General features: G+C 68.6%; 204 protein-coding genes, 13 tRNA genes and 1 other RNA gene. 90 read left to right on the top strand and 128 right to left on the bottom strand.

What is annotated here, in order from left to right; all coding sequences use genetic code 11:
* From H4F99_RS14385 to H4F99_RS10380, 3 genes are all read left to right on the top strand, one after another.
* Positions 1-375 (top strand): serine hydrolase domain-containing protein (locus H4F99_RS14385; protein ID WP_220481133.1); only part of this gene is annotated, 375 nt, incomplete at its 5' end.
* 390 nt (positions 376-765) lie between these two features.
* The gene (locus tag H4F99_RS10375) at positions 766-1,671 is read left to right on the top strand and encodes a retron St85 family effector protein (protein ID WP_182669686.1); all 906 of its coding nucleotides are present in this window, start codon (positions 766-768) and stop codon (positions 1,669-1,671) included.
* A complete protein-coding gene (locus tag H4F99_RS10380) occupies positions 1,668-2,636 on the top strand; it encodes a retron St85 family RNA-directed DNA polymerase (protein WP_220481134.1) in 969 nt (322 codons plus the stop codon). Before H4F99_RS10375 ends, H4F99_RS10380 begins: the two co-directional genes overlap by 4 nt.
* 293 nt (positions 2,637-2,929) lie before the next feature.
* Here H4F99_RS10380 and H4F99_RS10385 read toward each other — a convergent pair whose 3' ends face one another.
* From H4F99_RS10385 to H4F99_RS10410, 6 genes are all read right to left on the bottom strand, one after another.
* A complete protein-coding gene (locus H4F99_RS10385) occupies positions 2,930-3,223 on the bottom strand; it encodes a carboxymuconolactone decarboxylase family protein (RefSeq protein ID WP_220481135.1) in 294 nt (97 codons plus the stop codon).
* A 112-nt stretch (positions 3,224-3,335) separates the two neighbouring features.
* A complete protein-coding gene (gene pyrC / locus H4F99_RS10390) occupies positions 3,336-4,418 on the bottom strand; it encodes a dihydroorotase (RefSeq protein ID WP_343064192.1) in 1,083 nt (360 codons plus the stop codon).
* A gap of 115 nt (positions 4,419-4,533) precedes the next feature.
* Positions 4,534-5,523 carry a hypothetical protein gene (locus H4F99_RS10395; protein WP_182669688.1) on the bottom strand — a complete coding sequence of 330 codons (990 nt, stop codon included), beginning with the start codon at positions 5,521-5,523 and terminating at the stop codon, positions 4,534-4,536.
* A gap of 3 nt (positions 5,524-5,526) precedes the next feature.
* Positions 5,527-6,627 carry a DUF3696 domain-containing protein gene (locus H4F99_RS10400; protein ID WP_182669689.1) on the bottom strand — a complete coding sequence of 367 codons (1,101 nt, stop codon included), beginning with the start codon at positions 6,625-6,627 and terminating at the stop codon, positions 5,527-5,529.
* Positions 6,620-7,789, bottom strand: coding sequence for a DUF262 domain-containing protein (locus tag H4F99_RS10405; protein ID WP_182669690.1), 1,170 nt, complete (start codon positions 7,787-7,789; stop codon positions 6,620-6,622). Before H4F99_RS10405 ends, H4F99_RS10400 begins: the two co-directional genes overlap by 8 nt.
* 36 nt (positions 7,790-7,825) lie before the next feature.
* The gene (locus H4F99_RS10410) at positions 7,826-11,296 is read right to left on the bottom strand and encodes a methylmalonyl-CoA mutase family protein (protein ID WP_182669691.1); all 3,471 of its coding nucleotides are present in this window, start codon (positions 11,294-11,296) and stop codon (positions 7,826-7,828) included.
* A gap of 124 nt (positions 11,297-11,420) precedes the next feature.
* On the opposite strand from H4F99_RS10410, the gene H4F99_RS10415 reads away from it, so the two are divergent.
* The 11 genes from H4F99_RS10415 to H4F99_RS10465 all read left to right on the top strand — a co-directional run bounded on the left by H4F99_RS10415 (position 11,421) and on the right by H4F99_RS10465 (position 23,778).
* The gene (locus H4F99_RS10415) at positions 11,421-12,674 is read left to right on the top strand and encodes a 2OG-Fe(II) oxygenase (protein WP_182669692.1); all 1,254 of its coding nucleotides are present in this window, start codon (positions 11,421-11,423) and stop codon (positions 12,672-12,674) included.
* Positions 12,675-12,884: 210 nt separating this feature from the next.
* Positions 12,885-13,988 (top strand): Glu/Leu/Phe/Val dehydrogenase, encoded by a 1,104-nt coding sequence (locus H4F99_RS10420; RefSeq protein WP_182669693.1) that lies wholly within the window; start codon positions 12,885-12,887, stop codon positions 13,986-13,988.
* A gap of 85 nt (positions 13,989-14,073) precedes the next feature.
* Positions 14,074-15,246 carry an isovaleryl-CoA dehydrogenase gene (locus H4F99_RS10425; RefSeq protein ID WP_182669694.1) on the top strand — a complete coding sequence of 391 codons (1,173 nt, stop codon included), beginning with the start codon at positions 14,074-14,076 and terminating at the stop codon, positions 15,244-15,246.
* A 162-nt stretch (positions 15,247-15,408) separates the two neighbouring features.
* On the top strand, positions 15,409-16,590 hold the full coding sequence (locus tag H4F99_RS10430) for a thiolase family protein (protein WP_182669695.1): 1,182 nt from the start codon (positions 15,409-15,411) through the stop codon (positions 16,588-16,590).
* 148 nt (positions 16,591-16,738) lie between these two features.
* Positions 16,739-17,116 (top strand): hypothetical protein, encoded by a 378-nt coding sequence (locus H4F99_RS10435; RefSeq protein ID WP_182669696.1) that lies wholly within the window; start codon positions 16,739-16,741, stop codon positions 17,114-17,116.
* Between the two features lie 146 nt (positions 17,117-17,262).
* On the top strand, positions 17,263-17,643 hold the full coding sequence (locus H4F99_RS10440; protein WP_182669697.1) for a hypothetical protein: 381 nt from the start codon (positions 17,263-17,265) through the stop codon (positions 17,641-17,643).
* 159 nt (positions 17,644-17,802) lie between these two features.
* Complete coding sequence (locus H4F99_RS10445) at positions 17,803-19,413, top strand: carboxyl transferase domain-containing protein (protein ID WP_182669698.1); 1,611 nt, start codon at positions 17,803-17,805, stop codon at positions 19,411-19,413.
* Positions 19,414-19,468: 55 nt separating this feature from the next.
* The gene (locus H4F99_RS10450) at positions 19,469-21,157 is read left to right on the top strand and encodes a molecular chaperone HscC (RefSeq protein WP_182669699.1); all 1,689 of its coding nucleotides are present in this window, start codon (positions 19,469-19,471) and stop codon (positions 21,155-21,157) included.
* Positions 21,157-22,653 carry a hypothetical protein gene (locus H4F99_RS10455; protein ID WP_182669700.1) on the top strand — a complete coding sequence of 499 codons (1,497 nt, stop codon included), beginning with the start codon at positions 21,157-21,159 and terminating at the stop codon, positions 22,651-22,653. The genes H4F99_RS10450 and H4F99_RS10455 overlap by 1 nt, the downstream gene beginning before the upstream one ends.
* Positions 22,654-22,870: 217 nt before the next feature.
* On the top strand, positions 22,871-23,413 hold the full coding sequence (locus H4F99_RS10460; protein WP_182669701.1) for a bactofilin family protein: 543 nt from the start codon (positions 22,871-22,873) through the stop codon (positions 23,411-23,413).
* A complete protein-coding gene (locus H4F99_RS10465) occupies positions 23,410-23,778 on the top strand; it encodes a hypothetical protein (RefSeq protein ID WP_182669702.1) in 369 nt (122 codons plus the stop codon). The genes H4F99_RS10460 and H4F99_RS10465 overlap by 4 nt, the downstream gene beginning before the upstream one ends.
* Before the next feature lie 33 nt (positions 23,779-23,811).
* On the opposite strand, the gene H4F99_RS10470 is transcribed toward H4F99_RS10465, so the two are convergent.
* The 3 genes from H4F99_RS10470 to H4F99_RS10480 are packed head-to-tail and all read right to left on the bottom strand — an operon-like array spanning position 23,812 to position 26,195.
* On the bottom strand, positions 23,812-24,078 hold the full coding sequence (locus H4F99_RS10470; protein WP_182669703.1) for a DUF6587 family protein: 267 nt from the start codon (positions 24,076-24,078) through the stop codon (positions 23,812-23,814).
* 3 nt (positions 24,079-24,081) lie between these two features.
* The gene (feoB, locus tag H4F99_RS10475; RefSeq protein ID WP_182669704.1) at positions 24,082-25,950 is read right to left on the bottom strand and encodes a ferrous iron transport protein B; all 1,869 of its coding nucleotides are present in this window, start codon (positions 25,948-25,950) and stop codon (positions 24,082-24,084) included.
* Positions 25,947-26,195 carry a FeoA family protein gene (locus H4F99_RS10480; protein ID WP_182669705.1) on the bottom strand — a complete coding sequence of 83 codons (249 nt, stop codon included), beginning with the start codon at positions 26,193-26,195 and terminating at the stop codon, positions 25,947-25,949. Before H4F99_RS10480 ends, feoB begins: the two co-directional genes overlap by 4 nt.
* A 124-nt stretch (positions 26,196-26,319) precedes the next feature.
* Between H4F99_RS10480 and H4F99_RS10485 the strand changes: the two genes are divergently transcribed.
* From H4F99_RS10485 to H4F99_RS10505, 5 genes are read left to right on the top strand one after another with little or no spacing between them, the layout of a single operon-like run.
* Positions 26,320-27,102 carry an enoyl-CoA hydratase-related protein gene (locus tag H4F99_RS10485; RefSeq protein WP_182669706.1) on the top strand — a complete coding sequence of 261 codons (783 nt, stop codon included), beginning with the start codon at positions 26,320-26,322 and terminating at the stop codon, positions 27,100-27,102.
* Positions 27,103-27,136: 34 nt separating this feature from the next.
* Positions 27,137-29,140: an acetyl/propionyl/methylcrotonyl-CoA carboxylase subunit alpha gene (locus H4F99_RS10490; RefSeq protein ID WP_182669707.1), complete on the top strand. Its 2,004-nt coding sequence runs from the start codon at positions 27,137-27,139 to the stop codon at positions 29,138-29,140.
* Positions 29,137-29,802 (top strand): hypothetical protein, encoded by a 666-nt coding sequence (locus H4F99_RS10495; RefSeq protein WP_182669708.1) that lies wholly within the window; start codon positions 29,137-29,139, stop codon positions 29,800-29,802. The genes H4F99_RS10490 and H4F99_RS10495 overlap by 4 nt, the downstream gene beginning before the upstream one ends.
* Positions 29,799-30,701: a hydroxymethylglutaryl-CoA lyase gene (locus tag H4F99_RS10500; protein ID WP_182669709.1), complete on the top strand. Its 903-nt coding sequence runs from the start codon at positions 29,799-29,801 to the stop codon at positions 30,699-30,701. The genes H4F99_RS10495 and H4F99_RS10500 overlap by 4 nt, the downstream gene beginning before the upstream one ends.
* Positions 30,698-33,265: a sensor domain-containing protein gene (locus tag H4F99_RS10505; RefSeq protein WP_182669710.1), complete on the top strand. Its 2,568-nt coding sequence runs from the start codon at positions 30,698-30,700 to the stop codon at positions 33,263-33,265. Before H4F99_RS10500 ends, H4F99_RS10505 begins: the two co-directional genes overlap by 4 nt.
* Positions 33,266-33,298: 33 nt before the next feature.
* Here the strand turns inward: H4F99_RS10505 and H4F99_RS10510 are convergent, their stop codons facing one another.
* On the bottom strand, positions 33,299-34,408 hold the full coding sequence (locus H4F99_RS10510; protein ID WP_182669711.1) for an acyltransferase family protein: 1,110 nt from the start codon (positions 34,406-34,408) through the stop codon (positions 33,299-33,301).
* Positions 34,409-34,544: 136 nt separating this feature from the next.
* Between H4F99_RS10510 and H4F99_RS10515 the strand changes: the two genes are divergently transcribed.
* Positions 34,545-35,315, top strand: a complete 771-nt coding sequence (locus H4F99_RS10515) for an SDR family NAD(P)-dependent oxidoreductase (RefSeq protein ID WP_182669712.1) — start codon at positions 34,545-34,547, stop codon at positions 35,313-35,315.
* A gap of 68 nt (positions 35,316-35,383) precedes the next feature.
* Positions 35,384-35,950, top strand: coding sequence for an elongation factor P-like protein YeiP (gene yeiP / locus H4F99_RS10520; RefSeq protein WP_182669713.1), 567 nt, complete (start codon positions 35,384-35,386; stop codon positions 35,948-35,950).
* 51 nt (positions 35,951-36,001) lie between these two features.
* On the opposite strand, the gene H4F99_RS10525 is transcribed toward yeiP, so the two are convergent.
* Positions 36,002-36,589: an NUDIX hydrolase gene (locus H4F99_RS10525; RefSeq protein ID WP_182669714.1), complete on the bottom strand. Its 588-nt coding sequence runs from the start codon at positions 36,587-36,589 to the stop codon at positions 36,002-36,004.
* A gap of 222 nt (positions 36,590-36,811) precedes the next feature.
* Here H4F99_RS10525 and nhaC point away from each other — a divergent pair, with 222 nt between their 5' ends.
* From nhaC to mtnC, 5 genes are all read left to right on the top strand, one after another.
* Entirely contained in the window at positions 36,812-38,272 is a 1,461-nt protein-coding gene (gene nhaC, locus H4F99_RS10530; protein ID WP_246371813.1) for a Na+/H+ antiporter NhaC, read from the top strand.
* A 39-nt stretch (positions 38,273-38,311) separates the two neighbouring features.
* Positions 38,312-39,691 (top strand): sodium-dependent transporter, encoded by a 1,380-nt coding sequence (locus tag H4F99_RS10535; RefSeq protein ID WP_182669716.1) that lies wholly within the window; start codon positions 38,312-38,314, stop codon positions 39,689-39,691.
* Between the two features lie 62 nt (positions 39,692-39,753).
* The gene (locus tag H4F99_RS10540) at positions 39,754-40,386 is read left to right on the top strand and encodes a methylthioribulose 1-phosphate dehydratase (RefSeq protein WP_182669717.1); all 633 of its coding nucleotides are present in this window, start codon (positions 39,754-39,756) and stop codon (positions 40,384-40,386) included.
* Positions 40,383-40,943, top strand: coding sequence for a 1,2-dihydroxy-3-keto-5-methylthiopentene dioxygenase (locus H4F99_RS10545; RefSeq protein ID WP_182669718.1), 561 nt, complete (start codon positions 40,383-40,385; stop codon positions 40,941-40,943). The genes H4F99_RS10540 and H4F99_RS10545 overlap by 4 nt, the downstream gene beginning before the upstream one ends.
* Positions 40,940-41,653, top strand: coding sequence for an acireductone synthase (mtnC, locus tag H4F99_RS10550; RefSeq protein ID WP_182669719.1), 714 nt, complete (start codon positions 40,940-40,942; stop codon positions 41,651-41,653). Before H4F99_RS10545 ends, mtnC begins: the two co-directional genes overlap by 4 nt.
* A gap of 19 nt (positions 41,654-41,672) precedes the next feature.
* Here mtnC and H4F99_RS10555 read toward each other — a convergent pair whose 3' ends face one another.
* Genes H4F99_RS10555 through H4F99_RS10600 form a run of 10 tightly spaced genes read right to left on the bottom strand, consistent with a single transcriptional unit; the run spans position 41,673 to position 50,702 of the window.
* Positions 41,673-43,244 (bottom strand): calcineurin-like phosphoesterase C-terminal domain-containing protein, encoded by a 1,572-nt coding sequence (locus H4F99_RS10555; protein WP_182669720.1) that lies wholly within the window; start codon positions 43,242-43,244, stop codon positions 41,673-41,675.
* Positions 43,245-43,292: 48 nt separating this feature from the next.
* Positions 43,293-43,898 (bottom strand): bifunctional phosphoribosyl-AMP cyclohydrolase/phosphoribosyl-ATP diphosphatase HisIE, encoded by a 606-nt coding sequence (gene hisIE, locus H4F99_RS10560; RefSeq protein WP_182669721.1) that lies wholly within the window; start codon positions 43,896-43,898, stop codon positions 43,293-43,295.
* A complete protein-coding gene (gene hisF, locus H4F99_RS10565; RefSeq protein ID WP_182669722.1) occupies positions 43,888-44,664 on the bottom strand; it encodes an imidazole glycerol phosphate synthase subunit HisF in 777 nt (258 codons plus the stop codon). Before hisF ends, hisIE begins: the two co-directional genes overlap by 11 nt.
* A complete protein-coding gene (gene hisA / locus H4F99_RS10570; RefSeq protein WP_182669723.1) occupies positions 44,658-45,407 on the bottom strand; it encodes a 1-(5-phosphoribosyl)-5-[(5-phosphoribosylamino)methylideneamino]imidazole-4-carboxamide isomerase in 750 nt (249 codons plus the stop codon). The genes hisF and hisA overlap by 7 nt, the downstream gene beginning before the upstream one ends.
* Complete coding sequence (gene hisH / locus H4F99_RS10575) at positions 45,404-46,003, bottom strand: imidazole glycerol phosphate synthase subunit HisH (RefSeq protein ID WP_425488017.1); 600 nt, start codon at positions 46,001-46,003, stop codon at positions 45,404-45,406. Before hisH ends, hisA begins: the two co-directional genes overlap by 4 nt.
* Positions 46,003-47,076, bottom strand: coding sequence for a bifunctional histidinol-phosphatase/imidazoleglycerol-phosphate dehydratase HisB (hisB, locus tag H4F99_RS10580; RefSeq protein ID WP_182669875.1), 1,074 nt, complete (start codon positions 47,074-47,076; stop codon positions 46,003-46,005). Before hisB ends, hisH begins: the two co-directional genes overlap by 1 nt.
* 5 nt (positions 47,077-47,081) lie before the next feature.
* A complete protein-coding gene (gene hisC / locus H4F99_RS10585) occupies positions 47,082-48,176 on the bottom strand; it encodes a histidinol-phosphate transaminase (protein WP_182669725.1) in 1,095 nt (364 codons plus the stop codon).
* The gene (gene hisD / locus H4F99_RS10590) at positions 48,173-49,471 is read right to left on the bottom strand and encodes a histidinol dehydrogenase (protein ID WP_182669726.1); all 1,299 of its coding nucleotides are present in this window, start codon (positions 49,469-49,471) and stop codon (positions 48,173-48,175) included. Before hisD ends, hisC begins: the two co-directional genes overlap by 4 nt.
* Positions 49,468-50,382, bottom strand: a complete 915-nt coding sequence (hisG, locus tag H4F99_RS10595) for an ATP phosphoribosyltransferase (protein ID WP_182669727.1) — start codon at positions 50,380-50,382, stop codon at positions 49,468-49,470. The genes hisD and hisG overlap by 4 nt, the downstream gene beginning before the upstream one ends.
* Positions 50,379-50,702, bottom strand: a complete 324-nt coding sequence (locus tag H4F99_RS10600) for a YerC/YecD family TrpR-related protein (protein ID WP_182669728.1) — start codon at positions 50,700-50,702, stop codon at positions 50,379-50,381. Before H4F99_RS10600 ends, hisG begins: the two co-directional genes overlap by 4 nt.
* A gap of 186 nt (positions 50,703-50,888) precedes the next feature.
* Between H4F99_RS10600 and H4F99_RS10605 the strand changes: the two genes are divergently transcribed.
* Complete coding sequence (locus tag H4F99_RS10605) at positions 50,889-52,739, top strand: sensor domain-containing diguanylate cyclase (protein WP_182669729.1); 1,851 nt, start codon at positions 50,889-50,891, stop codon at positions 52,737-52,739.
* A gap of 6 nt (positions 52,740-52,745) precedes the next feature.
* On the opposite strand, the gene H4F99_RS10610 is transcribed toward H4F99_RS10605, so the two are convergent.
* Together H4F99_RS10610 and hisS are read right to left on the bottom strand one after the other, a co-directional pair.
* Positions 52,746-54,641, bottom strand: coding sequence for an HAL/PAL/TAL family ammonia-lyase (locus H4F99_RS10610; RefSeq protein WP_182669730.1), 1,896 nt, complete (start codon positions 54,639-54,641; stop codon positions 52,746-52,748).
* A 56-nt stretch (positions 54,642-54,697) separates the two neighbouring features.
* The gene (gene hisS, locus H4F99_RS10615; protein WP_281369248.1) at positions 54,698-56,089 is read right to left on the bottom strand and encodes a histidine--tRNA ligase; all 1,392 of its coding nucleotides are present in this window, start codon (positions 56,087-56,089) and stop codon (positions 54,698-54,700) included.
* A 154-nt stretch (positions 56,090-56,243) separates the two neighbouring features.
* Between hisS and H4F99_RS10620 the strand changes: the two genes are divergently transcribed.
* Positions 56,244-56,320, top strand: a tRNA-Pro gene (locus H4F99_RS10620).
* A 127-nt stretch (positions 56,321-56,447) separates the two neighbouring features.
* Here the strand turns inward: H4F99_RS10620 and H4F99_RS10625 are convergent.
* The 9 genes from H4F99_RS10625 to H4F99_RS10665 all read right to left on the bottom strand — a co-directional run bounded on the left by H4F99_RS10625 (position 56,448) and on the right by H4F99_RS10665 (position 66,762).
* Positions 56,448-57,716 (bottom strand): glutamate-5-semialdehyde dehydrogenase, encoded by a 1,269-nt coding sequence (locus H4F99_RS10625; protein ID WP_182669732.1) that lies wholly within the window; start codon positions 57,714-57,716, stop codon positions 56,448-56,450.
* Entirely contained in the window at positions 57,713-58,876 is a 1,164-nt protein-coding gene (gene proB / locus H4F99_RS10630) for a glutamate 5-kinase (RefSeq protein WP_182669733.1), read from the bottom strand. The genes H4F99_RS10625 and proB overlap by 4 nt, the downstream gene beginning before the upstream one ends.
* Positions 58,873-60,162 (bottom strand): argininosuccinate lyase, encoded by a 1,290-nt coding sequence (gene argH / locus H4F99_RS10635; RefSeq protein WP_182669734.1) that lies wholly within the window; start codon positions 60,160-60,162, stop codon positions 58,873-58,875. The genes proB and argH overlap by 4 nt, the downstream gene beginning before the upstream one ends.
* Positions 60,163-61,134 carry an N-acetyl-gamma-glutamyl-phosphate reductase gene (argC, locus tag H4F99_RS10640; protein ID WP_182669735.1) on the bottom strand — a complete coding sequence of 324 codons (972 nt, stop codon included), beginning with the start codon at positions 61,132-61,134 and terminating at the stop codon, positions 60,163-60,165.
* Positions 61,135-61,260: 126 nt separating this feature from the next.
* Entirely contained in the window at positions 61,261-62,607 is a 1,347-nt protein-coding gene (locus H4F99_RS10645; RefSeq protein ID WP_343064203.1) for an acetylglutamate kinase, read from the bottom strand.
* A gap of 17 nt (positions 62,608-62,624) precedes the next feature.
* A complete protein-coding gene (locus tag H4F99_RS10650; protein WP_182669736.1) occupies positions 62,625-63,746 on the bottom strand; it encodes an acetylornithine deacetylase in 1,122 nt (373 codons plus the stop codon).
* Between the two features lie 3 nt (positions 63,747-63,749).
* Positions 63,750-64,949, bottom strand: coding sequence for an argininosuccinate synthase (locus H4F99_RS10655; RefSeq protein ID WP_182669737.1), 1,200 nt, complete (start codon positions 64,947-64,949; stop codon positions 63,750-63,752).
* A 58-nt stretch (positions 64,950-65,007) separates the two neighbouring features.
* Positions 65,008-66,012, bottom strand: coding sequence for an N-acetylornithine carbamoyltransferase (locus H4F99_RS10660; protein ID WP_182669738.1), 1,005 nt, complete (start codon positions 66,010-66,012; stop codon positions 65,008-65,010).
* A 282-nt stretch (positions 66,013-66,294) separates the two neighbouring features.
* Complete coding sequence (locus H4F99_RS10665) at positions 66,295-66,762, bottom strand: hypothetical protein (protein WP_182669739.1); 468 nt, start codon at positions 66,760-66,762, stop codon at positions 66,295-66,297.
* 166 nt (positions 66,763-66,928) lie between these two features.
* Here H4F99_RS10665 and cysS point away from each other — a divergent pair, with 166 nt between their 5' ends.
* Both cysS and H4F99_RS10675 read left to right on the top strand, forming a co-directional pair.
* Positions 66,929-68,296 carry a cysteine--tRNA ligase gene (gene cysS / locus H4F99_RS10670; RefSeq protein ID WP_182669740.1) on the top strand — a complete coding sequence of 456 codons (1,368 nt, stop codon included), beginning with the start codon at positions 66,929-66,931 and terminating at the stop codon, positions 68,294-68,296.
* 11 nt (positions 68,297-68,307) lie between these two features.
* Complete coding sequence (locus tag H4F99_RS10675; RefSeq protein WP_182669877.1) at positions 68,308-68,751, top strand: SufE family protein; 444 nt, start codon at positions 68,308-68,310, stop codon at positions 68,749-68,751.
* Positions 68,752-68,848: 97 nt separating this feature from the next.
* On the opposite strand, the gene dksA is transcribed toward H4F99_RS10675, so the two are convergent.
* Positions 68,849-69,868, bottom strand: coding sequence for an RNA polymerase-binding protein DksA (gene dksA / locus H4F99_RS10680; RefSeq protein ID WP_182669741.1), 1,020 nt, complete (start codon positions 69,866-69,868; stop codon positions 68,849-68,851).
* Between the two features lie 98 nt (positions 69,869-69,966).
* On the opposite strand from dksA, the gene yidD reads away from it, so the two are divergent.
* A complete protein-coding gene (yidD, locus tag H4F99_RS10685) occupies positions 69,967-70,242 on the top strand; it encodes a membrane protein insertion efficiency factor YidD (protein ID WP_343064195.1) in 276 nt (91 codons plus the stop codon).
* A gap of 104 nt (positions 70,243-70,346) precedes the next feature.
* The gene (locus tag H4F99_RS10690; RefSeq protein ID WP_182669742.1) at positions 70,347-71,180 is read left to right on the top strand and encodes a M23 family metallopeptidase; all 834 of its coding nucleotides are present in this window, start codon (positions 70,347-70,349) and stop codon (positions 71,178-71,180) included.
* Between the two features lie 12 nt (positions 71,181-71,192).
* Here H4F99_RS10690 and H4F99_RS10695 read toward each other — a convergent pair whose 3' ends face one another.
* The 7 genes from H4F99_RS10695 to efp all read right to left on the bottom strand — a co-directional run bounded on the left by H4F99_RS10695 (position 71,193) and on the right by efp (position 78,097).
* Positions 71,193-72,908 carry a GGDEF domain-containing protein gene (locus H4F99_RS10695; RefSeq protein ID WP_182669743.1) on the bottom strand — a complete coding sequence of 572 codons (1,716 nt, stop codon included), beginning with the start codon at positions 72,906-72,908 and terminating at the stop codon, positions 71,193-71,195.
* 82 nt (positions 72,909-72,990) lie between these two features.
* Positions 72,991-73,920: a GTP cyclohydrolase FolE2 gene (gene folE2 / locus H4F99_RS10700; protein ID WP_220481137.1), complete on the bottom strand. Its 930-nt coding sequence runs from the start codon at positions 73,918-73,920 to the stop codon at positions 72,991-72,993.
* A 105-nt stretch (positions 73,921-74,025) separates the two neighbouring features.
* Complete coding sequence (locus tag H4F99_RS10705) at positions 74,026-74,766, bottom strand: phytoene/squalene synthase family protein (RefSeq protein ID WP_182669745.1); 741 nt, start codon at positions 74,764-74,766, stop codon at positions 74,026-74,028.
* The gene (gene gph / locus H4F99_RS10710; RefSeq protein WP_182669746.1) at positions 74,763-75,458 is read right to left on the bottom strand and encodes a phosphoglycolate phosphatase; all 696 of its coding nucleotides are present in this window, start codon (positions 75,456-75,458) and stop codon (positions 74,763-74,765) included. Before gph ends, H4F99_RS10705 begins: the two co-directional genes overlap by 4 nt.
* On the bottom strand, positions 75,455-76,171 hold the full coding sequence (gene ubiG / locus H4F99_RS10715) for a bifunctional 2-polyprenyl-6-hydroxyphenol methylase/3-demethylubiquinol 3-O-methyltransferase UbiG (protein ID WP_182669747.1): 717 nt from the start codon (positions 76,169-76,171) through the stop codon (positions 75,455-75,457). Before ubiG ends, gph begins: the two co-directional genes overlap by 4 nt.
* Positions 76,171-77,514: a TRZ/ATZ family hydrolase gene (locus H4F99_RS10720; RefSeq protein ID WP_182669748.1), complete on the bottom strand. Its 1,344-nt coding sequence runs from the start codon at positions 77,512-77,514 to the stop codon at positions 76,171-76,173. Before H4F99_RS10720 ends, ubiG begins: the two co-directional genes overlap by 1 nt.
* A gap of 16 nt (positions 77,515-77,530) precedes the next feature.
* Positions 77,531-78,097, bottom strand: a complete 567-nt coding sequence (gene efp, locus H4F99_RS10725; protein WP_182669749.1) for an elongation factor P — start codon at positions 78,095-78,097, stop codon at positions 77,531-77,533.
* Positions 78,098-78,206: 109 nt separating this feature from the next.
* Between efp and epmB the strand changes: the two genes are divergently transcribed.
* Positions 78,207-79,229 carry an EF-P beta-lysylation protein EpmB gene (gene epmB, locus H4F99_RS10730; RefSeq protein ID WP_182669750.1) on the top strand — a complete coding sequence of 341 codons (1,023 nt, stop codon included), beginning with the start codon at positions 78,207-78,209 and terminating at the stop codon, positions 79,227-79,229.
* Positions 79,230-79,334: 105 nt separating this feature from the next.
* A complete protein-coding gene (locus H4F99_RS10735; RefSeq protein WP_182669751.1) occupies positions 79,335-81,413 on the top strand; it encodes an EAL domain-containing response regulator in 2,079 nt (692 codons plus the stop codon).
* Between the two features lie 56 nt (positions 81,414-81,469).
* On the opposite strand, the gene htpX is transcribed toward H4F99_RS10735, so the two are convergent.
* Complete coding sequence (htpX, locus tag H4F99_RS10740; protein ID WP_182669752.1) at positions 81,470-82,387, bottom strand: protease HtpX; 918 nt, start codon at positions 82,385-82,387, stop codon at positions 81,470-81,472.
* A 65-nt stretch (positions 82,388-82,452) separates the two neighbouring features.
* Here htpX and gluQRS point away from each other — a divergent pair, with 65 nt between their 5' ends.
* The 3 genes from gluQRS (at position 82,453) to phaR (ending at position 84,777) form a co-directional block, all read left to right on the top strand.
* Entirely contained in the window at positions 82,453-83,379 is a 927-nt protein-coding gene (gluQRS, locus tag H4F99_RS10745; RefSeq protein WP_425488018.1) for a tRNA glutamyl-Q(34) synthetase GluQRS, read from the top strand.
* 63 nt (positions 83,380-83,442) lie between these two features.
* Positions 83,443-84,183 carry an acetoacetyl-CoA reductase gene (gene phbB, locus H4F99_RS10750; RefSeq protein ID WP_182669753.1) on the top strand — a complete coding sequence of 247 codons (741 nt, stop codon included), beginning with the start codon at positions 83,443-83,445 and terminating at the stop codon, positions 84,181-84,183.
* A 96-nt stretch (positions 84,184-84,279) separates the two neighbouring features.
* Entirely contained in the window at positions 84,280-84,777 is a 498-nt protein-coding gene (phaR, locus tag H4F99_RS10755) for a polyhydroxyalkanoate synthesis repressor PhaR (protein WP_182669754.1), read from the top strand.
* Between the two features lie 77 nt (positions 84,778-84,854).
* Here phaR and H4F99_RS10760 read toward each other — a convergent pair whose 3' ends face one another.
* A complete protein-coding gene (locus H4F99_RS10760) occupies positions 84,855-85,790 on the bottom strand; it encodes a M48 family metallopeptidase (protein WP_182669755.1) in 936 nt (311 codons plus the stop codon).
* A gap of 61 nt (positions 85,791-85,851) precedes the next feature.
* On the bottom strand, positions 85,852-87,726 hold the full coding sequence (locus H4F99_RS10765; RefSeq protein WP_182669756.1) for a formylglycine-generating enzyme family protein: 1,875 nt from the start codon (positions 87,724-87,726) through the stop codon (positions 85,852-85,854).
* A gap of 122 nt (positions 87,727-87,848) precedes the next feature.
* Between H4F99_RS10765 and rnd the strand changes: the two genes are divergently transcribed.
* From rnd to H4F99_RS10805, 8 genes are all read left to right on the top strand, one after another.
* The gene (gene rnd / locus H4F99_RS10770; RefSeq protein ID WP_182669757.1) at positions 87,849-88,946 is read left to right on the top strand and encodes a ribonuclease D; all 1,098 of its coding nucleotides are present in this window, start codon (positions 87,849-87,851) and stop codon (positions 88,944-88,946) included.
* A gap of 89 nt (positions 88,947-89,035) precedes the next feature.
* Positions 89,036-89,455, top strand: coding sequence for a hypothetical protein (locus tag H4F99_RS10775; RefSeq protein WP_182669758.1), 420 nt, complete (start codon positions 89,036-89,038; stop codon positions 89,453-89,455).
* 64 nt (positions 89,456-89,519) lie between these two features.
* Positions 89,520-89,595, top strand: a tRNA-Ala gene (locus H4F99_RS10780).
* Positions 89,596-89,698: 103 nt separating this feature from the next.
* A tRNA-Arg gene (locus H4F99_RS10785) sits at positions 89,699-89,775 on the top strand.
* 95 nt (positions 89,776-89,870) lie between these two features.
* Positions 89,871-91,403, top strand: a complete 1,533-nt coding sequence (amaB, locus tag H4F99_RS10790; protein ID WP_182669759.1) for an L-piperidine-6-carboxylate dehydrogenase — start codon at positions 89,871-89,873, stop codon at positions 91,401-91,403.
* A gap of 165 nt (positions 91,404-91,568) precedes the next feature.
* Positions 91,569-92,630, top strand: coding sequence for a quinone-dependent dihydroorotate dehydrogenase (locus tag H4F99_RS10795; RefSeq protein ID WP_182669760.1), 1,062 nt, complete (start codon positions 91,569-91,571; stop codon positions 92,628-92,630).
* Positions 92,631-92,687: 57 nt separating this feature from the next.
* Positions 92,688-93,752, top strand: coding sequence for a UDP-N-acetylmuramate dehydrogenase (gene murB / locus H4F99_RS10800; RefSeq protein ID WP_182669761.1), 1,065 nt, complete (start codon positions 92,688-92,690; stop codon positions 93,750-93,752).
* 26 nt (positions 93,753-93,778) lie between these two features.
* Positions 93,779-94,648, top strand: a complete 870-nt coding sequence (locus tag H4F99_RS10805; protein ID WP_182669880.1) for a DMT family transporter — start codon at positions 93,779-93,781, stop codon at positions 94,646-94,648.
* A gap of 33 nt (positions 94,649-94,681) precedes the next feature.
* Here H4F99_RS10805 and H4F99_RS10810 read toward each other — a convergent pair whose 3' ends face one another.
* The gene (locus tag H4F99_RS10810) at positions 94,682-95,023 is read right to left on the bottom strand and encodes a HepT-like ribonuclease domain-containing protein (protein ID WP_182669762.1); all 342 of its coding nucleotides are present in this window, start codon (positions 95,021-95,023) and stop codon (positions 94,682-94,684) included.
* Positions 95,020-95,310: a nucleotidyltransferase family protein gene (locus tag H4F99_RS10815; RefSeq protein WP_182669763.1), complete on the bottom strand. Its 291-nt coding sequence runs from the start codon at positions 95,308-95,310 to the stop codon at positions 95,020-95,022. The genes H4F99_RS10810 and H4F99_RS10815 overlap by 4 nt, the downstream gene beginning before the upstream one ends.
* Positions 95,311-95,473: 163 nt before the next feature.
* Between H4F99_RS10815 and H4F99_RS10820 the strand changes: the two genes are divergently transcribed.
* Both H4F99_RS10820 and H4F99_RS10825 read left to right on the top strand, forming a co-directional pair.
* Positions 95,474-95,824, top strand: a complete 351-nt coding sequence (locus H4F99_RS10820; protein ID WP_182669764.1) for a nucleotide pyrophosphohydrolase — start codon at positions 95,474-95,476, stop codon at positions 95,822-95,824.
* 21 nt (positions 95,825-95,845) lie between these two features.
* Positions 95,846-97,750, top strand: coding sequence for a DUF2075 domain-containing protein (locus H4F99_RS10825; RefSeq protein WP_182669765.1), 1,905 nt, complete (start codon positions 95,846-95,848; stop codon positions 97,748-97,750).
* A 50-nt stretch (positions 97,751-97,800) separates the two neighbouring features.
* On the opposite strand, the gene H4F99_RS10830 is transcribed toward H4F99_RS10825, so the two are convergent.
* Complete coding sequence (locus tag H4F99_RS10830) at positions 97,801-98,292, bottom strand: hypothetical protein (RefSeq protein ID WP_182669766.1); 492 nt, start codon at positions 98,290-98,292, stop codon at positions 97,801-97,803.
* A 162-nt stretch (positions 98,293-98,454) separates the two neighbouring features.
* Between H4F99_RS10830 and H4F99_RS10835 the strand changes: the two genes are divergently transcribed.
* From H4F99_RS10835 to H4F99_RS10845, 3 genes are all read left to right on the top strand, one after another.
* Positions 98,455-98,667 (top strand): DUF4287 domain-containing protein, encoded by a 213-nt coding sequence (locus H4F99_RS10835; protein WP_182669767.1) that lies wholly within the window; start codon positions 98,455-98,457, stop codon positions 98,665-98,667.
* 431 nt (positions 98,668-99,098) lie between these two features.
* Positions 99,099-99,320 (top strand): AbrB/MazE/SpoVT family DNA-binding domain-containing protein, encoded by a 222-nt coding sequence (locus H4F99_RS10840; RefSeq protein WP_182669768.1) that lies wholly within the window; start codon positions 99,099-99,101, stop codon positions 99,318-99,320.
* Between the two features lie 15 nt (positions 99,321-99,335).
* A complete protein-coding gene (locus H4F99_RS10845; RefSeq protein ID WP_182669769.1) occupies positions 99,336-99,764 on the top strand; it encodes a type II toxin-antitoxin system death-on-curing family toxin in 429 nt (142 codons plus the stop codon).
* Positions 99,765-100,216: 452 nt separating this feature from the next.
* Here H4F99_RS10845 and H4F99_RS10850 read toward each other — a convergent pair whose 3' ends face one another.
* Complete coding sequence (locus tag H4F99_RS10850; protein ID WP_182669770.1) at positions 100,217-102,982, bottom strand: serine/threonine-protein kinase; 2,766 nt, start codon at positions 102,980-102,982, stop codon at positions 100,217-100,219.
* A 121-nt stretch (positions 102,983-103,103) separates the two neighbouring features.
* On the opposite strand from H4F99_RS10850, the gene H4F99_RS10855 reads away from it, so the two are divergent.
* Positions 103,104-104,000, top strand: coding sequence for a GGDEF domain-containing protein (locus H4F99_RS10855; RefSeq protein WP_182669771.1), 897 nt, complete (start codon positions 103,104-103,106; stop codon positions 103,998-104,000).
* Between the two features lie 581 nt (positions 104,001-104,581).
* Here H4F99_RS10855 and H4F99_RS10860 read toward each other — a convergent pair.
* The 3 genes from H4F99_RS10860 to H4F99_RS10870 form a co-directional block, all read right to left on the bottom strand.
* Positions 104,582-105,298 carry a phosphatase PAP2 family protein gene (locus H4F99_RS10860; protein ID WP_182669772.1) on the bottom strand — a complete coding sequence of 239 codons (717 nt, stop codon included), beginning with the start codon at positions 105,296-105,298 and terminating at the stop codon, positions 104,582-104,584.
* Positions 105,291-106,565 carry a flavodoxin-dependent (E)-4-hydroxy-3-methylbut-2-enyl-diphosphate synthase gene (gene ispG, locus H4F99_RS10865; RefSeq protein ID WP_182669881.1) on the bottom strand — a complete coding sequence of 425 codons (1,275 nt, stop codon included), beginning with the start codon at positions 106,563-106,565 and terminating at the stop codon, positions 105,291-105,293. The genes H4F99_RS10860 and ispG overlap by 8 nt, the downstream gene beginning before the upstream one ends.
* A gap of 140 nt (positions 106,566-106,705) precedes the next feature.
* Positions 106,706-107,935, bottom strand: coding sequence for a DUF1254 domain-containing protein (locus tag H4F99_RS10870; protein WP_182669773.1), 1,230 nt, complete (start codon positions 107,933-107,935; stop codon positions 106,706-106,708).
* A 203-nt stretch (positions 107,936-108,138) separates the two neighbouring features.
* On the opposite strand from H4F99_RS10870, the gene H4F99_RS10875 reads away from it, so the two are divergent.
* Together H4F99_RS10875 and H4F99_RS10880 are read left to right on the top strand one after the other, a co-directional pair.
* Entirely contained in the window at positions 108,139-109,362 is a 1,224-nt protein-coding gene (locus H4F99_RS10875) for an ATP-binding protein (protein ID WP_182669774.1), read from the top strand.
* Positions 109,359-109,931 carry a response regulator transcription factor gene (locus tag H4F99_RS10880; RefSeq protein ID WP_182669775.1) on the top strand — a complete coding sequence of 191 codons (573 nt, stop codon included), beginning with the start codon at positions 109,359-109,361 and terminating at the stop codon, positions 109,929-109,931. Before H4F99_RS10875 ends, H4F99_RS10880 begins: the two co-directional genes overlap by 4 nt.
* A 7-nt stretch (positions 109,932-109,938) precedes the next feature.
* Here the strand turns inward: H4F99_RS10880 and H4F99_RS10885 are convergent, their stop codons facing one another.
* Together H4F99_RS10885 and H4F99_RS10890 are read right to left on the bottom strand one after the other, a co-directional pair.
* Positions 109,939-112,107 carry a TonB-dependent receptor gene (locus H4F99_RS10885; protein WP_182669776.1) on the bottom strand — a complete coding sequence of 723 codons (2,169 nt, stop codon included), beginning with the start codon at positions 112,105-112,107 and terminating at the stop codon, positions 109,939-109,941.
* An 823-nt stretch (positions 112,108-112,930) separates the two neighbouring features.
* On the bottom strand, positions 112,931-114,247 hold the full coding sequence (locus H4F99_RS10890; protein WP_182669777.1) for a sialidase family protein: 1,317 nt from the start codon (positions 114,245-114,247) through the stop codon (positions 112,931-112,933).
* Between the two features lie 132 nt (positions 114,248-114,379).
* Here H4F99_RS10890 and xseA point away from each other — a divergent pair, with 132 nt between their 5' ends.
* From xseA to H4F99_RS10905, 3 genes are all read left to right on the top strand, one after another.
* Positions 114,380-115,717: an exodeoxyribonuclease VII large subunit gene (xseA, locus tag H4F99_RS10895; RefSeq protein WP_182669778.1), complete on the top strand. Its 1,338-nt coding sequence runs from the start codon at positions 114,380-114,382 to the stop codon at positions 115,715-115,717.
* Positions 115,718-115,896: 179 nt separating this feature from the next.
* Positions 115,897-117,321: an aldehyde dehydrogenase family protein gene (locus H4F99_RS10900; RefSeq protein WP_246371828.1), complete on the top strand. Its 1,425-nt coding sequence runs from the start codon at positions 115,897-115,899 to the stop codon at positions 117,319-117,321.
* 144 nt (positions 117,322-117,465) lie between these two features.
* A complete protein-coding gene (locus tag H4F99_RS10905) occupies positions 117,466-119,214 on the top strand; it encodes a vWA domain-containing protein (protein WP_182669780.1) in 1,749 nt (582 codons plus the stop codon).
* Between the two features lie 8 nt (positions 119,215-119,222).
* Here H4F99_RS10905 and H4F99_RS10910 read toward each other — a convergent pair whose 3' ends face one another.
* On the bottom strand, positions 119,223-121,958 hold the full coding sequence (locus tag H4F99_RS10910; protein WP_182669882.1) for a bifunctional diguanylate cyclase/phosphodiesterase: 2,736 nt from the start codon (positions 121,956-121,958) through the stop codon (positions 119,223-119,225).
* A 362-nt stretch (positions 121,959-122,320) separates the two neighbouring features.
* On the opposite strand from H4F99_RS10910, the gene H4F99_RS10915 reads away from it, so the two are divergent.
* The 4 genes from H4F99_RS10915 to H4F99_RS10930 are packed head-to-tail and all read left to right on the top strand — an operon-like array spanning position 122,321 to position 126,258.
* Positions 122,321-122,890 (top strand): RNA polymerase sigma factor, encoded by a 570-nt coding sequence (locus tag H4F99_RS10915; RefSeq protein WP_182669781.1) that lies wholly within the window; start codon positions 122,321-122,323, stop codon positions 122,888-122,890.
* On the top strand, positions 122,887-123,897 hold the full coding sequence (locus H4F99_RS10920; protein WP_182669782.1) for a hypothetical protein: 1,011 nt from the start codon (positions 122,887-122,889) through the stop codon (positions 123,895-123,897). Before H4F99_RS10915 ends, H4F99_RS10920 begins: the two co-directional genes overlap by 4 nt.
* Positions 123,894-124,493, top strand: a complete 600-nt coding sequence (locus H4F99_RS10925; protein ID WP_182669783.1) for an IMPACT family protein — start codon at positions 123,894-123,896, stop codon at positions 124,491-124,493. The genes H4F99_RS10920 and H4F99_RS10925 overlap by 4 nt, the downstream gene beginning before the upstream one ends.
* Positions 124,486-126,258, top strand: coding sequence for an ABC transporter transmembrane domain-containing protein (locus H4F99_RS10930; RefSeq protein ID WP_182669784.1), 1,773 nt, complete (start codon positions 124,486-124,488; stop codon positions 126,256-126,258). Before H4F99_RS10925 ends, H4F99_RS10930 begins: the two co-directional genes overlap by 8 nt.
* A gap of 46 nt (positions 126,259-126,304) precedes the next feature.
* Here H4F99_RS10930 and H4F99_RS10935 read toward each other — a convergent pair whose 3' ends face one another.
* Positions 126,305-127,408 carry a fatty acid desaturase family protein gene (locus H4F99_RS10935; RefSeq protein WP_425488019.1) on the bottom strand — a complete coding sequence of 368 codons (1,104 nt, stop codon included), beginning with the start codon at positions 127,406-127,408 and terminating at the stop codon, positions 126,305-126,307.
* A gap of 28 nt (positions 127,409-127,436) precedes the next feature.
* On the bottom strand, positions 127,437-128,540 hold the full coding sequence (locus tag H4F99_RS10940) for a ferredoxin reductase (protein ID WP_182669786.1): 1,104 nt from the start codon (positions 128,538-128,540) through the stop codon (positions 127,437-127,439).
* A gap of 109 nt (positions 128,541-128,649) precedes the next feature.
* Between H4F99_RS10940 and fabR the strand changes: the two genes are divergently transcribed.
* Complete coding sequence (gene fabR / locus H4F99_RS10945) at positions 128,650-129,315, top strand: HTH-type transcriptional repressor FabR (RefSeq protein WP_343064198.1); 666 nt, start codon at positions 128,650-128,652, stop codon at positions 129,313-129,315.
* A gap of 6 nt (positions 129,316-129,321) precedes the next feature.
* Here the strand turns inward: fabR and H4F99_RS10950 are convergent, their stop codons facing one another.
* The 10 genes from H4F99_RS10950 to H4F99_RS10995 form a co-directional block, all read right to left on the bottom strand.
* Entirely contained in the window at positions 129,322-130,926 is a 1,605-nt protein-coding gene (locus H4F99_RS10950) for an acyl-CoA dehydrogenase family protein (RefSeq protein WP_343064199.1), read from the bottom strand.
* Between the two features lie 8 nt (positions 130,927-130,934).
* On the bottom strand, positions 130,935-132,164 hold the full coding sequence (locus H4F99_RS10955; RefSeq protein ID WP_182669788.1) for a DUF11 domain-containing protein: 1,230 nt from the start codon (positions 132,162-132,164) through the stop codon (positions 130,935-130,937).
* 241 nt (positions 132,165-132,405) lie between these two features.
* Entirely contained in the window at positions 132,406-132,618 is a 213-nt protein-coding gene (locus tag H4F99_RS10960; RefSeq protein ID WP_182669883.1) for a cold-shock protein, read from the bottom strand.
* A 108-nt stretch (positions 132,619-132,726) separates the two neighbouring features.
* Positions 132,727-133,494, bottom strand: a complete 768-nt coding sequence (locus H4F99_RS10965; RefSeq protein ID WP_182669789.1) for an S-methyl-5'-thioinosine phosphorylase — start codon at positions 133,492-133,494, stop codon at positions 132,727-132,729.
* A 2-nt stretch (positions 133,495-133,496) separates the two neighbouring features.
* The gene (locus tag H4F99_RS10970; protein WP_182669790.1) at positions 133,497-134,048 is read right to left on the bottom strand and encodes a hypoxanthine-guanine phosphoribosyltransferase; all 552 of its coding nucleotides are present in this window, start codon (positions 134,046-134,048) and stop codon (positions 133,497-133,499) included.
* Complete coding sequence (nagZ, locus tag H4F99_RS10975) at positions 134,048-135,043, bottom strand: beta-N-acetylhexosaminidase (RefSeq protein ID WP_182669791.1); 996 nt, start codon at positions 135,041-135,043, stop codon at positions 134,048-134,050. The genes H4F99_RS10970 and nagZ overlap by 1 nt, the downstream gene beginning before the upstream one ends.
* A gap of 12 nt (positions 135,044-135,055) precedes the next feature.
* Entirely contained in the window at positions 135,056-135,586 is a 531-nt protein-coding gene (locus tag H4F99_RS10980) for a CYTH domain-containing protein (RefSeq protein ID WP_182669792.1), read from the bottom strand.
* 7 nt (positions 135,587-135,593) lie between these two features.
* Positions 135,594-136,910: a 23S rRNA (uracil(1939)-C(5))-methyltransferase RlmD gene (gene rlmD, locus H4F99_RS10985; protein ID WP_182669793.1), complete on the bottom strand. Its 1,317-nt coding sequence runs from the start codon at positions 136,908-136,910 to the stop codon at positions 135,594-135,596.
* A 73-nt stretch (positions 136,911-136,983) separates the two neighbouring features.
* Positions 136,984-137,604, bottom strand: coding sequence for a DUF1318 domain-containing protein (locus H4F99_RS10990; protein ID WP_182669794.1), 621 nt, complete (start codon positions 137,602-137,604; stop codon positions 136,984-136,986).
* Positions 137,605-137,629: 25 nt separating this feature from the next.
* On the bottom strand, positions 137,630-139,537 hold the full coding sequence (locus H4F99_RS10995) for a hypothetical protein (RefSeq protein WP_182669795.1): 1,908 nt from the start codon (positions 139,535-139,537) through the stop codon (positions 137,630-137,632).
* A gap of 186 nt (positions 139,538-139,723) precedes the next feature.
* Between H4F99_RS10995 and H4F99_RS11000 the strand changes: the two genes are divergently transcribed.
* Positions 139,724-140,473, top strand: coding sequence for a response regulator (locus tag H4F99_RS11000; RefSeq protein WP_246371844.1), 750 nt, complete (start codon positions 139,724-139,726; stop codon positions 140,471-140,473).
* Here the strand turns inward: H4F99_RS11000 and recO are convergent.
* The 9 genes from recO to rpoE all read right to left on the bottom strand — a co-directional run bounded on the left by recO (position 140,443) and on the right by rpoE (position 149,290).
* On the bottom strand, positions 140,443-141,213 hold the full coding sequence (gene recO / locus H4F99_RS11005; RefSeq protein WP_182669797.1) for a DNA repair protein RecO: 771 nt from the start codon (positions 141,211-141,213) through the stop codon (positions 140,443-140,445). The genes H4F99_RS11000 and recO overlap by 31 nt on opposite strands.
* 18 nt (positions 141,214-141,231) lie before the next feature.
* Entirely contained in the window at positions 141,232-142,140 is a 909-nt protein-coding gene (gene era, locus H4F99_RS11010) for a GTPase Era (RefSeq protein ID WP_182669798.1), read from the bottom strand.
* A gap of 52 nt (positions 142,141-142,192) precedes the next feature.
* A complete protein-coding gene (gene rnc / locus H4F99_RS11015; protein ID WP_425488020.1) occupies positions 142,193-142,855 on the bottom strand; it encodes a ribonuclease III in 663 nt (220 codons plus the stop codon).
* Complete coding sequence (locus H4F99_RS11020) at positions 142,842-143,219, bottom strand: DUF4845 domain-containing protein (protein ID WP_182669799.1); 378 nt, start codon at positions 143,217-143,219, stop codon at positions 142,842-142,844. Before H4F99_RS11020 ends, rnc begins: the two co-directional genes overlap by 14 nt.
* Positions 143,220-143,264: 45 nt before the next feature.
* Complete coding sequence (gene lepB / locus H4F99_RS11025; RefSeq protein ID WP_182669800.1) at positions 143,265-144,056, bottom strand: signal peptidase I; 792 nt, start codon at positions 144,054-144,056, stop codon at positions 143,265-143,267.
* A 169-nt stretch (positions 144,057-144,225) separates the two neighbouring features.
* On the bottom strand, positions 144,226-146,022 hold the full coding sequence (gene lepA / locus H4F99_RS11030; protein WP_182669801.1) for a translation elongation factor 4: 1,797 nt from the start codon (positions 146,020-146,022) through the stop codon (positions 144,226-144,228).
* A gap of 138 nt (positions 146,023-146,160) precedes the next feature.
* The gene (locus tag H4F99_RS11035) at positions 146,161-147,696 is read right to left on the bottom strand and encodes a Do family serine endopeptidase (RefSeq protein WP_182669802.1); all 1,536 of its coding nucleotides are present in this window, start codon (positions 147,694-147,696) and stop codon (positions 146,161-146,163) included.
* A gap of 74 nt (positions 147,697-147,770) precedes the next feature.
* Entirely contained in the window at positions 147,771-148,652 is an 882-nt protein-coding gene (locus H4F99_RS11040) for a sigma-E factor negative regulatory protein (protein WP_182669803.1), read from the bottom strand.
* Positions 148,649-149,290 (bottom strand): RNA polymerase sigma factor RpoE, encoded by a 642-nt coding sequence (gene rpoE / locus H4F99_RS11045; protein WP_182669804.1) that lies wholly within the window; start codon positions 149,288-149,290, stop codon positions 148,649-148,651. The genes H4F99_RS11040 and rpoE overlap by 4 nt, the downstream gene beginning before the upstream one ends.
* Positions 149,291-149,573: 283 nt before the next feature.
* On the opposite strand from rpoE, the gene H4F99_RS11050 reads away from it, so the two are divergent.
* The gene (locus H4F99_RS11050) at positions 149,574-151,625 is read left to right on the top strand and encodes a 3-hydroxyacyl-CoA dehydrogenase NAD-binding domain-containing protein (protein WP_182669805.1); all 2,052 of its coding nucleotides are present in this window, start codon (positions 149,574-149,576) and stop codon (positions 151,623-151,625) included.
* A 57-nt stretch (positions 151,626-151,682) separates the two neighbouring features.
* On the opposite strand, the gene H4F99_RS11055 is transcribed toward H4F99_RS11050, so the two are convergent.
* The 13 genes from H4F99_RS11055 to H4F99_RS11115 form a co-directional block, all read right to left on the bottom strand.
* Positions 151,683-152,033: a PilZ domain-containing protein gene (locus tag H4F99_RS11055; protein WP_182669806.1), complete on the bottom strand. Its 351-nt coding sequence runs from the start codon at positions 152,031-152,033 to the stop codon at positions 151,683-151,685.
* Positions 152,034-152,097: 64 nt separating this feature from the next.
* Entirely contained in the window at positions 152,098-153,132 is a 1,035-nt protein-coding gene (locus H4F99_RS11060; RefSeq protein ID WP_182669807.1) for a DNA polymerase III subunit delta', read from the bottom strand.
* Positions 153,129-153,770 (bottom strand): dTMP kinase, encoded by a 642-nt coding sequence (gene tmk / locus H4F99_RS11065; RefSeq protein WP_182669808.1) that lies wholly within the window; start codon positions 153,768-153,770, stop codon positions 153,129-153,131. Before tmk ends, H4F99_RS11060 begins: the two co-directional genes overlap by 4 nt.
* Positions 153,767-154,852 (bottom strand): endolytic transglycosylase MltG, encoded by a 1,086-nt coding sequence (gene mltG / locus H4F99_RS11070; protein WP_343064200.1) that lies wholly within the window; start codon positions 154,850-154,852, stop codon positions 153,767-153,769. Before mltG ends, tmk begins: the two co-directional genes overlap by 4 nt.
* The gene (gene pabC, locus H4F99_RS11075; RefSeq protein ID WP_182669809.1) at positions 154,849-155,730 is read right to left on the bottom strand and encodes an aminodeoxychorismate lyase; all 882 of its coding nucleotides are present in this window, start codon (positions 155,728-155,730) and stop codon (positions 154,849-154,851) included. Before pabC ends, mltG begins: the two co-directional genes overlap by 4 nt.
* Positions 155,731-155,733: 3 nt before the next feature.
* Positions 155,734-157,098: an aminodeoxychorismate synthase component I gene (locus H4F99_RS11080; RefSeq protein ID WP_182669810.1), complete on the bottom strand. Its 1,365-nt coding sequence runs from the start codon at positions 157,096-157,098 to the stop codon at positions 155,734-155,736.
* Positions 157,099-157,216: 118 nt separating this feature from the next.
* Positions 157,217-158,470 carry a beta-ketoacyl-ACP synthase II gene (gene fabF, locus H4F99_RS11085; RefSeq protein ID WP_182669811.1) on the bottom strand — a complete coding sequence of 418 codons (1,254 nt, stop codon included), beginning with the start codon at positions 158,468-158,470 and terminating at the stop codon, positions 157,217-157,219.
* A gap of 251 nt (positions 158,471-158,721) precedes the next feature.
* On the bottom strand, positions 158,722-158,961 hold the full coding sequence (gene acpP / locus H4F99_RS11090) for an acyl carrier protein (protein ID WP_036135371.1): 240 nt from the start codon (positions 158,959-158,961) through the stop codon (positions 158,722-158,724).
* Positions 158,962-159,077: 116 nt separating this feature from the next.
* The gene (gene fabG, locus H4F99_RS11095; RefSeq protein ID WP_182669812.1) at positions 159,078-159,821 is read right to left on the bottom strand and encodes a 3-oxoacyl-ACP reductase FabG; all 744 of its coding nucleotides are present in this window, start codon (positions 159,819-159,821) and stop codon (positions 159,078-159,080) included.
* Positions 159,822-159,932: 111 nt separating this feature from the next.
* Positions 159,933-160,880, bottom strand: a complete 948-nt coding sequence (gene fabD / locus H4F99_RS11100; RefSeq protein WP_281369250.1) for an ACP S-malonyltransferase — start codon at positions 160,878-160,880, stop codon at positions 159,933-159,935.
* A 183-nt stretch (positions 160,881-161,063) separates the two neighbouring features.
* Positions 161,064-162,068 carry a beta-ketoacyl-ACP synthase III gene (locus tag H4F99_RS11105; RefSeq protein WP_182669813.1) on the bottom strand — a complete coding sequence of 335 codons (1,005 nt, stop codon included), beginning with the start codon at positions 162,066-162,068 and terminating at the stop codon, positions 161,064-161,066.
* 208 nt (positions 162,069-162,276) lie between these two features.
* Positions 162,277-162,471, bottom strand: a complete 195-nt coding sequence (rpmF, locus tag H4F99_RS11110) for a 50S ribosomal protein L32 (protein ID WP_182669814.1) — start codon at positions 162,469-162,471, stop codon at positions 162,277-162,279.
* Between the two features lie 72 nt (positions 162,472-162,543).
* Positions 162,544-163,071, bottom strand: coding sequence for a YceD family protein (locus tag H4F99_RS11115; RefSeq protein ID WP_182669815.1), 528 nt, complete (start codon positions 163,069-163,071; stop codon positions 162,544-162,546).
* Positions 163,072-163,210: 139 nt separating this feature from the next.
* Here H4F99_RS11115 and H4F99_RS11120 point away from each other — a divergent pair, with 139 nt between their 5' ends.
* Both H4F99_RS11120 and H4F99_RS11125 read left to right on the top strand, forming a co-directional pair.
* A complete protein-coding gene (locus H4F99_RS11120; RefSeq protein WP_182669816.1) occupies positions 163,211-163,570 on the top strand; it encodes a hypothetical protein in 360 nt (119 codons plus the stop codon).
* A 3-nt stretch (positions 163,571-163,573) separates the two neighbouring features.
* Positions 163,574-164,161 carry a Maf family nucleotide pyrophosphatase gene (locus H4F99_RS11125; protein ID WP_182669817.1) on the top strand — a complete coding sequence of 196 codons (588 nt, stop codon included), beginning with the start codon at positions 163,574-163,576 and terminating at the stop codon, positions 164,159-164,161.
* Positions 164,162-164,173: 12 nt separating this feature from the next.
* Here the strand turns inward: H4F99_RS11125 and H4F99_RS11130 are convergent, their stop codons facing one another.
* Positions 164,174-166,051, bottom strand: a complete 1,878-nt coding sequence (locus tag H4F99_RS11130; protein WP_182669818.1) for an ArnT family glycosyltransferase — start codon at positions 166,049-166,051, stop codon at positions 164,174-164,176.
* Between the two features lie 79 nt (positions 166,052-166,130).
* Between H4F99_RS11130 and H4F99_RS11135 the strand changes: the two genes are divergently transcribed.
* The 5 genes from H4F99_RS11135 (at position 166,131) to H4F99_RS11155 (ending at position 170,876) form a co-directional block, all read left to right on the top strand.
* Positions 166,131-167,084: an AAA family ATPase gene (locus H4F99_RS11135; protein ID WP_182669819.1), complete on the top strand. Its 954-nt coding sequence runs from the start codon at positions 166,131-166,133 to the stop codon at positions 167,082-167,084.
* A gap of 5 nt (positions 167,085-167,089) precedes the next feature.
* The gene (locus H4F99_RS11140; RefSeq protein WP_425488021.1) at positions 167,090-168,073 is read left to right on the top strand and encodes a DUF58 domain-containing protein; all 984 of its coding nucleotides are present in this window, start codon (positions 167,090-167,092) and stop codon (positions 168,071-168,073) included.
* Positions 168,066-170,030, top strand: a complete 1,965-nt coding sequence (locus tag H4F99_RS11145) for a transglutaminase TgpA family protein (protein WP_182669820.1) — start codon at positions 168,066-168,068, stop codon at positions 170,028-170,030. The genes H4F99_RS11140 and H4F99_RS11145 overlap by 8 nt, the downstream gene beginning before the upstream one ends.
* Positions 170,027-170,542, top strand: a complete 516-nt coding sequence (locus H4F99_RS11150; protein ID WP_246371847.1) for a Slp family lipoprotein — start codon at positions 170,027-170,029, stop codon at positions 170,540-170,542. The genes H4F99_RS11145 and H4F99_RS11150 overlap by 4 nt, the downstream gene beginning before the upstream one ends.
* A gap of 115 nt (positions 170,543-170,657) precedes the next feature.
* Entirely contained in the window at positions 170,658-170,876 is a 219-nt protein-coding gene (locus H4F99_RS11155) for a hypothetical protein (protein ID WP_182669821.1), read from the top strand.
* Between the two features lie 25 nt (positions 170,877-170,901).
* Here the strand turns inward: H4F99_RS11155 and H4F99_RS11160 are convergent, their stop codons facing one another.
* From H4F99_RS11160 to dnaX, 4 genes are read right to left on the bottom strand one after another with little or no spacing between them, the layout of a single operon-like run.
* Positions 170,902-171,249: a histidine triad nucleotide-binding protein gene (locus tag H4F99_RS11160; protein ID WP_182669822.1), complete on the bottom strand. Its 348-nt coding sequence runs from the start codon at positions 171,247-171,249 to the stop codon at positions 170,902-170,904.
* A gap of 28 nt (positions 171,250-171,277) precedes the next feature.
* A complete protein-coding gene (gene recR, locus H4F99_RS11165; RefSeq protein WP_182669823.1) occupies positions 171,278-171,874 on the bottom strand; it encodes a recombination mediator RecR in 597 nt (198 codons plus the stop codon).
* A 7-nt stretch (positions 171,875-171,881) separates the two neighbouring features.
* Positions 171,882-172,202, bottom strand: a complete 321-nt coding sequence (locus H4F99_RS11170) for a YbaB/EbfC family nucleoid-associated protein (RefSeq protein ID WP_182669824.1) — start codon at positions 172,200-172,202, stop codon at positions 171,882-171,884.
* A 37-nt stretch (positions 172,203-172,239) separates the two neighbouring features.
* Positions 172,240-174,042 carry a DNA polymerase III subunit gamma/tau gene (gene dnaX, locus H4F99_RS11175; RefSeq protein ID WP_182669825.1) on the bottom strand — a complete coding sequence of 601 codons (1,803 nt, stop codon included), beginning with the start codon at positions 174,040-174,042 and terminating at the stop codon, positions 172,240-172,242.
* Positions 174,043-174,218: 176 nt separating this feature from the next.
* On the opposite strand from dnaX, the gene H4F99_RS11180 reads away from it, so the two are divergent.
* A tRNA-Ser gene (locus H4F99_RS11180) sits at positions 174,219-174,311 on the top strand.
* Between the two features lie 73 nt (positions 174,312-174,384).
* An RNA gene (ffs, locus tag H4F99_RS11185) (signal recognition particle sRNA small type) lies at positions 174,385-174,481 on the top strand.
* An 81-nt stretch (positions 174,482-174,562) separates the two neighbouring features.
* Here the strand turns inward: ffs and H4F99_RS11190 are convergent.
* Genes H4F99_RS11190 through H4F99_RS11220 form a run of 7 tightly spaced genes read right to left on the bottom strand, consistent with a single transcriptional unit; the run spans position 174,563 to position 179,381 of the window.
* Positions 174,563-175,576, bottom strand: coding sequence for a beta-propeller fold lactonase family protein (locus H4F99_RS11190; RefSeq protein ID WP_182669826.1), 1,014 nt, complete (start codon positions 175,574-175,576; stop codon positions 174,563-174,565).
* A 54-nt stretch (positions 175,577-175,630) separates the two neighbouring features.
* Positions 175,631-176,050, bottom strand: coding sequence for a molybdenum cofactor biosynthesis protein MoaE (locus H4F99_RS11195; protein WP_220481138.1), 420 nt, complete (start codon positions 176,048-176,050; stop codon positions 175,631-175,633).
* 16 nt (positions 176,051-176,066) lie between these two features.
* The gene (locus tag H4F99_RS11200; protein WP_343064201.1) at positions 176,067-176,315 is read right to left on the bottom strand and encodes a MoaD/ThiS family protein; all 249 of its coding nucleotides are present in this window, start codon (positions 176,313-176,315) and stop codon (positions 176,067-176,069) included.
* Positions 176,312-176,800: a cyclic pyranopterin monophosphate synthase MoaC gene (moaC, locus tag H4F99_RS11205; RefSeq protein ID WP_182669828.1), complete on the bottom strand. Its 489-nt coding sequence runs from the start codon at positions 176,798-176,800 to the stop codon at positions 176,312-176,314. Before moaC ends, H4F99_RS11200 begins: the two co-directional genes overlap by 4 nt.
* A gap of 19 nt (positions 176,801-176,819) precedes the next feature.
* Complete coding sequence (gene moaA / locus H4F99_RS11210; RefSeq protein ID WP_182669890.1) at positions 176,820-177,839, bottom strand: GTP 3',8-cyclase MoaA; 1,020 nt, start codon at positions 177,837-177,839, stop codon at positions 176,820-176,822.
* A gap of 20 nt (positions 177,840-177,859) precedes the next feature.
* Positions 177,860-178,630 (bottom strand): MBL fold metallo-hydrolase, encoded by a 771-nt coding sequence (locus H4F99_RS11215; RefSeq protein WP_343064202.1) that lies wholly within the window; start codon positions 178,628-178,630, stop codon positions 177,860-177,862.
* Position 178,631: 1 nt separating this feature from the next.
* Complete coding sequence (locus H4F99_RS11220) at positions 178,632-179,381, bottom strand: 3-deoxy-D-manno-octulosonic acid kinase (protein ID WP_182669829.1); 750 nt, start codon at positions 179,379-179,381, stop codon at positions 178,632-178,634.
* A gap of 39 nt (positions 179,382-179,420) precedes the next feature.
* Between H4F99_RS11220 and H4F99_RS11225 the strand changes: the two genes are divergently transcribed.
* On the top strand, positions 179,421-180,497 hold the full coding sequence (locus tag H4F99_RS11225; protein ID WP_182669830.1) for a glycosyltransferase family 9 protein: 1,077 nt from the start codon (positions 179,421-179,423) through the stop codon (positions 180,495-180,497).
* Positions 180,497-180,847: a hypothetical protein gene (locus H4F99_RS11230; protein WP_182669831.1), complete on the top strand. Its 351-nt coding sequence runs from the start codon at positions 180,497-180,499 to the stop codon at positions 180,845-180,847. The genes H4F99_RS11225 and H4F99_RS11230 overlap by 1 nt, the downstream gene beginning before the upstream one ends.
* A gap of 9 nt (positions 180,848-180,856) precedes the next feature.
* Here H4F99_RS11230 and H4F99_RS11235 read toward each other — a convergent pair whose 3' ends face one another.
* On the bottom strand, positions 180,857-181,267 hold the full coding sequence (locus H4F99_RS11235; RefSeq protein ID WP_182669832.1) for a DUF6165 family protein: 411 nt from the start codon (positions 181,265-181,267) through the stop codon (positions 180,857-180,859).
* Between the two features lie 155 nt (positions 181,268-181,422).
* Between H4F99_RS11235 and H4F99_RS11240 the strand changes: the two genes are divergently transcribed.
* A tRNA-Ser gene (locus H4F99_RS11240) sits at positions 181,423-181,513 on the top strand.
* 156 nt (positions 181,514-181,669) lie between these two features.
* Complete coding sequence (locus tag H4F99_RS11245) at positions 181,670-182,374, top strand: PP2C family protein-serine/threonine phosphatase (protein WP_182669833.1); 705 nt, start codon at positions 181,670-181,672, stop codon at positions 182,372-182,374.
* Positions 182,375-182,409: 35 nt separating this feature from the next.
* Here H4F99_RS11245 and dnaQ read toward each other — a convergent pair whose 3' ends face one another.
* From dnaQ to H4F99_RS11260, 3 genes are all read right to left on the bottom strand, one after another.
* Positions 182,410-183,141 (bottom strand): DNA polymerase III subunit epsilon, encoded by a 732-nt coding sequence (gene dnaQ, locus H4F99_RS11250; RefSeq protein WP_182669834.1) that lies wholly within the window; start codon positions 183,139-183,141, stop codon positions 182,410-182,412.
* Between the two features lie 72 nt (positions 183,142-183,213).
* Positions 183,214-183,672: a ribonuclease HI gene (gene rnhA, locus H4F99_RS11255; protein ID WP_182669835.1), complete on the bottom strand. Its 459-nt coding sequence runs from the start codon at positions 183,670-183,672 to the stop codon at positions 183,214-183,216.
* Between the two features lie 7 nt (positions 183,673-183,679).
* Positions 183,680-184,318 (bottom strand): class I SAM-dependent methyltransferase, encoded by a 639-nt coding sequence (locus tag H4F99_RS11260; protein ID WP_182669836.1) that lies wholly within the window; start codon positions 184,316-184,318, stop codon positions 183,680-183,682.
* A 188-nt stretch (positions 184,319-184,506) separates the two neighbouring features.
* Here H4F99_RS11260 and gloB point away from each other — a divergent pair, with 188 nt between their 5' ends.
* From gloB to H4F99_RS11275, 3 genes are all read left to right on the top strand, one after another.
* Positions 184,507-185,298, top strand: coding sequence for a hydroxyacylglutathione hydrolase (gene gloB, locus H4F99_RS11265; protein ID WP_182669837.1), 792 nt, complete (start codon positions 184,507-184,509; stop codon positions 185,296-185,298).
* Entirely contained in the window at positions 185,295-186,521 is a 1,227-nt protein-coding gene (locus H4F99_RS11270) for a lytic transglycosylase domain-containing protein (protein ID WP_182669838.1), read from the top strand. The genes gloB and H4F99_RS11270 overlap by 4 nt, the downstream gene beginning before the upstream one ends.
* A 70-nt stretch (positions 186,522-186,591) precedes the next feature.
* Positions 186,592-187,386, top strand: coding sequence for an enoyl-ACP reductase FabI (locus tag H4F99_RS11275; RefSeq protein WP_182669839.1), 795 nt, complete (start codon positions 186,592-186,594; stop codon positions 187,384-187,386).
* Positions 187,387-187,494: 108 nt separating this feature from the next.
* On the opposite strand, the gene H4F99_RS11280 is transcribed toward H4F99_RS11275, so the two are convergent.
* The 14 genes from H4F99_RS11280 to H4F99_RS11345 form a co-directional block, all read right to left on the bottom strand.
* On the bottom strand, positions 187,495-189,465 hold the full coding sequence (locus H4F99_RS11280; RefSeq protein ID WP_182669840.1) for a SurA N-terminal domain-containing protein: 1,971 nt from the start codon (positions 189,463-189,465) through the stop codon (positions 187,495-187,497).
* Between the two features lie 170 nt (positions 189,466-189,635).
* Positions 189,636-189,712 (bottom strand) — tRNA-Asp (locus H4F99_RS11285).
* A gap of 135 nt (positions 189,713-189,847) precedes the next feature.
* Positions 189,848-189,924: transfer RNA gene (locus H4F99_RS11290), tRNA-Asp, on the bottom strand.
* Between the two features lie 46 nt (positions 189,925-189,970).
* Positions 189,971-190,045: transfer RNA gene (locus tag H4F99_RS11295), tRNA-Val, on the bottom strand.
* Between the two features lie 66 nt (positions 190,046-190,111).
* A complete protein-coding gene (locus H4F99_RS11300; protein ID WP_182669841.1) occupies positions 190,112-190,384 on the bottom strand; it encodes an HU family DNA-binding protein in 273 nt (90 codons plus the stop codon).
* 239 nt (positions 190,385-190,623) lie between these two features.
* The gene (gene lon, locus H4F99_RS11305; RefSeq protein ID WP_182669842.1) at positions 190,624-193,062 is read right to left on the bottom strand and encodes an endopeptidase La; all 2,439 of its coding nucleotides are present in this window, start codon (positions 193,060-193,062) and stop codon (positions 190,624-190,626) included.
* A gap of 231 nt (positions 193,063-193,293) precedes the next feature.
* Positions 193,294-194,583, bottom strand: coding sequence for an ATP-dependent Clp protease ATP-binding subunit ClpX (gene clpX / locus H4F99_RS11310; protein WP_182669843.1), 1,290 nt, complete (start codon positions 194,581-194,583; stop codon positions 193,294-193,296).
* A gap of 162 nt (positions 194,584-194,745) precedes the next feature.
* Complete coding sequence (clpP, locus tag H4F99_RS11315) at positions 194,746-195,372, bottom strand: ATP-dependent Clp endopeptidase proteolytic subunit ClpP (RefSeq protein WP_182669844.1); 627 nt, start codon at positions 195,370-195,372, stop codon at positions 194,746-194,748.
* A gap of 173 nt (positions 195,373-195,545) precedes the next feature.
* Positions 195,546-196,841, bottom strand: a complete 1,296-nt coding sequence (gene tig, locus H4F99_RS11320) for a trigger factor (protein WP_182669845.1) — start codon at positions 196,839-196,841, stop codon at positions 195,546-195,548.
* Positions 196,842-197,014: 173 nt separating this feature from the next.
* Positions 197,015-197,099: transfer RNA gene (locus tag H4F99_RS11325), tRNA-Leu, on the bottom strand.
* 82 nt (positions 197,100-197,181) lie between these two features.
* A tRNA-Lys gene (locus tag H4F99_RS11330) sits at positions 197,182-197,257 on the bottom strand.
* A 77-nt stretch (positions 197,258-197,334) separates the two neighbouring features.
* Positions 197,335-197,411: transfer RNA gene (locus H4F99_RS11335), tRNA-His, on the bottom strand.
* Positions 197,412-197,435: 24 nt separating this feature from the next.
* Positions 197,436-197,512, bottom strand: a tRNA-Arg gene (locus tag H4F99_RS11340).
* Between the two features lie 33 nt (positions 197,513-197,545).
* Positions 197,546-197,622, bottom strand: a tRNA-Pro gene (locus H4F99_RS11345).
* A 165-nt stretch (positions 197,623-197,787) separates the two neighbouring features.
* On the opposite strand from H4F99_RS11345, the gene H4F99_RS11350 reads away from it, so the two are divergent.
* Complete coding sequence (locus tag H4F99_RS11350) at positions 197,788-198,543, top strand: Bax inhibitor-1/YccA family protein (protein WP_182669846.1); 756 nt, start codon at positions 197,788-197,790, stop codon at positions 198,541-198,543.
* Positions 198,544-199,146: 603 nt separating this feature from the next.
* Here H4F99_RS11350 and H4F99_RS11355 read toward each other — a convergent pair.
* The 4 genes from H4F99_RS11355 to grxC form a co-directional block, all read right to left on the bottom strand.
* Positions 199,147-200,487 (bottom strand): Na+/H+ antiporter NhaC family protein, encoded by a 1,341-nt coding sequence (locus H4F99_RS11355; RefSeq protein WP_182669847.1) that lies wholly within the window; start codon positions 200,485-200,487, stop codon positions 199,147-199,149.
* Between the two features lie 134 nt (positions 200,488-200,621).
* On the bottom strand, positions 200,622-201,629 hold the full coding sequence (locus H4F99_RS11360) for an isocitrate dehydrogenase (RefSeq protein ID WP_182669848.1): 1,008 nt from the start codon (positions 201,627-201,629) through the stop codon (positions 200,622-200,624).
* A 133-nt stretch (positions 201,630-201,762) separates the two neighbouring features.
* Positions 201,763-202,161 carry a carboxymuconolactone decarboxylase family protein gene (locus H4F99_RS11365; RefSeq protein WP_182669849.1) on the bottom strand — a complete coding sequence of 133 codons (399 nt, stop codon included), beginning with the start codon at positions 202,159-202,161 and terminating at the stop codon, positions 201,763-201,765.
* A complete protein-coding gene (grxC, locus tag H4F99_RS11370; RefSeq protein WP_182669850.1) occupies positions 202,158-202,451 on the bottom strand; it encodes a glutaredoxin 3 in 294 nt (97 codons plus the stop codon). Before grxC ends, H4F99_RS11365 begins: the two co-directional genes overlap by 4 nt.
* Positions 202,452-202,590: 139 nt before the next feature.
* Here grxC and H4F99_RS11375 point away from each other — a divergent pair, with 139 nt between their 5' ends.
* The 7 genes from H4F99_RS11375 (at position 202,591) to H4F99_RS11405 (ending at position 212,057) form a co-directional block, all read left to right on the top strand.
* Positions 202,591-204,273: a M48 family metalloprotease gene (locus tag H4F99_RS11375; protein WP_182669851.1), complete on the top strand. Its 1,683-nt coding sequence runs from the start codon at positions 202,591-202,593 to the stop codon at positions 204,271-204,273.
* A 224-nt stretch (positions 204,274-204,497) separates the two neighbouring features.
* A complete protein-coding gene (phoB, locus tag H4F99_RS11380; RefSeq protein ID WP_182669852.1) occupies positions 204,498-205,193 on the top strand; it encodes a phosphate regulon transcriptional regulator PhoB in 696 nt (231 codons plus the stop codon).
* 78 nt (positions 205,194-205,271) lie between these two features.
* A complete protein-coding gene (gene phoR, locus H4F99_RS11385) occupies positions 205,272-206,615 on the top strand; it encodes a phosphate regulon sensor histidine kinase PhoR (protein ID WP_182669853.1) in 1,344 nt (447 codons plus the stop codon).
* On the top strand, positions 206,612-208,696 hold the full coding sequence (gene ppk1 / locus H4F99_RS11390) for a polyphosphate kinase 1 (protein ID WP_182669854.1): 2,085 nt from the start codon (positions 206,612-206,614) through the stop codon (positions 208,694-208,696). The genes phoR and ppk1 overlap by 4 nt, the downstream gene beginning before the upstream one ends.
* Before the next feature lie 14 nt (positions 208,697-208,710).
* Positions 208,711-210,240: an exopolyphosphatase gene (gene ppx, locus H4F99_RS11395; RefSeq protein ID WP_182669855.1), complete on the top strand. Its 1,530-nt coding sequence runs from the start codon at positions 208,711-208,713 to the stop codon at positions 210,238-210,240.
* Positions 210,241-210,330: 90 nt separating this feature from the next.
* Positions 210,331-211,482 (top strand): glycosyltransferase family 4 protein, encoded by a 1,152-nt coding sequence (locus tag H4F99_RS11400; RefSeq protein ID WP_182669856.1) that lies wholly within the window; start codon positions 210,331-210,333, stop codon positions 211,480-211,482.
* 11 nt (positions 211,483-211,493) lie between these two features.
* Positions 211,494-212,057: a phosphatase PAP2 family protein gene (locus tag H4F99_RS11405; protein ID WP_182669857.1), complete on the top strand. Its 564-nt coding sequence runs from the start codon at positions 211,494-211,496 to the stop codon at positions 212,055-212,057.
* Here the strand turns inward: H4F99_RS11405 and H4F99_RS11410 are convergent.
* The 5 genes from H4F99_RS11410 to creB form a co-directional block, all read right to left on the bottom strand.
* A complete protein-coding gene (locus H4F99_RS11410; RefSeq protein ID WP_182669858.1) occupies positions 212,044-212,973 on the bottom strand; it encodes a carbon-nitrogen hydrolase family protein in 930 nt (309 codons plus the stop codon). The two genes, H4F99_RS11405 and H4F99_RS11410, sit on opposite strands and share 14 nt — an antisense overlap.
* Positions 212,973-213,584: a GNAT family N-acetyltransferase gene (locus tag H4F99_RS11415; protein ID WP_182669859.1), complete on the bottom strand. Its 612-nt coding sequence runs from the start codon at positions 213,582-213,584 to the stop codon at positions 212,973-212,975. Before H4F99_RS11415 ends, H4F99_RS11410 begins: the two co-directional genes overlap by 1 nt.
* Positions 213,585-213,697: 113 nt before the next feature.
* The gene (creD, locus tag H4F99_RS11420; RefSeq protein WP_182669860.1) at positions 213,698-215,056 is read right to left on the bottom strand and encodes a cell envelope integrity protein CreD; all 1,359 of its coding nucleotides are present in this window, start codon (positions 215,054-215,056) and stop codon (positions 213,698-213,700) included.
* A 96-nt stretch (positions 215,057-215,152) separates the two neighbouring features.
* The gene (gene creC, locus H4F99_RS11425; protein ID WP_182669861.1) at positions 215,153-216,604 is read right to left on the bottom strand and encodes a two-component system sensor histidine kinase CreC; all 1,452 of its coding nucleotides are present in this window, start codon (positions 216,602-216,604) and stop codon (positions 215,153-215,155) included.
* A 9-nt stretch (positions 216,605-216,613) separates the two neighbouring features.
* Positions 216,614-217,294, bottom strand: a complete 681-nt coding sequence (creB, locus tag H4F99_RS11430) for a two-component system response regulator CreB (protein ID WP_182669862.1) — start codon at positions 217,292-217,294, stop codon at positions 216,614-216,616.
* A 105-nt stretch (positions 217,295-217,399) separates the two neighbouring features.
* On the opposite strand from creB, the gene H4F99_RS11435 reads away from it, so the two are divergent.
* Entirely contained in the window at positions 217,400-218,257 is an 858-nt protein-coding gene (locus tag H4F99_RS11435) for a 23S rRNA (adenine(2030)-N(6))-methyltransferase RlmJ (protein ID WP_182669863.1), read from the top strand.
* A 3-nt stretch (positions 218,258-218,260) separates the two neighbouring features.
* Here H4F99_RS11435 and H4F99_RS11440 read toward each other — a convergent pair whose 3' ends face one another.
* Complete coding sequence (locus tag H4F99_RS11440) at positions 218,261-219,175, bottom strand: cation diffusion facilitator family transporter (protein WP_182669864.1); 915 nt, start codon at positions 219,173-219,175, stop codon at positions 218,261-218,263.
* 208 nt (positions 219,176-219,383) lie between these two features.
* Between H4F99_RS11440 and H4F99_RS11445 the strand changes: the two genes are divergently transcribed.
* Together H4F99_RS11445 and mfd are read left to right on the top strand one after the other, a co-directional pair.
* The gene (locus tag H4F99_RS11445) at positions 219,384-219,947 is read left to right on the top strand and encodes a GNAT family N-acetyltransferase (protein WP_182669865.1); all 564 of its coding nucleotides are present in this window, start codon (positions 219,384-219,386) and stop codon (positions 219,945-219,947) included.
* Positions 219,948-220,184: 237 nt separating this feature from the next.
* Entirely contained in the window at positions 220,185-223,694 is a 3,510-nt protein-coding gene (gene mfd, locus H4F99_RS11450; RefSeq protein ID WP_182669866.1) for a transcription-repair coupling factor, read from the top strand.
* 15 nt (positions 223,695-223,709) lie between these two features.
* Here the strand turns inward: mfd and H4F99_RS11455 are convergent, their stop codons facing one another.
* Positions 223,710-224,753 carry an integron integrase gene (locus H4F99_RS11455; RefSeq protein ID WP_281369252.1) on the bottom strand — a complete coding sequence of 348 codons (1,044 nt, stop codon included), beginning with the start codon at positions 224,751-224,753 and terminating at the stop codon, positions 223,710-223,712.
* Positions 224,754-225,559: the final 806 nt, after the last annotated feature.

Raw genomic sequence — 225,559 nt, forward strand, 5'->3', positions numbered from 1 at the left:
CCGGCTTCGGCTTCACGCAGGAAGCCGATGATCTGCTCTTCGGAAAAGCGCTTCTTCACGTCCAATCTCCTTCTGCTTGGGGATTGGACTCCAAATCGCCGTGCTACTCAAAGGCGGGGGGGCGTCGCGCCCTGCCCGATCCGCCAGGGCTACGGTCTGGGCTTTGAAGTCGCCCACTTCGCCGAGGGCTCAGCCTTGGGCCATGGCGGCAGCGACTGGGCGGAAGACACGCTGGCCTATCTCGACCAGCCCTCGGGCGATGGATTGATCATCCTGCTCAACGCACCCAACCCGCGTGGCACGCGGGCCATGGCGGACCTGATCGCCCTGCTGGACCCGGATTCGCCCTACCTGCCCCGGTATCGCGCGAGGTAGGTAGGACAATGGGAAGGGTCGACCTACCCTCGGTCGAGAGTGGAGTCAGGTCCATTCGCTACCTGTGCGCACGCAACTTCTCACTGCGTGGACATCACCTCTTCCTATGACCGCATTTGTCAGGCAACGGAAGAGCACTTGGGCAGACCACATACCCTTTCGTATTTGACAATCGCGGTACAGCTGAACAATGCCAAAGAAGGTCGACTCTGCCGTCACTTCGGGCTAACATCGTAGTCGCCTAGCGACTTGGGTGAAAAGCCCAAAGTGATACGAGGCGTATCACTCAGAGTATTGCTCCACTTCTGACGGAGACCGGCTGCGCGCCGACCCGTCAGTCGACCGGGTCGGCGCGCAGCCGGTCTCCGTCAGCATCAAGTAGGCGAATACATGCTGGAAAAGCACCTTCGTTCCGAAAAGTCAGCTCTACACCGGCATCTTAGCCGGCTCAAATCAGCGGTCGAAAACGATCGCATTCAGCCGAACGGAAAACACGCTACGTCATTCGTCTTCATCTGCGGCGCAAATAGGCGTGCGGGTGGTGCGTCCGCGCGCAGGCTAGCCGTTGAAAGATTCATAAAGAAGACTTCGCCAGATTCCAAAGCAATCATTGCCGAAAGATTTTTTGAGTTTCTGGAAAATAGCAAAAAGAAACAGAATCTTTACGACATTGAACATGCGCTGAGCGGATTCGCGGACCTAATTGTAATTATTCTCGAAAGCAACAGCGCGTTCACGGAACTAGGCGCCTTTGCCACAAGGGAGCTGAGAGAAAAGCTATTCATTATAAATGATAGACAATTTGAACTGCAGCAATCCTTCATAAACCTGGGGCCGCTAAGCGCAGTCAAGGAAGTGGATAACCGCGCCGTTAGTTGGTACGACATGGCTGCTGACGGAATTGAGAACGGCGACGCAATCGGCGGGACATTTCCCGACCTAATTCAGGCCATTCGCAAGAGATCTCCGAAGACGGAAGTTCTCGACAAGAGCAAACTGACTCCCATCGGAGGTCTTAACAGATGGGCTTTCGCCTTCTGTCACGACATCATATTTTACTCGCGAAGCATAAACGCGAAGGACCTAGTTGCCGTTTACACCTTTCTGTTCGGGAAGGCAGACTTTGACAGCTTGGCCACGTACAAAGCTCTGCTAGTTGCGCTAGGACTTGCCACAAAATCGGGTGACAAGGTCGCTTCTACACAGGCGAGTCCAATCCTTAAATCGCCGGTCGATCACGTGCCCCTTCAGGCAGCGTTCTATGCTGCAAACTATCGATCGGAGCGTCGCTCATGAGGGACTTGGTAGAGGTATGTTCGGCAGATCTTGGGATAAGTCGCCAAGAAACGCTTCACCTTGCGAAGAGCGCGCCCTACCGCATGAAACGTTTCGAACTGAGTAAAAGAGGCGGCGGCAGGCGGACGATTTGGCGAGCAGCGATAGAAACGAAGGGTCTTCAGTACTCCTTGATAAAGAACTATCTAGAGCATCTTCCCGTTCATGCAGCCAGTCAGGCATTTTCTCCAGGCTCATCCATTAAGAAGAATGCCAGCATTCATGTTGGCAACCATTACTTTCTGAGGGTCGACCTGAAGGATTTCTTCCCTTCGTTAACCTTCGAGAATCTTCGCAAGGCCACCTTGTCAAGCAACGCCAAGTTCGACTTCTCATTAGAAGGCTCCGACTCATTTGCGCTTATTCAAGGCGCGTGCTTCGACCGCGACGGCAAACTGCCTATTGGCTATTCTACGTCTCCATTTATCGCGAACGTCGTCATGTTCGAGTTTGACGAGAGTTTAGAAGTCACTCTTCAGTCTGAGTTTGGCGCTGGTAATTTTAACTACACGAGATACGCAGACGACATGGTGTTCTCAACCTCTACCAGAGGTGTCTGCAGGAAGGCGTACCGAAAGATCAAGAACTTCGTGGCCGATTTTGATGGAGCAAGCCTGTCAGTGAACGACCGTAAGACGCACTTTGGCAGCACAGGCAAAGGGACTGCCTTTGTGACAGGAGTTCATATGCTTCCAAATGGAAAGCTTGCTGCAACAAGGCAGCTTCGAGAACGGGTAAAATTCTTGCTCTACTTGCTGACAAAGAAGAGAATTCCAGAGAAAGAGTACTCTCAACTCATCGGGTTGCTAGCACACTTAAGGAGCGTTGATCCCGCCTATCATACGAAGCTCTCGACAGATTTTTATTCTGTTTTTCCTCGCTTAGGGAAAGATCGGACCGCTACAACCAGCTCAGAACGCACATAGAGCGGGAGATTAGTCACGATTGAGGTCCCGAACCCTTGCGGAACCGCGCTGTGCACGGCTGACCTGACAGGGGCTGTAATTCTTTTCGGCCTCGATCAGAGGTTCAAGGGAAATCGGACCAGGCACATTTCCTACCCGTTCGTGTTTCACCTTTCTGGAAGTGAATCCAACCTCTATCCAGAGGCGATAGCTTGGTCGACTGTCCCGAGACTCTTTCTCGCACGTTCCGCAAGGGCTCAGCCCGCTGAGTTTGGCGACCTCGTCGTAGGCCGCCAGGGTATTGGTCGCGTACATCAGCAAGGCGCCACCGCCCATCTAGGCCGCCACCCCCCAGCATCTCGCCCCCCCCGGCGCGGTGCCCATCCGGAGTAGCGCGTTGGCATGAAAGCCCAGGCAACCGTCGCAACGTCGGCAACGCCAATGGCCATGGCAATCAGCTGCTTGGCCTTCTCGTCCAACGCGCCCGGCGCCATCACCGCCTTGCTCTGGGCATTGAAGCCCTGGCTGACGCCAGCATTGTGGATGCGCAGCGCGTTCATGTCGCGAGAGACCTCGCGGGTCAATTCCCGGTAGGACGGCGTGCTCATGGTGGGATCGAACGGCGGCCGGGCCGGTGGTCCGGCCCTTAATCAAACTAAGAGCTTTGCCGATCCTTCCCCAAGCACAGCAGGTTTCACTCCGCGGCTTGGACGCGCGGGCTCAGCCCACGAACCGCCAGCCCAGCGTTTCCCCATAAGCCAACGGCGCGATCTCGCGGTCGCCGTAGGGCAGCGCAGGGGGAATCGTCCAGTCTTCCTTGCGCAGGGTCACGGTGCCGGTGTTGCGCGGCAGGCGGTAGAAGTCCGCGCCGAAGTGACTGGCGAAGCCTTCCAGGCGGTCCAGCTTGCCGGCGGCCTCGAACGCGGTCGCGTACAACTCCAGCGCGTGCAGGCCGGTGTAGCAGCCGGCGCAGCCGCAGTCGGCTTCCTTGTCGCCGCGCGCGTGCGGGGCCGAGTCGGTGCCCAGGAAGAAGCGCGGGTCGCCGCTGGTGGCGGCTTCGAGCAGCGCCTGGCGGTGGGTCTCGCGCTTGAGCACCGGCAGGCAGTAGTAGTGGGGCCGCAGTCCGCCGGTGAACAGGGCATTGCGGTTGTACAGCAGGTGGTGCGCGGTGATCGTCGCGCCGATGTCGCCGCCCGAGTCGCGCACGTAGTCGGCGGCATCGCGGGTGGTGATGTGCTCCAGCACCACGCGCAGGCCGGGGAAGTCGCGGCGCAGCGGGGCCAGCACGGTCTCGATGAACACCCGCTCGCGGTCGAACACGTCGATGTCGCGGTCGGTGACCTCGCCATGAACCGCCAGCACCAGGCCGAGCTCCTGCATGGCCTCCAGCGCCGGGTAGGCGCGCTTGGGGTCGGTGAGGCCGGAATCCGAATTGGTGGTCGCGCCGGCCGGATACAGCTTGACCGCGTGCACGAAACCGCTGGCCTTCGCGCGGTGGATCTCCTCGGCCGGCGTGTTGTCGGTGAGGTATAGCGTCATCAGCGGATCGAAGTCCGAACCCGCCGGCCGCGCGGCGAGGATCCGCTCCCGGTAGGCTGCGGCCAGCGCCGTCGTGGTTACCGGCGGTCGCAGGTTCGGCATGACGATGGCCCGGTGGAACTGCGCCGCCGTGTGCGGCAGCACTGCCGCAAGCTGCGCCCCATCGCGCAGGTGCAGGTGCCAGTCGTCAGGGCGGGCCAGCGTCAGGGTGGTGCCGGCCGGCGCCTGGGCGGGATCGGGGATGTGGTGGGCGAGCGGGGTCACGGGGCGTGGGGGGTTGGGTGGGTGGGGGCGACTACCCTACCGCAGAGGCTGCGCTCACTGCAGCCCTAAGGCACAACTCCCAACTTGACTGGACCGATGAACCTGAAACTTTTCCTTAATCACCGGGGAGCGGCAGATGATTCGTAAAGAACCCGATAACAACCTTATTGTCCGATTGTTCGACCGGCGGGTGGAAATAAATTCTATTCTGATGTGGCTCAAACTTCTCATGCCACTCGCAAAAAAGCGTTCGGCCCTTCACCAGCAACTCGCGCGCGCGCCTGCTCGTGCCATCTAGGCGCACTTCAATTGCCTCGGGAGATACTGTCAGGCCGAGGCCAGTGAATCTCTGTTGCATTAGCAGATTCGTGGGTGAACCACCCTCATCTCTCTCAGGTTCGTTGGGAGAGAGGTTCGGCGGCGGCGTTGTGAAGACCCATCGCCCGTGATCGTTAAGAACGCTCAAAGCTCGCCGCAGCTTCATGCTCACTGCACGATAGCCCCCCTTGAAGTCACCTATTCCCCGCCAAACATTATCTCCAAAAAAAAGGCTAGGGAAGGCATTGGCTGCGTAGCGTTGAAGCTGCACTTCACTATCGTTCGTTGCGATTACGTCACGCCAAAAACCAACATGACCAACCTCGTCTCGCACCCAGTGGACAAGCGCAGCACCCGCAGCTGACTCAGTCTGAAGAACTCCCGTCCTCATAAGACCCAGGCAGGCGATAGGCCGCTGCACGAGCACACAATGATGAACCCAAGACACGTCAGCGCTCTCGATGAGCTCACCTGCTACCACTACCTCAAACGAGTCGAATCCTGCAGGCCAATTCTCATCATCAATGTAAAATTGCGCACGCCCTAACCAGCCCGCCAGTTCCTGCATCAGCTCTACAGGTAGATTAATTCCCGCCTCACTGAGACTCCAAAGATCATAATTTTCAAATATCGGCTTGCTTTGCAGATCGTCGCCGATCCAGACCATCTCATCACGTTCAATCGCAGCGTTCACGCGAGCCACCAAGGAATCCAAGGCACTCACAAATGCTTCTGGCGAATCGAACTTATCGACTTGCCACTCCGATCCGTCCACGACAAAAGCCATTTATCACCTCTGTCGCCGGATTCGACCAAGAGTTGCCACATCAAGCTGATACTGATCGAAGAACCCTTTCGGCCAGTGAGAAATTCCGCCAACTGACGTAAACGTAAGCTCATCCACAGCCACTTCATCGCCATCGCCATCGGCGAAGTAGTGCGCGACCGCATCGCAATATGGCAGCAGCTTCTCGGCACCGATCGCCAATCGGATGCCATTCAACAAATGATCAGAGTGAGTTTCAAGCACAACCTGAACCCCGCAACTGGCAATCCATGCTAGAAACCTACCCATCTGAGATTGGCCAGCAGGATGCAGGTGGGCCTCGGGGTTCTCGACAATAAGCAAGCCACCGCGCTCAGCTATGAGCCCAGCCAACACAACCGGCAAGGCATAGGAAACGCCAAACCCCATATTCGTAGCGCGAACCCAGTCCCCACCAGGAGAACGAAACTTAAGCGCAGTGACACCACTATCGGGAAACCAACCTGCGTCGATCTCAACTGGACGAGCTATCGCGGATAACCACCCCTCTATCTCATACTTTAGTAATCCAACCGACGACTCACCGGAAGTTGGCCGCACTCGATCTGAATGCTGTAATGGTTGACTACCAATCGTCGCGATGATCTGAGCGCAGTATTCGCCCCGGACCCCAACCTGCAATTCTGAGAATGGCACCGGATCTGCTGGCAGATGCGCCCTCGGGCCAAGTCGCTCTGCGCACAAATAGGTCAAAGCGCGACTGACGCGCTGGAACGGAAAAGGTACAGCCGTTGGCTTCGATATGACATTCAAATATAGACTGTCTTCGGCCGGTGACTGAATCACCCATGTCGACAAACCCTCGGTCGAATCAAGCTCGATGCGAATGGTATCTTCCGACTTCCAGTTCTGTACATCCTTAGCTGCACCCAACTCGAACGATCGGTCGTTGAGCCGAATAGTTCCCGCGACTGCAGACGATTCGGCTTCTGCTGCAAGTAGCAATGATTGAACGAACGAAGATTTTCCAGCTCCATTCAAGCCCGCTAATATCGTCAAAGGGGCAAGGCGAAATGTTCTATCTGTGAATCTTTTGAATGCTAAAACGCGGACAGAACTAAGCATCTAATATTCTCCGCAAAATCAGTCTAGGCTGATCTAATCGGTAAGCGACGGCATTAGGATCGCCGGTGCCAACGGTCACTGCTTTTGAATATTTCGCGTCGTCGAATGCTTGGCGGAACTTTCGTTCGATCTCTTGCGCGAAAGGCCGCAACTCCGTTATAGGATACTCGGAGAGCGCGATCGCTTGAGACTCAAAAACTGCCCGATTAATCGGGCCTCGTCGACTCTGACCAGGTGGCATCCTCCGGAAGGCCGCCCTCCCGAGAAGAACAGCAGCAGCCTCCATTGCGCGATCAAACCGGTTTCGAAGCGCTCCTAGCTCAGGCGCAGAAATGCTTCTCTCGCTCTCTGAAGTTCCGTCAAGCCGTCTTGTGACTTCAACGAGAAAAGCATCCAAGCTCGAATGACTTCGGTATTCATCATAATTGAAATCAACAAATGCGCAGAATCGAAGCGCCAGCTCGCGATTGGTCATGCGTCCGCTATCTCGAATACGCGCACCAGTTGAGGGATCCTTTCTCCAAAAATGCCAATCTGTCGCAATATCGAAGGAGGCCAACTCCGAAAGCTCTCGAAGGAAGGCGCGAGACCTGGGCTTGCTCATTGCATGACGAATTTCTTGAGCAGAGAGAGGGCTGCCCAATGTATTCACACGTCCGAAGATATCGTACTTGACCTCATCTGGAGTTTGAGGCTCGATGACGTGGACGACGATTTGCGTGCTTCTGAAACGACGAAGAGCGGCTGGCTTAAGTTTTGAATAATTGGAGCCATGCAAGTCATCAAGGTACTCAAGATCCCTTCGATCAAGTAGATGACCATCTCGCATAAACAATGAAATGGTCGACAGCCGCTGGACCCCATCGACCACTTGATAGGATCCGTCGCGATCCTGATTGAAATAGAAGGCCGGCAGTGGAATGCCCAACAAAACCGACTCGATAAGCCTAGTTCTCTGCCTCTCTTTCCAGACGTAGTCGCGCTGAAAATCCGGCGCCAGATCAACCTCGCCATCGTTGATCTGCTGCACGACTTCTCTTAAAGAGAAATTCTTCGTGGTAATCCGAATTTTAGCCGGATCCCAAGGTTTAACACTAAGGGCTCCTGCGGAAAGATCGGAATCGTCGACCTCATCCGCGGCGAATTCCTCTTCTTGACTCATAGTTAATCGCGCTCAATTGAGGGGATGCAAAAAGCATTACATATTCCGCCGATACTCCCCACCCACGTCATACAGCGCATGGCTGATCTGCCCCAGACTGTGGGTCTTGACGGCTTCGATCAGGGATTCAAACACATTCCGGCGCTCGCGGGCGGTGGCCTGCAGGCCCTTTAGACCTTGGTCGGCGTGGCCGTTGCGGTTGCCCTGGTAGCCGGCGACGTTGTCGATCTGCTGGCCCTTCTCCCCTTCCGTCGAGCGGATCAGTTCAATCTCGGTGACGATGTCGCCGCCGTGGTCCTTGGGCAGGAAGGTGTTGACGCCGATCAGCGGCAGGCTGCCGTCGTGCTTCTTGTGTTCGTAGTAGAGGCTTTCTTCCTGGATCTTGCCGCGCTGGTACATGGTGTCCATGGCGCCGAGCACGCCGCCGCGCTCGCTGATGGCCTCGAACTCCTTGTAGACGGCCTCTTCGACGATGTCGGTGAGCTTGTCGACGATGAAGCTGCCCTGCCAGGGGTTCTCGCAGAAGTTCAGCCCCAGCTCCTTGTTGATGATCATCTGGATGGCGACGGCACGGCGCACGGATTCCTCGGTGGGCGTGGTGATGGCCTCGTCGTAGGCGTTGGTGTGCAGGCTGTTGCAGTTGTCGAACAGGGCGTACAGGGCCTGCAGGGTGGTGCGGATGTCGTTGAACTGGATCTCCTGCGCGTGCAGGGAGCGGCCGCTGGTCTGGATGTGGTACTTCATCATCTGGCTGCGGGCGCTGGCGCCGTAGCGCTCGCGCATGGCGCGGGCCCAGATGCGGCGGGCGACGCGGCCGATGACGGTGTATTCGGGGTCCATGCCGTTGGAAAAGAAGAACGACAGGTTGGGCGCGAAGTCGTCGATCTTCATGCCGCGCGCGAGGTAGTACTCGACGATGGTGAAGCCGTTCGACAGGGTGAAGGCGAGCTGGCTGATCGGGTTCGCCCCGGCCTCGGCGATGTGGTAGCCGGAGATCGACACGGAATAGAAATTCCGCACGCCGTGGTCGACGAAGTACTGCTGGATGTCGCCCATCATGCGCAGGGCGAACTCGGTGCTGAAGATGCAGGTGTTCTGGGCCTGGTCTTCCTTGAGGATGTCGGCCTGCACGGTGCCGCGCACGGTCTTGAGGGTCTCGGCCTTGATGCGGGCGTAGGTGTCGGCATCGACCACCTGGTCGCCGGTGACGCCGAGCAGGCCCAGGCCGAGGCCGTCGTTGCCGTCGGGCAGTGAACCGCTGTATTCGGGCCTTTTCTTGCCTTCAAACAGCTTCTCGATGCGGTCGTGTGCGGCGTCCCAGCGCGCCTGGTCCTCGCGCAGGTACTTCTCGACCTGCTGGTCGATGGCGGTGTTCATGAACATCGCCAGGATGATCGGCGCGGGGCCGTTGATGGTCATCGACACGCTGGTGGTCGGCGCGCACAGGTCGAAGCCGGAGTACAGCTTCTTCATGTCGTCGAGCGTGGCGATGTTGACGCCGGAGTTGCCGATCTTGCCGTAAATGTCCGGGCGTGGCGCCGGGTCCTCGCCGTAGAGGGTGACCGAGTCGAACGCGGTGGACAGGCGCGCGGCGGGCTGGCCGACGCTGAGGTAGTGGAAGCGGCGGTTGGTGCGCTCCGGGGTGCCTTCGCCCGCGAACATGCGGATGGGGTCCTCGCCGGTGCGGCGATACGGGTAGACGCCGCCGGTGTACGGGTACGCGCCCGGCAGGTTCTCCTTCTGCAGGAAGGTCAGCAGCTCGCCCCAGCCCTTGTAGGTGGGCGCGGCGATCTTGGGCACCAGCTGGTGGCTGAGCGACTCGCGGTAGTTCTCGACGCGGATGGTCTTGTCGCGGACCTTGTACTCGTTGACCTCGTCGGTGATCGACTTGAGGCGGGCCGGCCACTCGCGCAGCAGCTTGAGCGCCTCGGACGACAGCGACTGCACGGCGTCGTTGTAGCGCTGGCGCAGGGTCAGCAGGGTGGCGTCGCCGCCGTCGGTGAGGTCGGCGGCATCGAACAGGTCCAGCGCCTTGGGCAGCTTGGCGTCCTCCAGTGCTTCCAATGCCTGCCAGCAGGACTGGGCGCGGTCGGCGACCTCGGCCTCGGTCTCGATCTGGCGGTTGATGGCGCGGCCCTGCTCGGCGATCTCGGCCAGGTAGCGCACGCGGCTGCCGGGGATCAGCACGGTGGCGCGCGGCTCCTTCAGCGAGGTGTCGATGTCGGGCGTCCAGTTGTCCTCCGGCAGCTCGAGCTTCGTGCGCAGCAGGCGGCACAGGTTGGCGAACATCCAGCTGATGCCGGGGTCGTTGAACTGGCTGGCGATGGTCGGGTAGACCGGGACGTCCTCGTCCTTCAGGTCGAAGGCGACGCGGTTGCGCTTCCACTGCTTGCGGACATCGCGCAGGGCGTCCTCGGCGCCGCGCTTGTCGAACTTGTTGAGCACGACCAGTTCGGCGAAGTCGAGCATGTCGATCTTCTCCAGCTGGCTCGGCGCGCCGAAGTCGCTGGTCATGACGTACATGGGGAAGTCGACCAGGTCGACGATTTCCGAGTCGCTCTGGCCGATGCCGGCGGTCTCGACGATCACCAGGTCGTAGCCTATGCCCTTCAGGAAGGCGATGGAGTCGACGAGCACGGCGTTGGTGGCCGAATGCTGGCGACGGGTGGCCATCGAACGCATGTAGACGCGCTTGGAGCGCAGCGAGTTCATGCGGATGCGGTCGCCGAGCAGCGCGCCACCGGTGCGGCGGCGGGTTGGGTCAACCGAGATCACCGCGATGCGCATCTCGGGGAAGCTGGCGAGGAAGCGGTTGAGCAGCTCGTCGGTGACCGAGGACTTGCCGGCACCGCCGGTACCGGTGATGCCGATGACCGGGGTGGCGCGGCCCTCGCCCGCCTGCGGCTTGGCCCAGGCCTTGCGCAGCATGGCCATCTCGGCGTCGGAGAAGCTGCCGTCCTCGATCGCACTGAGCATGCGGCCGAGGGCGATTTCGTCGTCGATGGCGGGCAGCGGCTTGCTTTCCAGGCCTGTCGGCGCGTCGCCGGTCTGGCGGGCGTGCTCGGCGCGGCGCACCACGTCCTCGATCATCGCCACCAGGCCCATGTGCATGCCGTCGTTGGGGTGGTAGATGCGCTCGACGCCGTAGGCCTGCAGCTCGCGGATCTCCTCGGGCGTGATGGTGCCGCCACCGCCGCCGAACACGCGGATGTGGCCGGCGCCGCGCTCCTTGAGCATGTCGACCATGTACTTGAAGTACTCGACGTGGCCGCCCTGGTAGGACGACAGCGCGATGCCGTCAGCATCCTCCTGCAGCGCGGCGCGCACGACGTCCTCGACCGAGCGGTTGTGCCCGAGGTGGATGACCTCCGCGCCCTGCCCCTGGATCAACCGCCGCATGATGTTGATCGCGGCGTCGTGGCCGTCGAACAGGCTCGCCGCGGTGACGAAGCGCAGCGGCGTGGTGTCGGGTTCGGCGGCAGGAAGCTGGTTGGCGGGCGTGCTCATGGCGGACTCGCGATACGTCAGGGTCAATTCGACGATTGTAGCGCGCGGCCTTTGATGGTTTCCCGTGCAACTGCGTATGGCGACGGGGATGGCGGCGCATGGGCACCCATGTACGCTTGGGCCGATGGAAGCCACGCCACGCCCCGACGCACACGCCGTGCAACGCGCCGAAACCCTGCACGCACAGGCCACCGCCGCGCTGGCCGCGGGCAATCCCGCGGAGGCGGCGACGGCCTTCGGCGAGGCCGCATCGATCGGCCACCCCGGCGCGCAGCTGGAGCTGGCGCGGCTGCATCTGTACGGCATCGGGATGCCCTCCGATCCCGCCCAGGCGGTGCACTGGCTGGAGCGCGCCGAGGCGGCGGGCCATCCGGGTGCGGCGTACCTGCTGGCGCTGGTGGCGGTCGGCGGCACCACCCTGCCCCGCGACGGCCGCATCGACGCGCGCGTCCTGCGCGCCGTGCAGCAGGGGGTCACCCCGGCACTGCGTGCGGCCGCGCTGCACTTCGGCCGCAAGCCCGACCCTGCCGACCAGACCCGCTGCGTGCAGCTGCTCGAACACGCGGCCGGCCAGGGCGACATCGTTGCCGCGCAGCTGCTGGCCGAGCGCCTGGTGCGCGGCGAAGGCTGTCCGGCCCAGTCGGACGCTGCGCGCGACCTGTGGACGCAGCTGGAACGCGCCGGGGTGCCGCGTCTGCCGGCCATCGAGACGCCCCTGCCGGTGCAGGCCGCCGGACCGGCGGGTCAGCTGGCGCTGCTCGAGGCGCTGGTGGCGCCCGACTGGGCCGTGCTTTCGGAGACACCCGCGGTACGCAGCATCGACGGCCTGCTGTCCGCCGACGAGTGCCGCCTGCTGGTGGCCTGCGCCCAACCGCAGCTGCGCGCCTCGATGACGGTCGACCCGGTGACCGGCGAGGCGTTGGCGAACCCGCTGCGGACCAGCCATGACGCCAGCTTCGACCCCTTGCGCGAGGACCTCGCACTGCGGCTGGTGCAGCTGCGCATCGCCCAGGCCGCGCGGATGGAGCTGGTCCACGCCGAGCAGCTGATCGTGCTGCGCTACACGCCCGGCCAGGAGTACAAGCCGCACCGCGACTACCTGCCCCCGTCCAGCCTGGCGACCCATGCGCCCGGCGCCGGCAACCGGACCCGGACGATCTGCGTCTATCTGAATGCGGTGGACGGTGGCGGCGCGACGGCCTTCCCCGAGGCCGGGGTGTCGGTGGCGCCCGCGCCAGGCCGCGCGGTGGTGTTCGACAGCCTGAAGGCGGACGGATCGCCGGAGCCGGCCTCACTGCATGCCGGCGAGCCCGTCAAGGCCGGCGAGAAGTGGCTGGCCACCCTGTGGCTGCGTGAACGCCCCTACCGGGGCTTCTGAACGGGCGGGAAACCGCTTGCGGATCAAGGCGCTTATGCCGCAGCGCAGCATTCTTCCGTACCTATCCGTATCCGACTAATGGATTAGACTACGCCGCGCCGGCCGGACCCCCGGGCCCCTTCGCCGGCGGCGACACCCCCACGGAACCACCCCAACAAACCACGGTCGACACGGCGCCGTCCGCGTGCCGATGCCGACACGGAGCACCCGATGATTTTCGAAACCCTCGAGAGCTACGGCCACGAGCAGGTCGTGTTTTGCCACAACAAGGACGCGGGCCTGAAGGCCATCATCGCGATCCACAACACTGTGCTCGGCCCCGCGCTGGGCGGCACCCGCATGTGGCCGTACAAGACCGAGCAGGAGGCGCTCAACGACGTGCTCCGCCTGTCGCGCGGCATGACCTACAAGAACGCGGTCGCCGGCCTGGACATCGGCGGCGGCAAGGCCGTGATCATCGGCGACCCGGCCACCGACAAGTCCGAGGCGCTGTTCCGCGCGTTCGGCCAGTTCGTGCAGTCGCTGGGCGGTCGTTACATCACCGCCGAGGACGTCGGCATCGACGTCAACGACATGGAATACGTGTACCGCGAGACCGAGTTCGTGACCGGCGTGCACCAGGTCCACGGCGGTTCGGGCGACCCGTCGCCGTTCACCGCCTACGGCACCCTGCAGGGCCTGATGGCCGCGCTGAACAAGCGCTTCGGCGACGAGGAAGTCGGCAAGTACAGCTACGCCGTGCAGGGCCTGGGCCATGTCGGCATGGAGTACGTGAAGCTGCTGAAGGAGCGCGGCGCGAAGATCTTCGTGACCGACATCAACCAGGGCCTGGTCGACAAGGCCGTGTCCGAGTACGGCGCCGAGGCCGTCGGCCTGGACGAGATCTACGACGTCAACGCCGACGTGTACTCGCCGTGCGCGCTGGGCGGCACCGTCAACGAGCAGACCCTGCCCCGCCTGAAGGCCAAGGTCATCTGCGGCGCGGCCAACAACCAGCTGGCCAACAACGCCATCGGCGACGAAGTGGCCAAGCGCGGCATCGTGTACGCCCCGGACTACGCGGTGAACGCGGGCGGCGTGATGAACGTCGCGCTTGAGATCACCGGCTACAACCGCGAGCGCGCGATGCGTTCGATGCGGACGATCTACCACAACCTGATCCGCATCTTCGAGATCGCCGAGCGCGACGGCATCCCGACCTACCGCGCCGCCGACCGCATGGCCGAGGAGCGCGTCGAGGTGATGGGCAAGCTGAAGCTGCCGATGGGTCGCACGACCCCGCGCTTCCAGGGTCGCATTCGCGGCGGGCACTGAGTAGCAGACACGACGGGGCCCAGCGCCCCGTCGTTTTTTCCGGGTTCCGTGATCCACCGGGCCCGACCGACAACGAGGATCCACCATGCGTCCGTTTCCCCTGGGTGACGAACTCGATGCGCTGCGCGAGGCGGTCCGCCGGTTCGCCGAGGCCGAGATCGCGCCGCGCGCCGAAGCCATCGACCACGACAACGCCTTCCCGCAGGACCTGTGGCCCAAGCTGGGCGAGATGGGCCTGCTCGGCCTGACCGTGCCGGCTGCGTTCGGCGGCAGCGAGATGGGCTACCTCGCCCACCTGGTCGCGATGGAGGAGATCTCGCGTGCATCGGGGTCGGTCGGCCTGAGCTACGGCGCGCATTCCAACCTGTGCGTGAACAACCTGTTCGCCAACGGCACGGACGCGCAGCGCGAGAAATACCTGCCGAAGCTGTGCAGTGGCGAGTGGAAGGGCGCGCTGGCGATGAGCGAGCCGGGCGCCGGTTCCGACGTGGTCGGCTCGATGGGCTGCCGCGCCGAGCTTCGCCCCGGGAAAGGCGGCGGCGACACCTGGATCGCCAACGGCAACAAGATGTGGATCACCAACGGCCCCGAGGCCGACGTCCTCATCGTCTACATGCGCACCGCGAGCCGCGAACTGGGCTCGAAGTGCATGACCGCCTTCATCGTCGAAAAGGGCATGAAGGGCTTCTCCACCGCGCAGAAGCTCGACAAGCTGGGCATGCGCGGCTCCAACACCTGCGAACTGGTGTTCGAGGATTGCGAGATCCCCGCGGAGAACGTGCTGGGCGACGTCAACAACGGCGTCAAGGTGCTGATGAGCGGCCTCAACACCGAGCGCCTGGTGCTCAGCGGCGGCCCGCTCGGCCTGATGCAGGCGGCGCTCGACATCGCCCTGCCCTACGTGCGCGACCGCCGCCAGTTCGGCCAGGCGATCGGCACCTTCGGAATCATGCAGGCCAAGATCGCCGACATGTACACCGCGCTGCAGTCCAGCCGCGCATTCGCCTACCAGGTCGCGCGCGATTACGACGCCGGTCACAAGAGCCGGATCGACGCCGCCAGCTGCCTGCTGCATGCGTCCGAGGCGGCGGTGCAGGTCGCGCTGGAAGGTATCCAGGCGCTGGGCGGCAACGGTTACATCAACGAATTCGCCACCGGCCGGATCCTGCGCGATGCCAAGCTCTACGCGATCGGCGCCGGCACCAACGAGATCCGCCGCATGCTGATTGGCCGCGAGCTGTTCAACGGCAACAGCTGACCCGCGGCGCCGGGGCGCGAACCCTTCGCGCCCCCTGTACCTTCGGCCAAGAGGGCCGTCGCACGTCCAATTTCCGGGCCTCCGGCGTTTGTCGCGCTGCAACACGGAGGCGCATAATCGGGACTTCGGCCACGGCCGTCCCGCCCACGTCAGGAGACCCCCATGAGTGACGTCGTCATCGTCGGTGCCAAGCGCACCGCCATCGGTTCCTTCCTCGGCCAGTTCACCGGCACCCCCACCCCGGTGCTCGGCGCCGCGGCCATCACCGGCGCGCTGGAACAGGCCGGCGTCGCCGCCGACCAGGTCGACGAGGTCATCATGGGTTGCGTGCTGCCGGCCGGCCTCGGCCAGGCGCCCGCCCGCCAGGCCGCGATCGGCGCCGGCCTGCCGACTTCGGCCGGCTGCACCACCATCAACAAGGTCTGCGGCTCCGGCATGAAGGCCGTGATGCTCGGCCACGACCTGATCAAGGCCGGTTCGGCGACCGTGGTGGTCGCCGGTGGCATGGAGTCGATGACCAACGCGCCGCACCTGCTCAACGGTTCGCGCACCGGCGTGCGATACGGCAGCGCCGAGTTCCTCGACCACATGGCGTACGACGGCCTGACCAACCCCTACGACGGCAAGGCCATGGGCGTGTTCGGCGACGCCACCTGCGCCGAGTACAAGCTGGATCGCGAGAAGGTCGACGCCTACTCCACCGAGAGCGCGGACCGCGCGCGCAAGGCGCAGGAAGACGGCGTGTTCAAGGACGAGATCGTCCCGGTGACGGTCAAGACCCGCAAGGGCGAGGTCGTGATCGACAGCGACGAGGAACCCGGCAAGATCGACACCGCGCGCATCCCGACCCTGCGCGCCGCGTTCGGCAAGGAGGGCGTGCTGACCGCCGCGTCTTCGTCGAAGATCTCCGACGGCGCCGCCGCGACCGTGCTGATGAGCGCGGAAGAGGCCGGCAAGCGCGGCCTCACGCCGATCGCGCGCATCGTGGCGCACGCCGGCCATGCGCAGGCGCCGGAGTGGTTCACCACCGCGCCGGTCAAGGCCATTGCGAGCGTGCTCGACAAGGCAGGCTGGAAAGTCGAGGACGTCGACGTGTTCGAGGTCAACGAAGCCTTCGCCTGCGTGGCCATGGCGCCTATGCATGACCTTGGCATTCCCCACGACCGGCTGAACGTGCATGGCGGCGCGTTGGCGCTGGGCCATCCGATCGGCGCCAGCGGTGCCCGCCTCATCGTCACGCTCCTGAACGCTTTGCAGAAGCGCGGAGGCAAGCGCGGCGTGGCTTCGCTGTGCATCGGCGGCGGCGAAGCGACGGCGATCGCCGTCGAACTTCACGACGCTTAACCAATTGTTAACTGAATAGGGGGTGGCGCGAGGCCATTTCCTGCGATAGAACGTTTGCCAAGCCGCTTGACACGCGTCATTGGCTTGTCATCATGTTATCGGCGCGCACTTGCGCGTTGCCAAAATTAACGACGAGGAATCTGCAATCATGACCATGAACAAGGCACTGCTTGCCCTGGCCCTGGGCTTTGCCCTGGCCGCCTGCACCAACCAGCAGCAGGCTGAGGACGCTGCTGCCGACGCGTCCGAGGCTGCTACCGAAGCCGCCGAGGCTGCGACCGCTGCCGCCGAGACCGGCGACAACATCGCTGCCGACGCTGCCCAGGCCGCTGCCGACGAGGCCGCTGCCGCCGCCGAGGCCGCTGCGACCTCCGCTGACGCTGCTGCCGGCGCTGCCACCGGCGACGCCGCCGACATGGCGGCCGACATGGCCGAAGAAGCCGCGAACGTCGCCGAGGACGCGAAGGACGCGGCGCAGGACGCCGAGGATGCCGCCGAGGACATCCAGGACGCCGTCGAGCACTAATCGGCTGTCTGTTGTACCCGGAAGGGCCGCCGGCTGGCCGGCGGCCCTTTCTTGATTCCGGGCTGAACGCGCGGCCGGTTCGCTGACGCGGCGTTCGCATCGACATCCCTACGCTGATTCCAGTTTCAACCGACCTTGGAGACACCATGAACAAGAACCTCCTGATCCTGGCCGCCGCTGCCACCTTCGCGCTGGCTGCCTGCCAGAACGAGACCCCGACCGCCCAGAACGCTGCCTCCGAGGCCGAAGCCGCTGCCGAGCGCGCCGGCGACGAAGCCGCCAACGCCGTTGATGCCGCGGGCGACGCCGCTGCTGCCAGCGTTGACGCCGCTGCCGCCGCGACCGGCGAAGCCGCCGCCGAAGTCGGCAACGCGGTCGAAGACGCCGCCGCCGAGGCCGAAGCCGCTGCCGACGAAGCCGCTGCCGCTGCTGCCGACTCCACCGCCGACGCCGCGAACGCCGTCGCCGACGAGGCGCAGGAAGTCGCCGACAAGGCCGAGGCTGCTGCCAACGAAGCCGACCAGTAATCGGTTCGCACGCAGTACCCGCCGTACCCGGGGCCGCGCACTGCGCGGCCCTTTTTCGTGTGCGGCATCGATCGTGGCGGGACGCGGCGCCCGCGCGTCCACGGTCCCCTACCCGCAGCCGGTATCATCGACGGCTGGCTACACGGAACGTCATTGCTCATGCCCGCCATCCAATCGCAGCTCGATCCCCGCTCGCAGGACTTCCTGGACAACGTCGCGTTCCATCGCGCCCTCGTGGACGAGCTTGATGCGCGCCTTGCGCGTGCCGCCGAGGGCGGTGGCCTGACGGCACGGGACAAGCACACGGAGCGCGGCAAGCTGCTCGCGCGCGACCGCATCGCCGCCCTCCTCGACACCGGCTCGCCTTTCCTCGAGATCGCCCCCCTCGCCGCCGAGGACATGTACGAAGGCGCCGCCCCGGCGGCTGGCATGGTCTGCGGCATCGGCCGGGTGATGGGCCAGGAAGTGGTGATCGTCGCCAACGACGCCACGGTCAAGGGCGGCACCTATTTCCCGATGACGGTGAAGAAGCACCTCCGCGCGCAGGAAGTCGCGCGCGAGAACCGCCTGCCCTGCGTCTACCTGGTCGACTCCGGCGGCGCGTTCCTGCCGCTGCAGGACCAGGTGTTCCCGGACAAGGAGCACTTCGGCCGCATTTTCTACAACCAGGCACGGATGAGCGCGGAGAACATCCCCCAGGTCGCCGTGGTGATGGGCAGTTGCACCGCGGGCGGCGCCTACGTGCCGGCGATGTGCGACGAGTCGGTCATCGTCAAGGAACAGGGCACGATCTTCCTGGGCGGCCCGCCGCTGGTGAAGGCCGCGACCGGCGAGGTGGTCGATGCCGAGACCCTGGGCGGCGCCGACGTGCACACCAGCGTCTCCGGGGTGGCCGACCACTTCGCCGAGGACGACCGCCACGCGCTGGAGATCGCGCGCGACATCGTCGGCACGCTCAACCGCAGCAAGACCCTGCCGGTCACGGTGCGCCCGGTCGTCGAACCGCGCTACGCGGCCGAGGAGCTGTACGGCATCGTGCCGCGCGACACGCGCCGGCCCTTCGACATCCGCGAGGTCATCGCACGCGTGGTCGACGGCAGCGAGTTCCAGGAGTTCAAGGCCCGCTACGGCAAGACCCTGGTGACCGGCTTCGCCCACCTCCATGGCTACCCGGTCGGCATCGTCGCCAACAACGGCATCCTGTTCGCCGAGAGCGCGCTGAAGGGCGCGCACTTCATCGAACTGTGCAACCAGCGCGGCATCCCGCTGGTGTTCCTGCAGAACATCACCGGCTTCATGGTCGGCAAGAAGTACGAACAGGCCGGCATCGCGAAGGACGGAGCGAAGATGGTCACCGCCGTGGCCTGCTCGCATGTGCCCAAGTTCACCGTGGTCATCGGCGGCAGCTTCGGGGCCGGCAACTACGCCATGTGCGGCCGCGCGTATGGCGCGCGCTTCCTGTGGATGTGGCCGAACGCGCGCATCAGCGTGATGGGCGGCGAGCAGGCGGCCAGCGTGCTCTCGACGGTGAAGCGCGACGGCATCGAGGCCAAGGGCGGCCAGTGGAGCGTCGAGGAGGAAGAGGCCTTCAAGCGTCCGATCCGCGACCAGTACGAGTCCCAGGGCAGTCCCTGGTACGCGACCGCCCGCCTCTGGGACGATGGCATCATCGACCCGGCCGACACCCGTCGCGTGCTTGGACTGGGGATTTCCGCCAGCCTGAATGCGCCGATCGATGACCGCACCCGCTTCGGGGTGTTCCGGATGTAGCGTCAGCCGTCACGACGACGGATGGATCGGGGGAAAACAGGGGGAGTTGCAGGGGATGATCGTAGGTATCGACTTGGGGACCACGCATTCGCTGGTCGGCGTGTATGGGGATTCGGGCAGCACTCTGTTCCCCAACGCATTGGGGGATGTCCTGACCCCCTCGGTGGTAAGCCTGGACGAGGATGGCGTGCTGGTGGGACAACCCGCGCGCGAGCGCCTGATCAGCCATCCGCGGCGATCGGTGGCCAACTTCAAGCGCTGGATGGGCTCGTCCCGCGAGACCCGACTCGGCGACCGCGTGTTCCGGCCCGAGGAGCTCTCGGCGATCGTGCTGCGCGCCCTGGTCGCCGATGCGGAGGCAGCGCTGGGCGGGAAGGTCCGCGAAGCCGTCATCAGCGTCCCGGCGTACTTCTCCGACGCCCAGCGCAAGGCCACGCGGGCCGCGGGCGAGCTGGCCGGGCTGAAGGTCGAGCGGCTCGTCAACGAGCCCACGGCGGCGGCCCTGGCCTATGGCCTGCAGGATCGCGAAGGCGAAGGCCGCTTCCTGGTCTTCGACCTGGGCGGTGGCACCTTCGATGTGTCGATCCTCGAACTGTTCGACGGAGTGGTCGAAGTGCATGCAAGCACCGGCGACAATTACCTCGGCGGCGAGGATTTCCTCGAGGTCATGGTGGATGCCTTCGCCCGCGACCACGCGCTCGCACCCGGCGACCTGGCGCCGCACGAACATGCGCAGCTGCGCAGGCGACTCGAACAGGCCAAGCGCACGCTCGGCCAGGAGGGCACCGCTTCCGTGGAGATGGCCCTGCAGGGGCGTGAACTGGAATGGAGCATCGACGAGGCGCGATTCTCCTCCCTCGCCGAGCCGTTGATCCAGCGCATGCGCGCGCCGGTGGAGCGGGCGATGCGCGACGCGCGGATACAGCCGGGGCAACTGGACGAGATCGTACTGGTGGGCGGTGCGAGCCGCATGCCGCAGGTGGCGCGGCTGGTGTCGCGGATGTTCGGACGCCTGCCGCTCCGGCACGTCAATCCGGATCAGGCGGTCGCCTTGGGCGCCACCGTCGCCGCGGGCCTGAAGGCACGCGACCAGCGCCTGGAAGAGGTCATCCTCACCGATGTCTGCCCGTACACCCTGGGCACCCAGGTATCGCGCCGGGAAGAGAACGGGCAGGTCCGCAACGGGTACTTCCATCCGATCATCCCGCGCAACAGCACGGTGCCGGTCAGTCGCGAAGACGACTTCTACCCCATGACCCCCGGTCAGTCGCAGGTGCTGATCGACGTCTACCAGGGGGAAAGCCCGATGGTGGCGAACAACATCAAGCTCGGCGAGATCAACATCCCGATCGCTGCCCACGCCGCACCCGGCGAGCGTGGCGTCACCGTCCGGTTCACCTATGACGTGAACGGCCTGCTGCAGGTGGAAGTCCGCGAGCATGCCACGGGCAAGGTGCACGAGCTGGTGCTCGAACAGAACCCCGGCATGCTGGGTGCCGACGAGATCCGCGAACGGCTCGCCGCGCTCGAGACACTGAAGATCCACCCGCGCGACCAGCAGGAGAACCTGCAGGTCCTGGCGCGCGCCGAACGCCTGTACGAGGAATACCTGGAGCAACGGAACCTGCTGCAGGAGTGGATTGGCCGCTTCCGCAACGTGCTGGAAGGCCAGGACAGCGACCTCGTCGAAACGCACCGTCGCCAGTTCCACCAGGCGCTGGACGAATTGGAGGCCCGGGCCTGATGTGGGCATTCGCCGAACTGGGACTCGAGTCCGGGGCGGACGCGCGCGCTGTCAAGCGCGCATATGCCCAGCGCCTGAAAACTACCCGGCCGGATAGCGATCCAGCGGGGTTCCAGCGCCTGCATGCCGCCTACCAGGCAGCGCTGGCAGCACTGGTGTCGGTCCAGCATAACGACACCCGGCGCCCCGCAGCCGGGGCACCGGGGAGCGAGGAGCCGCCGCCCTCGCCCGCGGCAGCCAGCAGGGATGGACCGAGGGACACGCCCTCCCCCGGGATCGCGGACACCCGACCCGGGCCCGCGACGGACGTCTTCGATGCCGACGCGTTCCTGGCGGGCCTTATGGAGCCTCTGGTCCGGGGCGAACCGGCGGACGTCCGTCGCTGGCTGGAGGCACAGCCGGCGCTGTGGTCACTGCAACTCAAGGGCCGGCTCGGCTATTGGCTCCTCGACCGCCTGCATGAGCGCAGTCCGCCGGTAGCCGAAGACAACCTGGACGTGCTCCTGGACTTCTTCGACCTCGACCACGTACTGAGCGGGGTGGATCCGGACGCGCTAATGCGGCTGCGCAACCGCCTCGGGTTCCGTCACGACCTGCAACCAGGCCGCGAACGGGCGCTCGGCGACCGGATCTTCCACGGCCGACCCCGCCACGACCGCCACGCGTGGGCGCTCAAGGCGATGCGGCAGTTGCGCAGGCGGCTGGGCTGGCTACGCGCCCTTGCTTTCGCGTTGCCCTCCCGTCGACCTATCGAGATGCGCCACCTGGTGCTCGCACTCGACGATGGCGACCTCGACAGCCTGGGCGGCCTGGTCGACCTGCGCCAGACGCGCTTCTGGCTGGCCGCCGGCGACGGCAGCCGGCAATCCGTCGCCCGTCGCCTCGTCGCGCTCACGCGCTGCATGGCCGTCGCCGCCGGCATCGGTCTGGTGTTCGGGCTGGTGCACTGGCTGACCGGAGACCTGCCAGGCTGGAATACGGTGGCTCCCGCGGTCGGTTTCGGCGCCAGCACGTTCGCCTGGCTCGTGATGGGCCTTTACGTGGTCTGGGAAGCCTGGGTGGCGATAGCCGGATACTTCAACTGGCAGTCCGCGCCGGAGGAGATCCCAACCCCCCGGCCCCGGTTGCGCCTGTTCTGGGTCCCCGTGCTTTCGGGCCTGGCCCTTCTGCTGGCGCTGCCACCCCCTCCCTTCGACGTGCTCGCGATGCCGGTCGGCAGCCTGGCCGCACTGACCGGTCTGGTGCGCTGGGTGCGCCGCTCCGGCCTGCGCCTGAACTTCAGCGGTTGGCGCCTGATCCTGCTTCTCCCCTTCCTGAAGGGATCCGCAGCCCTCGTGGCGGTGATGATCACCGCCGGCGGTCCTCGGCTGGGGGTCGGCATGGCCGTGGGTGGGCTGCTGTTCTGGTCGATCGACGCATGGCTGCGCCGGAAGTCATGGTGGCCGATGCTGCGCCCCCACCTCCCCGCGAAGACCATCGCCGAACCTGGCCGATGACGGGGTGCGATGCCTTTCAAGTCCCCGCCCGCCAGGAAGGGGCAAGGATGTGATCCCGGGCGCGCCGGCAGGCGGCGCCGGTCACGACTACGACCGCTCGTCGACGAGCCCCCGGGAATACCGAGAACTCCTGCACGAAACTGCCATCGGGGCGGTGCTAGCCTCGATGGGACCGGCCTCCCCTGGGCCGGACCAGTCCCGTGAGAGGAACCGCAGCATGGCCATTTTCGGCAATCCCCCCGCTTCCCAGAAATCCGACGCGTCCAGCGCGGTCCCGCCGGCCAAGGCGCCGCCCCGCGAAGACGAGCCGCGCGCGAACGTCGCCTCGTTCACCGCGCCGGAGCCCGCCCGTCAGGCCAGCACGCCCCAGCGCAGCGCCACCCCGGACGCCAAGGAATCGGTAATCGCCTCGGACCTGACCATCGAAGGACGGATCGAGGGCTCGGGGCACGTGCGCCTCGCCGGCCGGTTCAAGGGCGACGTCAACGTGCAGGGCGACCTGACCATCGAAGTGGGCGCGAAGCTCGATGGCGGGGTGAAGGCCCGCAAGGTCATCATCGCCGGCGAGCTCGAGGGCAACATCGAATCGGCCGAGCGCGTCGAGCTGCTCGACAGTGGCGCGATGACCGGCGACATCAAGGCCGGGACGGTCACCGTTGCGGCGGGATCGCGCATGAAGGGCCAGGTCGAGTTTGGCTGGAGCAAGGACGGCAAGGGCACTGGCAAGGGCCGCGCCGGGGAGAACGGCGCCGACGCATGAGCGGCCCGCGTCCGGGCACCCCGGGCGCGACCCGGACGTGCCCGCACTGCAAGACCACGATCCTGGAAAGCGCCAGCGTCTGCCCGGCGTGCAAACACCACCTGCGCTTCGACCCGGAAACCGCCGGTGGCCAGCGCGAGCGGACCGTGCCACTCAAGGTCGAGGGGGCCATCCGCCCGCAGGCCAGTGACGCTGCGCTCGAATATTCGGTGGTGGTGACGGTACGCAACGAACGCGGCGAGGAGATCGACCGCCAGGTGATCGGCGTGGGTGCGCTCTACCCGGGCGAGGAGCGGACCGTCACCCTCGCGGTGGAAGGGTTGGAGATCAAGGGCTATCGCGCCGGACGCGGGCGCCGCCACTAGCGTCCGCCCGCCCTGCTGCAGCCGCGCGCGGTGTCAATGCCGCCGCGCGCTACCCTCGTCGGCGTCGCAACTGTTACATCCACCGCACGCCCCGCCGGCGCCGCCCTGCAGTGCCGGGGGCGCGAGCCAGCGCCCGATCTTGCGCGCCCACGCGGGGCGGCCGTCCCGCAGCAAGGGCGCGGCACAGGCGATCCGCCAGCGCCGTACCTGCGACGGCATCTGCCGCTTCAGTACGTACAGCGCACTGGCCACCACGGCCAGCGCGATCACCACGTACTGCAGGAGCAGGCCACCCTCCATTGCTCAGCCCGCGCCCAGGGCCACGGCAAGCTGGTAGGTCAGCATTGCCATCAGGTAGGCGAGCGCGAACAGGTAACCGGTGTTGATCGCCATCAGCTTCCACGATCCGGTCTCGCGCTTGACCGTCGCCAGGGTGGAAATGCACTGCGGCGCATAGATGAACCACACCAGCAGCGCCAGCGCCGTCGCCAGCGACCACTCGCTGCCGATGATGGGGGTCAGGGCTTCCGCCGCCGCTTCGTCGTCGGCCGCGGACAGCGCATAGACCGTCGCCAGCGACGACACCGCCACTTCGCGCGCAGCCATCCCCGGGATCAGCGCGATGCAGATCTGCCAGTTGAAGCCCAGCGGTGCGAACACGGCGGCAAGCGCGTGTCCGATGCGACCGGCGAAGCTGTAGTCGATGGCCGGTCCGGTCGCCCCCTCGGGCGGTGCGGGATAGCTGGCCAGGAACCACAGCAGCACGGTCAGCGCGAGGATGATCCCGCCGACCCGGCGCAGGAAGATCCAGCCGCGCTCCCAGAGGCCGATCAGCACGTCGCGCGGATGCGGGATGCGGTACGAAGGCAGTTCGAGCATCAGCGCGTGCTCGCTCTTGTCGCGCCGCCACTTCTTCATCACCCAGGAGACCACGAGGGCGCTGAGGATGCCGGCCATGTACAGCCCGAACAGCACCAGGCCCTGCAGGTTGAAGACGCCGACGTCCCGTGCCGGGATGAAGGCGCCGATCAGCAGCGCATAGACCGGCAAGCGGGCCGAACAGGTCATCAGCGGCGCCACCATGATCGTGGCCAGGCGGTCGCGCGGATCCTGGATGGAGCGCGTCGCCATGATGCCGGGGATCGCACAGGCGAAGCTCGACAGCAGCGGGATGAAGCTGCGGCCCGACAGGCCCGCCGCCGCCATCATCCGGTCGAGCAGGAACGCCGCACGCGGCAGGTAGCCGGACTCCTCCAGCACCAGGATGAAGAGGAACAGGATCAGGATCTGCGGCAGGAACACGATCACCCCGCCCAGGCCAGCGATGATGCCGTCGACCAGCAGACTGGCCAGCGGGCCCTCGGGCAGGACGCCCGACACCGTGCCGGCCAGCCAGCCGGTGCCCGCGTCGATCAGGTCCGCGAGCGGCGTCGCCCAGGCATAGACGGCCTGGAAGATGAGGAACATCACCAGCGCCAGCGAGAGCAGGCCGATCACCGGATGCAGCAGCCAGCGGTCCAGCGCATCGTCGATCGCGGCCGTGCGTCGCGGCATGGTGACCGCGACGTCGATCAGCCGGCGGGTCTCCGCATGCAGCACGTCGGCATCGCCGGCGGCCCCTTCGGGCAGCTGCCGCGTGGGCGGCTGGCGCAGGGCGGGCTCGCCCTCGATCGCTTCCACCAGCGCTTGCGCGCCATTGCGGCGCACCGCCACGGTGGGCACCACGGGCACGCCGAGTTCGCGCTGGAGCGCCTCCAGGTCGACCTTGATGCCGCGGCGTTCGGCGGCATCCATCATGTTGACGGCGAGCACCATGGGCTTGCCGAGCGCCCGCACCTCGAGCGCGAACCGCAGGTGCAGGCGCAGGTTGGTGGCATCCACCACGCACACGATGGCATCCGGCGCCGGCTCGCCCGGATAGAACCCGCGGCAGACGTCGCGTGTCACCGCCTCGTCCAGGCTCGCGGCATGGAAGCTGTAGGCGCCCGGGAGGTCCAACACGGCGTACTGGCTTCCGGAGGGCGCGAAGAATCGCCCCTCCTTCCGCTCGACCGTGACGCCGGTGTAGTTGGCCACCTTCTGGCGGCTGCCGGTCAGCTGGTTGAACAAGGCCGTTTTGCCGCAGTTCGGGTTGCCGACCAGGGCCAGGCGCATCGGTGCGACGTCGCTCATGCCGCCTCGCCTCCATTGGACACCCGAACGCGTGCCGCCTCGCTGCGACGCAGTGCGAAGCGGGTGTAGCCGACCTGCACCAGCAAGGGGTCCGCGGAAAACGGACCCGCGGCCATCATCTCCACCCGTTCGCCGGCCACGAAACCCAGTTCGCGCAGGCGACGCGCGATCGGGTCATTGGGAGCGGCTTCTTCCACGCACTCCACCCGGGCCACGGTGCGCCGCGGCAGTTCGGAAAGCTTCAAACGGACACCCGTGCACAAATGGGAACTGTTCTCAATTCTAGCATTGCCGCGCCCTGCCCGGCGGGCCGTCGCCGCAAGCCGCTATCATGGCAAGGTTTCGTGACCGGAGTGGCATGCTCAGCCCATGGACGCCCCCCTGCAGACCCGAATGGACGGCCCCGTCGCGCGCGTTCGCCTGACCCGCCCGGAGGTTCACAACGCCTTCGACGATGCGTTGATCGCACGCTTGACGACGGTCCTGGAGGGCCTGGGGGCCGACCCGACCGTTCGCATCGTGGTGCTGGAAGCGGAAGGCGCTTCATTCTCGGCCGGCGCGGACCTGAACTGGATGCGTGGCATGGCAGCGGCCAGCGAGGCAGAGAACCGCGAGGACTCGCTCGCCCTCGCCCGCCTGATGCGGACCCTGGACGAATTGCCCCGGCCGACCGTGGCGCGCGTGCAGGGCGCGGCATTCGGCGGCGGCGTTGGCCTGGTGGCCTGCTGCGACATCGCGATCGGCGCGAGGGGCGCGAAGTTCGGACTGACCGAAAGCCGGTTGGGGCTGCTGCCGGCGGTGATCTCGCCTTATGTCGTCGAGGCGATCGGCGCCCGGCAGTCGCGACGCCTGTTCGCCACCGCCGAAGTGTTCGATGCGGACGAGGCCGCGAGCATCGGCCTGCTGCACCAGGTCGTCGAGCCGGATGCGCTGGACGCCGCCGTGGACGCGCAGGTCGCGCTGCTGCTCAAGGCCGGTCCCGTGGCCAGTGCCGGCGCGAAATCGCTGGTGCGGCGGGTGGCCGCCCATGCCGACCGCGACCGGCATGACCGCGACAACGCCGCACTGATCGCCGCCCTGCGCGTCTCCGCGGAGGGCCAGGAGGGTCTGTCGGCCTTCCTGGAGAAGCGCAGGCCCGACTGGGCCGGGTGAGCCCGGCACCCCGAAACGGAGAGAAAGGAACACGATGTTCGAGAAGATCCTGATCGCGAACCGAGGCGAGATCGCCTGCCGGGTCATCCGGACCTGCCGCGCCCTCGGCATCCGGACGGTGGCCGTCTACTCCGAAGCCGACGCGGATGCGCAGCATGTGCGCCAGGCGGACGAGGCGTACTGTATCGGCGGTCCGCGACCGGCCGACAGCTACCTGCGCGGCGACGCGATCCTCGAGGTGGCGCGCCGCGCCGGTGCCCAGGCCATCCATCCCGGCTACGGCTTCCTCAGCGAGAACGCCGACTTCGCCGAGGCGGTGGAGGCCGCCGGCGTCGTCTTCATCGGGCCGAAAGCCGCTTCGATGCGCCGGATGGGCAGCAAGGCCGGCGCCAAGGAACTCATGCAGGCCGCGGGCGTCCCGGTGGTGCCGGGCTACACCGGCGAAGACCAGACGCCGTCCGTGCTGCAGGCCGAGGCGGACCGCATCGGTTACCCGCTGATGATCAAGGCGGCGCACGGTGGTGGCGGCAAGGGCATGCGGATCGTCCGCGAGGCCGGCGAGTTCATCGCCCACCTGGAAAGCTGCCAACGTGAGGCGGCCAGCGCGTTCGGCCGGGACCGGGTGCTGCTCGAACGCTATGTCGAGAAGCCGCGTCACATCGAGATCCAGGTGTTCGGGGACGCGCACGGCGGTGCCATGCACCTCAACGAACGCGAATGCTCGGCCCAGCGCCGTTACCAGAAGGTCCTGGAGGAGTCGCCCTCGCCGTTCATGACCCCGGCGCTGCGTCGGGAGATGGGCGAGGCGGCCGTGCTCGCCGCGCGTGCGATCGACTACGTCAACGCCGGCACCGTCGAGTTCATCGTCGGGCAGGACGGCCGGTTCTATTTCATGGAGATCAATACACGCCTGCAGGTGGAGCATCCGGTCACCGAGCAGGTCACCGGGCTGGACCTCGTCGAGTGGCAGTTGCGGATTGCCGCGGGCGAGGCGCTGCCGCTGGCCCAGGACGCGGTCCGCCAGCATGGCCATGCCATCGAGGTGCGCCTCTACGCCGAGGATCCGGAAGCGGGCTTCCTGCCCGGTTCGGGCCCGCTGCGCCGGCTGCGCCTTCCGCCACCGGGCCCGCACGTCCGCATCGATGCCGGCGTGGTGGAGGGCGACACGGTCACCATCCACTACGACCCGATGATCGCCAAGCTGATCGTCTGGGACGAGGATCGCCCGCGAGCCCTGGCGCGCCTGCGCACGGCGCTGGCCGGCTGCGCGATCGAGGGACCGAAGTCGAACATCGCCTTCCTGGAGCGGCTGGTGCGGCACCCGGCGGTCGTCGAGGGCACCATCGATACCGGCTATCTCGACCGGCACCCCGAAGCATTCATGCCGGCCGAAGACGCGCCTGACCCCGACCTGCTGGTCGCCGCAGTGGTCGCCCGCCTGCTGGCCGGGGAGCGGGACAGCCTGCGGTTGGCCGGCACGTCGGGGGATCCGTGCTCGCCCTGGGCCATCGCCGATGGCTGGCGCCTTGGACATGGCGGTCGCCGGAGCCTGGCGATGCGGCTCGGCGACCGGCGACTGGTATTCCACGCGCGTGGCAGCGAGGGGCGATACCACGTGGAACACGACGGTACGGCTTGGGACGTGGCTGGCGCACGGTGGTTGGCCGATGGCCCGCTTGCTTTGCGTATCAACGATCGGGGCCTACGCGTGTCGGTGCATGTCGATGACGGCATGTGGGTCGTACATGACGGCCGCACGCGCCTGCGCCTGCAACCCGTCGCCTTGTACGAGCGCGAAGGCACCGGGGAAGGTGCCGCGGCCGACAGCGTGCTGGCGCCGATGCCCGGACGCGTGGTGGTGGTCAAGGCGGACGCAGGCGATACCGTGGAGGCGGGCCAGGAAGTGATGGTGATCGAAGCGATGAAGATGGAGTTGAGCCTGAAGGCGCCACGGGCCGGCACGATTGCCCGTATCGGTGCCGCGGCCGGCGACTTCGTCGAGGCGGATGCCGTGCTGATCGCCCTGGAGCCGGCATGAGCTTCCGCGTCGCTGCCCAGATGCCGTGGCGGGGCATCGCCCTGCTCGCCGCCCTGTTCGCCACCGCCTGCGCCCTCCCGACACCGCAGGATACGGCCGAGGTTGACGACGAATGCGACGACAACCCGATCGCCGCCGCGTTCCCTGACACCCCGGCCATCGCCACCGAACCCCTGCTCTGGATGCAGTGCAGCGCCGTCGAGGTGTCGGCCCGCTACGGCCAGGAGGACCCGGATACCGGTGAGGGCGAGCATTGCACGATCAGCATCCATGACACGGGCGCATCCCTGCCCGACGATATCCTCGGCATGGGCACGGATGAAATGGTCCTGCATGCGCGGGAGGGCATGCTGGCCTTTGCCCATTTCAACGTCGATGCCCTGGTGGAGTACCGTGCCTACACCCTCCAGGATCCCGTGTTGCTCCACGAATATGGTGGGCCCGATCACCTGCCGGTGGTGGGAAAAACCCGCACGGGCGACGACTATGGAATCACGGTCCCGCTCCGCGATGAAGAGCCCGCGCCGCAAGCCCTCATCTCGGTGATACGGGACCGTCATGTACTCGAGATCGAATGCACGCATCCGGTCGCCAACCACGACGAGGCGCGGGATCTGTACGCGCCCTACCTCGGCGTGCTCAGTCTGGGGGCACTGCCATGACCCCGGATGTCCGCATCGTCGAGGTCGGCCCGCGCGACGGGCTGCAGAACGAAAGGGCGATGGTCGCGACGGCAGACAAGATCGAGCTGGTCGACCGGCTCTCCGCGACCGGGCTGCGCAGCATCGAGGCAACCAGTTTCGTCAGTCCAAAGTGGGTGCCCCAGCTGGCCGACGCGGCCGAGGTCTTCGCCGGCATCCGCCGCCGGGCGGAGGTGCGTTACCCCGTCCTCGTTCCCAACGAGAAGGGCTACGAGCGGGCGCGCGCGGTCGGCGTGGAGGAGATCGCGGTGTTCACCGCCGCGTCCGAGGCCTTCAACCAGCGGAACATCAACGCGTCGATCGATGCATCGCTGGAGCGCTTCGCGCCGGTGCTCGCCCGGGCACGAGAAGACGGCGTGAGCGTGCGGGGCTACGTGTCCACGGTGCTCGGCTGCCCCTACCAGGGCGAGGTCCCGCTCGCGGACGTGGTCCGCGTCGCCCGCGCCCTGCACGCCATGGGGTGTTACGAAGTGTCGCTGGGCGACACCATCGGCGTGGGTACGCCGGGCAAGGCACGCGCGATGCTGGAAGCCGTCGCGGCCGAGGTGCCGATGTCCGCGCTCGCCGTCCATTTCCACGACACCTGGGGCCAGGCCCTCGCCAATATCCTGGCCTGCCTGGAGGCCGGCGTCGCGGTGGTCGATGCGTCGGTCTCGGGAGCGGGCGGCTGCCCTTACGCGAAAGGCGCCAGCGGCAATGTCGCCAGCGAGGACGTGGTCTACATGCTGCATGGGCTGGGCGTTTCGACCGGCGTGGACCTGGACGCCCTGGCGGAGACCGGGCGCTGGCTGGCCGCCCGCCTGGGCCACGAGAACGGCAGCAAGGTGGGCCGAGCACTGGACGCCGGGACCTCGACATGAACCGCCGCCCGCCCGCATCGCTGCCGAGCGCGTTGCCGGGCGACGGCCCCACCACGGTCGATGCGCTTGACCTGTACCTGTCGCGCGATGACCTGCCTTCCGAAACGCGTGCCCTGCTCACCCGCGCCCGCGACGCGCTCCAGATCGCACTGGAAGAGGCAGCCGGCGCCCGGCAACGCTACGACGCCCTGTTCAACGCGGTACCGGACCCGGTCAGCATCATCGACCACGACGGGATCGTGCTGGACCTCAACAAGGCGGGTATCGCGGCGTATCGCCGCAGTCGCGGCGAGATCGTCGGCCGCCCGATCCATGTCCTCAACCCCGACCTGCCACGCGACCACATGGCGCCGGTGGTCGAAGCACTCGAACGCGGCGAGACCTACGTCATCGAGGTCTCGAACATGCGGGCCGACGGCACCCGTTTCCCGGTGGAAGTGCATTCGGCGGGCATGGAGTACGAAGGTCGCCCCGCCCTGGTGGCGGTGGCGCGCGACCTCAGCGGCCGCCGCGATGCCGAACTGCGCTATCGCGAACTGGTCGAGGCCCTGGACCAGGGCATCCTGGTCCAGGACGCCGGGGGCCACTACCTGTTCGCCAATGCCGCGGCGCTGCGGATCTTCGGCATCGGGAAGGGCCGTCCGCTCGAGGAAGAACTGCAGCCGCAACACTGGCGGATCATCGACGAGCACGGTCGCGAGATCTCCGCCAGCCAGTTGCCGGCGCAACGCGCCCTGCAATGGGGCCGAACCATCGAAAGCACCCTGCTGGGTTTCTACCACCGGGAGCGCCGCCATCTGTCGTGGCTGTCCGTGACCTCGGTGCCGCACTATCCGGCGGGTGGCGACCGTCCGCGACAGGTGCTGTCGCTGTTCACCGATGTCACCGCGCTCAAGCGCGACAGCGCCCTGTTCGACCGCGCGCAGTCCCTGGCGCAGATCGGCGGCTGGGAATGGGACACCGGCCTTGACCACCTCTACCTCACCGATGAAGCGCAGCGCATCCTGGGGTGCCAGCCTGCCCCGGCCACCATGGACGGGCTGCTGGACTGCCTGCGGGACGCCGACCGCCGCCAGCTCCAGGACGCGATCGCGCGAGCGCTCTCGACCGGCTACGGCATCGACCTCGAACTCGAAGGCGTACGCGGCAGCGGCAAGTCGTTCTGGGTCCGCGTGATCGGCGAAGCCATCATCGGATCCGCCCACAGCGCGCGCCTGACCGGCACCCTGCAGGACGTCACCGATCGCAAGCATTCGGAGGAGTCGCTGCGACAGCAGGCCCGGACCGACCCGCTCACCGGCCTGCTCAACCGCGATGCCATCCTGCAGGAACTCGACACCTGGCTGCAGGAGGATGCCGAGCATGCACGCATCGCCGTGCTTTACATTGACCTGGACCGCTTCAAGGTGGTCAACGACGTGCTGGGCCACGCCGCGGGCGACCGCCTGCTGGCCGCCGCCGCGCGTCGCATCGAGAACGTGGTGGACATCGAGGGCCTGCTCGCGCGTTTCGGCGGCGACGAGTTCCTGGTGGTCTGCATGGTGCACGACGACGACACCCGCCCCGAGCGTCTCGCCGATGCCATCCTGGCGGCCTTCGGCACCACGTTCCGCGTCGACGGAGAGGACTTCAGCATCACCGCCAGCATCGGCATCGCCCGAGCGCCCCAGGACGGCATGGGCTCGCCCCAGCTCATCCAGAGCGCCGACGTGGCGATGTACGACAGCAAGCGTCGCGGGCGAAACGGACGGCAGGCGTACACGCCGGAGCTGGCGGAGCAGCAGTTGCAGCGCCTGCAGCTGGAAACCCACCTGCGCCGCGCGGTTCGCAACGACGAGTTCCACCTCGTCTACCAGCCGCAGGTGATCCTCGCGGACGGCAGCCTCGCGGGGGCGGAGGCCCTGATCCGCTGGCGCAACCGTTCACTCGGCGAGATGCGTCCGGACCGCTTCATCGATCATGCCGAGACCACCGGGGACATCGTGGGCATCGGTCGCTGGGTCCTGAAGGAGGCGTGCCGGCAACTGCGCAACTGGCGCCAGCAAGGGATGGCGATCGAACGCATCGCCGTCAACGTGTCCTACCGCCAGTTCCTGAGCGAAGACCTGATCCTCAGCGTGCGCGAAGCACTGGGGGAGACCGGGCTGGAAGGCCGCATGCTGGAGCTGGAGTTCACCGAACGCGTGCTGATCGAGGACGACACCGACACCCAGCGGGCGTTCCGGGAGCTGCGCGACATGGGTGTCGCCCTGTCCATCGACGATTTTGGCGAGGGTTACAGCGCCCTGAACTACCTGCGCCGGCTGCCGATCACCGGGCTCAAGCTGAGCCAGTTGTTCGTGCAGGGCATCCCCGGGAACGAATCCGATGTCGCCGTGTGCCAGGCCGTCACCGGAATCGCCAACAGCCTGGGCCTGGGGGTCGTCGCCGAAGGCATCGAGCACGAGACCCAGCGCGACTATCTGGTGTCCATGGGGATCACGACCGGCCAGGGCTTCCTGTACGCACCCGGCCTGCTGCCGACCGAACTCCTCCAGCGGTATCCCGGCAGCCTGCGCCGCTGAGTACGCTTCCAGGGCCGCCTTGGGAGGCCCGGCTCAGCGCCAGCGCCCGGTTCCCACCCGCCGGAGCAGCCCGGCGCCTGCATCCACGGCGCCGTCGCAGGCGCGCATGAACTGGCCCGTGTACCGACGCTCGACCCCGGCGTGCACCAGCCACGAGGCGAACAGCACGAGCGCAAGGGTCCCCCAGAACACGAGGTGCGGGTCCAGCGCAGGATGCGCCAGGTTGAAGATCATGTACCCGATGTTCTGGTGCAGCAGGTAGAGCGGATAGGTGAGTGCGCCGGCGAGCAGCCAGCGCCGCCGCAGCAGTGGACCGGTCCAGCGCAAAGCGACCATGCCCATCGCGACGAAGTAGGACACGATGATCGCGACGACGGTACCGCGGCTCATGCGGGTGTCGTATCGCTGCTCGAACAGCGGCAAGCCCCCGAGCGCGTCCCGCAGGGCCAGGCCCAGGCACGCCGCAAGCATGCCGCAGCGAACCCCATTGGCGCCCGACGACCAGACCAGGTAGAACACCGCGCCGGCGATGAAATACGGTGCATAGTCGGTGATCAGCAGGAACCGCAGGACCGGGTTCGGGACGATGGCGAGCGCCACCGTGGCGGCCAGCCAGGCGAGCAACAGGGCCTGCGCGCGGCTGATCAGGCCGAGCATGAGCACGGCGGACACCATGGCGTAGAACTGGATCTCGACGAAAAGCGACCAGTACACGCCATCGATGGAAGCGACCCGCACGAACCCGTTCAACATCGTCATGTTGACCAGGTACTGCATGAACGTGGCGGAGAAACGCGGCCCGCCGATCAACAGGATCGCCAGGAAGGTCAGCGAACAGCAGACCCAGAAGGCCGGGTACAGACGGGCGATCCGCGATACCACGAACTTGCGGAGGCTGCCATTGGCCGCCGTCATCAGGATGACGAAGCCGCTGATCATGAAGAACAGCTCGACCCCCATGAAGCCGTACTTGGCGACCGACTCCAGCAGCGGATACGCCATCGTGGTCCGGTCGCCCCCGGCAAAGCCCCGGAAGGCGTAGTGGTAGAACACCACCGCCATCGCCGCCACGAAACGCAGCAGGTCGATCTCGTTGACCCGCTGCCCGCCACTGCACCGCCCACTCAGGCCCTCCTTTCCCACGCATGCTCCTGGTCGCTGATCCGGGACGTTCCCCGATGGATGAACGCGACAAGCGGCTCGACCGGGCCACGCCGGGGTTCCCGCGGGGCGCCGGCGCCGTAAAATGGGCGGCCCAAACGCGCGGAGCGCCACCGACATGCAGCTTGCCTCTTCCCTCGCCCTCATCACCGGCGGTGTATCCGGTCTCGGCCTGGCGGTGGCCAAGCACCTGGTCGCCCAGGGCGCCAAGGTGGCCCTGTTCGACGTCAACGACGAAAAAGGCGCTGCCGCCGTGGCCACCCTGGGCGAGGCCAACGCGCGCTATTTCCGGACCGATGTCACCTCCGAGGCGGACGTCAGCGACCAGGTGCAGGCGGCACGCGAGTTCCTCGGCGGGCTGAACACGGTGGTGAACTGCGCCGGCATCCTCGGCGCCGGCCGGGTGCTCGGCCGCGAGGCGCCGATGCCGCTGGCGAACTTCCAGTCCACCGTCATGGTCAATCTGGTCGGCAGTTTCAACGTCGCCAAGGCCGCCGCGAACCTGATGCAGCACAACGACGCCCGAGACGATGGCGAGCGCGGCGTGATCGTGAACACCGCATCGGTCGCGGCCTACGAGGGCCAGATCGGCCAGGCCGCCTACTCGGCGTCCAAGGGCGGCGTGGTCGGCATGACCCTGCCGATGGCACGTGAACTCGCCCGCTTCGGCATCCGCGTGATGACCGTGGCACCCGGCGTGTTCTGGACCCCCATGGTCGACGGCATGCCCGAGAGCGTGCAGGAATCGCTGGCGGCGTCGATTCCGTTCCCGTCCCGCCTCGGCCAGCCGGAGGAGTTCGCCGACCTCGTCGCCTACATCCTCGGCAACACCTATCTCAACGGCGAAACCATCCGCCTGGATGGCGCGACCCGCCTCGCGCCGAAGTAAGCCCCCATCCCGACCCACCCGCCCCTGCCCTCCCCCGAACAGGGCGAGGGCGCCAGCAAGAGCGTCCCATGAAGGCATCCGACATCAAGAAGGGCAACGTCGTCGAGCACAACAACGGCGTCTACCAGATCCGTGACATCGAGCGCAGCTCGCCCCAGGGCCGGGGCGGCAACGTGCGCTTCCGCTTCACCATGTACAGCGTCCCGGGCGGCATCAAGACCGATGCGAGCTTCGACGCCGACGACGACCTGCGCGACGTGGAGCTGAGCCGTCGCCAGTCGACCTTTTCGTACATGGACGGCGACGACTTCGTGTTCCTCGACGATGAGGACTACACGCCCTATACGCTGCCGCCCGCGGCGCTGGGCGATGCGGCCGGCTACATCGTGCCGGACCTCTCGGGCTGCTACGTGCAGTTGATCGAGGACCAGCCGGTCGCGCTGCAGCTGCCGCAGACGGTCGCGCTGGAAGTCACCGAGACGCCCCCGGAACTCAAGGGCGGCACCGCCACCAAGCGCCCCAAGCCGGCAACGCTCTCGACGGGCATCGAGATCATGGTCCCCGAGTACATCACCACCGGCGAACGCGTGCTGGTGAACACCACCACGGGCGAGTTCTCGGGTCGCGCCGACTGACGCCGCGACGGCGGCCCGGAGCGATGCAGCGCATTGCCCGGGCCCTTGCGGTCATCCGGCAGGCCCGGCCGGGCCCGCCTGGCGTGCGAGCCACTTCCGCGCCATCCGTGCCATCGAGGCGTCCGTGGCCGCATCCGCGGCCAGCGCCGCGATATCGCACCATGCGAGGTCCAGCGACTCCTCGCTGACCACGAAGCGTTCGTCCTCGCCGGCCCGCACGACGTAGCGGACGTCATAGTGCCAGTGACCCGGGACGTCGCCACGCGCGGGGATCCAGTGGCGGTCGACGTCGAACGGGTCGGGCTCGACTTCGAGGTCCTGCAGTCCCGACTCTTCTTCGGCTTCGCGCAGCGCCACGCGCGCGAGCTCGACGTCGCCGTCGGCGTGGCCGCCCAGTTGCAGCCACCGTTCCAGCTTGCGGTGGTGGGTCAGCAGCACGCGCCGCCCGGTGCGATCGACCAGCCATGCCGATCCGGTGAAATGCCCGTCCAGTCGTGCCCGGACGAACGGATCCGCCGGATCGTCGAGCAGCGACATGAACAGGCCCGGATCGGTTTCCTCCGGCCAACGGGCCGCATAACGGCTGAGCGCCCTCGCCAACGATTGGCGGCCGGAAGCGTCTTCGGGGCGGAACGTCATTCGGGTCCACGAAAGGGGTCGAAGGTCGACGAGTATGCGCGATTCGCGCGTGCTGCACCCTCCCTTGCTCACGCTTTCTTCACTGGGGTATGGTGGCCCGCGCACGCCGCTGCACGCCCCCACGGGCCCTGCACCGGCATTTTTCGTTCTGGGGAACAGGATGCCGTACACACTGCTTGATCAGGGCCGCAATGCCCGCATCCCGACCCCGGGGGCATGTCGATGACCCGTTCCCCGTCCCTGCTCCAGGCCTTCCTCCCGCTGGCCGTCCTCGCCACCCTTCTGGGCTGGGCGGTGTACGTCTACGGCGCCGACGCCTCGTACGGCGCCAACCAGGTCTCGCTGATGATCGCCGGCGGTGTCGCCGCCCTGGTCGGACTGCGCAACGGCCAGCGCTGGGCGGAGATCCAGGACAGCCTGGTGCACGGCATCTCGCTGGCGATCGTGCCGATCTTCATCCTGCTGGCGGTCGGCGCGCTGATCGGCACGTGGGTGCTGTCGGGCACGGTGCCGACCCTGATCGTGTACGGCCTCAAGCTGTTGCATCCGTCGTTCTTCTACCCGGCGGCATGCCTGATCTGCGCGATCGTCGCGCTGGCGATCGGCAGTTCCTGGACCGTCGCGGGCACGCTGGGCATCGCCCTGATCGGCGTGGCCCAGGGCCTCGACCTGTCGCTGCCGATCACCGCCGGCGCGGTGATCTCCGGCGCCTACTTCGGCGACAAGATGTCGCCGCTGTCCGACACCACCAACATCGCACCCGCGGCGGCCGGCAGCGAGCTGTTCGCGCACATCCGCCACATGGTCTGGACCACCGGTCCCAGCATCCTCATCGCCCTGGTGCTGTTCACGCTGATTGGCCTGGGTTCGCAGGGGAGCGACCCGGGGGCGCCGTCGCTCGACACCCTGCCGTCGGTGCTTGGCGAGCAGTTCAACATCGGCCTGCACCTCCTGATCCCGCTCGTGGTCGTGTTCGCGCTGGCGATGCTCAAGTTCCCCGCCTACCCGACGATCTTCATCGGCGCACTGCTGGGCGGCCTGTTCGCGGTGGTGTTCCAGCCCGAGCTGGTGGTCAAACTGGCGGACAAGGCCGAGCTGTCGCGCCCGATGGCGATGATGACCGGCGTGTGGAGCGCGCTGGCGGACGGCTACAAGGCGGATACCGGCAACGCCGCAGTCGACGAGCTGCTCAGTCGCGGCGGCATGAGCAGCATGCTCAACACCATCTGGCTGATCTTCTGCGCGATGGGCTTCGGTGCGGTCATGGAGAAGACCGGCCTGCTCGAACGCATGATCCGCAGCGTGCTCAATGCGGCGAAGTCGACCGGCGCGCTGGTGACCGCGACGCTGGCCACCGCCATCGGTTCGAACGCGGTGGCGGCCGACCAGTACATGTCGATCGTGCTGACCGGACGACTGTACCGTCCCGAGTACGAACGCCGCGGGCTGGCGCCGGTGAACCTCTCGCGTGCGCTCGAGGACGCCGGCACGATCACCTCGCCGCTGATCCCCTGGAACACCTGTGGCGCCTACATGGCCGCCACCCTGGGCGTGGCCACGCTGGACTACCTGCCCTTTGCCTTCTTCAACCTCGTCAACCCGATCGTGTCCGCGGTGCTGGCCTATGCAGGCTTCAAGATCCTGCACACCACGCCCAGGGCCAACGTGGTGACCCACCCCTGACCCGCCGCCCCGCGGCCCCAACCGAAACGGCAGTCCTTCATGGAAAAGACCTCGATCCACGGCATGTGGTCCTCCCGCATGGCCTTCATCCTCGCGGCCACCGGGTCGGCCGTCGGACTGGGCAACATCTGGCGTTTCCCGTACATGACCTCGGACAACGGCGGCGGCGCCTTCGTCCTGGTCTACCTGGGCTGCATCGCGCTGGTCGGCCTGCCGATCCTGATGTCGGAAATCCTGCTCGGCCGCCACGGCCGCCGCAGTCCGGTCAACGCCCTGACCGACCTGGTCCGGGAACTGGGCGCCTCCAAGGGCTGGATCAGCATCGGGTGGATCGGCATGGTCGCCGGCGTGCTCATCCTCAGCTTCTACAGCGTAGTCGGCGGCTGGACCCTTCATTACAGCTGGCTGTACATCTCCCAGTTGCTGGGCGGCAACGGCATTACCGACCCCGGCGCCACCTTCACCGGGCTGCTGTCCAGCCCGGGCGAGCTGACCCTGTGGCATGCGGTCTTCATGGTCCTCACCCTGGGCGTGGTCGCGCTGGGCGTGGAAAAAGGACTTGAGCGTGCCGTGCGCTTCCTGATGCCGGCGCTGTTCGTGCTGCTGCTGACCCTGGTGATCTACGGCGCCACCACCGGCCACCTGGGCGAGGCCGCTGCGTTCCTGTTCAAGCCCGACTGGTCCAAGATCTCCGGCCGCACGTTCCTGGATGCGATGGGGCAGGCGTTCTTCACCCTGAGCCTGGGCATGTGCACGATGATGACCTATGGCGCCTACCTGCCGAAGGGCGTCTCGATCCCGCAGGTCGGCGTGACCGTGGCACTGGCCGATACCGGCGTGGCGCTGATGGCCGGCCTGGCCATCTTCCCGATCGTGATCTCCTTCGGCCTCGATCCCCAGGGCGGCGGCCCGGGCCTGATCTTCACCTCGCTGCCGCATGCCTTCAATGCGATGCCCTTCGGCATCGTCTACGGGCTGCTGTTCTTCGCCCTGCTCTCGGTGGCCGCCTGGACCTCCTCCATCTCGCTGATGGAGCCGGCCACGGCCTACCTCGTCGAGCGGGCGGGGCTGGGCCGGCGTGCGGCCGCTGCCGTCGTCGGGGCCGTCTGCTGGGTGGCCGGCCTGGCCACGGTGCTGTCCTTCAACGTCTGGGCCAGCGTGCGCGTTCCCGAACACCTGCGCGTGATCGGCGGCAAGAACATCATGGACATGATCGAGTTCGTGTCGAACAACCTGATGCTGCCCCTCGGCGGCCTGCTGATCGCGCTGTTCACCGGTTGGGTGGTCAAGCAGACGCTGTTGAAGGACGAGCTGGGCAGCCTGTCGCCCGCGGCGCTGTCGCTCTGGCGCTGGCTGGTGCGGCTGGTGGCGCCGCTGCTCGTCCTCGCAGTGCTCATCACCCCGTTCCTGCTGGACTGAATACCCGCCGTCCGGCATGCGCCTGGCCTGCCGCTGGCGGGCCAAGCGCGTAAAATGGGGGTATGGATACCCTTCCCTTCGATGGCGGACGCCTGTCCCGATGCGCCGACGACCTGATCGCCGGCATCCGCGTGCTCTCCGAGCGGGGCTGGACGCCCGCGACCAGCAGCAACTTCTCGATGCGCCTCGACCCCGGCCACGTGGCCATCACGGTGTCGGGCCGCGACAAGGGACGGCTGGAGCGGGACGACATCATGGTAGTGGACCTCGAGGGACGCCCCGTTGCCACCTCGCTGCGGTCCTCGGCCGAGACCCTGCTGCACACCCAGCTGTACGCGCGCTACCCGGAGATCGGCTGCGTGCTGCACACGCATTCGCTGGTGCAGACGGTCGCCTCGCGCCTGTTCGCGGGGGCCGGCCACGTGCATCTGGAGGGCTATGAGCTGCTGAAGGCCTTCCACGGCAACCACACCCATGAAATGGCCGTGGAACTGCCGGTCCTGCCGAACAGCCAGGACATGCCGGTGCTCGCGGCCCAGGTCGACGCGCTTCTGGACCGCCAGTCGATGTGGGGCTACCTGATCGACGGCCACGGCCTGTATGCCTGGGGACGCGACCTCGCCGAGGCGACACGCCACCTGGAGGCCTTCGAGTTCCTGCTGGCCTGTGAACTGGAATTGAGGAAACTGAGATGAGCCGCCTTCGCATCTTCGACGACGGGACCCCGGATGCCCCGCGCCTTTCGACCGACGACCATGCCGCGATGGCGCGCGAACTGGCCACGATCGGCGTTGCGTTCGAACAATGGGAAGCCAGCGCGCCGGTTCGGCCGGGCGACACGCCGGAAGCCATCATGGAGGCCTACCGCGCCGACATCGACCGCCTGGTCGCCGAGCGCGGATTCCGTTCCGTCGATGTCGTCAGCATCGCGCCGGACAACCCGCAGCGCGAGGCGATGCGCGGCAAGTTCCTCGACGAGCATTTCCACAAGGAAGACGAGGTGCGTTTCTTCGTCGCCGGTTCCGGGCTGTTCTCGCTGCACGTCGACGGCAAGGTCTACGAGGTCCTGTGCGAGGCCGGCGACCTGATCGCCGTGCCCGACAGCACCACGCACTGGTTCGACATGGGGCCGGAGCCCAGCTTCATCGCCATTCGCTTCTTCACCGAGCCGGACGGCTGGGTGGGCCATTTCACCGGCACCGACATCGCCCAGCGCTTCCCGCGCTACGAGAAAGGCCAGGCACTTCAATGACGCGGCCGGACCTGCCCAAGGCGATCCTGACCGACATCGAAGGGACGACCAGCAGCATTTCCTTCGTCAAGGACGTGCTCTTCCCCTATGCCCGGCGCGCGTTGCCCGGTTTCGTGCATGCCCGCGGCCAGGAGCCGGGTGTACGGCGCTGGCTCGATGCGGTCGCCACCGAGATGGGCGGCATGTGCAGCGACCGGATGATCGTGGAGGTCCTGCAGGGCTGGATCGACCAGGACCGCAAGCACACGGCGCTGAAGGCGCTGCAAGGCATGATCTGGGCCGACGGTTACCACAGTGCCGACTTCACGGCGCACATCTACGGCGACGCCGGGGACGCGCTGAAGGCCTGGCATGCGGCCGGCATCCCGCTGTACGTCTACTCCTCCGGCAGCGTCCCCGCGCAGCGCCTGTTTTTTGGCCACAGCGATGCGGGCGACCTGACGCCCCTTTTCTCGGGCTGGTTCGACACCGAGGTGGGCGGCAAGCGCGAGGCCGGCAGTTACCGGCGGATCATCGAGGCGATCGGCCAGCCCGCGGACGAGGTGCTGTTCCTCTCCGACGTGGTCGAGGAACTGGATGCCGCGCGCGATGCCGGTCTGCGCACCGTGCTGGTCGACCGGCTGCAGGACTACCCGGCGCCACGCACGGGCGAGGCCTGCCATGGTCATGCACGGGTCGAAGGTTTCGACGCGCTCGGGCTGCCGGCCTGACGGCCCGGTCCGCCGCAGCTCAGGGCGAGGCCTCGTCCAGCCGATAGGTGGTGGACGCGTGCTGTGCGCCATGCCACCGGTCGAATGCGCGGACCTCAACGCGGTGCACGCCCACCGCCAGGTCCGTCGGCAGGTTGATGCGCCACAGGTGGGTGGACGGCTTCGCCTCCGGCGCGCGGTCGTAGCCCCGCAGCCGGTCGCTCGCATCGTCCCCTGCGTTCTGCGCCACCAGCCACGGGTCCGCCACCTCCACCCGTCGCATGGCCTCCCATTCGCCTCCGTCGATGCGGTATTCGACGCGCGTCGCGGCATCGCCCATGTAGACATTGGCGAAGAGCCCGGTGCCCGGCCATGAGCCCCTTCGCAGCACCCTCGGGCCATGCAGGCGCATGGCCGCGGTGGACGCCGACGTGTCCTGCTGGCGCGAGGGTTGCCACGACAATGCGTAACGACCGTCGCCGAAGACCTGGAGCCGGGCATGGCCATTGGGGGTGCCGTCGGCCATGGTCGCATCGGGAATGCCGTCGGCATCCTTGACACCGGACCAGAAGGCCCCGCAGGCGGCCCCCACGTTGTACTCGTGCAGGGGCTCCGCGCCTTGCCAGCCACTTTCACCGTCGTGCCAGACGTGACGCTGGATGTGCCCATGCGCGGTCAGCAGCAGGACCTTCGGGAACGGGCGGAGCATCCCGAACAGCCGTGCGCGATCCCCGTGCCGGAACGTCTCCTGCCCGGGCGCCACATCGAAGAACGGGATGTGCGCGGCGAGGACCAGCAGCCGGTCCCGGCGGGCCGTCGCCAGGTAGGCCTCGAGGAACGCGAACTGGTCTTCCCGGATACCGCCGACATAGGCCGGTCGTTGGTCCGGCTGGTACACCACGTTGTCGAGGACGACGAATGAAGCCTCCGGCTCCTCCCAGGCAAGGGTGTCCGGCCCGTACTGGCCTTGGAACGTCGCAAGCGAGCCGATGTCGTGGGACGAATCGAAATCGAGGTCGTGGTTGCCGGGCGCGTGCAGCCACGGCAGGCCCAGACTCGCCGTGACGGCATTCATGGCCGGGTACAGCGAAAGGTCGTCGTGCACCACGTCGCCCAGGGTCAGCCCCAGCCCGGCACCCGCGGCTTCGCCCGACGCTCGCAGCGGGTCGACGATGTCGCGCCGATAGTAGTCGACGTCGACGGCGGACTTCGGCTGGGGATCCCCGAACACCAGGACCTCGAGCGCGGGCCGGGCAACGCCTGCAGCAGGCTGCAACCCGAACGCGGGACAGGCGCTGCCGCGGACGTCCTGCCAGTGCGCCGGCAGTCCGTCTTCACGGCGCGGCAGGTCGAACGCGGGCGGCTTGACGACGAAAACCATGCCCCCCTCGCCCACCGGAAGCCGGTACCGGCCGGAGGCGTCGGTCCGGACCAGCGTGCGCCCATCGGACACGGCGACGCCGTCCACGCCGGGCTCGTTGGGACTGCGCCGTCCGTCGCCATCGAGGTCCGAGAACACAGCGCCGGGTTCGCAGGGCGGCGTCGCGGCGCCAGCGGTGCCCGCGGCCAGGCATGTGAGGAGTCCAGCCAGACAAGGCAACAGGCGGGGCATGGCAATTCCGGTGGGTCGCGGCCCCTGATTATGCCGCGGGCGTCCGCCTCATGAGAGCCGATGGCGCTGCTTCAGCACGTCCAGCACATCCGCGATTGAGCGCTCCCTTGACCGCAACAGCACGAGCAGGTGGTAAAGAAGGTCCGCCGATTCATTGCACAGCGCGCTGTCGCTCTGCACGACCGCGGCCAGAGCGGTCTCGACGCCTTCCTCGCCGACCTTCTGCGCGATCGCACGCGTACCCGCGTCGAACAGCCTAGTGGTGTAGCTGTCTTCGGGACGCTCCTGCCGCCGCGTGTCCACCAGCGCGTCGAGCTCCGCCAGGAAGTCCGACGGGGCCGCGGGGAAGCAACTCGCGGTACCCCGGTGGCAGGTCGGTCCCTGCGGCCTCACCATCGCCAACAACGTGTCGCTGTCGCAGTCGGCCTCCAGCGACACCAGGTCGAGGACGTGCCCGGACTGCTCGCCTTTCATCCACAAGCGCTGCCGGCTTCGGCTGAAGAACGTCACGCGCCGCGAGGCCAGCGTCGCCTGCAGCGCGTCCCGGTTCATGTAGCCCAGCATCAATACCCGCAGGGTGGCGACGTCCTGGACGATGACCGGCAACAGCCCCCCCTGTTTATCCCAGTCCATCGCCTGGAATTCATCCTGCATCTCTCACCTCGATATCTTCTTGCCGCAGTTGCTTCTTCAACGCAGGAATCGGCACGGCCCCGGAATGGAACACGCTCGCCGCGAGCGCGCCGTCGACGTCCGCCTGCCTGAACACCTGCGCGAAATGCATCGCCTCCCCGGCGCCTCCGGATGCCACCAAGGGTACGTCGCAAAGATCGCGCACCTGGCGCAGCTGTTCGATGTCGTAGCCACCGCGCACACCGTCGCTGCCCATGCAGTTGAGCACGATCTCGCCCGCGCCGAGCCGCTGCGCTTCGCACACCCAGTCCAGCGTACGCCGGGACAGCGCACGGGTGCGCGAAGGATCGCCCGTGTACTGGCGCACCCGCCATTCGCCGTCCTCGTCGCGCAGGCTGTCGATGCCCACCACCACGCACTGCACGCCGAATGCGTCCGCCAGTTCACCGACGAGGGCCGGCCGCTCCAGCGCGGGCGTATTGACCGAGACCTTGTCGGCCCCGGCATGCAACACGTCGCGCGCGTCCGCAACGCTTCGGATGCCGCCCGCCACGCAGAACGGAATGTCGATGATCCGGGCGACCCGCTCCACCCAGTCGCGTTCGACGCGACGCCCCTGGGGGCTGGCGGTGATGTCGTAGAAGACGAGTTCGTCGGCCCCCTCGTCGCGGTACCGCATTGCCAGGGTAGCGATGTCCCCCATGTCGACATGGTCGCGGAAACGCACGCCCTTGACCACGCGGCCCTCGCGCACGTCGAGGCAGGGAATGATCCGCCGGGTCAGCATGGCGCGTACGCCCCGAGGGCTTCGACAAGGTCGAAGCGGCCTTCGAGCAGGGCCTTGCCCAGCACCGCGCCCGCGCAGCCGACGTCGTGCGCGGCATGGATGTCCTCGATCCCGCGGATTCCCCCGGACGCCTGCAGGCGCAGTGACGGCGCCACGGCGAGCACGTGCCGGTACAGGGCGAGATTGGGGCCGCGCAGGGTGCCGTCGCGTGCGATATCGGTGCACAGCAGGTGCCGGGCGCCCGCCTCCATGTAGTGCTGCAGCAAGGCGTCCAGGTCGTATCCGGCGTCCTCGGTCCATCCCGCGACCGGCAGGCGCCAGCATCCTTCCGCATCCTGCCGGGTATCCAGGGCCACGGTGAGGGACGACGCGCCGCGACGGGCGAGCCAGGCCGCCACCGCATCGGGCGACTTCACCGCCAGCGAGCCGACGACCACCCGGTCGGCACCGCAGGCGAGGATGCGGTCGACGTCGTCCATCGCACGAACGCCCCCGCCGGTCTGCACCTTCAGGTGCGTGCAGCCCTTGATCGATTCGAGCAGCGCACCCAACGTATAGCCGCCGTTGCGCGCGGCATCCAGGTCGACGAGGTGCAACCACTCGGCTCCGGCATCGGCGTAGCGCCGCGCGGCTTCCAGTGGATCGATCGGATAGCGGGTTTCGCGTTCGTAGTCGCCCTGGTGCAGGCGCACCACGCGCCCTCCGCGCACATCGATCGCGGGATACAGCCGGTAAGCCGTCATGCGAGTTCCATTCCGATGAAGTTGCGCAGGATCCGCGCCCCAACCGACGCCGAACGCTCCGGATGGAACTGCGCTCCGAAGCAACGGCCGCGTCCCACCACCGCGGCGAAACGCTCGCCATGTTCGCTGGTCGCCAGTGCGTCCACAGTGACCGGCGCGGCGAAGCTGTGCACGAAGTAGGCATACGCCCCCTCCGCCACACCCGCCAGCAAGGGCGACTCCTGCTGTTTGCGAAGCGCGTTCCACCCCATGTGGGGCACCCGGATTCCCGGGCCGCCCTGCAGTTTCCGGACCCTGCCGGGCAGCAGCCCGAGACAGGCCACGTCGCCCTCGTCGGAGTGATCGAACAACAGCTGCATGCCCAGGCAGATGCCCAGCATCGGCTGCTGCAGCGAGCGGATCACCTCCACCAGCCCATGCTCCTGCAACCGCGCCATGGCGGTCGCGGCCGCCCCCACGCCAGGCAGGATGACGCGCTCGGCCTGCCGGATCTCGCTGGCGTCCGCCGTCAAAGCCGCGTCGATACCCAGCCGCTCCAGGGCATAGATCACCGAGCCGATGTTGGCGCCTCCCGAGTCGATCACCGCTACCCGCATCAAAGCGTCCCCTTGGTGCTGGGCAGTTCGTTGCCTTCCCGGCGGACGGCTTGCCGGAGCGCACGCGCGAGGACCTTGAAGCACGCCTCCACCTTGTGGTGGTCGTTGTCCCCCCGCACCGACAGGTTGAGGTTCATGCCCGCCGTCTCGCACAGCGAGCGGAAGAAGTGCGGCACCATCTGGGTCGCGAGCCCTCCCACGCGTTCGCTGTCGAAACGTCCCTCGAACACGAGGTACGGCCGTCCGGAGAAGTCCAGCGCGGCACTCGCGAGCGCCTCGTCCATCGGGACGGTGAACCCGTAGCGGCCGATACCCCGCTTGTCGCCGAGTGCCTCCCGCAGCGCCTGGCCAAGCGCCAGCGCGCAATCTTCCACGGTGTGGTGCTCATCGACGTGCAGATCGCCGTCGCACGTGACCTCCAATGCGAATCCACCGTGTTTTCCGATCTGCTCGAGCATGTGGTCGAAGAAACCCAGGCCCGTCGCGGCGCGGGGCTCGGCCACCTGGTCGAGATCGATGCTGACGCGGATGCGGGTCTCCCGCGTATTGCGCTCGACCACGGCGGTCCGCGGCCGGTCCACCAGCGCATGCGCGATGCCCGGCCAGTCCCACTCGCCCCCGAATTCCGCGGTCCTCAGCTGGAAGGCCCGGATGCCCAGGTTATGGGCGAAGCCGTTGTCGGTCTCGCGATCCCCCACCATGGCCGAACGGCTCCAGTCGATGCCCCGGTCCTTGAGGTATCCCATGGCGAGTCCTATCCCCGGTTTGCGCGTATCCGCCCTGTCGTCCGGGAAGCTCGTGTCGATCAGTACGTCATGGAAGTGGATGCCCTGGCTTTCCAGTACCTGCATCATCAGGGCATGGGGGCCATCGAAATCGGCCTGCGGAAACGACGGGGTGCCCAGTCCGTCCTGGTTGGTGACCATGACGAAACGGTAGCCGGCGTCGCGCAGGCGCAACATGGCCGGGATGACGCCTTCCACGAAACGCAGCTTCTCGAACCGGTCGATCTGGTGGTCCGCGGGCTCTTCTATCAGCGTACCGTCGCGATCCACGAACAGGACGGGCTGCAGGGCGCTCATGCGCGCACCGCCCGCATGCCATTGCAGGGCGCGACCAGTGCGTCCATCACCCGCCGGTTCTCCCGGGCCGTCCCCACGGTGATGCGCAGGGCGTCCTCCAGCCCCGCGACGCTACGCATGTCGCGCACCACCACCCCCGCCTCGATCAGCACGCGCCAGGCTGCCTCGGCATCGGCGAAGCGCACGAGCAGGAAGTTGGCGTCCGACGGATGCACCTGGCGCACGCCCGGCAGCCGCGACAACGCGTTGGCCATGGCGTCGCGCGCACCGCGCACCTCGAGCACCCGCGCGTTCGTCTTCTCCAGCACCCCAGGCGCCAGGGCCGCCAGCGCGGCGTCCGTGGCTGGCGCCGCCAGCGGATACGGCGCCTGGCAACGTTGCAGCACCTCCACCAGCGCCGGATCGGCCATCACCGTCCCGATGCGCGCAGCCGCCAATGCATGCGCCTTGGAGAGCGTGCGCAGCACGGCCACGTTCCGGGACTCCGCGAGCAAGGCCACGGCCGACGGGCCGCTGGCAAACTCCTGGTAGGCCTCGTCGACCACGACCACGGCCCGCGACGCCACGGCCGCGGCAAGTCGCCGCACGTCCTCGATCGGCAATGCCTGCCCGGTCGGATTGCCGGGCGAGCACAGGAACACCAGCCGGGCGTCGGAGCGTCTGACGGCCTCTTCGACCTGCTCGACATCGCAGTGGAAGCGCTCGTCCCGCGCCTGCAGGGGCGCCTCGACCAGCTGCACGCCATGCAGGCGGGCACACACGGCGTACATGCCGAACGTGGGCGGCGTCACGACGATCGCCCCCTGTCCCGGCGGGCACAAGGCCCGGACCAGCAGGTCGATGGCCTCGTCGCTGCCGCGGGTCACCAGCAGCTGTTCCGGCCGGGCGCCGTACAGTCTGGCCAACCCTGCGCGCAGCGTGTCGGGCTGGGGTTGCGGGTAGCGGTTCAGCCGCGCTGCGCCATCCCCGTCGCTCTCCCATGCCGACTCGTTCGCATTGAGCCAGACGTCGCCGGTGACGCGCGCCTTGCGAGCGGACTGGTAGCCGGCGAAGTCGCGCAGGTCGGGGCGTACGAGGTCGCGCACGCTCATGCGGCCGCCTCCAGCCTCAAGGTGACCGCACGCCGGTGCGCATCGAGCCCCTCCGCCGCGGCGATCTCCGCCGCGCAGGGCCCGATGCCGGCCAGGCCGCTACGGCTGACTTCCTGCACGGTGATGGTCTTCTGGAAGCTGGCGACATTGACGCCACTGTAGGCGCGCGCCGCCCCCGCGGTCGGCAACACGTGGTTGGTCCCGCTGCAATAGTCGCCCAGTGCCTCCGGCGCCCAGTCGCCCAGGAATACGGAGCCGGCCGCGCTCACGTCCTGCAGCCGGCCACGGGCATCCCGCAATGCCAGGATCAGGTGCTCGGGCGCATAACGATTGCTGATGGCGAATGCGTCATCGAGTGTCTCCACCCTGACCAGGGACGAAGACGCGAGTGCCTGGCGGGCCACGTCGGCACGCGGCAGGCATTCCAGCTGCCGTTCGACTTCTGCTGCGACCGCGTCGAGCAGCGGCGCGTGGTCACTGAGCAACAGTACCTGGGAGTCGGGGCCATGCTCGGCCTGTGACAACAGGTCGGCGGCCACGAAGGCGGGACGGGCACCGGCATCGGCGATCACCAGCACCTCCGAGGGACCGGCGGGCAGGTCGATCCCGACGGCTCGCGGGCCGGCCGCCACCTGCCGTTTCGCCTCCGTCACCCACCCGTTGCCCGGCCCGAACAGCTTGTCGCACGCCGGAACCGACCCGGTCCCCCGCGCCATCGCCCCGATCGCCTGCACGCCCCCGAGGGTGAACACCCGGGATATCCCGCAACGGCGCGCGGCATACAGCACGGCGGGGTCCGCCGCGCCATCGGGACGGGGGGGCGTGCACAACACCACGGTCGGGCAGCCGGCCAGCCGTGCGGGGACCCCCAGCATCAGGGCCGTGGACGGCAGCGGCGCGGTCCCGGCGGGCACGTACAGGCCGACGACATCGATCGGCCGGATCACGCGCTCGCAGAGTACGCCGGCCGCCGTTTCCACGGCGTAGGGCGTGGCCATGCCCGCCTGATGGAAGCGCTCGATTCGATCGGCCGCATCGTCGATCGCCTGTTTGAGCACGGGCGACAGCGCCGCTTCGGCGGCATCGAACGCCGCGGAATCCACTTCGAAGCTCGCCAGGTCCACCCCGTCGAAGCGGCGGGTGTAGTCGCGCAGGGCGGCGTCGCCGCGCAGCGCCACGTCGGCCAGGATCCTGGCCACGTCGTCGGCACGCCCCGGCGCTTCAAGGGCATCCGGCCGTGCGAGCACCTGTTCGCGTGCGGCCGCGTCAAGCACCGACCAGTCGACACGCCTCATGCCAGCATCCCCTCCACGGGTACCACCATCAGCCCCCGCGCGCCGGCGCGCTTGAGTTCCTCGAGCCGTTGCCAGGTGACCGCTCCGTGGCACAGCGCCTGCAAGGCGAGTCCGTCGTCGCCGTCCAGGCGCATCACCGTGGGCGACTCCGCATCGGGCAGCAGGGGAAGCAACGCCGGCACGTCGTCGCGTGCCGCCTGGAACATCAGCAACTTGCTGTTGCGCATCCGCAGCACGCCATCGAGGCGCCGTAGAAGCAGTTCCGCGAGCGCGCCACGGGCATCATCGAAGGCATGCGCGGGCCCGGCCAGCACCGCTTCGCTCTGGAGCAGCGTGGTGGCAGGCCTGAGCTGGTTCGCCGCAAGGGTCGCGCCACTCGAGACGAGGTCGCAGATCACCTCCGCCTGTCCCAGCTTCGGCGCGATCTCCACCGAACCGGACAGCTCCACCACGCCCGCTTCGATGCCCTGATCGTCGAGCCAGCGCTGCAGGATCGCGGGATAGCTGGTCGCGATGCGCAGTCCCGCCAGCTGCGGGGGACCTTGCCAGTCCCAGGTGTCCGGCACCGCGATATCCAGCCGGCAGGCCCCGAAGCCAAGGGCACGCAGCTCGGCGAACGCCGGCCCGGCGCCCGTCCGGGTGAGCGCGATGTCCTGCTCGACCAGTACGTTGCGCCCCACTACGCCAAGGTCGCAGACGCCATCGCGGATCAGGCCGGGGATGTCGTCGTCGCGTACCAGCAGCAGGTCGATGGGGAGGCTTTCGCCGTAGCAGAACAGCCGATCCCGGCTCTCCCGCCAGCTCAGGCCGCACGCGGTCAGCAGGGCACGCGCCGGCTCGGCCAAACGCCCCGACTTCTGGATCGCGATGCGCAGACGGTCCCGGCCGCCTCCGATGTTCTGCTTGCTCATGTCACGCTGTCCTCTGGAACACGGTCGCGGCTGCATTCCAGCGCCGCGTGATAACCGCCCGCCCCCCGCTCCAGGGTCCGCGCGACCCGGCCGATGGTGGTCACGCTGACGGCGGTGCGATCGTGGATCTCCCGGTACGGCACGCCCGCGGCGATCAGGGGCACCACGCGCCAGCGGTCGACCATGGCTTCCAGCTCCGCCGGCGTACACAGGTCTTCCAGGAACGCCTGTATGTCCGCCGGGCCCTGCAGCCGCCCGATAACCGTCGCCAGCCCGCCAAGCGCTGGACCGTCTTCGTCGTCGCCATGCCGTTTTTTCATGTCGGACCATTAATGTATTAATGCGCTAATACATTAGATCGCGAAGCCGGCCGGGCGTCAACCGTTACCGGCCCACCGACATCTCGCACCGCGCCAGGGCGCATCGGATCGCCGCGACGCTGGAGTAAACTGGACGCGGCGCCGTACATGCGCCCGGGGGAACTCCGTACTTCCAGGGATCAGGGCATGGGCACACGCGGCCGTCGCGCCATTCCGCTGCTGGCGTTCATCGCTTGGCTGCTCGCCAGCCTGCCCGGCCCTGCGGTCGCCATTGACACGGCCCCGCCCAGGGCGGTGCTGGACGGCAGCCGCACCACCTATCCGCTCGCTGGCCATCTTGATTACCTCCACGACGAGACGGGCACCCTCGCTTTCGACCAGGCGCGCCGCCTGCAACGCGAGGGCGCCTTCACCCCTCTCCCACCGGCCACCAGCTCGTTCGGTTTCCAGCCGGGGGCCTTCTGGTTCCATGCGCACATCACCAATGCCGCCGCGGGCGAACCACGCTGGCTCCTGGTCCAGCAGTACGCCCTGAGCGACGAGATCGAGCTCTACGTCCGCTATCCGGACGGGCGGACCGTCCATGCCGAAGGAGGCGACCACCGCAGCTTCGGATCGCGCAGCATCCGCTACCGGCATCCGAATTTCTGGCTCGATCTCCCGCGCGACACGCCGGTCGATCTGTTCTTCCGGGTCAAGAGCGAAAGCTCGATGCAGGTCCCGCTGGTCCTGTACACGCCGACGGCGTTCAGCGAGCGCTCGCGCGATGCACAGTTCGCGATTGGGCTCTACTACGGGATCCTGGTCTCGTTGTTCTTCTACAACCTCGTCCTGTGGCTGACCACGCGCGACTCCAGTTATTTCTGGTACGTGGTGCATCTCACCGCGTTCGGACTGGTGCTGTTCACCCTCAATGGGCTGGGTTTCGAATACCTGTGGCCGGAGTCCGCCTGGCTTGCCGACAAGTCGGTGCCCATTTCCATCTGCCTGTCGCAGATGGGCGTCCAGCAGTTCGCCCGCAAGTTCCTGGACCTCTCCAGCCGCTGGCGCATCGGCGACCTGATCGGCATTGCGATGATCGCCGCGTTCGCACTGCTGGGCGTGGCTTCGGCCTTCCTCCCCTATCGGATCTCGGTACCCACCGCCTCGGCGGCCGTGTTCATCAGCATCGGATGGGTGGTCACCCAGGCGATCGTGATCCTGCGGCGTGGCTACCTGCCTGCGAAGATTTTCCTGCTGGCCTGGGCCGCGTTCCTGCTGGGCACCGCGATGTTCGCCGCGGTGGCGTTCGCGCTGCTGCCCAAGACCTTCGTGACCGAATACGGTGTGCAGATCGGCTCCGCACTGGAAATGCTCCTGCTGTCGGTCGCGCTGGGTTACCGCTACGCCTCGCTGCGCAACGAGAACGAACGGATCATCCGCGACGGCAAGCAACAGCTGATGCACGAGGTGACGCAACGCACCAGCGAGCTGCAGGAGGCGCTGACGCAACTGGGCGACGCACATGCACGCCTGCGCGAATCAAGCCAGCGGGATGCGTTGACGGGGCTGCATACCCGTCGCTACTTCCATGAACGGCTGCCCGCGCTGCTGGAAAAGGCCCGGGACACCCGGGGCGCCCTTTCGTTGCTGATGATCGACATCGACTACTTCAAGGCGATCAACGACAGGCACGGCCACCTGGTGGGGGACGCCTGCCTGAGGTGGGCGGCGCGGGTGATCGGGGGGACGCTGCGGCCGCATGGCGCGCTGGTCGCGCGTTTCGGTGGGGAAGAGTTCGTGGTCGCGCTGCCGGGCCAGGACCTGGATGCCGCGGTCCGCACGGCCGAACACGTCCGTACCGCACTTTCGGCGACCCGCTGCGATGCCACCGAAGGCGGCGTGCGGATGACCACCAGCATCGGCGTGCACGAGGTCGCCTGCGAAGACGACGAAGGCCTCAACCAGGCGCTGGAACGCGCCGACCAGGCCCTGTACCGGGCCAAGTCCGACGGCCGCGACTGCGTGCGGACGCCCGGGGCACCCGCAACGTCCTGAGGGCCCTCAGGCCAACGCAGCGCGTGCGGCCGACAGCACCGTGCCCTCTTCGACCAGATGGACCGCCAGCGCCACCTCACCGTCCATCGCACGGTCCCGTTCGAGGAATGGAATCGCCTCGCGGATCGCCGCATGGGCCGCGGCCACCGCGACCCCCGGCCGGAACTCATCGGCACCGGCCAGTTCCGCGCGCAACCCCTCGGTTTCGGCCATGAACGCCGCATGCGCAGCCGCCCGTTCTCCAGGCGCACCCAGGACCTTGGCTGCCAGTGCCTCCGGCCCATTCCGGCGCGCGAGATCGCGCGCGGCGTTGATCATGTCCCTGCGCAGGTCCAGCGCCTGCGCCGCGGTATACAGCTCAAGCCCCAACACCTTCCCCAGGTCCGCCACCATGCCGAGCACATGCCGCGCTTCGTTGGCGCCCATCGATACGTGGTCCTCGGCGTTCGCGCTGGTGGGGATCGAGTAGACGGAGGCCGGCATCGCGCGGCTCGAGAGGTCGTTGACGATCGCCGCGGCGGTGTACTGCACGATCATGTGGCCGGACTCGGTCGAGTCCTCGTTGCCGATCAGGAACGCCGGCAGGCCGTCATTGGTCGCGGGATCGACCAGCTTGTTCAGCCGGCGCTCGGAGATGCTGGCCAGCACGGGGATGGAAGCCTTGACGTAGCTCATCGCCAGCGCGAGGGGCATGCCATGGAAATGCCCGGCCGAAATGACCTGTTCCTCGACATGCGGCTTGTCCGCGTCGGGGAACACAATCGGGTTGTCGGTGAGCGCGTTCAGCTCGACCTCCAGCACGCGCGCCGCCTGCGCCGCGGCATCGCGCACGGCCCCATGCACCTGCGGGATGCACCGCAGCGAGTAGCTGTCCTGCGGCTGGTGTTTCTTGCCCCCCCGGAAGGGGCGGAAGCGCTGGTAGAACTTCTCGCGACCGTGGCGCTGCTCCAGCGGCACCCAGTCCCAGCCGATGTCGAAGCGAAGGGCCTGCGATTCCGGCGTGTCCCAACTGCCGGGCTGCCAGGGCCGGAAGCGCGGCACCAGGTGATAGGGAATGTCCGAGAGCGTCGAACCCTCGAGCAGGCGGCGCAGGTGGGCCGCCACGTGCACCTGTCCCGGATGCGGGCGCAGGGCATGCACCTCCTCGGCGAAGGCCCCCAGCCGGCCCGCGAACGCGTCGAGGGTCATCGCGGCGGCGAGGTCGGCGGTATCGAGCATTTCCTCCAGCCGGTGCAGCGCCAGCACGCCGCATGCAAGCATCTGCGCCGTGCCGTTGTTCAGCGCGAGGCCTTCCTTGTAGGACAGCCGAACCGGCTCTAGCCCTGCATTCTCCAGCGCCTGTGCGCCGGGCAAGCGCTGCCCTTCGTACCAGGCCTCTCCGCCCCCGAGCAGGACGATCGCGAGGTGCGACAGCGGCGCGAGATCGCCGGACGCACCCACCGATCCCAGCTGGGGCACCACCGGCACCACTCCTGCGTTGAGCATCGCGGTGAGCGCCTGCAACACCGCCACGCGAATGCCGGAATGGCCCCGCAGCAGCGTGTTGATGCGGATGCACAACATGGCGCGCACGACCTCGGGCGCGAACGGTTCGCCCACGCAGACCGCATGGGTGATGATCAGGTTGCGCTGCAGTTCCTCGTGCAGGGTTTCGCCGGACTTCGGCTCGCCGGGCAACTGTTCGCGAAGGCGATGCGCGCCCAGCAACCGGTCGGCGTTGCTGCCGAAACCCGTCGACACGCCATAGATCGGCTCCTCGCGACGTACCTGTTCGGCCAGGAAGTCGGCGGCACGCGCCACCGCCGGCAAGCGGGTTTCATCAAGTTCGACATGGGCCCCATAGGCCACGTCCACGAGTTGCGCGCGGGTCAGCGAACGGCCATCGAGTCGGATCGGTTTCATGGTCATTTCCAGCGGTTGCGGGCGCGATCGCATGGCGACGCCGCCCAAGGTCCGGGTCAGCGTCCTGCCAGGGCGCGCGCCTGTTCGAGTTCGACCTGCAACGTGCTCGCCAACTCGTCCCGCGCGACCTCGAACTGCAGCTCCCGTTTCAGGTCCTTGACCGCGACCACGCCGCGTGCACGCTCGTCCTCACCGGCCAGCACGACGAACCGGATTCCCGCACGCGACGCATACTGGAACTGCTTGGCGAGCTTGCGCGGCTCCATCTGCACTTCCGCATTGATGCCAGCGGCACGCAGGCGGCGCGCGATGTCCAGGCCGTCGGCCAGTTCATCGGCGTCCATCAGGGCCACCAGTGCCTGCACCGTGCTCTCGGCGATGTCGATGACGCCCGCCTCGCGCAACTGCCAGAACAGGCGGGTCAGGCCGATGGAGATGCCGACCCCCGGGAGCTTCGACTTCGTGTAGTGGCTGGCCAGGTCTTCGTAGCGACCGCCCGAGCAGATTGAACCGATCCCGGGGTGCGCATCCAGCGTGGTCTCGTAGACCGTGCCGGTGTAGTAATCGAGGCCGCGCGCGATCGAGAAGTTGAGCGCGTAGTGGTCTTCCGGGACGCCCAGCGCACGCACCAGTCCCAGCACCTCGCGCAGCTCGGCGACGCCCGCCTCGAGCGCGGCATTGCCGCCACCCAGGGCCTCGAGCCGGGCCATCGCATCCGCATGCGACGACGAACGCACCTTCACGAACTCGAGGATCTGCCCGACGACGCCTGCGTCGATGCCGAAGCCCTCGCCCACCAGGGTCTCGCGGACGTGCGCCTCGCCCCGCTTGTCGAGCTTGTCCACCTCGCGCAGCACCAGCGCCTGGCGTTCGCCGTCCGCGATGCCGAGCGACTCGAAGAAACCGCGCATCAGCTTGCGGTTGTTCATCTGGATGGTGAACTTGCCGATCGCCATCTCCGAGAACACCGCGTGGATCACCGCCGGCATCTCGGCATCGAAGCGCACGCTCAGCGCGTCCTTGCCGATCACGTCGATGTCGCACTGGTAGAACTCGCGGAAGCGGCCACGCTGGGCACGCTCGCCGCGGTATACGCGCTGCATCTGGTAGCGGCGGAAAGGGAACGCGAGCGCGTGCTCGTGCTCCGCCACGTAGCGGGCCAGCGGCACCGTGAGGTCGAAACGCAGGGCCTGCTCGGGGCGGCCTGCATTGTCTTTCTCCAGGGCCCCGGTGGACTGGACGAAATAGACCTGCCGTTCCGTCTCGCCGCCCGACTTGGTCAACAGCACCTCCGACAGCTCCATCACCGGCGTCTCGACCGGCAGGAAACCGAAGCGCTCGAAGTTGCGTCGGATCAGGTCCAGCAGGCGCTGGAAGGCGATCTGCTCGGGCGGCAGCAGCTCCATCACACCGGGCGGGGTGCGAGGCTTGATCGGGGCGTGGGCCAAGGCCGGACTCCTGTCGGATGCGGGCCCGGGACGGGCCGAATGACGTGGCCGCACAGTTTAACGGTTGGCGGGCACGCGCCCTACCCCGCCAGAAAAAGTTCAGCCGGGCCGCTTGCCTGCCACCCGGCTCATCGATACAATGTCGCGCTCCCGTCGGGGTGTAGCTCAGCCTGGTAGAGCGCTACGTTCGGGACGTAGAAGTCGCAGGTTCAAATCCTGTCTCCCCGACCAAATGGATCCACGAAGAAGCCGGCCTCGAGCCGGCTTTTTCGTTCGCCCCTGTTCGATGTGGAACCGCGCATTCCGCCCGGGAAGCACCGCATCGCCCGACCCCTGTGGCCGGGCGATGCAGCCGGTATCAGGTGGCGCGTGATTCGGGGTGCCGGACCTGGCCATCGCCGCGGACCACGAAGCGCTCGATGGTCAACGACTCCACCCCCATGGGCCCATAGGCATGCAGGCGGGTGGTGGAGATGCCAATCTCGGCGCCCAGGCCCAACTGGCCGCCATCATTGAAGCGCGACGACGCGTTCACCATCACCGCGGAGCTGCGGGTGCCCCGCACGAAGGCCTCGGCGGCCGCGGGGTCCTCCGTCACGATCACCTCGGTGTGGTCCGAGCCATGCCGGCCGATGTGGACCAGGGCTTCTTCGATGTCGTCGACGACGCGCATCGAGACCACCAGGTCGAGGAACTCCGCCGCATGGTCGTCCTCGGAGGCCGGCTTGACGCCCTCGGAGGACGCCTGCACGCGCGCGCAGCCACGGACTTCGACGCCCCGGTCCTGCAACGCGCGGACGATCCGCGGCAGCACCGTACCGACCAGGGCCGCATGGACCAGGATGCCCTCGAGCGCATTGCAAACGCCAGGACGGCTGGTCTTTCCGTCCACCGCCAATTGGACCGCCTTGTCCGGATCCGCGGCCTTGTCGACGTACAGGTGGCAGACGCCCTTGTAATGCTTGATGACCGGCACGCGCGCGTTCTCGGCCACGAACCGGATCAGGCCCTCGCCACCGCGCGGGATGGCCAGGTCGACCAGCTCGGCAAGCTGGATCAGCTCCAGGACATGCTCGCGGGCCGTATCGGTGATCAGCGACACCGCGGCCTCGGGCAGGCCCTCTTCGCGCAGCGCAGCGTGCAGGCACGCGGCGATCGCCGCATTGCTGCTGCGGGCCTCGGAGCCCCCGCGCAGCAAGACCGCGTTCCCGGCCTTGAGGCACAGCGCAGCCGCGTCGGCGGTCACGTTGGGACGTGCTTCGTAGATCATCGCCACCAGCCCCAGCGGCAATCGTTGGCGTTCGATGACGAGCCCGTTCGGATGTGTCTGGCTGCGCGTGACTTCACCGACTGGATCGGCCTGGGCGGCGACTTCGCGCAGGGCATCCGCGATCGCGGACACGCGCGCCGGGTCAAGCCTGAGGCGATCGAGCATCGCGCCGGTCGTGCCATTCGCCGCGGCCCGGGCCATGTCCTCTTCGTTCGCGGTCAGTATCTCGTCCGTGCGGGCGTCGATCAGGGCCGCCATGCGGTCGATCAGCCGGCGACGCTGGTCGCCCTCCAGGGCGGCGATGGATGCCTGGGCCTCGCGGGCCGCTTCGGCGAGTTGTCGGACGTATCCGGTCATGCGTTCTCCTCGGGATTGAGCAGCACCAGGTCGTCGCGGTGAATCACCGATTCACCGAAGCTGAAGCCCAGCACCGATTCGATTTCATTGCTGTGCCGGCGCACGATGCGCCGCATGTCGGCCGAGCCGTACTGCGCAAGCCCACGTGCGAGCGCGGGCCCGTGCCGGGACTCCCCCACCACCTCGACCACGTCGCCACGCCTGAACTCGCCGTCCACCCTCACCACGCCGCCGGGTAGCAACGAGGCCCCCCGTCGCTGGACCGCATTCGAGGCACCGCTGTCCACCACCAGGCTCCCGCAGGAGGGCGCATGGCGGAGCCATTGTTTGCGTGCGGTGAGCGGGTCCGACTCGGGCGTGACCAGGGTGCCGTGCAGGCGCCCGTCGGTCAGGGCCCGGATCACGTCGGCGTCGCGGCCGCAGAACAGCACCGTCGGGATGCCGGCCCTCGACGCCTTCGATGCGGCCTCCAGCTTGGTCAGCATGCCGCCGGTACCCAGTTCACCGGGATCGCCCGACGCCGCCGCCAGCACTTCGTCGGTGATCCGATCGAGCTTCAGGATCGGCTGCGCTGCCGGTTCGTACTTGGGGTGCGCGGTGTACAACCCGCCGATGTCGGTGGCGATCATCAGCATGTCCGCGTCGACCAGCGACGCCACCGCCGCCCCGATGTTGTCGTTGTCGCCGAGCCGCAGCTTGTCGATCGCGACGGTGTCGTTCTCGTTGACGATGGGCAGCGCACCAACCCGCAGCAACTCGCGCAGCGTGTTCCGGGCATTCAGGTAGCGTCGACGGTTCAGCATGTCGTCGTGGCTGAGCAGGACCTGCGCAGCGGGTATGCCGGTCAGGCGCTGCCAGAACGTCACCAGGGTCGCTTGCCCGAGCGCGGCCAGCGCCTGCCGCTGGATCGGACCGCTGTTGGTGGATTCGATGCGGCGCCGGCCAGCGGCGACGGCGCCCGACGAGACCAGCACGATTTCGCGGCCCTGGGCGCGGGATTCGATGATGAAGCGGGCCAGCACGGCCGCATACCGCGGGTCGAGGCCGTCCTCGCTCGGCAGTTTGTCCGAACCGGCGAGCAGGCTGCTGCCGACCTTCAACACCGCACGCTTCCAGCTGGGCAGCGCCTGTGCCTTGAAGACCTCGCGGACATCGCTCATTGCAGGCCCTCCAGACGCGCGGCCAGGACATCCAGGCGAAGGTCACCGGCGGCACCGGGCGATACGCGCGCCGCCAGGCTGCCGGCAGGATCCCCTTCGGCCCAGCGTGCCGGATCCGCGGCCAGCCGGTAGGCCTCGCGGAACGGCAGGCCCTCGCGCGCCATGTCGACCGCAAGGTCGGTGGCGTACATGGAAGGCTCCAGCGCGGCGCGCATGGCGTCCTCGCGCCACTCCAGGTGGCGCAACAGGTCGGGAAGCAGTTCGAGCGCGCCCATTCCGCGCTTGAAGGCATGCACGAGGCCGCCCTTGGAGAACTGAAGGTCGCGGTGATAGCCGGACGGCAACGACAGCACCTGTTCGATCTCGACGCGCGCGGCGGCAGCCGACGCGTAGGTGGCGCGCATCAGTTCGATGACATCGGGATTTCGCTTGTTAGGCATGATCGAGCTGCCGGTCGTGTACTGGGCTGGCAGCCTGACGAAGCCGTACTCGCCGCTGGTGAAGAGGCTCAGGTCCCAGGCGATCCGGCGAAGATCCAGCAGCGCCGAGCACAGGGCCTCGATGGCCGCCATCTCGAACTTGCCGCGCGACAGTTGCGCATACGTGGCGGACACCTGCATCCGCCCGAAACCGAGTGCCGTGGTGGTGTGATCCCGGTCCAGCGGCAGGTTGACACCATAACCCGCGGCACTTCCCAGCGGATTGGCATCGATCCAGCCAGCGGTCTGCAGGGCGCGCTGCGCATCGTCGATGAAGGCTTCCGCCCAGGCCGACCACCACATGCCCAACGACGAGACCACGGCCCGCTGCAGGTGGGTATACCCCGGCAACGGGACGGCCTGCTCTGCTTCCGCGCGCGCCAGCGCGACCGCGGCGCACTCGCGCGACACCGCGGCGAGGTCCATCAGCTGCCGTTTCAGCCACAAACGGGTCGCGACCAGCACCTGGTCGTTCCGGCTACGGCCGGTATGGATCTTCTTGCCGGTATCGCCCAGGCGCTCCACCAGGTGCGCCTCGATGGCGGAGTGGCCGTCTTCGTGGCGGGCGTCCAGCACGAAGGTCCCGGACTGGAAGGCCCCGGCGAGCCCGTCCAGCTCCGCCACGATGTCGGCGAGCTCACGATCGCCCAGGATGCCGATGCGCTGCAGGCCTTCGGCATGCGCGCGACTGGCTTCGATGTCGTGCAGGAAGAACTCGCGGTCGAGGACGACATCCTCGCCGGCGAGGAAATCCTGTATGCGGGTGTCGATCTCGACACCCGGCTTCTGCCACAGCAGTGGACTCATTCAGCCGTTCTCCATGACGGGAATCCCCGTCCATTCGTCCAGCCCGAAGGCCAGGTTGAGGTTCTGCAGTGCCTGGGTCGCCGCGCCCTTGAGGAGATTGTCCTCGGTCGCCACGGTGACGAGGCGACGGCCGTCGCCGGACATCGTGAAGCCGCCGATCTCCACGTGGTGACGACCGGCGATCCTCGACACCCACGGGGCCTCGTCCAGGACGCGGACCAGCGGCTCGTCGACGTAACGCGCGCGATAACGTTCCACCACGTCGCCACGCGCCACCGACCGCGACAGCGGCATGTTGGCGGTGATGGTCAACCCCCGGAAATGCGGGGCGACATGCGGCATGAAGTGGATCGGATGACCCAACTGGGTGGAAACCTCGCGTTCGTGGATGTGCCCGGCCAGCGCATAGGGCATCAGGTTGTCGCGCAATGCGTCGGGATCGTTCTTGTCCGACGGCGTGGTGCCTGCACCCGAGTAACCGGAGACACCGAAGCACTGCACCGGCCCGGCCAGCAGGTCGAGCATCGGCGCCACGGACAGTTGCATCGCCGTGGCATAGCAGCCCGGATTGCTGATCCTGCGCTGGCCCGCAAAGCGGTCGCGCGTCAGTTCCGGAAGCCCATAATACCATCCCGCGTCGAAACGATAGTCCGCGGACAGATCGACGATGACCGGATCGACGCCTTTCCCCACCGAGACGGCCGCGTCGAACGCATCCACGCATACCCGCGCCTTGCCGTTGGGCAGGGCCAGCACGACCGCGTCCGCGCCCAGTGCCGGCAGGTCTTCGTGAGCGGGGGCGCTGTAGCGAAGTTCGCCGCGATAGACGTCGATATGCTCCGCCACGCGCTGGCCGTCCAGCTCGCGCGACGACACGTAGTCAAGCTCGAAGACGGGGTGACCCGCGACCAGGCGAATCAGCTCGGCGCCCACGTAGCCACGTGCACCGACGATTCCTACGGAGATGCTCATTACGGAAGATTCCTCTGGCCCGTATCGTGGGCCGGCCCTTGCAGGGGCGCCGGGGCACCCCGTCCTGTCCAGGTTGATGATGCCGCGGGTCCGGTTGCGTACGGGTGACGGCCCGCGCCGTGCGGACTACGCGACGCCGCGTTGCACCGGGTTGGAGAGCGTCACCGGCCGGGTGGCGCAGTGGCCGACGCATTTCGCGATCGCATCGAACCCCTGCATGCCATACCAGAACACCCGCCACGCGTCCTGGCGCAGGCAACCATCGGATTCAGAGAAATAGAACGGATTGACCGCGTTGCCGTTGCGCGAGCGCCAGAACAGGCTCGGATTCTGCTCGCGCATCACCTGCCAGACCGCGCGTCCGAGGCCCTCGCCCTGCGCATCGTCCAGCACGGCGAACTTGTCGAGATAGGTCCCCGCGTCCTCCGCCGTCAGTATGACGGCCGCACGGTAGTTCTCACTGACGTACGCACGGTGCAGGCGGGTACGCTCGAAGTAATCCGGTACCAGCTCGCGGCCGAAGGCCGACTCGATCAGCGAACGCAGGCGTTCGAGATCCAGCTCGTTCCAGTCCGACACTTCAAGCACGCGCTCGCCACGGCGGACCAGGGTGCCCGAGCCCTTGTGGGTGAACAGCTCCTTGGCGAGCTCGGACGGCTGGGTGATCGACACCGAGGACGTCGGCGGCAGCGTGTCGAGCAGGGCCTTGATCTGCTCGATCTTGACCTTCATGCCGCCATTGACCCAGGGCTGCGCGACCAGGTGCTCGTACTCGGTGGTCAGGTTGATTGAATCGATCACCTTCCCGTTGGCGCCTAGCAACCCGCCGGTGCCGGTGAGGAACACGATCTTGTAGGGCTGCAGCACCTGCACGAGTTCGTTGGCGGCGAAATCCGCATTGACGTTGAGGATCTGCCCCCCCACGGTCTCGCCCAGGCTGGCAATCACCGGGATCGAGCCGGCCTTCAGGCTGGCTTCGATCGGTGCCAGGTCGACGCGCTTGACCTCGCCCACCAGCCCGTACGTGTCGCGGTCGATGTAGTCGGCCTCGAACACCCCGGACACGATCGACGTCGCGCGCGCATCGAAGGCCTGCAGCGCCTCGACCAGCTTCAGGTTCTGCGAATGGAACACGCGTCGCACGATGGCCAGCGCCTCGGGCGAGGTGACGCGCAGACCGTTGACCGTGGTCTTTTCGATACCGGCAGCGGACAGTTCCGCGTCGAGCTGCGGGCCGGCACCGTGCAGCACGATCGGCGTCAGGCCGACATCCTGCAGGAACGCCAGCGACGAGGTGAGCGCGTCGAGGTCGTCGCGCAGCACGGCGCCGCCCACCTTGACCACGGCGAAGCGCTTGGCGTCGAGCTGCGAGAAACGCTTGAGGTACTGGCTGATTTCTTTCGCGCTGGCCATGCTGGACAGCAGGCGCACGATGGTCTGCCGGGTCTGGATGTCGCGGCTGTCTTCGCGGATGTCGTCAATGGCGATGTTCACGCCGGCGTGCCCTGTCCAAGGATGCGGATGATGGAGTCGGTGTAGCGTTCAAGCTGGTCCAGTTCGACCCACTCGTCCGCGGTATGGGCCTGGGCAATGTCGCCGGGACCATAGACGAACGCGGTCAGTCCGGCGGCCGAGAACAGCGACGCCTCGGTCCAGAAGTCCACCGCGTTGCCGATCGGCAGGCCGAGTTCGTCGGCGAGGTCGCGCGCATCCAGGCGCTTGCGCTCGGCATCGGCGACGTCACCGCCCGGCAGCGACGGCCCGCGGAAGGTCTCCTCGTAGCTGTCGAGCGCGTCCGCGTCGGCAAAGCCACGGAAGTCAGCATGCAGGCCATCGATCGACATCGAGGGCAACGGACGGAAGCCGAAACGCACCTCGGCGCTCGGGGCGATCATGTTGGCCTTGATGCCCCCTTCGACACGGCCGATGTTGTAGCGCAGGCCCGTGAGGCCACCGAAACGCTGGTGTGCCTGGGCCTCGACATGGTCGAGGGCGCGACCGCCCCAGCGGATCGCCTGATGCAGCGCGCTCGCCTGCATCGCGTTCGCACCCGAGGCATGCCCTGCGATACCGCGGAACTTCATCAGCACCGAGCTGATGCCGCGATGCGCGAGCACCGCCTCGCAACGCGTCGGCTCGGCGATGATCGCTTCCTTGAACCCATGGTCGCTTGCGAGGAAGGCCGCAATGCAGCGGGCATCGTTGGCCTCCTCGTCCGTGCTGAACAGGAACGCCGCATCGCCGTCCGTCATCGACGCGGCGGTCAACAGGCCGGCCGCCGCGCCCTTGATGTCGCAGGCGCCCAGGCCGATCGCACGGCCGTCCTCGACCCGCAGCTTGAGCGGATCGGCCGACCACGCCTCGGACGACGGTACCGTGTCGAGGTGCACGTTGAAGACGCGTCGCGGCGTGCCGCGCATGGCGAGCATCGACACCGCACCGGCACCGTGGTCGGTGACGCGCACATCGAAACCTGACAGCTGCGCGCGCAGGTAATCGAAGATCCCGCCGGTGGTGATCTCACGCGGCGGGTTGCGGGTGTCGAACGACACCAGCGCCTCGAGGTGACGAAGCGTGGTGGCGAGCGCCGCGGGGGATTGCAGGTCGCCCATGCCTCAGTCGCCGCTCCGGTTGATCTCGGCCCACAGGGTGCTGCTCATGCCGAACAGCTTGATGAAGCCCTCGGCCTCGGCGACGCCCCAGTCGGCCGCCTGCGCGTAGGTCGCGCCCTTGGCGTTGAGGATGTGCGGCGACGCCACCGCGACCGCGTTGACGACGCCACCGCTGGTCTCCAGCGTGACCTCGCCGTTGACGGTGGACTGGCTCGACGCCAGGAAGGCTTCGAGGTCGGTCTTCAGCGGGTCATGGAAGAAGCCTTCGTAGACCAGCTCGACCCACTTGCGGGCCACGTCCGGCTTGAACCGGTTCTGCTGCTTGCTCAGCACCGCTTCCTCGAGCGCGCGATGCGCCGTAAGCAGTGCAAAAAGGCCCGGCGCTTCGTACACGATGCGCCCCTTCAGGCCGATCGTGGTGTCGCCGGTGTACATGCCGCGGCCCACGCCGTACTGCGCGAACAGCCCGTTGAGCTTCGCCAGCATGAGGTGGCCCGCCATCGGCTCACCGTCGAGCGCGACCGCTTCGCCATTTTCGAAGCGGAGCGTGACCTGCAGCGATTCGGCCGGCCACTCGGCGCGCGGCTTGCACCAGCCGCGCGCACCCTCGCCCGGCGCCAGCCAGCGGTCGATCTCGCCACCGGACAGGGTCACGCCCAGCAGGTTCTCGTTGATCGTGTAGGCCTTCTGCTTGGCGCGCACGCCGAAGCCACGCTCCTCGAGGTAGGCCTGCTCATAGGCGCGCACCTCGGTGTGCTCTTTCTGGATCTCGCGGATCGGCGCCACGATCTCGTAGTCGCCCAGCGCCTTGACCGCCAGGTCGAAGCGGACCTGGTCGTTGCCCATGCCGGTGCAACCGTGCGCGATGGCGCGGGTACCCAGCTCGGCGGCGCGCGCGAGCGCAGCCTCGACGATCAGGTAGCGGTCGGACACCAGCAGCGGGTACTGGCCCTGGTAGCCCTCGCCCGCCCAGACGAACGGCTTGACGAAACCCGACCAGATCGCCGGGCCGCCGTCGACGGTGACATGGGACGCGACGCCCAGCTCGGCGGCGCGCTGCTCGATGAACTCGCGCTCCTCGGCGTCGACGCCGCCGGTATCGGCGAACACGGTGTGGACGTTCCAGCCGCGCTCCTGCAGGTAGGGCACGCAGAAACTGGTGTCGAGGCCGCCGGAAAAGGCGAGAACGATGTCCTTGCTCATGGGATGGGGAGTTCCGGTAAGTCGTGGGGAAGTGGGGAGTGCCGGCTTGCGCCCGGCGTCAGGGATGGGCCAGCGCGGCCATGATCGCCTTCTGCACGTGCAGGCGGTTCTCGGCCTCGTTGATGGCGATGCAGTTCGGCGAGTCCATCACCGCGTCGGTCGCCTTGACGTTGCGGCGCAACGGCAGGCAATGCGAGAAGACGCCATTGTTCGTGAGGGCCATCTTGGCCTCGTCGACGATGAAGTGCTTGTACTGGTCGCGGATCGGCTTCTCGGGCGCCCAGTTGCCGAAGTACGGCAGCGCGCCCCAACTCTTGGCATAGACGACGTCGGCACCGGCATAGGCGCTCTCGATGTCATGGCTGACCTCGAGCGAACCGCCCGACTCGGCGACGTTGTCGCGCGCCCAGCCCATGTAGCGCTCGTCGAGCACGTACTCCGGGGTGGGGCACAGCAGGGTCACGCCCATGCCCATGCGGGTCGCGATGGTGAGCGCCGAATTGGCCACCGCGGTGTTGAGCGGCTTGGGATGGTAGGTCCATGTGAGGACGTACTTCTTTCCGCGCAGATCGGTCGTGCCGAAATGCTCCTGCAACGCCAGCACGTGCGCCAGCTCCTGGCACGGGTGGGTGATCGTTTCCATGTTGATCACCGGCACCGGCGAGTACTTCGCGAAGCTCTTGAGGACGATGTCCTCGCGGTCGTAGGCCCAGTCGACGAACTTCGGGAAGGCGCGCACGCCGATCAGGTCGACGTAGCGGCCCAGCACCTTCGCCACCTCGGCGATGTGCTCCTCGGTATCGCCGTCCATCACCGTGCCGAGGTTGAACTCGATCGGCCACGCGTCCTTGCCCGGCTGCAGGACGATGGCATGGCCGCCGAGCTGGAAGGCGCCCAGCTCGAAACTGGTCCGCGTCCGCATCGAGGGATTGAAGAACACCAGGGCAATCGACCGCCCCTTCAACTGGTCGCCCAGCTTCTCGCGCTTGAACGCCGCGGCCTGCGCCAGCAGCGCGTCGAGATCGGGACGGGACCAGTCCTGGGTGTTCAGGAAATGCTTCATCAGGGGTTCCAAGGCAGCGCACCCAGGGGTGCTCAGGTGGGTTTACCGGGCCTCGGAAACGAAAAAGCCCGGCGTCGAGGCCGGGCTTTCATGTGCCACCGTGGAGCCGGCGGCGCAGGAACAGGCGAAACCGCCTACCCGACCAGTCGTGGCGGGTACGGTCGGCGGGCACGAGACGTCATCCCAGCCGCCATCCAGGCGGAGGTCAGGATCTCGGCGTCGGCATAGCGCGTGTTCATCAGGGGGCGAATGCTCGCATGGCCCCGGGCTGGACGCAAGCGCTCACTGGCCGGGCACCACTGGCGTGATCGAGATCCGGATACGCAACCGGTTGCCAGGATCCTCGGGCAGTCGCGAGCGGAACTTGGCGCCCTTGTAGAGGTAGTCGACGTCGAACGCGATCGGGCGCTGGAACTGGCGCTCGACGGAGACCGAGCGACACGCGCCGGGGCCCGGCGTTTCCGTCGCGGCGCCCCCGTCGTCCCGATCTTCCCGGGTAAACACGTCCTTGACCGCACCCACCATGCGCGACAGGCGCGAATCCGCTTCCTCGTCCGGACGGGGCGTCTGGTCGCACTCCTGCTCCGTGCGGGTCGCCGTCAGGGTCTGGTACACGGGCGTGACGCGCAGCACCTGGGCGTAGTCATAGCGGACGTTCTCGGCCTGGATGACGACCCGGTCCTGGGCGGGAGCGGCGGCCGCGAAGGCGGCAATCGGCAGGAGGCAGGTCAGCAGGCGGGTCGGGGTCATCGCGCTCGCGGCTTCGGACTTGTTCAAAAATTGTAAGCGGAAGTCGCCGTACGGGCGTGAATCCCCGCTGTCACGAACGCTGCGCCACCGCCCCACCCCAACGCGAATCGCGCGGCATCCCGGACGCACCCTCGCTAGAATGGCCGCTCGCCCCGACGGACAGCCCATGAGCCTGCACCTCTACAACAGCCTGACACGCCGCGTGGAGCCGTTCGCGCCCGCCGATCCGGCCCGCGCCACGATGTACGTGTGCGGCCCCACGGTCTACAACTACGTGCACATCGGCAACGCGCGCGGCCCGGTGGTCTTCGGGGTATTGGCCGACGTCCTTCGCCGCCGTTTCGGCGCCCTCGCCTACGCACGCAACATCACCGACGTCGACGACAAGATCAATGCGTCGGCACGCGAACAGGGCGTACCGATCGGTACGATCACCGACCGCTTCACGGCGGCCTACCGGGACGACATGGCGGCGCTCGGCGTGGCACCTCCCGACCTGGAACCCGCCGCGACCGCGCACATTCCCCAGATCGTCAGGATGATCGGGCAGTTGATCGAGGCCGGCCATGCCTATGCTGCCGAAGGGCACGTGCTGTTCTCGGTGGAAAGCTTCAAGGGCTACGGGAAGCTCTCCCGCCGCGATCCCGACGACATGATCGCGGGCGCGCGCATCGAAGTCGCGCCGTACAAGAAGGGGCCGGGCGACTTCGTCCTGTGGAAACCCTCCTCCGACGACCTGCCGGGCTGGGACTCACCCTGGGGACGCGGACGACCCGGCTGGCACATCGAATGCTCCGCCATGGCGGCCGCGCACCTGGGCGAGACCATCGACATCCATGCAGGCGGTGTCGACCTGCAGTTCCCCCACCACGAAAACGAAGTGGCGCAGAGCGAATGCGCACACGGTGGCAAGCCCTTCGCGCGCTTCTGGCTGCACAACGGCATGCTCAACTTCGACGGCGCCAAGATGTCCAAGTCCATCGGCAACATCGCCCGGGTCCACGACCTCGTGCGGGACCACCCGCCGGAAGCGCTCCGCTATGCGCTGCTGTCGGCGCACTACCGGGGCCCGCTGGACTGGTCGGACGGGCTTATCGAACAGAGTGTGCGCACCCTCGACCGGCTTTACGGCACGCTGCGCGACCTGGACGACGTGACCGCGACGGCGGTCATCCCGGCAACGATCGAGGCAGCCCTGGACGACGACCTCAATACACCGCAGGCCCTGGCCACCCTGGCCGGAATCGCGGCAGAGGCACGCAAGGCCGCGGCTGCGTCGGAAAAGACCCGCCTGAAGGCGGAACTGCTCGGTGCCGGCCTGGCCCTCGGATTGCTGCAACAGGCGCCCGCCGACTGGTTCGCGCGCGGCACATCGGGCGAGGACGACGCCCGCATCCAGGCACGGGTCGATGCGCGGGTGGCCGCCAAGCAGGCGCGGGACTTCGCCCTCGCCGATGCGATCCGTGACGAACTCGCCGCCGAGGGCATCGTGCTCGAGGACACGCCACAGGGGGTGCGATGGGTCCGCAAGTGAGCGACGGCAACGTGCCCGCGACACCCTTCCCGCTGGAGCCGACACCGGCCGGTGCGCAGGCCGCGATCCGCGAGGAGTTCGCCTTCTTCGGCGACTGGTCCGAGCGCTACCAGTACCTGATCGACCTCGGCCGCAAGCTGCCTGGGCTCCCGGATGCATGGAAGACCGAGGAGCACCGCCTGCACGGCTGCCAGTCGATGGTGTGGATCGTGCCGGTGGGCGATGCGTCGCGCCTGGACTTCCACGCGATCAGCGACTCCGCGATCGTCTCGGGATTGATCTACCTGGCGCTGCGGGTCTATTCGGGCCGCAGCGCGGAGGAGATCGCCGCGACCGACGCCGACTACATCGCCGACATCGGCCTGGCCAAGCACCTTTCGCCGACCCGAAGCAACGGCTTGGCATCGCTCCTGGCGTTCATACGCGCCGAGGCCGGGAAGCACCTGCCGGGCTGAGCCAACCACCGTGCCCTGTCGAGGTGGAGACGAAGAAGCCCCGCGTTGGCGGGGCTTCCGGGGCATGCACGGACCGGACGGTCCCTACCGCTGAACGTCAGTCGCCCATCTGCTTCTGCAGGTGCTCCCAACGCTCCTGGGCGTCGATGGTGCGCTCCGCCTGTGGACGGGCTTCGAGGCGATCCAGGCCGATCTCCTCGCCCGTATCGACGCAGAAGCCGTAGTCGCCACTGTCGACGCGCTTCAGCGTGCTGTCGATCTTGCTGATCAGCTTGCGGTAACGGTCACGCGTACGCAGTTCGAGCGCGTTCTCGGTCTCCCGACTGGCGCGTTCCGCCTCGTCTCCGACGTCGCGCACTTCTTCCTTGAGGTTCTCGATCGTCTGCTTGGATTCCTCGACCAGCTCCTGCCGGCGATCCAGCAGCTTCTGGCGGAAGTACTCCAACTGGAGGAGGCTCATGTACTCCTCGTCCGCGCTGGGCTTGTAGCCGGCCGGCAGGACCGGACGGCCGCTTTCATCTGTTTTGTATTTCACGACTTTGTACTGTGTTCTGGGGGCGGGAGCCGGCGTGCGTGCCTTCACGGCGACCGCCACCTTGCCCACGGCACGCTTGGGAGCGGGCGCTGGGGCGGTGCGGGTCGCGGGGCGCGCGGCGGGCTTCTTGACCACGCCGGTACGGGACGGCGCGGTGGCCGTCTTCTTGGGTGCTGGTTTCTTGGCGGCGGCCGTCGAAGCGGGCTTTTTCGTCCCCGTCGCCGAACGGGCCGGTGCCTTGGCCGCGGGCGTCTTGCGGCTCGCAGCCTTGGCAGGCGCGGCCTTCTTCGCGACCGGAGCCTTCCTGACCGGGGCTTTCTTCGCGATCGCCTTCTTCGCCGGCGCCTTGGCCGCCGTGGCCTTCTTCGCCGAACCGCTCGCCGAGGCGGACTTGGCAGCGGTCTTCTTCGCCGGGGCCTTCTTCGCGACCGCCTTGGAAGCGGGCGCCTTCTTCGCCGGTGCCTTGGTGGCCTTCTTCGCCGGCGCCTTGCCGGCGCCGGCCTTCACCGCCTTGGCGGCTTTGGGTTTCACGGTCTTCTTGGCGGCCTTCGCGGCCTTCGCGGTTTTCTTCTTCACTGCCACGGGCGACGTATCCTGTTCGGGTTCCCTTGTGACGGGAAAGCGGGCTGTTATACCCTGCGACGGCCTACCGCGGCAACCGCACGCCCTGCGGCCAGAACGTGATCGACCGCCTCCTCATCGCCCTGCTGCGCTTCTACAAGCGGTGGATCAGCCCACTGCTCGGACCCCGCTGCCGGTTCCATCCGAGCTGTTCCGAGTATGCAATGGAGGCGATCGGACGCTTCGGCACGCTGAAGGGCGGCTGGCTCGCGGCGCGCCGGCTCGGTCGCTGCCACCCCCTCAACCCGGGCGGATACGACCCTGTTCCGCTCGCGGCCACCCCTTCCCAGGACGACGACCCGTGCCGATGCCCGCCTCCTCCCCCAGAACCCTGACCGTCCATGCCCGGCGGATGAAGGAAAGGCGCGGATACAAAGGCGGGCTCCGGATCGGCAAGCGGCGCATGGAACGGACAGCGGTGGGGCCTCGTCCGCCGAGCATGCGTGGGTGGCGGGGTCTGGTGGTTATCGCCGTTTCCTGGCTGGCGGCGATGCCGGCCGGCGCGGCGCTGCCGACCTTCCTGCCCACCTCCGTGCAGCAGGGTTCGCTCGTCGTCGGCCTGGCCGATCCCGACGCAAGCGTCCGCCACGACGGCCGAACCCTGCGCGTATCCCCCGAGGGCCGCTTCGCATTCGGTATTGGACGCGATGCCGCCGGCCCCGCTCGGGTCGAAGTGACGACACCCGGCCAGGCGACCGAGGTCATCGAGATCGCGGTGACGCCACGCGACTGGCCGATCGAACGCGTCGACGGCGTCCCGGCCGCGACGGTGGATCCCCCGAAAGCGATCGCCGAGCGCATCGCCCGCGAGCAGGCCGAGGTGACGCGCGCACGTACACGCGACGACGAACGAAGCGGTTTCAGCCAGCCGTTCATCTGGCCCGTGCAGGGTCGCATCAGCGGCCGGTTCGGCAACCAGCGGATCTACAACGGAACCCCGAAGTCGCCCCATTCGGGGATGGACATCACCGCCGCAAACGGGACCCCGGTCAAGGCCCCCGCGGACGGCGTGGTCAGCTACGCCAACCCCGACATGTACCTCACCGGCGGCACGCTGCTCCTCGACCACGGGCACGGCGTCAGCTCCAACTTCCTGCACCTGTCGCGACTGGACGTGAAGGTGGGCGACCGGGTCCGGCAGGGCGAGGTCATCGGTGCGGTGGGCGCCACGGGACGGGCCACGGGGCCGCACCTCCATTGGGGGATGAACTGGTTCGATACCCGGGTCGATCCGCTGCTGGTGCTGGAAAGCAGCGGCGCAGCGACCCCCTGACCCCGCCTGCGCTCAGGCCCGCTGCAGGATGCGCCTGACCTGCGCGGTCACCCGGTCGCGGCCCTGCGACTTGCTCGCGTACAGCGCCGCATCGGCCCGCTCCACCAGGTCCTCGGCACTTTCCCCCGGCACCAGTTGCGCCACCCCCAGGCTGAGGGTGATGTCCAGCGAGAGGCCGTCGATCGTGACGGGACGGCTGTTGACCGCCGAGCGCAGGTTTTCGGCGACCCCCACCGCCTCGTCCAGCGGCGTCTGCGGCAGGATCACCACCATCTCGTCCCCGCCGTAGCGGCCCAGCACGTCATAGGGCCGCAGGCGGTTGCCGGTCCGCATCGCGACCAGCTTCAGGCACTCGTCTCCCACCCGATGGCCGTGGGCGTCGTTGATGTGCTTGAAGTGGTCGACGTCGAAGAACACCAGCGACAGCGGCACGCCGCTCTTGTGCGCGTCGGCGACCCATTCGGCGAGCTGGCGCTCGATCACGGGACGGGAACTGGCACCCGTCAGGGCGTCCTGCGAGGCCATTCGACTGGCGTGGTCGCGGTCGCGGCGAAGTTGTTTCATCGTGCCCACCAGGCTGATCGTGACGATCAGGCCCGTGGCCAGGAACCCGGCCGGATAGGCATACGACAGCCACTCCGGCGCGCTCCAGGCCCCCAGCCGGTCCAGCAGACGCATCATCACCACCACTGCGGCGGGCGACAGGGCCAGCACCCGCAGGCCGGTACCCGGCGTGCGCGCCTGGGCCGAACGGAACAGGGCAAACGCGACCACCAGCAACGAGGCCATGACCACCCCGTTGCCGACGGTGGCGATGAGCGCGCTGCCCGACGCGATCCCCATGCCGATCAGGCCCAAGGCGGACAGGCTGCACGCGAGCAGGGCCCGATGGATGCCGGGGTAGCGATGGCGGAGGTCGAGGTAGTACGCCATGAAGCTGTTGCTGGCGATCAATGCCACCAGCCCGAACAGACGGCTCCAGCGGATGTCACGGCCCAGGAACTCCGCGAGATCCGGGAACAGGCGGAGATCGCCGCCTATCGTCGCCACGTAGAGCATCTGCGTGCACAGCGCGAGCATGAGGTACAGATAGCTTGGCTCCCGGACCGCGACCCAGAAGCCCACCACCAGCACCGCAAGCAGCAGGGTCATCGCCATCACCCCCACCCGCCAGCCCACGTAGGCCAGGTCCTTCCGGTGGGCCGTGGCCAGGGACTCGACCCCCACCGGGATGCGCATGGGGGCCAACGTGGACAGGCGAAGGTAGACGGATTCGCCGGCGTCCAGCCCCTCCGGCAGGATCACGAACAGGGCGCGGGCGGAGTGGCTGGGATCGGCATGCAGACCGGCAACCGCCAGCCGGTGCCCCTGCCGCACGCCGGGCCGGTAGGCGTCGACGCGGTTCAGGCCCGGAAACGCCAGTACCAGGTGCGGCACCGCATCGGCGGCAATGTCGCGTCGCGCCGTGACCCGCCACCAGGCCACGCCGGCCCGGGTTTCGGTGAGCGCGACGCCCTTGGGGTCACGATAAGGAACGAAGGCCGCGTCCAGCCCACCGGACACCACGCGTGCCGGCACCGCATCCTCCGCCAGGCGGCCCACTTCCAGAAGCTCCGTGCGGTCCGCATCCCCCACCACCGGACCCGCCTCCGCCAGCACCCGTGCGGAAAACAGCACGGCGACCAGGCAGCCGACGAGAAGCGGCAGGAGCGCGAGGCGCCTTGGCAATGCTGTCCCCTGTTCGTCGCAGACGCGACGCCCAAAGGATAGCGCTCAAAGTGTGACCCAGGTCAAGTCCCGGGCTGGCGCATCACACCGGTTCCGGACCGTGGCCGCTCACCCGCGCCACCGCGTCATGCGGGTGGAGGCTCTCGTAGTGCTCGACTTCAGCGTCGAAACGCTCCACGTGCGGATCCGCCGCCAGCACCGAAGCCACGCGGCGGGCCGCGTCCTCGCAGAACATGAGGTTGGCGGCGTTGAGCGCGGCGAACGCCTGTTCGTCCTCACGCTTGACCGCCGTCTGTACCGGCGTGCCCAGGACCGCTTCGAGTGCCTCGATCAGGCTGCCCAGCGGCAGCTCTTCGAACTGGGTCCGCAGCTGAACCCGCACGGACGCGCGGCTGCGCTGGGCATGCGGCGTGGCCGCCAGTCCGCGGTCCGATGCGAGCCAGTCTCCCACCACCCCGACCGAGATCGGCCGCGCATCGGCGAAGTCGGCGCTGAAGCGCTCCGCGTTGAGTTGGCGGGAAAGCGCGGCGGATGCCGGACAGGTGCTGGAATACTCGACCGAAAAGGCCAGTGCGAGCCGGAGGTGGCCGTGTTCCAGGCGCGCGTCGATCTCCACCGGATAACGCTTCCACCCCGCATTTCCGCTGGCCAGCGCCGGACGCAACAACATCTGGTCGTAACGCACCACCAGCCGCGCCGCGCCGGCGAGGCCCTTCTGCGAGTCGACCAGCGACTGCAGCACCCGGCGAAGACCGGCCGGTGTCACCGTTTCGCTCGCGAAGGCATCCTGCAGGTGCAGGTACAGGCGCGACATGTGGATGCCCCGCGCCTCGGCGTCCAGCAGGTCCACGCCCACGTCCACCGACGCCGCCACCTGCACCGGCTCGCCCCCCGGGGTGGCTACCCGGAGCGGAAGCGCGATGTTGGACATCCCCACCCAGTCGAGCGCACGCGCGGCGGCGGCGGCCTCGTGGGCGACGTCGGGCAGGGTACGTACGTTCTTGCGGGACATGGTCATCGTCTGGAAATGGGGATGCGATCCGCCCAGGTCAAACCCCGGCGGCCGGCGCCCATTCTACCGACCCCGTCCCCGGGCCGTGGAACGGGGACGGAACAGTCAGTTGCGCCGCGCGCCGCGCGCCGCGCGCCAGCCCACCCAGAGTGCGACCCACGGCGAGAGTGGGCGGGCCGGGTCGCCTCGCCGCAACCGGGCCCGGGCCAGGCGCGACCAAAGGCGGCGGGGAATGCCGGTGGGACGGCCGGTCGGCCAGCGCAGGCGCAACTGGTGGGCCCAGATGCGCAACGGCTCGCCTTCCCCCGCGCGAACGAGTACCGCACGCGGGACATGGGCGTCGTCCGCGTGGAAGAAGCGCGCATGGAGCAAGGTCGCACCGATCGCGTCCGGTGCCGCCGGGTCCGGGGCGCCCGCGCTGAACAACGCCGCTTCGATCGCCGCCGCCGCGGCGGTAAACGGCGCCAGCCGGGCATAGGCATCCGCGGTGTCGGCCGGTCGCTCGCGCGCCGCCCGCAACACCGGAAGCTGAAGCGCCAGGGCGTTCCAGGGAGCCGCCTCCCGCTGGAGCGCGCGCCCAAGCGGATGTCGACGGCGCCCGGCGGACCAGCCCTGCAGTTCCTCGGCCCACCAGGCCAGCTTGGCCTCTCCCGGACGCGCGTCCTGGCCGCCCCAGGCCGCCTCGGTCAGTTCCTGCAGCAGGGCCGCCCAGGCCAGTGCCACGGCGCGTTGTCCTGCGGGTACGAAAATCTCCACCACCGCCCATTCCGGCCAGCGAGCGCGCCATTTGGCGAGGAAGCTGTCCAGCTCGGCCTGGGCGGTATCGAAGGGCTGCGGTTCGCTCATGGAACGCGCGCCATGGGCCACGCACGGGGATCGAGCAGGTCGGCGGGACACTCGACCATCACGTCCCCACCCCAATCGGCCGGTTCGTCGCCCGGAAGGCGATAGCCCCACAAGGCGACGATGGAGCGCATGCCGGCGGCGCGCGCGGCGTCGATGTCGCGGCGATCATCCCCCACGTAGACACAGTCGGCCGGGGCGATCCCCAGCCTGTCCGCGGCCGTGGTGAGGGGCAAGGGGTCGGGTTTGCGCGTCGGCAGCGTATCGCCGCCGATCAGGACGGCGCAGCGCGTTTCCCAACCCAGATGGGGCAGCAGCGCACGCGCCAGGTACTCGGGCTTGTTGGTGACGATGCCCCAGCGGGTGCCCGCGTCTTCCAGTGCGCGAAGCACGGGCTCGATGCCGTCGAACACGCCCTCATGCCGTCCGAGGTGGCGCTGGTAACTGTCCAGCAGCTCAGGCACCCAAGACTCGCGCTCGGTGTCCCCCACGTCGGGAAAGGCGGCCAGCAGCATCGCCCGGGCGCCCCTCGACACGCTCGGCCGGAACGCCTCCAGCGGCATGGCCAGCCGTCCCCGCGCGGCACGCACTTCGTTGACCGCGGCCAGCAGATCGTGCGCGCTGTCCGCCAGCGTGCCGTCCAGGTCGAACAGCACCGCCGCGGGAAACGCCGCCACCGTGTCGATCCTGCTCATCCCGGCTTGCGCGCGCAGGCCAGGTAGTTCACGTCGGTCCGGCCCACGAGTCGCGCCGCGTTCCGCCAAGGCTCGTAGGCCAGCCCGCTGACATCCTCGAGCTGCAGGCCCGCCTGCCGCAACCATGCGGCCAGCTCGGAGGGCCTGATGAAGTCTCGGTACTGGTGCGTCCCCTTCGGCAGCAGGCGCGCGACGTACTCGGCCCCGATGATCGCCAGCGCGAACGCCGCCGGGGTCCGGTTGAGGGTCGACAGGAACAGTCGCCCACCGGGCTTCAGCGCCATCGCGCAGGCGCGGATGATGGCGCCCGGATCGGGAACGTGTTCCAGCATTTCCATGCAGGTCACGACATCGAAACTCGCCGGACGCTCGGCCGCGAGCGATTCGACCGGCTGCAGGCGATAGTCCACCTTGACCCCGCTCTCCAGGCCATGCAGCCGGGCCACCTTGACCAGTTCGGGCGCCAGGTCGAGCGCGGTGACGTCCGCCCCTGCGCGCGCCAGCGCCTCGCTCAGCAGCCCACCGCCGCAGCCGACGTCGAGTGCCGTCGCACCGGAGAGCTCGACGCGTGCGGACACATAACCGAGCCGCGCCGGGTTCAGTGCATGCAAGGCCTTCTGCGGCCCCTGCGGATCCCACCAGCGATTGGCCAGCGCTCCGAACTTGTCGAGCTCGGCCTGGCTGAAGTTGCGGTCCTCGGCGACGGTGTCCATCAGTCGATCCTTATCCGGGCGATGCGGGCGCGCCACTCGCGCGCGTTGGCGACCAGGGCGGCGGGCTCGAGATCGGCCAGCTCGCCGGAGCGCAGCTTGTGGGCGCCGTCGATCCACACGTCGGTGACCTGGTGGCGCCCGCAGGCATAGACCAGTTGCGAGATGACGTGGTGGAGCGGCTGCGTTTCGAGCCGGTCGAGGTCCACGCAGGCCAGGTCGGCGCGCTTGCCCGGCTCGATGGAGCCGATACGGTCCTCGAAGCCGACTGCCCTCGCACCACCCAGGGTTGCCGCGCGCAGGGCGCTGGCGGCGCTGAATGCCGCCGCGTCGCCCGCGACCGCCTTCGCCAGCTGCGCCGCGGTGCGCGTCTCCCCGAACATGTCGAGGTCATTGTTGCTGGCGCAGCCGTCGGTCCCGATCGCAAGGGTGACGCCCGCCTTCTCCAGCTTGCCGACCGGGCAGAAGCCCGAGGCCAGCTTGAGGTTGGACTCGGGGCAATGCACGACGGTGACGCCGCGCTCGGCGCACTGGGCGATCTCGGCATCGTCGAGCGCCGTCATGTGCACCGCCACCAGGCGATCGTTGACCAGCCCCAACCGGTCCAGGCGCGCGAGCGGGCGCTGGCCGTGGATCTTCCGCGACTCGTCGACCTCATGCTGCGTCTCGTGCGTGTGCAGGTGGACCGGCATGTCCAACTGGTCGGACAGCATGCGGATGCGCTCGAAGCTCGCGTCCGACACCGTGTACGGTGCATGCGGCACGAAGGCGGTGGCGATGAACGGGTCGTCGCGCCACTGGTCGTGCACTTCGATTGCGCGGTCGAAGTACTCGTCGTCGGACTGGGCCCAGGCCGTCGGGAAGTCGATGACGGGCAGGCCGACCCGGGCGCGGAAGCCCAGCTTCTTGTAGACCGCCGCCTGGACGTCCGGGAAGAAGTAATTCTCGTTGGCACAGGTGGTGCCGCCCCGGAGCATTTCCGCCACCGACAGGGCGATGCCGTCGGCGACGAACTCCGGACCGATCACCGCGCCCTCGACCGGCCAGATATGGCCCTGCAGCCACTCCATCAGCGGCAGGTCGTCGGCAACCCCGCGCATCAGGGTCATCGGGTTGTGCGTGTGGGCGTTCACCAGGCCGGGGATCAGCGCGGAACGCGGCCGCGACACCACCTCACCGGCGGTGAAACGCTCGCGCGCCTCGCGGACCGGCAGCACCGCGACGATGGCGCCGTCGCGAACCGCCACGGCATGGTCTTCCAGCACCACGCCGTGCGGGACGACCGGCACCACCCAGCCGGCCTCGATCAGCAGGTCGCAGGGCGTGGGGCCGGCTCCGGTCGTCATGCCGTCTCCGAACGGGTTACTTGACGCGGCCGACATACTCGCCGGAGCGCGTATCGACCTTGACGATCTCGTCCTGGTTCACGAACAGCGGCACGCGCACCACGGCGCCGGTCTCCAGCGTCGCCGGCTTGCCGCCGCCGCCGGAGGTGTCGCCGCGCACGCCCGGATCGGTCTCGGTGATCTTCAGCTCGACGAAGTTCGGCGGCTGGACCGCGATCGGGGTGCCGTTCCACAGCGTGACCACGCACTCCTCCTCGCCCTTGAGGAACTTGCGCGCATCGCCGATGCCGGCCTCGTCGGCCTGCACCTGCTCGAAGTTCTCCGGGTTCATGAAATGCCAGTACTCGCCATCCGAATAGAGGAACTGCATGTCGGTGTCGACGACGTCGGCGGCCTCCAGCGAATCGGTGGCCTTCATGGTCAGCTCGACCACCCGCCCGGACTTGATGAAGCGGTACTTCACGCGGGTGAAGGCCTGGCCCTTGCCCGGCTTGACGTACTCGGTGTCGGTGATGATGCACGGCTCGTTGTTGACGAGGATCTTCATCCCGTTCTTGACGTCGTTCATGCCATAGCTGGCCATTGCGGAACTCCTGCGATGCAATTGGATGACAGTCGCCGCCCGGTCACGGGCTGGCGGTAGAATGTCGGGCCGCGCGACCCACCGGCCGCCCCGCTCGAAACAGTCGTACATGATACCCGCAGCCCCGCTTCCCTTGCAGCCGCCCGCCCCTGCTCCAGCCCCGCGCTGGCAGGCGCTCTGGCGCGACGCGGTGCGCGACCCGGCCGAGCTGCTCGCCCTGCTCGGACTGGACCCGGCACTGGCAGGGACCTCGGCGGAGGCGGCACGGCAGTTTTCATTGCGGGTACCGCGGGGCTTCGTCGCCCGCATGCGACCCGGCGACCCCGACGATCCGCTATTGCGGCAAGTCCTGCCGCTGGATGCCGAAATGCGGCCCATGCCGGGCTTCAGCCTGGACGCGGTGGGCGACGCGGCCGCCAAGGCGGGCGACGGGGTCATCCGCAAGTACCGCGGCCGCGCCCTGCTGGTCGCGACGGGCAGCTGCGCCATCAACTGCCGCTATTGCTTCCGGCGTCATTTCCCGTACGCCGAAGAGGCCGCCGCGGCCGCCGGGTGGCAACGCACCGTCGCGCTGGTCCGGGACGACACCTCGATCGACGAGGTCATCCTGTCGGGCGGCGACCCCTGGTCGCTCGCCACCCACAAGCTCGCCGAGCTGACCGGGGCCCTGGCCGCCATCCCCCACCTGCGGAGGCTGCGCGTCCACACGCGCTTGCCGGTGGTGTTGCCGGAGCGCGTCGACGACGCCCTGGTCGAATGGCTGGCCGCACTTCCGTGGCCGGTGACCGTGGTCCTGCACGCCAACCACGCCCGTGAGTTCGACGCCAGCGTGGACGCGGCCCTGCACCGCCTGCGCCAGGCCGGAGCCACCCTGCTGAACCAGGCGGTCCTGCTGAAGGGGGTGAACGACTCCGTCGACGCGCTCTGCGCCCTGTCGGAACGGGGCTTCGAGGCAGGCGTGCTGCCCTACTACCTGCACCAGTTGGACCGCGTGCAGGGGGCGGCCCATTTCGAGGTGGACGACAGTCGGGCCCGGCGACTGCACGCGGCAGTGGCGGCGCGGCTGTCCGGTTACCTGGTGCCACGACTGGTGCGCGAAGTCGCGGGCGATCCCGGCAAGCGTCCGCTGTGAACGCGGTCGCGGCCGCAACCCCGACACACTGCCCAGTCCGCCCGTGGTTGCATGGACGCGCCGCCCGCTTCATGCCATAACGGAGATGGGGAGGAGTACCTGACTATGCAATTTGGCAAAGACGTGCCGCTGCGCCTGCTCGTGGTGGATGACAGCGTGGAAGACGCCGAGGCCATCGTGAATGGCCTGCGCAACCGTGGCATCGCGGTGCGCCCGGGCCGCCCCGAGGACGTGGATGCCCTGCAGGACCTGCTCGGCAACCAGTCCTGGGACGTGATCCTCGCCGCGCACGACGCACGCACCGTGCCCCTGGACACCCTCATGCAGCATGTCGACGCCAGCGGCAAGGACCTGCCGGTGGTCGTCCTCCATGACGACGTGGACAGCGCCCGGCTGGTCGCCAACGCCGCCTCCGGCGCACGCGGGTTCGGCCTGCGAGGTCAGCCCGAGCACCTGCACGATTGCCTGGTCCGCGAATGGACCGACCTGAGGGCCCGGCGCGCACTGCGCAAGCTGGAGGCCCACGTCCGGGAAACCGACCGCCGCTGCGATGCCCTGATCGAGTCCTCGCGCGACCCCATCGCCTACATCCACGAAGGCATGCACATCCGGGCCAACTCGGCCTACCTCGAGATGTTCGGGTTCGAGGACTTCGACGAGATCGAGGGCATGTCCCTGCTGGACATGGTCGCCTCGCAGGACGTGGACGCGTTCCGCGCGCTGCTGAAGGCGCTGTCCAAGGGAGAAGCGCCCCCGGAGCGCTACAAGCTCACGGCGCAGAACCTCGACGGCGACACGTTCCCGGCGGTCATGGAGTTCACCGCCGCGACCTACGAGGGCGAAGCCTGCCAGCAGGTCGTGCTGCGCAAGCAGGACCTCAACGCCGGCATGAGCGACGAGGAACGGCGCCACCTGCTGGAGACCGACCAGGCCACCGGCCTGCTCAACCGCCAGACGTTCCTCAAGCGGCTGGAGGACAGCGTCGCCGACGTGGCCGAACACGCCGGCCAGCAGGTGCTGCTGCTGATCGAGCCGGACCACTACAACCGCATGCTGCAGGACATCGGCCTGGACGCATCGGACGAACTGCTTGCCGCCTGCGCCGAGCGCCTCCGCGCGTCCCTGGCCGAAGGCGACATCGTGGCCCGCTTCAGCGACCACCAGTTCGCCGTCCTGCGCCGGGGCAGCGACCATGCCGCCTCCATGGCGCTGGCCGAGTCCCTGCTGAAGGCATTCGCGGACGCCGTGCTGACGGCCGGGCATCGCTCGCTCAACGCCACGGTCACCATCGGCGGCGTGCAGATCGGGCAGAAGATCGCCAATGTCTCCTCGATCCTCGGCAAGGCCAACCAGGGCCTCCAGTCCGCGATGGGCGTGGGGGGCAACCGGGTGGAGCTGTTCGATCCCGGTGCCGCCGACCGCGCCGAGCTGGAACGCGTGCAGGCGTGGGTGGACCGCATCCGCGACGCGATCGACAACGACCGTTTCCTGATGCACTACCAGCCGCTCGTAAGCCTGCACGGGGAGCCGTTGGAGATGTACGAAGCCTACCTGCGCCTGCTCAACGAGAACGGCGAACTGGTCCAGCCGATGACCTTCCTGCAGATCGCGGAGGAACACGGCCTGCTCTGGGAGATCGACCGCTGGGTGGTCGGGCGCGCGATCGCCGTGATCGCAGAGCGTGCCAAGGCCGGCCACGATACGACGGTGCTGGTCAAGATCACCGAGATGTCGCTCCAGGACGACACGCTGGTCAAGCACATCACCGAGCAGCTGGCCCGCCACGGCATCGACGGCAAGCGGCTGGTGGTCCAGCTGCCGGAATCCAAGGTGTCCACCCACCTGCGTGCCGCCCAGGGCTTCCAGGCGGACGTTGCGAAACTGGGCGTGCGGGTCGGACTGGAGCAGTTCGGCAGCGGCCTGAACCCGTTCCAGCTCCTCAACCACTTCGACGCCGCGATGATCAAGCTCGACCGGGCCTTCATGGAGGACCTCGGGTCGAATCCGGACAACCAGGCGAAGATCCGCGAGATCGCGGAGAATGCCCGCACCTCCGGCAAGCAGACCATCGCGGAGTTCGTGCAGGACGCCGCCAGCATGAGCATCCTGTTCGGCGCCGGCATCGATTACGCGCAGGGCCACTTCCTCGCCCCCGCCAGTCCGGAGATGGACTACGAGTTCTGACGAGAAAGCCCGCCATGGTGGCGGGCTTTTCCGTCATGCCGGGGCGGTCGCCCGGATCAGGCGTGGATCCCCGCGCTGGCCGGATCCAGCGGCGCATTGCGCAGGGCCTCGATGCGCTCTTCCAGCGGCGGGTGGCTCATCATCAGCCGCCGCAGACCATGCGCCACGCCGCCGCTGATGCCAAAGGCCGCGACCTGCTTCGGCAGGGTGCTGGCACCATAGGTCTGCGACAGCCGCTGCAGCGCAGCGACCATCTTGTCGCGCCCGGCCAGGGCCGCCCCGCCTTCGTCGGCGCGGAACTCGCGGCGCCGCGAGAACCACATCGCGATCATGCTGGCGAACAGGCCGAACACCATGTCCAGCACGAACACGATCAGGTAGTAACCGATGCCCGGTCCGCTGTCGCGGCCACCGCTGATGAAGCCGTCGATGACCCGGCCAACCACGCGCGACAAGACGATCACGAAGGTGTTCAGCACGCCCTGGATCAGCGCCATGGTCACCATGTCGCCATTGGCCACGTGGCTGACTTCGTGCCCCAGCACGGCTTCGGCTTCGTCGCGGCTCATCGCGCGCAGCAGGCCGGTCGAGACCGCCACCAGCGAATTGTTGCGGCTGGGACCGGTCGCGAAGGCGTTGATTTCCGGCGCATCGTAGATCGCCACCTCGGGCATCTTGATGCCGGCCCGTTCCGCCTGGCGGCGCACGGTGGCCACCAGCCATTGCTCCGCCTCGTTGCGCGGCTGTTCGATGACATGCGCGCCGGTCCCGCGCTTCGCGACCCATTTCGACATCAGCAGGGAGACGAAGGAACCGCCGAACCCGAAGAGGGCCGCGAACACCAGCAGGCCGACGTTGCCGCCCGCACCGCCGAGGTTGATGCCGAAGACACTCTGCAACACCGCCATCACGATGCTGATCAGCGCCAGCACGGCGAGGTTGGTGGCGAGGAAGAGGACGACGCGCTTGAACATGGAAAGCTCCTCCACGCGGGACTGCGTGACTTCGACGAAGTGTGGCAGGCTGCGGGGAATATCAAGTGAACGAAACATTGAACGGGCCCGTGCCGCACAGTCCCTCCCCCGAGCCCCCGCCCTCCCCCGGCTACCGCGGTCGCTTCGCGCCCTCCCCGACCGGTGACCTGCATTTCGGCTCCCTGCTCGCCGCCTTCGGAAGCTGGCTGCTGGCGCGCCATCAAGGAGGTGAATGGTGGGTACGGATCGAGGACCTCGACCCGCCCCGCGAGGTCGCCGGCGCCGCCGACCGGCAATTGCAGGCCCTGTCCGCGTTCGGGCTGCACGCCGACGGGCCGGTGGTCCGCCAGAGCGCCCGGACCGCGTGCTACCAGGCGGCCCTGCAGCGCCTGCTCGAGTCCGGCCATGCCTTCGAGTGCCACTGCACCCGCGCCGAGCTGGCGGCCCATGCCGGCATCCATCGCGAATGCGTGGGCCGCGCCCACCGCGACCTTCCCGCGATCCGCTTCCGCGTGCCCGACGGGGCCAGCCTCGCGTTCGAGGACGGGATCCAGGGGTCGCAGGCGCAGCGCGTCGACATCGAAGCCGGGGATTTCGTCCTGCGCCGCGCCGATGGCCTCTGGGCCTACCAGTTGGCCGTGGTCGTCGACGACGCCGCGCAAGGCATTACCGATGTCGTCCGGGGCGCCGACCTGCTCGACTCGACCCCCCGCCAGATCCTGCTGCAGCGCGCCCTCGGCCTGCCGCTACCACGTTACGCGCACCTGCCACTGGTGCGGGACGAAGCCGGGCGCAAGCTCTCGAAGTCCAGCAGCGCGTGGCCCGTCGACCCGACGACGCCCGCCGCAGGCCTGCGCGCGGCATGGCATGCGCTCGGCCAGCACGCGGACGCACTGCCCGCCGCAGGCGGCGTGGACACCGTGCTGTCCGCCGCACGGGCCGCATTCGACCCCACGCGCATCCCGCGCCGCCTGCGTCATCCCATCGTCTAGCGCGCGTCACATACTCCGGGGCTAAGATGGGGCGGTCGGCCCTGTTTCCAGAGGAGAGGATCCATGCAGTCTCGCGTTGCGCTCGTCACCGGTGGCACCGGTGGAATCGGCACCTCGATCGTCCGGCGCCTGGCCGGCATGGGCCACAAGGTCGCCACCAATTACCGCGACGAGGCGCGCGGCCGCGCCTGGCAGGAAAAGATGCGGGCAGAAGGCATCGACGTCGCGGTCGCCAAGGGCGACGTGACCTCGCCGGAACAGGCCGAAGCCATGGTGCGCGACATCGAATCGCAGCTCGGACCGATCGAGATCCTGGTCAACAACGCCGGCATCACCCGCGACACCACGTTCCACAAGATGCAGTTCGACCAGTGGAACGACGTGATCTGCACCAATCTCAATTCGGTCTACAACGTCACCCGCCCGGTGATCGAGGGCATGCGCACGCGCAAGTGGGGCCGCATCATCCAGATCAGTTCGATCAACGGCCTCAAGGGGCAGTACGGCCAGGCCAACTACGCGGCGGCCAAGGCCGGCATGCACGGCTTCACCATTTCGCTGGCGCGCGAGAATGCCAAGCTGGGCATCACCGTGAACACGGTATCGCCGGGGTATGTCGCGACCGACATGGTCATGGCGGTCCCCGAGGAAGTGCGCGCGAAGATCGCCGCGGACATTCCCACCGGTCGACTGGGCGAACCGGACGAGATCGCCTACGCAGTCGCGTTCCTGGTCGATGAGCAGGCGGGCTGGATCACCGGCTCCAACCTGGACATCAACGGCGGCCACCACATGGGCTGGTAAGGACGGGCCAGGCGACTCGCGCGCGACGTCCCGCAGTTGCAAGCCATGCCCTGCTGCGCCATGCTGCAGGGCACCACGAACCTGAGCTGACGTTTCATGGCCGCGACCCGTGTCATCAAGAAGTACCCGAACCGCCGACTCTACGACACGGAGATTTCCAGCTACATCACGATCGAGGACGTCCGCCAGCTGATCGTCGACGGCGAGTCCTTCGAGGTGCGCGACGCACGCAGCGGCGACGACCTCACCCGCCAGGTACTGCTGCAGATCATCGCGGAGCAGGAGCAGGACGGCGAGCCGGTGCTGTCGACCCAGTTGCTGAGCCAGATCATCCGGTTCTATGGCGACTCGCTGCAGGGCTTCATGGGCAGCTACCTCGAGAAGTCCATGCAGTTGTTCCTCGACCAGCAGCAGCAGTTCCGCAAGCAGATGGGCGGCGTCATGGACCAGACCCCGTGGGCGATGATGAACCAGCTGACCGAGCGCAACCTGGCGATCTGGAAAGAGTTCCAGCAGAACCTGTCCGGCAGCGTGGGACAGACCCCCTCTTCGTCCGCGCGCGGCAACCGCGACCCGAAACGCGGCAGCCGCTGAGGCCAGCAGGACTCCGAACGAAACGGGCGCCCCCAGGGCGCCTGTTTCATTTCAGGAAAACGCCGTGCGGGACGGGCTCAGGGAGCCGGCGAACCTGCCCCGGCCCCTGCCCCGCAGTACTTCGCCTTGAACGCCTCGGCCTGCGGCATCATCGCCTGCAGTGCGGCGATACGGTTGGCCGGATCCGGGTGCGTCGACGCGAACTCAGGCGGGCGCTGCCCCCCGCCGAGTTCGCCCATCCGCTGCCATAAGGGCACGGCTTCGTTCGGATCGAAGCAGGCCGCCGCCGCCAGCATCAGGCCCACGGCATCCGCCTGGCTTTCGTGGCTGCGGCCGTACGGGAGGATGAGCCCATACTGCGCACCGGCGCCCAGCGCGGCCATCACCGCCTGCTGCTGTTGCGGACTCATGTCGCCCACGGCGATGCCCGCCGCCATCTGCCCCATCTGCACCAGCTTCTGCTGGGCCATGCGCTGGGAGCCGTGGCGAAGCAGCGCGTGGGCGATCTCATGCCCCATCACGACCGCCATCGCGTCGGCGTTCTGGGCCACCGGGATCAGGCCGGTATAGACGGCCATCTTGCCGCCGGGCAGGCAGAAGGCATTGGCCTCGTCGGACTGGATGACCGCGACGTCCCACTGGAAGTTGCGATAGCTCTCCGGCGCCGCCTGGTTGTTCGCGGCGGCGAGGTCCGCCGCCACCTGCGGCACCTTCTCCACGAGTCGCTGGGCGATACCGCGGATCTGCTGGCTGACCTGCGCGTCCGGCGGAAGCAACGCGCCCTGTGCCTGCGCGTCTCCCAGCACCTGCTGGAACGCCTGCACGCCGAGCTGCACTTCTTCGTCCGCGCTCGCCCCGTAATGCGCGGTCTCGCCGGTGTAAGGATCGGTCTGGGCACTTCCGAACCACTGGCAGGCGGCGTAGCCGGCGAACACCAGCAGGATGAGCCAGCGCAGGTTGCCGAACCCCCGCCGACGCGGGCGACCCGTCTGGTATTGCGGCTCGACTCTCATGTTTCGCGTCCCCGGTTGGTCGGCGCAGCCCGCCGTCTTGGGGCGCCATCGCTGGCGCCGGTCATATCTCGCGCACGACCCGGAAGCCGACGCGTGCATTCGTGGTGTCCTTGCGCACCGACAACCGCCAGGCCGCACGGGTCTGCTCCGGCGAGCTCGCCCACGCCCCACCCCGCACCACGCGGTCGCGGCAGCCCGGGTTCACCCAGGCCTTGGCGTCGCGCGGGGCGCGCCGGTAATTGTCGTGCCAGCAATCGGCCACCCATTCGCTGACATTGCCAGTCATGTCGTGAAGCCCGAATGCATTGGCCGCGTAGCTCCCCGTCGCGGCCGGCCCCCATGCCCCATCGCCATAGTCCTCGAACGCGTTGCGCCAGCGCCGCCCGCTGGGCGACACGTCCGCACTCCCGGTGAAATTGCCGGTGCCATCCGGGGGGCGGCCCTCGCCCCAGGGATAGGGCGCCGTGCCCCCGGCACGCAAGGCGTACTCGAACTCGGCCTCGCTGGCCAGCCGGTAGGTCTGACCGGTCTGCTCGGACAGCCAGCGTGCGTATGCGTCGGCGTCGGAGGCGCTGACATGGATCACGGGCAGGTCATCGGCGGCGGGTTGCCCCGTGTAGTCCGACCGGGGCCCGACCCCACCGCGCCGGACCAGGTTGCCGCTGCGCTCGTCGTACGCGGTGGAGTAACCACGACGGTCCGCGCGCGACTCGAACCCGGGGGAGGCCTCCATGAACCGCCGGAACTCGGCGACGGTGACCTCGGTCCGGCTGAACGCCAGGCCACGGTCGAAGCGGATGTTGCGCACCGGACGCTCGGCATCGCTCGAACCGGCCTCACCAACGGGTGCGCCCATGGTGAACGCGCCATGCGGAACCACCACCATCGCCGGACCGCGCCCGCCGTTCTTCAGCGCGTCGGTGAACACCTGGCCCGGCCTGAACAGGCCGTAATGGGTTGCCAGCTCGATGCGCTCGCGCAGCTCGACTGCGGCGGGGTCGGCCCCGGGGGCGATCAAAAGCAACGCCGCCAGGCGCTCGCGGGCCGCATCCAGCCCATCCGCACGGGACAGCGCCGCGATGCCCTCGTCGCGCAGCGTTCCCACGCGCGCGGCGCGCTGCGCGGCAATCCGTTGCCTGACGTGGTCGACGGTCCCCAACGCGGCCTCGGGCCGGACTTTCGCGGCGTGGTCGAGCCATTGTTCGGCGGTGGCGTACGCGTCTTCGTCGGCGGCCTCTTCCGCGCGCCGCAGCAGGGTGCTCTCGGCCGCTGCCATGCCCTGCCGGGCCCGCACGTCATCCGGGTGCAGGGCCAGCGCCTCGCGGAAACGTGCCAGCGCGCCCTCTTTCCCAGACTCACCCACGTCGCCCTCCGCCAGCGCCTCCTCGCCCAGGCGGTTGGCCTGCTGCGCACGGTCCATGACGTCAAGGCGGTCGAGATACGCCGCGGTCGCTTCGGCATCCGGTGCGACGGTGCGCGCCACCATGCCGATTTCGTGCGCGTCCCGCAGGCGCATCGGATCCGCGTCCACCGCCGCCAGTGCCGCGTCGCCTCGCGCCAGCAATGCCGCGCGCGCGCGCTCCAGCGCCGCCTCGACCCCGGCGTCGTCGGGCTGCGCGGCGGCGAGAGCGAGCAGGATCGGCAGCGCCGCATCGGCGTCCTCGTACAGGCGACCCGCCTCCAGGGCCGCGTCCGCCTGCTCGCGCAGCGCCTGGATATCGGCGGGCTCCCCGCCCACGGTCACCTCGGGCACCTTCCAGGGGGGCACCGGAGACACCGCCTGGTCGGCACTCACGGTGACCTGCGGCGACACCACCGGCACCGGCTCGCGGCGGGGTCCGGCCGGCGCGTCGGGCGCAGCCGGCTCGCCCCCGGAGCAGGCAGACAGCAGGATCGCCAGTCCGCCGGCCAGCGCGAGGCAGGCAAGCAAGCGCATGGGATGCTGAGGGGCGTACAAACGTCCTCCGTGGTGCGAAAGGCAGGGCGCGGCCGTTCTCGTGCCCGCTGAAAGTAGGCTATTGTCGCCCGCATCAGCAACTTCCGCCGCCTCCACCCTACGTGCCCGACCTGATTACCGACCCCGCCGCGCTGCTGGCGCACTTCGAACCGAAGCCCCCCCGTATCGGCCTGGACACCGAGTTCATCCGCGAACGCACCTACTGGCCCCGCCTGGCGCTGGTCCAGATCTCGCTCGAACGCGACGGCGAGGTCCGGGTGCTGCTGGTCGACCCGCTGGCCCCCGGCATCTGCCAGGCGCTCGCGGGGCTGCTGGCCGACACGGCGATCCTCAAGGTCATGCACAGCCCGAGCGAGGACCTGATCGCGTTCCGCCACGCCTGCGACGCGATTCCGGCGCCCCTGTTCGACACCCAGCTGGGCGCGGCACTGGTGGGCATCGGCCAGGGCATGGGCTACCAGAAGCTGGTCGAACAGGTGACCGGGATCGTCCTGCCCAAGGGCGAGACCCGCTCGGACTGGCTCAAGCGTCCGCTCTCCGCCGCGCAGCTCGAGTACGCCGCCGACGACGTCCGCCACCTGTTCGAGCTGCATGACGTGCTCGATGCCCGCCTGGGCGAGCTGGACCGGCGCGACTGGCTGGCCGAGGACGCCCGCCGCACCGTCTCCAACGCCATCGATGACGCCCAGGACCCCTGGCCGCACCTGGCCATGCGCAGCGCGCAGTTCCTCGACGTGGACGCCCAGCGCCGGCTGCTGCGCATCCTGCGCTGGCGTGATCGTCAGGCCCGTGCGAGCGACCGGCCAAAGAGCTGGATCATCGACAACGAACTGGCCACGGCGTTGGCACGGAACCCGCCGATCGACCTGGCGGGACTCCAGCGCGAACTGGATGCCCACCCCAAGGCCCCGCGCAAGCTGGCCGGGCCCCTGTGGGAGGCGCTGCAGACGCCGATGGAAGACGAGGACGCCATGCCCGACGCCGGCGTCGCCGAGCGCCGCGACCGCAACCGGCTGCGCCAGCTGCAGAGCGCGGTGGCGGAACGCAGCGCCGAGCTCGGCCTGCCGGACGGCGTGCTCGCGTCCCGGCGCTGGCTGGAAGTGCTGCTGGACCACGGCATCTGGCCGGATGCGCTCTCGGGCTGGCGGCGCGACCAGCTCGAACCCTGCCTCACGCCGCTGCTGGTCGAACCCGGCTGAACGTGCGTCAGACCGGGCCAGCGGGGCCGGCGCCCGCCATCGCCAGGACCGCCGGCGGGCACGACGTGATGCACGTCGAAGGCGCAACGGTGTCGCGACTCGCCCCCCTGCTCGATCCCGCCGCCGGCGGCCACGTCTGGATCTTCGGGCACTGGCCCGAGCCCGCCCTGCGCTGGTGGGAGGCGACCGTTCCGCTCGACCGCCATTCCGGCACCACCTTCACCGGGCAGGTCCGCTGCCTGCGCTATGAACTGCAGATGCCCACCGCGGCCTTCCTCGAGCAGGCCCCCGCGTTCGACCGCCACGGCCTCTACCTCGTGCAGGCCGACCGGCCCATGCCGGACACCCTGTGGCTCGATCGCATCGACCCGTCCCGTCATGACGCGGTCCTGGTGGGCAATGGTGCGGTCATGAGCCTCAGCCTGCCACACGCGGTCGAGACGGCCCAAGTGATCGGTTTCACACCCGGCCTGCTCGCCGCCCGCGCACGCCACCTGCCCCCGGATTGAGTCCACGCGCCGCTGCCGGGGACTTGGCGCGCACCCGTCCGGCCGTTACACTTGCCGCCTTCGTGGGGCGGTAGCTCAGCTGGGAGAGCGTCGCGTTCGCAATGCGAAGGTCGGGAGTTCGATCCTCCTCCGCTCCACCACTTATTCCAGATGCGCAGGCCCCGGTCACCCCGGGGCCTTCGTGTTTCCGGAGGCCGCGCATTTCCGTCGGCCCGCCCATCCGTGCGAAAATGCCCGGCTTACGGCCCCGTAGCTCAGCTGGATAGAGCGTCCCCCTCCTAAGGGGAAGGTCGCACGTTCGAATCGTGCCGGGGTCGCCACTCGCGACGCGCCTTCCGTGTCCCTTCCGCGCCGGCGACCGTGGCAGCGCATCCCCGCGTCCGCCCGGCCGGCCATCCGCACTACAGGAGTTCCCATGACGCATCCCGTCCTCGCAGCACTCGGCCTTTCCGGCAGCGAATCCGGCACCTACCTCGGCAATGGCGAATGGTCCAGCACCACCGGCGCCGGCCTGCTGGAGGTGGTGAATCCGGCCTCGGGCGAGACGCTGGCGCAGGTGCAGGCCTCGTCCAAGACCGACTACGACACCATCGTCGAGCGCGCCCAGGCTGCGTTCAAGGTGTGGCGGACCACGCCGGCCCCGCGCCGCGGCGAGGCCATCCGCCTCTGCGCCGAAGCCCTGCGCGAGAACAAGGACGCGCTGGGCTCGCTGGTCGCGCTGGAGATGGGCAAGTCCAAGCCCGAGGGCGACGGCGAAGTGCAGGAGATGATCGACATCGGCGAGTTCGCCGTCGGCCTGTCGCGCCAGCTCTACGGCCTGACCATGCACTCCGAGCGCCCCGGCCACCGCATGTACGAGCAGTGGCACCCGCTGGGCGTGGTCGGCATCATCTCGGCGTTCAACTTCCCGGTCGCGGTGTGGGCGTGGAACGCCTTCGTCGCCGGCGTCTGCGGCGACATCTGCATCTGGAAGCCCTCGCCGAAGACCCCGCTCTCGGCGATCGCCTCGATGAAGGTCTGCAACGCGGCGCTGAAGAAGGCCGGCTTCCCGGACATCTTCTTCCTGTTCAACGACGGCGGCACCGAACTGGCGCAGCACTTCGTCGACGACAAGCGCATCGCCCTGGTCAGCTTCACCGGCAGCACCCGCGTCGGCCGCACCGTCGGCGAGCGCGTTGCCCGCCGCATGGGCCGCAGCCTGCTCGAACTGGGCGGCAACAACGCGATGATCGTCGACCAGACCGCGGACCTGAAGCTGGCAATCCCGGCGATCGCCTTCGGCGCCGTCGGCACCGCGGGCCAGCGCTGCACCACCACCCGCCGCGCCTTCATCCACGAATCGATCTACGACGACGTGCTGGCCAAGCTGGTCGCCGCGTACAAGCAGGTCGAGAAGAAGATCGGCGACCCGACCGACCCGGCCAACCTGATGGGCCCGCTCAACAGCCAGGACGGCGTCGATGCGTACCTGCACGCCATCGAGCAGGCCAAGGCCGCCGGCGGCACCGTCGAGACCGGCGGCGCGGCGATCGACCGCAAGGGCTTCTTCGTCCAGCCGACCATCATCAGCGGCCTCGACAACGACGCCGAGGTCGTGCAGCACGAGACGTTCGCACCGATCCTCTACGTGATGAAGTTCAAGGACCTGGACGACGCCCTCGCGATGCAGAACGACGTGCCGCAGGGCCTGTCCTCGGCGATCTTCACCGAGAGCCTGAAGGCCGCGGAGAAGTTCCTGTCGGCGGCCGGCTCGGACTGCGGCATCGCCAACGTCAACATCGGCACGTCCGGTGCCGAGATCGGCGGCGCGTTCGGCGGCGAGAAGGAAACCGGAGGCGGCCGCGAATCCGGTTCCGACGCCTGGAAGGCCTACATGCGCCGCCAGACCAACACGATCAACTACTCCGACGCGCTGCCGCTGGCCCAGGGCATCAAGTTCGACCTCTGATCGTCGACGTTCGACGCCCACTGACCACACGGGGTCGCACCCTGCGACCCCGTACTGGGGCACAATGGACGCCTGAACCGGCCCCGCCCTGGCGGGGCCTTCCATGACCCGGCACCCCCACCGTCGCGTGCACGTCGCGCCGCCGCCGAGGAGATCCCGCTGCCGATGTACGCGCTCGCCCGTCCGCTGCTGTTCCGCCTCGACCCCGAACGCGCCCACGGCCTGACCCTGCGCTCCCTCGACAGCCTGTACCGCGCCGGCATGACCGGCCTGGTCGCCCGCCCCAGCGCGCCGCTGCCGACGAAAGCCTTCGGCCTGACCTTCCCGAACCCCGTTGGCCTCGCCGCCGGCCTGGACAAGAACGGCGAACACATCGACGCCCTGTTCGAACTCGGCTTCGGCTTCGTCGAGATCGGCACGGTCACCCCACGCGCGCAGGAAGGCAATCCGAAGCCGCGCATGTTCCGCCTGCCGCGCCAGCGCGCGGTCATCAATCGCCTGGGCTTCAACAACCTCGGCGTCGACGCGCTGGTGCGCAACGTCGAGCAGGCCCGCAACCGCGACAAGGGCATCCTCGGCATCAACATCGGCAAGAACAAGAGCACCCCGAACGAAATCGCCGATGGCGATTACATGTACGGCCTGTCGCGCGTCTATCCGCTGGCCGACTACGTCACCGTCAACATTTCCTCGCCCAACACCGCCGGCCTGCGCGAACTGCAGGAAGAGCAGCAACTGCGACGGCTGGTCTCGATCCTGCGCGAAGAACAGGAGCGGCTCGGCGCCAAGCACGGCAAGCGCGTGCCGATGCTGGTCAAGATCGCCCCGGACCTGAGCGACGCCGACATCGACGCCTGCGCGCGGGTGCTGGCCGACCTCGAGGTCGACGGCGTGATCGCCACCAACACCACCATCTCGCGTACCGCCATCGAAGGCGCGCGCCATGCCACCGAGACCGGCGGCCTGTCCGGCAAGCCGTTGATGGGCCAGGCCACCACCGTGCTGCGGATGATGCGCACCCGCCTGCCCGAGTCCATCCCGCTGGTCGGTGTCGGCGGCATCCTCAGCGGCGCGGACGCGGTGACCAAGACCGCCGCCGGCGCCAGCCTGGTGCAGCTCTACAGCGGCCTGGTCTACAAGGGCCCCGCCCTGGTCCACGACTGCATCGAGGCCATGCGCCGGCGCAAGGAAGCCCCCAGCAGCGGTCCGCTGAAGCCTGCACGCTGAAACCCGCACGTTGAGCCCCGCGAGCCGCCCGACGCCCCCACCCCCGCCGTTTCGACGATGAGCACCCCCGTCACCTTCCACCGCGATGCGCCGCTGCGCGCGCGCAACACCTTCGGCCTCGACGTGCGTGCGCCGCTGCTGGTGGAGGTGTCCGATGCCGATGCCCTGCCGGCGTTGCTCGCATCCCCCGAGTTCAAGAATGCCCCGCCGCTGGTGCTGGGCGGCGGCAGCAACCTGCTGTTCGTCGAGCCGCCGGACCGGCCGCTGCTGGCGCTGACCGGCCGCCGGGTACGCCGCGTGGGCGAACCGGGCGACCGCCTCCGCCTGCGCGCCGAGGCCGGCGTCGACTGGCACGGCTTCGTCCTGGACACGCTGGCTCGCGGGCTGGGCGGGCTGGAGAACCTCGCGCTGATCCCCGGCACGGTCGGCGCCGCGCCCATCCAGAACATTGGCGCCTATGGCGTGGAAGTCCGCGAGGCGGTGCGGGCCGTCGAAGCCTACGAGCCCGCGGCCGATCGCTTCCATCGGCTTTCCAGCGAGGACTGCGCCTTTGCCTACCGCGACAGCGTGTTCAAGCAGCAGCCGGGACGTTTCATCGTCACCGCGGTCGAGTTCGAGCTCTCACGCAACGCGTCACCCCGGCTCGAGTACGCCGGCATCGCCGACGAACTCGCCGCGCGCGGCGTGGGCCTTCCCACCGCGCGCGACGTCGCCGACGCCGTCATCGCCCTGCGCCAGCGCAAGCTGCCCAACCCCGCCGTCATCGGCAACGCCGGCAGCTTCTTCAAGAACCCCATCGTGCCGGCTGGCCGGGCCGAGGCGCTGAAAGCCGACCACCCGGCCCTGCCCCTGTTCGCCAGTGGCGATGCCGACACCCGCAAGCTCTCGGCCGCCTGGCTGATCGACGCCTGCGGCTGGAAGGGCCATCGCATCGACCACGGCTCCGGCGACGCCGGCGTGTCCGCCGCGCACGCGCTGGTGCTGGTCAACCATGGCGGCGCCACCGGTCGCGAGCTGTTCGACCTCGCCCGCCGCATCGCCGACAGCGTGCATGCACGTTTCGGCGTCGCGCTCGAACCCGAGCCGCGCATCATCGGCGCGACCTGGACGCCCCCGGCGTGACCACCCACGCCCGCGCCGCCTGGCTGATGGTCGGCAGCACCGTGCTGTTCGCGTGCATGGTGATCATGATCCGGCTGGCCTCGGAGACCCTGCACACCTTCGAGGTCGCGTTCTTCCGCAACTTCTTCGGCATGCTCGCCACCGCGCCGCTGCTGATGCGCCACGGCGTCGGCATCCTCAAGACCGACCAGCTGCCGCGCTACGTGTTCCGCTGCGTCATCGGCGTCATCTCGATGTTCTGCGGCTTCTGGGCCATCGGCCACCTGCCGCTCGCGCAGGCCGTCACCCTGTCGTATTCGTCGCCGCTGTTCGTCACCATCTTCGCGGTGTTCATGCTCGGCGAACACGTCCGCGCACGCCGCTGGCTCGCCGTCGCCGTCGGCTTCCTCGGCGTGCTGGTCATCGTCCGTCCCGGCACCGACAGCTTCACCGCCGGCACCCTGATCGCCGTCGCCGCCGCCGTGCTCAGCGGCATCGTCGCCATCCAGATCAAGCAACTATCGAAGACCGAGCCCGCCGACCGCATCGTCATCTACACCACCCTGCTGTGGGTGCCGATGTCGCTCGTCCCCGCCCTGTTCGTCTGGGAGTGGCCCAGCGGCACCACGTGGATCTGGGCCATCTGCGCCGGCATCTTCGGCACCGGCGGCCACATGCTCTGGACCCGCGCCCTGAAGATCGGCGAGGTCTCCGCCCTCACCCCGATCAGCTTCCTCCAGCTCCCCATCGTCGCCCTGCTCGCCTGGGTGCTGTTCGACCAGGGCATCGACCGCTGGACCCTCGCCGGCGCCCTGATCATCCTCGCCGCGAACGCCTACATCGCCCATCGCGAGGCGGTGCTCGCGCGGCGTGCGGCCACGCAGGCGCCGGTGGAAGGGGCGAAGCCGGGGTTTTGAGGGGCTTGGAAGCGATCCACCCGGCGCCGATGTTCAGTCTTCGGCTTGGGGCAGGCCCTTCAGAAGGGTAGGCAATGCAGACTGCACCGTGTCCCAGACGACATCCAGGTTGATCTCGAAATAGCCGTGGGCAATACGGTTGCGCATGCCGCGCATGCTCCGCCACGGCACCTCCGGATGCGCGTCGGCAAACTCAGGGAACGCATCCATGATCTTGGTGGCTGCCTCGCCCACGATGACGAGATTCATGATGACCGCTTGCTGCGTGCGACGGTCCACGAGGAACTCGGCGTGGTCCATCCCCTCGACAAAGTCGCAGGCTTCAAGTGACGCACGGCGGATATGTTCCAGGTAGTCCGCCAGGCGCTGACTCATACCGGTCGAGCCTCGGCGAGCACCTGAGCCCGGAACTTCGTCGGCAGGTCGGTCGGTGTCAGCACGTCGACCCGCACGCCCAGCAAGCGTTCCAGTTCATCCTGGAGGCCTCCCAGATCGAACAGCGTGGCCCCGGGCAATGCATCAACCAGAAGGTCAAGATCACTGCCATCCCGGTCCGTCCCCTTCAGCACCGAACCGAACACCCTCGGGTTGGCGGCACGATGGCGTCCCGCGGCCTCGCGGACCGCGCTGCGATGGGGATCCAGTGCGATGGATGGACGCATGGGACAGCTCCTGGGGGCCTCGGCGCATGGTACACACAGGGCGGTTGCGCGGACAGGCTGGGCGCTGCGCCGACGCCAAGGCACAGCGCCCCATCCCCTGCAGACCTCCGGGCGGTCATGCTTCAAGTACGATCGTACGCATCCAACGCAGCGGGAGAGATGCATGACTGAAGCTATCCAGACCCTGCAAGACGCACTGAGCAAATTCGCGAAAGAACGGGACTGGGAGCAGTTCCACACACCGAAGAACCTGGCCATGGCGCTGTCGGTCGAGGCCGCCGAGCTGCTTGAGCATTTCCAGTGGCTTACCGCCGAGCAGAGCAAGGTGCTCCCGGTCGACACGCGTGACGAAGTATCGGCAGAGGTCGCCGACGTGTTCCTCTATCTCCTCCAGCTTTGCGCAAAGCTGGAGATCGACCCGGTCGACGCGGCTTGGAAGAAGATTGAAACCAATGCTGGAAAATATCCGGTCGAGCGGGCACGGGGCACGAGCAAGAAGTACTCTGACCTTTGACCAGCCAACCGGGGCTCTGGCTTGATCGTCTATCAAGGCACGAAGGCGTCGTTCATCGATGACCACGACAACTCGAGTATCGAGGACGTCATCGCGTCGCGCTATCTGCAACGGACGGGACGCTATGCGCCCACGCCCGAGATGCGCTCATGGAAGGCTTCACTTGCCGAGATGGCCAAGGTCCTGAGGGACACGGGGATTCCTGATGATATTGGTGTCGGCGTTGAGTTCGGGATCCCGCAGACCAGCAAGCGGATCGACTTCATCCTTTCTGGCCGATCCGAGGATGGCAGGCCCAAGCTGATCATCGTCGAACTGAAGCAATGGTCCGAGGCGCGGTTGACCAATAAGGACGGCATCATCATCGCCCGGCGAGGCGGCCCTGGCCGTGAGACGGAAGGCCCCCATCCCAGCTATCAGGCATGGTCCTACGCAGCTCTGCTGGAGGGCTTCAATGAAGCCGTCTACGAGGCAGGGGTCGAACTGAGTCCTTGTGCCTTCCTGCACAACTACGTCAGCGACAGCGTCATCGACAACGCCTTCTACGCGCCCTACATCGAAAAGGCGCCCCTCTTCCTGCGAGGCTCCGACGAGCTTCGGAAACTGCGTGACTTCATCAAGCAGCACGTCCGGAAGGGGGACAATGGCAACCTCATCTTCAGCATCGAGAACGGCCGGATCAGACCCTCGAAGATGCTGGCCGACAGTCTCGCTGGGATGCTCAAGGGCAACCAGGAATTCGTCCTGGTGGATGACCAGAAGACGGTGTTCGAGACCGCCGTTGCAGCCGCTGCCAAGGCCTCCGACCAGAAGAAGCAATGCGTGATCGTTCGCGGCGGCCCCGGCACCGGCAAGTCCGTGGTCGCCGTGAACCTGCTGGTGAAGCTCTCCCGCAACGGCCTGGTCAGCAAGTACGTCTCGAAGAATGCGGCGCCCAGGACGGTCTATGCCGCGAAACTGGCGGGCACCATGAGGAGGACGGTGATCTCGAACCTCTTCTCAAGCTCCGGCGGATTCCACTCCACCGACCCCAACGCCTTCGATGCCCTCGTCGTCGACGAAGCTCATCGGCTGAATGCAAAGTCAGGCTTCTACGGAAACTTCGGCGATAACCAGATCAGGGAGATCATCGAGAGCAGCAAGTGCGCGATCTTCTTCGTCGATGACGACCAGGTCGTGACCCTCTCCGACATTGGACGCGAGGAGGAGATCACGAGGCTGGCACGCGAGCGCGGCGCCGAAGTTGCCTCCCTGGAGCTTGCCTCCCAGTTCCGCTGCAATGGATCCGACGGCTACCTGGCGTGGCTGGACCATGTACTGGGCGTCCGGGAGACCGCCAATACATGCCTGGATGTCGATGAATTCGACTTCCGTGTCTTCGACTCGCCGGTCGAGCTGCACGATCTCGTCAGGCAACGCAACGCGCTCAACAATAAGTCGCGCGTCGTAGCCGGCTACTGCTGGGACTGGATCAGCAAGCGGAACCCGGATGCATTCGACATCACCTTCCCGGCGTTCGGTTACGCCAAGCAATGGAACCTGAGCCAGGATGGCAGCCTCTGGATCATGGCGACCACGTCCATCGAGGAGATCGGCTGCATCCATACCTGCCAGGGTCTCGAACTCGACCATGTGGGCGTGATCATCGGGCCCGACCTGGTCGCCCGTGACGGACGGCTGATCACCAATCCGTCGGCGCGATCCCGGATGGACCGTTCCATCCGGGGATGGAAGAAGATGATGAAGTCCGACCCCAAGGGCACGCAGTCCCGCGTGGACCGCATCATCCGCAACACATATCGCACCCTCATGACCCGCGGCATGAAGGGCTGTTACATCTACTCGCCTGATGCTGAGACCCGGGACTATTTCCGAGATCGGTTGGCCAGGCCTGCGCCCGTCGCTTCAGCGCCAAGCCAGAATTGAAAAAGGGGCCCCTCAAGAGGCCCCTCCCTTTCAACCGCTTGCCATCCGCCTCAGCCCGGCTGGGGCCCCGGCAGTGGCGTCGGGTCGTCGCTGCGCCGGCCGCCACCATCGAACCGACGACCCAAGCTGCGCTTCAGGCCGTGCAGGCCTTCGGCCTTGCCGTTGATCTTGAGGAAGGCATAGGCCTCGAGCGAGGCGGCCATGACGTCGCTGCCCAGCGCGATCTCGGTGTCGCGCACCTGCTCGGTCAGCCGGTTCAGGCGCACCAGGCGGACGTTGTAGGCGTCGTGCGCGACCAGGTCCCGGCGCATTTCCTCGACGTCGAAGTCGCGCGGCATCAGCCCGGCGTTCTGCGCGGCGGCTTCGACCGCGGTGCGGCAGAAGGCCTCCGAGGCCTCGCCCATCTTGGGCAGGCGGCGGCGCTGGTCGTTGCTCAGCGGCACCAGCAGCGGACCGAGCGCATCCTCCAGCGCCTGCAGGGCGGTGTCGACCTGGGCCCAGGTGGCATCGTCGGGGTGGGCATTGGCAATGTTCTGACTCATCGTTCCGTGTCTCCTTGGTCATGGATTCCTGAAGCCGGCCGCGCTTGGCCGGCCCGGGCATCCTAGCGGCCCGTTGCCGCCCGCCGCGCCTGTAGGGTCGCCCTCCTGTCGAAACTCACAGGGCTGGTCCGTCGTCGAGGACATCCCCATGGGAGTCACGCCATGAGCACGGCAGAGAAGGTGAAAGGCCCGGCCTCGTACTTTCCGTCCATCGAAAAGACCTACGGCCAGCCGGTGGCGCACTGGTTCGCGCTGCTGGACACGCAGCCCGGGCTGAAGCACGGCGAACAGGTCGCGTTCCTGAAGACCGGGCACGGGCTGGGCCACGGTCACGCCAACGCCCTGGTCGCGTATTACCGCCAGAACGCCGGCTGAGGGCGGGCGGCGCGGACTGGCGGCGCCCAGGGCGACGGCGACGCCCTGTCCTGGGGCGCTGTCGGCGTCCGGATTGGCATTCACGGAGCCCCAGGGCTCCGGCAGTGGTGATGTTTTGTCCACGCACGAGGGTCTGGACGCCGTCGACGATGAACATTTGTCCATTGACGACGCCCGGGACCGCGTCGTCGGAGACCTGGGGCTCCGTGCGTGGTGATGTTTTGTCCATTAATGGTGAAACTTTGTCCAACGACGCCGTCCAGGGCATCGACGACGCACCCCAGAGGTGCACGAATGGACAAACAGACGCCATCGCCGCCCTGCGGGGGCGCGACGGCGATGCCACGGGGTGGCCCAACCCTGTCGGGACCGGCAGTTGAGGGGCACCGGGCGGAGTGATATAACGTACGTTATAACACGGAGGGCCTGCAATGAAGCTCAAGATCACCACCATCGGCAATTCCGCCGGCGTCATCCTGCCCAAGGAGCTGTTGGCCCGGCTGCGGCTGGAAAAAGGCGACGCGCTCTACGCGCTGGAGACCCCGGACGGGATCCGGTTGACCACGTATGACCCGGAGCTGGCGGCACAGATGGAGGTGGCCGAAGAGGTCATGCGCCATCGCCGCACCCTGCTCCACAAGCTCGCGCAGTAACGGGAGGGATCAGGGATGATCATCTGGATCCGCAAACCCCTCATCCTCGCCATCCACGAGCGCCAGCTGGCCGAACACGGCGGCGGCAGCGGCGTGCGCGACGAGGGCCTGCTCGAATCTGCACTCGCGCGGCCGCTGCAGGCGCAGGCCTATGGCGATCCGCCCCCGGACGTGGCGGACCTGGCCGCCGCCCTCGCCCATGGGGTGGCCCGCAACCATCCGTTCGTGGACGGCAACAAGCGCACGGCGGCGGTGGCCTGCGAAACCTTCCTGCTGCTCAACGGCGCGCGTCTCGACGCGAGCGACCTTGAGCTGTACCCGATGTACATCGCCCTCGCCGACGGCAGCCTCGACGAGGCCGGCTTCGCCGCTTGGCTGCGCGACCGGATCAAGGTCAGTGCCGCGCGGGTGCAGGAGGCGGCGGCGGAATACGGCGAGCGCTGACTCACGGCGCGTCGTCGACTAGACGTTGGGACGTCGTCGGAAGAAGGAGGTGGCCTTGGTCCGCCTGGACACGCCGTGGATACGTCCTTGTAGGCTCGGGCGCGGCTTGCTCGCCTGCGCAATCCTGCGCAGGCGGCAAGGCCGGGGCGGGCCATCCATGGCCCACCCGTCCGGCGCGATGCGTCGGACCCCTGCCGCGCACGGTCCAGTCGCACCAAGGCCACCCCCTTCCCCAAAAATGCCTGGCGCTTGCGACCAAGGTCAAAAGCAACTCGCGAGCCCGCCGAAGCGACAAAACCGCATGCCGCGACGCCGGCGGTGGACGGGGCGGGGGTTGCGGAGAGTGGGCCACGATGGCCCACGGCCCGATTTAGAGGCAGGACGCCGCCCATGAGGGCGGAGCAACCCCCGCCCCGTCCGGCGACGACTCCGCCCGAAGCAACCCGCGGAACCTACCGCCGCAATGCCGCCAACAGCGACCGTTCCTCGTCGATGCGGGCCAGATCAGCAGTGTCGTCGGCGTCGCGCTGGTCGGCGGGGAGGTCCAGCAGCCACTGCACGTCACTGGCACGAATGGCGTCAGCCTCCGCGTCGCGGCCGAGGCGGTCGAGTGCCTCGGCCAGCGCCCAGCCCATCACCGGGTCCGGCGGCTCGTCGGGCTCTGCCTCGGCCTGCTGCAGCGTTCGGATGTCGGCCAGCGCCGCCGCCGCACGTGCGTCATGCCCCGCCTGCAGCCACGTCAGCGCCTGGATCCGCTCCGCCGCCCGCGTCTGCGGGTGGCCCTCGCCCAGCACCTCGCGCGCCAGCGGCAGCGCCCGTGCGAGCTGCGCCTGCACCTCGGCCGGCGGCCGGCCGGCGCGGTGCATCGTGGTGGCGTGGTTGACCTCGACGAAGGCCGTGTCCGGATGCCGCGGGCCGGGGTCGACGCGGCGCGCGGCCAGCACCTCTTCCTCCAGCACCAGCGCCTCCGCGGTGCGCCCGTCGCGCGCGAGCAGCGCGGCCAGGTTGAGGCGCGTGCGCAGCGTGGCCGGCGCGTCCTCGCCGAACTGACGGGCGCGGGCGTCCAGCACCTCGCGCATCAGCGGTTCCGCCTCGTCGATCCGGTGCGCGTTGAGCAGCATGTTGGCGAGGTTGCCGCGCTCGTTGAGGGTGAAGGGGTGCTCGGCCCCCAGCTTGCGCTCGCCCAGGGCCACGCGTTCGGTCTGCAGCGCGACGGCCTCATCGGCATCGCCGTCCATGTCGCGCATAACCGCCAGCCGGCCCATGACGACCAGGGTGCGGTTGTCCTCGGCGCCGCGCACGTCGCGCAGGCGCGCATACAGGTCCTCGTGGATGCGCCGCGCCTCGGCGATGTCGCCCATGCGCGCCATGCTCAGGGCCAGGTCGGCCTGCACGTTGAGCAGCGCCGGGTCGCCCGGCGCGCGGACGGCGGACGCGTCGTCGTACAGGGCCTGCTGCGCGGCGCGGGCGGCCTCGCGCTCGCCGAGGTTGAACATCGCGATGGCGCGGGTGCGCGCGGCCTCCAGGCGCAGGTCGTTCCACTCGGCGGCGTCGGCGGCGTCGGGGGGCATGGACCCGGCGCGCGCCAGCACGTCCTCGGCGAGCGCGCGACCGTCGGCAAAGGCATTCGCTTCGACGTCGGCCTGTGCCCACGCCTGGCGTGCCTGCAGGGTGTCGAGATGGTCGGCGCCCAGGCGCGCCTCGCGCTCGGTGGCGACGCGCTCGAACACGGTGGCAGCGGCCGCGGACAGGCCCAGCGCCAGTTGCACGTCGCCGACCGACAGCCGCAGGCGTTCGGCCAGCGCGGGCTGGTCGGCAAAGTCGCGGTCGATCGCGGCGAGCGCGTTGGCGAGTAGGTGGCGGTCGATCGCCGCGCGCGCGAGGTCGGCGGTGCTGGCCTTGGCGAGCACCGCGTCGAGCTGCGGCATCCGCTCGGGGGCGTGGTGCCCGATCTGTTCGCGCAGGCCGTCGGACAGGCCCAGGCCCATGCCTTCGATGTCGACGGCTTCAAGCATGGACTGCTGGAAGGCGGCGACCTTCTCCAGTTCCGCGCTGCGCTGTTCGGCGATGCGGCGCTGCTCGGTGGCCTGCTGCAAACCATAGAGCGACAGGCCGAGGCCAGCGAGCACGGCGAGCGCTACGGCGGCGGTGGCGGCCACCGCCAGCCGGTGGCGCCCGAGGAACTTGCGCCAGACATAGCGACGCGTGGCGGGCACGGCCTCGAGCGGGCGACCATCGAGGAAACGCTGCAGGTCGGCGGCCAGCGCGGAGGCCGACGGGTAGCGTTCGGCACGGTCGCGTCGCATGGCCCGGGCGACGACCCAGTCGAGTTCGCCGCGCATGATCCGGCGCAGGTCCCCACGCGGCGTGCCAAGCTGGCGCGCACGCAGGTCGGCGGCCTCCGGCGGCAGGGTGTCGAGGCCCTGCGACAGCGGCGTCGCGTCGCAGGTATGGATGGCGCGGTCGGTGGACAGGTCGGCCGCCGGACGGTGGCCGGCGATCAGCTCGTACAGCATGACGCCGAGCGAATAGACGTCGCTGCGGGTGTCGATTTCGACGCCGCCACCATCGAGCCCGGCCTGCTCGGGGCTCATGTAATCCGGCGTGCCGGCGCGGTCGTGGCCGTCGCTGCGCTGGCCGGCGGTGGCAATGCCGAAGTCGATGATCTTCGGCAGCGGCCGGCCGTCGACCTCGCTGACGAGGATGTTGCCGGGCTTGAGGTCGCGGTGGACGACGCCCTTCTGGTGGGCGTGCTGCACGCCTTCGCATACGCGGACGAACAGCGCCAGGCGCTCGCGCAGCGGCAGCGCGCGCGTTTCGCAATAGCGGGTCAGGGGCTCGCCTTCGATGTACTCCATGACGAAGTACGGGTGGCCGTCGCCGGTGGTGCCGGCGTCGTGGACCTGGGCGATCGCCGGGTGGCGCATCTGTGCGAGCAGCTGGCGTTCGATCTCGAAATGCGCGAGGTGGCGCGCGTCGAGGCGGCGCTGCCGGAGTCGCTTCAAGGCGACGGTGCGGTGCACCGGCTGCAACTGTTGGGCGCGGTAGACCTCGCCCATGCCACCACGCCCGAGCAGGGCTTCGATGCGGTAGTGGCCGATCATGGCGCCCGGCGGCAGCACGCCGTCGGCGCTGGCGGCGGACGGGCCGGCGCGGCCCGGCAGCCCTTCGGTCGGCGCGAGGTCGTCGCGCGGGTCTTCGTCGTGGTCGTGGCCCATCGTGTTCCCCCTGCCCTGTCCCCGTCGGTTCGCGCTCCGTGCAGGCCGATCCTACCGGATGCGCCGGGGCGGGGCCTTGCGGCCTTGGGCTACACTCGGGCGCGTTGCGACGCTGATCCCCATGAGCGACCAGAACACCGACCCCACCACCCTGCAACCGACCCAGCCGAGCCCCGGTCCCCGCCGGGGCGCGCCGCGTTCGGCCTGCGTGGTGGTGATCCACGGCGAGGGCCTGGGCAAGCGCGCGGACATCGACGGCACGCCGCTGCTGATCGGCCGCGCGCAGGAGGCCGACCTGTGCCTGCCGGGCAAGTCGGTGTCGCGCCGGCACTGTGAGATCCGTCAGTCGGGCGAGGACTACCTGCTGCGCGACCTGGGCGCGACCAACACGACGCGCCTCAACGAGCAGCCGGTCGACGAGGCGGTGCTGGCGGACGGCGACCACGTGACGGTAGGCGAAACGATCCTGAAGTTCATCAGCGACTCCAGCGTGGAGGCCCATTACCACGAGGAGGTCTACCAGCTGGCGACGCACGATGCGCTGACGGAGCTGTGCAACCGGCGGCACTTCATCGAGCTGGCGGACAAGGAGATCGCGCGGGCACAACGGCACGCGCGGCCGCTGGCGCTGTGCATCGTCGACGTGGATCTGTTCAAGCCGGTCAACGACCAGTACGGGCATATCGCGGGCGACGGGGTGCTGCGGCGGATCGCGATGGTGATGCGCGAGCTGGTGCGCGGCGAGGACCTGGCGGCGCGGATCGGCGGCGAGGAGTTCGCGGTGCTGTTGCCGGAGGCGGACCTGGACGCGGCGGCGCATTTCGCGGAGCGGCTGCGGGCGGCGGTGGCGGCGGAGCCGTTCGTGCTGGGCGGTGAAGCGCGGCGGCTGACGGTCAGCATCGGGATCGCGGGGCTGTCGACGGCGCACGGGAGTCGCAGTCGCTTGATGCAGGCGGCGGACGCGGCGCTGTACCGGGCGAAGGAATCGGGTCGCGACCGGGTGTGCGTGCAGGGGTGAATTCGGTACGGGCGAAGAGCCCTGGGCCTGCAGATACGCAGGTGTGAAGGGGGTGGGTAGGCCCTCCTTGGACACGCCGTAAATACATCCTTGTAGGCTCGAGCGCGGCATCCTTGCCGCGCACGGTCCAAGGACGCCCTACCCACCCCCTTCTCCGAAGCAGTGCGGCCGTTCGCGACATAAGGCTAAGGGCGGACATCGGATGTCCGCGACACGTCCAGAAGCCGGCAGCAACAAGAAACCGCGAAACCTGACGCCGCGACGCCGGCGGTGGACGGGGCGGGGGTTGCGGAGAGTGGGCCACGATGGCCCACGGCCCGATTTAGAGGCAGGACGCCGACCATGAGGGCGGAGCAACCCCCGCCCCGGCCGGCGACGGCCCCGCCCGAAGCGGCACGATCTTTCCCCGGCTGCGGTCGTTGGCCTGACACGGGCCACCCACTGTCGAGACGCCGGCGGGCTTGCCGTGGCGGGACCGTGCGCGGCATGGATGCCGCGCCCGAGCCTACATGGACGTATTTACGGCGTGTCCCGGCATGGCAGGCCCGCCGGCTTCCCACGCGAACCGTGCCGACCAAGGACTACGACGCCAATCGGGTACGTCCCCACGGCAATCGCCCCCGGAACACCACCAGATAGACCGATACCGTCCACAGGCTCGCGGCGGCCCAGCCGGCCAGGATGTCGGACGGGTAATGCACCCCAAGGTACAGCCGCGACATCCCGACCAGGAAGACGAACGGCCCGGCAACGCCCACCACCCACCATCGGGCGCGCGTCGGCCACGCCAGCAGCACCAGCACCCAGGCCAGCGTCATCGAACCCATCGCATGGCCGCTGGGGAAACTGTAGTTGTGCTCGGGTGCGATCGACTCCCACAGTGCAGGCCGCGCACGTGCGAACAACAGCTTCGTGCCCATGTTGAGCAGCCCCGAGCCCGCCAGCGCCACGCCCGCGAAGATCGCCTCCCGGTACCGGCGCGCGGTGGCCAGCCCCACCGTCAGCAGGATGTCGAACGGGACCACGAACCAGGTGTAGCCCAGCTGCGTCACCGTCACGAAGAAGCGGTCCAGGGTCGGGTGGGAGCGATCGTACAGCCAATGCAGGATCGCATCGTCGAAGGGAATCGCTTCGTTCTCGTGGATCTCGTCGGCCAGTTCCGCAAAGCCCCACATCGGCAACAGCAGCCCGACGAACAGCAGCACCACCATCCAGGCGCGTCGGCGGACGAACGCCGCGATCGCGGCGATCGCGTCGTCGAACCTGCCGCGATCCTCGTCCGGGGTGCCCTCAGGCATCAAGCGACGCACCACCGAACTTGCGCTCGACGTAGCGGTCGATCAGCTCGACGAACTCGCGGGCGATGCCTTCGCCGCGCAGGGTGACGGTCTTCTCGCCGTCCTCGAACACCGGGGCGGACGGCGCTTCGCCGGTGCCCGGCAGCGAGATGCCGATGTTGGCGTGGCGCGATTCGCCCGGGCCGTTGACCACGCAGCCCATCACCGCGAGGGTCAGGTTCTCGGCGCCCGGGTGCGTCACCTTCCACTCCGGCATCTTCGCGCGCACGTGGTTCTGCACCTGCTGCGCGAGTTCCTGGAAAAAGGTGCTGGTGGTGCGGCCGCAGCCCGGGCAGGCGGTGACCATCGGCGTGAACGCGCGCAGGCCCATGGTCTGCAACAGTTCCTGCGCGACGATCACCTCGTTGCTGCGCGCCTGGCCCGGCTCGGGCGTGAGCGAGATGCGGATGGTGTCGCCGATGCCCTCCTGCATCAGCACCGCGAGCGCGGCACTGGAGGCGACGATGCCCTTGCTGCCGATGCCGGCTTCCGTCAGGCCCAGGTGCAGCGCATGGCGGCCGCGGCGCGCGAGTTCGCGATACACGGCGATCAGCTCCTGCACGCCGCTGACCTTGGCGCTGAGGATGATGCGGTCGGTGGGCAGGCCGATCTCCTCGGCACGTGCGGCCGAATCCAGCGCTGAGCGGATCAAAGCCTCGCGCAGGACTTCCGCGGCTTCGCGCGGCTGCGCCAGCAGGTGGTTCTCGTCCATGAGCTTCGCCGCCAGCGCCTGGTCGAGCGAGCCCCAGTTGGCGCCGATCCGGACCGGCTTGCCGTGCTGGATCGCGAGTTCGATCAGGGTCGCGAACTGGCTGTCCTTCTTCTTGCCGAAGCCGACGTTGCCGGGGTTGATGCGGTACTTGGCCAGCGCTTCGGCGCAGGCCGGCTCGGCGGTGAGCAGCTGGTGCCCGTTGTAGTGGAAGTCGCCGATGATCGGCACTTCGATCCCCATCATCGCCAGCTTGTCGACGATGCGCGGCACGGCGGCGGCGGCCTCGACGGTGTTGACGGTGACGCGGACCATCTCGGAGCCGGCGCGCCACAGCTCGGCGACCTGCTTGACCGTCGAGGCGACGTCGGCGGTGTCGGTGTTGGTCATCGACTGCACCACCACCGGCGCACCGCCGCCCACCCGGACCTTGCCGATCTGGACACCCGTGGTGTCGCGGCGCGGCGCGGGGCCGAAAGCAGGCGTGGCGCAGGGCAGCGGAACGGGGTCGGCGGGCATGGCGGGAACGGCAGCAGGCATGGGCCCTATTCTAGGTTCTTCGCCCGCATGCGGCGAGGTGGGCATGAAAAAGCCCCCGCCGGCCGAAGTCGACGGGGGCACGATGACCGGCGCGCCGGGGCGCGGCATCGGACCGGTCGTTACTCCTTGACGACCTCGATCGCGGTGCCGTCCGCCTCGAACGCTTCGATGTACGCCAGCATCGACGGGAAGTCCGTGGGCCGGTAGAAACGGATGGTCACGTTCCAGGCCCCCTTTTTCGTGTCGATGTTGTTGGCCATGCCCGGGCAGTTGAAACGGAAGGTCACGCTGCCGTCCGGGTTGGCCTCGGCATTGCGGCTGCTGAGCGCGTAGTTCTCGGTGGCGATGAAGGCATCAGGCCCGTACGCGGTCGCCGAGAAGAAGCCGCCCTTGTCGAAGTCCAGCGGCGGTTCCTTCAGGGTCAACTGGGAACAGGCACCCTCCAGCGCTTCCGGACCCGGCACGAACTTGGGCCAGTAGACCGCATGCTCCCTGGGCAGGCCGGCCCAGCCACCGGCGGCCGCGATGATGAACTGCTCGGGATCGACCACGTCCTTGGTGCCGAAGGCCTCCCAGGAGTTGACCTTGGCGGCCTGGGTCAGCAACTCGGAGCGGACCGCGTCGAGGCTGGCACGGTCGAAGCCCTTGGTCGGATACGGAACCGCCGACTTGGCGTCGATGATGTAGGCATCCTGGTGGCGATGGGCATCCGCCCAGCCTTCCTCGCTGTTCGGCCGGACTTCGGTGCGGATGTTGAGCCAGACGTAGTTGCCGAAGCTGAGGTCGTCCGGGGTCAGGGTGATGGACTCACCCGGGTAGAGGTGGGCGAAGGAATACTGGTTCTCATCCATGATCTGGATGATCGAGTAGTTGGCCCATTCCGGGTTGGTGATGGTGGCGCCTTCGGACACGTCGACCACGGCATGGCTGTAGAGCGCGTCCTGGTTCTCGCGGATCACCACCTGGTTGTCGACGGTGGAGTACTCGCGGGAATGGCGGATCCTGTTGATCGGGATCTTCTCGCTGTGCTCGGCGAAGTACTTGTCGGTCTCGGCGACGACGAAGTTCTCCTCGGTCACGATGATCTTGCCGTCGGGCGTGCGACCGGCCGACGTGACCCACTGTTCGGTGTCCGCCTGGCCCATCTCCACCAGTGGCGCGGGCTTCGGGAAGTTGCCGGACTTCTCTTCCGGGGTCTGGGCCGGGCCCGATGCGGCTTGTTCGGCCGGTGCGGCGTCGGTCGTTTCAGCGGGGGCCACCGCGGGGCCCGCGTCGGTGTCGGTATCCGTCTTTGAACAGGCGGCGAGGACGAGACTCGCGCACAGTGCCGCCAACAAGGTCTTTTTCATGCAGGTTCTCCAATCCGGGGAGGGCAAGCGCCCGCGGCCGGCGACCCGATGCATCGGGACCTGGCTTCGTGAACGGGGCCGGGCCATGAAACGCGACGGAAGGTAAAACGGATGTGAACCCCGGCGCGCGCCCGCACATCGCGATCCCTACGTGCGACCGATTGACGCATGGGCGGCGTATGCCGGTGGCTTAGCATGTGCGCATGCCCGCGCCCGTCCCGTCCTTGCTGCGCTCCCTATGCACCCTGCGCTGGTGCGCCGTCGCCGGCCAGGCCGCCACCGTCGCCCTGGCCACCGGCCCGCTGCAGATGCCCCTGCCGGCCGCGCCCCTGTGGGGCGGGATCGCTGCGCTGGCGCTGTTCAACCTCGCGGCAAGCGTGCATGCCCGACGGCACCCGGATGGGGTCGCGCCGGCGGCGGTCTTCCTGCACCTGCTGGTCGACATCGTGGTGCTGGCCTGGCTGATCGCCTGGAGTGGCGGCATCGCCAATCCGTTCAGTTCCATGTTCCTGATCCCGATCGCGCTGGCCGCCCCCGCGCTGCCGCCGCGGTGGGTCTGGGCCACCGCCGCGGCCAGCCTGGGCGGCTTCGTCCTGGCCACCCTGCTCGCGCGGCCGCTGGCGCATGCCCATGGCGACGCCTTCAACCTGCACCTGTGGGGCATGGCGGTGAACTTCGTGGTGTCGGCCGCGGTGGTGCTGTTCTTCTCGCTGCGACTGGTCGGTGCGCTGCGGCGGCGCGAGCGCGAGCTTGCGGAGCTGCGCGAGAAGTTCGCGCGCAATGAAGGCATCGTCGCGCTCGCCACGCACGCGGCGGCGGTCGCGCACGAGCTCAACACGCCACTGGCCACGATGACCCTGCTCGCCGACGAGATCGCCGAGGCGGCGCGCCCAACCCTGCCGGCCGTGGTGGAGGACGCCACGACCCTGCGGCAGCTGCTCGACCAGTGCCGTGACCGCGTACGCGCACTCGCCTCGCAGGCCGACCCGCAGCGGGTGTCTCCCGAATCGCTGGCCCAGGTGATCGAGCGCTGGCAGCTGGTGCGCCCGGAAGTGGCCTTGTCCATCAATGACCGCCTGCCGGTGGGTTTCGCGGTCGAGCCTGCAGTCGGTCACCTGCTGCAGGCCCTGCTCAACAACGCGGCCGACGCCAGCGAGGCGGTCGACGACCCGCGGGTGGAACTGGACCTGTCCGAGCGCGACGGCTGGCTGGTCGGCGAAGTGCGCGACCATGGCCGTGGCTTCGAGGCCGGCCTGCCCTTCGCCCCGGATGCGCTGTTCCGCAGCAGCAAGCCCGACGGACTGGGGGTGGGCCTGGCGCTCTCGCATGCGACGGTGGAGCGGCTTGGCGGACGGCTGACCTCGCGGCAGGCCGCGCCCGGCCTGCGGGTCCGCTTCGAGCTGCCGCTGGCCAGGGAGGTGCGATGAGCGACACGATCCGTGCGCACGGCCTGATCGTCGATGACGACGTCCTCTACGCGCGCACCCTGCAGCGCGCCCTCGCGCGGCACGGCGTGGAGACACGGCTCGCGCATGATGCGGCGACGGCGCTGGTGCTGGCGCGCGAGGCGACGCCGGACTTCGCGCTCGTCGACCTGAAGCTGGGCGAGGACTCTGGGCTGGTCCTGATCGCGCCGCTGCGCGAGGTCGACGCCCACATGCGGATCCTGCTGGTGACCGGCTATGCCAGCGTCGCCACCGCGGTGGAGTCCATCAAGCGCGGGGCCGACGATTACCTGCCCAAGCCCGCGACGGTGCCGGCGATCCTGCGTGCGCTGGGACTGGAGACGGATACCGCCGACGCCGGGAATGAACCGGCGACGCCGGAGCGGATGATCCCGCTGCAGCGCCTGGAATGGGAGCACATACAGCAGGCGCTGCAGGAGACCGACGGCAACGTCTCCGCCGCCGCGCGCCTGCTCGGCATGCACCGGCGTTCGCTGCAGCGCAAGCTGGGCAAGCGCCCGGGTCCGGAGCGCAAACCGGACCCGGACTGAGGCCGGATCAGAAACGTGTGTGCACCGCCACTTCCAGCGCGCGCGGCTCGCCCAGGTACACCATGCTCGCGTTGTTGGCGTAGGCGATCCAGGTCTTGTCGGTGAGGTTGCGGGCGCGCAGGGTCAGCGTGGTGTTCTCGCCCCAGGCCCACTTGAGGTTCGCGCCATAGAGCGTGTAGCCGGCGCCGCGGATCGTGTTGGCGTTGTCGGCATAGCGCGAAGATACCGAACGCAAGTCAACGCCCGCCGACCAGCCCGGTGCGAACACATAGTCCAGCCACAGGTTGGCGACCTGCTCCGGGGTGTTGCGCGGGGTGTTGCCAGCGCGCGACACCGGCACGCCGCCGACCGTCTCGTAAAAGTCATCGAGGCTGGCGTCGACCCAGCCGAGGTTGCCCTCGACAGTCAGGCCTTCGAACGGGCGCATGCCGAAGGTCGCTTCGGCACCGGTGCTGGACTGCTGGCCCACCGGCAAGGTCTGGCCGGCGTTGTTGGGATCAGGCGTGGACAGGTTCTCGCGGACCAGGTCGTACACCGCGAGGCTGCCCCAGTAGCGCCCATCGGCACTCTGCAGCTTGGTGCCCAGCTCGAACTGGCGGCCGGTGGTCAGGTCGAAGTCGCGCACGGCGCCGAAGCTGGCGGTGCTGAGCACGCCGGACGGCGGGTCGGCCGCGGTAGCCACCTGCAGGTAGGCGTTGAAACCCGGGGCGAAGCGGTAGTCCAGCGCCAGGCGGCCGGTCAAGGCGCTGTAGTCGTGTGCAAAGCGGGCCGGGTTGCTGGCGCTCGGTGCCTGGTGGTTCTCCAGGTCGAGCTGGATCCACTCCTGCCGCAGGGCCGACATCAGCGACCAGCGCTCGTTGAAACGGGTCAGGTTCTCGACGAACAGGGCCTGGCCGTGGACGCGGTTGGTCCGCTGCGGGACGAAGGTCTGCGATGCACCGGGATAGTCGAACCAGCTGCCGGGCGTGACCGAATCGACCGGAACGACATCGAGGTCGCCGGACAGGGATTGCGGGAAACGGGTCTGCCGGTTGTAGTTGACGTCGAGGCCGGCGACCCACTGGGTCGGGTAGCTGCCGAGGGTGCCGTCCCAGGCCAGGTCGAGGCGATCGCCAAAGACCTGCTGGTCGTGCCGCTGCAGCAGCCCGCAGGAGCGGATCACGCCCGTCAGGTCGGCGGTGAAGCGGTAGCACTCGACGTTGCGGTAATCGCGCAGGGCGTCGTAGGTGTACGCGGTGTTACGCAGGCTGAGCGCGTCGGACAGCCGCCAGTCGAGCAGCGAGCGCGCCCACAGCACGTCCTGCTTGTAGTAACCGTCGCCGATGTTGTAGTTGCGGTCCCCGGTGCCGGGCAGCACCTTCAGTCGCAGGTCGTCGGTCAGCAGCGCGGGCGTGCCCCAGTAGATGCGGGCGCTGTCTTCCTGCTGGTACTCGACGGCCAGTGTGTGGACGGCGCGGTCGCCGATGCGCGCGGCCCATGACAGGGCCGAGGTCAGCGACTCGCGGTCGTTGCCTTCGATCCAGCCGTTGGTGTTCGACCAGCTGACGTCCCCTCGCAGCGCGTGGCGTCCGCTGGCGAAGGTCTGGTTGACGCCGGCGGCAAGCAGCACGCTGTCGTTCGACCCGTAGGACAGCTTGCCTTCGACCCGGTCGGTGTCGAGGTCGGCGACGCGGGTGACGTAGTTGATCGAGCCGCCCACTGCGCCGGCACCGTAGAGGAAGCTGGACGGGCCGCCGATGGCTTCGACGCGCTCGTAGATCCAGGCATCGACCGGGCGCGCGGCAATGGTGGCGTACTTCACGTCGATCCCGTTGAACAGCTGCGAGATCTGCGAGCCGGAGAAGCCGCGGTAGCTGACATTGTTGCCATTGCCGGGCGGGGCGACGGCATCCAGCCCGGGCACCGCGCGCAGGGCTTCTGCGGTGGTGCGTACGTCGCGTGCGTCGAGCAGGTCGCGGGTCACGACGGTGACCGACGCCGGGATGTCCTGCAGGCTGAGGTCGAGGGCGGTGCCGCCACTGGCGCGAACGTCGTTGCGGCCGGACGTGCCGGTCACTTCAATCGTGTCGAGAGTGGTGGCCTGCATACCGCCTGCATCGTCGGCCTGGGCCGGCATGGACAGGATCAGCAGGAGCGCGGCGGCCAGCGGGGCGCGGTGGAGGTTGACGTGGGGCATGGGGCTTCCGGGTGGGAAAAGCCCGCGCAGCCTAAGGATTCAGGCGCCGTTTGCCGATGCGACGCAGTGTCGCACCCTGACTGTGCGCTCGTTCCGGAAGAGCTCCAAATGCAACTTTCTTGCGGAGGGCCCATCGGAAGAAGCCGGTAGCCCAAGGCTTTGCGTGACACGCCGTAAACCCGTCCTTGGGGGCTCGGGCGCGGCATCCATGCCGCGCACGGTCACGCAAAGCCTTGGGCCACCGACTTCCCGACAGCGAGCGGGCGCTTTGTTAAGCATCCGAAGCCCCAACCTGCGCGGTCGCAGAAAGCGCCGTTCGACGGGGTGGGGGTTGCGGAGAGCAGCCCATGGGTGAACCAAGGCCGTTTGCGCGGCACTGCCGCGCGGCCTAAGGATTCAGGCGCCGTTTGCCGATGCGACGCAGTGTCGCACCCTGGCTGTGCGCTCTTTTCCGGAAGGAACCTCAACCAATGGAGAGCGGCTTCGGATGGAGTCGCCGCCCGCCGGGATGGGGGTTGCTCCGCCCTCCTGACGACGTCCTGTCGTGAAGTCGGGTCGCAGACCATCCTTGGTCTGCTCTCCGCAACCCCCATCCCGTCGACCGGCGCCATCGGCGAGAGTGGAGGTCTGGGTTTCGGTCACTCCTGATGGCTACTGCAGAACTTCGAGAAGCCGGTGGCCTAGGGGATCGCGTGACCGTGCGCGGCATGGATGCCGCGCCCGAGCCCCATGGATGGGTTCACGGCGTGTCACGCGGGCCCCTAGGCCACCGGCTTCCACCGATCGCTCCACGCCATTGAAACAGATGGCCTTGCAATCAACGTCAGTGGATACGCAGGCCGCCCAGGACGCTGCGGCCGTCGACCACGTCGGTCCACACCAGTCGCGCCTCGTCGCCTTGCACCGCGAGGCGCGGCATTCCGCTGGCGCGCCCGCGCACGGACAGCGTGGCGACCTGCGAGCGCAGGGGCTCGGCGGCCAGATCGTCGGCGTCGTACACCGCCAGCTGTAACGACTGTGTGTCCCCCTCCTCCAGCCAGGCCACCAGCAGGCGGTCGCCGGCCAGGGCCATCGCGGCGCGGCCCAGCACGGCGGGGCCACGGGCCACGGTCAGGGGCGCGGCGAAGCCATCGCCGGCATCGTCCGAGCGCGCGAGACGCACCTCGGGCTCGCCGTCGGCCATGGTGAACCAGGCCACCCAGACGGCATTGCCGCGCGCTTCGATCACGGGGCCGTTGACCGGGCAGCCGGGCATCACCCAGCCGTCGGTATGCACGTCGTGGGGTGCGGTCCAGGCGCCGTTCTCGAAACGGACGATGCGGGTGTCGCGCACCTCTTCGGCCGTACGTCCGCGATAGACCACGACCGGACCGCGGTCGGTCACGGCGGCGTCGGTGGTGCAGCAGTCGCAGGTGGACACGTCGAGCGGCCATTCGGCGGTCTGCGTCGCACCGGCGTCGTAGGTCGCGGCCCACAGCATCATCGCCGCGCCACCGCCGTGGTGGCCGTCGTCATGCCCGGTCACGCCGGCGGCGGCCTTCTGCCGGCTGTCCAGCCAGGCGATGCCGAGGGTGTCGTCGGCCTGCGGCCACAAGCTGACGAAGCCGTGGTCGCCCAACGAGTCGGCCAGGTGCACGAGTTGCGGCGCGGACCAGGTCGCGCCGCCATCGTCCGAGCGCACCAGGTCGATGCCGTAGTCCATGCGCGAAGGCCCTGTGCTACGCAGCCAGTGCGCCCACAGCGAGCCGTCCGGCAACGCATACAGATGGGGGGTGTCGGCCCAGTTGACGAACCAGTTGTCGCCCTCGGCGACGGTACGCGGCGCGCTCCAGTCGGCACCGGCGTCGGCCCGGCTGAAACGCAGGCGATGCGCAGGGGTTTCGTCGTCGCCGACGGCCTCGATCCAGCTGAGCAGCCAGACGCCATCGGGCGCCGCGACCAGGTCGGGCTGGGCGGCCGGGGTGCCGGACGGCAGGACCAGGGGCTCGATGCGATCAAAGCGCGACGCGTCCTCGACAGCGCCGGGCGTGCCATCCCCATCGACCACCGCCTCGGACGGCGCCGTCGGCCCGCTGCAGGCCATTGCGAGCGCAGCCGCACCCACCAGGCTGATCCAGGCGAGGGGTTTCAGGACGGGCATCCGGGTCTTCTCCACGAGCGGTCCGTATTGGAGCACGCACGGCCGCGCTGCCCCTGCGACATCTTGACGCACCCGTGCCACGGATGGGCATGGGTCGACGGTGCCGCGGCCCGGGTGTAGGGTGCCCCTCCCATGCCGACGCCCGACACCCTTACCCCCAGCCAGCTGAACGCGCTGGCCCGCGACCTGCTCGAAGGCAGCTTCCCGGCCATCTGGGTCGAGGGCGAACTGGGCCAGGTGGCGCGGCCGTCCTCCGGCCACCTCTACCTGACGCTGAAGGACGCGCGGGCGCAGGTGCGCTGCGCGATGTTCCGCCCCAAGGCGGGCTGGCTGAACTTCCAGCCCCGCGAGGGGATGCACGTGCGCGTGCGTGGACGCCTGACCCTGTATGAAGCGCGTGGCGAGTACCAGATGGTGCTCGACCACATGGAGGAAGCCGGCGAAGGCGCGCTGCGTCGGGCCTTCGAAGAGATGAAGGCGCGGTTGCAGGCCGAGGGCCTCTTCGACGACGCGCGCAAGCGCCCCCTGCCCCGCTTCCCTCGGCGGATCGGCGTGATCACCTCGCCCACCGGCGCGGCGGTGCGCGACGTGCTCAGCGTGCTTGGGCGGCGCTTCCCGCTGGTCGAAGTCGACGTGCTGCCGGTGCCGGTGCAAGGCGACGGCGCCGCGGCGCGGATCACCGCCATCCTGCGCGCTGCTGCCAGCGCCGGCCGTCACGACGTGCTGCTGCTGACGCGCGGCGGCGGTTCGCTCGAAGACCTCTGGGCCTTCAATGACGAAGCGCTCGCGCGCGCGGTCTCCGACTGCCCGGTGCCGGTGGTGTCGGCGGTCGGCCACGAGGTCGACTTCAGCCTGACCGACTTCGCCGCCGACCTGCGCGCGCCGACGCCCTCGGCGGCCGCGGAACTGCTGGTCCCCTCACGCGATGACCAGGCCCAGCGACTGGCCGCACTCTCGCGCAGCCTCGACCGTCAAATGGCCCTGCGCCTGCGGGATGCGGCGCAGCGCTCGGACCGCGCTGCCCTCCGCCTGAACGCCCAGCGCCCCCAGGCGCGGCTGGACGGCCTGCGCAGCCGCCAGGCCGAAGCCCTGCGCCGCTTGCAGGCGGCGTGGCGGCAACGCATGGAGCGCGAGCGCGCCACCCTGCGCCACGCGGATGCCGTCTTGCGGGCCAGTCACCCTGCACGCCGGATCGAGCGCCTGCGCGAACGCGTGGCCGCACTCGGCCCTCGTCCGCAGGCCGCCCTCGCCCGACGCCTCTCGCACGAGGCCCTCCGCCTGCGCGGCCTCGCCCGTTCGCTCGAAGCGGTCAGTCCACTGGCGACCGTCGCCCGCGGCTACAGCATCCTCCGCCACCCGGATGGTCGCGTGGTGCGGGGAGTGGGTGATGCGCAGGTCGGTGATCGGCTGGTGGCGCGGGTGTCCGATGGCGCGCTGAGCCTTAACGTCACCGGCTCCAAGCCTGACTGACCCGAACCGCGCGAGTTCCACGCGACGGGAACACGCATTGCGATAGTGTCGGGTCGATTGCGGTAGGCATTAGGTGGTGGGCCCTGGGTGCCCTGCCAATGCGTACCCACCCAGCGGCCGCTCCGACGCAAAGACGCAACGACGCACCCCGCACTGACGACAGAGAACGGAGAGGAACGTTGAAGAAGCGCTATCCCTACTACCTCGCCAACCGCCCCGTCGAAGGCAAAACCGAACTGGACGTCCTCGACAAGTACACCGGCAAGCGCGCCACCCGCGTCGGATTCGCCAACGGCGCAGCCGTGCGCAAGGCCATTGTCGCCGCGCACCAGGCCCGCGACGCCATGGCGACGTTCCCCCCGGACAAGCGACGCGACGTCCTGGAACACTGCGTCAAACGCTTCACCGAGCGCAGCGAAGAACTGGCGAAAGCCCTCTGCATCGAAGCCGGCAAGCCCATCCGCGACGCGCGCGGCGAAGTCACCCGCCTGATCGACACCTTCCGCATCGCGGCGGGCGAAGCGACGCGTATCGGCGGCGAAGTGCTCGAACTCGGCATCTCCGAACGCACGCGCGGCTACCGCGGCATGACCAAACGCGTGCCGATCGGCGTGTGCAGCTTCATCACCCCCTTCAATTTTCCGCTCAACCTCGTCGCGCACAAGGTCGCCCCGGCCATCGCCGCCGGCTGCCCCTTCATCCTCAAGCCCGCCGCGAACACGCCCGTCGGCGCGCTGATCATCGCCGAGGTGCTGGCCGAGACCGACCTGCCCAAGGGGGCGTTCTCGGTCCTGCCCTGTTCCAACGACGACGCCGCCGCGCTGGTGGAGGACGAACGCATCGCGCTGCTGAGCTTCACCGGCGGCCTGGTCGGCTGGGACCTCAAGGCCCGTGCCGGCAAGAAGAAGGTCACCCTGGAACTGGGGGGCAATGCCGCCTGTATCGTCGACGCCGACCCGGGGGCCGCGCTCGACCACGTGGTGCAGCGGCTGGCCTTCGGCGCCTATTACCAGAGCGGGCAGAGCTGCATCAGCGTGCAACGCATCTACGCGCACGTCGATGTCTACGATGCGCTGCGACGCAAGCTGAAAGCCGCCGTGCGCAAGCTCGCCATGGGAGATCCGCGCAAGGAGGATACGTTCGTCGGCCCGGTCATCGACGAGAAAGCCGCGACGCGCATCGAGGACTGGATCGCCGAGGCCCGCAAAGGTGGGGCGAAACGACTGGCCGGCGGCGATCGCGAGGGCAACATGGTGCCCGCCACGCTGCTGGAGCAGGTCCCCCGGGATTGCGAGCTGTATCGGAAGGAAGTGTTCGGGCCGGTGGCCTTCATCTCACCGTTCGACGACTTCGAAGCCGCACTCGACGCCGTCAACGACAGCGACTTCGGCCTGCAGGCAGGCATCTTCACCGGCCGCCTGGACCACGCATTGAGGGCCTGGGACCGGCTGGACGTCGGCGGCGTGGTGGTTGGCGACGTGCCCAGCTTCCGCGTCGACAACATGCCCTACGGCGGCGTGAAGGATTCGGGCCTGGGCCGGGAGGGCATCCGCTACGCGATCGAGGACATGACCGAGCCGCGCCTGCTGGTCATTCGCGGCTGAAGCCTGCCCCGGCGGACTGCGCCGGGGCGTGGCAGGATGGGGCCGACCGTCGGCGACGGTTGGCACCCACGAGCGCCAACCCCACTCCCCCTCGCCGTGCGTTCTGATGTCCACCACAACGGAACCACCGCAAGGGAGACTCGCATGCACCGCACCGTCCGCACGGCGCCACGCGCCGCCGCCCCCCGCGCCGCCCTGGGCGCGGCCATCGCCATCGCCTGCCTCGCAGCGGCCTGCAGTTCGCACAAGGAGGCGCCCCCGGCCGGGATCGCCGAGGAGGCCGCCCGCACCCGGGCCCAGGCGCGTGCCGAGGCGGATGCATCGGCGCAAACACGCGAGCTCCACAGTCTGCAGGTCACCGCGTCCCGGGCGCCCACGTCGATGCCGGCCCCACCCCCGCCGGTCGTCTTCGATGAGCCCAGCCCCGTCCATGGGTTGGGCATGCCCCCGGTGGCCAACACCGAGAACTACGACGAGATCGAGGACAATCCGGTCCATCGCACCGTGGAAGCACCGGTCTCCACGTTCTCGATCGACGTCGACACTGGCAGCTACACGAACGTCCGCGCGATGCTCGACGACGGCATCCGCCCGCCCGCCGACGCCGTCCGCGCCGAGGAATTCCTCAACTACTTCGACTACGGCCATCCGGCACCCAGCGACCGTGCCCAACCCTTCCGCGTCACCACCGAGCTGGCCCCGGCGCCGTGGAACGGTAAGCGCCAGCTGCTGATGATCGGTATCAAGGGCTACGAGGTGCCGAAGGCCGAACTGCCGCCGGCGAACCTGGTGTTCCTGATCGACAGTTCCGGCTCGATGGGCATGCCGGACAAGCTCCCGCTGCTCAAGCGCGCGTTCTCCCTGCTGGTACGCGAACTGCGCCCGCAGGATCGGGTGTCGATCGTGGTCTATGCGGGTTCGGCCGGCCTGGTGCTCCCGCCCACGCCGGGCGACCGCCAGGGCGAGATCCTCGCGGCGCTGGAGCGGCTGGAGGCCGGCGGCAGCACCAATGGCGGCGAAGGCATCCAGCTCGCCTATGCGATGGCGCGGCAGGGCTACGTGGAAGGGGGCGTGAACCGGGTGATCCTGGCGACCGACGGTGACTTCAATGTCGGCACGGTGGATCAGGGCGCGCTGGAAACCCTGGTCGCCGACCAGCGCGCGTCGGGCATCGCGCTGAGCACGCTCGGATTCGGGCGCGGCAACTACAACGACGCGATGGCGGAGCAGCTGGCGAACGTCGGCAACGGCAACCATGCCTACATCGACAACGTCCATGAAGCCCGCAAGGTGCTGGTCGAGGAGATGGGTTCGACACTCATGACCATCGCCAGCGACGTCAAGATCCAGGTCGAGTTCAATCCGGCGCGGGTCGCCGAGTACAGGCTGATCGGTTACGAGAACCGCATCCTGGCCCGCGAGGACTTCGACAACGACCGGGTGGACGCCGGGGAGATCGGCGCGGGGCACGAGGTCACGGCCCTCTACGAGATCACGCCGCCGGGCTCGGGCGTGGAGCGCCTGCCGCCCCTGCGCTACGGCGAACCCGCGCGACCCGGCACCCTGCAGGGCGAAGTCGCCCACCTGCGCCTGCGCTACAAGGTACCGGGACGCAGCGACAGCACCTTGCTGGAAACCCCGGTCAACGCCGCCAGCGCACGTGCCGAAGCGAGCGACTCCCTGCGCTTCGCCGCGTCGGTCGCGGGCTTCGCCGACCTGCTCCGCGGTGGAAGCCGCTTCGACGGCTGGGACTGGCAGGCGGTGCTGGCCACCGCGCGCGGCGCGCGCGGCGAGGACCCGCGGGGCGAGCGTGCCGCGTTCGTCGGATTGGTGGAGACCGCGGGCACGCTCGTGCCCCCTGCCTCCGGCGGTCACGCCGCCATCAGCGAATAGGATCGCCGTCAGGCCCGCGCCCGGTAAGCCGGCGCGGGCGCGGGGCGACCGTACAGGTAGCCCTGCCCCCGTTCGCAGCCCAGGTCGCGCAGGATCGCGGCCTGGCGTTCTGTTTCGATACCCTCGCCCACCGTGTAGATGCCCAGCGTGCCCGCAAGCGCCTGGATGGCCCGGACCACGGCCACGCTCTCGTGGCCTTCGTCCTCGGAGTCGAGCCCGGCCACGAAGCTCCGGTCGATCTTCAGGCACTCCAGCGGGAACCGGTGGAGGTAGGACAGCGCGGAGTAGCCGGTCCCGAAATCGTCCAGCTGGGCCAGCACGCCGTGGGTGCGAAGCTGCTTCAGCATGCGGATCGCACGCGGCGCGTCGTCCAGCAGCGCGACCTCGGTGATCTCCACGCGGAGGCGGTTCGGATCGGCGCCGCACTTCTCGATCAGCCGAAGCAGCCGATCGGCGAAGTCGTCGGAACGGAAGTGCCGGGGCGACACGTTGATCGACACGTAACTGTCGCCGGGTTCGTCGGCAAGCTGCCACAGCACGCGGCGGTACATCACCCAGTCGACCTCTTCGATCAGGCCGCTGTCCTCGCCCAGGCCGATGAATTCGCCCGGCAACAGCAGGCCGCGACGCTCGTGCTTCCAGCGCAACAGGGCTTCGTGGCCGACCACCTTGCTGTCCTCCAGCCGGATGATCGGCTGGTAGAACGCCACGAAGTCGTCGCTGTTGATCGCGCGGCGCAGGTCGGCTTCCAGGTCCAGGATGCGCACCGCTTCGTCACGCATCGCCTCGTCGAACACCGCCCAGCGGTCGCGCCCGCCCGCCTTCGCGCGGTACATCGCGGCGTCCGCGTCGCGCAGCAGGCCGGCGCCGTTGCGGTAGTTGCGCGTCCAGAATGCGATCCCGATGCTCGCCGACGGGAACACCTCGCGACCGGCCACCCAGCATGGTGCGCTCAACGCGGCGAGGACGCGCTCGGCGAGGCGTTCGGCGACGCTGCGGTCCTCCAGGCTCTCGATCAGGATCGCGAATTCGTCGCCGCCGAGCCGGGCGACCACGTCTTCCTCGCGCATGGCCGACACGATCCGCCGCCCGGCCTCGACCAGCAGGTCGTCGCCGGCCGAGTGACCGGCACTGTCGTTCACCAGCTTGAAGCGATCGAGGTCCAGGAACAGGACCGCGAACACGGCGTCCGGGGCCTGCCGGGCACGGCTGATCGCCATGCCCAGGCGTTCCAGCAGCTGGCTGCGGTTGGGCAATCCCGTCAGTGCATCGTGGCGTGCCTGGTAGGTGAGTCGCTGTTCGGCACGCAGGCGCTCGCCGATCTGTTCCAGGAGTTCCGCGTTGGCCTGGGCGAGTTCGTGCGTGCGGGCTTCGACCCGCTGCTCGAGTTCGGCATGGGCGGCCACCAGGCGGTCCTGGGCCCGCTTCCGGGCCAGGCCGATGCTGATGTGGTGCGCGACGAAGGTCAGCAACGCCTGGTCGCGCTGGGTAAACGTCACCGCGGAGGAGTAGCTCTGCACCACGATGACCCCCACCACGTTGCCATCGTGAAGCAGGGGCACCCCGAGCCAGCAATGCGGCAGGGCGCCGAACAGCACCGCTTCACCGGTCTGGTTCAGGTACGCGATCTGGTTGCTGTCCGCGAGCAGCGCCTCGCCGTGGTTGATCACGTACTCGGTCAGGCCGGGGCCGAGCGGACGGCTGTCACGCCGCATGTCCCGTTCATCGACGGTGTAGGGGAAATGCAGGGTTTCGCCGTCGTCATCGACGATGGCGATGTAGAAATTGCGCGCGTAGAGCAGTTCGCCGACCACGTCGTGGGTGCTGGCATAGAACTTCTCCAGCGTCTCGGAGGTGATCGACAGCTCGGCGATGCGGAACAGCGCCCGCTGCAGGCGCTCGCCCCGCTGGCGCTCGACGATCTCCGCCTGCAGGTCGCGGTTGCTCTGCCGCAGGGCACGGGTCCGCTCCTCGACCCGCTGTTCGAGCTGCTCGCGCGCCTTGCGACGGTCCACCGCGGTCAGCACGTGCTGGGCGACGAACTGGAGCAAGGCACGCTCTTCGTCGCCATAGAGCCCGGCATCGGTATAGGACTGCACGACGAGGGCACCGCACACCTGGCCGTCGCGACGCATGGTCACGCCCAGCCAGTCCTTGCTGTCGGGTCCGTGGCGATCGTCGCGCAGCACGCCCAGGCGACGGCGGACCTGCTCGGACGGGCCGTACTCGGCCTCGCCGTGCTTCAACAACGCGATGGTCACGCTGTTGGGCAGGTCGTCCTCGTGGATCTCGCGCTCGGGATCCGGCTCGTAGGAGTCGCTGGAATCCGCGAAATAGAGGAACCGGACACTGCGGCGGTCCGCGTCGTACAGGACGATGTACAGGTTCTCCGCGTGCATCAGCCCGCGGACGACGCCGTGGATCCGGCCCAGCATCTCGGCCATGTCCCGGTCCGATCCGGAAAGGTCGGCGATCTCGTAGAGCGCTTGTTGCAGGCGCTCGGATTTTTCCAGCGACACCACCCGCGCACGCGCACGCTCCGTCGCGAGGTGGGCGTCCACCAGCCGCCGCGCCATGGCCTGCCAGACCTCGCGCGCGGACTGCAGCATGGGCTCCCCGAGCTGGGCCGAGACCGCGGCGCGGATCCCATCCTCCGTCGTCCAGCTCACGCCGACATGCCGGGAGTCCTGCGTGTCGACCGTGCCTGACAGCAGGCGTTCGATCTCTTCGGGCTCCAGGGGCATGCCCGCCAGGCAAGGTCCGGGCGCACCGGGCACGTCCCAGCAGATCGTCAGGTGGGCATCGCAGAACAATGACTGCCGCAGGGCCCGGGCCAGGTCGGACGGCGTGACATGCGGGTCTTCCAGAGGCTGTACGACCTCGTTCTCGACGCTATGCACGGAAGCTCAGCCCTCTATTGCGACGCCCTGCGCCCCACCCCGCGGGCATGGGAAGGCGACACGCACAACCCCGAACCGGACCCGTGTGCGTTCGGTCTTCCATGAACCTCGTTGTCCCCATGCCCAGGCAGCCGCTGCTGCCTCCCTCCGTCACACAATGCACGAGCTTCTTCCCGACGGCAACGCCTCCACGTACCCTTCACGGGATGGATGCCGGGGCCCCGCCAGAAGCTGAACAGGACAACGACGCCACCCTCATGGCGGCCTGGGTGCGCGGTGACGATGCAGCGTTCGACCGCCTCTACGCGCGGCATCGCGGGCCCCTGTTCCGGTTCATGGTTCAACAGTTGCGCAACCGGGCGCTGGCCGAGGAATGTTTCCAGGACGTCTGGCAACGGGTGATTGGAGCGCGCGCGCGTTGGACGCCGGATGCCGCATTCAGCACCTGGCTGTACCGCATCGCCCACAATAGGTTGAACGATCACTGGCGTGCCCAGAAGCACCGCCCCCCCGCCCCGGACGATGCCGACCTCCGTGCCGCGCGCATTCCCGACCCCGTCACGCCGGAGCGCCAGCTGTCCGAGTTCGAACAGCGACGCGAACTGCAACGGGCGATCGATGCGCTGCCGGAAGAGCAGCGCGAAGTCGTCCTGCTACGCCTCGGCCGTGAGCTGAGTCTCGAGGAAATCGGCGAGATCACGGGGGCCGGCCGGGAAACCGTCAAATCGCGGCTGCGCTACGCCATGGCGAAGCTGCGCGAGAGCCTGAACCCATGAACCGCTTCCCGAACGATCCACTGACCCCCGAAGAGCGCGCGCTGGCCGCACGCCTCGGGGCGATGGGTCCACATGAGGGCCCGCCCCCGGAACTCGACGCGCGCATCCGCTCGGCGGCGCGCGCGGCGACCCGCGCCCGCCCGCACGCGCGGCGCCGTCGCTGGCTCGGGCTCAGTGGCGGCGCCGGCGGACTGGTGACCGGCCTGGGCATGGCCGCCTCGTTGACGCTCGTGCTGGGCGTGGTCTGGCAACTGCGACCGATGGAGAGCACCGTCCCGGTCCCCCGGGAATCGACCGACGGAGCTGCCGTGATGGTGGAGCACCTGCCGCGTGCGCCGTCGCGCTTGCGGCAACCGCCCCCGCCGCCTGCCGAGCCCACGGCTTTGCCCCCCGCCGCCCTGCCCTCCGGTGCGCCGGCAACCGACGAGACCGTGACCGCCATTGCGGACGACGTAGCGGCGGCGACGGCCGAGGCCGAGGGCGCCGCCAAGGCGGCACGGGAGGCCGAGCGGCAGGCGGCCGACGCGCGCAGCGCGATGCGCGATGCGGACATCGCTCGCCAGCAGGCGGTCGAGCGGGCGCACGCAGGACAACGCGCTCAACGCGAGGCAGGCGCCGCCGAGGACATGGCGGGGGTGGCCGAGGCCGCGGCGGCCGAGGACAGTCCTGCACCTGAATCTGCACCTGCCCCGGCGCGCCGAGCGACCTACACCCGCTCCGCGCGTGCGACGGCTGACGCCGCCGTGCGCCCCTTGAAGAACGTCGGGAGCGCCCCGCAGGCCGCTGCCGCATCCGCCCCCCTGGCTGCGACGGATGCCGCCTCCCTGCCCGACGTGGGCCTGGACCGCGACCTGGACGTGGACGATTGGCTGCAACGCATCCGTGACCGCCGCGACGCAGGCCAGACCGAGGCGGCGCGGGAGAGCCTCGATGCGTTCGTGCATGCCCATCCGGGGGTCACCCTCCCCGATGACCTCCAGGCCCTCGTCGACCCCGGCGCCCGATGACCCGGGACACGCTGGTGGCACGCGTCGAGCACGCGATCGAGGTCAAGCACAGTCGCTTCCTCGCGCAGGCGGCACCGGTGGCGTCACCCGAGGCGGCCACGGCGTTCTTCGAGGACGCCGGCGACCCGGCGGCCACGCATAACTGCTGGGCGTGGCGCATCGATGGCGAATACCGGTTCAACGACGACGGCGAACCCGCGTCGACGGCGGGACGCCCCATCCTCGCCGCCATCGAGGGCCAGGGGCTCGACCGCGTGGCCGTGGTGGTGACGCGCTGGTACGGCGGCATCAAGCTCGGCGCCGGTGGACTCGTCCGTGCCTATGGCGGTTGCGCGTCCGAATGCCTGCGCACCGCCGCGCGCGTGCCACTGGTCAGGATGGCGAAAGTGGACGTGCGCTTCGGCTTCGAGCACACCGGCGCGGTCCATGGCGTGCTCGCGCAGATGCCGGTCGACAAGGAGGCGGAATCGTTCGATGCAGGCGGGGCGCGCCTTCGGCTCCAGCTCCCGGCCGACGCCATGGAGACCTTGAAAGCACGCCTGCGCGACGCCACCCGGGACCGGGTACGCCTGGAGAACCTGGAACACGATGACTGAGTCCAAGACGCGCGATGCCGTGCGTGAGAAAGCACCGGTGGGCCAGCTGCGCACCCTGTGGCCATTCGTCGTCCGCCACAGGGGCCTGTTCGGCGCGTGGCTGCTCGCGCTCGCCGCCTCGTCGGCAGCCACGCTCAGCCTGCCTCCGGCCTTCCGCACCGTCATCGACCACGGCTTCGCCTCCGGCGGCGACGGCATCGATCGTGCGTTCGGCCTGCTGTTCCTGGTGGCCATCGCCCTGGCCTTCGCCACCGCCGCGCGCTTCTTCTTCGTCTCGCTGCTCGGCGAACGCGTCGTCGCCGATCTCCGCCAGCGGCTCTACGGCCACTTGATGGGTCTGGATGCGGCTTTCCACGACGCGAACCGCAGCGGCGAGCTGGTCTCGCGGCTGACCGCCGACGCCGAGCTGCTGCGCAGCGTCGTGGCCACCAGCATGTCGGTCGCCCTGCGCAGTACCGTCACCTTCCTCGGCAGCATCGCGATGCTGTTCGTGACCAGTCCGCGACTGGCGGCGTACGCGGTCATCGGCATTCCATTGGCGGTCCTGCCGATCGTCATGGGCGCACGTCGCCTGCAGAAGATCTCGCGCACCGCGCAGGACCGGATCGCCGATGCCAATGCGCTGGCGACGGAGACCCTGGGCGCGGTGCGCACGGTGCAGGCCCATGCACGCGAACCCTGGGAGCGCGGACGCTTCGGCGAGGCCGTGGCCCAGGCCGTGGCGACCGCACGGCGTCGCATACGGGTGCAGGCGATGGTGACGGCGATCGCGATCAGCCTGGTGTTCGGCGCGATCACCCTGGTGCTGTGGTCGGGCGCGCATGACGTCGCCGCGGGCCGCATGAGCGCGGGGACCCTGGGGCAGTTCGTGCTGTATGCGTTGATCGGTGGCGGCTCCGTGGGCGCCTTGGCCGAAGTCTGGAACGAACTGCAGCGGGCCGCGGGTGGCATGGGCCGGATCGGCGAACTCCTCGACGCCCGGCCCCGTATCCTCGCGCCCGATCCACCCGAGCCGCTGCCGACACCGGTTCGCGGCGAGATCCGCTTCGAAGGCGTCACCTTCCATTACCCCAACCGCCCTGACCTCCCCGCACTCGAACATTTCGACCTGCACGTCGCCCCCGGCGAAACCGTCGCGCTGGTCGGTCCGTCCGGGGCGGGCAAGAGCACGGTACTCTCGCTGCTGCTGCGCTTCCACGATCCCGACGCCGGGGCGATCCGCATCGACGACGTCGACATCCGCCGGCTCGACCCGGCTGGACTGCGCGATGCAATCGCACTGGTACCGCAACAGCCGACCCTGTTCGCGACCAGCGCACGCGAGAACATCCGCTACGGGCGCCTGGAGGCCAGCGACCAGGACATCGACGCCGCGGCGACCGCGGCGCATGCGGCCGAGTTCCTGGACGCGCTTCCCGAAGGACTGGACACCGAACTCGGTGAACGCGGCGCACGCCTGTCCGGCGGCCAGCAGCAGCGCGTGGTCATCGCGCGTGCCCTGCTGAAGGACGCCCCCCTCCTGCTGCTTGACGAGGCCACCAGCGCACTGGATGCGCAGAGCGAGCGCGCCGTGCAGGAGGCGCTGGACACACTGATGCGGGGACGCACCACCCTGGTGATCGCCCACCGGCTTTCAACCGTCCTGAAGGCGGACCGGATCGTGGTGATGGACCGGGGCCGCATCGTGGCCCAGGGCACGCACGCAGCCCTGCTGGCCGAAGGCGGGCTCTACGCCGAACTGGCGAAGCTGCAGTTCCTGGATTGAGGCGGCGGGGTCGCCCCGGAAACACGCGGCTCTTCAGTCCCGCCGATCAGCCATTGGCCACCAGCGGCGCCATGCGCGGCGGACGGCTCGGGAAGGCATGCCGCAGGATGCGCCAGGTCACCTGGCCGAACTGCCGCGGCAGGGAACCGGTGTTGTAGTGCTGGCCATACCGGCGACAGATGTCGCGCACCTCGACCGCCAGTTCCGAGTAGCGATTGGCGGGGATGTCGGGATAGAAATGGTGTTCGATCTGGTGGCTCAGGTTGCCCGACAGCAGGTCGATGACGAAGCCCCCCGAGATGTTCGACGAGCCGCGAAGCTGGCGCAGGTACCAGTGCCCGCGCGACTCGTTGCGCACCACTTCGCGCGGGAAGGTCTCGGCATGCGCCGTGAAGTGCCCGCAGAAGATGATCACGTAGGTCCATACGTTGCGGATCAGGTTCGCGACGACGTTGCCCAGCAGGACCGGCAGGAAGAACGGACCGGCCAGCGCCGGGAAGACGACGTAATCCTTCACTACCTGGCGGGCCATCTTGCGGCCGACCGGACGGAACTGGCGCCACAGCGCCGAACCGCTCATCTTGCCCTGCATCCAGCGCCCGAGCTTGAGGTCCTGGATCGCGACGCCCCACTCGAACAGCAGCGCGAACACCGGCGCGATCACCGGCTGCAGCAGGAAGAACGGCTGCCACTTCTGCTCGGGGAAGATGCGCAGCAGCCCGTAGCCGATGTCGTCGTCGAGGCCGCGCACGTTGGTATAGGTGTGGTGGCGATGGTTGTGCGTCTTCCGCCAGTTCTCCGACGTCGCGACGATGTCCCACTCGTAGGTCTTGCCGTTGAGCTGCGGGTCGCCCATCCAGTCGTACTGACCGTGGATGACGTTGTGGCCGAGTTCCATGTTCTCGAGGATCTTCGACAACGCGAGCAGCAACACGCCGGCGATCCACGCCGGGACCAGCACGTGGTGTACGAACGCGCCGAGGAACAACAGGCCGCGACCGGCCACTTCGGTGTACCGGACGGCCTTGATGACGTTGCGGATGTAGCGCGCGTCGCGCTCGCCCAGGGACGCGACGGTGCGCGCGCGCAACGCGTCGAGTTCGGCGCCGAAGGCGTCGAGTTCGGACAGGCTCAGGGGACGGTTCTTCATGGCGTTTGGCATGCGTCAGGCGTCGGTTTCAAAGGTCGATCGAAAGGTCGGTGGCGGCGCTGTGGATGCAAAGTTTCAGCGCCTGCGTGTTCTCGTGGACCAGCGCCCCGCTGGGCAGGTGGCGCACGCTGCCTGCGGACTTGCCGCAGGCGCAGGTGTTGCAGATGCCCATGCGACAACCGGACTTCGGGCGCAAGCCTTCGGCTTCCAGTACCTCAAGCAGCGACTTGCCACGGGGCGCGCGGAGGGTCCGGCCGCTGCGTGCAAGGGTCAGTTCCACCTCGCCCTCGTCGCCCACGGGCACCTCGGGCAGGCTGAAGGCTTCCGCCCGGAACCCGGCAACCCGGCCGTCGAGCAGCGCGCGCGCGGACTCGACGAAGCCCCCGGGCCCGCACGCCATCACCTGGCGTGCCGCGATATCGGGGACGGTCTCCATCAGCAGTTCCGAACGGATCCGGCCGACGCGCTCGTCGTCGGCACGCGCCGCTTCGCGGGTCAGGATGAAGTGCACGTCCAGGTTCGAGCATGACGCCGCCAAGGCGCGCAACTCGTCGACGAAACACAGTTCATCGCGCTGCCGGGCCCAGTACAGAAGGGTCACGGGCACGGGCATGCCGCGCGCGGCGAGGTCACGCAGCATCGCCCTCAGCGGCGTGATGCCGGAGCCGCCCGCCAGGAACAGCAGGGGCCCGGAGGGCGATGCGGGCAACGTCATTTCGCCGAATGCAGGGCCCAGTTCCACCACGCTTCCCAGCGCCGCCTGTTCGCAGAGGATCGGGCTGACACGCCCTCCGGGCATGCGTTTGATGGTGACCGCCAGCAGGCCGTCCGCACGGGGCGGTTCGGACAGGCTGTAGCTGCGGGTCAGTCGCGCGCCGTCGACTTCGACACCGATATTGAGGTGCTGCCCCGGCGTGAAGCCGCTCCAGTGCCGGTTGGGCTTCAACAACAGCGTGACGGCGTCGCGGGACACCGCCTCGCGTCCGACCACGCGCGCCAGCGGACGCTCCCAGGTCCACAGCGTATTGACCCTTCCCGCCCAGAAATCAAAGACCTGGGGGGAGACGAAAGGACGCAGCCAATGCCGCATGGGGGCTCGACGGCGGTGGCGGGGACGGACTCGGGCATTCATGCGAGTTACTATACCAGTGTGCAGACGCGCGTATATACAACCGTATATTAATTACGTGACTGCCGTCGACTCCGCCCCGCCAGCGTTCAGAATTGGTCATACTCGCCCCGTGAGCACCGCCGCCCTCTCCCCGTCGCACGACGACCACGGCCCTGGCCGGAAGCCGTCGATTTCCCGCGAGGACATCCTCACGGCCGCGCTCAAGCTGCTTGGGCCGCATCGCAGCGTGTCCAGCCTCAGCCTGCGCGAGGTGGCCCGCGAGGCCGGCATCGCCCCGAACAGCTTCTATCGCCACTTCCGCGACATGGACGAGCTGGCGGTGGCGTTGATCGACCTGGCCGGCCGTTCGCTGCGCCGGATCATCGGCGAGGCCCGGCAACGCGCCGCCGGCGGCAAGCGCAGCGTCGTCCGCAGCTCGGTCGAAGCGTTCATGGAGCAGCTTCGGGCCGACGACACGCTGCTCCACGTCCTGCTGCGCGAAGGCACGGTGGGCTCGGATGCATTCAAGCAGGCGGTCGACCGCGAGCTGGGATTCTTCGAGGAAGAACTGCGACTCGACCTGATCCGGCTCGCGCGCCTGGACCACGCCACCCTGCACGAGCCCGCGCTCGCGGCCAAGGCGATCACCCGGTTGGTGTTCGCGGTGGGTGGCACTGCGATGGACCTGCCGCGGGAGAAGGACCCCGAACTCATCGACCAGCTCTCCAGCATGGTCCGGATGATCGTCACCGGTGCCCGCACCCTGCGTGCCGACGAGGGCCGCGGCGACCGGTGAAACCGTTCAGCCGGCAGGCAGCACGCGGTCGATCGCGCGGCCCTCATCCAGACCGTCGGCCAGGGTGCCGAAACCCAACGCGTGGGGCGCCTCGATCCGGCTGCGGATGAAGTCACCGGCCAGCGGACTGGCCGCGCGCTCCAGCGCCACCGCCTGCAGGCCCAGGGCCAAGCGCTCGACCACGCACCTCGCATTCCGTTCGCTCGTGGCCGCCAGTGTCGCTTCGAGGCTTCGGCGGAATTCGTCCGGCATGCCGGTGCCGGCGCCGAGCTCATCATGCAGGGCGGCCCGGCACGCGGGTTCGCGCTCCAGCGCCCGCAGTACGTCAAGGCACTGGATGTTGCCGCTGCCCTCCCAGATCGCGTTCAGCGGTGCCTGCCGGTACAACCGCGCCAACAGCGACTCCTCGATGTAGCCGCCCCCACCCAGGCACTCCTGCGCTTCGCTCACGAAAGCGGGTGCCCGCTTGCAGATCCAGTACTTGCCGATCGCCGTGGCCACGCGCGCCAATGCCGCTTCGGCGGGATCCTGCGGGCCGGCATCCACTGCCCGCGCCACCCGCATCGCCAGAGCCAGCGCCGCTTCCGCCTCGATCGCGAGGTCGGCCAGCACGTTGCGCATCAGTGGCTGCGCCACCAGCGCCCGTCCGAACGCATGGCGGTAACGGGCGTGATGGATGGCCTGCGCCACCGCCATGCGCATCAGGGCCGCGGAACCCAGCATGCAGTCCAACCGCGTCAGCATGACCATCGGGATGATGGTCGCGACGCCCCGCCCTTCCTCTCCGATGCGCCACGCCCATGCGCCGTCGAATTCGACCTCGGACGACGCATTGGAGCGGTCACCGAGCTTGTCCTTCAAGCGGACCAGCCGGAACGCGTTGCGGGTGCCGTCAGGGCGCCAGCGCGGCATCAGGAAGCAGGACAGGCCGGCAGCCGCCTGCGCCAGCACCAGGAAACCATCGCTCATCGGCGCCGAGAAAAACCACTTGTGACCGACCAGTCGATAGCTGCCGTCCGGCATGGGCGAGGCGGTCGTGCGGTTGCTGCGGACGTCGCTCCCGCCCTGTTTTTCGGTCATCCCCATGCCCAGGGTGATGCCTGCCTTGGCCTCGATGGGGGCGTTGCGCGGATCGTAGTGGGGTGCACAGGCCTTCTCGGCCCAGGTCCCCAGTGCTGGGGCCATGCGAAGCACCGGCACGGCGGCATGGGTCATCGTCAACGGACAGCTGCTGCCCGGCTCGACCTGATAGTGCAGGTAGCTCAGCGCCGCGCGCGCGACATGGGACCCGGTCCGCGGCTCGTACCAGGAGAGTCCCGAGACCCCCTGCGAGACCGCCGCGTCCATCACCGCGTGGTAGTTGGGGTGGAACTCGACCACATCGATGCGCTGCCCGAAGCGATCGTGGCTGCGCAGTCGGGGGATGTCCCGATGCGCATCGAAGCCGAGCGCATGGAGCGTGCTCCCGGACAGTCGTCCATATGCGGCGATGCGCGCGCGCCAATGGCCTGCACCCTCGCGCATGACCGCCTCGCGCAAGGCGGCGTCATCCGCCCACAGGTCGCGCGGCGCGAATTCGGGTGGCTGGTTCCCGACGGGCGCGTCGTCCACGCGCCCGCCTACTGCACCGTGCAACCCAGCGAGAACGTCAGGCTGCTGCTGGGTGGCAAGGTCGCGAGGGTCACCCCTGCCGCGGATTGCAGTGCAGCCACCGACAAGCCGCCCGGACAGGCCGCGCCACCGGTGGCGCCATCACACGTGACGGACAAGCAGTCCACGCCGGTAGGCGCCGGATTCCGCAGGACGGCGCCGTCGCCGACATCGGGGCCGCCGTTGCGAACCACGAGGGTGTAGGTCACCGGCTCGCCGGCCACCACGGTATCGGCGGCCTGGTCCACGTCGTTGTTGACGCCCGGGGTGTTGGTGTTGGTGATCGACAGATCGGCGACGAGCGGCACCGAAACGCCGAGACCGAAGGAGTCCCCCGCCCCGGTATTGGTGCCGAGATAGGTGGCACCCGGCGTCCCGTCACCGCGCACGAACATGCGCAGGACCAGCGTACTGAAGGTGCCGTTGACCCTGACCGAGCCGCACGCCGCACCGGAGTCGCAACTTTCGTCGATATCGCTGCGACTGTTGTTGATCTGGCTGGCCGTCACCGCCAGGTTGGTGCCGGACAACAGGGTGAAGGTCGCGCTGGTGGGCGAGACCCGATTGAACTCGACGCTGTAACCGAGCCCGTTGACGGTACCGTTGGTCTCGCCCAACCCGACGAGATGGAGGACCGGATTGGTCACGGGCCGGCTGAAGGCGATCGTCAGGTCCGCCTGGCGGATCCGGTTCGTCGTGTTTGCGCCCGCGCCACGCGTCGCCGTGGCGAACGTGCGCAGGCCGGCGTTCGCCGTCAGGTCGTGACCGCTGCCGGCAGCCGACCCGGAGCTATACAGGGTCGAAGCCCCCACGGGGCTGCCAGAGGACAACGACCATTCGCGGAAGATCGGCACGCCCTGCACCGTGGTGCCGTTCGGGAAGTCGTTGGCGCCGAAGCGCGGCACGTCGTTGCCCTGGACCAGTGACCAGCTGAACGTGACCGAGACCGGGTTCGCCGCATTGGTAAAGGTATTGCCGCCGGGGTTGTCGGTGTTCAGACGCATCGCGACGGTCTGCGGGGTGGTCAGTGGACCCGAATTCGTCGGTCCACCCTGCCCCGTGGCGAACTCCCACATGCCTTGAGCGCGCGACTCTTGGGCCCACGCCATGCACAGCAGCAGGAGGGCGAGCGCTCGCCCTATCCATCCCGCAGCCGCGATCTCCCGCCCAACTCCGGTGACCCGTACGTCCATGCCCATGCCCAGCGCCCCGAATATCCGTCGAGCCAAGCACAGCCGCGGGCAAGACCACGTGAATTCACATCACTCAGGGGGGTGCACATTCCGCATCCAGGCGACGCCTCGGCGCTCGCACCCATCAACAGGGCCGTGTTGACGCTCCGTTCTGCAGCGGACCCCCGCCGCTGCGTTCCCGCTTTCCCATGAAAAAGCCCCGCCTGGCAAGGCGGGGCCCGGAATGCTCGGAAAAACAGGCAGGCCGTCAGGCCTCGGCGGCAACCATGACCTCGGAGGCCTGCGCGCCCTTGGGACCCTGGGTCAGCTGGTAACTCACCCGCTGGCCTTCCTGCAGGCTGCGGAAGCCCTTGGCATTGATGGCGGAGAAGTGGACGAATACGTCCGCGCTGCCGTCTTCGGGCGAGATGAAGCCGAATCCCTTGGCGTCGTTGAACCATTTGACAGTACCGTACTGCATGTCCTTGATGACCTCATGCTGGATGCGATGGGCGCGGCGGCGCGTCAGGTGCGCCAGCCGCACGGCCGAGTATGCAAACTGAACGGTCGCTTGACAACAGGCGACGCCTCAGTTCCGCAACAGCGCACGCAACAATGCAGGCAAACCCGCAGAGGCCGCAGCGACGTTGTCCAGTACGTCCTGCAGGGTGATCACCTCGTCCGGATCCGGTCCCGCGCCCGCCGCCCAGTTGGCGACGATGGCGAGGCAGGCATAGTCGAGGCCCAGTTCGCGTGCCAGTCCCGCCTCCGGCATGCCGGTCATGCCGACCAGGTCGCAACCGTCACGACGCAGGCGCGCGATCTCCGCGCGCGTTTCCAGGCGTGGGCCCTGGGTCGCGCCGTAGCAGCCGCCGTCAAGCAGCTCGACACCAGCATGGGCCGCGGCATCGACGACCGCCGCGCGCAGGCTGCGGGTATACGGTTCGCCGAAGTCGACATGCAGCACCTCGCCCCCCGCACTGGCCCAGGGCTCGCCCTCGCATAGCGTGGATACGCGCCCCCAGGTGTAGTCGATCAACTGGTCGGGACAGGCGAGCACGCGCGGTCCGCAGGCGACGGTGATGCCGCCCACGGTATTCAGCGCAAGCACGCGCCGCACGCCAAGGTCCTGCAGCGCCGCCAGGTTCGCGCGGTAGTTGATGAGGTGCGGCGGCACCGAATGACCTTCACCATGGCGTGCCAGGAACGCGACGCGCCGGCCCTCGAGGCGACCGACCCGGACAGGTCCGGACGGCAGGCCGAAGCGCGTCTCGACGACGTGCGACTCGATGTCCTCGAGTTCGGCCAGGCGGTAAACGCCGGTGCCGCCAATGACCGCCAGGTCGATCGCCTGCATGTTCAATCCTTCAGCGCATGAATGGCTGGCAGGTTGCGGCCCTGCTCGTGGTAGTCCATGCCGTAGCCGAACACGTACCGATCCGGCACTTCGACGCCCACGTAGTCCGCATGGATGCCCTCCACGCAGCGGTCGTGCACTTTCACCGCCAGCACGGCGACGCGGACGTCAGCAGCGCCTTCGGCACGACACCATTCGATGATGCCGGCCAGGGTGTGGCCCTCGTCGAGGATGTCGTCGGCGAGCAGCACGCGACGCCCGGCGAGTGGCGTCGCGGGCCGATGCTTCCAGACCAGATCGGCGCCCTGCGTCGCGCCGCGGTAGCGCGTTGCGTGGAGGTAGTCGAATTCCAGGTCGAGACCCCGGGCACCCAGGGCCATCGCCAGCCGTGCGGCGAACGGCAGCCCGCCGTGCATGACGGTCAGGTACAGGGGTGGTGCGTCGTAGTCAGCGCGGATCCCGTCGGCCATGCGCTCGATCGACGCCTCGACGACAGCGGCACCGACAACGACATCGGAATTTTCCAGCGCCCAAGCCAGGTCGTGTCCACTCATCAGCTCAAGTCCTCCAGCCGTTGCCGGCTGTCCATGTAGCGCGCGTCGGCCAGGAGCGCATCCCAACCGACCGCCCCGCGACCGACCAGGCCGGCCAGGGGCATCGTGTCCAGCACGCGACCGTGCACCGCGGCCAGCGCGTCCTCGACCAGTTCCGGATGACAGACCAGCACGGCGTCGCAGCCGGCATCGAGGTGAGCCTCGACGCGCGCTTTCACACCACCGGCGCTGTCCGCCGCCTTCATCCCGATGTCGTCGCTGAAGACGACACCGCGGAAGCCCATCTCGCCCCGCAGGATGTCGCGGATCCAGCGTGGCGCGAATCCCGCGGGCTCCGGTGCGACCTGCGGATAGCGCACATGCGCCATCATTACCGCGTCCGCACCAGCCTCGATCCCGGCGGCGAAAGGCACGAGGTCCAGCGCCCGGATTTCATCCAGCGTACGCGGGTCTTCCGCGTCCTCGAAGTGGGTGTCTTCCGGCACCGAGCCGTGCCCGGGGAAGTGCTTGAGCGTGGCGGCCATGCCGGCATCGTGCATGCCGAGCACGTAGGCACGGGTGAAATCGGCGACGACGTCGGGGGCATCGAAGAACGCCCGGTTGCCGATCGCGCGGTTGCCACGCCCCAGGTCCACCACCGGCGCGAAGCTCAGGTCGACGCCGCTCGCGCGCACTTCGCTGGCCATCAGCCAGGCATGCTCGCGGGCCAGTGCGATCGCCGCCTCCGGGTCGCGGGCATGCTGTGCCTTGAAGGACGCCAGGGGTGGCAAGGCACTGTAGCCGTCGCGGAAGCGCTGCACGCGTCCGCCTTCCTGGTCCACGCAAAGCAGCTGCGGACGCGGCGCGGCCTCGCGGATCGCCTGCGACAGCTCGGCGACCTGGGTCCGCGACGCGAAGTTGCGCGCGAACAGTACGACGCCGGCGCAGGCGTCCGCCTGCAGCCAGTCATGCTCGCGCGCGGTGAGTTCGGTACCGGCAACGCCGATCAGCAGCATCGGACACCTCGATCAGGGTTCATCGCCCGCCTGCTCCGCCGCGCTCCATTGCGCGAAGGGCCGCGAGGCCAAGGCCAGATTGTAGTAGCGTGCCTGCTCGGTGACCTCCTGGCCGAGCCAGGCCGGGCGCTCGAAGGCCTCGTCGGCATCGCCCAGTTCGATCTCCGCGACGACCAGGCCGGCGTTCTCGCCGAGAAACTCGTCGACTTCCCACAGGTGCGCGCCGTGGCGGACAAGGTGCCGGCGCTTCTCAATCCGCCCGCCCACGCAAAGCGCCAGCAGTGCGCGCGCATCGTCCACCGGCAGCGGGTAGTCGAACTCCTGCCGGGTATGTCCCAGCTCGCGCGACTTGATGTTGAGGAAGGCTCCCGTCGCCTCGATGCGTACGCGGATCGAGGCCTTCATCGGCACGCGAACGTCGACGCCCGCCTCCATCGCCGCGAGGTCATTGAGGTAGCCCTGCGCCATCGGGACCACCTCGTGCGCAGCCACGCGCCAAGCGTCGCCGTCGACCAGGAACTTGCGTTCGATCTCGATGCCCATGGCGGCCTCAGCGGGGTTCGAACAAGGCAATGGACTCGACGTGCGCAGTGTGCGGGAACATGTCCATCACGCCGGCGGCCTTGAGTTTCCAGCCCTTCTCGTTGACCAGATAGCCCGCGTCGCGCGCCAGCGAAGCCGGATGGCAGCTGACATAGACGATCCGGTTGAACTGCTTCAGCGGCAGCACGGAGAGCACGAAGTCCGCGCCCGAGCGCGGCGGATCAAGCAGCAGCTTGTCGAAGCCTTCGCGCATCCACGGCTCGGACGACAGGTCCTTGGCCAGGTCGGCGGCGAAGAAGCGTGCATTCGACAGACCATTGTGCGCCGCGTTCTCGCGGGCGCGCTGCACCAGGCCTGGTTCGCCCTCGACACCGACCACCTCGCGCACCTGGCGTGCCAGCGGCAGGGTGAAGTTGCCGAGACCGGCGAACAGGTCGAGCACGCGCTCGCCCGGCTGCGGATCGAGCAGGTCGAAGGCATGCCGGATCATCTTGCCGTTGAGCCCCGCGTTGACCTGGATGAAGTCCAGTGGCCGGAACTTCAGCTCGACGTCCCAGTCCTCGAGCCGGAACGACAGCGGCACGTCTTCGGGATACAGCGGATGCACGCTGTCCAGGCCGCCGGGCTGCAGGAAGATCGCGAAGCCCTGCGCCTTTGCGAACGCGACGAGCGCCTCGCGATCGCGTTCGGACAAAGGCTGGAGATGGCGGAAGGTCAGCGCCACCGCATCGTCGCCGGCGATGAATTCGATCTGCGGGATGTCCCGGCGGGCTTCGAGCCCGTCGACCAGCGCGGACAGCGCGCCCAGCTTCATCCCGATCGCCGGAATGACGGTGTGGCACTCCTGAAGGTCGGCCACGAAGCGCGGATCGGTCTCGCGGAAGCCAACCAGGGTCTTGTCCTTCTTCTCGACGCGCCGCACCGAGAGGCGTCCCTTGCGGCGATAGCCCCAGCTCGCGTCGGTCAGCGGCGCCAACCAGCGTTCGGCGCTGACGTGCCCGATGCGCTCGAGATTCTCGCGCAGCACCCGCTCCTTGGCATGGATCTGCTCGTCCTCGGCATAGTGCTGCAGCGCGCAGCCACTGCAGGTCCCGAAGTGCGGGCACTTCGGGACCACACGCTCCGGCGCGGCCTCGAGGACTTCAAGGGTGCTGGCCTCGTCGAAATTGCGGTGGCGACCGGTCCGCGTAGCCACCACGCGCTCCCCTGGCAAAGCACCGCGGATGAAGACGGTCTTGCCATCGGCGGTGCGGGCAACGCCGCGACCGTCGTGGGTCAGGTCGGTGACATGGGCTTCAAACGGCGTGCGGTCGAGTCGGGCCACGGGCTGGCATCAGGCTGGCGGGGGCAGAACCGCCTATTGTCGCAGATGGCGCCCGGACCGACGACCGATGGGGCTACTTCTGCTTCCAGCTGCCGCCGCTCTGGTACCACCAGCCCGGCCGGGCGCTGGCGATCCACTGGCGCGCGAACACGTCACGGATCTGTCCTTCCCATTCCGGATGGCCGTTGGCGACCGCCACCTCGCGGTAGACCGCCTTGCGGTCGCGGTTGTCGTCGGCCACCGCCTGGTTCACCGCGACACGGTCCTTCAGCGGCAGCTTCGCCGCATCACGCACGACGATGGTGCCGTCCTCTGCGAAACCCAAGGCGCCGGCGTCGAAGCCGGCGCGCAACTGGCTGTTGAAGCGTTGCGCCATGCGCGCCTGGATGGCCTGGATGGCCGGGGTCTGGATGGAGATGTCCGGCTGGTTCTGGGCCTGGGCGCTGCCCACGCCCACCAGTGACCACCAGTCAACCCGCGCGGCCAACGCAGCGACGGGATGTGCCTGCCGGGGCTCGATACGCGACTGCGGATCGCCTTCGGGCACGACGACCGGCACGGCCTCGTCGCCGATCACCTTCTCGACGAACTCCTGCGCGGCCTCCCGCGCCTCTGCGGCCGGGAAATACACATTGATCGTCACGCAGGCCGTCAACACCACGGCCGCCAACGGGGCACCCAACCATCGACGCATGCTCGCTCCTCCAGCGTTCCTCGGATCAATCCACCACGGGCGCGACCTCTCCGCTGCCCACCGCGGCCAGCCGTTCGACCAGCGTGGGCCAGTGTACACGGCGGTTGTAACCGACCACCGTGAGGCGCGGCACGCCCGAACCTTCGACGATAGTGAAACCGCGTCCGTCTGAACGCAGGCCCTGCATCTCGCAGACCTCGTCCGCCAGGGTGCAGCCGATACCGATCCGGGCGTAGCCGAAGTCGTCGAACAACCCGATCAGCTGCCCCTGCAGGCTGCCCATGAACGACGCGTCGCCCACGCTCGACAGGTCCTGGACGGCGCGCTGGCTGATCCGCTGGCGGACGCCGCGGGTCTTCTCGGTATGGAGTTCGGCATCGAACGCGACCGGCGACCAGTCGAGCAGGCGCAGATGGTCGATGCGTCCATGCAGGCGCCCGCTGATGCTGCCAAAGCCGAACACGCCGGTCAGGGACTCGAGGTCGAGGCCGTCCAGCGCGATGTCCGCCGACAATGTGGGCAGCACCCCGAAGGGCCGTTCCATGGAAAGCGAGGACACCGCCACCTCCCCTTCGAAGAGTTGCATGCGCAGCCCACCGTCGAGCGCGAGCCGGTCGTCTGCGTAATGCGCCTGCGGGATCCGTCCGCTGAGCTGGCCGTTGAACGCCGGCCAGCCCAGGGCGCCGCTCAGCGTCGCGATGTCGAGCGCCTCCAGCGCCAGCCCGAAGCGCACGTCGAGCCCGCCCTGCGCTCCCGGCGGCCGGATCCGGATGTCCTCGACGCGCATGCGCCCGTCCAGCACATCGAGCACCACGTCACCGCGGCCGGCCAGCACGCCGCCTGCACTGGACAGCGGCAGTTCGCCCGGGCCGAAGTGGATCCCGTATACATCGAGCCCCGCCCAGCGAACCCCGCTCGCGACGGAGGGGCCGCTCGAGAACCGCGCCTCTCCCTCCAGGCCCTCGAACGCGAAGCGGCCGCGCGGGTCCGCGATACCGGCTCGCTGAAGCTCCAACACTGCCGATTCCAGCCCCGCCGCGTCGAGCCGTACGCTTCCCTGCGCCCCACCGGACAGACGGATGTCGGCCAGGCCGAGCACGCCCAGCCAACCGCCGAGGTAACTCTCGCCGAGGCCCTGCAGCGATTCGCTCTCGAAAGCGGCCTCCAGCCCGGCCAGGCCGCCGTCCGCGGCCAGCTCGGCACGGCCGCGGGCGTCCAGACGATCGCCGTCGTGCCACTGCAGGCCCTCAAGGGCCCATCCGCCGCCGTCGACGCGGCGCGCCCCGATCTCGATGGGAACGTCACGATCGGCCAGGCTCACGTAGGCATTGCCGAACAGCATCTCGCCGCCATGCAGGACGCCGTCCACCTGCACTCGGGGATCGGCACCGAACCGGCCTTCGACGTTCAGGTGCGCCCCCAGCCCGCCCGCGGCGACCCGGCCATCGGGCGTGTCGAGCGCGAACGCCTCGAGCGCCAGGTTCGCGGCGACGCCCAGGCCGTCATCCTGCCCCGAGTCGACCCGCACCTCGCCCTCCAGGCGGCCCTCCCCCAACTGCACGTCGTGCCAGGCCGTCTCGGCCAGCGCCTGGGCCCACCGCGCCGGGACGTCTCGCAGATCGATACGCGTGAGCTCCGGAGAGGCGGCGGTGCGGTCCAGCGACAGCCGCGCACGTCCGCGCTGGAGCACCACCGACGTGGTCGCCTCATCGAGCCTGATCGCGAGCCGCGCGCTTCCGCTGCCTTCCGCGCGCACGGGCCCCTCGCATTGCCAGCCCGTACCTGACCGCTGCAGTGGACACCGCCACTCCAGCCGACGGAACCGATACCCCAGCGCAGGCGCGTGGGCGACACCTGCGGTCAGCCACAACTGCCCGGCATCCGCGCCCGTTGGCCACTCCAGCCGGACATCCACGTTCTCAAGGACAGCCACCGGCGAATCCACGCGTGCGACATGCAGCCGTGCCGTGCGCGCGTCGGCCGATCGTGGCATGCAGGCGAGCAGCAGCGTACCTGCAAGAAAGACTCGGGTTGCCAGGCAGCGGGACATGGCGCCAGCATACCGCCCTGCCGCGAACGCCCGGCCCATGGACGCCATCACGCGCAAGGAGACGCATCGTTGGAGACACTCCGCATCCTGCTGGTCGAGGACGACCCCACCAATCGCGGGTTCCTCGCCCATGTCCTCGAAGGGCTTCCCGCCTCCGTCCATGTCGCGGACTCTGTCCGCGCCGCGCTGTCCCAGGCACGCGCCCGCGCGCACGACCTCTGGCTGTTCGATGCGCGGCTCCCCGACGGCTCGGCCGCGTCGCTGCTGCAGCGTCTGCGCGAGATGGGGCTCGACACGCCTGCCCTGGCCCACACGGCGGCGTCCGATACGTCTGAGCTCGAGGCACTGCGCGGGGCCGGATTCGAGACGGTGCTGCGCAAGCCGATTTCTGCCACCGCGCTCCGCGATGCGGTTCGTTCAACCCTGTCCAGAGGCGTCCACGCCGACGCGACCGCGCATGGATCCGGCAGCATCCCCGCCATACCACGCCGCGAACGCCTGCTGTGGGATGACGTCGCTGCGCTCGAGGCGCTGAACCACCGTCGTGACCACGTGGTCCACCTGCGCGGTCTGTTCCTCGATGACCTGCCGGGCACCGCGGCATCCTTGTCCCGCGCATGGCGGGAAGATGCCTTCGATCGCGTCGTGGACGGATTGCATCGCCTGCGTGCCGCGTGCGCCTTCGTGGGCGCCGCGCGTCTCCTCGATGCGGTGGAGACCTGGCAGCGCGATCCTGCGCAGCCCGTCGCCCGCGAGGCCTTTGAACAGGCGCTGCGCGACACGCTCGATCACGCGCCGGTGGATCGCGAGCCGGCCTGAGACTCCCCGTTGGATCTCCGAAGAACGCGCCCAAGCTCTTCGAACAGCGTCCACGAGCGGAGCCGGCGGGGGCCCAGGTGATGGGCGAGCACCTCGCGCAGGGGGCGTCGCAACGAGGCCAGCCCTTCGCGTTGCGGCGGGCGATCCGCTGCCAGTGCCAGCAGCGCTTCTCCGGTCGCCGTGCCCTGCCGGTCCGAATGCCCACGGTCGACCACCTGCCGCCGCGGACCGTGCTCGGGATCCAGCCGGTAGCGCGCAGCCGGATCGATCGGCTGGCCGTCTCCGTCGCAATGCCATTCGAAACCGACCCCCAGCGCGTCCAGCAGGTCCCGCTCGTAGCGTCGAAGCGACCAGGCCAGCGGGTCGCTGGAACCCAGCCGGTGCCTCACGCGTGCATAGGCATCGAACAACTCGGGTTGGGGCACCTGCCTCGGAGCGAGCTGCAGCGTGAGTTCATTGACGTAGAACGCGGCCAGCGCGGCGTCGCCCGTCAGGCGAAGACCGGCATCGCTCGCTTCGGCAGCGACCAGCCGAGCCAGCTCTCCGCGCGAGACGGCATCGAAGCGGATGGCCTGCAGCGGTTGCAATGCAGCGCGAAGCGGGTGCCGCTTGCCGCCCTGCACGCCGCGGGCAAGGAGCCCGATGCGGCCGTGGCCTTCCGTCAACACCTCGACCAGCAGGCTCGTTTCGCGCCAGGCGCGCGCGTGCAGGACAAATCCGGGCTCGCCGATCAGGCGCATCGCAGATGTCCGACCGCCTCAGTCCCTGTAGCCGAAGGCGCGCAGCGCTGCTTCGTCGTCGGACCAGCCCTGCCTCACCCGCACCCAGGTTTCCAGGAACACCTTGCAGCCGAACAGCCGTTCCATGTGCTGGCGGGCTTTCGCGCCGATATCACGCAGGCGCTCACCGCCCTTGCCGATGACGATCGCTTTCTGGCCGTCGCGCTCGACCCAGATCACCGCACCGATGCGGTACAGCGCCCCATCCGCTTCGAACCGCTCGATCTCGACCGTCGTCGCGTAGGGCAGCTCCTTGCCCAGTTGGCGCATCAGCTGTTCGCGCAGCATCTCGCCTGCGAGGAAGCGCTGGCTCCTGTCGGTGATCTCGTCCTCGCCGTAGAGCGCGGGCTGCTCGGGACACAACGCCAGCACGTCCTTCACCAGCGCTTCGAGGCCCTTGCGCTTGAGCGCGGAGACCGGGTGTACGGCGGCAAATTCCCGGCCTTCGGTCACCTTGGCCAGGTACGGCAGCAGTGCGGTCTTGTCCTTCTGCCGGTCGACCTGGTTGACCACCAGGACCACCGGCAGGCGTGCGCCATGCAGGGCCTGGTAGGCGAACTCGTCCGCCTCGTCCCACTGGCCGGCCACGACGACCAGCAGGGCTGCGTCCACCCCCTCCAGAGCCCCGCGCGCGGCGCGGTTCATGGAGCGGTGCATGGCGGAGGCGGTGGCCTTGCCCTGGTCGCGATGCAGGCCCGGCGTGTCGACCAGGACCAGCTGGCCCGCGTCGAAGCTGGCGATGCCCAGCAGTCGGTGGCGCGTGGTCTGCGGGCGGTTCGAGACGATGCTGACCTTGGCCCCCACGAGGGCATTGGTGAGGGTCGACTTGCCCACGTTGGGGCGGCCGATGACCGCGACATGGCCGGCGCGATAGACAGGGGTGCTCATGACGGGATTGTACGGCGCGGAGAGCGGGAGCGCCGGAACCGGACGTCCGGGTTCAGCCTTCCAGCAGTGCGAGCGCGGCTTCGGCCGCACGCTGCTCGGCCGCACGTCGCGATCCGCCATCGCCTTCGGTCTCCACCTCGGGCTCGGCCAGGCGGCAGCTGACCCTGAAGGTCTTGGCATGTTCCTCGCCCGATTCGGACAGCAGCGCGTACACCGGCAAGGGCTTCCTGCGTCCCTGCAGCCATTCCTGGAGCCGGGTCTTGGCATCCTTGCCGACCTTGTGCGGGGGCGGCATGCGCGCCATCGCGCCCTCGAACCAGGGCAGCACGCGGGCGCGACAGGCGTCGAAGCCCGCGTCGAGATAGATCGCTGCGACGATGGCCTCGACCACGTCGGCCAGGATGGAGTCCCGCCGGTGCCCCCCCGACTTCATCTCCCCGGGGCCCAGGACCAGGCGATCGCCCAGCTCCAGGTCCCGGGCGATCGAGGCCAGCGACGACTCGCGGACCAGTTCGGCGCGGGCACGGGTCAACGCCCCCTCGTCCACCTTGGGCCAACGGTCGAACAGTGCCTCGGCGACCAGCAGGTTGACCAGCGCGTCGCCCAGGAACTCCAGTCGCTCGTAATGCGGCGCCCCGGCGCTGCGATGCGTCAGCGCCTGCCTGAGCAGCCCCGGGGATCGGAACGGATGCCCGATGGGGTCAGTCGATCCCACCGCGATTGATCTTCTGCTTCGCGGTGAAGTGACCCACCACGTCGAGATTGCCGATCAAGGGCTTGCGCACCTCGTAATCCACGGTGATCTCCCAACCGGCATCCTTGCGGGCGATCTTGAAGTCGTCTTTCTCCACGTTCTCGGCATAGCTCACGTAGAGCCGCCGGAAGAACAGGTCGCGGATCTTTGCCGGGTCGGCCACCTGGACCTCGGCGTCGGTGCTCATCTCGGACAGCGCGCGCTTGACGGAGTAGTACTCCGAATACATGGGGATCAGCTTCATGCCCATGTAAATGAACACACCGGCGACCGCCAGCACGATGATGAAGCCGATCAGCGTCATGCCACCTTGCATACGTTTCATTGCAGAACTCCCCTTTTATGGACCTTGCCCCACCCGACGCGAGCGTTACCGGATACTGTCTCCGATCCTGGACCACTGGACCCCACCGTCCCAGCTCATCCAGATCAGGAACGCCTTCCCACGGAGGTTTTCCTCCGGCAGGAAGTGCGACTGCCAGTAGCGGCTGTCCTCGCTATTATCACGATTGTCGCCCATGACGAAATAGTGCCCCGTTGGCACTTCCCACTCGCCGTCGCCCGGGTCGCGGAACGGGAGCGCCGTGCGCTCCAGCACCCGGTGCTCACGGCCCTCCAGGTTTTCGGACAGTTCCGCGGCCCCCGTCATCTCGCTGCCGCGACCGTGGCCCTGGTAGGTGCCGATCGGCGTGTAGTGCATCGCCTCGCCATTCACGAACACGGTGTTGTCGCGATAGGCGATTCGGTCGCCCGGCAGGCCGACGATGCGTTTGATCCAGTCCTGGTCCGGATGGTGGGGGGGCCGGAACACCACCACGTCACCCCGGGCCGGCGCGCCGATGGGGACCACCTTGGTATTGGTGATGGGCAGACGAAGCCCGTAGCTGAACTTGTTGACCAGGATGAAGTCGCCGGTCAGCAGGGTCGGCATCATGGAGTTCGAGGGAATCCGGAACGGCTCGGCAAGGAAGCTCCGCAGGACCAGCACCACCAGCAGCACCGGGAAGAAGGCCTTGGAGTAGTCGACGTACCACGGCTCATCCTCGTCCGTGAGCAGGCTGGCCCCGGCGGCACGACGACGGGCCAGGACCAGCGTATCCAACAGCCAGACCAGGCCCGAGACCAGGGTCAATGCCACCAGGGCGATTTCAAACCAGCGCATGCGTGCTCCTTGGCGGCATGGATCGGGGATCTTCAGGGCATCGCGGCGCGCGATGGGTACGTGCCCGCGAGTGTGCCCCACGGAGGATAGCCGGGGGCGTCCCGTTCGTCATGGCATGGCACTCCCCCGTCCGGGACGGGCGCGCGAAGGCAGGCACGAAGGTCCGCCCCTACTTGTTGCCGTCGGTCTGCAGCACCGCCAGGAAGGCCTCCTGCGGAATCTCGACGCGTCCCACCTGCTTCATCCGCTTCTTGCCTTCCTTCTGCTTCTCGAGGAGCTTCTTCTTGCGGCTGATGTCGCCGCCGTAGCACTTCGCGAGCACGTTCTTGCGCATCGCCTTGACCGTGGTGCGCGCGATGATCTGCGAGCCGATCGCGGCCTGGATGGCCACGTCGAACATCTGCCGGGGGATCAGCTCCTTCATCCGCTCGCACAGCTCGCGACCCCGGCGGTCCGCATGGCTGCGGTGGCAGATGATGCTCAGGGCGTCGACCTTGTCGCCGTTGATCAGGATGTCGACGCGAACGAACGGGCCCGGGTCGAAGCGCAGGAAGTGGTAGTCGAGCGACGCGTACCCACGGCTCACGGATTTCAGGCGGTCGAAGAAGTCGAGCACCACCTCGGCCATCGGCAGCTCGTAGCTGATCTGGACCTGGCTGGCCATGTAGGTGATGCCGATCTGGCTGCCGCGCTTCTCTTCGCACAGCGTGATGATCCCGCCGATGTAGTCCGGCGGGGTCAGGATGTTGGCGCGGATGACCGGCTCGCGCACTTCGTCGACCTGGTTCACCGGCGGAAGTTTGGCCGGGTTGTCCATCGGCACCACGGTGCCGTCGGTCTTGAGGACCTCGTAGACCACGGTTGGCGCGGTGGTGATCAGGTCGAGGTTGTATTCCCGCTCAAGCCGCTCCTGCACGATCTCCATGTGCAGCATGCCCAGGAAGCCGCAACGGAAACCGAAGCCCATCGCCTCGGAGCTTTCCGGTTCGAAGCGCAGCGCGGCGTCGTTCAGGCGCAGCTTCTCGAGGGCCTCGCGCAGGTCCGGGTAGTCCTCGGCGTCGACCGGGAACAGGCCGGCGAACACGCGCGGCTGCATCTCCTGGAAGCCCGGCAGCGGCTTCGGCGCCGGGTCCGCGGTCAGGGTCAGGGTGTCGCCGACGGGTGCGCCGTGGACGTCCTTGATGCTGGCATTGACCCAGCCCACCTCGCCCGCGCCCAGCTTCGACAGCTCCTTGCGCTTGGGGGTGAACACGCCGACGTTGTCGACCTGGTGGCTGCGCCCGGTCGACATGACCGTGAGCTTGTCGCCCGGCTTGATCTCGCCCTGCATGACGCGCACCAGCATGACCACGCCCAGGTAGTTGTCGAACCAGGAATCGATGATCAGCGCCTGCAGCTTGTCGGTGTCGCGCGGCTGCGGCGGCGGGATGCGGTTGACGATCGCCTCAAGCACGTCCTGCACGTTCAGGCCGGTCTTGGCGCTCACCGCGACCGCATCGGCGGCGTCGATGCCGATGACCGCCTCGATCTCGGCCTTCGCCTTCTCGATGTCCGCAGTCGGCAGGTCGATCTTGTTGAGGATCGGCACGACCTCGAGGCCCTGCTCCACCGCGGTGTAGCAGTTCGCGACGGACTGCGCCTCGACGCCCTGCGCGGCGTCGACCACCAGCAGCGCGCCCTCGCAGGCCGCCAGCGAACGGCTGACTTCGTAGCTGAAATCGACGTGGCCCGGGGTGTCGATGAAGTTCAGGAAGTAGGTCTGGCCGTCGCGCGCGGTGTATGGGAGCGACACCGACTGCGACTTGATGGTGATGCCGCGCTCGCGCTCGATCGGATTGTTGTCGAGTACCTGCGCTTCCATCTCGCGCTCGCTCAGGCCTCCGCACAGCTGGATGATGCGGTCGGCGAGCGTCGACTTGCCGTGGTCGACGTGGGCGATGATGGAGAAATTTCTGATCTGCTGCATGCGGACGGGGGACCGGTCAAGCCGGGGCCGGCGCCAGAAGATGGGCCGGACCGGGGATGGGCGCAAAGGTTAACGCGCGATTATCGCATGGCGACCGGGGAACCGGGCCCGTCCGCCCGGTTCCCGCGGTGCGTGGGTTCAGCCCTTCCCGTCGAGCGTCACCGCGCGGTACTGGGTCAGGCCGTTGCGGCTGCGGACCAGCAGCATCGCGGTGTCGCCGCCCTCCAGGCCCCGCAATGCGCGGTCCAGGCTGGCAGGCGAATCCACGGCCTCGCTGCCCACCGACAGGATCACGTCGCCCGGGCTGATGCCGGCCGCACGGGCCGCCGCACTCTCGACACCCGTGACCAGGACGCCCTCGTCGTCGTTCAGGCCCAGCTGCGCCCGCTGCGCTCCACTGAGCCCCTGCGTGCCCAGACCGAGCGGGTTGCCGCTGGCCGGGCGCGCCTGCGAGGGGGCGCCCGCTGCTTCGCCATCGTCGTTCGCCGCGACCAGCTCGCCTTCGAGGGCGTCGAGCGTCACGCTGACCTCGCGGCTGCGCCCGTCGCGCATCACGGTCAGGTCGACCTTCGAGCCCGGCGGACGGGCACCGATCAGCGGCGGCAGGTCGGCCGCCGACCCGACGCGCTTGCCGTCGACCTCCCGGATCACGTCCATGCGGCGGATGCCGGCCTTGTCGGCCGCGCTGCCCGGCTGCACGTTGTTGACCAGCGCGCCGGCGGTGTCGCTGAGCCCCAGTGCTTCGATCTGCTCGGCCAGGACGGGCTGGATGTTCACGCCCAGCATGCCGCGGCGCACGCTGCCGGTGGTCTTGAGCTGCTCGGCGGCGTTCATGGCGAGGTCGATCGGGATCGCGAAACTGACCCCCATGTAGCCGCCCGAATTGGAGAAGATCTGGCTGTTGATGCCGATCACCTCGCCGCTGGTATTGAGCAGCGGGCCACCCGAGTTGCCGCGGTTGATCGCCACGTCGCTCTGGATGAAGGGCACGTACTGCTGGCCGGAATAGGGGTTGCTGCGGCCGACCGCACTCACGATGCCGGCGGTCACCGAGTGGTCCAGCCCGAACGGCGAGCCGATGGCGACCACCCACTGGCCGGGCCTGGTCAGGTCGGCATTGGCGATGCGCAGGAACGGCAGCGCGCTGGCATCGACCTTGAGCAGGGCGACATCGTACTGCTCGTCGGTGCCGATCACCTTCGCGGGGTATTCGCGGCTGTCCGACATCGACACCGTGACGGTATCGGCACCGTCCACGACGTGGTGGTTGGTCAGCAGGTAGCCGTCCGCCGAGATCAGGAAGCCCGTGCCCTGCGAGACGCCACCGCCTTGCGGCCCCCGGGGCGCCTGCGGCAGCTGGTCGCCGAAGAACCGGCGGAAGAATTCCGGAATCTGGTCATCGGGCACGCCTCCGCGGGCCGCTCTCCGGGGTGCGATCTCAGCCCGGATGCTGACGACGGCAGGACCCACCTGTTGGACCAGGCGGGTGAAATCGGGCAGCCCGGACACCAGCGGCGCAGCCGGCGTCTGCGCCGGCGCGGGCGCGATGGAGCTGCCTTGGGCTCCTGTATCGGTTCCTGCATCCGCCGTGGCGGGAGGCTGCGCGGTGCAGGCCACCGGCAAGGCGGCAGCGATGAGTCCGGACAAAGCGATTGCGCGAAGCGGTCGGTTCATGGAATCGGCCTCGTGTGGAGGGAAACGGAAGAGGGGGAAGACCGCCCGGCCCGTTGGCGCCGGACGGTGGCCTTTCAATGGGTCCGCGGGGGTGGCTCGACGGGCGTCGAGGACGGAGGCGGATCCGCCTCGTCATGCACCCGGGGGTCGAACGGATAGAACGACGCAGGCGCCGCTTGGCCGTATTCCACGGTGAAGCCGCGATCGCCGTAGCCCGGCAACACCGCCTTGGGCCAAGGCCTCGCCTGCTCGCCCGCATCCATCCGGGGCGCCTGGAAGGGATCCTCCGGGATCGGCGTGCCGGCCTCCGCGATGACACGCTCCGCCGTGGCAGGCGCCACGGTTCCAGCGGAGGGAGCCACGGCCGGCGGGGCGGGATCTTCGATGCGTGATCCGGCGATGCGTGATCCGGGCGCCTCGACGCGTTCCCGTCCAGCCACCCTCCCTCCGGTCGAGGCGACGACAGCCGCATCCGCACGCTCTGACTCCACGCCCGGAAGCACGCCTGGAACCTCCGCAGCAGCCACCGCCGGGCGATCCGATGGTCCCTGGGAAGCGAGTCCGGAGGCCGGGGAGACCGGTTCATCGCCCGGACGCACCACGAAAAGCGCCGCCACCGCCACGGATGCCGCGAGTGCCGCCCCAGGGATCCACCGCCGCGCCCCGCGCGCACCGGAACCACCGCCCGTTCCGGTCCCCGCCAGCAAAGCGGGGGCCGCGCGTTCGTCTTCCAGCGCCAGCGCGACACGCGCGCCAAAACCGGCAGGTGCCACGCCCTGCGCCTGCTGCCGAAGCACGTCGCCGCTCAGCTGCCAGCGACCGACCGTCTCGCGCCAGGCGGCATCATGCTCGAGTCGCCGGTACGCGAAGCGTGCGGCGTCGCCATGCAACTCGTCGTCGAACAGGGCGCACAGCGCCTCCCGGTCGTCGGAATGGGGCGTCGTCGTGGATGTCATGAGGCTCGGGGCTCCCGCTCGGAGGTATTGTCCAGCAATGGCCTGAGCTGCTCGTCGATCGCCTCGCGCGCGCGGAAGATCCGCGAACGAACGGTGCCGATCGGGCAATCCATCTGCCGGGCGATCTCCTCGTAACTCAGGCCTTCGACTTCCCGGAGCGTGATGGCATCCCTCAACTCCGGGGGCAGCGACTGCACCGTGTCCATCACGGTCCGTTCCACCTGCTGGCGCATGAGTTCGTGCTCGGGCGTGTCGGTGTCGCGGAGCCGGATGCCTCCATCGAACTGCTCGGCGTCGACCGCGTCGACGTCATCGGTCGGCGGGCGGCGGTTCTGGGCGACGAGATGGTTCTTGGCGGTATTCACGGCGATCCGGTGCAGCCAGGTGGAGAACTGGGCGTCGCCCCGGAAATTGCCAAGCGCGCGATAGGCACGCATGAAGGTCTCCTGGGCCACGTCCTGGCACTCGCTCCAGTCGGACACGTAACGTCCGATGAGCCCGACGATCCGATGCTGGTACTTGCGCACCAGGGCATCGAAGGCCGCGCCATCGCCCTGCTGGACCCGGCGGACCAGTGCCTGGTCCAGCCCGCTGTCCCGCCCCTGGGCGTCGTCTTGAGCAAGTTTCTGTTCGGCCATGCCGCGCCGGCACTCCTGTCAGCTCGGCCTTGGCCGAACAATGGGACACGCCCGTGGGAGAAAAGTTCAATCCCTGTCATTAATGGGGGCGGCAGGGCGCGCCGCAAGCGTGGATCGTCATGGTGGCCCCGGCGCCCGCCGCATCCCGGAGCCGGACCGCTGCACGGGACTTTTACGGTGGCCACGGGACAATGACGCGGTATCGTCCCGCCGTCGCGCATTTGACGGCGATGGAACGCCCCCGGGATGATATCGCCCTTCCATACGTTAACGGATGGTGTACATGATCGCTGGCCTCGACGGTCTCCGCTTCCAGCACTGGCGCACGCGGCTTCGCGACGATGGCGTGCTGGTCCTCGCTTTCGACCGTGCCGACGCATCGGTGAACACGTTCGCCCAGGACGTGCTGATCGAACTGGACGGCCTGCTGGAGCGGCTGGCGATGGATCCGCCCAAGGGCCTGGTGCTCGTGTCCGCGAAGGACAAGGGGTTCATCGCCGGCGCCGACATCAAGGAGTTCGCGAGCTTCGGCGAGAAGGGCACGGTGGGCGATGCCATCCACCGCGGCCAGCAGGTGTTCCAGCGCCTGTCGGAACTGCCCTGCCCGACCGTCGCGGCGATCCACGGGTTCTGCATGGGCGGCGGCACGGAGATCGCCCTGGCATGCGACCAACGGGTCGCAAGCAACGACCCGTCCACGCGCATCGGCCTGCCCGAAGTGAAGCTCGGCATCTATCCGGGCTGGGGCGGCAGCGTGCGGCTCCCGCGCCTGGTCGGCGCCCCGGCGGCCTTCGACATGATGCTGACGGGCCGGACCCTGTCCGCCTCCGCGGCGCGCGCGATCGGGTTGGTCGACAAGGTGGTCGACGCCCCCCTCATCGAGGACGAAGCGGCGAAGCGCGCGTTGCGGGGGGGCGTGCGTCCGCTCAGGCAGCGCGCGCTCGGCTGGATCACCAATACCTGGCCGGTCCGCCAGGCGCTGGCGCCGATCCTGGCCCGACAGGTCGCGCGAAAAGCGCGCAAGGACCACTATCCGGCCCCCTACGCGCTCATCAACACCTGGAAGCGCGCCGGTGGCGGGATCCAGACCCTGCTGGCCGCGGAGCGGAAGTCGGTGGTCAAGCTCGCGGGCACCGCGACGGCCCGCAACCTGATCCGCGTGTTCTTCCTGCAGGAGCGCCTGAAGGCGCAGGGCAGCCAGGCCCACCGCATAGCCAGGGTCCATGTCGTCGGGGCCGGCGTGATGGGCGGCGACATCGCCGCGTGGTCGGCCTACAAGGGATTCGAAGTCACCCTCCAGGACCGCGAGCAGCGGTTCATCGACGGGGCGCTGGCACGCGGTCGGGCGATGTTCGACAAGAAGGTCAAGGACGACGCCAGGCGCGAGCAGACGCATGCACGCCTGCGTGGCGACCTGGCGGGCGACGGCGTTGCGGAAGCCGACCTCGTCATCGAAGCGATCATCGAAAATCCGGAGGCCAAGCGGGACCTCTACGCGACCGTCGAGCCGCGCCTGAAGCCGGACGCCCTGCTGACGACCAATACATCGTCGATCCCGCTCTCCGAGCTTTGCGAGCAGCTCCAGCACCCGGCCCGCTTCGGCGGCCTGCATTACTTCAACCCGGTGGCACTGATGCCGCTGGTCGAGATCATCCACCACGACCGGTTGGCGGACGAGACGCAGCAGCGGCTGGCGGCGTTCTGCAAGGCGATCGGCAAGCTGCCGGTGCCCGTCGCCGGAACGCCGGGCTTCCTGGTCAACCGCGTGCTGTTCCCCTACATGCTCGAAGCCGCGACCGCGTATGCCGAGGGCATCCCGGGGCCTGCGATCGACAAGGCCGCGGTGAAGTTCGGCATGCCGATGGGCCCCATCGAACTGATCGACACGGTCGGCCTGGACGTGGCGGCGGGCGTCGGTGCCGAGCTCGCGCCCTTCCTCGGCCTCGAGGTACCCGCTTCGCTGGGAAGCGTGGAGCCGGGCAAGCGGGGCAAGAAGGACGGCCAGGGCCTCTACCGGTGGTCGGAGGGCAAGCCCGTCAAGCCGGAGCTGCCGAAGGACTACAAAGCCCCCGCGGACCTGGAGCACCGGCTGGTCCTGCCGCTGCTCAACGAAGCGGTGGCATGCCTGCATGATGGCGTGGTCGCCGACGCGGACATGCTGGACGCCGGCGTGATCTTCGGCACGGGCTTCGCGCCCTTCCGGGGCGGCCCGATCCAGTACGTCCGCGACGCCGGTCCGGAGGCCCTGCTGGAGAAGCTGAAGGCGCTGCAGGCCGCGCATGGCGCGCGCTTCGCGCCGCGACCGGGCTGGGACAACCCCGCGCTCAGGGCCTGAACGACGCAGGCGGGCCAAGGCCCGCCTGCCTGATTGGCCACACGGTGACCACCGGGGCTACATCGTGAAGGTGGCCCGATCCGACTGCAGCTGGCCGGCCAGCAGCGCCTCGATCTTGCCGCGAACGACTTCGGCATCGTGGCCCTCGTTGAACTGCACCCCGACCCCGGCCGGCCGGTTCCCCTGCGCCCCCAGCGGCGTCACCCAGACGACCTTGCCCGCGACCGGCATGCGGTCGTTCGACTCCGGCAGCGTCAGCATCAAAAAGACCTCGTTGCCGATGAAGTAGCGGTTCGGCGTCTGCACGAAGATGCCGCCGCCGCGCAGGAACGGCATGTAGGCGTTGTACAGCTGCGCCTTGTCCTTGATCGCCAGGGTCAGGATGCCCTGTCGCCCTTTGCCACTCATCCGAATGTCCCCTGTTCGAGCCTGTCGATTGCGTCGTCCGCGTCCTGCATGGCGGTCTCCTTGTTCAAACCCCCTGGCGTCGCGCACGTTTGCGCCACGCCAGGAGCAGTTCCACGACCGCGAGGTCCGCGCGCACCGTGGTGCGCAGCAGGTCGCGTGTCCGGTTCGCCTTGTCGAACCACTCCGCCAGACTGCTCGCCGCGGCCGGGTCGGTCAAGCCCGAGGCATCCGCCAGCGCCAGGTCGGCGGCATGCCGCAGCCGCAAGGCGAGGCCATCGTCGGCGCTCCACCGCTGGGCGACTTCAGCCGGTGACGCGCGCCCCTTGCCCAGCGCGGCAAGGTCGCCGGCGACCTCCCGGCGCAAGGCCAGTCCATCGCCGGTCAGCCAGGCGTCGGCGAGGCCCGGGTGTCCGCGTGCGGCGTCCAGCGCCTCGCATGCGTCGCCCGCATCGTGCCCGCGCCCGACAAGCCAGGCCTCGGCTTCGTCCCGCGGCGGCAGGTGGAACTCGATTCGCTGGCAACGGCTGCGGATGGTGGCCGGGAGGCGCCCGGGCTGCGCGCTCAACAGCCAGAGGTAGCGGCCGGATACCGGCTCCTCCAGGGTCTTGAGCAGGGCGTTGCCGGCGGCGGTGTTGATGGCGTCCGCCGGGTCGAGCAGCGCGACCAGCGCCGTCCCGTATTGGGGCGTCAGCGACAGCCGCTCGGACAGCTGGCGGATCTGTTCGATGACGATTTCAGTACGCATCTTCGGCGGTCGCGCCTTCTCGTTGAGCACGTGGCCCACGAAGACCGCATCCGGATGGCCCGGGCGACCGAAGGGATGTGCCGGCAGGCCGTCCGGCCGCGTCTCCACGGGGTCGAGCTGGTGACGCTGCGCGAACAGCTCGCAGGCCCGGCAATGCCCGCAGGCATCCTGCCCGGGGGCACGATGCTGGCACAACACGCGCTGCGCGAGCCGCTCAGCGACGACCCGCTTGCCCAGCAGGGCCGGCCCGCAGAACAGCAGCGCATGTCCCAGGCGACCTGCATCGAGCGCGGCCGCCACGCGGTCGTATACGCGCTGCTGCCACGGGGCCAGGGCGGTGCGCGGCGGACTCATGCGCGGTTCGCCTGGATGTGCGCGGACAGCAGCCCTTCGGCGAGGTCGCCGACGATCTCCCGCGGCTGGCTGGCGTCGATCACACGGATGCGCCCGGGTGCCGCGCGCGCACGTTCAAGGTAGCCGGCCCGGACGCGCTCGAAGAAGGCGGTGTGTTCGGACTCGATGCGGTCCATCCCACCACGCCCCTGGATGCGGGCCAACCCCACCTCGACCGGCACGTCAAGGAGGAGCGTCAGGGCGGGCTCGATGCCGACGACCCGGCGTTCGAGTTCCGCGATGAAGCCTGCATCCAGGCCCCGGGCGGCGCCCTGGTACGCATAGCTGGCATCGCTGAAGCGATCGCTCAGCACCCAGGCACCGCGCTCGAGTGCAGGCAGCACCGTTTCCCGCACATGCTGGGCACGCGCGGCGAACACGAGCAACAGCTCGGTATTGGCCGCGGGTGCCTCATGGTCCGGATCGAGGAGCAGGCGGCGGACCTGTTCGGCCAGGGGCGTGCCCCCGGGTTCGCGCGTCACGACCACTTCATCGCCGGTGGCGTGCAGCCGTTCCGCAAGGCGCTCCAGCACGGTGGACTTCCCGGCCCCCTCGCCTCCCTCGAGACTGATGAAACGGGGCTGGCGGTGCAGGCTCACGGGGACTCCGGGCCGGTACCCGCGGCGGTCCCGGCGTCGGCCTCGCGGGCCGCGCGATAGCGACGCAGGTAACGCACGACCGCGGCGTTGTGCTCGGCGAGAGTCCGCGAAAAGGCGTGCCGGCCACTGCCGTCGCCCAGTGCCACGAAGTACAGCGCCCCGTCATCGATGGGGTTCGCGGTGGCCTCGAGTGCGCCGGCGCTGGGCATCGCGATCGGCGTCGGGGGCAGGCCGCCACGCGTGTAGGTGTTGTAGGGCGTGTCGGTGTCCAGGTCACGCCGCCGGATGTTGCCATCGTAAGCGGAGCCGAGTCCGTATATGACCGTCGGGTCGGTCTGGAGCTTCATGCCGATGCGCAACCGCCGCTCGAACACCCCGGCGACACGGGGCCGCTCGCTGGCGATCCCGCTTTCCTTCTCCACGATGGAGGCCAAAGTCAGCAGCTCATCCGGCGAACCCAGGACGCTGTCGTCGCTTCGCGTGGCCCAGGCGGCATCCAGCGCCTCCTGCATCGCCGCATGGGCCCGACGCAACAGATCCAGGTCGCTGTCGCCGCGGGTGTAATGGTAGGTCTCGGGCAGGAAACGCCCTTCGGGATGCTGGCCTGGCTGGCCCAGGGCCGCCATGACCGCACCGTCGTCCAGGTCCTCGATCTCCTGCTCCAGCAGCGACTCGCGGGCCAGCGCGGCACGCAGTTCGCGGAAGGTGCGCCCGGGGATGATCGCGAAGGCATGGCGGACGACACGCCCATCGCGCAGGGCCGCCAGGATGTCACGCGGCGTCATGCCGGGGTCGATCGCGTACTCGCCCACCTGCAGGCGCCCCGCGGCACCCATCTCGCGCGCGAGCAAGCGCCACTCGGCTTCATGCCCGCCGCGGACGCCGAGCGCGCGGAGCTTGGCCAGCACCACCGGCAACGAGTCGCCACGCTCGACCAGCAACGCGGCCGGCGCTTCGATTCCATGGACCGGGATGCCCGCGAAGGCCTGGTAGCGCTGCCATGCCCAGAACCCGGCCAGGGCCGCGAGCAGGACCAGCAACAGGATCAGCACGCCGATGCGGCGCAACAGGTTTCGACTCACGGGGTCTCCAGGGCGAACGCGGGAACATCGGCGGCGAACTGCGCGCGCAGGGCTTCCAGCCGTGGATGGCGCGCCCAGCACCGCGTCGCCAGCCGTGCCACGGGGAGGATACCGCGCACCGCGTTGCACAGGAAAACCGCGTCGGCAGCTTCGACGTCCCGGGGCGCCATGACCGCCTCGCCGGCAGGCGCGTGGGCGAGCACCCAGGCGCGGCAGATGCCGGCGACCCCGCAACCGGTCACCGGTGGCGTCCACCATTGCCCGTCGCGCAACACGAACAGGTTGGCACTGGTGGCACTGATGACATCACCCGCCGTACTGAGCATGAGTCCTTCGTCGCTGGGGCGCTCATCGCTGGAGGGCGCGTCGGTGCCGGGCATCCCGGCCTCCGCGCGCGCCAGCACCTGTTCAAGCCGGTTGCAGTGCTTCAGTCCGGCGAGGCCCGGCTGGATGGCCAGCCGGGTGTGGCACCAGCGCACCCGCAGCCCGGCTTCGGGCGGTGCTGGGGGCAAGGGGTGCCGCGAGACGACCCACGTAGGCACGGCGGCATGCGGCGGTGCGTAGCCCCGGCCGCCGACGCCACGGGTCAGCAGTACTTTGAGTACCGCGTCTTCGCCCCGCAGCAGCGCGCACGCGACATCCCGCACCTGGGCCTCCTCCGGCACCGGCAGGCCCAGGGCCCGGGCACCGCGACGCAGGCGTGCCCAATGCGCGTCCCACCAGGGGGCATCGCCGCGGTGTGCGCGCAGGGTTTCGAACACACCATCGCCGTAGGCGAGGCCGCGATCGGCAGCGTCGATGGCCTCGACCTCGCGTTCGCCGCGAAACACCCTGGCGACGGGGGTGGCGGTCGAGTCCCGTTGCTGTCCCGTGGCCATGGGCTACGTCGTCGCGCCGTCCGCACCCAGGGCGCGCATCATGCCGCGTGCCTTGGCCCGGGTTTCATCCAGTTCCCGCTGCGGCTGCGAATCGGCCACGATCCCTGCACCGGTACGGAAGCGCAGTTCGTCGCCGTGGACCTCGGCACTGCGGATCAGGATGTTGAGGTCGAGGTCGCCATCACGGTTCAACCATCCCATCGCCCCGGTATAGGCGCCACGCCCCACCCCTTCCAGCTCCGCGACGATCTGCATGCAACGCACCTTCGGGCAGCCGGTGATGGTGCCGCCGGGGAAGACGGCGCGGACCACGCGGCCGGGCGTGGCGTCCGCGCGCAGGCGGCCGCGCACGTTGCTGACGATATGGTGGACGTGCGCGTAGCTCTCGACCGTCATCAGTTCGTCCACTTCCACGCTGCCCGGCACGCAGACGCGTCCCAGGTCATTGCGCTCGAGGTCGATCAGCATGACGTGCTCCGCGCGCTCCTTCGGGTGACTGACCAGTTCGCGGATCCGCTGGATGTCGTCATCGCCGGCGTCGCGTGGCCGCGTGCCGGCGATCGGGCGGGTCTCGACCACCTCGCCACGCACTGAAACGAGGCGCTCCGGCGAAGCACTGACCACCGCACCCGACCCGGTATCGAAAATGCCCGCGAACGGCGCGGGGTTGTGGTCGCGCAGGCGCTGGAACAATGCCGACGGCGACACTTTCGATTCGAACGCCACGCGCCATGCACGCGACAGATTGACCTGGAAGACATCGCCTGCGTGCAGGTACGCGAGCACGCGCTCGACGCCCTCCAGGTAACGCTCGGGTGCCTCTTCCTCCACCCGAACCGGCGCCCGCCACGGCGGGAGGGGGGGCATCCGTGCGGCCTGGATACAGTCCGCATGCATCGCCGCGAGAAGATCCTCATGGCCCGGTTCGGCCACCACGACGCACTCGCCCGACACGTGGTCTCGCAGGACTGCGGCAGGGCATCTGAGGGCCGTTGCGACCGGCAGCGGGCCTGCCGCAGGGGGGAGTCGCAGGACCGGCTCGACCTGCGCGGCGAGCTCATAGCCCAGCAACAGTGCCCAACCGCCGCGGAACGGCCAACGCGGCTCGTCGCGTGGCACCCGGAGCGCCTCCCAGGCCCGGTCCAGGGCCTGCAGGAAGTCGTCGCCCAGGTCACGCCCGGCGTGGTCACGGACGCGGCCGTCCGCTTCCTGCCGGAACGCTTCTCCCCGCGTCGCCAGCACCATGTCCCAGCGGCCCTGCGCAGTGCCATGCGCGGTGGACTCGAGCAACATGGGATAACGCGCCGGATCGATGCGATGCAGCGCGAGCAGGTCGATGGGGTGGGACAGGGACCGGGTCAGCAGCATGCGGGCATTGTCGACGATCCGGCCGCTCGCGTCCCCTGCCCCGCCCGATCCGGGATCATCGGCATGGAACGGAAAACCCCCGCCTTGGCGGGGGTCCTCGAAACGTGCGGGGCCGTCCTCAGGTCCGCTTGAAAACCAGCGTTCCGTTGGTGCCGCCGAAACCGAAGCCGTTCGACACGGCCACGTCGATCTTCTTCTCGCGCGCGACGTTGGGCACGTAGTCGAGATCGCAGCCTTCGCCCGCCTCGTCCAGGTTGATGGTGGGCGGGATGATGCCGTGGTGCAGGGCCAGCACCGAGAAAATGGCCTCCGCGCCGCCGGCCGCACCCAGCAGGTGGCCGGTCATCGACTTGGTCGAGCTGACCATCGTCCGGTAGGCATGCTCGCCCAACGCGCGCTTGATCGCCAGCGTCTCGGCCAGGTCGCCCAGGGGTGTCGAGGTGCCATGTGCGTTGAGGTAGTCCACCTGGTCGGCATTGATGCCGGCATCGGCGAACGCCGCGGCCATGCAGCGCGACGGTCCCTCGCCGTCCTCGCTGGGCGCGGTCATGTGGAACGCGTCGGAACTGGCGCCGAACCCGGCCAGTTCGCAGTAGATGCGCGCACCGCGCGCCTTCGCGCGCTCGTATTCCTCGAGGATCAGCACGCCGGCGCCGTCACCCAGCACGAAGCCATCGCGGTCCTTGTCCCAGGGGCGCGAGGCCCGGGTCGGCTCGTCGTTGCGGGTGGACATCGCCTTCATCGAACAGAAGCCGCCCACCGAAGTCGGCGAGGAGCCTCGCTCCGCGCCGCCCGCGATCATGACGTCGGCATCGCCGTACTGGATCATGCGCATCGCCATGCCGATCGAATGGTTGGACGTGGCGCAGGCCGACACCGCGGAGAAATTCGGCCCCTTGGCGCCGGTGATCAGCGACACCTGCCCGGGCAACATGTTGATGATGGTGCTGGGAACATAGAACGGCGAGATCTTGCGCGGACCGCCCTCATGGTACTTGATGGTCTGCTCCTCGATGCCGAGCAGGCCGCCGATGCCGGAGCCGATCATCGCGCCGACACGCTCGGCGTTGGAGTCGTCCACGGTGATCGCGGCATCCTGCAGCGCCATGAGGGACGCGGCGACGCCGTACTGGATGAAGGGCTCCATCTTTCGCGCGTCCTTCGGGTTCACCCAGCGGGTGACGTCGAAGTCGCGGACCTCGCCGGCGATGCGCGTGGTGAAGGCCGAAGCATCGAAGTGGGTGATCGGACCGATGCCCGAGCGACCGTTGACGATCCCGTCCCAGCTGCTGGCGACATCATTGCCCAGGGGAGAAACGAGGCCGAGGCCGGTGACCACGACACGGCGACTGGAAGCGGAACGGTGCGACATTGGGAACTCCGGCAGCGGCGCGTCCCGCCCGTCGGGCCCAGGGCGCCACCGCGTGATCTTGGGGTTGTATATCGACGCAGGTGCGTCGACCCGCGTGCGCGACGGGATCCAGACGCGCGCCTGCGCGGCTTTCCCGGCCCCTTACCGGGGTCCGGGAAGGACGCGGGGCCGCGTCGCGACCCCGGTCATCCCGCGGCGGGGCAGGCCCACCGTCGCGAGTGGGCACCGGACCGTCCGGTGCCCGGGTCCGATCAGGCCTTGACGTGCGCCTTGACGTAATCGATCGCCTGCTGCACCGAGGTGATCTTCTCGGCCTCTTCGTCCGGGATCTCGCACTCGAACTCTTCCTCGAGGGCCATCACCAGCTCGACGGTGTCGAGCGAGTCCGCGCCGAGGTCGTCGACGAACGAAGCGTTGTTGGTGACTTCCTCTTCCTTCACGCCGAGTTGTTCGACGACGATCTTCTTGACGCGCTCTTCGATGCTGCTCATGGGTTCTCACTCCTCCCGGACGGGATATTCGACGGAATAGTCTAATGGAATCGGGGCAGCGGTGCGCCCCGGGTAAAGTGCTTGAAAATCAGCCGCTTGTCCCTGCGGCGCACGCCTCATGGCATGTACATGCCACCGTTGACGTGCAGCGTCTCTCCGGTGATGTAGGCAGCGGACGGACCGGCCAGGAAGGCCACCGCCCGCGCGATGTCGGCGGGCTCGCCGAAACGGCCCAGCGCGATCTGCCCGAGCATGCCGGCCTTGGCATCCTCCGGCAGCGCCTTGGTCATGTCGGTATCGATGAACCCCGGCGCGACCACATTGACCGTGACGCCGCGCGAACCGATCTCCTTCGCCAGCGACTTGCTGAAGGCGATGATGCCGGCCTTCGCCGCCGCGTAGTTGGCCTGGCCGGCATTGCCGGTCACGCCGATCACCGACGCGATGTTGATGATGCGGCCCTTGCGCGCCTTCATCATCCCGCGCATCACCGCCTTGCTGGTGCGGAAGACGCTGGACAGGTTGGTGTCGAGGATCGCCTGCCAGTCCTCGTCCTTCATCCGCATCAGCAGGTTGTCCCGGGTGATGCCGGCGTTGTTCACCAGGATCGAGACCGGACCGACTTCCTTGGCGATGCCGTCGATCAGCGCCTCGACCGCGGCCGCGTCGGCGACGTCGACCACGCGACCATGGCCACCGTGGGCGGACAGGCGCTCGCCGATGGCCTGCGCGCCGCCCTCGGACGTGGCGGTGCCGACGACGGTCGCGCCGCGCGCCGCGAGTTCGTCCGCGATCGCCGCGCCGATGCCACGGCTCGCGCCGGTCACGAGGGCGACTTCACCCTTCAAATCCTGGGTCATTGCTGGGTCTCCAATGGAACGATGCACCGGGCGGGCCCGCGGCTCCCCGCCGGCAATGCCACGCCTGGCACGTCTAGGGTCGGGGCCGGTCCGTCGGCTGCGAGGCCGATCTTACTGCCAATCGGCCAGCGCCTTGTCGAAGTCGGCAGGGTTGCCGAGGGCGCGACCATCGAGGGCCTTGTCGATGCGCTTGGCGAGCCCGGCCAGCACCTTGCCGGGGCCGCATTCGGCGATGCGCGTGGCGCCCGCGCCCGCGAGGGCCTGCACGCAGCCGGTCCACTGCACGGGCAGGTACAGCTGGCGCACGAGCGCATCACGGATCGCGGCGACGTCCCCCTGGACGCCCGCGTCGACGTTCTGCACCACCGGCAACGCCGGCGCCTGCCACGCGATGTCGTCCATGGCGACAGCAAGGCGGTCGGCGGCATCGCGCATCAGCGGCGTGTGGGACGGCACGCTGACCGCCAGCTTGACCGCCTTCTTCACGCCCTGCTCGGCCAACTGCACCAACGCCGCATCGACCGCGGCAACGTGGCCACCGATCACGATCTGGCCGGGCGAATTGTAGTTCGCCGGCACCACCACGGCGGTGTCCGTGGACACGGCCTTGCAGGCGGCCTCGACCAGCGCGTCCTCGGCACCCAGCACCGCGGCCATGCCGCCCACGCCCGCGGGTGCGGCATCCTGCATCAGCTGGCCACGCAGGCGCACGAGCCGGGCTGCGTCAGCCAACGAAAGCACGCCGGCCGCCACCAGGGCGGTGTACTCGCCCAGGCTGTGCCCGGCGAGGCGCGCCGGCATCACGCCGCCACGCGCCTGCCACAGTCGCCACACCGCAACGCCCGCCGCCAGCAGGGCCGGCTGGGTGAACTCGGTGCGGTTGAGCTGCTCTTCCGGGCCCTGCTGGGACAGCGCCCAGAGGTCGACACCCGCCCCTTCGCTGGCCTCGGCGAACGTGGAGGCAATCAGGCTGTCGGAGGCGGCCAGGTCGGCCAGCATGCCCACGGACTGGGAGCCTTGCCCGGGGAAGACGAACGCCAGCGAGGCGTCGGTATGCAATGCGGTGGAAACAGCAGTCACGCGTGAACCCGTTGAAGCGAAGCGCGCATGATACGGGCGATTCCGCGCCCTCGTCTGTACTCATGCGTACGGTGAATGGGGCGGACGTATGGTCTTGTGACGCCTGCAACGAAAACGCCCCGCATGGGCGGGGCGTTCGTTTCGCTGGCTTGTCGGGGCAACTCAGTACCTGAGCAGCGCCGACCCCCAAGTGAAGCCGCCGCCGAACGCCTCCAGCAGCAGCAACTGTCCGCGCTGGACCTTGCCGGTGCGCACGGCTTCGTCCAGGGCAAGCGGGACCGAACCGGACGAGGTATTGCCATGCCGGTCGACGGTGACGATGACGCGGTCCATCGGCATGTCCAGGCGCTTGGCCGTGGCCTCGATGATGCGCAGGTTGGCCTGGTGCGGGATCAGCCAGTCCAGTTCATGGCGGTCCAGGCCATTGGCCTCCAGCGCCTCTTCCACCACCGAGTCGAGCGCCTTGACGGCGTGCTTGAAGACTTCGTTGCCCGTCATCAGCACCCGGACGCCGGCGTTCTCCTCGTCGGGCTTGAAGCCCGCGGAAACGCCGACCGGGTTCCACAGCAGTTCCTTCTTCGCACCGTCGGCATGCATGTGCGTGCTGAGGATGCCGGTCTCCTCGTCGGCCTTGAGCACGACCGCACCCGCGCCGTCACCGAACAGCACGCAGGTCGAGCGGTCGTTCCAGTCCAGCATCCGGGTCAGCGTCTCGGCACCGACGACGAGCACCGTCTTCGCCGCGCCCGAACGGATGAACTTGTCGGCCACCGTCAAGGCATAGACGAAGCCCGAGCACGCCGCGTTGACGTCGAATGCCGGACAGCCGTTGGCGCCGAGCCGGTGCTGCAGCAGGCAGGCGGTCGACGGAAAGATGAGGTCGGGCGTGGTGGTGCCGACGACGATGAGGTCGAGCTCGGACGCGTCGACGTCCGCGGCCTCCAGCGCGCGCGCGGCGGCATGGAAGGCCAGGTCGCAGGTGGTCTCGCCCTCGGCCGCGATATGCCGCTCGCGGATACCGGTACGGGACGCGATCCATTCGTCGCTGGTATCGACGATCTTCGCCAGGTCGGCGTTCGTCAGCACCTTCTCGGGAAGGTAGCTACCGGTTCCGGCGATGCGTGCGTACACGCGCTCCGCCCCCGCCCCTGCTTGCCGCTGTGTCATTGCCACTCCGTACCGGCGACCGTTGCCGCCGACTGCATGCGATGAGCCCGCCAGTCTGGCGGGCCCGGGTCAGTCCCGCAACCGGAATGCACGACGCCGGGGACGCGGCGCCTCGAGCCCGGCGGCGGGACACTCCCGCTGAAGCCGCGGCCGCCCGCCAGGGCGACATCGCATCGCGCGGACGCGGGGCCCGCGCGATGCAGGAGGATCAGTCCTCGACGACGACGCGACCCTTCGGCTCCACGACCTTCTTGCCACGGTAGTAACCGTCTGCGGTGACGTGGTGGCGCACGTGGGTCTCGCCACTGGTCGGGTCGGTCGACAGCTGCTTGGCGGTCAGGGAATCATGACCACGGCGCATGCCACGCTTGGACGGGGAAACTCGGGACTTCTGGACTGCCATGGTCGTGCTCCGGAAAACAGTAGATGGAACTTGAAGGTGGTGCGTCGGGATGTTCGGCCAACCGCCAGGCGGTCAGTCCGATGGTTTCTTGAGTGCCGAAAGCGCCGCGAAGGGGTGGGCGCGCTCCCGGTCGGCCTCCGGGGCCGGCCAGTCACGCTCCATCGCCTCCGTGCCGGGCATCGTCGGCACCGCCGGCACGGCAAGGATCAGCTCGTCCTCCACCAGGTCGGCGCCCTGCAGCATGCCGTCCTCCGGCACCAGCAGGGGTTCGTAGTCCGCCGGCAGCGCGGCCTCGTCCGCCTCGTCGCGGATCAGGCCGAGCCTCTGCACGATCGATACCGGGAACAGGAAACGCTGCAGGGTCCGTTGGCACAGCAACGGCAGCTGTGCATCGACGCGAAGTTCGACATGGGGCACCTGCAACGCATCCCGGTCGAAATCCAGCGAGTAACTGACCTCGCCGTCGGTATCGACCAGACTGTCGGCCAGGCGGGTCAACGAGGACAACGGCAGCCGCCCCGCGACGCCGCGCCGCGCGGACACCATCCGCCAGGCATCGAGGAACTCGTGGACCTGGGGAGCTGGCACGTCAGCGGACATAAGCCGCTGAATATTATGGATACGCCCGCCCGCTGTCAAACCCGCGCGGCCCCGGCATTCAGGCCGGCGGGACCGGCCGCGGTTTGCCCGGACCGGCCGGCCGCGGCAGACTGTCGCTACATCCGTACCCGAGCGCCATGTGAACCCGATCCTGCTGTCCTGCCTGCTCGCGACGCTGGCCGTTGCCGTATTCATGTGGGTGAACAGGATCGCGCGGCGCCAGCGTGCGGTACGCGACATCCTCGACGCCGCCGATGCGCTCGAGGATCGCCTCCGGACCGCGCGCGCCGAGATCGAAGCGGTCGCCGGCAGCCAGGACGAAGACCCGGTGCAGGAGGCGATGAAGGAAATGCTCCGGCATCGCCTGTGGCTGCGCGACCATGGCAACGCCGCGAGCCTGTCCGAGCTGCGGGGCGTGCGCGAAGGCATCGAGGTGGCGCGCGCCCGGATCGAGCGCCAGCTTGATCGCATCGACGAAGCCCGCGCGCCGACGGCCTGACCGGTGCCGCCGCTCCTGCTCGCGTCCACGTCGCCCTACCGCCGCGAACTGCTGGCGCGGCTTCGGCTGCCTTTCGAGACGGCACGGCCGGAGGTGGACGAGACGCCCCGCGCGGACGAAGACCCGACAGCGCTGGTGGCTCGCCTGGCACATGCGAAAGCCATCGCGATCGCGCGGCAACGGCGCGGCGCCTGGGTCATCGGCTCGGACCAGGTGGCCCAGTTCGAGGGGCGTGCGCTGGGCAAGCCCGGTGACCGTGCCCACGCGATCGCGCAACTGTCGTCGATGTCGGGGCGCGCCGTGCAGTTCCGCACCGGGGTATGCGTACTCCGCATGGACGCCGACGGCGCATTCCATGCCCACGAGGCCCTGGACACGACGGTGGTGCGTTTCCGCGCCCTGGCTGACGAGGCGATCGCCCGTTACCTGGACGCCGAACAGCCCTTCGATTGCGCAGGCAGCTTCAAATCCGAAGGGCTGGGCATCGCCCTGTTCGACGCCATCCAGACCGACGACCCGACCGCGCTGGTCGGGCTTCCGCTGATCGCCACCGCTCGCCTGCTAAGGGCGGCCGGCTTCCAGCTGCCCTGAGCGCAACGACCGTCAAGGCGCCACCACCTCGAAGGGCTGCTCGGGCCAGGCCTCCACGCTGCCGTCCCGCCCATGCAGGCGCAAGCCCAGCCAGTGACGACCCGGGGCCACCCCCTCGAGCGGCACCTCGCCCTCGAAACCCACCGCGGGATGGTTCGGATCGGTGGACGTTTGCCAGTACGCGGCCACGCCGGTGTTGCGCAGACCGTAGCGGAGATCGCCTCGTGACGTCCCGTCCACCAGCAGTTCCACGCGTTCCAGTCCGACGCCCTCCTTGAAGGCCCATCCGGCGACCTGCAGCCGGCCGGAGGCCGACGCGCCCGAGGCGGGCTGCTCCACCCAGGCCATCGCAGGCGTCACGCAGGCGCCTTCCGCTGCAGCCTCCAGGCGGAACAGCAGGAAGCGCTGGCGCCCATGGTCGACGTTCAGCACGCGGGGCGGCGGCAGCGGCCCCACGCGCTCGCACAGCGACTGGTAGTGCGCCAACAGCTCGCGGTAGCGCACTTCGCTCGTGGCCACCACCAGCAACACGGGGTCTTCGGCCCAGTCCGCCCGGCCGGCCGTCTCGAGCCCCCAGAGCCGCAGCTGCGGGGCCCGGCCGTGCCGGTGGTTGAGCGGATGGTCGAGCACCGGGATCTCCGGATCCCCGAGCGCGAAACCGAGCTCCGCGCCCACCTTGAAGTTGTCCGCCACGACCCGCGTTCCCGCGGGCATCGTGGCGCGCTCGGCTTCGACCGCGCCGGCCAGCGCATCCCAGCCCGCGAAATTGGAGGGGTACCATTTCTCCGCCGCTGCCTGCATGCGCAGGCCCGGTACCGACACAGCGACGTAATACCCCAATACCGATACCAGCCCCAGCCCCGCCGTGGCCCAGAGCAGGCGCCGCCACACCTTCGGCCAGCGCCGGATGACCGCCGGCACCAGCGGCAACAGCGCCAGGTATCCGGGAAGCGGCCAATGGAAGCTCACCCGCTCGGTATCCGCGAAGAAACCCAGCCCGAAGAAGCCCAGCACCACCAGGCTGCCCAGCAGCGCGAAGTACCGCACCTGCGGCGTCCCGTCACGCATGCCCCGTGCACCGGCGACGGCCATCGCCGCGAACAGCAGCGGGGTCACCAGCAGCGCCTGCACGGCGAGGAACCACAAGCCTTCCAGATGAAACCGCCACGGGTGGCGATCGACCAGCTGGAACCGCAGGCCGGCATCGGCGTTGTCGAAGTTCCAGGCCACCAGGGGCGCCCAGGCCGCCGCACCGATGGCGATCGCCATCCATACCCGCGCGTCGCGCAGTACGCGCCGACCGTCGGCGAGCAACAGCAACGCAATGAACCCCACCCCGATCACCGCGATGAAGCGGTAATGGCTGAGCGCACCGATGACCAGTCCAAACGCCAGCACCAGCGCGCTGCCCGCGTCCACCTTGCGCAGCAGCCGGGCCCCGGCACTCATGCACAGCAGCGTGGCGAACGCCATCGCGACGTCGGGCAGGGCCAGCAGCCCCAGGGTGCCGGCCAACGGCAACAGCATCGCGAGGCTGCCGGCGATCCAGCCATCGCGTCCACCGAACTCGCGGGCGGTGATCCGTGCCAACAACCACGGAACCGCCATCGACAGCAGCAGGAACGGCATGCGCAGGGCCAGCCGATGGTCGCCGCCCAGTTCGACCCCGAGCCGCGTCAGCCACGCCGTCAGCCCCGGGAGGTCCGAGTACGCAGCAGCGAGATGCTGTCCTTCCTGCCAGTAGAACGCCTCGTCGACGAACAGGGGCAGGCGCCAGGCCACCCAGAGTTTCGCGAGGCCGACCAGGCCAAAAAGCACCCAGAACACCCTGCGTGCGCTGCGCGCCTGCGCGGCATCCGAACCGGTTCCAGCCACTGCTGCATCACGCATGCACGAACGACCTCGCTACACTCAAGTGACATCGGGCGCCGCGGCGCTCGCTCCAACGTTCGAGACACAGGAGACACGAATGGTCGCTTCCCCTGCACGGGCCAGCATGCTAACCGATGACCTGCGCAGCGCTGTTGACCGCGCCGTGAACCAGGTGAACACCCTCGTGCTCGGCAAGCCACGGGAAGTACGCCTGGCCTTCGTGGCGCTGCTCTCGGACGGGCACCTGCTGATCGAAGACCTGCCCGGACTGGGCAAGACGACCCTCGCGCACGCACTCGCGGCGACGCTGGGCCTCGGGTTCCAGCGGGTGCAGTTCACCTCCGACCTGCTGCCTGCCGATGTCGTCGGGGTATCGGTGTTCGACCCCCAGGCAAGGAAGTTCGAATTCCACCCCGGCCCCGTGTTCACCCAGGTGCTGTTGGCCGACGAGATCAACCGCGCCCCGCCACGCACGCAGAGCGCCCTGCTGGAGGCCATGGCCGAGCACCAGGTCACCGTGGACGGCACGACCCATCGGCTGCCGTCGCCGTTCTTCGTCATTGCCACCCAGAATCCCGTCGACCTGTCGGGGACCTACCCGCTGCCGGATTCCCAGCTCGACCGCTTCCTGCTGCGCCTGAGCCTGGGGTATCCCGGCGATGCCGCCGAACGCGACCTCCTGGCCGGGGTCGATCGCCGTGAACTGATCGCGCGGACCCGCGCGGAGCTGGACGACGCCCAGGTCATCGCCCTGCGCGAGGCCGCATCGTCGGTACATGCCAGCGAAGCGCTGGTCCAGTATGTCCAGGCACTGCTTGCCCGAAGCCGGCAGCACCCCGGCATCCGCGTGGGGCTGTCGCCGCGCGCCGGCCTGGCGCTGCTGCGGGCGGCCCGCGCGCATGCCCTGCTGCTCGGTCGCGGCCACGTGGTGCCGGAGGACGTGCAGAGCCTGTTCCTGCCGGTGGCGGCGCATCGCCTGGTCCCTGAAACCGATGCGGGAAGCGGCGAAGCCCTGGCCAAGTCGCTGCTGCATGCCGTGCCGGTGGATTGAACGGCATGGCGGCATCGAATCCCGCGTCCACCCTGCCGGCACGCGGCCATGCCCTGTGGCGCCGCGCGCTGGCGATGACCCGCCCACGGACGCCCGAGACCTTGCCGGTGCGCTTCGACCGCCGCCGCATCTATGTCCTGCCCACGCGCTTCGGCCTGTTCTACAGCGTGCTGCTGGCGACGATGGCGCTGGGGGCCCTCAACTACAACAACAACCCGGCGCTGATGCTGGCCCTGATGCTCGCGGGCACGGGTTTCGCGAGCCTGGTCGCCGCACAGATGCAGCTCAGCGGCATGGAGGTCGTCGCCATCGATGCCGAGCCGGTGCCCATGGGTCAGGTGATGAACGTGCGCGTGCACGTGCAGGCGCCCGCGGGGCGTACCCGGGTCGGGCTGGGCGTCGACCACGAGGGCGCCCCGCTTCGCCAACTGGACCTGACCGACCAGCGCGGCGAAGTCGACCTGCCGCTTGCCACGGCACGCAGGGGCTGGCTCGACCTGCCCCGCCTGCGCATCGCGACCACGCGGCCATTGGGGCTGGCCCGTGCCTGGGCCCATGTCTGGCCCGATGCGCCGGCCCTGGTATACGCGGTGCCGGAACGCGACGGCCCACCCCTGCCGGAAGGTCGCGGAGAAGGCGCCCGCGCCCGGCCCGTACCGGCGGGCGAGGACATCCACCAGTTGCGGGCCTATCGTCGCGGCGATGCGCGACGTGCGATCGCGTGGAAGGCATCCGCGCGGCGGGACGCGCTGGTCGTCCGTGACTACGAGAAGCCGCTGGGCGCGGAAGTGGTCCTCGACTGGCACGGCACCGCCCTGCCGTCCCGCGAAGCACGCATCTCGCGACTTGCGCACTGGGTGGATCTGGCCGAACGCGAGGGGCGCCGCTACCGGCTGGTCCTGCCCGGACAGCCCGCGCTGGGCCCGGACCGGGGCGCCCATCATCGCCACGCCTGCCAGCGCGCGCTCGCGCTGATGCCCCATGGCTGAGGCACCCGCGCTCGACGCGGTCTCGCGCCGCTGGGCCTACGCGAGCGGCGCCTCGTCGCTGCTGCCCCTGCTGCTGCAGTTGCCCTTTCGGATCGGCGCGCTGGTCGCCGGCACCGCGCTCGTGATGGCACTGCTCGGTTCGCGTGGGCGCCTGCCGGGCCTGCTGCGAATGCCGCTGGTGCTGGCGCTGGTGGCCGCCACCCTGGTGCTGGCGGGCTTCAACTTCGGCCGCGACACCGGCTGCGCGCTGTTGGCGGTGATGATCGCGGCCAAGCCCGCCGAGACTTCCACCCTCCGGGATGCCCGAAGCCTGGTCGGGTTCGCACTGTTCGCCCCGTTCGCGACCTTCCTGCTGGACCAGGGACCGTTGAGCCTCGCGCTGGGACTGGGGGCGGGCTTCGTCGCCCTGCTGGTGCTGCAGCGCCTGTCGGATCTCGAATCGGGACTGGCACGGCAACCGGTGCCCCTGCGCCGCCGCGCCCTCGCGATCGCGCGACTGGGCATGCTGGGGCTGCCGTTGGCGCTGGCGGCGTTCTGGCTGTTCCCGCGGCTGGGTTCCCCCCTGTGGGGCATCCCGGAGCGCGCCCTGGCCCGACCCGGCATTTCGGACAGCATGAAGCCGGGCGAGTGGATCGACTTGATGGGCGACGACAATCCGGCCCTCCGGGTGGTCTTCCACGGCGAGACGCCACCGCCGTCCAGCATGTACTGGCGCGGTCCCGTGCTGTGGGACTTCGACGGGCGCGAATGGACCCAGCCGCGCGGCGTTCGCGAGCTGCCACCCGCGGCCTTCGTCCCCGGTCCCGTGCAATGGGACTACACGATGTCCATCGAACCCACCGACAACCGCCTGCTGGTCTCGCTCGACCTGCCACTGGCAGCCCCGGACGACGCCTCGCTGTCGCTGGACCACGGCCTGTTCGCCGACCGCCCGCAGTACGGTGTCAGCCGTTGGCGGATGCGTTCATCGCCCCCTGCTCGCTACCAGGCCACGCTCGACCCCGTGCAGCGCGCTCGCGCGCTCGCGCTGCCCTCCGGCTTCAACCCGCGCACCCTCGCCCTCGCCTCGCAATGGCGAAGGGAGGCCGGTCCCGACGATGCCGCCATCGCCAACCGGGCCCTGCAATGGATCCGCGACGAGTTCGCCTACACGCTGACCACGCCCCTGCCGGGGCGGCATTCGGTCGACGAGTTCCTGTTCGACCACAAGGCCGGCTTCTGCGAACACTTCAGCAGCGCCTTCGTGGTGCTGATGCGAAGCGCCGGCATCCCCGCGCGCGTGGTGACCGGTTACACCGGCGGCTACTACAACCGCATCGGCGCATACTGGCTGGTACGCCGTTCCGACGCCCATGCCTGGACCGAGGTCTGGCTGCGCGGGCGCGGCTGGGTGCGCATCGACCCCACCGCCGCGGTCGCACCGGAGCGCATCTACGACACCCTGGCCGACCGCACCCCGGGCGCCGGCGGCCTGCTCGGCGGGCTGGGTGCCACCCCCGCCCTGGAGTTCTCCGACTGGGTGCGTCGTGGCTGGAACGACCTCGTACTGGGTTTCGATGTCGAACGCCAACGCCACCTGTTCCGGCCCCTCGGCGTCGACGACATCGCGCCCGGCCACCTGATCCTGATGTTCGGGCTGTTCGGTGCCCTCGCCCTGCTCTGGATGCTGTGGCTCAGCCAACGCGGCGAGCGCGATCCGGACCCGCTGCTACGGGCCTGGCACCTCGTCGGTCGCCGCTACGCCCGGCTCGGCCTGGAGCGAGGGACGCACGAACCGGCACAGGCCTGGGCGGCGCGGGTGGCCGCGGAGCGGCCTGACCTGGGGCCGGACCTGCTTGAACTCAGCCAACGTTTCAGCGATTGGCGGTACGCTGTCGCCACGGGCACCCAGCGCCGGCTCATCCGTGAGCTGCGCGCGCATCGCCCCCGCCGCCGTGACCAGGGAGAACGTCGATGAAATCCAAGCCCAGACGCATGACCCGCGTAGGACGCGCCGTGCTCGCCGCCGCCGCGGTGACGGTGATGGCCGGCTGCGTGACCCAGCCCGCGCCGCTGCAGGGCGAATACGCGGCGATCACGCCGCGGATGGCGGCTGAAAGCGACGTCGCAGGCAGCACCGTGCGCTGGGGTGGGCGGGTGATCCAGGTGGAGCCTCGCGAGAACCGCACCTGCTTCGAAATGCTCTCCACCGACCTGAGCGACAATGCGCGCCCGTACTGGGCCAGCGACAATACCGGCGGTCGCTTCATTGCCTGCCGCAACGGCTTTTATGACCCCGCCCTCTTCGAACAGGGTCGCGAAGTCACGTTCACCGGCCGCGTCAGCGGCTACGAGAACCGCCGGATCGGGGGCTACGACTACCGTTTCCCGACCGTCGAGGCGGACGTGGTGTACCTGTGGCCGGTGCGCGAGCAGGTGGATGTCATCAACAATTACGCCGCGCCCTGGCCCTGGTGGGGCTGGTGGTGAGGCTGCGTCCCGCGCGAAGGCGCGGGTCGCCACCGCGGTGATGTCCTGCATGTGACACCGTCCCGGTTTGCCGCTACGCTCACCGCCCCGCCACGCTCCCAGGGAAGGAAGCCTCTTGATCCAGCGCCTGCGCACCACCACGAGCCGACTGATCGCCGGGGCCGTCGCCCTCGCCGGCGCCACCGTACTGCTGACGGACGGCTATCGCCTGCTGCTGGGCTCGCGCGAGCCCGATCTGCCCGCCATCGGCCTGCTTGGGCTGATGGTCTACGGCACGTACCACTTCGGTCACTACTGCCTCCGGGGGCACCGCGCAGGTGGATACCGGCGCTGAAGCGGCCGGCGCGAGGCCAAAAATGTCAGGGCGTGCCGAAGTGGCCGAGCGGGGCCCCGGCGAGAAGATGCAGGTGGATCTGGAACACCGTCTGCCCCCCGTGTCCGTTGCAGTTCATGACGATGCGATACCCGTCCTCGGCGAAACCCTGTGCCTTGGCGTACCGGGCCGCGGCGACGGCCAGGCGGCCGAGCAGTTCCGCCTGGCCCGCCTCCACGTCATTGAGGGTCGCCACCGTTGCCTTCGGCACGAACAGCACGTGCACCGGAGCCTGCGGGGCGATGTCGCGGAAGGCGATCAGGTCGTCATCCTCGTAGACGATGTCGGCCGGGATCTCGCGGTTGATGATCTTGTGGAAAATGGTCTCTGCCATGGGCGTTTTCCTCGAACTCTAGATCGGGTCAAGGCACTTCGCTGCGGCTGCCGAAGGCATGCGAGAGCGTGCCACGATCGACGTACTCCAACTCGCCCCCCAACGGCAGGCCGTGCGCGGGCCGCATCGGCCGAACGCCGCGACCACGGGCAAGTTGCGACAGATAGTGCGCGGTGGCTTCGCCTTCCACGGTGGGGTTGGTCGCGATGATGAGCTCATGCACCTCCCCCTCGCCCAGGCGGGCATCGAGCGTGTCCAGCCCCAGTTCGGAAGGACCGATGCCGTCCAGCGGCGACAGCCGGCCCTGCAGCACGAAGTAGAGGCCGCGATAGCCGGTGGCCTGTTCGATCGCGAGGCGGTCGGCGGGCGATTCGACGACGCACAGCAGGTGGGCATCACGCGCGGCACTCGCACAGGTCGCGCATACCGGCGTCTCGCTGAAGTCGCGACAGCGGGAGCAATGCCCCACCTTCTCCACGGCATCGACCAGCGCCTGCGCCAGCCGGCGGCCACCCTCGCGTTCGCGCTCCAGCACGTGGTACGCCATGCGCTGGGCCGACTTGCGGCCCACGCCCGGCAGGACCCGGAAGGCGTCGATCAACTGCTCCAGCAGCGCCGAACTCATCGACGACTCAGAACGGGAGCTTCATGCCAGGCGGCAGCGGCATGCCGGCGGTTGCCGACCCCATCCGTGCCTGCGACTCCTGGTTGGCCTTGTTGACCGCGTCGTTGATGGCGGCGGCGATCAGGTCCTCGGCCATTTCGGGATCGGACAGCACGCTGGGGTCGATGCGCACTTTCCGGCACTCCATCCGACCGGTCAGGGTCACGCTGACCATGCCGCCGCCGGCGTTGCCGGTCACTTCCACGTTGGCCAGTTCTTCCTGCGCCTTCTGCAGGTTTTCCTGCATCTTCTGCGCCTGTTGCATGAGTTGGGCGATGTTTCCGCGCATGTTGGTCACTCTTGGTAGGGGTCCGCGGGGGACGGGGTCAGCCCTCGTCGAAGGGCCGGATCGAATCGGGGACGACGCGGGCGCCGCGTTGCTGGATCAGGCGCTGGACGTCGGGATCGTTCATGAAAAGCGCTTCTGCTTCGCTCTGGCGTGCATCGCGGGCACGCTCCCGGCGCGCATGCAGGGACTCGTCCAGGTCCCGTGCGGCCTCGAAACGGATCTCGGGCGATGCGCCCAGCACGGGGGCCAGCGCCTCGCGCAGTTGCTCGACCGCCAACGGCATCCGCAGGTGCGCGTCCTGGTCCGCCAGGGCCAGCACGAGGGCATCCTCCGCATGGGCGGTGAACACGGCGTGCTCGGCCAGCAGGCGTGCGGGCCCCTTGAGCACCTCCAGCCGGTCCACCACCCGATGCCAGTCGTCTGCATCGGCGATGATGCGCGTGCCCCACGCCGCTTCGGCCGGTGCGGCCTCCGCGACGGACGCGGCAACCGGCTCCGGTGTCCGGTCCGGTGCGGGATCCGGGCCCGGGAAAGGGACGGGACGTGGGCCGCCCGTCGACGGCGATTCGCCCGGCAGTGGGGCAGCGCGCGCGGTCGCTGCGGCCGCGCCCGGGGTACGCTCAATGTCGCCACCATCGCGCGGCCGGGTGGACCGGTCCCCGGCCGGCTCGGGTTCCGGTTCAGCGCTCGAAGCGCGGGATGCCTGCGACGCGGGCGCCGACGGCGCCGAGGGCTCACGCCCACCGCCGCCGGGACGGAACGCCAGCATCCGCAGCAGGGTCATCTCGAAACCCGCGCGGGGACTGGGCGCATAGCCAAGGTCGCGCCGCCCATTGAGTGCCATCTGGTACCAGAGCTGCACGACTTCCGGCCGCGTCGCCCCGGCTACCGACTCGACGTCGACACCGTCAGTCGCGATTTCGACGCCCGGGACCAGTTGCCGTACCTGCACGCGGTGCAGGGCTTCTGACAGGGCATCCAGCACCCCCGCCCAGTCGGGCGAGAAGTCGGCCAGCGTCGCCACCTCGCCCAGCAGGCGTTCGCCGTCGCCGTCCGCCAGCGCATCGAGCAGGGCGGACACGCGCGTCCGGTCGACCGTGCCGAGCATGGTCGCCACCGCCGCATCGCCGAGCACCATGCCGTCGGTCCCGGCCCCGGTATAGGCAATGGCCTGGTCGAGCAGCGAAAGCCCATCGCGCAGGCTGCCGTCGGCGCCATGCGCGATCTGGCGCACCGCGCCGCTTTCCGCATCAATGCCTTCCGCGGCGAGTATCTTCTCGATCTGGCCGGTGATCTGGGCCTCGTCCAGGCGCTTGAGGTTGAACTGCAGGCACCGCGACAGCACGGTCACCGGCAACTTCTGCGGGTCGGTGGTTGCCAGCAGGAACTTCACGTGCCCCGGTGGCTCCTCCAGCGTCTTGAGCAGCGCGTTGAACGCGCTCTTCGACAGCATGTGCACTTCGTCGATCAGGTACACCTTCACCCGCCCGCGGCTGGGCATGTACTGGGCGTTGTCGATGACCTCGCGCACGTCGTCCACGCCGGTGTTGCTCGCCGCGTCGATCTCCAGCAGGTCGATGAACCGGCCGGCATCGATGTCGCGGCAGGACGCGCACTCGCCGCAGGGGTCGGCCGAGGTGCCCTGCTCGCAGTTCAGCGACTTGGCGAAGATCCGCGCGATGGTCGTCTTGCCGACGCCACGGGTGCCGGTGAACAGGAAGGCATGATGGATGCGGCCCGAGTCCAGGGCATTGGTCAGCGCCTTCACCACGTGCTCCTGCCCGACCAGTTCGGCGAAGCGCCGCGGGCGCCACTTGCGTGCGAGGACGAGGTAGGACATGGAGCGGCGCTGGAACCTCTGCAGGGCCCGCGATGGCCGCGGGACGGGACGTGGACCCATAGTGTGCCATGCCCGCGCGGACCTGCCGCGCCTGAACGACACCGCTTGTGGCAAGCCCCCGCCAGCGTTAGACTTTGCGCCCCTCGGGGCGTGCCCTGCATGCCACGGGGTCCAGCGGAGAGGTGTCCGAGTGGTTGAAGGAGCACGCCTGGAAAGTGTGTAAGCGTCTAAACCGCGCTTCGGGGGTTCGAATCCCCCTCTCTCCGCCAAATTCCAAGCGTTCCGTCCCGTCCTCGCGCCCGCGGCGCAGTGACCGGCAGGAATCGCGCTTCCATGGTGGCCCCGTCGGCCCCTCGCGACGCTAGGTCGAAAACTCCGCCAGGGCCGGAAGGCAGCAACGGTATCGATCGACGCGGGCGCCGAGGATCGTTGGCGGGGCCGCCGCCTTTCCGATACCCGCGCCGTGAGCTGTCTGGCTTGTCCTGCCGGTCCGCTTTGCCGGTGTCGCCAGAACGGGATATCAGTGCGAGGCGCCGGGCACGACGCCCAGCGCATCGGGTTCGCGGCCGGTTGGCCAGCGGTCCACGACTTCCCAGCGCGCGGTATCGACCACCGCGATCTCGTCACCGCCGCTGATCGCGACGTAGGCACGCGGCCTCCGCGGATCGACCGCCACGCCGATCGGCAGGCCGGCGCGGCCCAGCAGCGTCTCCCGGTACGCGCCCCCTGTCTCCAGCAGTTCGACGGTCGCCACCCGCTGCTTCGTGGCGGTATCGAACACCGCCAGTTCGCCCGCGCGCGCGTTGGTCACCAGCGCGTGCCGGTCATCGGGCGTGAACACCACGCGGATCGGAAAGCCGGGGCTGTCCAGCGTGTGCAGGACCTCCAGGCTGTCGGGATCGTGCACGGTCACCGTGCCCGCCGCGCGATTGCTGACCCACACTTCGCCCGGTCGGGTGGCGATGCCCTCCGCGCCTTCACCGGCCGATGCCTCCACGGCGGCCTGCGTGGCGAGGTCGATCCGGGTCACGGTCCCGGCACCGATCTTGCTGACGTAGGCCACCGTCCCGTCTGGCGACAGCGCGACCATGTGGCCGGTGCCCTCGCCCACCGCGATCGCCTCGACGACCTGCCCGGCATCGAGATCCACCACCACCAGGTCAGCGGTCGCTTCCGTGGTCACGATCACCCGGCTCTCCGACAGGAACCGGATGCCATGCGGTCGCCCGTGCGGCGCGATGTCCACCGTGCGCGGCGCCTCCGCTCCGGTCAGGTCCAGCACGGTCAGGCTGTGGCCCGCCGTATCGGCGCCGTAGTTGGTCACCACGGCACGGCGCCCCTCGGCATCCACCGCGATCTCGTGAGGCGCCACGCCGGTGTCGAGCATCCGAGTGCGCTTGCCGTCCTCCAGCGAAAGGAACCACACGGTATCGGCCGACTTGTTGCCCACCAGCAATTCGTCCGCGTGCGTGGAAAGCGGCATGGACAGGAGGGAAGCGACGACGGACAGCGACAGGTACGGCAAGACGCGCATTGGGCTCTCCCGGCTCCGGACTGGACCGGACCAGCCTACCCCGCCAGCGCCGGTTCAGTCGCGCGGAGCGCCTTCGTCGGGATGTTTCCAGCCCGCGTCGCCGTCGGCATAGGACTCCCGCTTCCAGATCGGTACGCGGGCCTTCACTTCATCGATGATGTAGCGGCACGCCTCGAAGGCAGCCCCGCGGTGCGCGGCACTGACGCCCACCCACACGGCGAGCTCGCCGATCGCGACGGCGCCATGGCGATGCACGCAACGGGCGTCGAGGACCTCGAACTTCGCCAGCGCCTCGTGGATCACCGCCTCCCCTTCGCGCGCAGCCAGTGCCGGGTAGGCGTCGTAGTGCAACGCCACCACCGCACGGCCTTCGTGGTGGTCGCGCACCCAACCCTCGAAGCCGGCGTAGGCGCCCGCGCGGGCGTCCAGCAATGCCTCGCGCAGGGGAGCGACGTCGAAAGGGCGGTCGGACAAGTCGAACCGTCGCACCTCAGCCCCCCGACACCGGTGGGATGAAGGCCACCTCCGTGCCGGCGCGCGGCGCCTCGTCCCAGCTTGCGAAGGCGCCGTCCACCGCGACCCGCAGGCGTTCGACCGGGAACGCGAACCCGTGGCAGGCCTGCAGGTGCGCGTAAAGATCCCGAAGGGCAGGCGCATCGGTCTGCACGGTTTCCTCGGCCCGTCCCGCCGCGTCGCGCAGGCTGGCGAAGTACAGCACCGTCAGTCGGACACTGCTCACAGCGTCCCCACGTCGCGACGCCCGCCGCGCTTGCCGAGCAGCTTCGCCGGGCCCAGCACGATCCGGTGCGACAGGGCCTTGCACATGTCGTACACCGTTAGCGCGGCCACCGTCGCGCCGGTCAACGCCTCCATCTCGACGCCGGTGCGATGCGTGGTGCGCACGCTGCACTCGATCCGAAGCACGTTCGCGCCGTCCCAGTCGATGCCGATGCGACAGCCGTCGATCGGCAAGGGGTGGCAGAACGGGATCAGCTCATGTGTACGCTTCACCGCCATCGTGCCCGCGATCACGGCGGTGTCGACGATGCCGCCCTTCGCACTGCGAAGGCCGCTGTCACGCAACTGTGCGGCCACTCCGACCGGAAAGCGGACCCGGCATTCCGCGCGTGCCTCCCGCCGGGTCGATGTCTTGTCCGAAACATCGACCATGGCCGGACGCCCGTCCGGGTCGAGGTGCGTGAGCGTGCGCGATCGCGAGGTCATGGCTGCATTGTAGGCCGGCTCAGCCGCCCACCAGGTACATCTCCACGTGCCGGCGTCCCGCCGTACCGCTGCCGCGCAACTCGCTGTATCGATCGGCACGCGCCGACCAGATATCCGCGACACGTGCCGCCAGGGCATCCCCGCCCTCCGCCAGGGCCGGCCGCAGGTCGTGACCCGTACCCGCGAACAGGCAGGTGTAAAGCGTGCCGTCCGCCGACACCCGGGCGCGATGGCAGTCGCCGCAGAACGGCGCACTGACCGAACTGATGAAACCGACCTCCCCCGAGCCGTCCTCGAAGGCGTAGCGTTTCGCCACTTCGCCGCGGTAGTGGGGGTCCAGCGGCCGCAACGGCCAGCGCGCGTGGATGCGGTCGCGCAGTTCCGCCGACGGCACCACGCCTTCGGGCCGCCAGCGATTGCAGGTCCCCACGTCCATGTACTCGATGAAGCGGACCACGATGCCGCTGCCCCGGAAGCGTTCGACCAGCGGCAGCACCTCGCCCTCATTGACGCCACGCTGGACCACGCAGTTGAGCTTGATCGCGTCGAACCCCGCCAGGCGCGCCGCCTCGATGCCGGCAAGCACGTCCGGCACGCGCCCGCGCCCGCCGGACATCGTCGCGAAGATACCGGCATCGAGCGCATCCAGGCTGATCGTCACCCGCCTGAGACCGGCTTCGCGCAGGGCGGGGGCATGCCGGGGCAGGAGGACGCCATTGGTGGTCAGGGCCATGTCTTCGATGCCGTCGATCCGCGCCAGGCGCTCCACCAGCCGCGGCAGGTCCCGCCGCAGCAGCGGTTCGCCACCGGTCAACCGGAGCTTGCGCATGCCCAGCCGTACGAAGGCGCGCACCAGCCTTTCGATCTCGTCGAAGGACAGCCGCGATGCCGCGTCGAACCCATGGTCCTCGGGGATCTCGTCCGCGGGCATGCAGTACGGACAGCGGAAGTTGCACGCCTCGATCACCGAGAGGCGCAGATCGTGCAGTGGACGGGACAGCCGGTCGCGCGGCGGGACGCCCGGCACGGCCGGGTCCACGCCCGTCGGCGCGGCCGCGCTCACGTGTGCTCCACCGGCAAGGCCACCGGATCCGCCAGCGGCAGGAGCTCGCCGGGCCGCAGGATGCGATGGCCGCGCGCCTCCAGCGCTTCGCCATCGGCCTGGCTGGCATAGTGATACAACACGCAACGCGACAGCAGGGCCGCCGGATACTCGCGCTCGAGATCGTCGATGCCGCTGTGCGACGGGTTGCCGGTCAGGCCGCAGTCGTGCGCGATGAGTTCGCCCGCGTCGGCGGCGCGTGCGAGCTGTTCCGGAATCGGACGGGTGTCGCCGGTCCAGACCAGACTCCCTCGCAGGCGCAGTCCGAATGCCGTATCGGGCCAGTGGTGGCGCGTCGGGAATACCTCGAGTCGCTGGCCTTCGTGCCAGAAATGGTTGCCGACCGGGATCACGTGGAACGCGTCCCAGAAGTTCACGCCGCCCTCGGCGAGCGCGTTGGGATAGCTGCCGACCCGCTGGTGCAGCAGCGGGACGAGGGGCGCGGGCACGTAGACCCGTACCCGTCCCCGCCAGGCCGGATCGAACCAGCTCTCGACGAACAGCCGCTCGAAACCGGCCACATGGTCCAGGTGGGTATGGGTGACGAACAGTGCGCGCGGTGGCGCGCCGTAGTGGGCCAGGAACGCGGTCAGGCCCTCGCCGCCGCAATCGATGGACAGCCAGGGCAGGCCCTCGCGCTCGACGGTCGCCATCGCCGAGCCGAGCTCGACGGCGGACGCACTGCCCACCCCCTGCAACCGCAAGTGCCAGGCGGAACGCGCGCCCACTTCAATATCCCCGCGCCCACACGGCGTCGTAGGCCGACCGCAGCCGCTGGAAATCGTGCAGCACCTCGTCCGGGCTGCGTTCCCCGCGCAGCTTCAGCAGCGACCGCCGGAGCCGCGCGAGGTTGCGCTCGCGCCAGCCGGTGGCGGGAATGCGCAGCGCCCCCCGGTCGAGGTCGATCACCCACCCGTTGCCCGCCGCGTTGAACAGCAGGTTGTGTGCATTGAGGTCGGCATGGTCCAGGCCGACGCGGTGGGTCCGCGCGACCAGGCGGCCCGCGGCTTCCCATGGGGCGCCATCGGCGGCCACCGTGGCCCGGTCGGCCAGTGACCGCACGTCGTCGATGCGATCGAGCAGGATCGCCGCCTGGTAGCGGAAGCCCTCCCGACGGTAGTAGGCCGCGATCGGACGGGGCACCGGCAGCCCCCGCTTGATCACGCTGCGCGCCAGGCGGAACTCGGCGAAGCTGCGCGTGCGGTTCGAGCCGTGCCACAGGTAACGGTCGCGGCTCAACTGCGCGGCCATGCCCCCCCTCAGGTACCTGCGCAGCACCGCGGGGCCCACCGGCGTGTCCACGAACCACGCGCCGCCCCGGCCGCCGCTTTCGACCGCGCGCGCCTTGTCGCCCCAGAACCCAGGGGAGAACCATTCGGGTCCAACTTGCCGCAGGCGTTCGAGGTCGAAGAGAATCGCGCCATAGCCGTCGCCGTCGCGGAATGGCGTCAGGCCCTCGGTAGCGTCGTATCCGGTCATCGTCCCCGGAGTCTAACAATTCAAACGCCCCGTTCACCCATGCCCGAAGCCCTTCGTTCCCTTTGCCTGCTCAGGCTCTCAGCGCTCGGCGACGTGACCCACGTCCTGCCCCTCGTGCACACCCTTCGCAGTGCCCGGCCGGACCTGAGGCTGTCGTGGGTCATCGGACGCGGCGAGCATCGCCTGCTTGAAGGCCTGCCCGGGGTCGACTTCATCGAATACGACAAGAAGACGGGACTTGCCGGCATGCGCGCGCTGCACCGGACGTTGCGGGAGCGGCTGGGGCCCGACGGCCGCTTCGATGCATTGCTGCAGATGCAGCTGGCCCTCCGGGCCAACGTCCTGTCCGGCTTCGTCCCGGCCCGTCGCCGGATCGGTTACGGCCGCGAACGCGCGAAGGAACTGCACGGGCTCTTCGTCAACGAACGCATCCCCGAGCGCCCGCGGCAACACGTGCTCGACCTGCTGGGCAGTTTTTCGGAACCCTTGGGTATCGTGCGCGACGAAGTCCGCTGGGAACTCCCGGTGCCGGCGGAAGCCCATGCATGGGCCGCCGCGCAATGGGAACGGGACGGTCGCCCCACCCTGATGGTCTCGCCCTGCTCCAGCCACGAACGCCGGAACTGGCGACCCGAACGGCACGCCGCGCTGGCCGACCATGCCGCCGCGCTGGGCTGGCGCATCGTGATCTGCGGCGGCCGCAGCCCGCTGGAAAGGCAGACCGCCGACGCGATCCGCGGCGCGATGTCGCACCCGGCCCTCGACCTGGTCGGCAAGGACACCTTGAAACAACTGCCGGCCCTGCTGGCCCGCGCGGACCTGCTCGTCACCCCGGACTCCGGCCCGATGCACATCGCCAACGCCATGGGGACGCGCGTGCTGGGCCTCCACGCCGCCAGCAATCCGCACCGGAGCGGCCCCTACAGCGACCGCCGCTATTGCGTAGACCGTTATGACGACGCCGCGCGCCGTTTTCTCGGCAAGCCCGCGGACGCCATCCGCTGGGGCACCAAGATCGAGAACGAAGGCGTGATGGACCTCGTCACCGTCGAAGATGCGATCGCCGCGTTCGAGCGCTTCCGCGCCGACCACCCGACCCCGAAGGAGATGCGCTGATGGCATCCTGGTTCACCGTCATGGCCCCGCTGCTGCCCGAACTCGTTCGCGCGGCGCGGCCGATCTTCACCCGCAACGCGGAACCGTCGCAGGTTCCCAAGCAGATCGCGGAACTGCAGGACGCCGTGTTGCAGAACGACCAGGCGATCAAGACCCTGGCGTCCGAGATGGAGCAGACCCTGCAGGGCCTGACCGGCGCCTCGCAGCAGCTCGAAACGACCCTGCTCGGCCTGCGTCATGCGCTCGGCGCGCAGGAGAAGCGCCTGGCACGGGCACAGCTGCTGTCGACGGTCGCCGTGACCGCCGCGCTGCTTGCCTTCGCCGTGGCCGCCTATGCCTTGGCGCGTTGAGTCGCGCCTTCAGGCCGTCCCGCTGCCGGTACCATAGTTCTGGTAGGACTTCTCCTCGACGTAGGACGAGCCCAGTGCCAGGTTGATGTCCTTCTTGATCCGCGCGCGGGTGTCGTTCTCGAAGTAGACGCTGCGGGCCAGGCGGACGAATTCCTCGTCGAAGGCCTGGGCCTTCTCCTTGAGCCGGATGTCGTCCTCGATCTCCCACAGGCGCTCGTTCACTGCCTTGAGGTCGGCCCTCAGGCGGACGACGTCGTTGCCTGCCGCCGGATGCGCCATCCACGTCCGCTCCAGCGCCGACAGCTCGTTGCGCACGTTCGCGAGCTTGGCCTCGTCGGTCATCCGCTCCGACTTGATCTGCAGGATCGCGATCTTGTCCAGCAGCTCACCAAAGGATACGGGGACCAGGATCTCGGACATCGGAGCGACCTTCATGAACGGAGCGGCCAGTGTATCGCGCCCGGCTGCACCGCGGCTTGACGCCCCGGCCACGCCTGCATCGACACCCTTGCCGGCGTCCGCCGCGGACCGTATGATGGCGCCCCCGCGCCCGTTGGCGTTGCCGACGGGACACCGGAGAGGTGGCAGAGCGGTTGAATGTACCTGACTCGAAATCAGGCAGGCGTTAATAGCGCCTCGGGGGTTCGAATCCCCCCCTCTCCGCCAGATACCGGAACCGCCCCCGCAAGGGGGCGTTTTTCGTGGCCGCCCGGACCTGCGCGGCGGCGGCGGCGATGCCCGCGCTTGCGTCCCGGCCGGATGCCGTCGAAGATTCCGTTGACCCTTCCAGCGAGGCCATGACGCGACCGGCGTGCCCAGCCCATGATTGAATTCGGACACCTGACGCATGCCGGCCTGCGCCGTGAACTCAACGAAGACACCTATTACGGCGACACCGAGATGGGGCTGTGGCTGGTCGCCGACGGCATGGGCGGCCACGAGTACGGTGAAGTCGCCAGCGCGCTGGCCCGCGAGACCATCGTGCGCGAGGTCCGCGACGGGACGCCGCTGATCCAGGCCATCCGCATTGCCGACGAAGAGATCATCCGCAGTTCGCGGCGAAGGCACGATGCGCTCCCCATGGGCACCACGGTGGTCGCCGCGCGCGTGCAAAGCCACCGGTTCGAAGTCGCGTGGGTCGGTGACAGCCGCGTGTATCTATGGCGCGATGGCCAACTCGTCCAGCTTTCCCAGGACCACAGCTACGTGCAGGAGCTGATCGCGAACGGTGCGATCACCCATGAGCAGGCGCGAAAACATCCGCACCGCAACGTCGTGACCCAGGCCCTGGGGGTCACCGACCCCCGCAACCTGAACGTCGAGACCATGACGGGGGAACTGCGGCCGGGGATGCAACTGCTGCTTTGCAGCGACGGCCTGACCGAGGAGGTCGAGGACGGCACGATCAGCCGCGTCCTAGCCCAGCAGGACTGCAGCGCCCAGGAATGCGTCGACACCCTGGTGGCGGCTGCTCTGGACGGAGGCGGCTCCGACAACATCACCGTGGTGCTCGTCCGCAGCCACTGAGGTTCGCCCCGCGTGGCTGGCGGACCCGTCGCCCCTCAGCCCGCAACCGGCAGGTCCGTTTCCGGCGCGTCCCACACGGCGTGCCCGGCCTTGCTCCGCAGCGTGGCCAAGCGGGCCTGGTGGGCGGCCATGTCCTCTGGCGGCACTTCCACGCGCGGGCGTGGCTGTGTCCCCTGCCCCCTGAACATGCCCAGCCCGGCGCTCGCGGGACCGGCTGCCTCGGCCGTATCGCCGAAACCGATCTCTTCCTGCCCCGACGTCAGGCCGATATAGACCTCGGCCAGCAACTGCGCATCCAGCAGCGCGCCGTGCAACTGCCGGTGCGTGTTGTCGACGCCGAGGCGCTTGCACAGGGCATCGAGCGAGTTGCGCTGGCCCGGGAACCGCTGCCGCGCGAGCAGCAGGGAGTCCTCGATCGCGCAATGGTCCGCCAGCTTGCCGTACTCGCGACCGGCCAGGCGCAACTCGTTGTCCAGGAACCCGACGTCGAACGCGGCGTTGTGGATGACCAGCTCCGCGCCCTTCACGAAATCCAGGAACTCCTGGGCGACGTCTTCGAACACGGGCTTGTCGGCCAGGAACTCCAGCGTCAGTCCCGTGACTTCCTGCGCACCGGCTTCGAACTCGCGGCGGGGATTCAGATAACGGTGGAAGGTGCGACCGGTCGGACGTCGCTCCAGGAACTCAACGCACCCGATCTCGACCACGCGGTTGCCGCGTTCCCACCTCAGGCCGGTGGTTTCAGTATCGAGGATGACCTGGCGCATGGAATTCGTGGGTGCTTGGAGGCGCCCACTGTGCCCTGTCGGGCCCGGGCCTGTCACCCCGCGATCGCGTCGTCAGCGTGCCGCCTTGAACTTCAACGCCTGGTCGCGGGCGAGCCCATCGACGCGCTCGTTGTCCGGATCGCCCGAGTGGCCCTTGACCCAGCGCCAGTCCACCCGGTGCCGGCCGGCCGCGGCGTGCAGGCGCTCCCACAGGTCGCGGTTCTTGACCGGATCGCCACCGGCGGTCTTCCAGCCACGGCGCACCCAGTTCGCCATCCATTGGGTGATCCCCTGGCGGACGTACTGGGAGTCCGTGGTCAGGACGACGCTGCAGGACTCTTTCAGGGACTCCAGCCCCATGATCGCCGCCATCAGCTCCATGCGGTTGTTGGTGGTATCGGTTTCGCCACCGCTCAGTTCGCGCTCCCGGCCCTGGTAGCGCAGCAATGCCGCCCAGCCACCGGGCCCCGGATTGCCCAGGCAGGCGCCGTCGGTATGGACCTCGACGGACTTTTTCGATTCGGATGTCATCCAGACATTATGGCGGGCCGGGCGACGGCTGTGAGTCCACCCCCTCCGAGCGGGCCACGATCCGCAGCGGGGCGCGCATCGCGCCCACGCCGGGCTGCAGTCTGAGTTTGCGGACCGCCCCCGGGGGAATCGCGGCGTGCACACGCTTGGTCACGGTCAGCGCAATGCCCGCACGCAGCCGGTCGGCTGCACCGATGCCCGCGTCGTCGTCGTCCGGGTACCAGAGGGGCCCCAGCCACTGCAGGCTGACCGCATCGACCGAAAATCCGGCGCGCCGCAGGGCCGCCTGCCAGTAGCCCGGACCATGGGCGCCCAGGCCACTGCGCCACCAGCGTGTCCGGTACGGGCTCCAGGGGTTCAAAGTCGCCAGCCACAGCACCCCTCCCGGTGCGAGGACCCGCCTGCATTCCTCCAGCACCGCCCGCGTATCGCCATACGCGTCATCGAGCGCATGTTGCACCAGGATCGCGCCGAAGCTCTCGTTGGCCAGCGGCCACGGCAGCGCGGCCCGGACATCCCCCCTAAATCCCCGCGCCTCGCGCCGCAGGCAGATACCCCGGCCGATGTCGCGCTGGGGCGGCTCCGCGCCTGGTACCCCGAGCCAGACCCAAGGCAATGCAGGGATCCCCGCCAGCATGCGTGCCATCGCCCGGGACTCCGCCGCGAGCAGTCCTTGCCCGTCCAGGCCGGAAAACCACTCCGGTCCCGCTTTCGGGATGCCAGGTTGACGCAGGGGACGATGCGGGGGCATGGTCGGCGGTACCGGTCGGGCCGTATCGGAGCAGTCAGCCGCAGTACAGCCCGGATCCCGCGCAAATGCAACGGAGCGTCACCATGCGGCTGCGAGCCCTGCCTTCGCGACAGGACAATTACATCTGGACGCTGGCGGACGCTACCGGTCGCGCCATCGTGGTCGACCCCGGCGAAGCCGCCCCGGTCCTGGAGGCCGCCGCGGCCGGCCTGGAACCCGTTGCCATCCTGCTCACGCACCATCACTACGACCACGTGGACGGTACCGCCGCACTGCTCGCGCGCTGGCCCCACCTGCCGGTATTCGGCCCCGCGGACGGGCGCATCGAAGTCCCGGTGCGCACCTTGGCCGAGGGCGACCGGCTCGAGTTGTTGGGCCTGGAGGTCACGGTACTGGCCGTTCCCGGCCACACGCTCAGCCACCTCGCGTTCCATGTGACGGAACCGGACACGGGCGGCACCGGCGGCGGCTGGCTGTTCTGCGGGGATACCTTGTTCAGCCTGGGGTGTGGGCGGCTGTTCGAAGGTACGCCGGATCAGATGCACGCATCACTGATGCGCCTGGCCGCCTTGCCCGACGCGACCGCCGTCTGCTGCGGCCACGAGTACACCCTGTCCAACGCCGCCTTCGCGCGTGCGGTGGACCCCGACAATGCGGCCCTGCAACGCCGCACCGAGGAGGCCCAGGCCATGCGCGAATCCGGACACCCCAGCCTGCCCAGCACGCTTGCCAGCGAGCGCGCCTGCAATCCGTTCCTGCGTTGCGACGCACAGGCGGTGGTCAATGCGGTGGCCGGATGGCTGGGCCGCCCGGCAGGGGATGCGACCGGAACCTTCGCCGCCCTGCGGCGCTGGAAAGACGGGTTCGCCGGATGAGCCGGCTCCACGGGCGCCTCGCCCGCGCCGTTTCAGGCATCGGCCTGTGCCTGCTGGCCGGCAGCGGATGGGCCGCCGAATCCGCGCCCGCGCCCGCCGGCGCCGTCGAACCGCTTGCCGCCGTTTCAGGCGATCCCTCGCCCGCCCCCCTCCCGGCCGGCCAGCGCAGCGGCCGGGAGATCTTCGAGGCCTTCAGCAGCGGCCTGTCCGACCAGCAGTGCAGCACCGGCGTCAGCGAGCGCTGGAGCCGCCACTTCGCGCACGCGCCCGATCGTCTCGCCCAGCAGGGGGATGGCCTGCTGCCCCTCTTCGGGTACGTGGTGGATGAGCTGCGTCGCAACCACCTTCCCACCGAATACGCCCTCATCCCGTTCGTCGAGAGCGGCTACAAGCCCGCAGCCCGCAGCCCGGCAGGGCCCGCCGGCATGTGGCAGATGATCAAGGTCACCGCGCGCAACCATCAGGTGCCGATCACCGGCCAGTACGACGGTCGCCTCTCGCCGGTGGACTCCACCCGTGCGGCGGTTCGCTACATCAAGACCCTGCATGGCATGTTCGGAGGCGACTGGCGGCTGGCCGTGATGGCCTACAACGCGGGCGAGTACCGCGTGTTCGGGGCGCTCAAGCGGGCAGGCGTCGAAGTCCGCGATGCGAGCCCGCAGGACCTGCCGGGCATGCCCGGCATCACCCAGGCGTATGTACGCAAGATCCACGCCCTGTCCTGCCTGATCGTCGATGCCGGTGAAGACGCCGACTGGCTTCGCGCGGTCGACCGCCCGGTCGCCCGCTTGCAGCCCCTGCCCGTCCCTGCAGGCACGCGGAGCATCGAAGCCTTCGCGGCGGAAGCCGGGCAGAGCACGGCGCGGCTGGAACGCCTCAATCCGATCCATGCCGATGGTCGCATCCGCCGACCGGGCAGCGGCGAGACCTGGCTGCTCGGCGTGGCGGGGCCTGCCGACGCCGCGCGCACCACCACCCTGGCCGACGCCTCGGCCGCGGTGGCAGCGGACGCCCCCCTGGACGAAGCGGATGTCGATCGTACGGCCCACCCGCGCGTGCATACGGTGGCCCGGGGCGAGAACCCGTGGACCATCGCGCGCCGATACGATCTGCAACTGGACGAACTGCTCCAACGCAACAACCTGCAGCGCGACAGCGTGCTCCGGGTCGGCCAACGGCTCCAGCTGACCGCCGAAGGCGACCATACGGCTCCCCCTCGATAGTTCAGGCCAGTAGACTTGGGGCTCCCGGCGGACCGCATGCGCGTCCCGCCCCACCACCGAGGGAGTTTCCATGGGTTTCCTGCAAGGCAAGCGCGCACTCATCACCGGCATCGCCAGCCAGCGCTCGATCGCCAGCGGCATTGCCGAGGCGATGCACCGGGAAGGCGCCGAACTGGCCTTCACCTACCAGAACGACAAGTTGAAGTCGCGGGTCGAAGCCGCGGCCAGCGAGTACGGCAGTGACATCGTGCTGCCCCTCGACGTGACCGACGATGCCCAGATCGACGCCTGCTTCTCCGACCTGGGAAAGCGGTGGGACAGCCTGGACATCGTGGTGCACGCGATTGCGTTCGCCCCCCGCGAGGCGATCGCCGGCCAGTTCCTTGACGGCCTGACGCGCGAGAACTTCGCACTGGCGCACGACATCTCGGCGTACTCGCTGTCGGCGCTCGCCAAGGCCGCGCGGCCCCTGATGCAGGGACGCAATGGCGCGGTCCTGACCCTGAGCTACCTCGGCGCCGAGCGGGCACTGGCCGGCTACAACCTGATGGGCGTCGCCAAGGCCAGCCTGGAGGCCAGCGTGCGGTACCTCGCCTACAACCTTGGCCCGGACGGCACCCGGGTCAATGCGATTTCGGCCGGTCCGATCAAGACACTCGCGGCATCCGGCATCGCCGGCTTCCGCAAGATCCTGGGCCACGTGGAAGAAAACGCACCGCTTCGCCGCACCGTCAGCATCGAGGACGTCGGAAATGCCGCTGCCTTCCTGTGCTCGGACCTCGCGTCCGGTATCACCGGCGAGATCACCTACGTGGATGCCGGGTACAACATCCTCGGCATGACCGGCATCGGCGACGCCGACTGATGATCCGGGGTCCGGCGCACGCGCGCGTCGGACCCACCGTCGCCGGATGAAAAAAGCCCCGGTCCATGGCCGGGGCTTCGTCGTTCTACGTTGGAGGGCAAGCGCGCCTCAAAGGTTCTCCTCGAACACCCTGACCTGCATTCGCAGGCGCTGGCTGCGCGTGTATGCCTGCGCATCATCGTAGCCCCTGACCTGCTCGAGCTGGCCTTTCAGCATCTCGCTCTGTGCCGCATTGATCGCCGTGTCGTCGCCCGGCGTCACGGCCTCGATGACGAAAAGCGCGATGGTGCCGTCCTCCATGACTTCCATTCCGGGGGTCGGCGCCTCGCCCGAGGGTGCCTGCGCAGCAAACATCGCCCGGTTGATGGCTTCGTTGGGAACCGGCATGCCACGCTGCAGGCCCGGTATCGGGTTCGGCTCCGCCAGACCTTTCGATTCGGCCACCGAAGCGAGCGTCTCGCCCGCCTTGAGGCGCCCCAGCAACGCGGCCCCCTGGCGACGGGCGGCTTTCCGCGCACGATCCGCACGCACCGCGGCATCGACCGTCTCGCGAACCGCATCGAGCGGCTGGGTGGACGACGCCTGGTGGGCGGTCACGCGCAGTACGACATGGCGACCGGCTTCGATTTCGACCGGATCGCTGATCGTGCCGTCCTGGATCAATACCTCGTCGAACGCCTCGCGCTTGACGGCCGGGAACGCCAGTACGCCGTCGCTCGCATCCCGCGCGACCGGACCGACGGTCTGCACGTCCAGGCCCGTCGCGGATGCGACGCCGGACAGGTCATTGGGGTTCTTGTAGATCTGGTCGACGACGCGCGTCACCAACTCGTTGGCCGCGCTGGCGCGATCGGCTTCGGCCTGTTCGCGCGCCAGCGTGTCGCGGACCTGCTCGAAGGGCTCCTGCGCCCCCGCCTTGATCTCGCGCAGCTGGATCACGTGCCAGCCGAACTCGGTCTCGACCGGTTCGCTGACACCCGGGGCCGCCATCCCGAACAGCGCTTCCTCGAACGGCGCGACCATCATGTCCTTGCCCACCCAGCCCAGGTCGCCGCCCATGTCGGCCGAACCCGCGTCATCGCTGTTCGCCTGTGCCAACGCCGCGAAATCGGCGCCGTCGGCGCGGGCTTCGCTCGCCAGTGCACGCGCCTTGTCCTCCGCCGCCTTGCGCGCGGCGTCGTCGGCATCCGCCGGCACTTCGATCAGGATATGCGAGGCGAGACGTTCCTCGGGTTCGACGAAACGGGCTTTCTCGTCTTCGTAACGCGCGCGCAGGACCGCCTCGCTCGCCGCGGCGGGGGCCGGCAGGTTGCGCGCGTCCACGTCGACATACTCGATCGTCACCGTTTCCTGGGAAAGGAAATCCTCGGGATGCGCCTCGTACCAGGCCTGTGCGTCGGCATCGCTGACCGCCGCGGTATCCTCGGCCGGCGGCACCAGCAGCAACTGCACGTCCCGCCGCTCCCCGATAAGGCGGACCAGGCGCTCCATCTCCGCACGGGTCACGAAGCTGCTGTCCTGGACGCCCACCGGAACCAGCGTGACCTGCAGGCCGTCACGGATCGTCGCCTCGAACTGCTTCGGCGTCTGGGCCTGCGACGCCAGGGCCATCTGGTAACGCTGCGCATCGAAGCTGCCATCCACCTGGAACGCCGGGATGTCCTGGATCGTGCTGCGAACGAGCGCGTCGCTGGCGACCACGCCGTCGTCGTACGCGGCGATCTTCAGCACGCGCTGGTCGACCAGCTTCTCGAGCACCTCGCGCTTGCTGTCCAGGCTCTCGAATGCGCGCGGATCGAAGGCATCGCCCTGCTGGGCACGACGCTGGCTGCGTTCCTGGTCGAAAGCCTGGCTGAACTCCTGGACAGTGATGACTTCTTCCTGCCACAGCATCGAGGCCGGCCACCACGACGGCGCGGCCGGCCACCAGCGCGGCGGCGCCTCGATACGTGCCGCGGTGCTGTTGCCGCCCTGCACGAGGTACTGGTCGATGCCGAAAAGCGCCAGGGGCACGATCAGGATCGCAATGACGATGGTGCCGAGCAGGCCGGAGGATTTTTCGCGGAGTTTCTGCAGCATGTTTCGAGTCGCATCAATGCGGAAGCCCGACAGTCTACCGCGCTTCAGCGCCGGGCGAAGCCCCGCCAGGCCTTTGCATGGCCCGTGCGTCGGGCAGGTATCCACGGGCCGGCGATGCAGGGACGCAAAAGAAAACGGCACCCCGCGGGACGGGGTGCCGTTGCATGGAATGGCGGAGCGGACGGGACTCGAACCCGCGACCTCCGGCGTGACAGGCCAGCATTCTAACCAGCTGAACTACCGCTCCGCGCCTTGAACCTGCAGCATGGCGATGCCCTGGGGCCTCGCCCTGGCCGCCACTTCCCGCGCTTTCCAGCGCCAACGGGAAACAACGGCCCTCACTCAATGCGAAGGCGCCCGCAAGGGCGCCCTCGGGTACGACTGGCGGAGCGGACGGGACTCGAACCCGCGACCTCCGGCGTGACAGGCCAGCATTCTAACCAGCTGAACTACCGCTCCGCGCTTGAAACTGTTTCCGGGCTTTGCTTCCCGGACACTGGATGCCTGGTGGGTGCTGAGGGTTTCGAACCCCCGACCCTCTCCTTGTAAGGGAGACGCTCTACCACTGAGCTAAGCACCCGGTGTGTCCGTCGGCACCGTCCCGCGGGTTTTCACCCGCTTCGACCAGTGCCGCCGGCCGAGCTCGTTAGTTTACTGCATCCTTCAGCGCCTTGCCAGCCTTGAATGCAGGATTCTTCGAAGCCTTGATCTTGATGGTCTCGCCCGTCTTCGGGTTGCGACCCTGACGCGCGGCGCGCTTGCGGACCTGGAAGGTACCGAAGCCGACCAGCGTCACGGTGTCGCCCTTCTTCAGCGCCTTGGTGACCACGCTGACGACGCCGTCGACGGCGGCCGCGGCATCGGTCTTGGACAGTTCGGCGGCCTCGGCGACGGCCTCAATAAGCTCAGCCTTGTTCATTCGTTTTGACTCCCTTTGCGGACATGGCCGCATTGTTCTGAAGATCGACGCGCCCCTTGGCCCGGGTCATGCACCCGGAAGACGCGGTAGATCGAGGTGACCACGCTCTACATCATGCGGCATGACGACCGGCGCGGTTGCGGTCGTTATACCAGTGGCCGCGCGAAAGGCGCAAGCCGGAAAGCCAGCAACCACGCGGCTTTCAGCCCTCCGACGGCAATTCCGACCAGCGGACACGATCAATGCTTGACGTCCGCCTGCGAGGTCTGCTTGCCTCGCCGGCGCACCGGCACATCGGCGGGGCCGGAGACCGGGGCCGGCGACACCGGCCGTTCAAGCGCGATTTCCAGCACTTCGTCGATCCACTTGACCGGCTTGATGTCCAGGCCCTGCGTGACCGCCTTCGGCAGGTCGACGAGATCCTTCCGGTTCTCCTCGGGAATGATGACGGTGGTGATGCCGCCGCGCAGCGCCGCGAGCAGCTTTTCCTTCAAGCCGCCGATGGGGAGCACGCGACCGCGAAGCGTGATTTCACCGGTCATCGCCACCTCGGCCCGCACCGGATTGCGCGTGAGCATCGACACGAGCGAAGTCGCCATCGCGGTGCCCGCGCTGGGACCGTCCTTGGGTGTCGCCCCCTCGGGCACGTGCACGTGCACGTCATGCTTCTGCAGGAAGTCCAGGTCGATGCCCAGGCTCTCCGTGCGTGCCCGCACCACCGACAGGGCCGCCGATGCGGACTCCTTCATCACGTCGCCCAGGTGCCCCGTCAGCAGCAGCTGGCCCTTGCCGGGAACCAGGGTGGACTCGATCTGCAGGAGGTCGCCACCGACCTCCGTCCAAGCCAGTCCGGTCACCAGGCCGATCTCGTTCTCTTCTTCCGCGCGACCGAAATCGTACCGTCGCACGCCCAGGTACTTGTCCAGGTTCTTCGGCGTGATGCTGACGGCATTCTTCTTCGCCCCACCCTTCGGCGCGGCAGGCCCGGCCAGCGCGATCTCGGTGACCACCTTGCGACAGATCTTCGCCACCTCGCGTTCGAGGCTGCGCACGCCGGACTCACGGGTGTAGTAGCGGACAAGGTCGCGCAACGCGGCCTCGGAGACCTTGATCTCTCCGTCCTTCAACCCGTTCGCCTTGATCTGCTTGGGCAACAGGTAGCGCATCGCGATGTTGAGCTTCTCTTCCTCGGTGTAGCCCGGGATGCGGATGACCTCCATCCGGTCCAGCAGCGGGCCGGGGATGTTGAGCGAGTTGGAGGTCGCGATGAACATCACCTCGGACAGGTCGAGGTCGACCTCGAGGTAGTGGTCGTTGAAGGCGTTGTTCTGCTCCGGGTCCAGCACTTCCAGCAGCGCGGAAGACGGATCGCCGCGGAAGTCCATCGACATCTTGTCGATCTCGTCCAGCATGAAAAGCGGGTTCTTCGTGCCCGCCTTGTTGAGGTTCTGGACGATGCGGCCCGGCATGGAGCCGACGTAGGTCCGGCGGTGGCCGCGGATCTCGGCCTCGTCGCGCACGCCACCCAGCGACATCCGCACGAACTTGCGGTTGGTCGCCTTGGCGATGCTCTGGCCGAGCGAGGTCTTGCCCACGCCCGGCGGGCCGACCAGGCACAGGATCGGGCCCTTCATCTGCTTCACCCGGGTCTGCACGGCCAGGTACTCGAGGATCCGCTCCTTGACCTTCTCCAGGCCGAAATGGTCGGCATCAAGCACGTCCTGCGCGGCCTTGAGGTCCTTGCGCACCTTGCTGCGCTTCTTCCACGGCACGCCCAGCACCCAGTCCAGGTAGTTGCGCACGACGGCCGCCTCGGCCGACATCGGCGACATCTGCTTCAGCTTGTTGAGTTCGTTGCGTGCCTTGGCCTCGACCGGCTTGGGCATGCCCGCCTCGGCGATCTTGCGGGTGAGTTCGTCGACGTCGTTGGGGGCGTCGTCCATCTCGCCGAGCTCTTTCTGGATCGCCTTCATCTGCTCGTTGAGGTAGTACTCGCGCTGGCTCTTCTCCATCTGCGACTTGACCCGGCCGCGAATGCGCTTCTCGAGCTGTTGCACGTCGATCTCGCCGTCGACCAGGCCGACCAGCTGCTCCAGGCGCTCGCCGATGCCGTGGGTTTCCAGCAGCTTCTGCTTGTCGGCCAGGCGCACGCCCAGGTGCGCCGCGATGGTGTCCGCGAGGCGCCCCGGCTCGTCGATGCCGGCGAGCGTCTGGATCAGCTCGGGGGGCAGCTTCCGGTTGGTCTTCACGTACTGCTCGAACAGGCCCATCAGGGAGCGGCTGATCGCTTCCAGCTCGCGGTCTTCCCGGTCGAACCCGGGCTCGACGACTTCCGCCTGGCCCGCCAGAAAGCCGTCCACCGCGTTGATCGCGTCCACGCGCACGCGCGACACACCCTCCACCAGCACCTTGATGGTGCCGTCGGGAAGCTTCAGCAGCTGGAGCACGTGGGCCAGCGTGCCGGTGGCGTACAGGTCGTCCGCGGTGGGGTCGTCCACTTCGGCCGATTTCTGCGCGACCAGCAGGATGCGCTTGTCGGCCTCCATCGCCACGTCCAGCGCGCGGATCGACTTGTCTCGGCCGACGAACAACGGGATGACCATGTGCGGGAACACGACGACGTCGCGCAGCGGCAGCACCGGCAGGTCAAGTGTCTCGCGGTCGGGGGAATCGGTCATGGGAACTCCAGTACGGGTTTCGGGCCGCGCGGATCCGCACAGGCCGGTGGGCCAGGGCCCATGCGTCGGTTATGGGGGTAGCCGCCCCATGATGCAAGCAGTCCGGTCACGGACTCGCGGCGTGGCGCGGGAATGGCGCGTGAAATCGGACGGATGGCGCCCCGGCGACAGGCCGACCAACGAAAACGCCGCCCCTGGGGGCGGCGTGCCGGACAACAACGGACCCGGGCCTCAGTCGGCCGCGGCCACCTTGGGCGCCGCAGGCGGCGCCTCGTAGATCAGGTAGGGCTCGGACTTGTGGTCGATGACCGACTCGTCCACCACCACCTTGCTCACGTTCTCCTGCGACGGCAGGTCGTACATGGTGTCGAGCAGTACCGACTCGACGATCGTGCGCAGGCCGCGCGCACCGGTCTTGCGCTTGAGCGCCTTGCGCGCGATCGCGGTGAGCGCGTCGGGGCGGAACTCGAGCTCCACGCCTTCCATCTCGAACAGCTTGCGGAACTGCTTGGTGATCGCGTTCTTGGGCTCGGTCAGGATCTTGACCAGGGCCGCCTCGTCCAGCTCCTCAAGCGTCGCGACCACCGGCAGGCGGCCGACGAACTCCGGGATCAGGCCGAACTTGATCAGGTCCTCCGGCTCGACCTCGGCCAGGATCTTGCCGATCTCGACCTTGCGCTCCGCACTCTTGACCTTGGCGCCGAAACCGATGCCACCGGCCTCGGTGCTGCGCTGGCGGATGATCTTGTCGAGGCCCGCGAAGGCGCCACCGACGATGAAGAGGATGTTGCGGGTATCGACCTGCAGGAACTCCTGCTGCGGGTGCTTGCGGCCGCCCTGCGGCGGCACGCTGGCCACGGTGCCCTCGATCAGCTTGAGCAGCGCCTGCTGCACGCCCTCGCCCGACACGTCGCGGGTGATCGACGGGTTGTCGCTCTTGCGCGAGATCTTGTCGATCTCGTCGATGTACACGATGCCCTGCTGCGCCTTGTCGACGTCGTAGTCGCACTTCTGCAGAAGCTTCTGGATGATGTTCTCCACGTCCTCGCCGACATAGCCGGCCTCGGTCAGCGTGGTGGCATCGGCCATGGTGAAGGGGACGTTGAGCATCCGCGCCAGCGTCTCGGCCAGCAGCGTCTTGCCCGAGCCGGTCGGGCCGACCAGCAGGATGTTGGACTTCGCCAGCTCGACGTCGTCGTTCTTCTGCCGGCTCTCGATGCGCTTGTAGTGGTTGTAGACGGCGACGGCGAGGGTCTTCTTCGCACGCTGCTGCCCGATCACGTACTGGTCCAGGACCTCGAGGATCTCCTTGGGCTTGGGCAGGTGGCTGCGTGCCGACTGCGCCTTCTCCTCGAGCTCCTCGCGGATGATGTCGTTGCACAGCTCCACGCATTCATCGCAGATGAACACGCTGGGCCCCGCGATCAGCTTGCGGACCTCGTGCTGGCTTTTCCCGCAGAACGAGCAGTAAAGGATCTTGTTGCTGTCGGCGGGTGTGCGCCCCTGTCGGTCGTCGCTCATGCTCTTGCCCGGATGATACGTGTGGCGTGGATCGCGGGGCGGGCCGGTACACGGACCGCCGCGATTCGAGAATAGCACAGCGTCCCGGTATGGCAGCCATACCGGGACGCGTGCCTAAATGCTTTTGGAATCAACAACCTGGAACTGCCCTTCTGGCCCCGGTCACCCGGCCTGGATGGACTCTTCGGGGCGCCGCTCCAGCACCTGGTCGACCAGCCCGTACTCGCGGGCCGCCTCGGCGCCCTTGAAATTGTCGCGCTCGGTGTCGTGCGCGATGGTTTCCAGCGCTTGGCCGGTGTGCTTGGAGAGGATCTCGTTCAGGCGCTGGCGCATGCCCAGGATCTCGCGGGCATGGATGTCGATGTCGGTGGCCTGGCCCTGGAAGCCCCCCAGCGGCTGGTGGATCATCACGCGCGAGTTCGGCAGCGCGTAGCGCTTGCCCTGCGCGCCCGAGGCCAGCAGCAGCGCGCCCATGCTGGCCGCCTGGCCCACGCAGATCGTGCTGACGTCCGGCTTGATGTACTGCATGGTGTCGTAGATCGCCATGCCGGCGGTGACGATGCCACCCGGCGAGTTGATGTACAGGCTGATGTCCTTCTCGGGGTTCTCCGCTTCGAGGAACAGCATCTGCGCGACGATCACGTTGGCCACGTGGTCGTCGACGCCCCCGACCAGGAAGATCACCCGCTCCTTCAGCAGGCGCGAGTAGATGTCGTACGCGCGCTCGCCGCGGCTGGTCTGCTCGACCACCATCGGCACGAGGTTGAGGGCTTTGGTCCGGTTGTCCATCAGCATGGCACCTGCGGGAATTGGGTTTCGATGCGCCCAACTTGGGGCCAATCGCGGCGCGACGCAAGGGGCGCGCACCATGAAATGCAATGGCCGGCCCGGACCATGCGCGAGGCATGCCGGTGGGCCGGCCATGGCGGGGTCCGGCCACGCAGCGCGCGGCCGGCCTGGCGTTACTGGCGAATCGCTTCGCTGAAGGACAGCGGCTGCTCGGTGTGCTGGGCGCGCTCGGCGATCCAGTCGATCACCTGCTCTTCCATCACGCGCGCCTGCAGGCCGTTCATCAGCTGGCGGTCGTTGCGGTACAGCTCGATGACCTGCTCCGGCTCCTCGTAGGTGGACGCGATCAGGTTCATCGTCTCGTTGAGGCGCGCCGGGTCCAGCTTCAGTTCGTTGCGACGCGCGACCTCGCCGACCAGCAGGCCGACCAGCACGCGCTTGCGCGCCGGATCCGTGAAGCCCAGGTACGCGTCGTCGGGGATGACGTCGATCTTGCGTCCCTGGCGACGCGCCTGCTCGGCGGCCTGCTGGGCCATCGAACGCGCTTCGTTCTCGACCAGGTTCGGCGGCATCTCGACGCTGCTGTAGGCGGCGATCAGCTGCTCGCCGACCTCACGGCGCAGGCGGGTCATCAGGGCGCCCTTGAGCTCCCGCGCGAGGTTGCTGCGGATGTCCTTGCGGAACTGCTCGACGTCGCCGCTCTTCACGCCGAAGCTCTTGATGAAATCGGCATCGACCTCCGGCAGCACCGGCTCCGATACCTTGACCGCCTTGAGGTGCACCTGGACCTGCTTGCCGGCGAACGCCGGCACCCGCCAGTCGCCCGGGAATTCCACGTCGACCGCCTTCTCGTCGCCGGTCTTCAGGCCGACGAGCGCGGATTCGATGGCGGGGAACATCGTGCCCGAACCGATGATGGTGGTGCCGCGCTCGACGCCCTCGGCCGGGACCCGCTGGTCGCCCGCCTGTGACCAGGTTTCGACCTCGACCGCATCGCCCTCCGCGGCGGCACGCTCGACGGCGTTCCAGGTGCGGCGCTGCAGGCGGAGGTTCTCGATCATGGTGTCGATGTCCTCGTCGGACACCTCGGCGGTGTGGCGGACGACCGTCAGCTTCTCGACGTCGATGTCGCCGAAGTCCGGAACCACCTCGAACGTGGCCACGTAGGCCAGGTCATCGCCGGTCGCCGGCTCGATGCTGGGGTTGCCGGCGATCTTCAGCTCCTGCTCGCGCAGCGCGTTGCCGAAACCTTCGCGGACCATGCCGTCGAGGATCTCCGCACGCACCTGCTGGCCGAAGCGCTGTTCGATCACCTTGGCGGGCACCTTGCCCGGGCGGAACCCCTTGATCTTGGCGCCGCGCGCGATCTCGCGCAGGCGGCCACCCACCTGCTCCTCCAGGCGGTCCGCCGGGAGGCTGAAGGTCATGCGGCGCCCGAGGTTGCCGACGGATTCAACCGAAACTTGCATATCCACTCCTGCTACCGGGCTGCCTGCCGCGGCACGATGTTGTTGTGCTGTCCTGGAGCCGTCGCGGGCGCGGGCCACGCGGCGGCGGAACGGAATATTTTCGCCCATCTGCGCGCCGGTTGCCAGTCACGCCGTCCGGATCGGCGGACCGTGGCCGGGCGTCGGGGCCGGGATGGTGCGAAAGGGGGGACTCGAACCCCCACGCCTTGCGGCACTGGAACCTAAATCCAGGGCGTCTACCAATTCCGCCACTTTCGCGATGCCGACCGCCTCGCATTCTAGGCGCGGCGGGCCGGCGGGACACAAAAAAACACCCGGCCGGGGCCGGGTGTCTTCGATTTGGTGGGCCGTCAAGGATTCGAACCTTGGACCTATTGATTAAGAGTCAACTGCTCTACCAACTGAGCTAACGGCCCAAATGCGGAGCGGGACTATACCAGACCGTTCCCGTTTCGCAAACACTTTGCGACGAAACTCCGCCGCGTTCAATCGATGGGGTGGCTGAGGGGATTCGAACCCCCGACCACTGGAATCACAATCCAGTACTCTAACCAACTGAGCTACAGCCACCACAAAAACGGTTCCGACGATCATTGGCGCGCCCGGCAGGACTCGAACCTGCAACCGTCGGCTTAGAAGGCCGATGCTCTATCCGGTTGAGCTACGGGCGCGGGGCCCGCATCTTAACCGGCATTGGCCGGGGTTGGTCGGGGCAGAGGGATTCGAACCCCCGACCCTCTGCTCCCAAAGCAGATGCGCTACCAGACTGCGCTATGCCCCGAGGCCGGATCTTCCGTTGCGCGCCAACGCCGCGAAAGGCCGGCCATTCTGGGCCGTGGCCGGCATCCTGTCAACGCGGGGGACCGGTGCGGCTGAACGGGAGCCATCGTGTATGCTCCCGCTGCGGGTACTGCGCCCGTTCACCCGATCGATACCAGGAGCAAGCATGCGAAGCGGCAATCCGGCCCTGAAGGAATCCACCTTCCTCGACCTCGCCAGCGGCACCGTCGTCCAGGGCGACAGCCAGGCCATGACCCTCAACGGCACGATCAACAAGACCGGCGTGCTGCTGCTGTTGTGCGTGATCACCGCTGCGTTCGCCTGGAACCAGGTCGAATTCACCCCGGAGGGCCCCGTCGGCGCGGCCCCTTACCTGTGGGGCGGCGCGATCGGCGGGCTCGTGCTCGCGCTCGTCACCGTGTTCAAGAAAACCTGGGCCCCGGTGACCGCCCCGCTCTACGCGATCGTCGAAGGCTTCTTCCTCGGCGCGATTTCCGCGATGTACAACCAGTACTTCGATGGCATCGTCATGCAGGCGGTGATCCTGACCTTCGGCACCCTGTTCGCGTTGCTGTTCGCCTACCGCTCGGGGCTGATCAAGGCGACGGAGAACTTCAAGCTCGGCATCGTCGCGGCGACCGGCGGCATCTTCCTGGTCTACCTGGCGAGCATGGTGCTGGGCTTCTTCGGCATCCAGATCCCGCTGATCCACGAGTCCGGCATCGTCGGCATCGGCTTCAGCCTCTTCGTGGTGGTGATCGCGGCGCTCAACCTGGTCCTCGACTTCGACTTCATCGAGACCGGCGTGGAGCGCGGCGCCCCCAAGTACATGGAGTGGTACGGCGCGTTCGGCCTGCTGGTGACCCTGGTGTGGCTCTACGTGGAGTTCCTGCGCCTGCTGTCGAAGCTGCAGTCACGCTGACGCCTCCCGGCCCACGCTCGCACACGACAAGGCGCCTCCGGGCGCCTTTTCTATTAGTTCTTCACCCAAGTCCGGGAAGACGGCTTCGGACGGAGTCACCGCCCATCGGGATGGGGGTTGCTCCGCCCTCCCGACGACGTCCTGTCGCAAAGTCGGGGTGCAAGCCATCCATGGCCTGCTCTCCGCACCCCCCCATCCCGACCGTCGGCGCCTTCTGCAAGCGTGTGGAGACCTGCTTCTGTTGGCATTTCTTCAAGCGCCCGCCCTCTGTCCCAAAGACGGTGAGCCTGGGGTTTGCGTGACCGTGCGCGGCATGGATCCGGCGCACAGCGCCGGACGGGTGGGCCATGGATGGCCCACCCCGGCCTTGCCGCCTGCGCAGGATTGCGCAGGCGAGCAAGCCGCGCCCGAGCCTACATGGACGTATTTTCACGGCGTGTCACGCGAATCGCAGGGTCATCGGCTTCCTCCTGGCATCTCCCCTCCATCGGGGGAAGAACCTGTCAACTGAGGGCCCGGCGATGCCGCCGGGCAAGGCGGATCAGCTGCCTTCTGCACGCCCAGCCCGTCGCCGGGCCTTTTCGAGCGTGATGCAGCCCAGGCTCAGCTGGGCTGGACGACGACGGCCTGCTTCGAAGGCCACAGCATCACGACGATCGCCGCGAGGGCGAGCAGCCAGCAGTAGTAGACCTGACCCGCGATGGCGAGGGGCGAAAGCCCGGCGAGCGATGCGGCGAGCAGGATCTGCGCGCCGTAGGGCAGCAGGCCCTGCATCACGCAGGAAAACACGTCGAGCAGGCTGGCGCTACGCCGGCCACTGATGCCGTGCTGGACCGCGATGTCGCGCGCGAGGTCGCCGCTGATCAGGATCGCCACGGTGTTGTTCGCCGTCAGCACGTCGCTGCCGGCCGCGAGCGCGGCGATGCTGGTCTCCCCTGCCCGGCGCCCGGTATGCCCGCGGGCGAAGCGGGCGATCGTCGAGGCCAGCCAGGCCAGACCGCCGTTGGCCCGGGTCAACGCGGCCAGGCCGCCGATCAGCAGTGCCAGCAAGGTGATCTCGATCATCCCCAGGAAGCCGGTGTAGATGTCGTCGGCGAAGCTGATCGCGTCATAGCCTTCCTCGCCGATCCACGCCCCCATCAGGCCAGCCAGCACGAGCCCGATGCCAAGGACCACGACCACGTTCACGCCCGCCAGGGCCAGCGCCAGGACGGCCACGTAAGGCAGCACCAGCCACGGACTGGCGAGCGTGTCCGGGGCCGTCGTGGGCGCCGTATCGCCGAGCAGCGCCAGCAGGATCACGGTCGCCACGGCGGCAGGCAGGGCGATGCGCAGGTTCTCGCGGAACTTGTCGGCCATCCGGCAGCCCTGGCTGCGGGTGGCGGCGATCGTGGTGTCCGAGATGATCGACAGGTTGTCCCCGAACATCGCGCCGCCGACCACCGCTCCCAGTACCAGGCCGGTATCGAGGCCCGCCGCCTCGGAGACGCCCAGCGCGACCGGTACCACAGCGGCGATGGTGCCCATCGAGGTGCCGATCGCCAGCGCGATGAAGCCCGCGACCACGAACAGGCCGGGCAGGATCAGCGCGGGCGGCAAGGCGCCCAGGCCCAGGCCGACCACCGCATCCACCGCCCCTACTTCCTTGCTGACCGTGGCGAAGGCCCCGGCCATCAGGAAGACCAGGCACATCAGCATCACGTTGGGATGGCCCATGCCGCCCAGCAGCGTGTCCATGGCCGGGATGCCGCGCCGCCAGGCCATCCAGGCCGCCAGCGCCAGGGCCGGCAGCACCGCGACCGGCGCATGCAGTTGGTAGAAGCCCATCGCCTCGCCGCTGGCGGTGAAATACAGGCCGGCACCGAAGAACAGCGCGAGGAACACCAGCAGGGGCAGCAGGGCGGGCGCGCTGGGCTGCACGCCGGGTTCGATCGGGGTCGACATCGCCATATCCGGATACCACTCGAATGGGGATTCTGGGGGTGTCCCGGACGGCTGTCGAGGCGATGCTCGGTGGTCCGAATGCAAACGGGGCGCCCGAAGGCGCCCCGTGCTGCGTCAAGTGCTTCGGGACCGGCTCAGATGCGGCTGGCGATGGCCCGGGCAAAGGACATGGTGTCGCCGGTGCCGCCCAGGTCGGGGGTCAGCGAATCCTGCGCTTCCAGCGTCGCGATGATGGCTTCACGCAGCGCCGTCGCCTTGTCGGGCAGGCCGAGGTGGTCAAGCATCTGCGCCGCGCCGAGCAGTAGCGCACAGGGGTTGGCCTTGCCCTGGCCGGCGATGTCCGGCGCGGTGCCGTGGACGGCTTCGAAGATCGCCGCCTCCGAACCGATGTTCGCGCCCGGCGCGAGGCCGAGGCCGCCCACCAGGCCGGCACACAGGTCGGAGATGATGTCGCCGAACAGGTTGGTGGTGACGATGATGTCGAAGCTCTCCGGGTACATCACCAGCTTCATGCAGCAGGCGTCGACGATCATCTCGTCGCACTGGATGTCCGGATACTCCTCCGCCACCGCGCGCGCAGTCTTCAGGAACAGGCCCGACGTCGACTTCAGGATGTTCGCCTTGTGCACCACGGTGACCTTCTTGCGGCCGGTCTTGCGGGCCAGCTCGAACGCGTAGCGGACGATCCGCTCGGAGCCGCGGCGCGTGACCTTCTGGGTCAGCAGCGCGGTCTCGCCGTCGGCCGACAGCTCCTGGCCCTCGCCGATGTAGGCGCCCTCGGTGTTCTCGCGCACGGTGATCAGGTCGACACCGCCGGGGAAGCGCGACTTCGTGTTGGGGAAAGACTTGGCCGGACGCACGTTGGCGTACAGGTCGAAACGCTTGCGCAGCTCGACGTTGATCGAGCGGAAGCCCTCGCCCACCGGGGTGGTCAGCGGGCTCTTCAGCGCGATGCGGTTCTTGCGGATCGAGTCCATCGTCGCCTGCGGGATCAGCTCGCCGTGCTTCTCCAGCGCGGCCAGGCCGGCGTCGGCCTGCTCGTACTGCAGGCCCAGTTGCATCGCGTCGAGCACGTGCAGGGTGGCGTCCATGATTTCCGGGCCAATGCCATCGCCGCGGATGACGGTGATCGTCTGGGTCATAGGGGGTCTCTTCCGGCTGGGGGGCGGGCGTCGGGGAGGTACGCCGCCGAATGGTTAGCCCCGCAATTATGCCTGAGACGCGTGATTCTTTCAGATGCAACCACCGCGCCGGACCCCCGTTTGGCCCCACCGATCAGTCGTGCGCGTGCTCCGGGGGGGCTTCCTCGCCCTGCTCCAGCCGGTCGAGGAAGTCCACCGCCCGGCGCATGTGCGGGATGACGATTGAGCCACCGACGACCAGCCCGACGGAGAACGCCTCGAACATCTCGTCGCGGTTCACGCCCGCGTTGCGGCACTGGGCCACGTGGTAGCTGATGCAGTCATCGCAGCGCAGGACCAGCGAGGCGACCAGCCCCAGCAGCTCCTTGGTCTTCACGTCCAGCGCGCCGGCCTGGTAGGTCTGGGTATCCAGCGCGAAGAAGCGCCGCACGACCTGGTTCGGCTCGGCGAGGATGCGCTCGTTCATCCGCTTGCGGAAGGCGGTGAACTCCGCGATGCGATCGGCTTCGCCGGCGGCGTCGGACCCGCTCATGCCGCGCCGTCCAGCAGCGGCTGCAGCCCGCCGGCCCGGTGCAAGGCGATCATGTCGTCGTAGCCGCCGACATGGGTGTCGCCGATGAAGATCTGCGGCACGCTGGTCCGGCCCGTCCGCTCGACCATGCGCGTGCGCGCCTCGGGGTCGAGGTCGATGCGGACTTCGGTCCAGGACTGGCCCTTGCTCTTGAGAAAGTTCTTGGCGGCCACGCAATAGGGGCAGATGGCGGAACTGTAGAGGGTGATCGCGGGCCCCTCGGACCCGGCGGTGGACGCATCGCTGTTCATGGACACTCCTGCAGAAACTTCGTGGGTCGATTGTGGTCGAATATGGGCACGGCCCGCTGTGATTTCCAGCCGCACGGCCGTGGCAGGACAGTCGGCCCCGATTAACCGGCGGTTCACGCCGTCGCCCATCCTGCCCCGCATGCTCGACCTTTCGCCCTCACGAGATCCACGCTTGCGCAGCATCCTCTCCCTTGCCATTGCCGCCCTGATGCTCGGAGCCGCTGGAGCCGCACCGGCCCAGGACAGCCGCCTGCCGGACATCGGCTCGTCGGCCGGGGAACTGCTCAGCCCCTCCCAGCAGGAGGAGTACGGCGCGATGATGCTGGCGCAGTTGCGCCACTACGAGTACACCCTCGAAGACCCCTTGATCGACAGCTGGCTCGAAGCGATGGGGAACCGGCTGGCCACCAACAGCGACCGCCCCACCCAGCCCTTCACCTTCTTCATGATGCGCGAGCGCCAGATCAACGCGTTCGCCACCCTTGGCGGCTACATTGGCGTCAACACCGGCCTCGTGCTCGCCAGTGACCGGGAGGACGAAGTGGCAGGCGTGCTCTCGCACGAGATCGCCCACGTCACCCAGCACCACGTGCTGCGCAGCGTCGAGCGCGCGCAACGCGACCAGGTGCCCATCCTGCTGGCGATGCTGGGCGCGCTCGCGGCGGCCCAGGCCGCGGGCGGCAATTCGGCGGACGACGCGGCGCAGGCCGCGATGGTCAGCGCCATGGGGCTGATGCAGCAGCGGCAGATCAACTACACCCGCTCCAACGAGCAGGAGGCCGACCGGCTCGGCATCCGCACGCTGGCGCGGGCCGACTACGACCCAGTGGCAATGGCGGACTTTTTCGCGACGATGCAGGCCCGATCGCGGACGAACGCTGCAAATTACTGGGGTGAGATTCCCGACTACCTGCGCACCCACCCGGTCACCACGACCCGCATCACCGAAGCCAAGCAGCGCGCCGAGCAGATCCGGAAGGAACAGGGCGGCGCCGGGGAAGTGTGCGTGCGGGACGCGGCGGGCGACGTATGCCAGCAGGAGAGTCCGCACCGCCCCCGCTACGGTGGCACCGGCAGCACCAATCCGCTGCTTCCCGGCGGACTGGTCATCGACACGTCGTCCGTGGCATCGGCCAGTGGCACGGGCCTTTACGAGAAGGCCAAGGAACGCATGCGCGTGCTCAGCGCCGAAACCCCGGTGGCGGCCGTGCGGGAATACGAGCAGATGGCGTCGGTGGCCCCGTTGACGGACGCCCAGCAGTACGGTCGTGCGATCGCGCTTCTCCGCAATGCCCGGGCACGGGACGCTGCGGACGCGCTGGCGACGTTGCACACCCGCCATCCGGATGACACCTGGGTGACACTGGGACTCGCGGAGGCCGAAGCGCGCAGCGGGCGTCGCGAGCAGGCCATGGACCGCTTCGAAGCCTTGCTTCGCCATGCACCGGGCGACCGCGCGGTGGCCCTTACCTATGCCCGCAGTCTCTCCGAATACGGCACCCGCGACGCCGGGCAGCGCGCGCAGGCCATCCTCCGGCCCCTGATGGCACGGTCCGGGGACGACCCCGAATTCCAGGCTGTCTTCGCGCGCGCCTGCGAGATCGCCGGCGACGAGGTGCGCGCGGGAGAGGCCTACGCCGAGGCCGCTTACCTGAACGGCCGCGCCGAGCTTGCGCTGGTCCGGCTGGAAAATCTGAAGAAACGCGACGATCTCGACTACTACGCCCGTTCGCGCATTGAATCGCGCATCGCGGCGATCACCCCGACCGTGCTGGAACTGCGCCGCCAAGGCGTGCGCGACGAGGACGCCAAGCGGGACTGAGGCCACCGCGGGGGCTGTCACAAACGCGTCATCAAACCGTAGTCTACTGGGGCCGCTTCGGTGAGCTGGTGTTCAGCTCCCACCGCGCATCCAGGACGCGCGGTGCGTCCGCGGATCATTGCCGCGGGCGGCGGGGCCGGGACCGGCCTGCCGGCCCGTCGCCCCGGGGCTGGCCAGGCCGGCCTACCCCGGGATGGTTCGCATCGACCCCCACTGGTGACCGCGTGCAGAAACGCATCCTGATCGTTGAAGACGAACCCGCCATCCGCGACATGGTGTCCTTCGCCCTTCGCAAGGGCGAGTACGAGCCAGTCCACGCCGGCGACGCACGCGAAGCCCAATCGGCGATCGCCGACCGCGTACCGGACCTGATCCTGCTCGACTGGATGCTGCCCGGCACCAGCGGGCTCGAGCTGGCCCGGCGCTGGCGCAAGGAGTCGCTGACCCGCGAGATCCCCATCATCATGCTGACCGCGCGGGGCGAGGAGAACGACCGGGTGGGCGGTCTCGAAGCCGGTGTCGACGATTACGTGGTGAAGCCTTTCTCCGCCCGTGAGCTGCTGGCCCGCATCCGGGCGGTCCTGCGCCGCTCGCGCGAGGACGACGAGGACGGCAGCGTGTCGATCGGCCGCCTGCGCATCGACGGGGCCGCGCACCGGGTATTCGCCGGCGACCAGCCCGTGCAGATCGGCCCCACCGAGTACCGCCTCCTGCACTTCTTCATGACACATCCGGAGCGCGTGTACTCACGCACCCAGCTGCTCGACCACGTATGGGGCGGCAGCGTGTACGTGGAGGAACGCACGGTGGACGTGCATATCCGTCGCCTGCGCAAGACCCTCGAACCGCACGAACTGGATGGCATGGTCCAGACCGTACGCGGTTCCGGATACCGCTTCTCGGCTTCCGTGGAAGCCTGAGGGCCAGGCCGGCGCGGGTCACCATGCCCGCCCCGCTCCTTACCACCGACACTTTCGCGCAGGGACTACACTGCCCCCATGCCGCCGCGCTCCCGCTCCGCCTGGCTTCGCACGCTGGGACTGCTGTTCCTGATCCTGGCCGTCGCCACGGCCGTGGGCGTGCTGGTCGATCGCCTCTTCCCGATCCTCACGGTCACCGCGCTGGGCATCCTGGGCTGGCACTACTGGCGCCTCCGGCAGGTGCTGGTGCGGCTCACCGCGCGCCAGCGGCTTGCCCCGTCCAACAGCGACGGCGTGTGGAACGAGCTGGATCGCCTGCTCTACCGTACCCAGGCCGAGATGCGCGGGCGCAAGCGCCGCCTGATGGAGATGCTGCGCGCCTACCGCGCCGCCGCGGCCGCCCTGCCGGACGCGATCATCGTGGTGGAACGCAACAGCCAGCGCATCCAGTGGTTCAACGAAGCCGGCACCCGGCTGCTCGGCCTACGCTATCCGGACGACATCGGCGCTTCGCTCGTACACCGTTTGCAGCCGATGCCGCTGGCGCACTGGATGGCGGCGGGCCGCAATGCCGAGCCGCTGGAAACATTCTCCCCGCTCAATCCCGGCGCGACCCTCAGCCTCCGCCTGATCCCGTACTCGGACCAGTTGTGGCTGCTGGTCGCGCGCGACGTCAGCCGCCTCCTCCAGCTGGAGCAGATGCGCCGTGACTTCGTGGCCAACGTGTCCCACGAGTTGCGCACGCCGCTGACGGTGATCCATGGCTACCTGGACATGTTCGACCCCGACGAGCACCCGGAATGGGCGTCGATGCTGTCGGAAATGCAGCGCCAGTCGCATCGCATGACCCAGCTCGTCGAGGACCTCCTCACCCTGTCGCGGCTCGAGTCCCAGGACGAGCTTGCCACCGAGGAGCACATCTCGATGGCTTCGATGCTCAACACGCTGCGCCGCGAGGCCCTCGCGCTGAGCCAGGACAAGCACCATGTCTCGATCGAGGACACGGCCGGCGTCGACCTGATCGGCTCGGGCAAGGAACTGCACAGCGCCTTCTCGAACCTGGTCAGCAACGCGATCCGCTACACCCCCGCGGGCGGCCATATCCGCATCGCCCTCACGCCCGACCCGGACGGCGGCGCGGCGCTGTCGGTCATCGACAGTGGCTACGGCATCCCCGCGCAGCACCTGCCGCGGCTGACCGAGCGCTTCTACCGCGTCTCCACCAGCCGCTCCCGCGAAAGCGGCGGCACCGGCCTCGGCCTTGCCATCGTGAAGCACGTCCTCCAGCTGCACCAGGCCCGGCTGGAGATCACCAGCGACGTGGGCCAGGGCAGCACCTTCGCCTGCCACTTCGTCGCCGCGCGCGTGCGATCACGCCGCACCTCCTCCGTGCCGGCCGAACACTCCGAAGATCTCGCATGAACGCCGCCGACGCTCCGCTCGACACGCTTCCGTCCCTGCACGACCCCGCGCTGTATTTCAATCGCGAGCTGTCGCAGCTGGACTTCAACTTCCGCGTGCTGGCGCAGGCCCAGGACGAGAGCGTGCCGCTGCTGGAACGCCTGAAGTACCTGTGCATCTCCTGCACCAACCTGGACGAATTTTTCGAGATCCGCGCCGGCACCCTGCGCCATGCGCGCGACCTCGGCCTGATGCCCGCCCCCGATGGCCTGGCCCCTTCCACCGTGCTTGCGCGCATCCACGAGCGCGCCGCGGACCTGGTGGCGGCCCAGTACGACTGCTGGAACAGCGTCCTGCGGCCTGCCCTGTCCGATGCCGGCATCCGCGTGCTGGGCCGCGAGACATGGAACGCGCGCCAGAAGCGGTGGCTGCTGGCCTACTTCCGCGACGAAATCATGCCGGTCCTGTCGCCGCTGGGCCTGGATCCTGCGCATCCCTTCCCCAAGATCCTCAACAAGTCGCTGAACATCGTCGTGGTGCTGAAGGGCCGAGACGCCTTCGGCCGCGACGGCAACCTGGCGATCGTGCGGGCGCCCCGCTCCCTGCCCCGCATCATCCAGGTACCGGAGAACGTCTCCGGCGGCCCGAACGATTTCGTGTTCCTGTCCGCGGTACTGTCGACGTTCGTCGACGAGCTGTTCCCGGGCATGCAGGTCGAGGGTGCCTACCAGTTCCGGGTGACCCGAAACTCCGAGCTGCTGGTCGACGAGGAGGAGGTCGACAACATCGCGCTCGCCCTGAAGGACGAGCTGGTCGGGCGGGGCTACCTGCGCGCGGTCCGGCTGGAAATCGCCGAGCAGTGCCCGGACGAGATCGTCCGCACCCTGCTGGAGAACTTCGACCTCAACGAGAACGCGGTCTACCGCATCAATGGCCCGGTCAACCTCAACCGGGTCATCCAGGTCTACGACCTCGTCTCGCGCCCGGAGCTGAAGTTCCCGCCCTTCCAGCCGCGCCCGCTTACGGGCAGCGAAGCCATGTTCGACCGCATCTCGCGCGGCGACGTGCTGCTGCACCACCCCTTCGATGCCTTCACGCCGGTGCTCGAACTGCTGCGGCAGGCGGCCGAGGACCCGAGCGTGCTGGCGATCAAGCAGACCCTGTACCGCTCGGGCAAGGACTCGCCGATCGTCGAACAACTGGTGCAGGCCGCGCGCAACGGCAAGGACGTGACGGCCGTGATCGAACTGCGCGCGCGCTTCGACGAGGAGGCCAACCTCGGTTTCGCCGACCGCCTGCAGGAGGCAGGCGTGCAGGTCGTCTACGGGGTGGTGGGCTTCAAGACCCACGCGAAGATGCTGCTGATCGTCCGCCGCGAGGAAGGCCGGCTGCGGCGTTACGTCCACATGGGCACCGGCAACTACCACTCCGGCACGGCCCGCCTGTACACCGACCTGGGTCTGTTCACCGCGCATCCGGAGATCGGCAACGATGTCCACCTGATCTTCCAGCAGCTGTCCGGCCTGGCCCCGTCGATCAAGCTCAAGCGCCTGTTGCAGTCGCCCTTCACCCTGCATGACGGCGTGCTCAAGCGGATCGACCGCGAAACGCAGCACGCCCGCGCGGGCCGGCCGGCGCGCATCATCGCCAAGATGAACGCCCTCAACGAGGCGCAGGTGGTACGGGCGCTGTATCGCGCCTCGCAGGCAGGCGTGCAGGTGGACCTCATCGTCCGCAGCGCCTGCACGCTTCGGCCTGGCGTGCCGGGCGTATCGGAGAACATCCGGGTGCGTTCGATCGTCGGGCGTTTCCTGGAGCACCACCGGGTGTACTGGTTCGCGAACGACGGCCACCCGGACCTGCTGTGCTCCAGCGCGGACTGGCTGGAGCGCAACCTCCTCCGCCGGGTGGAGACCTGCTTCCCGATCCTCGATCCCGACCTCGCGGCCCGGGTGAAGGAGGAAGTGCTGGAGAACTACCTGGCCGACAACCTCAACGCCTGGGCGCTTCAACCCGAGGGCGACTACCTCAAGCTCGCACCGGCGGACGGCGAAGCGCCTCGCTCCGCGCAGAACCTCCTGTTGGCGTCGCTCTGCGGATGAACGAAAATCCCCGCATGAACGGTTTGTTGCATGCGGCGCGATTGCCCTTGAAGGATGGCGACCTGGTGGCGGCGGTCGACATCGGGTCCAACAGCTTCCACATGATCGTGTCCCGCTACATGCTGGGCCAGCTGCGCGTGGTCGACCGGCTGCGGGAGACCGTGCGCCTCGCCGAAGGCCTCGATGGGAAGGGCGGCCTGACCGGCGAGGTGCGTGCCCGCGCGCTCGACTGCCTCGCCCGCTTCGGCCAGCGCCTGCGCGACATCCCCCCCCAACGGGTCCGCGCGATCGCCACCAATACCGTCCGGCGGCTGTCGGCGCCGCAGGCCTTCCTGGTGCCCGCCGAAACCGCACTGGGCCACGCCATCGAAGTGGTGTCCGGGCGCGAGGAGGCCCGCCTGATCTACCTGGGCGTCGCCCATGCGCAGCGTCCCAAGCCCGGCCAGCTCCGGCTGGTCATGGACATCGGTGGCGGTTCGACGGAGTTCATCATCGGTTCCGGGTTCGAGGCGATCGAACGCGAGAGCCTGCAGGTGGGCTGCGTGGCGAGCACCCGTCGCTTCTTTGGAAACGGCAAGTTGTCGCGCAAGAAGTGGAACGCCGCGCTGGCCGAGATCAGTGCGGAGTTCCAGCAGTTCGCCAGTGCGTACCGGGAGCTGGGCTGGGACGAGGCACTGGGTGCATCGGGCACCTGCAAGGCGATCGGCGAGATCTGCAGCAGCATGAAGCTGACCAAGGGCGCGATCACCGCCGAGGCGCTGCCGCCCCTGTGCGACGCGCTCCTGGCGGCCGGGCACATCGATGCGATCGACCTGCCCAGCCTGTCCAGCGATCGCCGTCCGGTGATCGCCGGCGGCATCCTCATCATGCAGGCGGCCTTCGATGCGCTGGGCCTGCAACGCATGGCGGTCAGCAAGGCCGCGATGCGCGAGGGCGTCCTCTACGACATGGTCGGCCGAGGCGGCGAGCACGATCCACGCGAATCGGCCGTCAACGCGCTGATGCAACGCTACGGCATCGACATGGCGCAGGCCGCGCGCGTGGAGGCCACCGCGCTGCGCCTGTTCGACCAGGTGGCCGCCGCGTGGCACCTCGACGACGACGACCGCGCGATGCTGGTGAATGCCGCGCGCCTGCACGAGATCGGCTTGTCGATCGCCCACAGCCAATACCACGTGCACGGCGCCTACCTCGCCGAGCACACCGACATCGCCGGTTTTTCGCGCCAGCAGCAGCAGTTCCTGGCGGCGATGATCCGCAGCCACCGGCGGCGGGTCCCGAAGAACGCGTTCGAGGCCCTCCCCGACCGCCTGCTGGCATCCGCGCGGCGCAGTGCGGCGCTGCTGCGCCTGGCGGTGCTGCTGCATCGCTCGCACGAGGCCGATCCGGTCCCGAGCCTCGACCTGGTCGCCGAGGGTTCGCACCTGGAGCTCGCGCTGCCGCGTCGCTGGCTGGAAGCCCGACCGCTGCTGCAGGCGGACCTGGAAGGCGAGTCCGGCGACATCAGCGGCCTCGGCATTTCCTTCGGCTACCACGAGGCCTGACCCGCCGGTCCGGCGTCATCGCCCCGTCACCCCCGCGCAACCGCGCCTACACATGGGCGGCGCACCCTTTCCGGAACCGGGGAGGCGTGCATGCGTTATACCATCGTCACCGAGACCTATCCGCCGGAAATCAATGGCGTTGCGCTGACGGTGCAACGCCTGGAGCGCGGTCTGCGTGCACGCGGTCACGCCGTGACGGTGGTGCGTCCGCGGCAGGGGCGTCAGGACAGCGCGGCCGCCCATGAGCACCTGGTGCCAGGCGCACCGCTTCCGCGCTACCCGGGGCTGCGCCTGGGCTTCCCCTCCGCCCGGCGGCTGAAACGGCTGTGGCGGCAGTCCACGCCCGATGCGCTCTACGTGGCGACGGAAGGACCGCTCGGCTGGTCGGCCGTCCGCGCCGCTCGGCGGATCGGGATCCCGGTTGCGACCGGCCTGCATACGCGCTTCGACGAATACATGCGCGACTACGGCGCAGCGGCGCTGACCGGGCTTGCACTCGGGTGGATGCGCCATTTCCACAATCGCGCCGATGCCACCCTCGTGCCCACCCGCGAACTCGCCCGTTTCCTGGGCGGCAAGGGGTTCAGGAACGTGGTCCACCTGCCGCGCGCCGTGGATGGAAACCGGTTCTCCCCCGTCCACCGGGACCCCGCCCTGCGCGCGGCCTGGGGGCTCGCGGAGAAGGACCTGGCTGTCCTGTATCTGGGCCGGATCGCAGCGGAGAAAAACCTCGACCTCGCGGTACGGAGTTTCCGTGCGATCCAGCAGCACCGGCCCGACGCACGCTTCGTCTGGATCGGCGACGGCCCGGAGCGGTCGCGCATCGAGCAGGACAACCCCGACTTCGTGTTCTGCGGCATGCAGCGGGGCGAGGCGCTGGCCCGCCATTGCGCGAGCGGCGACCTGTTCCCATTCCCGAGCCGCAGCGAGACCTTCGGCAATGTCACCCTCGAAGCCCTGGCCAGTGGCGTGCCCACCGTCGCGTTCGACTACGGTGCTGCGCGCGAGCACCTGCGCGACGGGCTTGATGGACGTACCGTCCCGGACGGCGATGAAGCGGCCTTCATCGCCGCGGCGCAAGCGCTCGCCCTCGACGATGCACTGCGTGCGGACATGGCCATCCAGTGTCCCCGAGCAGTGGCAACACTTCGTCCCGAACAGGTCGCCGCCGACCTGGATGCCGTGCTCGAGGGCCTGGCGAATGCCCGGGCCCCGGCCGGCGCGACCGCCGAACCGTCATGAGGAGGCCTCCCATGCAACGCCTGCCCCTGCACAAACGCCTTCTGGATGGCGCCCAGCTCGGTGATTCAGGCTGGTGCCTGCGCGCCAACCGCTGGGGCGGGCGATGGTCGCTGCCCTGCCGGTATTTCGCCGCGATCAGCCGGCTCGGCGACGGCCTGTTCTGGTACGTGCTGATGGCCGCGCTGGTCATGGCGGACGGCTGGGCCGGCGTCGCGGCTTCCGCGCACATGGCCGCGACCGGCCTGATCGCGCTGACGCTGTACAAGCTGCTGAAACGCTGGACGCGACGGCCCCGGCCGTTCGCCTCGGACCAGCGCATCCACGCGCTGGTGGCCCCGCTGGACGAGTTCAGTTTCCCTTCCGGCCATACCCTGCACGCGGTGGCCTTCAGCCTGGTCGCCACCGCGCACTATCCCGTGCTGGCCTGGCTGCTGTTTCCGTTTACGTTGAGCGTGGCCCTTTCGCGCGTGGTACTCGGCCTGCATTACCCGAGCGACGTCCTCGCCGCGACCGGCATCGGGATCGCGCTTGCCACGCTTTCGCTGTGGCTGGTGCCCGGGATCACGCTGTTCTGAGCGTGGCGACCGGCCACGCGACGGACGCCCGTTCGAGCCCCGGTTGGCCCTGCGCGAGCCAGTCCAGATCGTTGGCGACCTGGGCCTGCCCGCGGCCGGCGTCCAGCGCATCGACCTCGAGGTCGGCCACCGCCCAGCGCTGCCCGCCCGAAGTCGCCGCCAGCACGCCATCGGCGGGCCAGCCCACGTCCATGGGCGCATAGATCGCGGCCTCGCCGGTGTTCATGTCCAGCGCCGGACTCCACGCCGCTTCACCCGCGGTAACCGACTGGACCACGAAGCAGCGGTTCTCCAGCGCGCGCGCCAGGCAGCCCACGCGCACCCGCGTGGCACCGGCTGCGGTATCGGTACAACTGGGGACGACCAGCACGCGCGCACCCGCTTCCCGCTGCGCACGCACGGGCAAGGGAAACTCCGCGTCGTAACAGACGGCAATTCCCGCACGCAGCCCGTCCAGCGGGATCACGCTCAATGCGTCGCCCGCTTCAATCGTCCCGGCGCGCCTCTCGAAGGCGGTCAACTGCAGTTTGTCCTGCCAGGCCACGCCACCGTCGGGCGTGAAGTGGTAGCACCGGTTGCGCCAGCGGTCCTCACCGCGCTTGAGCAGGAAGGTACCGGCGCTCACGTGGAGGTCCAGCGTGTGCGCGAGCCCCGCGAACAGCGCCATCCAGTCCGCGTGGTGCAACTGGATGGCCTCCAGCGAGGCCTGGAGATCGGCATGGACGGCAGGCGGGTGACAGGCCGCCAGCTCCAGCGACAGATACTCGGGCAGCACCGCCCAGTTTGCGCCCGCATCGCGTGCTTCGCCGAGCCATTCCGCCTGCTTGCGCGCAAACGCCTTGAAATCGAAACCCTGCGTCCGGGGCTCGATCCGGTACTTCGCGGCCGCCACGCGCCACCGTCCAGCCCGGGGCATCAGACGCGCTCCATCGGCCGCATCCAGTACGTCAACACGTGGTCCATCTCGCCGAGGTCCACCTCGTTCCATGGCAGGCGGACCTGCAGATCGGGCCGCGGCTGGTAGCCGCGCTTGCGCCAGAATGCCTCGTGGCCACGATGGAAGGGGGGCCTCCGCGGGTCGTCGTCGGACCGTTGGACAGCACAGAACGCCGTCCAGCGGAAGCCGCCCAGTGAGCGCGCGTGCGCTTCGCGTGCGTCGAAGAAGCGGTGGCCCACGCCGCGCCCGCGATAGGCGGGCAGCAGGACCGACTCCCCGAAGTAGAACACCTCTGCCGGATCGATCGCGCTGCCGTCGAAGGGCTTCCTGAATGCCTCGCTTTCATCCGCCAGGGGCAAGCCCGTGGAAGCGCCCACTACCCGCGCCTCGTCGAAGGCCAACGCGACCACGCTGAACGCCGATTGCAGGTAGACCTTGAGGTAGGCGGCTTCGTACTTCGCATCGCCGTCGTACACATACGGCCAGCCGCGGAAGACCTCGATGCGCAACTTCGCCAGGTCCACGACATGGGACTGGATGGCCTGTCCGGATACGAGCCGGAGGTCGATGCGACGCGTGGGAGTCTCCATCCGGCGATTCTAGATCCCGTGACGCAGGTCCAACGACCGTTGGGACGCCGGTCTCGACCGGCCATGCACCACGGTCCCGGAAACGCGGGTCACGCGTCTCCGGGACCGGTGGCTCAGGCGTGCGGCGCGGCCTGCCCGCCCCGGGCCAACTGGTACCAGTCCACCTTGCGCGTCACCGTCATCAGTGCGGCCAGCACCACGAACAGCAGGCCCGAGCCCAGCACCAGCGCGTTGTCTTCCGACACCAGCAGGCCATACAGGGCGGCGTAGAGCAGGCCCAGCATGGCCGCGAAGCCCCAGCCGCGCCATGCGCTGCGCAGCACCGCCGCCAGGTAGAAACCGATCAGCCCCAGGCAGGCCACGCTGGCCGCAAGGTAGGCCCAGCCAAAGGCAATGTGCTCGCTGAGACTGACCAGCAGCAGGAAGAAGATCGCGAGTGCGAGTCCGACCAGGCCGTACTGGATCGGGTGGATCGGCAAGTGCTTGACCAGTTCGAAGACGAAGAAGCCCACGAAGGTGAGCAGCACGAACAGGAGTCCGTACTTGGTCGCGCGGTCCGCCTTGGAATAGACATTGACCGGATCCACCAGCGAAACCTGCACCACGTCGAGCGTCCCCCGCGCATCGCCATGGGGGTCGCGGGTCGGCTCGCCCGGGAGCGACGCGCCGTCGAGGTACTGGCGCTGCGCCGCGGTCGCGACCGACGCCACCTGCCAGCGTGCGGTGAAGCCATCGGGCCGCACGTCCCGCCCCCGCGGCAGGAAGCTGCCGCCGAAGCGGGGATGCGGCCAGCCGGACGCGATCGAAAAATCATTCTGCTTCCCGAGGGGCGCGAGCGAGAGCGACTCGGTGCCCGCGAGCAGGAAAGCCATCCGGCTTTCGAACGCCAGCCGTGCACCGGGCAGTGGCGCATCCAGCCGCACGTGGATCCCGTTGCCATTGCGGCTGCCCAACCCTTCCTCGACCGCCACGGTGCGGCCGTCCAGGGTCACCGATGGCTGGCCCCCAAGCCCGCGGACGTCCGCAATGCCGTAGCTGAGCCAGGGCTTGCCTATCCTGCGGGCATCCCCTTCCGGCGTTGCGGGGATGGGGGCATCAAACCGCGCCTCCGCCACGCCGTCCCATTCGTAGACCCGGACCTCATGCAGGCCCAGACGCCGGGTATCCGGCTTCAGCGGCCCGCTGAGCTCAAGCGTCTCGGGGAAGAACACCCAGCGTCGGTCCTGCCAGCGTTCGACCTCCCGGACCACGCCGTCCTCGCCTTTCTCCTCGACCCAAGTGCGCTCGCTGTAGGGCACCACCAGCACCGGTCCCGCGAACGCCTGCGCCCCGGCATAGCTTTGCGCGACCTCCTGCACGGCTTCCATCCGGTGGGTCTGGCGCTCATTGATCACGCCGCGGATCATCGTCAGCGGCACCAGGATCGCGAGCGTCATGCCCGCGACCAGCAGGATCTTCATCCACAGTCGCATCGTCGTCTCCCAGGGTTGCGATGCGTGCAGGATCCGGGCCGCCGGGGTGGCCACGACGTCGGGACGGTGAAGCGACGGTGAAGTCGATCGCCGGGCTCAGGCGCCGGCCCGCAGCGGCAGCCACATGCTCGCGACGGCGCCCCCGCCTTCGCGATTGGCCAGCGACGCCCGCCCGCCGTGCAGGGCGGCGACCTCCGCCACGAAGGCCAGGCCCAGTCCGCTGCTCCGGCTGCCGCCACCGGGGCGCGCCAGCGAGTAGAAGCGTTCGAACGCGCGCCCCAGTGCATACGCCGGAACGCCCGTGCCGCGGTCACGAACCTCGATGCGACACCCGCCTTCATGCGGGCACACCACCAGCGCCAGCGCGCTGCCCGCAGGCGCGAAGTCCGTCGCGTTCTCGACGAGGTTCAGCAGCGCCTGGCGCAGCAGGAACGCGTCGCCCTCCACGATCACCGAGGCAGGCGCGTCCACCGTGGCGTCCAGGCCGGCAGCCTCCAGCCCCGGCCGCGCCAGCTCCAGGACGTCGTCCAGCAGCCGCACCACGTCCACCGGTCGTGGATCATCGAGGCGCTGGCGATGCTCCACCGCCGCCAGCGCCAGCAGCTTGTCGATCATCTGCGCCAGGCGCTCGCTCTGGCGACGGATGCGTGCTGCGAAACGCACGCGATCCGCTTCGCCCATCGGCACGGCGTCGGCATCGCCCTCGAGCAGTTCCGCGCTTCCCCGGATCGCCGCCAGCGGGCTCTTCATCTCGTGGGTCAGGGCATGGACGTACTGCTCCACGTACTGCTTGCCCTCCAGTCGCGCGCGCATCGTCTCCAGTGCCTCGCCCAGCGCGCCGAACTCACCGCTGACCGGCGGCGGCATCGCGCGCTCCCCGCGCGTGACCGCCTGGGCGTAGGCCTGGAGCCGGTGCACCTGGCGCGACAACCACCAGGCCGCCCCCAGTCCCACCGCCAGGGCCACCCCGAGCAGCACCAGCCCCCAACGCAGGACCGTCCCCTGGCTGCGCGCGATGAAAGGCGCCAGCGCCCGGTTTGGCTTGGCCACGGTCAGCGAGCCGACGATGCGACCGTTGGCATCGAGGATGGGCGCCGCGACATGCATGACCGTCGAACCCGGGTCGTCCGGGCGCTCCGGGCTGGAGCGCGCCCCATAGCGGCCGCGCAGGGTCAGGTAGACATCGTTCCAGCGCGAGTAGTCGCGCCCCAGGTCGCGACCGCTGGAATCGAACACGACGATGCCGTCCGCATCGGTCACGTAGACGCGGTACTGCGCGGCGCGCTTGCCGAAGCCCCAGATCTCGGCGCCCAGGTCGCGCTGGCCCAGCGCCCGGATGCGCGTGGCGAAACGACCGTCGTCGATGCGGCCGGCGAGGAAATCATCGGTGGCCAGCTCCGCCAGCACGTTGGCGGTATCGACCAGGGTGTCCTCCATCGCCTGGCGGACACCCGGCTTGACCTCAGCCAGGAAGACCCGTGCCAGCAGCACGCCGGTCAGCGCGACGATCACGAAGTAGCCGAGGAAGATGCGCAGCCCGATCCGCACGGCGCGCCCTCAGCCTTCGCTGTCCAGCGAGTAGCCCAGGCCACGGTGGGTGCGGATCGGGTCGATGTCGGCCGCCACCTCGCGCAGCTTCGCACGCAGCGTCTTGACGTGAGTGTCGACCGTGCGATCACCGCTTTCCAGCGCATCGCCCCACACCCGGTCCATCAACTGGGCGCGCGACAGCACCGCACCCGGCCGTTGCAACAGCGCCGCGAGCAGGCCGTATTCGTAGCGGGTCAAGTCCAGCGGCTGGCCGCGAAAGCGGATGCGATGGCCCTCGGCGTCGTGTTCGAACTCGCCCGCCCGTCGCAGCGGCGCGTCGCTCCCGCGCTGTTCCCGCCGCAGCACCACCCGGACGCGCGCCACCAGCTCGCGCGGCGAGAACGGCTTGGTGACGTAATCGTCGGCGCCCAGCTCAAGCCCGAGGATGCGGTCGATCTCGCCGCCCTGCGCGGTCAGGAAGATCACCGGGAGGTCGCGATGGCGACGCAGGCGGCGGCACAGGTCGAGTCCGCTGGTGTCCGGCAGTCCGATGTCGAGGATGGCCAGGCCATGCCGCCCTCCGACAGCCAGGCGCTCCGCGTCGCCACCCGTAGGCGCGTGGTCGACCTCGAACCCGGCGGCCTGCAGGGCATAGCGGACGGTCTCGGCGATGTCGGTTTCGTCTTCGACCAGCAGGATGCGCGTCATCGGGAATCGGCAGCGAACGTCGGTGATGCGCGACAATCTAGCCGGTCGGCACGCCCGCCGCGAGCAGCGCGCGTCGATCACCCCGTCCCACAGGCCCACGCATCGATGAACTACCGCCACGCCTTCCATGCCGGCAACCACGCCGACGTCATCAAGCATGTCGTGCTGCTCGCGGCCTGCGATGCGCTGCTGGCCAAGCCCACGCCGGTGTTCGCGGTCGACACCCATGCCGGCCGGGGCCTGTACCGTTTGGACGCCGAAGCGTCCAGACGCACCGGCGAGGCCGAAGGCGGGATCGGGCGCCTGGCCGACGTGGCCCGCCAGTGCGCGCCGGTCGAGCGCTACCTGCAGGCGGTGCAGGCCTGCCGGATGGCGCAGGGCCCCGATGCCTACCCCGGCTCCCCCTGGCTGCTGGCCCACGCGTTGCGCGAGCAGGACCGCATCGCGGCCTGCGAGCTGCAGCCGGAAGAGGCCCGCGCGCTCAAGGCCGTCTTCGCCGACGACCGCCGGGTCGCCGTGCATGCGCGCGACGGCTACGCCGCGCTGAAGGCCCTGTTGCCGCCCCGTATCGGCGAGACCCGCTTCGGCCGGGGCCTGGTCCTGGTCGACCCGCCCTACGAGGCCCAGCTCGCCGAGTTCGACGCCGCCCTCGCCGCACTGCGCGATGCGCTGCAGCGCTGGCCGCAGGGCATACAGATGCTGTGGTATCCGATCAAGCAGCGGCGCCTGTTGCGCCCGTTCCTGCGCCGCGCCCGGGCACTGGACGCCCGCTCGATCCTGGTCGCCGAACTGATGGTCCGGCCCGATGACTCGCCGCTGCGCATGAACGGCAGCGGCATGCTGGTCCTCAACGCCCCGTGGAAGTTCGACGAACCCCTGCGCGAAGCCCTGCCCGCGCTGGCAAAGGGCCTCGGCGAAGCAGGTGCCTCGTGGCACCTGGAGTGGCTGAAGGCGCCGGCCTGAAGCTCAGTTGCCGGCCTTGATGTCCGGCTCGAAGAAGCTCCAGCGCACCTCGGGGAAGGCCTGCTTCATTGCACGCTCGACGACGTTGATCTGCTCCACCAGCGCCGTGGCGTCGACGCCCTCCTTCATCCGCGCCTGCACCGACACCAGCATCTCGTTGCCGAGCTGCAGGGTGATCAGGCTGATGACCCGGGCGATCTCGGGACGGTTGTCGAGGAACTCGCGGATCTGCCGCTGGCGCAGCGGATCGACGCTCTGCCCGATCAGCATCGCCTTGACCTCCACCGCCACCAGTACGGCGATGACGATCAGCAGCACGCCGATGCCGATGGTGCCGATCGCATCCCACATCGGGTTGCCGGTCACCACCGCCAGGATCACCGCGACCAGCGCGAACACCAGGCCCAGCAGGGCGGCGAGGTCCTCGCCGAAGATCACCACCAGCTCGCTCTGGCGGCTCTCGCGGAACCACTGCCAGATGCCGCGGTCACCACGCGACTTGTTGACCTCCTGCATGCACGCCCGCATCGAGATGCCTTCGACGATGATGCCGAACACCAGCACGCCCACCGCCCACCACCAGGCCCTCAGCTCTTCGGGGTGCTGCAGCTTGTGGATGCCCTCGTACAGCGAGAACATGCCGCCGACGGTGAACAGCATCACCGCCACCAGGAAGGACCAGAAGTAGATGGCCTTCCCGTAGCCCAGCGGATATTCCGGCGAAGCAGGCTTCTTCGCCTGTTTCATGCCCAGCAGGAGCAGGCCCTGGTTGCCGCAATCCGCCATCGAATGGACGGTTTCGGCCAGCATCGCGCCCGAGCCGGTGAAGAACGCCGCCACGCCCTTGGCGCAGGCGAGCGCGAAGTTGGCACCCAGCGCGAAGAAGATCGCGCGCGTCGAATCACCACCACCGGCCATGCTCACGTTCCATTGATTGGGGCTGCGCGAGTCTAGCACCGTGCGGTGCGACGGCTGCGTCGCGAAGGGGAGGCAGGGGGCTCCCGCGGCCGGTTGCCCGCGATCAATGCGTTCTCCGCCGAAAGGGTCCGCGGACCCTCCTCCGCCCGTCATCGAGGTGATCGCCAGATGAAGACGCCGTCCACACCCCCTGTGTCAGGATCGCCCCATGGCCGCGCGTGACCGCCTCCCGCCCTGGCACGAGATCCAGCGCCTGCCCAATGGGCGCGAAGTGCTGATCCGGCCGATCCGGCCGGAAGATGCCGGTCCGATCCGCGCCGCCTTCGGTCTGTTGCAGCCGGAAGAAGTCCGGCAGCGCTTCCTGCACTCGATGAAGGAGCTGTCGCCGGAGGCCGCCGAGCGACTGGCGCGGATCAACCCCAAGACCGAATTCGCGCTCGTGGCCGCGGAGCCCCTCCCGCCGGGGGAGGCGCTGGTGGGCGCGGTTGCGCGCATCGCGATCGACCCGGACGGCCGGGACGCCGAGTTCGCCATCCTCGTCAGCCATTACATCGCCCACATGGGCCTCGGACGCTACCTGATGACCCGGCTGGTCAAGTGGGCCAAGGGCCAGGACATCCATCGCCTGTATGGCGACGTGTTCGAGCACAACACGCCGATGCTGCAGCTGGCGGAATCCCTGGGCTTCGTCCGGCATCGCCAGCAGGACGCCCCGGGGCTGGTGCGGGTGGTACTGGACCTCAGCCCACCGCCTTTGCAGGTGGCGTCCTGAGCCTCGCTCGGCCTTAGGGGCAGGCGTTGCTGCCGTTCCCGCTCGGCCCATCCGGGCCGGACGGCGCGTGGGCGGCGGTGCTGGGCGGCCGGTGGGCGCCAGCCCAGGCGCGAGATGCTCCCGCCTCACCCTGTCACGCACTGCTGCCAGGGGTTGGCAGGGCCTCCACGGTAGAATGCACGCCCCTTCCGCGCCGGCTACCCGGGTATCTGGCGCTGCCGTCGTTCCGTGCCGCCGATGACCCGATCCGATCCCTCCCACGTCCCGTCCCCGCCCCTGCCGCGCGCCGGCCAGTCGCGCGCCTGGTGGCGCGCCCCGCCGTCCGGCTCCGCGCTGGCCTGGCACATCCTGCAGGCCGCTCGAGTCCACGACGGCCCCGTGCTGGCGGTGGTGCGCGACAACCACGCCGCCCACCAGCTGGAGTCCGACCTGAGGACGCTGGCCACCGGCCAGGTTGCGGTGCCGGTGCTGCCGTTCCCGGACTGGGAGACCCTGCCCTACGACGTCTTCAGCCCGCACCCGGACATCGTCAGCCAGCGCCTGGCCGCCCTGCACCGGCTGCCGTCGCTGGAACGCGGCATCGTCGTGGTGCCGGTGCAGACGTTGATGCAGCGGCTGGCGCCAAAGCGCCATGTGATCGGCGGCAGCTTCGACATCGCCGTCGGCCAGCGCCTCGACCTCGACGCCGAGAAGCGCCGGCTCGAATCCGCCGGCTACCGCCACGTGCCGCAGGTGCTCGACCCGGGCGACTTCGCCGTGCGCGGCGGCCTGCTCGACGTCTATCCGATGGGCGCTGACCAGCCCTTCCGCGTCGAACTTCTGGACGACGAGATCGACACCATCCGCGGCTTCGACCCCGAGTCGCAGCGCTCGCTCGACCGCATCGAGGCGGTGCGCATGCTGCCCGGCCGCGAACTGCCGCTGGACGACGCCACCCTCAAGCGCGTCCTCGACAGCCTGCGCGAGCGCTTCGACCTTGATACCCGCGCCAGCGCGCTCTACCAGGACCTCAAGGCGGGCGTCGCCCCGGGCGGCATCGAGTACTACTTGCCCCTGTTCTTCGAAGCCGGCAGCCGCGCCCGCGCCGGGGACCCGCCGGCCACCACGGCGACCCTGTTCGACTACCTGGTCGAGGGCGCGTTGCCGATCATCGGCGAGGGCGTGAACGACGCCGCCGATGCGTTCTGGAAGCAGACCGGTGAACGATACGAGCAGCGCCGGCATGACATCGAACGTCCGGTCCTGCCGCCCGTCGAGCTGTACCTGGCGCCCGATGGCCTGCGCGAACGGCTCAATGCAGGCAACCGCGTCGAAGTCTGCGGCGCGGCGCACGCCCAGGTGGAACGCGCGTCGCCGCTGGGCGACCAGCCCGCACCCGCCCTGCCGATTGCCCAACGCGACCACGCACCGTCCGAGGCGCTGAAATCGTTCCTCGCCAGCTACCCGGGCCGCGTGCTGATCGCCGCCGATTCGGCCGGCCGTCGCGAGGCCCTCCTCGAACTGCTGGAGCCTGCCGCACTCAAGCCCGACGTACTCCCGGACTGGCCCGCATTCCGCGATGGCGACGCACGCTTCGCCATCGCCGTCACGCCGCTGGATGACGGCTTCGCCCTCGATGCGCCCACCCTCACCGTCCTGACCGAACGCCAGCTGTTCCCCGAGCGCGCCGGCCAGCCGCGCCGCCGCAAGCGCGCCGGCCGCGAACCCGAGGCGATCATCCGCGACCTCGGCGAGCTTCGCGAAGGTGCACCCATCGTTCACGAGGACCACGGCGTCGGCCGCTACCGCGGCCTGATCGTGCTGGAAGCCGGCGGCGAGCCCGGCGAGTACCTCGACATCGAGTACGCCAAGGGCGATCGCCTGTACGTGCCGGTCGCGCAGCTGCACCTGATCAACCGCTACTCCGGCGCCTCCGAGGACACCGCGCCGCTGCATTCTCTGGGCGGCGAACAATGGAGCAAGGCCAAGCGCAAGGCCGCCGAGAAGGTCCGCGACGTCGCCGCCGAACTGCTGGAGATCCAGGCCAAGCGGCAGGCACGCGCCGGCCTTGCCATCGACGTCGACCGCACCATGTACGAACCCTTCGCCGCAGCCTTCCCGTTCGAGGAAACCCCGGATCAGCACGCGGCGATCGAAGCGGTCATCCGCGACCTCGGTTCGAGCCAGCCGATGGACCGCGTGGTCTGCGGCGACGTCGGCTTCGGCAAGACCGAAGTCGCCGTGCGCGCGGCCTTCGTCGCCGCCAGCGGCGGCCGCCAGGTCGCCCTGCTGGTCCCGACGACCCTGCTGGCCGAACAGCACTACCGCAATTTCCGCGACCGCTTCGCCGACTGGCCGCTGCGCGTCGAGGTGCTGTCGCGCTTCAAGACCGCCAAGGAGATCAAGGCCGAGCTAGACAAACTCGCGGAGGGCACGATCGACGTGATCGTCGGCACCCACCGCCTGCTGCAGAAAGACGTGCGCTTCAAGGACCTGGGCCTGGTGATCGTCGACGAGGAGCAGCGCTTCGGCGTCCGCCAGAAGGAAGCGCTGAAGGCCCTGCGCGCCAACGTGCACCTGCTGACCCTGACCGCGACGCCGATCCCCCGCACGCTCAACATGGCGATGGCCGGCCTGCGTGACCTCAGCATCATCGCCACGCCGCCGGAGCATCGGATCGCGGTGCAAACCTTCGTCGTGCCCTGGGACGACGCCCAGCTGCGCGAGGCCTTCCAGCGCGAGCTGTCGCGTGGTGGCCAGGTGTACTTCCTGCACAACGACGTCGAGACCATCGGCCGCATGCAGCGCCAGCTGCAGGAACTGGTGCCCGAGGCGCGCATCGGCATCGCCCACGGCCAGATGCCGGAGCGCGAGCTGGAACGGGTGATGCTCGACTTCCACAAACAGCGCTTCAACGTGCTGCTGTGCTCGACCATCATCGAGTCCGGCATCGACATCCCCAATGCCAACACGATCATCATCCACCGTGCCGACAAGTTCGGCCTGGCCCAGCTGCACCAGCTGCGCGGCCGCGTCGGCCGCTCGCACCACCGGGCCTACGCGTACCTGCTGACCCCGGACCGGCGCTCGATCACCCCGGATGCGGAGCGCCGGCTCGAGGCAATCGCCTCGATGGACGAACTCGGCGCCGGATTCACACTGGCCACCCACGACCTCGAGATCCGCGGCGCCGGCGAGCTGCTCGGCGAGGACCAGAGCGGGCAGATGGCCGAGGTCGGCTTCAGCCTCTACACCGAGCTGCTCGAACGCGCAGTGCGCTCGATCCGCCAGGGCAAGCTGCCCGACGTCGATTCCGAAGAGGCACGCGGCGCGGAGGTCGAACTGCACATCCCCGCCCTCATCCCCGAGGACTACCTGCCCGACGTGCATACCCGCCTGACGCTGTACAAGCGCATCAGCGGCGCGCGCGACAAGGACGCCCTGCGCGAACTGCAGGTGGAGATGATCGACCGCTTCGGACTGCTGCCGGACCCGGCCAAGCACCTGTTCGCCATCGCTGAACTCAAGCTCGATGCCACCGCGCTGGGTATCCGCAAGCTCGACCTCGGCGAGAACGGGGGACGCCTGCAGTTCGTCGACAAGCCCAATGTCGACCCGATGGCGATCATCCAGCTGATCCAGGGCCAGCCGAAGCTCTACCGGATGGACGGCCCGGACAAGCTCCGCCTGACCCTCGACCTGCCCGATGCCCCCGCGCGCGTCGCCGCCGCCCGGGGCCTGCTGCTGATGCTCGGCAAGGGCGGCTGAGGGCGGTTCCTCCGGTCAGGCTTCCAAGGCCCCGCGGCGGCCGAGCCGCAACGGGGCCAACCACCGCTCCAGCCATCCACGCATGCCGTAAACCGGCCTCGGTTCCGCCACCCCCGGGCGGTCGAGCGGGCTCAGCACCGCCCCCGCCCCGCGCCCCAGCACGTGCGTGTACACCTGCGTCGTCGTCACGTCCTTGTGCCCCATCAACTCCTGCACCGTGCGGATGTCCTGCCCCGCATCGAGCAGATGCGTCGCGAACGAGTGCCGCAGCGTGTGGCAGGTCGCCGGCTTGATGATGCCGGCCTTCTCCCGCGCGGCCTTGACCGCCCGCTGCAGCACCGCCTCGTCCACATGGTGGCGCCGGCGCAGCTTCGTGCGCGGGTCCTCCGACAGCCGCGGCGCGGGGAACAGGTACTGCCAGCCCAGCGTCACGCCCGCGTTCGGGTACTTCCGCTCCAGCGCATGCGGAAGGTGGACACCGGCCACGCCGTCGCGACGGTCCTGCGCATGCACCACCTCGACCCGCTCACGCTGTCGCCGCAGGTCGTCCTTCAGCGCCTTCGGCAGCGGCACCTTGCGGTCCTTCCCACCCTTGCCGTCGCGCACGCAGATCTCGTTGCAGTCGAAGTCCACATCCTTGACCCGAAGCCGGTGGCACTCCATCAGCCGCATCCCCGTCCCGTACATCAACGCCGCCATCAGCCACTTCTGCCCGTCCAGCATTGCCAGCAGGCGCCCCACCTCATCGCGCGACAGCACGACCGGCAAGCGCGCCGGCCGCTTCGCCCGCACCACCGAGTCCATCCACTCCAGTTCCATGTCCAGCACCTGGCGGTACAGGAACAGCAACGCCGACAGCGCCTGGTTCTGCGTGCTGGCCGCCACCTGCCCCTTCGTCGCCAACTGCGTCAGGAACGCCTCGACCTCCCGCTTGCCCATCTCCCGCGGATGCCGCGTCCCGTTCGCTACGATGAAGCGCCGGATCCAGTCCACGTACGCCCGCTCCGTCCGGATGCTGTAATGCGCCACCCGGCACCGCGCGCGCACCTGGTCCAGCAGGCGTAGCGGCTTGCCCGGTCCGACGTTCCGATAGGTCCGTTTCGCCCGCTGTCGCCTTTTGCCTTTCTGCTGATCCTCGTCACCCCCCTCTGACGGGGGTTCCACGCGAGATAGCACCTCTTCCCTTCGCATAGCACTCCAGATCCTTTGGATATCCGGAGAGGTTTACGCACCACGCCTGCCCCACCAATCAGCCAAGTGATTGATCAGAGGTAGGATTTTTCTGATTGACCCGCCCCGTACCTGCCTGCATCCTTCGGATATCACCCCTTCATTGGGGTCCACTAGGTGTTAGCCCTCAATGAGACTTCTCATAGCTTTGATTCTATTTGCGGCGATTGCACCAGCCGCGTCCGCGAAGTGCGACTTCCGCTTTTTTGTTGTCTCGGGAGTGGTTCTTGACGCAGCCGGCGCTCCCGCCTCCAGCGCCTTGGTTGGCGTCTCATGGACGGAGCACTCGACTCCTGCCGGCCCAGCCATGGCCACTACCGGGCCTGACGGGCGTTACTCCATCCCCATCAGGGTCGACACCTACTCTGGTCCTTCGCTCCTCAGTGGGGACAAATGCCAGGGGCAGCTCAAGCAAGTGTCAGTGTCAGCCCATAGCGCTACTCACCGCTCGGCGTTCGCATTGGTTCCTGTTACTCGGTCAGACATTGATGTCGAGCCCTTGCAAATCAATACCCCGATACAGCGTGAGCCCCTGTGGCCCGACGAGGTTGAGGGCTAACAATTCATTCAAGCCGAAGCCGCTTCGCGGCTCGGCTTAATTCTGGTGTTAGCTGCCATGAAGAGCGATCAACGCA

The sequence above is a fragment of the Marilutibacter penaei genome (genome assembly GCF_014145395.1).
Classification (GTDB): domain Bacteria; phylum Pseudomonadota; class Gammaproteobacteria; order Xanthomonadales; family Xanthomonadaceae; genus Marilutibacter; species Marilutibacter penaei.

What these genes read in the sequence shown, in the direction of transcription:
- H4F99_RS11365 (WP_182669849.1), bottom strand. Translation starts at nt 202,161, where the DNA reads ATGAGCGGGTCCGACGCCGCCGGCGAAGCCGATCGCATCGCGGAGTTC.
- H4F99_RS10965 (WP_182669789.1), bottom strand. Translation starts at nt 133,494, where the DNA reads ATGCAGGCGATCGACCTGGCGGTCATTGGCGGCACCGGCGTTTACCGC.
- H4F99_RS10505 (WP_182669710.1), top strand. Translation starts at nt 30,698, where the DNA reads ATGAACCGCCGCCCGCCCGCATCGCTGCCGAGCGCGTTGCCGGGCGAC.
- H4F99_RS10990 (WP_182669794.1), bottom strand. Translation starts at nt 137,604, where the DNA reads ATGCGTCGATGGTTGGGTGCCCCGTTGGCGGCCGTGGTGTTGACGGCC.
- H4F99_RS11235 (WP_182669832.1), bottom strand. Translation starts at nt 181,267, where the DNA reads ATGTCCGAGATCCTGGTCCCCGTATCCTTTGGTGAGCTGCTGGACAAG.
- H4F99_RS10440 (WP_182669697.1), top strand. Translation starts at nt 17,263, where the DNA reads ATGAACAAGAACCTCCTGATCCTGGCCGCCGCTGCCACCTTCGCGCTG.
- H4F99_RS10760 (WP_182669755.1), bottom strand. Translation starts at nt 85,790, where the DNA reads ATGAGAGTCGAGCCGCAATACCAGACGGGTCGCCCGCGTCGGCGGGGG.
- moaC (WP_182669828.1), bottom strand. Translation starts at nt 176,800, where the DNA reads ATGACCTCGCGATCGCGCACGCTCACGCACCTCGACCCGGACGGGCGT.
- H4F99_RS11170 (WP_182669824.1), bottom strand. Translation starts at nt 172,202, where the DNA reads ATGCGCGGAAACATCGCCCAACTCATGCAACAGGCGCAGAAGATGCAG.
- H4F99_RS10805 (WP_182669880.1), top strand. Translation starts at nt 93,779, where the DNA reads ATGGTCGGCAGCACCGTGCTGTTCGCGTGCATGGTGATCATGATCCGG.
- H4F99_RS10705 (WP_182669745.1), bottom strand. Translation starts at nt 74,766, where the DNA reads ATGAGCGAACCGCAGCCCTTCGATACCGCCCAGGCCGAGCTGGACAGC.
- hisF (WP_182669722.1), bottom strand. Translation starts at nt 44,664, where the DNA reads ATGCTGACCCGGCGGATCATTCCCTGCCTCGACGTGCGCGAGGGCCGC.
- H4F99_RS10385 (WP_220481135.1), bottom strand. Translation starts at nt 3,223, where the DNA reads ATGAGCACGCCGTCCTACCGGGAATTGACCCGCGAGGTCTCTCGCGAC.
- H4F99_RS10915 (WP_182669781.1), top strand. Translation starts at nt 122,321, where the DNA reads ATGGATGCCGGGGCCCCGCCAGAAGCTGAACAGGACAACGACGCCACC.
- H4F99_RS10875 (WP_182669774.1), top strand. Translation starts at nt 108,139, where the DNA reads ATGCCCGCGCCCGTCCCGTCCTTGCTGCGCTCCCTATGCACCCTGCGC.
- htpX (WP_182669752.1), bottom strand. Translation starts at nt 82,387, where the DNA reads ATGTTCAAGCGCGTCGTCCTCTTCCTCGCCACCAACCTCGCCGTGCTG.
- H4F99_RS10980 (WP_182669792.1), bottom strand. Translation starts at nt 135,586, where the DNA reads ATGGGCATCGAGATCGAACGCAAGTTCCTGGTCGACGGCGACGCTTGG.
- gph (WP_182669746.1), bottom strand. Translation starts at nt 75,458, where the DNA reads ATGAGCAGGATCGACACGGTGGCGGCGTTTCCCGCGGCGGTGCTGTTC.
- H4F99_RS10870 (WP_182669773.1), bottom strand. Translation starts at nt 107,935, where the DNA reads ATGAAAAAGACCTTGTTGGCGGCACTGTGCGCGAGTCTCGTCCTCGCC.
- hisH (WP_425488017.1), bottom strand. Translation starts at nt 46,003, where the DNA reads ATGCGGGTAGCGGTGATCGACTCGGGAGGCGCCAACATCGGCTCGGTG.
- H4F99_RS10455 (WP_182669700.1), top strand. Translation starts at nt 21,157, where the DNA reads ATGTGGGCATTCGCCGAACTGGGACTCGAGTCCGGGGCGGACGCGCGC.
- nagZ (WP_182669791.1), bottom strand. Translation starts at nt 135,043, where the DNA reads ATGCTGCTGATCGGCGTTGCCGGTACCGAACTCACCGCGCGCGAGCAT.
- H4F99_RS10395 (WP_182669688.1), bottom strand. Translation starts at nt 5,523, where the DNA reads ATGGCTTTTGTCGTGGACGGATCGGAGTGGCAAGTCGATAAGTTCGAT.
- H4F99_RS10450 (WP_182669699.1), top strand. Translation starts at nt 19,469, where the DNA reads ATGATCGTAGGTATCGACTTGGGGACCACGCATTCGCTGGTCGGCGTG.
- phaR (WP_182669754.1), top strand. Translation starts at nt 84,280, where the DNA reads ATGGCCGCGACCCGTGTCATCAAGAAGTACCCGAACCGCCGACTCTAC.
- ispG (WP_182669881.1), bottom strand. Translation starts at nt 106,565, where the DNA reads ATGCCCGCCGACCCCGTTCCGCTGCCCTGCGCCACGCCTGCTTTCGGC.
- feoB (WP_182669704.1), bottom strand. Translation starts at nt 25,950, where the DNA reads ATGAGCGACGTCGCACCGATGCGCCTGGCCCTGGTCGGCAACCCGAAC.
- H4F99_RS10610 (WP_182669730.1), bottom strand. Translation starts at nt 54,641, where the DNA reads ATGAAACCGATCCGACTCGATGGCCGTTCGCTGACCCGCGCGCAACTC.
- H4F99_RS10600 (WP_182669728.1), bottom strand. Translation starts at nt 50,702, where the DNA reads ATGAAAAAACGGCATGGCGACGACGAAGACGGTCCAGCGCTTGGCGGG.
- H4F99_RS10935 (WP_425488019.1), bottom strand. Translation starts at nt 127,408, where the DNA reads ATGAAGAACCGTCCCCTGAGCCTGTCCGAACTCGACGCCTTCGGCGCC.
- H4F99_RS11220 (WP_182669829.1), bottom strand. Translation starts at nt 179,381, where the DNA reads ATGACCGGATACGACGCTACCGAGGGCCTGACGCCATTCCGCGACGGC.
- gloB (WP_182669837.1), top strand. Translation starts at nt 184,507, where the DNA reads ATGCGGCTGCGAGCCCTGCCTTCGCGACAGGACAATTACATCTGGACG.
- H4F99_RS10430 (WP_182669695.1), top strand. Translation starts at nt 15,409, where the DNA reads ATGAGTGACGTCGTCATCGTCGGTGCCAAGCGCACCGCCATCGGTTCC.
- H4F99_RS10660 (WP_182669738.1), bottom strand. Translation starts at nt 66,012, where the DNA reads ATGAAGCATTTCCTGAACACCCAGGACTGGTCCCGTCCCGATCTCGAC.
- H4F99_RS11230 (WP_182669831.1), top strand. Translation starts at nt 180,497, where the DNA reads ATGGCATCCTGGTTCACCGTCATGGCCCCGCTGCTGCCCGAACTCGTT.
- murB (WP_182669761.1), top strand. Translation starts at nt 92,688, where the DNA reads ATGAGCACCCCCGTCACCTTCCACCGCGATGCGCCGCTGCGCGCGCGC.
- H4F99_RS10545 (WP_182669718.1), top strand. Translation starts at nt 40,383, where the DNA reads ATGAGCCGCCTTCGCATCTTCGACGACGGGACCCCGGATGCCCCGCGC.
- pabC (WP_182669809.1), bottom strand. Translation starts at nt 155,730, where the DNA reads ATGGCCACGGGACAGCAACGGGACTCGACCGCCACCCCCGTCGCCAGG.
- rnhA (WP_182669835.1), bottom strand. Translation starts at nt 183,672, where the DNA reads ATGACATCCGAATCGAAAAAGTCCGTCGAGGTCCATACCGACGGCGCC.
- H4F99_RS10860 (WP_182669772.1), bottom strand. Translation starts at nt 105,298, where the DNA reads ATGCCTGAGGGCACCCCGGACGAGGATCGCGGCAGGTTCGACGACGCG.
- H4F99_RS11300 (WP_182669841.1), bottom strand. Translation starts at nt 190,384, where the DNA reads ATGAACAAGGCTGAGCTTATTGAGGCCGTCGCCGAGGCCGCCGAACTG.
- H4F99_RS10835 (WP_182669767.1), top strand. Translation starts at nt 98,455, where the DNA reads ATGAGCACGGCAGAGAAGGTGAAAGGCCCGGCCTCGTACTTTCCGTCC.
- xseA (WP_182669778.1), top strand. Translation starts at nt 114,380, where the DNA reads ATGCCGACGCCCGACACCCTTACCCCCAGCCAGCTGAACGCGCTGGCC.
- H4F99_RS10840 (WP_182669768.1), top strand. Translation starts at nt 99,099, where the DNA reads ATGAAGCTCAAGATCACCACCATCGGCAATTCCGCCGGCGTCATCCTG.
- H4F99_RS10765 (WP_182669756.1), bottom strand. Translation starts at nt 87,726, where the DNA reads ATGCGCTTGCTTGCCTGCCTCGCGCTGGCCGGCGGACTGGCGATCCTG.
- H4F99_RS11375 (WP_182669851.1), top strand. Translation starts at nt 202,591, where the DNA reads ATGCTCGACCTTTCGCCCTCACGAGATCCACGCTTGCGCAGCATCCTC.
- efp (WP_182669749.1), bottom strand. Translation starts at nt 78,097, where the DNA reads ATGGCCAGCTATGGCATGAACGACGTCAAGAACGGGATGAAGATCCTC.
- H4F99_RS11035 (WP_182669802.1), bottom strand. Translation starts at nt 147,696, where the DNA reads ATGAACCGACCGCTTCGCGCAATCGCTTTGTCCGGACTCATCGCTGCC.
- H4F99_RS10665 (WP_182669739.1), bottom strand. Translation starts at nt 66,762, where the DNA reads ATGACCCCGACCCGCCTGCTGACCTGCCTCCTGCCGATTGCCGCCTTC.
- H4F99_RS11060 (WP_182669807.1), bottom strand. Translation starts at nt 153,132, where the DNA reads ATGAGTCCGCCGCGCACCGCCCTGGCCCCGTGGCAGCAGCGCGTATAC.
- ubiG (WP_182669747.1), bottom strand. Translation starts at nt 76,171, where the DNA reads ATGGACACCGTCGCCGAGGACCGCAACTTCAGCCAGGCCGAGCTCGAC.
- H4F99_RS10555 (WP_182669720.1), bottom strand. Translation starts at nt 43,244, where the DNA reads ATGCCCCGCCTGTTGCCTTGTCTGGCTGGACTCCTCACATGCCTGGCC.
- H4F99_RS10495 (WP_182669708.1), top strand. Translation starts at nt 29,137, where the DNA reads ATGAGCTTCCGCGTCGCTGCCCAGATGCCGTGGCGGGGCATCGCCCTG.
- clpP (WP_182669844.1), bottom strand. Translation starts at nt 195,372, where the DNA reads ATGGACAACCGGACCAAAGCCCTCAACCTCGTGCCGATGGTGGTCGAG.
- H4F99_RS10955 (WP_182669788.1), bottom strand. Translation starts at nt 132,164, where the DNA reads ATGGGCATGGACGTACGGGTCACCGGAGTTGGGCGGGAGATCGCGGCT.
- H4F99_RS10735 (WP_182669751.1), top strand. Translation starts at nt 79,335, where the DNA reads ATGCAATTTGGCAAAGACGTGCCGCTGCGCCTGCTCGTGGTGGATGAC.
- H4F99_RS11130 (WP_182669818.1), bottom strand. Translation starts at nt 166,051, where the DNA reads ATGCGTGATGCAGCAGTGGCTGGAACCGGTTCGGATGCCGCGCAGGCG.
- H4F99_RS10485 (WP_182669706.1), top strand. Translation starts at nt 26,320, where the DNA reads ATGGACGCCCCCCTGCAGACCCGAATGGACGGCCCCGTCGCGCGCGTT.
- H4F99_RS10460 (WP_182669701.1), top strand. Translation starts at nt 22,871, where the DNA reads ATGGCCATTTTCGGCAATCCCCCCGCTTCCCAGAAATCCGACGCGTCC.
- phoR (WP_182669853.1), top strand. Translation starts at nt 205,272, where the DNA reads ATGCCGCCGCGCTCCCGCTCCGCCTGGCTTCGCACGCTGGGACTGCTG.
- H4F99_RS11360 (WP_182669848.1), bottom strand. Translation starts at nt 201,629, where the DNA reads ATGACCCAGACGATCACCGTCATCCGCGGCGATGGCATTGGCCCGGAA.
- H4F99_RS10880 (WP_182669775.1), top strand. Translation starts at nt 109,359, where the DNA reads ATGAGCGACACGATCCGTGCGCACGGCCTGATCGTCGATGACGACGTC.
- H4F99_RS11115 (WP_182669815.1), bottom strand. Translation starts at nt 163,071, where the DNA reads ATGTCCGCTGACGTGCCAGCTCCCCAGGTCCACGAGTTCCTCGATGCC.
- H4F99_RS10380 (WP_220481134.1), top strand. Translation starts at nt 1,668, where the DNA reads ATGAGGGACTTGGTAGAGGTATGTTCGGCAGATCTTGGGATAAGTCGC.
- H4F99_RS11245 (WP_182669833.1), top strand. Translation starts at nt 181,670, where the DNA reads ATGATTGAATTCGGACACCTGACGCATGCCGGCCTGCGCCGTGAACTC.
- H4F99_RS10405 (WP_182669690.1), bottom strand. Translation starts at nt 7,789, where the DNA reads ATGAGTCAAGAAGAGGAATTCGCCGCGGATGAGGTCGACGATTCCGAT.
- H4F99_RS10920 (WP_182669782.1), top strand. Translation starts at nt 122,887, where the DNA reads ATGAACCGCTTCCCGAACGATCCACTGACCCCCGAAGAGCGCGCGCTG.
- lepB (WP_182669800.1), bottom strand. Translation starts at nt 144,056, where the DNA reads ATGCGCTGGTTTGAAATCGCCCTGGTGGCATTGACCCTGGTCTCGGGC.
- H4F99_RS10490 (WP_182669707.1), top strand. Translation starts at nt 27,137, where the DNA reads ATGTTCGAGAAGATCCTGATCGCGAACCGAGGCGAGATCGCCTGCCGG.
- hisD (WP_182669726.1), bottom strand. Translation starts at nt 49,471, where the DNA reads ATGAGGCGTGTCGACTGGTCGGTGCTTGACGCGGCCGCACGCGAACAG.
- yeiP (WP_182669713.1), top strand. Translation starts at nt 35,384, where the DNA reads ATGAAGGCATCCGACATCAAGAAGGGCAACGTCGTCGAGCACAACAAC.
- argC (WP_182669735.1), bottom strand. Translation starts at nt 61,134, where the DNA reads ATGAGCATCTCCGTAGGAATCGTCGGTGCACGTGGCTACGTGGGCGCC.
- dnaQ (WP_182669834.1), bottom strand. Translation starts at nt 183,141, where the DNA reads ATGCGCCAGGTCATCCTCGATACTGAAACCACCGGCCTGAGGTGGGAA.
- H4F99_RS11400 (WP_182669856.1), top strand. Translation starts at nt 210,331, where the DNA reads ATGCGTTATACCATCGTCACCGAGACCTATCCGCCGGAAATCAATGGC.
- amaB (WP_182669759.1), top strand. Translation starts at nt 89,871, where the DNA reads ATGACGCATCCCGTCCTCGCAGCACTCGGCCTTTCCGGCAGCGAATCC.
- H4F99_RS11225 (WP_182669830.1), top strand. Translation starts at nt 179,421, where the DNA reads ATGCCCGAAGCCCTTCGTTCCCTTTGCCTGCTCAGGCTCTCAGCGCTC.
- H4F99_RS10415 (WP_182669692.1), top strand. Translation starts at nt 11,421, where the DNA reads ATGGAAGCCACGCCACGCCCCGACGCACACGCCGTGCAACGCGCCGAA.
- hisIE (WP_182669721.1), bottom strand. Translation starts at nt 43,898, where the DNA reads ATGCAGGATGAATTCCAGGCGATGGACTGGGATAAACAGGGGGGGCTG.
- creD (WP_182669860.1), bottom strand. Translation starts at nt 215,056, where the DNA reads ATGCGACTGTGGATGAAGATCCTGCTGGTCGCGGGCATGACGCTCGCG.
- lon (WP_182669842.1), bottom strand. Translation starts at nt 193,062, where the DNA reads ATGACCGATTCCCCCGACCGCGAGACACTTGACCTGCCGGTGCTGCCG.
- tig (WP_182669845.1), bottom strand. Translation starts at nt 196,841, where the DNA reads ATGCAAGTTTCGGTTGAATCCGTCGGCAACCTCGGGCGCCGCATGACC.
- proB (WP_182669733.1), bottom strand. Translation starts at nt 58,876, where the DNA reads ATGAGCGATGTCCGCGAGGTCTTCAAGGCACAGGCGCTGCCCAGCTGG.
- ppk1 (WP_182669854.1), top strand. Translation starts at nt 206,612, where the DNA reads ATGAACGCCGCCGACGCTCCGCTCGACACGCTTCCGTCCCTGCACGAC.
- H4F99_RS11260 (WP_182669836.1), bottom strand. Translation starts at nt 184,318, where the DNA reads ATGGCACGCATGCTGGCGGGGATCCCTGCATTGCCTTGGGTCTGGCTC.
- H4F99_RS10470 (WP_182669703.1), bottom strand. Translation starts at nt 24,078, where the DNA reads ATGGAGGGTGGCCTGCTCCTGCAGTACGTGGTGATCGCGCTGGCCGTG.
- grxC (WP_182669850.1), bottom strand. Translation starts at nt 202,451, where the DNA reads ATGAACAGCGATGCGTCCACCGCCGGGTCCGAGGGGCCCGCGATCACC.
- H4F99_RS10435 (WP_182669696.1), top strand. Translation starts at nt 16,739, where the DNA reads ATGACCATGAACAAGGCACTGCTTGCCCTGGCCCTGGGCTTTGCCCTG.
- dnaX (WP_182669825.1), bottom strand. Translation starts at nt 174,042, where the DNA reads ATGTCCTACCTCGTCCTCGCACGCAAGTGGCGCCCGCGGCGCTTCGCC.
- H4F99_RS10535 (WP_182669716.1), top strand. Translation starts at nt 38,312, where the DNA reads ATGGAAAAGACCTCGATCCACGGCATGTGGTCCTCCCGCATGGCCTTC.
- rpmF (WP_182669814.1), bottom strand. Translation starts at nt 162,471, where the DNA reads ATGGCAGTCCAGAAGTCCCGAGTTTCCCCGTCCAAGCGTGGCATGCGC.
- H4F99_RS10940 (WP_182669786.1), bottom strand. Translation starts at nt 128,540, where the DNA reads ATGAATGCCCGAGTCCGTCCCCGCCACCGCCGTCGAGCCCCCATGCGG.
- rpoE (WP_182669804.1), bottom strand. Translation starts at nt 149,290, where the DNA reads ATGGCCGAACAGAAACTTGCTCAAGACGACGCCCAGGGGCGGGACAGC.
- hisA (WP_182669723.1), bottom strand. Translation starts at nt 45,407, where the DNA reads ATGACGGCTTACCGGCTGTATCCCGCGATCGATGTGCGCGGAGGGCGC.
- H4F99_RS11190 (WP_182669826.1), bottom strand. Translation starts at nt 175,576, where the DNA reads ATGCGCGTCTTGCCGTACCTGTCGCTGTCCGTCGTCGCTTCCCTCCTG.
- H4F99_RS10525 (WP_182669714.1), bottom strand. Translation starts at nt 36,589, where the DNA reads ATGACGTTCCGCCCCGAAGACGCTTCCGGCCGCCAATCGTTGGCGAGG.
- H4F99_RS11150 (WP_246371847.1), top strand. Translation starts at nt 170,027, where the DNA reads ATGAAATCCAAGCCCAGACGCATGACCCGCGTAGGACGCGCCGTGCTC.
- H4F99_RS10855 (WP_182669771.1), top strand. Translation starts at nt 103,104, where the DNA reads ATGAGCGACCAGAACACCGACCCCACCACCCTGCAACCGACCCAGCCG.
- H4F99_RS11435 (WP_182669863.1), top strand. Translation starts at nt 217,400, where the DNA reads ATGAACTACCGCCACGCCTTCCATGCCGGCAACCACGCCGACGTCATC.
- H4F99_RS10420 (WP_182669693.1), top strand. Translation starts at nt 12,885, where the DNA reads ATGATTTTCGAAACCCTCGAGAGCTACGGCCACGAGCAGGTCGTGTTT.
- H4F99_RS11050 (WP_182669805.1), top strand. Translation starts at nt 149,574, where the DNA reads ATGATCGCTGGCCTCGACGGTCTCCGCTTCCAGCACTGGCGCACGCGG.
- H4F99_RS10960 (WP_182669883.1), bottom strand. Translation starts at nt 132,618, where the DNA reads ATGCAGTACGGTACTGTCAAATGGTTCAACGACGCCAAGGGATTCGGC.
- H4F99_RS10905 (WP_182669780.1), top strand. Translation starts at nt 117,466, where the DNA reads ATGCACCGCACCGTCCGCACGGCGCCACGCGCCGCCGCCCCCCGCGCC.
- creB (WP_182669862.1), bottom strand. Translation starts at nt 217,294, where the DNA reads ATGACGCGCATCCTGCTGGTCGAAGACGAAACCGACATCGCCGAGACC.
- cysS (WP_182669740.1), top strand. Translation starts at nt 66,929, where the DNA reads ATGAGCCTGCACCTCTACAACAGCCTGACACGCCGCGTGGAGCCGTTC.
- H4F99_RS10720 (WP_182669748.1), bottom strand. Translation starts at nt 77,514, where the DNA reads ATGACGACCGGAGCCGGCCCCACGCCCTGCGACCTGCTGATCGAGGCC.
- clpX (WP_182669843.1), bottom strand. Translation starts at nt 194,583, where the DNA reads ATGAGCGACGACCGACAGGGGCGCACACCCGCCGACAGCAACAAGATC.
- H4F99_RS10515 (WP_182669712.1), top strand. Translation starts at nt 34,545, where the DNA reads ATGCAGCTTGCCTCTTCCCTCGCCCTCATCACCGGCGGTGTATCCGGT.
- H4F99_RS10845 (WP_182669769.1), top strand. Translation starts at nt 99,336, where the DNA reads ATGATCATCTGGATCCGCAAACCCCTCATCCTCGCCATCCACGAGCGC.
- hisG (WP_182669727.1), bottom strand. Translation starts at nt 50,382, where the DNA reads ATGAGCAAGCAGAACATCGGAGGCGGCCGGGACCGTCTGCGCATCGCG.
- H4F99_RS10605 (WP_182669729.1), top strand. Translation starts at nt 50,889, where the DNA reads ATGGGCACACGCGGCCGTCGCGCCATTCCGCTGCTGGCGTTCATCGCT.
- H4F99_RS11140 (WP_425488021.1), top strand. Translation starts at nt 167,090, where the DNA reads ATGGCGGCATCGAATCCCGCGTCCACCCTGCCGGCACGCGGCCATGCC.
- H4F99_RS10970 (WP_182669790.1), bottom strand. Translation starts at nt 134,048, where the DNA reads ATGAGTGGACACGACCTGGCTTGGGCGCTGGAAAATTCCGATGTCGTT.
- lepA (WP_182669801.1), bottom strand. Translation starts at nt 146,022, where the DNA reads ATGCAGCAGATCAGAAATTTCTCCATCATCGCCCACGTCGACCACGGC.
- H4F99_RS11270 (WP_182669838.1), top strand. Translation starts at nt 185,295, where the DNA reads ATGAGCCGGCTCCACGGGCGCCTCGCCCGCGCCGTTTCAGGCATCGGC.
- H4F99_RS11410 (WP_182669858.1), bottom strand. Translation starts at nt 212,973, where the DNA reads ATGCCCCGGGCTGGACGGTGGCGCGTGGCGGCCGCGAAGTACCGGATC.
- H4F99_RS11280 (WP_182669840.1), bottom strand. Translation starts at nt 189,465, where the DNA reads ATGCTGCAGAAACTCCGCGAAAAATCCTCCGGCCTGCTCGGCACCATC.
- H4F99_RS11275 (WP_182669839.1), top strand. Translation starts at nt 186,592, where the DNA reads ATGGGTTTCCTGCAAGGCAAGCGCGCACTCATCACCGGCATCGCCAGC.
- acpP (WP_036135371.1), bottom strand. Translation starts at nt 158,961, where the DNA reads ATGAGCAGCATCGAAGAGCGCGTCAAGAAGATCGTCGTCGAACAACTC.
- H4F99_RS10410 (WP_182669691.1), bottom strand. Translation starts at nt 11,296, where the DNA reads ATGAGCACGCCCGCCAACCAGCTTCCTGCCGCCGAACCCGACACCACG.
- H4F99_RS10375 (WP_182669686.1), top strand. Translation starts at nt 766, where the DNA reads ATGCTGGAAAAGCACCTTCGTTCCGAAAAGTCAGCTCTACACCGGCAT.
- H4F99_RS11440 (WP_182669864.1), bottom strand. Translation starts at nt 219,175, where the DNA reads ATGGCCGGTGGTGGTGATTCGACGCGCGCGATCTTCTTCGCGCTGGGT.
- H4F99_RS11040 (WP_182669803.1), bottom strand. Translation starts at nt 148,652, where the DNA reads ATGACATCCACGACGACGCCCCATTCCGACGACCGGGAGGCGCTGTGC.
- H4F99_RS10540 (WP_182669717.1), top strand. Translation starts at nt 39,754, where the DNA reads ATGGATACCCTTCCCTTCGATGGCGGACGCCTGTCCCGATGCGCCGAC.
- H4F99_RS11160 (WP_182669822.1), bottom strand. Translation starts at nt 171,249, where the DNA reads ATGGCAGAGACCATTTTCCACAAGATCATCAACCGCGAGATCCCGGCC.
- phbB (WP_182669753.1), top strand. Translation starts at nt 83,443, where the DNA reads ATGCAGTCTCGCGTTGCGCTCGTCACCGGTGGCACCGGTGGAATCGGC.
- H4F99_RS10930 (WP_182669784.1), top strand. Translation starts at nt 124,486, where the DNA reads ATGACTGAGTCCAAGACGCGCGATGCCGTGCGTGAGAAAGCACCGGTG.
- H4F99_RS10465 (WP_182669702.1), top strand. Translation starts at nt 23,410, where the DNA reads ATGAGCGGCCCGCGTCCGGGCACCCCGGGCGCGACCCGGACGTGCCCG.
- H4F99_RS11080 (WP_182669810.1), bottom strand. Translation starts at nt 157,098, where the DNA reads ATGCTGCTGACCCGGTCCCTGTCCCACCCCATCGACCTGCTCGCGCTG.
- H4F99_RS11415 (WP_182669859.1), bottom strand. Translation starts at nt 213,584, where the DNA reads ATGGAGACTCCCACGCGTCGCATCGACCTCCGGCTCGTATCCGGACAG.
- mfd (WP_182669866.1), top strand. Translation starts at nt 220,185, where the DNA reads ATGACCCGATCCGATCCCTCCCACGTCCCGTCCCCGCCCCTGCCGCGC.
- H4F99_RS10650 (WP_182669736.1), bottom strand. Translation starts at nt 63,746, where the DNA reads ATGGGCGACCTGCAATCCCCCGCGGCGCTCGCCACCACGCTTCGTCAC.
- H4F99_RS10890 (WP_182669777.1), bottom strand. Translation starts at nt 114,247, where the DNA reads ATGCCCGTCCTGAAACCCCTCGCCTGGATCAGCCTGGTGGGTGCGGCT.
- H4F99_RS10850 (WP_182669770.1), bottom strand. Translation starts at nt 102,982, where the DNA reads ATGGGCCACGACCACGACGAAGACCCGCGCGACGACCTCGCGCCGACC.
- H4F99_RS10445 (WP_182669698.1), top strand. Translation starts at nt 17,803, where the DNA reads ATGCCCGCCATCCAATCGCAGCTCGATCCCCGCTCGCAGGACTTCCTG.
- H4F99_RS11405 (WP_182669857.1), top strand. Translation starts at nt 211,494, where the DNA reads ATGCAACGCCTGCCCCTGCACAAACGCCTTCTGGATGGCGCCCAGCTC.
- H4F99_RS10690 (WP_182669742.1), top strand. Translation starts at nt 70,347, where the DNA reads ATGCGTGGGTGGCGGGGTCTGGTGGTTATCGCCGTTTCCTGGCTGGCG.
- H4F99_RS10425 (WP_182669694.1), top strand. Translation starts at nt 14,074, where the DNA reads ATGCGTCCGTTTCCCCTGGGTGACGAACTCGATGCGCTGCGCGAGGCG.
- H4F99_RS11445 (WP_182669865.1), top strand. Translation starts at nt 219,384, where the DNA reads ATGGCCGCGCGTGACCGCCTCCCGCCCTGGCACGAGATCCAGCGCCTG.
- era (WP_182669798.1), bottom strand. Translation starts at nt 142,140, where the DNA reads ATGAGCACCCCTGTCTATCGCGCCGGCCATGTCGCGGTCATCGGCCGC.
- H4F99_RS11105 (WP_182669813.1), bottom strand. Translation starts at nt 162,068, where the DNA reads ATGACACAGCGGCAAGCAGGGGCGGGGGCGGAGCGCGTGTACGCACGC.
- H4F99_RS11020 (WP_182669799.1), bottom strand. Translation starts at nt 143,219, where the DNA reads ATGAAACGTATGCAAGGTGGCATGACGCTGATCGGCTTCATCATCGTG.
- H4F99_RS10820 (WP_182669764.1), top strand. Translation starts at nt 95,474, where the DNA reads ATGACTGAAGCTATCCAGACCCTGCAAGACGCACTGAGCAAATTCGCG.
- recR (WP_182669823.1), bottom strand. Translation starts at nt 171,874, where the DNA reads ATGAGTTCGGCGCTGCTGGAGCAGTTGATCGACGCCTTCCGGGTCCTG.
- H4F99_RS10400 (WP_182669689.1), bottom strand. Translation starts at nt 6,627, where the DNA reads ATGCTTAGTTCTGTCCGCGTTTTAGCATTCAAAAGATTCACAGATAGA.
- H4F99_RS10830 (WP_182669766.1), bottom strand. Translation starts at nt 98,292, where the DNA reads ATGAGTCAGAACATTGCCAATGCCCACCCCGACGATGCCACCTGGGCC.
- H4F99_RS11135 (WP_182669819.1), top strand. Translation starts at nt 166,131, where the DNA reads ATGGTCGCTTCCCCTGCACGGGCCAGCATGCTAACCGATGACCTGCGC.
- H4F99_RS10795 (WP_182669760.1), top strand. Translation starts at nt 91,569, where the DNA reads ATGTACGCGCTCGCCCGTCCGCTGCTGTTCCGCCTCGACCCCGAACGC.
- H4F99_RS11055 (WP_182669806.1), bottom strand. Translation starts at nt 152,033, where the DNA reads ATGAGTGGCAAAGGGCGACAGGGCATCCTGACCCTGGCGATCAAGGAC.
- H4F99_RS10910 (WP_182669882.1), bottom strand. Translation starts at nt 121,958, where the DNA reads ATGCCCCTGGAGCCCGAAGAGATCGAACGCCTGCTGTCAGGCACGGTC.
- mtnC (WP_182669719.1), top strand. Translation starts at nt 40,940, where the DNA reads ATGACGCGGCCGGACCTGCCCAAGGCGATCCTGACCGACATCGAAGGG.
- epmB (WP_182669750.1), top strand. Translation starts at nt 78,207, where the DNA reads ATGATACCCGCAGCCCCGCTTCCCTTGCAGCCGCCCGCCCCTGCTCCA.
- H4F99_RS10655 (WP_182669737.1), bottom strand. Translation starts at nt 64,949, where the DNA reads ATGAGCAAGGACATCGTTCTCGCCTTTTCCGGCGGCCTCGACACCAGT.
- nhaC (WP_246371813.1), top strand. Translation starts at nt 36,812, where the DNA reads ATGACCCGTTCCCCGTCCCTGCTCCAGGCCTTCCTCCCGCTGGCCGTC.
- H4F99_RS10925 (WP_182669783.1), top strand. Translation starts at nt 123,894, where the DNA reads ATGACCCGGGACACGCTGGTGGCACGCGTCGAGCACGCGATCGAGGTC.
- fabG (WP_182669812.1), bottom strand. Translation starts at nt 159,821, where the DNA reads ATGACCCAGGATTTGAAGGGTGAAGTCGCCCTCGTGACCGGCGCGAGC.
- H4F99_RS11355 (WP_182669847.1), bottom strand. Translation starts at nt 200,487, where the DNA reads ATGTCGACCCCGATCGAACCCGGCGTGCAGCCCAGCGCGCCCGCCCTG.
- argH (WP_182669734.1), bottom strand. Translation starts at nt 60,162, where the DNA reads ATGAGTCCACTGCTGTGGCAGAAGCCGGGTGTCGAGATCGACACCCGC.
- H4F99_RS10885 (WP_182669776.1), bottom strand. Translation starts at nt 112,107, where the DNA reads ATGCCCCACGTCAACCTCCACCGCGCCCCGCTGGCCGCCGCGCTCCTG.
- H4F99_RS11350 (WP_182669846.1), top strand. Translation starts at nt 197,788, where the DNA reads ATGCGAAGCGGCAATCCGGCCCTGAAGGAATCCACCTTCCTCGACCTC.
- folE2 (WP_220481137.1), bottom strand. Translation starts at nt 73,920, where the DNA reads ATGTCCCGCAAGAACGTACGTACCCTGCCCGACGTCGCCCACGAGGCC.
- H4F99_RS11145 (WP_182669820.1), top strand. Translation starts at nt 168,066, where the DNA reads ATGGCTGAGGCACCCGCGCTCGACGCGGTCTCGCGCCGCTGGGCCTAC.
- recO (WP_182669797.1), bottom strand. Translation starts at nt 141,213, where the DNA reads ATGCGCCTGATCGGCGAGCCCGGATTTGTCCTGCACGCGCGCGCCTGG.
- H4F99_RS10810 (WP_182669762.1), bottom strand. Translation starts at nt 95,023, where the DNA reads ATGAGTCAGCGCCTGGCGGACTACCTGGAACATATCCGCCGTGCGTCA.
- fabF (WP_182669811.1), bottom strand. Translation starts at nt 158,470, where the DNA reads ATGTCGCACCGTTCCGCTTCCAGTCGCCGTGTCGTGGTCACCGGCCTC.
- hisC (WP_182669725.1), bottom strand. Translation starts at nt 48,176, where the DNA reads ATGAGCGTGCGCGACCTCGTACGCCCCGACCTGCGCGACTTCGCCGGC.
- ppx (WP_182669855.1), top strand. Translation starts at nt 208,711, where the DNA reads ATGAACGGTTTGTTGCATGCGGCGCGATTGCCCTTGAAGGATGGCGAC.
- H4F99_RS10815 (WP_182669763.1), bottom strand. Translation starts at nt 95,310, where the DNA reads ATGCGTCCATCCATCGCACTGGATCCCCATCGCAGCGCGGTCCGCGAG.
- H4F99_RS10625 (WP_182669732.1), bottom strand. Translation starts at nt 57,716, where the DNA reads ATGACCGGATACGTCCGACAACTCGCCGAAGCGGCCCGCGAGGCCCAG.
- H4F99_RS10500 (WP_182669709.1), top strand. Translation starts at nt 29,799, where the DNA reads ATGACCCCGGATGTCCGCATCGTCGAGGTCGGCCCGCGCGACGGGCTG.